This is a genomic window from Tenacibaculum sp. Cn5-46 (assembly GCF_022347705.1).
Lineage (GTDB): Bacteria > Bacteroidota > Bacteroidia > Flavobacteriales > Flavobacteriaceae > Polaribacter > Polaribacter aiptasiae.
In genome coordinates this window covers 403,701-634,386 of sequence record NZ_JAKRGD010000001.1, presented here as the reverse complement: position 1 = coordinate 634,386, position 230,686 = coordinate 403,701, and the positions used below count along the sequence as shown (strand labels likewise).

Here is a 230,686-nt window from a genome sequence, read left to right as displayed (position 1 = left end):
GTTAACCTTGTCATTTCATCTATTCGTTGATTTTCTCGAATAGCGATGTATTCCATTTCTGGAGTAATTATTCCTTTTTTAGCATAATGTAATTGCGTTACATTTTGTCCTTTCTTTGCTCTCTTAGGTTTATTTTTTAAATTAAATCGTAAGTGATCTAATTTTTCATTATTCAAACGTTCATTGCAATATTCAGAAGAAAACTCATCTAATTCCTCAACATCTCCTCTGTCTAAAATCCACTGCTCACGAATACGCTCTAATCCGTTATGAATGTTTATTTCACAATTAGGATCTGTATAAGGTCCAGAAGTATCATAAACTGTTACTGGTTCATTAGGTGTTCTTTTTTTAGTCATTGAGTCTACGGTATCACTTAACTCAATTTCTCGCATCGCTACTTTTATTTGTGGATGGATTTTACCTTCTACATAAATTTTCTTTGAATTTGGAAACGGCTGTCTTGTTACTCCTTTGCTTGGAGCTGTATCTTTTTTCTTCATACTACTGTTTAATGAATCAAATTAGTTGTTGTTATATATTTTTTATCCTCCTTGAGTTGATTTTATAATTAAAACCTCGTCGTTATTTTGGAGTGTTTCTGAAGTCCAATTTTCTTTTTTTATGACATTATTATTTACAGCCAAAGCAATACCATTAGTTTGAACCTTAAGATTCTCTATTAGTTCTTTTACTGTTAAATTATTTGAAAACTGGTGTTTATTTTCGTTTACTTTAATTAAAATCATATTCAATATTTAAAGTAAACTATAGAAGAATACTCAGTACTGACTTACGTCATGCACTAAATTTTAAGATACTAACTTTTTCCTACGCTGGTGTTAACCATATCAGGTTCTAAGGATATTTCTCAAACTAGTTACCTAGCTACTCCTAAAGCTTACGCTGACAAATGTAAGTAATTATTTTTTATTGAGTTCATTAGTTGTGTAAGAATGACTCTCTCAAATTCTTTTTATAAAAAAACGAGCCTTATAATAAGGCTCGTTTTATTTATGATTTGTATGTAAATAATTACAAATTTTCTATAGTCTTTGTTACTTCTTCAAGTACTTCAAAAGCTGTTTCTGCCATTTTATTCCCTTTAAAATCAAGTAAAGGATTTATTTCAACAAACTCTAAACAAGCTACTTTTTTACTTTCTAGTAATTGATTTATAATTGCTATCACCTCATGTTGATCGAATCCTTTTGGTACTGGGGTTCCTGTTCCATAAGAAATCATATCACAATCCATAGCATCAACATCAAAAGAAACATAAATTACATCGCAATCTGATAATTTTTCTAAAGCTTCTTTTACACAAACTTCTAATCCTCTGTATCGAACCTCGGCAACCATATAGTTTTTGATTCCATACTTATCCATTTGCTTATCCTCAGGCTCTTCTGTATCACGAACTCCAAAAAATACGATATCCTCTGGTAAAACTTTTTGTCCAGGAGTACCTATATTTTTCATTCTATCCCATAATTCAGTAGTTTCCCTGTCTACATCATTTATTTGACAATCTAAATTATCATCAGAAATAGCTGCTGATAATGGCATTCCATGAATATTTCCTGAAGGTGATGTATATGGTGAATGTAAATCTCCATGTGCATCAATCCAAACTACACCTACTCTTTTGGTTGAATTTGCTGCTTTTACTCCACTAATAGTTCCTAAAGCAGATGAGTGATCTCCTGAAATTACAATTGGAAATTTTCCTTCTTGTAAATTTACTTTTACATGATTACTTAATCTTTTACATTGATTAAATACACTGCTTATTCTCTTAGCAAATGAATTATTTTCTTTATTATAAACTGATTCATTTTCTGTAATTACATCTTCAAATTCATAAGAATCAAAATAATTACTATCTCTATTAATAGCTGCTATTTCAACAGCATCAATTCCCATATCAGACCCACGTGTTCCAGCTCCAATATCTGATCTATTTTTGATAATTTTAATTTCTTTCATCATCAATTATATTTAATAAAAAATGTCATCTAAATTTTAAATGACATCTTTTACGATTTTTTATCTTCTGCTAAGTTTTACAAATTCTCTATGGTTTTCTCCCGTATAAACCTGACGTGGTCTACCAATTGGTTCTTTACCTAAACGCATTTCTCTCCATTGAGCAATCCATCCTGGTAAACGTCCTAAAGCAAACATTACTGTAAACATCTCTACAGGAATTCCCATTGCTCTATATATAATACCTGAATAGAAATCTACATTTGGATATAATTTACGCTTTACGAAGTATTCGTCATTTAAAGCTTCTTGCTCTAACGATTTAGCGATATCTAAAATTGGATCTTCAATTCCTAAGTCAGCTAATACTTCATCAGCAGCTACCTTAATAATTTTTGCTCTTGGATCGAAGTTTTTATAAACTCTATGTCCGAATCCCATTAAACGGAAAGGATCGTTTTTATCTTTAGCTTTTGCCATGTATTTCTTAGTATCTCCTCCATCTTGTCTAATCGCTTCTAGCATTTCTAATACAGCTTGGTTAGCACCTCCATGTAAAGGTCCCCATAAAGCTGAAATTCCTGCTGATAATGATGCGAATAATCCTGCGTGAGATGATCCTACTATTCTTACTGTAGAAGTAGAACAGTTTTGCTCGTGATCTGCATGTAAAATTAATAACTTATCTAAAGCATCTTTAATTATTGGATTGATTTCATACTCTTCATTAGGCTGCTCAAACATCATTTTCATAACGTTTTCTACATATCCTAATTTTGTAGATCCATAATTTAAAGGTAATCCTTGTTTTTTACGCATTGCCCAAGCAACTAATACTGGGAATTTTGCTAATATTTTTACAATAGCATTATACATCTCTTCTTCTGAATCAACATTCACAGAAGATGGGTTAAATGCTACTAAAGCACTTGTTAAAGATGATAACACTCCCATTGGGTGTGCATTCTTAGGAAAAGCCTCAATAATTTTCTTTACGTCTTCGTCAACAATTGCTTTTGAACGAATATCATTATGAAACTTATCTAATTGTTCTTTTGTTGGTAATTCTCCAAAAATTAATAAATATGCTACTTCTAAGAAATCAGCTTTTTCAGCTAAATCTTCGATAGCATAACCTCTATAACGTAAAATTCCTTCTTCTCCATTTAAAAATGTAATAGCACTTTGGCAAGAACCTGTATTTTTATATCCTGGATCTATGGTAATAACTCCTCCAGTAGCTCCTCTTAGTGTTTTAATATCAATTGCAGTTTCATTTTCTGTTCCTTTAACTAATGGGAACTCATACGTATTTTCGCCAATTTGTAATTTTGCTATATCTGACATTTTATTTCTTAAAATTTTTATTATTGAAGTGAGTTGCGAAGATACCAATTTTTGTAAGATTTTAAAAATAGGTATTCATAGATTTTTAATATGAAAAAATAGGAACTACTTATAACATAATTTGTTAAAAATACAAAACCTTGTTAGCTAATCTAACAAGGTTTGAGTTATTGTATTTAGTATACTTTTATTTTACTTTAAATGCTTTTTCTTGTGGAAAGAAAGCAACATCTCCAAGCTCTTCTTCAATACGTAATAATTGGTTATACTTTGCCATACGATCTGAACGAGAAGCCGAACCTGTTTTAATTTGCCCAGTGTTTAATGCTACTGCTAAATCTGCAATAGTATTATCTTCTGTTTCTCCAGAACGGTGACTCATTACAGAAGTAAATCCTGCGTTATGCGCCATATTTACTGCTGCAATTGTTTCGGTTAAAGTACCTATTTGATTTACCTTAATTAAAATTGAATTTGCAATACCGTTTTCAATTCCTCTAGATAAACGCTCTACATTAGTTACAAATAAATCATCTCCTACTAATTGTACCTTATCTCCACAAATTTCTGTTAAGTATTTCCAACCTTCCCAATCATTCTCATCCATACCATCTTCAATTGATATAATAGGGTACTTTTCAGCTAATGATGCAAGATAATCTGCTTGCTCTTTACTTGAACGAACTTCTCCTTTGGCTCCTTCAAATTTTGTATAATCATACTTACCATCTACATAGAATTCTGCAGCAGCACAATCTAAAGCAATCATTACTTCTTCTCCAAATGCATATCCTGCATTTTTAGTAGCTAAAGCAATTGTTTCTATTGCATCTTCAGTTCCTTCTAATGTTGGAGCAAAACCTCCCTCATCTCCTACTGCAGTAGATAAATTACGATCGTGTAATACTTTCTTTAAATGGTGAAAAATTTCTGAACCAACTTGCATTGCCTCTGTAAAATTCTTAGCCTTTACTGGCATTACCATAAATTCTTGGAATGCGATTGGTGCATCTGAATGTGAACCTCCATTAATAATATTCATCATTGGTACAGGTAATGTATTTGCTGATACACCTCCTACATAACGATATAATGGCAATCCTAATTCATTTGCAGCAGCTTTAGCAACAGCTAACGATACTCCTAAAATAGCATTGGCACCAATTCTAGATTTATTTGGAGTTCCATCTAAATCAATCATTAACTGATCAATCATGTTTTGTTCAAAAACTGATACTCCTAATAATTCTTGAGCGATTAATGTGTTTACATTCTCTACAGCTTTTAACACACCTTTCCCCATATATTTATCACCTCCATCACGCAACTCTACTGCTTCATGCTCTCCTGTTGAAGCTCCTGATGGAACTGCAGCTCTACCCATAACTCCATTTTCTGTAGTTACATCTACTTCTACTGTTGGATTACCTCTTGAATCAAAAATTTGACGTGCGTGAATGTTGATTATAATACTCATAATTGTTTATTTTTAATATAGATTCCCGTGAATTTAAACTCACGGGAATGCTATTTTTATACTTGCTAATTTACTAATTGTGGCCGATTATTGGTTATTTGTGTAAAACTAATTACGAAAACGTTTACGCTTCTACCTTTGCCTTTTTTATATTTTCTATAAACTGATCGAATAAATATTCTGAATCATGTGGTCCTGGGCTTGCCTCAGGGTGATATTGTACTGAAAATACATTCTTAGACTTCATTCTAATTCCTGCTACCGTATGATCATTTAAATGTACATGTGTAATTTCTACATCAGCATGTGCTTCTGTTTCTTCTCTATTGATAGCAAATCCGTGGTTTTGAGAAGTTATTTCTCCCTTTCCAGTAAGTAAGTTCTTTACAGGATGGTTAATTCCTCTGTGTCCATTATGCATTTTATAAGTAGAAATCCCATTAGCTAAAGCAATAACTTGATGTCCTAAACAAATACCAAATAATGGTAAATTTCTTTCAATTATTTCTTTTGCTGTATTTTGTGCTTCTACTAATGGCTCTGGATCACCAGGTCCGTTAGAAATAAAATAACCATCAGGATTAAAATCACTCATTTCTTCAAAACTAGCATTGTAAGGATATACTTTAACGTAAGCTCCTCTTTTTACTAAGTTTCTTAAAATATTCTTTTTAATTCCTATGTCTAAGGCCGAAATTTTAATTGATGAATTCTCATCTCCAACAAAATATGGTTCTTTCGTAGATACTTTTGAAGCTAATTCTAATCCTTCCATATTTGGAGTTTCAGCTAATTGCTTCTTTAACTCATCAATATTATCAATCTCTGTTGAAATAATAGCATTCATTGCTCCATTATCTCTGATGTAAGAAACCAATGCTCTAGTATCTACATCTGATATAGCAACTAGATTATGCTTTTCAAACCAATCGTATAAGTTACTATCAGAATCTACTCTCGAGTGTGTAAAACTAAAGTTACGGCAAATTAATCCTGATATTTTGATACTTTCAGATTCGTTTTCTTCATTATTGATACCATAGTTACCAATATGAGCATTTGTAGTTACCATCATTTGTCCAAAATAAGATGGATCTGTAAAAATTTCTTGGTAACCTGTCATTCCGGTATTGAAACAAATTTCCCCTGTAGCTGTTCCTTCTATTCCGATAGATTTTCCGTAGAAGATAGTTCCATCTGCTAATAAAACTAATGCTTTTTTACGTGCTTGATATTTCATTTAGTGTGTTGTGTAATTTGTATGCAAAAATATATAAAAAAAGGGATAAACATTAAATGTTTATCCCCTTGATATAATTTATAAAAACTTTCATTTTTATTCTTCTTCTTGTGAAGTTGTAGTTTCAACAGCTGCTTCAACTTTCTTCGCACCACCACGACGGCTACGACGAGTACTCTTCTTAGCTTTGTTTCCTTTTGGATTGTATAATTCGTTGTAATCAACTAATTCTACCATTGCCATAGGGGCGTTATCTCCTTGACGGTTTCCTAATTTGATGATACGAACATATCCTCCTGGTCTGTCTCCTACTTTTACAGAAACTTCTTTGAATAATTCTGTAACAGAATATTTATTACGTAAGTAACTAAATACAACACGACGGTTGTGAGTTGTGTCTTCTTTAGACTTAGTAATTAAAGGCTCAACAAACTTACGTAAAGCTTTAGCTTTAGCAACTGTTGTGTTAATACGCTTGTGCTCGATTAATGAACAAGCCATATTTGCTAACATCGCTTTTCTGTGCGCTGTTTGTCTACCTAAATGATTAAATTTCTTTCCGTGTCTCATGACATTTGGTTTTTAGCTCTCATCTTGCTACAACCCACTAAGGGGAGCAAAATATGAAAGGTTAATCTCTATCTAATTTATATTTGCTTAAATCCATTCCGAAACTTAAGTTTTTGTTTGCCACTAACTCATCTAATTCAGTTAACGACTTTTTACCAAAGTTTCTAAATTTCATTAAATCACTTTTGTTAAATGATACTAAGTCTCCTAAAGTATCTACTTCTGCAGCTTTTAAGCAGTTTAAAGCACGAACTGATAAATCCATATCAACTAATTTCGTCTTTAATAACTGACGCATATGTAATGATTCCTCATCGTATGTTTCAGTTTGAGCAATTTCATCTGCCTCTAATGTTATACGCTCATCTGAGAATAACATGAAGTGGTGGATTAAAATTTTAGCTGCCTCTGTTAATGCATCTTTTGGATTGATAGAACCGTCAGTATCGATATCGAAAACTAATTTTTCGTAATCAGTCTTTTGTTCTACACGGAAGTTTTCTACACCATACTTTACATTCTTAATAGGAGTGTAAATAGAATCTGTAAAAATTGTTCCTAATGGAGCTCCTGCTCTTTTGTTTTCTTCAGCTGGTACAAAACCTCTACCTTTTTCAATAGTGATTTCTGCATTGAAGTTTACAGACTTATCCATGTTACATAATACTAAATCTGGATTTAGTACTTGGAATCCTGAGATAAATTTTTGTAAATCTCCTGCTGTTAATTGCTCTTGACCAGATACTGCAATAGAAACTGTTTCTCTATCAGACTCTTCAATTTGTTTCTTAAAACGAACTTGTTTTAAGTTTAAGATGATTTCTGTTACATCTTCTACAACACCTTGAATAGTTGAAAACTCGTGATCAACCCCGTCAACACGTAATGATGTAATTGCGAAACCTTCTAAAGAAGATAATAATACTCTTCTTAAAGCGTTTCCAATTGTTAATCCAAAACCTGGTTCAAGAGGTCTGAATTCGAATCTTCCTGAAAAATCAGTAGATTCAATCATTATTACTTTGTCAGGCTTTTGAAAATTTAAAATTGCCATAATTTTTGTTCTTCTTTTTAATTGTTATTCAGTTGCGCGGTTTATAAGTTTGAAGAAATACGAATAAACCCTTTGGCCGAACTTCAATATGATTAATTTATTATTTAGAGTATAATTCTACGATTAATTGCTCTTTAATGTTCTCAGGAATTTGTAATCTTTCTGGTGCTTTAATAAAAGTTCCAGATTTTTGATCAGCATTCCAGCTTAACCACTCATAAACATTGTTGTTAGATGCTAATGAATTCTCAATAGCTTCTAATGACTTAGACTTTTCTCTTACTGCAACAACATCTCCTGCTTTTAAACTATAAGATGGGATGTTTACGATTTCACCATTCACTGTAATGTGACGGTGAGATACTAATTGACGTCCTGCTCTTCTAGAGTTAGCAATTCCTAAACGGAATACTACATTATCTAAACGAGATTCACATAATTGTAATAAAACCTCACCAGTAATTCCTTTAGAAGCAGATGCTTTTTTGAATAAGTTTCTGAACTGACGCTCTAAAATACCGTAAGAGTATTTTGCTTTTTGCTTTTCCATTAATTGGATAGCATATTCAGATTTTTTTCCTCTTCTTCTAGCATTTCCATGCTGTCCTGGAGGGAAATTTCTTTTTTCGAAGTTTTTGTCTTCTCCGAAAATTGCTTCGCCAAATTTACGAGCAATCTTAGTCTTTGGTCCTGTATATCTTGCCATTTCTTAATAATTTAGTAGGGATTATGAATTAAGGCTAACTCCTTCGATAATCTTGTTCCTACTTTTGTTTAAAATATAATTTGTTGTGTACAAAAGTACACTAAAACAAAGTATAAGTTGATTTACATCAACTTATACTCTTCTTCTTTTAGGTGGACGACATCCATTGTGAGGAATTGGTGTAACGTCAATGATTTCTGTTACTTCGATTCCTGAATTGTGGATAGATCTGATAGCAGATTCTCTACCGTTACCTGGTCCTTTAACGTACACTTTTACTTTACGTAAACCTGCTTCTTTTGCAACGTTTGCACAATCTTCTGCTGCTAATTGAGCTGCATATGGAGTATTCTTTTTAGAACCTCTGAAGCCCATTTTTCCTGCAGATGACCAAGAAATAACGTCACCTTTTTTGTTTGTTAAAGAAATAATAATGTTGTTGAATGATGCAGTAATGTGAGCTTCACCTACTGATTCAATTACAACTTTACGTTTTTTTGTTATTTTAGACTTTGCCATAATTCTTTACTATTAGTAAAAAACAATCAATGATTATTTTTTCTTGTTAGCTACAGTTTTTCTCTTACCTTTTCTTGTACGAGAGTTATTCTTAGTTCTTTGTCCTCTTAAAGGTAAACCTAATCTATGACGAATACCTCTTTGACATCCGATGTCCATTAAACGTTTGATGTTTAATTGAACTTCAGAACGTAACTCACCTTCAATGGTAAAAGTTCCTACTTGCTCACGAATTGCTGCAATTTGATCATCAGTCCAATCTTGAACTTTGATACTCTCATCTACTTTTGCGTTAGCTAAGATTACTTTAGCTCTACTGTTTCCTATACCAAAGATGTAAGTTAAAGCGATAACACCTCTTTTATTCTTTGGAATATCTATACCTGCTATTCTTGCCATTACCCTTGTCTTTGTTTAAATCTAGGATTCTTTTTATTTATTACGTATAATCTGCCTTTTCTGCGTACTATTTTGCAATCGGCACTTCTTTTCTTTAATGATGCTCTTACTTTCATCAGTGTGTTTTTTTAATATCTGTAAGTAATTCTTGCCTTAGTTAAATCGTATGGGCTCATTTCTAATTTTACCTTATCTCCAGGTAATAATTTGATATAATGCATACGCATTTTTCCTGAAATGTGAGCCGTAACAATATGTCCGTTCTCTAATTCCACTCGAAACATTGCATTTGATAATGCTTCTGTAATGGTTCCGTCTTGTTGAATTGCTGGTTGCTTAGCCATACTATTTTAACGATTTTCTGTTACTGTTACCTGTTTTCATTAAACCATCATAACGACTGTTTAATAAATACGAATTGATTTGCTGAATGGTATCTATTGCAACTCCAACCATAATGATTAAAGAAGTTCCTCCAAAGAACATTGCCCAGTTTTGAGTAACTCCAAACTTAACAATGATTGCAGGTAAAATAGATAACGCTGCTAAAAAGATAGATCCTGGTAATGTTATTTTTGATAACACTGAATCTAAAAAGTTAGCTGTTTCTTCTCCTGGTTTATATCCAGGAACAAAACCATTACTTCTCTTTAAGTCCTCAGCCATTTTGTTTGTTGGGATTGTAATCGCCGTATAAAAATAACTAAAAACAATAATTAAGAAAGCAAATATAACATTGTACCATAACCCGAAATTATCAGTTAAACTATTTAATGCTGGGAATTTTTGACCTAAAGCTACTGGTAAAAACATAATAGCTTGTGCAAAAATAATTGGCATTACTCCAGCTGCATTCAATTTTAATGGAATGTACTGACGAGCACCATCAACATCTTTAATGTTTGTAACTGCTGTACGACGTGCATACTGAACTGCTACTTTACGTACTGCTGTAACTAATAATACGGTTAACAAGATTACTACAAACCAAACTATTAATTCGATTAATATCATCATTATCCCTCCAGCTCCTGCTGTTTGTTTAGAAAGTAATTCTTGAACAAAAGCAGCTGGGAAGTTAGCAATAATACCAACAGTAATTAATAACGATATTCCGTTACCAACACCTTTATCAGTAATACGCTCTCCTAACCACATTGCAAAAATTGTTCCTGCACTTAAAAGAATAATTGATGATACCCAAAATTGAACTCCTGTTACTAAAAATGCTTCAGGTCCTAATCCCATTTGGTTTTGAATAATACCAATATAGGTTGGTGCTTGAAACAATGTAATAGCAATCGTAAGCCATCTTGTTATTTGCGTAATCTTCTTACGTCCACTTTCTCCATCTTTTTGCAGTTTTTGTAAATATGGTACCGCGATACCCATTAACTGAACTACAATAGATGCTGAAATATAAGGCATTATACCAAGTGCCATAACCGACGCTCTAGCAAATGCCCCACCTGTAAATGCGTTTAATAAACCTAAAAGACCTTCGGAAGTACTGTCTTGTAAAGCTGATAACTGTGTAGGGTCAATTCCAGGTAATGGAACTGCCGCCATAAAACGGTAAACAGCAATTAAACCTAAAGTTAAAAGTAATTTCTCTTTTAACTCTTCTATCTTCCAAATATCTTTTAAAGTATTTATAAAATTCATCATTTACAATTCTTATAAGGTAACTGCCTCACCACCTGCAGCTTCGATAGCCGCTTTTGCTGATGCAGTAAATTTATGTACAGTTATATTTAATTTAGCTTTTAATTCTCCACCACCTAATATTTTTACTAAGTCGTTTTTACGAGCTAAACGATTTTCTACTAAAACGTCTAAATTAACTGTATCTGTAATTTTTCCGCTATCTACTAATCCTTGTAATTTGTCTAAATTAACACCAACATACTCTTTACGATTAATGTTTGTGAATCCAAATTTAGGTACACGTCTTTGAAGTGGCATTTGACCTCCTTCAAACCCTACTTTACGAGAATAACCAGAACGAGACTTAGCTCCTTTGTGACCTCTAGCAGCAGTACCACCTTTACCAGAACCTTCACCACGTGCAATTCTCTTAACTTTCTTAACAGATCCCTCTGCTGGTTTTAAGTTGTGTAAACTCATGATTATATATTGTCTTATTTAACTTCCTCTACAGAAATTAAGTGTTTAACTGTATTTACCATACCAATAATAGAAGGAGTTGCCTCGTGCTCTACTGTTTGGTTCATTCTTCGTAATCCTAATGCCTCTAAAGTTCTCTTTTGATTTTTAAGGCGACCGATTTGACTTTTTACTTGTGTAACTCTAATTTTACTCATCGTCTTAAATTTTAACCGTTAAAAACTTTCTCTAAAGAAATACCTCTTTGCTTAGCAATAGTAGCTGCACTACGTAACTGTAATAAAGCATCAAAAGTTGCTTTTACTACGTTATGTGGGTTAGAAGATCCTTGAGACTTAGATAATACGTCTTTAATACCAACTGATTCTAATACTGAACGTACTGCACCACCGGCAATAACTCCCGTACCATGTGAAGCTGGTTTAATAAAAACTTTTGCTCCTCCAAACTTACCTTTTTGTTCGTGAGGTAAAGTTCCATCTAAAATAGGAATACGTACTAAATTTTTCTTTGCATCTTCTACTGCCTTAGCAATTGCAGAAGCAACATCTTTAGACTTTCCTAATCCGTGACCTACAACACCGTTACCATCTCCAACAACTACGATAGCAGAGAATCCAAATGCTCTACCTCCTTTAGTTACTTTAGTAACACGTTGTACACCAACTAATTTATCTACAAGCTCTAATCCGCTTGGTTTTACTCTTTCTACGTTTTTATATCCTAACATAATATAATTTCTTAAAATTTTAAACCAGCTTCTCTAGCAGCATCTGCTAATACTTTAACTCTACCGTGGTATAAAAAACCATTTCTATCGAAAGAAACTGTTTCAACGCCAGCTTTTACTGCTTTTTCAGCGATTGCTTTTCCTACAGCTGTAGCTGCTTCTGCTTTAGAACCAGATGCAATTCCTTTATCTCTTGATGAAGCTGATACTAAAGTTACTCCAGCTACGTCATCAATTAACTGAGCATAGATTTCTTTGTTACTTCTAAAAACTGATAATCTTGGTTTAGCAGCTGTTCCTGTAACAACTTTTCTAATTCTATACTTAATTCGTTGTCTTCTTTCAAGCTTTGATAATGCCATAATAATTTCTCTTAATTTATTATGCAGATTTACCTGCTTTTCTTCTTAATACTTCTCCTACAAACTTAATTCCTTTTCCTTTGTAAGGCTCTGGCTTACGGAAAGAACGGATTTTTGCTGCAACTTGACCAACTAACTGCTTGTCATGTGAAGTTAATTTTACGATTGGATTCTTACCTTTTTCAGATACTGTTTCAACCTTAACTTCTGGAGCTAAATTTAATACTATGTTATGAGAGAAACCTAAAGCCAAATCTAATTTTTGCCCTTGGTTAGATGCTCTATAACCAACACCTACTAACTCTAATTCTTTAGTATAACCCTTAGTAACACCTTCAACCATGTTATTGATTAAAGCACGATATAAACCGTGTGCTGCTCTATGGTCTTTACTATCAGATGGTCTTTCAACTGTTAAAGTACCATCTTCAATTTTTACAGTAATATCAGATTTTAACTCTTGAGTTAACTCACCTAATTTACCTTTTACTGTAACCACGTTTCCGTCTACTTTTACTTCAACACCTTGTGGTAATGCGATTGGATTTTTTCCTATTCTACTCATCTTACAAAATGTTTTTTAGTAAACGTAACATAAAACTTCTCCACCAACATTCTCAAGTCTTGCTTTTTTGTTTGTCATTACACCTTTAGATGTAGAAACGATAGCAATACCTAATCCGTTTAATACTCTTGGCATTTCTTTAGCGCCAACGTACTTACGTAAACCTGGTGTTGAAATTCTTTGAATTTTTCTGATTACTGATTCTTTCGTGTCACGATCGTATTTTAAAGCTATCTTAATAGTTCCTTGTACTTTATCGTCATTGAACTGATAACTTAAAATGTAACCTTGATCGAACAAAATCTTCGTCATTTCCTTCTTCAACTTTGAAGCAGGAACTTCAACTACTCTGTGATTTGCTGCAATAGCATTTCTCACTCGAGTAAGAAAATCCGCGATTGGATCTGTATACATAATTAATTAAATTGCGGCTTTGGTTTTCAATAACTTACAATAATTTTCTTTTTAAAAAAGTTGTTACTGAACCTGAAACCAGTTAATATTCATTTTTTGTTTTTCAGAAATAAATCACTTATAAGGCTTTGCTAATTTATTAACAGTTACTTACAAGACATAATTTACCCTATAAAAAACAGAGTGCAAATATACATATTTTTTTTAAAATTCAAACGTTTTTAAATCTTATCATTTTGACTCTTAATTTATTGGAGTAAATCAGGTCTAATTTTCATCTATTTTCAACTTAAATTAAGCCAAGTAATCTATGGTATACAATTATAGAAAAAACAAAAAAGGCATATAGCATTTTACTGCTATATACCTTTTTTAATTTATAAAAACGTGCTGTCTACCAGCTTGCTTTTTTTACTCCTGGAATTAATCCTTGGTTAGCCATTTCACGGAAAGTTACACGTGAAATTCCGAACTGACGCATATATCCTTTTGGACGACCAGTTAATTTACAACGATTGTGCATTCTAATTGGTGATGCATTCTTTGGTAATTTTTGTAATGCTTCATAGTCTCCAGCTTCTTTTAAAGCTTTTCTCTTTTCTGCATACTTAGCTACCGTTTTAGCTCTTTTGCGCTCACGCGCTTTCATTGATTCTTTAGCCATCTTTTAGTTCTTTTTAAATGGTAAACCTAATTCTCCTAATAATGATTTAGCTTCTTTATCAGTGTTTGCAGATGTTACAAAAGTAATATCCATACCACTAATCTTTTTTACTTGATCAATATTAATTTCAGGATAGATGATTTGTTCAGTAATTCCTAAGTTGTAATTACCTCTACCATCAAAACCGTTAGCTTTGATTCCGTTAAAGTCTCTTACACGTGGTAAAGAAGCTGTAACTAATCTATCTAAAAATTCGAACATTTTATCTCCTCTTAACGTAACTTTTGCACCAATTGGCATTCCTTTACGTAATTTGAAGTTTGCAACGTCTTTCTTAGAAATTGTTGGAACTGCTTTTTGACCTGTGATAGTAGTTAACTCATCAACAGCATATTCAATTAACTTCTTATCTGCTATAGCTGCACCTACACCTTTACTTACAACAATCTTTTGTAATTTAGGTACTTGCATTATATTGCTATAACCAAATTCATCAGTAAGAGCTTTGATAACTCTGCTCTTGTACTCTTCTTTTAATCTTGGTACGTAACTCATGGTTATATTGCTTTATCTGATTTTTTTGAAAATCTTACTTTCTTATCTCCATCCATTTTGTAACCAACTCTTACTGCTTCACCGTTTTCAACTAAAGCAACGTTTGATATATGTAATGGAGCTTCTTTCTTTACAATTCCTCCTTGAGGATTAGCAGCGCTAGGTTTAGTGTGCTTAGACACCATGTTAACACCTTCTACTAAAACTCTATCTTTATCTTTAAGGATTTGTAAAACTTTACCTTCCGATCCTTTGTGATCTCCTGCTAATACTTTAACAGTATCTCCTGATTTGATTTTGAACTTCTTCATCTTAATGTCGATTTAAAGCACTTCAGGTGCTAATGATACTATCTTCATAAATTGCTTATCACGTAATTCACGGGCAACAGGACCAAATACACGAGTTCCTCTCATTTCCTCTGTAGGATTTAAAAGAACACAAGCATTATCATCAAATCTGATATATGATCCGTCTTTACGTCTAATTTCCTTCTTAGTACGAACAACAACTGCACGAGATACTTGACCTTTCTTTACAGTTCCGTTTGGAGTTGCAGACTTTACAGTTACTACAATTTTATCTCCAACGCTAGCGTAACGCTTTTTTGTTCCTCCTAAAACTCTAATCACTAAAACTTCTTTTGCTCCAGTGTTATCTGCGACTCTTAATCTTGATTCTGTCTGTAACATATTATTTAGCTCTTTCTAGGATTTCTACTAATCTCCAACGCTTAGATTTACTCATAGGACGTGTTTCCATTATCCTTACAGTATCTCCTTCGTTGCAATCGTTATTCTCGTCATGTGCAACGTACTTTTTCGTTTTTAATACGAACTTACCGTACATTGGGTGCTTTACTCTTTTTACCTCAGAAACAACTATAGATTTCTCCATTTTGTTACTAGATACAACACCTATTCTCTCTTTTCTAAGATTTCTTTTTTCCATCTTTAAAACTGACTAGAATTATTGTAATTCTCTTTTGGTTAACTCTGTAGCAATTCTTGCCACAGTTCTTCTTAAGCTACGTAACTCTAATGGGTTTTCCAATGGAGTTATGGCGTGAGCCATCTTAAGATCCGTATAATTCTTCTTTAACGCTCCTAACTTTTCTTGTAAGTCTGCGATAGATAATTCTTTAATTTCTGATTGTTTCATGTCTTTTAGAATTAAGCGTTAAAATCAAAATCTCTTGCGATAACAAACTTCGTCTTTACTGGAAGTTTTTGAGCTGCTAAACGTAAAGCTTCTTTTGCAACATCCATTGGTACACCACCAACTTCAAACAAAATTCTACCTGGTTTTACAACAGCAACAAAATGATCTGGAGCACCTTTACCCTTACCCATACGTACCTCTAAAGGTTTCTTAGTAATAGGTTTGTCTGGAAATATTTTAATCCAAAGTTGCCCTTCTCTTTTCATATAACGAGTTGCCGCAATACGAGCTGCCTCTATTTGGCGAGAGGTTAATAGGTCTTGGTCTAATGATTTGATTCCAAACATTCCGTTAGAAAGTTGGTTTCCTCTATTAGAGTTACCTTTCATATTACCTTTGGCCTTCTGTACCTTACGGTATTTTACTCTTTTTGGCTGTAACATTTTTAATTTCTAATTTTAAAAATTATTTTCTTCTGCGAGGTTGACGCTTTCCATTACCACCACCTTTGTTAGAGTTACCTTTTTGTTTAGATAATCCTACTAATGGAGATAATTCACGCTTTCCATAAACCTCACCTTTCATAATCCATACTTTAACACCGATTCTTCCGTATTGAGTATGTGCTTCAACAAGTGCATAATCGATATCTGCTCTAAAAGTAGAAAGAGGAATTCTTCCTTCTTTATAATGTTCAGAACGCGCCATTTCTGCTCCGTTTAAACGACCAGATAATTGGATTTTAATCCCTTCTGCATTCATTCTCATTGAAGCTGCGATAGCCATTTTTGTTGCTCTCTTGTAAGAAATTCTGTTTTCGATTTGACGAGCTACACTAGCTGCTACTAATTTAGCATCTAATTCTGGACGCTTAATTTCGAAAATGTTAATTTGAACTTCTTTACTAGTAATTTTCTTAAGCTCTTCTTTTAACTTGTCTACCTCTTGACCTCCTTTACCAATGATGATACCTGGACGTGCAGTAGTGATAGTAACGGTTACAAGCTTTAAAGTACGCTCAATAATTACACGAGATACACTTGCTTTAAATAATCTAGCATTAATATACTTTCTTATTTTATCGTCTTCAGCTAATTTATCTCCGTAGTCATTTCCACCATACCAGTTAGATTCCCATCCTCTGATGATTCCTAAACGATTTCCTATTGGATTTGTTTTTTGTCCCATTTCTACTTTGATTAATTACTGTTATTTTTAGCACCTAACTCTAAAGTTACGTGATTAGAACGCTTACGAATTCTATGTGCACGACCTTGAGGAGCTGGTCTTAATCTTTTTAACATACCTGCGCTATCTACACAGATTGACTTTACGTATAATCCAGCATCTTCGATACTTGCATCTTCGTTTTTAGCTTGCCAGTTAGCAATAGCTGATAATAATAACTTTTCTAAGTTACGAGATGCTTCTTTTGGACTAAACTTTAAGATTTGTAAAGCTTTCTCAACCTCTACTCCTCTTACTAAATCCGCTACCAAGCGCATTTTTCTTGGTGATGTAGGACAATTAGTTATTTTAGCGAAAGCTCTAGACTTTCTAGCTTCTTTTAACTGTGTTGCCATGTTATGTTTACGACTTCCCATAATTTCCTACTTATTTTTTTCCTTTATTTTTTGCACCAGCGTGCCCTCTAAAAGAACGTGTTGGTGAAAATTCGCCTAATTTATGACCTACCATGTTTTCTGTAACGTAAACTGGTACAAACTGACGTCCGTTGTGAACTGCAATTGTTTGACCAACGAAATCTGGAGTAATCATACTTGCTCTTGACCAAGTTTTGATAACTGATTTGCTCTCAGTTTCAACGTTTGCCAACACCTTTTTCTCTAGTTTATAGTGAACGAAAGGTCCTTTTTTTAATGATCTTGCCATGTCTTATTTCTTTCTACGTTCTATAATATACTTATTACTAGCTTTAGTCTTAGATCTAGTCTTAAATCCTTTAGCTGGAATACCGTTTCTAGATCTTGGATGTCCTCCTGAAGAACGTCCTTCACCACCACCCATTGGGTGATCAACTGGATTCATTCTAACTGGGTTAGTTCTTGGTCTTCTACCTAACCATCTACTTCTACCTGCTTTACCAGATACTAATAATTGATGATCTGAGTTAGAAACAACTCCGATAGTAGCCATACAAGTTAATAAGATTAATCTTGTTTCACCTGAAGGTAACTTCACCGTAGCATACTTTCCATCTCTTGCCATTAATTGAGCAAATGAACCAGCTGAACGAGCCATAACAGCTCCTTGTCCTGGACGTAACTCGATACAAGAAATAGTAGTACCTAAAGGAATTTCACTTAAATACATAGCGTTTCCAACTTCTGGAGCTACGTCTTTACCTGAAACGATAGTTTGACCTACTTTTAATCCGTTTTGTGCAATTACATAACGCTTTTCACCATCAGCATAACTAACTAATGCAATAAATGCAGTACGATTTGGATCGTACTCGATAGTTTTTACTGTTGCAGGGATACCTTGCTTATCTCTTTTAAAATCGATGATACGGTATTTTTGTTTATGACCTCCACCAATGTTACGTGTTGTCATTCTACCCTGATTGTTTCGACCTCCAGATCTTTTTTTCGGAGCTAATAAAGATTTCTCCGGCTTATCAGTAGTAATGGTGTCGAACCCATTTACAACTCTAAAACGCTGACCTGGTGTTATTGGTTTTAATTTTCTAACTGACATTCTGTCTTTTCTTAAAGATTGTTATAAAAATCAATAATTTCTCCTTCAGCTAACTGAACAATTGCTTTCTTGTATCCACTTTTTATCCCAGTTACTAAACCTTTCTTAGTGTATTTAGTAGTTCTTTGAATAGGATAGTTCATAGTTTTAACAGAAGTAACTGCTACACCATAAGCAGCCTCAACAGCTCCTCTGATTTCTACTTTGTTAGCTTTCTTATTTACTACAAATGCATAACGGTTGTGTAACTCGCTATCGTTTGTTGCTTTTTCCGTAATAATAGGTTTTATTAAAATACTCATTTCGTTCCCTATTTACTTAAATTAGATTGAATTCCTTCTAAAGAGCTTTCAGAAATAACAACTTTGTTAGCGTTTAATACGCTATAAGTGTTAACTCCTGTAGCATTTACTACTTTAGATTTTTTTAAGTTACGAGATGATAAGTAAACATTTTTACTTTCTTCACTTAACACAAATAAAGACTTTTGAGTCTCTAATCCTAAAGCTTTTAAAACATTGATAAACTCTTTAGTTTTTGGAGCTTCAAAATTGAAATCTTCAACAACTACTAAATTGCTATCTTTTGCTTGAATACTTAAAGCAGACTTACGTGCTAAACGCTTTAAGTTTTTATTTAATTTGAAAGAATAGTTTCTTGGTCTTGGTCCAAACATACGTCCACCACCTCTGAAAACTCCAGACTTGATAGAACCTGCACGTGCAGTACCAGTTCCTTTTTGCTTCTTAATCTTTCTTGTACTACCAGCTATTTCAGCTCTTTCTTTCGATTTATGAGTACCTTGTCTTTGATTTGCCAAATATTGCTTAACATCTAAATAGATTGCGTGATCATTTGGCTCAATTCCGAATACTTCGTTAGAAAGCTCAACTTTCCTACCAGTATCTTTCCCTGTAATATCTAAAACTGCTACTTTCATTATTTCTCGATAGTTACAAAAGCATTTTTGTGACCAGGAATAGCTCCTTTTACTACGATAAGATTCTTATCAGCAACCACTTTTAATACTTTTAAATTTTGAACTTTTACTTTGTCTCCACCCATACGACCTGCCATACGCATTCCTTTGAATACTCTTGCAGGGTAAGATGCAGCACCAATCGAACCAGGAGCTCTTAAACGGTTGTGTTGACCGTGAGTTGCTTGTCCAACTCCACCAAATCCGTGACGTTTAACAACACCTTGAAATCCTTTACCTTTAGAGATTCCAGAAACATCTACAAACTCTCCTTCAGTGAAGTGATCTACAGTAATTGAATCTCCTAATTTGTACTCTCCATCAAAACCTTGAAATTCAACGACTTTTTTCTTAGCAGATGTACCAGCTTTTTTAAAGTGTCCATCTAAAGCTTTATTAGAGCTTTTTGCTTTTTTGTCATCGAAACCTAGTTGTAACGCATTGTATCCGTCAACTTCTTCGGTTCTGACTTGGGTAACTACGCATGGCCCTGCTTCGATAACAGTACAAGGAATGTTTTTCCCGTTCTCATCGAATAAGCTGGTCATACCTACTTTTCTACCTATTAACCCAGACATATTTGTTAATTTTAAGACGATAGATTTCTTTTTTATCCAGCGCGTCTATTAATAATAATTGTTTGAAACAAAAGTTTCAGTTTTTCCTTTGATTTTCTCAAAAAAAAAGAGCGAAAAACGCCTTCACTCTGAATTTGTTTTTTTACCGTTTTTCCTTCGCGAAACCCTCAGGACATGTTAAATTCTGATAATCACCAGAATTCGTACACCACGAAATATGAAATTTCGGTGTGCAAAAGTAAAAAAAACTTTCGGTTTAACAAAATTAAACCGAAAGTTCATAATTTACTTATACTTTAATCTCAACTTCAACACCGCTTGGTAACTCAAGTTTCATTAAAGCATCAATAGTTTTTGAAGAAGAACTATAGATGTCTAATAATCTTTTGTAAGCAGATAATTGAAATTGCTCTCTAGATTTTTTGTTTACGTGTGGTGAACGTAATACTGTAAAAATCTTTTTATTTGTTGGTAAAGGAATTGGACCGTTTACTACAGCTCCAGTTGACTTTACTGTCTTTACGATTTTCTCAGCAGATTTATCTACTAAGTTGTAATCGTAAGATTTTAATTTAATTCTAATTTTTTGGCTCATCTTAATATCTTATTAACCTTTAGCTTTTGCGATTACTTCTTCAGAAACATTTGAAGGAGTTTCTGCATAGTGAGAAAATTCCATTGTAGAAGTTGCTCTACCAGAAGACATAGTTCTTAAAGCAGTTACATAACCAAACATTTCTGATAATGGCACTAATGCTTTTACAACTTTAGACCCAGCACGATCACTCATATCGTTTACTTGACCTCTTCTTCTATTTAAATCTCCTACGATGTCTCCCATGTTCTCCTCTGGAGTTAACACTTCTAACTTCATTAACGGCTCCATGATTTTAGCTTTTGCAGCTTTTGCAGCAGCTTTATAACCTAATTTCGCAGCTAATTCGAATGATAACTGATCAGAATCTACAGGGTGGAAAGATCCATCTACTAATGTAACTTTCATTGAATCCATCTCGTATCCTGCTAAAGGACCATTCTTCATTGCCTCTTTGAATCCTTTTTCTACTGAAGGAACAAATTCTTTTGGTACGTTACCTCCTTTAATAATAGATTCAAACTGTAAACCTTGAACACCTTCATCTGCAGGCTCCATTTTGAATACAATATCAGCAAACTTACCACGACCACCAGATTGTTTCTTATAAACCTCTCTGTGTTCGGCAGTAGCTGTAATAGCTTCTTTGTACTCTACTTGTGGTTGACCTTCGTTAACCTCTACTTTGAATTCACGCTTTAGACGATCAACAATAATATCAAGGTGTAACTCTCCCATTCCTGAGATAATAGTTTGTCCAGAAGCTTCGTCTGTTCTTACTGTAAACGTAGGATCTTCTTCTGCTAACTTAGCTAAAGATAAACCTAATTTATCTACATCAGCTTTAGTTTTAGGCTCAACAGCAATACCGATTACTGGATCTGGGAAATCCATAGATTCTAAAACAATTGGTGCTTTTTCTGCTGACAAAGTATCTCCTGTTTTAATATCTTTAAATCCTACTGCAGCTCCAATATCTCCTGCCTCAATAAACTCAATTGCATTTTGCTTGTTAGAGTGCATTTGGTAAATACGAGAGATACGCTCTTTCTTACCAGAACGGTTATTTAACACGTAAGAACCTGCATCTAAACGACCAGAATACGCACGGAAGAAAGCTAAACGACCTACGAAAGGATCTGTAGCGATCTTAAATGCTAAAGCAGCAAATGGCTCCTTTACATCTGGCTTACGAGCAATCTCTTCTCCTGTATTAGGATCAGTACCTAAAATTGCTTCTTTATCTGTTGGAGAAGGTAAGTAACGACATACAGCATCTAATAAGAATTGAACTCCTTTATTTTTGAATGCCGATCCACAAACCATAGGAATGATAGACATATCCATTACAGCAGCACGTAAAGCAGCGTGTACTTCTTCTTCTGTAATAGAGTCTTCATCTTCCATGAATTTCTCTAATAAATTCTCATCATAAGCAGCTACCTCTTCGATTAATTTTGCTCTTAACTCAGCAGCTTCTTCTTTTAATTCTTCTGGAATATCAACAACATCAAAAGTAGATCCGAAGTTATCATCATGCCATACAATAGCACGGTTCTTTACTAAATCTACAATCCCTTTAAAGTCAGCCTCATCACCAATATTTAATACAATTGGTACTGCATTTGACTTTAACATATCTTTTACTTGCTGACAAACTTCTAAGAAGTTAGCTCCTTGACGATCCATTTTATTAACGAATCCAATACGAGGAACTTTATAGTTATCAGCTAAACGCCAGTTTGTTTCTGACTGAGGCTCTACACCATCAACAGCAGAGAATAAGAATACTAAACCATCTAATACACGTAACGAACGATTTACCTCTACAGTAAAATCAACGTGACCAGGAGTATCAATTATATTAAAGTGATATCCTTTTGTATCAGGAGTAGGTTGTCCATTTTCAATTGGAAACTTCCACTCACAAGTAGTAGCAGCTGAAGTAATTGTAATACCTCTTTCTGCCTCTTGCTCCATCCAGTCCATCGTAGATGCACCATCGTGAACCTCTCCAATCTTATGAGAAACTCCTGTATAAAACAAGATACGCTCAGTAGTTGTAGTTTTTCCTGCATCAATATGAGCAGCAATACCTATATTTCTTGTAAATTTTAAATCTCTAGCCATTTCTTAGAATCTAAAGTGTGAAAATGCTTTATTTGCTTCAGCCATTTTATGAGTATCAACTCTTTTCTTAACAGCAGCTCCCTCTTCTTTTGCAGCAGCTAAAATCTCAGCAGCTAAACGTTGAGCCATTGTCTTTTCATTACGCTTACGCGCATAAGAAATCATCCATTTTATAGCCATAGAAACCTTACGGTCTGGTCTAATTTGCATTGGAATTTGGAACGTTGCACCTCCTACTCTACGAGAACGTACTTCTACGTGAGGCATAACATTTGACAATCCATCTTTCCATACTTCTAAAGCCGACTTTTCTTCGTCAGTCTTTTTTTCATTTACGATATCCATTGCATCGTAAAATACTTTGAACGCTACAGACTTCTTACCATCCCACATTAAGTTATTCACAAAACGTGTTACCAATTGGTCGTTAAACCTTGGATCCGGTAACAAAATCCTTTTTTTCGCTCTTCTTTTTCTCATGTCTTTACATTAAAAAAGTTAATTGATTAATTTTACTTCTTAGGGCGTTTTGCACCGTATTTAGACCTACGTTGAGTTCTTCCCTCAACTCCTGCAGTATCTAATGCACCACGAACAACGTGATACTTAACACCTGGCAAATCTTTTACCCTTCCACCTCTAACTAATACTATCGAGTGCTCTTGCAAGTTATGCCCTTCTCCTGGGATATACGCGTTGATTTCGTTACCATTTGTTAACCTTACCCTTGCTACCTTACGCATTGCTGAATTAGGTTTCTTAGGTGTAGTGGTATACACACGCGTACAAACTCCACGTCTTTGAGGACATGCCTGTAATGCAGCCGATTTACTCTTCTTAGTTATTTTGGTTCTTCCTTTACGAACTAATTGTTGAATAGTTGGCATACTAAATTATTACTTGTTTTTAATTTGTACTTAAATTACTCTAATTTTAAGAGTGCGCAAATGTACGATATTTTTCTAAATATTCAAATATCAACTAGTTATTTTTACCCACCTCTCACAATAAGCCCAGAAAAATCAATTAATACATTATAATGCAACAATAAACCTATTTATCTCTACCCACTAAATAGAGATATAAAATAGTTAGTCGGTCTCCATCCCCCACCCTTACAGCAATTAACAAAAAACACATGTGTTTTTTATGAGAATTTTATGAATTATATTGTTTTATTAAGAATATTTTATGACTTTTGATGCAATTAATTCAAATAATCACGCGATGAAAACAAAATTCAATGGAATTTTAACGCTCTTTTTGGCGTTACTTGTTCAAATCACTTTTGCACAAGAAAGAACAATTTCAGGTGTAGTTTCTGACGAAACTGGTCCTTTACCTGGAGTTAATGTATTAAAAAAAGGGACTACTGCTGGTGTCGAAACAAATTTCGACGGACAATACTCTATAAAAGCTAAGACTGGAGACGTCCTTGTATTTAGTTTTGTTGGTATGAAAACTATAGAAAAAACTATTGGAACTGAAAACACCATTAATATATCTATGGTTAACGACAATGTTTTAGATGAAGTTGTTGTTACTGCACTTGGTGTATCTAGAGAAAAGAGATCACTAGGTTATTCTACTCAAAGCGTTAAAGGTAATTCAGTTGCTGAAAACAGAGCAACTAATGTTACAAACGCATTATCTGGAAAAATTGCCGGGGTACAAATAAAATCTTCTGCTGGTAACATTGGAGGTTCTACAAAAGTATTATTAAGAGGTAACAGTTCTATTACAGGAAACAACAACCCTCTTTATGTTATTGATGGTACTCCAATTGCTGACACAAACTTTAACTCTCTTGATCAACAAGTAGGATCTGGAGGAAAAGATTATGGAAACTTAACTTCTGATTTAAACCCAGACGATATTGAATCTATAAACGTTTTAAAAGGTGGTGCTGCAACTGCTTTATATGGAGCAAGAGGTGGTAATGGAGTTATAATGATTACTACAAAGAAAGGAAAAAATAGAAAAGGGATTGGTATTACTTTAAATACTAACGTTACTTTTGACAAAGTATATATTTTACCTGATTATCAAAATGAGTATGCTGGTGGATATTCACAAACATTACCTACAATTGGTGGTCAAAATGCTTTAGAATATGGAGCTGATGAAAGTTGGGGACCAAGAATGGATGGAACTCCTGTTCGTCACTGGAGTAGTTGGTTACCAGGATCTAGTGATTTTGGACAAACTCGTCCTTTAGTTGCTAATCCAGACAACGTAAGAAACTTCTTTGAAACTGGTGTAACAATCTCTAATAATATTGCTTTTTCTGGAGGAAACGAAACTTCTACTTTTAGAGTTTCTTTAGGTAACACTGACCAAAATGGTATTATGCCAAACTCTACTAGAAAAGTAAACACTGTTTCTTTCAATGGATCTCATAAATTAACAGAAAAATTAACGGCTAAAATAAGTGTTAATTATGCTAAAACTGATGTTGTAGGTAGACCTACTACAGGTTACGATTTTGCTGGAGGTAAAAACGTTGTTACATCTTTCAACCAATGGTTCCAAAGACAATTAAACATGGATGTTTTAAGAGCAAATTATAAATCTGCAACTGGACAACCTCAATCGTGGAACATGATTAGTTCAACTAATCCAAAGCCACAATACTGGGACAACCCTTACTGGATTGTAAATGAATCATATTCTGAAGATACTAGAAACAGAGTATATGGTAATGTTGGATTATCATACCAAGTAAATGATAAATTAAATGTATCAGCTACTGCTAGAACAGATTTCTATACATTTAGAATACAAGATAGAACTGCTACATATTCTTTATCTACAGATTACTACGAAGAAAGTGTAAGAGAAGGTAGAGAAGATAACTTTGAGTTATTTGCTACTTATCAAGACAATATAAATGACGATTTTGGATACACTGTTAACTTCCAAGCTAACACAAGATTAAATAGCTTCCATTATAACAGCGCTAGAACTAACGGAGGATTAAGCGTACCTAACTTCTTTAACGTAAACGCTTCAAAAGATCGTCCAACTTTAGTTGATGAAAACACTAAGAGAAGAATAAACTCATTAGCTCTTTTTGGATCATTCAGTTATAAAAACATGTTATACTTAGACTGGTCTGCTAGACAAAGTTGGTCTTCAACTTTACCATTAAAGAGTAATGATTACTTCTACCCTTCTTTAAGTACTTCTTTTATATTTAGTGAATTAATAGACTCAGACATTATCTCTTTTGGTAAATTAAGAGCTGGTTGGGCTAAAATTAGACAAGATACTAATCCTTATCAGTTAAATACTGTATACACCACTCAAGATCCTATCGGTGATTCTCCAGCTTTCGCTGTACCTAACAGATCTAACAACCCTAACTTAGTTCCTGAGTTATTTGAAGAGTATGAAATAGGTTTAGAAATGAAAATGTTCCAAAACAGATTTGGTTTTGACGCAACTTATTATGATAAAACTAGTACAGATTTAATTCTTCCTTTAAATGTTAGTGGAACAAGTGGTATAACAAGTGCTTGGGTTAACGCAGGAAAAATGACTAATAAAGGGGTTGAATTAGCTGTTTACGGTACTCCTATTAAGAACGATGATTTTAGATGGGACATCAACGTAAACTGGGCTAAAAACACTAATAAAGTTTTAGAATTAGCTGAAGGAAGTGATAACCTTTTAATCAACTCTTGGGGACCTTCTGTAAACGCTAGAATTGGTGAAGCATATGGAGCTATTGTTACTGATGGTTTCAAATATCACGCTAATGGTCAACGTATTGTAGAAGTAGATACTAATGGAAATTACACTTATGCTAGAGAAACTAACAAAGTAGTAGGTAATGTTACGCCAGACTTTACTGGAGGTGTAATGAATAACTTTAAATACAAAAACTTCACTTTAGGATTCTTAGTAGACTTCCAAAAAGGAGGAGATATATATTCAGTTAGTAATAGATATGGTGATTACTCAGGTTTAACTTCAAGAACAGCTGGTCTTAACGACAAAGGAAACCCTTTAAGAGATCCAGTTGCTAATGGAGGAGGTATAAAAGTAGAAGGAGTTGACGTAAATGGAAACCCTGTGAGCGCATATACAAACCCTACACAATACTTTAAGTCATTACGTGTTAGAAGAGAAAATTATGTATATGATGCTAGTTACGTTAAATTAAGAGAAGTTACTTTAGGATACTCATTCCCTAAACAATTCATCAAAGGAACTCCATTCCAAGATGTAAGATTATCATTAGTTGGTAGAAACTTATGGTTAATCTCTAGTAACGCTCCTAATATTGATCCAGAAGCTACTTTAGGTAGTGGTAATACTCAAGGTTTTGAAAATGGTCAAATTCCAAGTACAAGGTCTATCGGATTTAATTTAAATGTAAAATTCTAAAAAATTAAAAATGAAAAAAATATTAAATATTAAGCTATTAAGTTTACTCTTAATCTCTTCTTTACTTACTATATCATGTAGTGATTTTAGTGAAGACTATAGAGTAAGTCCTTTCCAAACAAGTAGTGTACCTACCTCTTACCTTTTATCTTCTGCACAAAAGGATTTAGTAGGACGATTTTTAGATATCGCAGACTACGATGGTTTTGGATCTGCATATGCACAATATATTGCAGGAAAAACATACACTGATGAAGAGCGTGTTGAAACTGAACAAACAGGTTTCTCAAATCTTTATGCAGGTGGTATGGCCAATTTACAAGAAATTATAAATTTAAATACAGATCCAGCTACTTCATCTACTGTAGCTGTTTCTGGAGCTAATAATAACCAAATCGCAGTTTCAAAGATTTTATTAGCTTGGTCATTTATGAATGTATCAGATATATGGGGACACGCTCCTTATACTGAAGCTTTAAAAGGAAGTGAAAACTTCAGTCCTGCATATAATACTCAAAAACAAATTTACACAGGGATTATTGCTGATTTAAAAGATGCTGGTAATGCAATTACTAGTGGAACTATCCAAGGTGATTTAATTTACAATGGAGATATGGATAAATGGAAAAAATTAGCAGGTTCTTTATTAATGAGAGCTGGTATGCGTTTATCTAATGTTGATGCAACTATGGGGTCTGATGCTTTCAATGCTGGAATGACTATTGGTTCTTTTACTTCAAATGCTGACAATGCTATTTATGCATATGCTGGTGGTGAATTAAACGGAAACCCATTCTGGTTATCTTTCACAAATCAAAACAGACTTGATCATGCAGTTAGTAATACTATGGTAGATATGTTAGGTGAAAACAATGATCCTCGTTTACCAATTTATGCTAAACCTATTGTATCTGAAGCAACAACAGCTGTTGGACCAGCAGATTTCTGGGCTAAATATAAAGTATACACTGTAAATGGAGAAAAATATGCTGGTCAACCATGGGGATACAGTAATGACAACGCTACTGAATTAACTGTAGAACAAGTATCTTTCGTTGGAACTGCATTTCAAGATGAAAAAGCACCATCTGTATTAATGTCTTTTGCTGAAGTAGAGTTTTTAAAAGCTGAAGCAGTTGCTAGAACATGGATAAGTGGTGATGCTGAAACTTTTTACAAAAACGGAATTAGAGCATCAATGGAACAATACGGTGTAGCTTCAGCTGATATAACAACTTATGTAGACACAGAACCTTTTGCTCAATATGATGCAGCTAATTATTTAAAATCTATAACAGAACAAAAATGGTTAGCAATGTATTTACAAGGATTAAATGCATGGGCTGAGTGGAGAAGAACTGGTTTCCCAGTTTTACAAAACGCTACTGAAGCTTCTGAGGGTAGAGCTATACCAAGAAGAAGAGCTTATGCTCAAGCAGAATTTGACTTAAACAAAACAAATGTTGAAGCTGCAATTACTGCTATGGGACCAAATGATACTACCACTAAAGTATGGTGGGATGGTGGAAATGAATAAAAATTTCTATTAAAAATAGACGCCTTGAGAAATTCTCAAGGCGTTTTTTTTGTTAAAAAATTGTGTATTTAAGATAAAATTAAGATTTTAGCGACTAATTAATTCAAATAATTACATAATGAGAACAAAGTTTAATGGAATTTTAACACTTCTATTAGTGTTATTTGTGCAAATATCCTTTGCACAAGAAAGGACGATTTCAGGTACGGTTGCCGATGAATCTGGCCCTCTTCCTGGAGTGACAGTCATTAAAAAGGGTACTACTCAAGGTACTGAAACAGACTTTGATGGTAATTATACTATCAAGGTAAAGAGTGGAGAGGTTTTAGTTTTTAGTTTTGTTGGAATGAAAACAGTTGAAAAAACTGTTGGAAGCTCTAACCAAATTAATGTTACTATGGAAACTGACAACTTACTTGAAGAGGTTGTTGTTACTGCCTATGGTACTCAAAAGAAACAATCATTAACAGGTTCTATTGGTGAGGTAAAATCACAAGAATTTACTAAAGTAGCTTCAGGTAACGCCGTAACAGGTTTAGCTGGTAAGGTAGCTGGTGTACAAATATACGCTAACTCAGGTCAACCAGGTGCTGCTCCTAGTGTTCGATTTAGAGGTATTGGATCTTTAACAGGTTCTTCTGCTCCATTATATGTAGTAGATGGTGTTCCTTTTAACGAGTCAATTACATCTATTAACCCTAATGATATTGAGTCTATGTCATTCTTAAAAGATGCTGCAGCAGCTGCTCTTTATGGAAACAGAGGTGCGAACGGGGTTATTATCTTAACAACTAAGAAAGGTAAAAAAGGTAACATCAAAGTTAACTTAGATGTTAAAACAAGTTTTACTGATAGAGCTGTAGCTGATTACGATGTTATGACTTCTCCTGGTGAGTACTACGAAGCTTACCACAGAATGTTAAAAAACAACGAAATCGCTGGTGGTGCTACTGAAGCACAAGCAGGAATTACTGCTTCACAACAATTAATCGACGGACCTGCTGGTTTAGTGTACAACACTTTAGGTGGAGATCGTACAAATGTTGTAGATCCTGTAACTGGAAAAGTTAGAGGAGGAGCAAACTTATGGGCTGGAGATTGGAATGAAAAGCTTTTCTCTAATGCAAGTGGAGTAAGAAGTACTTTCTTAAGTATTTCAGGTGGTTCTGAAAAGACTAACTATTATATGTCTTTTGGACATGAAGATAACGAAGGTTATAACGTAAATACTGGTTTCAGACGTTATACATTCAAAACTAACGTTGACGCTCAAGTTAACGATGCAATTAAGATTGGTACTACTTTAAACTATTCTAATAGATTACAAAAAGGTACTCTTACTAATAATATTACAGGTAACTTTGCTTGGGTAAGAAATACTGCACCAATTTATCCTGTATTCGCTGTTGATCACAATACTGGTGAATTAGCTTTAGATATCAATGGAAATCCTCAATGGGATTGGGCTGATGTTGTTTCTCCTAATGCTGCAAGTGGTAGACCTTATTCAGGTTTCTCTAACCCTCACGCATTACAGACTCTTAATATAAATGAAGCTGAAAGAGATAACTTCTATACAAGAGCTTATGCTAAAATAACTCTTTTAGAAGGTTTAGACTTTACTTATAACTTTGGTATCGATTTAACAAATGCAAACATTACAAACTATACTAATAAAGTAGTAGGTAGTGGTGTGGCTCCAGGTGGTAGATTAGATGTTAACTTCACAAGAGGTATGACAACTACAAACCAACAATTAATTAACTGGAGAAGAACTTTTGCTGATAAGCATAATGTAGATTTACTTTTAGGTCACGAATCTTCTGAATATGACTTTAAAAACTTAAGAGCTCAAAAAAGAAGACAATTCCTTTCTACAGATACTTCTGTTGATTTATTTGCTGAAAATGATGGTGCTGGAAATGTATCTGGTGGACCAATCGAGTATAACTTAGAAGGTTACTTTGCTAGATTAAACTATGACTTTGATAACAAGTATTATTTTAATGCTAGTTTTAGAAGAGATGGTTCTTCTGTATTCCACCCAGATAACAGATGGGGTAACTTCTGGGGAGCTGGTGCTGCTTGGAGACTTTCTAACGAAAACTTCATGAGTGATGTAACTTGGATTAACGAGTTAAAAATTAAAACAAGTATTGGTTCTCAAGGTAATGATATCGTATTCTACCCAGGAACTGCTACTAGAAACTATGTTCCTTATGAAGATCAGTATACTGTTACTTCTGATGGTACTAACTTTAGCCCTGAGAAAACAGTATTTGGTAACAAAGACTTACAATGGGAAACTTCGACTAACTTCAATGCAGGTTTTGAATTAAACATGCTTAACAATAGATTAAGAATTGAATCTGAATATTTCGTAAGAAAGATTTCTGACTTAATTTTTAACAGACCTTTACCTGACTCAACTGGATTCCCTTCTGTTCCTGAAAACGTAATGGACATGGAAAACAGAGGTGTTGAATTATCTGTTGCTTATGACATTATTACAAACGATAACTTAACTTGGACTGTTGACTTAAATGCTACTCACTACAAAAATGAGATTACTAAGTTAGCACCAGGAAGAGAGTTTATTGATAATGGAATTTACAGATGGACTAAAGGTGGTAGTGCTTTTGATTTCTTTATCAGAGATTACGTAGGTATCAACCCAGCTAATGGTCACGCTATTTGGGCTACTGAAAAAGAATTTGAAGCTGATGGAACTACTCCAACTAATGGAACAACTGAAGACTCAAGTGTTGCTGAGCAAATCTTACTTGGTAAATCAGCTCTTCCAGATGTTTATGGTGGTTTCTCTACAACATTAACTTATAAAAACTTTGATTTTGCTATTGATTTAAACTATCAATTTGGAGGATACTCTTATGATGCTGTTTACAACGACGGTTTTGACGGAGGTATCGGACGTAACTTTAACAGAGATTTCAGCAAAACTTGGGGGTATGACAATACTACTGGTACATTACCTAGAGTTTTTGACGGAACTACAAGTTACTTCCAATCTGACTTATTCTTAAGAAAATCTGACTACATTAGTTTAAACAACTTAGTAATAGGATATTCTATACCTCAAGATATTACCAGCACTATTGGTTTATCTAAAGTAAGAATATACGCTATTGGAAATAATTTAGCTTTATGGACTGCTGATGGAACTCAAGGGTTTGACCCAAGAGCAAGTGTAACTGGGAATAACAACTCAGTAAGATATTCTACTCTAAAGACCTATACTTTAGGGGTTAACATCAATTTTTAATAATTAAATAATTATTTAACATGAAAAAATATTTTATTTTAGCAACGGCAGCAGTTCTTTCGTTGTCAAGTTGTAGCAAAGATTTTTTATCATCAGAAGAGCTAAATGTAACAACAGATGCTGATATCGCGGCATTAGCAGCTGAATCTCCAGAGGCTTTATTAGATATCGCAAACTCTTTTGATCAAGGTACTGTAAACAACATCCGTACATTCCAAGTAGCAGGTACTACTTGGCATAGTGATTACGGTCAAAAATCTGTTGATATCATGATGGACCTTATGGGGAACGACATGATTGATATTGATAACGGATGGTGGTATGATGACGTATACAAATTTATCGGTAGAACTCAGGACGCTGGTACTGAAGCTGGTTTAGTTTGGAATTACTATTATACAATTATTAAAGGAGCAAACCAGACTATTGGTTTAATTGGAGGTATCGATCCATCTCAATTAAATGATCAGTTAAGATACGTATTAGCTAGATCTAAAGTGGTAAGAGGTTTTTCTTACTTACAGTTAATTCAAATTTTCCAAAAAGGTAATCCTGCTTTAACAGATGCAGGTGTTCCAATTATTGATCCAACTGCTGATTTAATTAACGGACCAGGATTTGGTAGATTAACTGTTGCTGATACTTATAATCAAATTGAGAAAGATTTAACAGAAGGTTATGATGGTTTAGCTGGTTATGCAAGACCTGATAAGACTTCTATTAATCAAAATGTAGCTGCTGGATTCTTAGCTAGATTCTATCTTTTAACTAAAGATTACACTAAAGCTGCTAACATGGCAGATGTTGCTATCGCTGGTGCTTCTTTAGCTGCTAGTCAATTAACTGATGGATTCCAATTTATCTCTAATCCAGAGTGGTTATGGGGAGCTGACTTAAATGCTGATTTAAGTTCTTACTATGCTTCTTTCTTCTCTCAAATTCAGTCTTATTCTGCTGCTAACCAAGCTAACTTTGGTACTACTTTAGGTTACCCAGGTCAGTTAGGTCACCACAGAACTGTTGATAAGAGATTACACGATAAAGTACCTGCTACTGACGTAAGAAATGCTTGGTATGGTCCAGATAATGGATTCATTAAAGAAGGAAAACCAGAGCAGTTTTATAACTATAAGTTTTATGACAACACTGACTTCGAAGGTGACTATTCTTATATGAGAGTTGCTGAAATGTATTTAATCAAAGCTGAAGCTTTATTAGGTGCTGGAAATGATTCAGGTGCTGCACAAGCTTTATTTGATTTAGTTTCTACTAGAGATACAGCTTATACTCTTTCAACTAATACAGGAGCTGCTTTATTAGATGAGATTAAATGGCAAAGAAGAATTGAATTATGGGGTGAAGGATTTGGTTTATTAGATTTAAAAAGATGGGGTGATGACTTAATTAGAGTTTACCCAGGATCTAACCACTTACAGGCTCCTTCTGCTTACTATAATGTATTAGCAGGAGATCCAAGACTTACTTTCCAAATTCCTTTAAGTGAAATTAACTTAAATGATGCAATCTCTGCTTCAGATCAAAATCCATAATATTATTTAATATATTATAATTTTAACCACCTCTTTTCGAGGTGGTTTTTTTATACAATAAATTCAACTACATTTGCAGCATGGAAGAAAATACAACTATTTTTGGTATAAGAGCAATAATTGAAGCTATAGAAAGTAATGCTTCTATTAACAAAGTTTACCTTCAAAAAGGGCTTAGAGGAGACCTATTTTTTCAATTAGATAAATTATTAAAAAAAAATAAAATATCTGTTAGTGTAGTTCCTACAGAAAAATTAGATAGATTATCAAAACATAATAATCATCAAGGTGCTGTTGCTAAGATTTCCCCTATAGATTTTCATGACTTAGAAACACTTATCGAAAACACAATAAACTCAGATAAAACTCCATTATTCTTATTATTAGATCAAGTTTCAGATGTTCGTAACTTTGGTGCTATTATTAGAACAGCTGAATGTACAGGTGTTAATGGGATTATCATTCAAAAAAGTGGGAGTGCTCCTGTTAATGCAGAAACTATAAAAACATCTGCTGGTGCTGCTTTTAAAGTTCCTATTTGTAAGGTAGATCATATTAAAGATGCAATTTTTCAATTACAAGCTGCCGAAATTAAGCTAGCTGCTGCTACAGAAAAAACAGAAGATTCTATTTTTGATATTGATTTTAAGCAACCAATTGCTATTGTAATGGGATCTGAACATAAAGGAGTAAGCAATTCTGTATTAAAGATGGTAGATTACAAAGCAAAACTTCCTTTACTAGGAGAAATAGGCTCTTTAAACGTTTCTGTTGCTTGTGGAGCGTTTCTTTATGAAACGGTAAGACAAAGACGTTAACATAATATATAAATACAACAATAAAAAGTCTTGAGTATTCAAGACTTTTTTGTTTTATAAAATCATTATAATGACTACTAATAATTATCTATTATTAGTAGAAAATAAACACGATAACTCCTTTTCTACTAAAATAATTTAATTTCTTCTTCAATAAAGACTCATTGAATTATTTGTTCTCATTTTGTACGAAAACTTAAACCGTTTATTACACCAAAACAACCGTTTATTACGTAATACGACCGTTAATTAATTTACCATAAATCATAGTCATTTGAATCATTAAATTTTGAACTTAATTAATTCAAATTCGTATGATTAAAACAAAATTAAATGGGATATTGACGTTAACATTAGCGTTGATAATGCAAATTTCATTTGCACAAGAGCGAGTAATTTCTGGTACAGTTTTAGACGATTCTGGCGTTTTACCAGGAGTTGTTATAATGGTTAAAGGTACAAATCAAGGGACTGAAACAAACTTTGATGGTAAGTTTTCTATAAAAGCTAAAACAGGAGATGTGATTGTATTCAGTTTTGTAGGACTGAAAACTTTAGAAAAAACAGTTACAAATTCAAATAACATGACTGTTACAATGGAAAGTGACAATGTTCTAGACACTGTAGTTATTACAGCTTTGGGTAGATCAAAGTCAAAAGAAAAATTAGGCTATGCTGTAACAGAGTTAAAAGCTGATGAACTAAATAAGGGAAATACAGACGGAAATATTGTTAATGCCTTATCTGGTAAAGTTGCTGGTGTTAATATTACAAATTCTTCTGGTGATGTTGGTTCGTCATCAAGAATTGTGATACGTGGTAATTCTTCAATATTAGGAAATAATCAAGCTTTATTTATTGTTGATGGTGTTCCTATTGATAACTCTACTCTTTCAACCGCAAGAGGAGATTACGGTACCAATAGAGCAGCAGACATTGACATGAATAATGTAAAGTCTATGACTGTATTAAAAGGAGGTGCTGCAACTGTGCTATATGGAGAACGTGCTTCTGCGGGTGTTGTAATTATTACTACAAAAAATGGAGAAAACAATGGTCGTTTAAATGTTGAAGTAAAAACATCAATGGCATTTAGTCAGCCAAATAAATTTACCCAATTAACCGAAAAATACTCAAGAGGTAGGTTTGGTGATTTTAGTCCGGTAACTCACTGGAACTGGGGACCAGCATACTCAACAAATCCAGTATTTCCAGCTGGTACTTTTATTGACTTAAATGGAACCGGTACAAGAGTAGACGTAGGTGGACAATTAATTCCACATTTTAAAAACAATTATCAAAACTTTTTTAAAACTGGCTATACTAATACTCAAAATGTTTCAGTAAGTTCTGGAGGAGATAAAGGAAGTTTCAACGCTTCATTTTCTAGAAGTGATAGTGAAGGTATTGTAATTAATTCAGATTATTTAAAATACAATGCTTCTATTAATGGTCAATATGACATAAATGATAAGTTCAGCTTTTCAGGGGCAATGCAATATATCAACTCAGAGAGAAATTCAGTTGGAGGACTAAATGGTGGAAACGGTTGGGGTTCAGGATTGATCTATTATCATCATATGTGGGATTTAGTAAATAGAAACTGGGCAGATTCTCAGGGTGAAAAAACTTGGTTTTCCGGTAGCGTAGCAGATCCAATGTGGGTAGTTAACGAAACACCTTTAAACAATAAAGTAAATCGTGTATTTGGAAATTTAGGTGTATCATATAAATTCAGTGATTACTTTAAAGTTAACTATAAAATTGGCGTTGATAACTATACCGATATAAGAAAAAGATTTAGACCTATTACAGATGTTAACACAACAGCTAGAGAGGGAGATATGAGTGATTGGAGAGCTACATACAACCAAGTAAACTCAGACTTAATTATTACAGGTGACGCGAAAGTAAATGATGACTTAGATATTTCATATATGCTAGGTGGTAATATTAACGAAAGATCATATGATCAAATAAATGTTTTAGGAAAAGAACAGGTATTACCTCGCTATGTTAACATAACAAACTATGTTAATCATGAGGTTAACGCATATCAAAGTGCACAAAGAACTATTGGAGTATTTGGGGAAGTAACTTTTGATTATAAAAACTTTTTACTTTTAACGGCTACAGGTAGAAATGACTGGTCTTCTACCCTACCTTCTTCTAATAGAAGCTTCTTTTATCCGTCTATAAATGCTGGACTTATCTTCTCTAAATTTATAAATGATAATGACTTTTTAACATTTGGAAAGATACGTGGTTCATGGGCTAAAGTAGGTAAAAGTGCTCCACTATATTCCCTGTATGATACTTTTGATAAAATAAGCATAAATGCTTTAGACCAGCCTAGAGCAGAAGTTAGTGATAGTCAAAAAAACCCAAATTTAAAACCAGAAATTTCATCTGAATTTGAAATAGGTACTGAGCTTAGTTTTCTGAGTAGAAAGATTGGTTTAGATTTTACATATTATAATAAGAAAACAGATGGACAAATTATTAACATTCCACTAGCAAATTCTACTGGATACTCATCAACTGTAACTAATGCAGGAATTGTTCGAAATAAAGGTATAGAAGCCTTATTAACTTTTAAAAACTTATGGAAAATAGAAAATGTTAATTGGGATTTAGGCATTAATTTCACTAAAAACTCAAATGTAGTAGAAGAATTACCTACAGGTATAGATGAAATAACTATTGCAACTGGATGGTGGTCTAACACCTCAATTAGAGCTCGTAAAGGTATGTCTACAGGTACTATTATTGGTAGTGTTTGGGATAGAGATAATAATGGGAATGTTATAACTGTAAATGGTGTTCCTCAAATAGCAACGGCTAATGGTGTATTAGGTGATACTAATCCAGACTTTATGTTAACATTTAATGGAAATTTTGAGTATAAAGGAATTGAATTGGGCTTTTTATTTGAAGTAAAACAAGGAGGTGACGTAATTAACGATGCTAAAGCTGGTTGGATATATTCAGGAAAACATATAGACACAGAAAATAGATGGTACCCTAGCCCAACAGATCCAAATGTTGGTGTACCTACTGCAAATAGCACAATCATTTATCCTGGAGTTGATTCTGTAACAGGTCAACCAAATACTACCCCTTTAAGACTAACCAATAGCTATTATACAGATATATTTAGGAGAGTTGGAGAAGAAATGGTGGAAGATGCCTCTTGGTTGAGATTAAGAACTGTTTCTTTAGGTTACACATTACCAACAGATGTGGTAAATAAAGTTGGTTTTTCTAAAGTAAAACTATCAGTTATTGGAAACAATTTATGGTTAAAAACTGACTATACTGGTCATGATCCAGAAACTAGTGGTTTTGGTGCTGGAAGTAATGCTCAAGGTTATGATATTTTATCTGCTCCTTCTACAAAAGGATATAGTTTTAACTTAAAATTAAACTTTTAAAAATGAAAAATAATAATATAAAAAATAACACATACAATCATTTAATTGCAATTATAATGATTGTTACAATGTTTAGCTGTTCTAATTTAACTATGGATGAATTAAGCAGGGACCCAAACAATCCTACCGAGGCTAATTTAGACTTGCTTATTACAAATGCACAAGCAGATATTGCAGGTGCTTTTGGATATAATTGGGATAGATATGCAGGTACATTTGTTCAAACTTTTGCTGGTAATCATGCAATTGGCGTCAATGCTGACAGGTATCAATTAACCTCAAATGATTTTACTGGATTTTTTAACGTTCCATATAGAACAGGAATGAAAGATGCATATGAAATCATCAGAGTAGGTACTGCATCTGAACAATGGCAACACGTAGCTATGGCTAAAGTTATGATGGCAACCATGTTAGGTGCATTAACAGACGTTTATGGAAATATACCTTACAGTGAAGCTTTTCAAGGGGTACTAATCTCTCAGCCAAAATACGATACTCAGGAAAGTATTTATAATGCAATTTTTTCATTATTAGAAGGAGCTATTACAGATTTTAATAAAACACCCTCAACTCCAGTAAATAGTAGTCAAGATATAATTTATAAAGGAAACATTAATCAATGGAAAGCAGCTGCTAATCTACTTTTAGCTAGATATCATAATCATCTAAGTAAAAAAGATCCTTCTGGTTCCGCTACAAAAGCTCTAAGTTATGTTGATGCTGCTATTAATTTAGGCATGAATAATTCTGGAAACTTTGACTTTAACTACGATGGAACTTCTAACTGGCAAAACCCTTGGTATGTTTTATATGAAAACAATCTTATAGTTGCTTCTAATAAATTTATGACATTATTAAAAGATACAAATGATCCTAGATTAAGAGCTTACTGGGACAACAAACCTTTTAATTATCCTTTAAATGGCGGTGTTTTAGGATATATTGGTAAAAATAATGGTGATCCAACAGGTGGTGCATCTTATTCACCAGTAGGGCCAAGTACTTATTATGGTAAAAAAGCTTCTCCTCAATTAATTGCTACTTATTTTGAATTGAGGTTTATCGAAGCAGAAGCTGCCATGAGAGCTAATAATCCGGGAAGAGCCGCTACTGCTCTGAATGCTGCTATCAATACCCAATTAGACTTGGTAACACCAACTGTAGTTTCACTAATAACTGCTGAAGGTGGCGACATCCCTGCTTATAACGCTCAAATTGATGCCTACAAAACATTACATGCTAATGAAACAGCTAGTACAGTTACAATGGAAAAAATAATGACTGAAAAATACAAAGCAATGTTCACAATGAATCTTGAAACATGGACTGATATGAGAAGGCATAATTTTTCTTATCCAGGTAATGGTTACTTATCATTACCTAACAATGCTACATTAGCAAATTATATCAGAAGAGGATTATATCCTCAATCTGAACTTGATTTTAACTCTTCTAATGTACCTTCAGGTATTACTATGACTGATAGACTTTGGTGGGATGAATAGAATAATTCATTTATAATTAAATTAAAAAGCAGTAGTAATTACTACTGCTTTTTTATGAATAAAAATAATTTACTCGTTCTCTTTATAAATATATTTATAATTAAATTCTTCAATCTCTAATTCATCTTCTACAATTGGAGGCACATAATTTCCATCCTCATCAAACATATCATCAAATTCAGTTTTAGAAAATTCAAATTTTTTCTGTGTAATTCCTTTACCTCTATAAAATATTGCCAAAATAAACCCCATTATAAACCCTGACAAATGTCCTTCCCATGACATTCCTTCCTTAATAGGTAATACATACCATATCATGCTTCCATATAAAAAAATTGTTATTAATGAAACTGCCACCAAACGGTAATGCTTCTTTATAACCCCACTAAAAAACACAAAACTAAAAAGTAAATAAACAATTCCACTAGCCCCAATATGGTAAGATTCCCTAGCTATAATCCACGTAAGAAAACCAGTTGCAAGTCCTCCATATACCAAAACTTTCAATGCGACTTCTTTATAAAAATAAAAAAGGCATGTTGAGAGCACAAATAGGGGCACTGAATTATTAAAAAGGTGATTTGTATCACTGTGAATAAAAGGTGAGCTTAAAACCCCTTTTAAACCTGTTAATTTTCTCGGTAATACCCCAAATTTGTTAAAATTAAACCCAAACTTAATTTCTATCCAATAGATAAACCATATCAAAAAGACAAAAAGAAAAGGAATAATAAAAACCTTATTAGAATATTTTAATTGACTTTCTTCTTTCATTATATCTAAATTAACAAAAATAAATCCAAACAAAAATTTCGGAACATCTGTCATAAAACTTTTCTATTTTTACCAAATGAATCAACCTTTGGCAGAAAGAATACGTCCGCAAAAACTATCAGATTATATAAGTCAACAACATTTAGTTGGCGATAATGGTATTTTAACCAATCATATTAAACAAGGAATTATTCCTTCTTTAATACTTTGGGGACCTCCTGGAATTGGTAAAACAACACTTGCCAATATCATTGCAAAAGAATCCAACCGACCATTTTATACCCTCAGTGCAATTAGTTCTGGAGTTAAAGATGTTAGAGATGTTATTGAGAAAGCTAAGAAAAGTGGAGGTTTATTTACACAAAAAAATCCAATCCTATTTATTGACGAGATTCATCGTTTTAGTAAATCTCAACAAGATTCTTTATTAGGTGCCGTAGAAAAAGGCTGGGTTACTTTAGTTGGTGCTACTACTGAAAACCCAAGTTTTGAAGTCATACCTGCCCTACTATCTAGATGTCAGGTATATATTTTAAACTCTTTTGATAAAAATGATTTAATCGCTTTAATAGATAGAGCCATTAAAAAAGATGAATTCATTTCTCAAAAGAAAATTACTTTAAAAGAAACAGATGCTTTATTACAGGTATCTGGTGGTGATGCTCGTAAACTTTTAAATATATTTGAATTACTGGTTGCAGCAGATCAAGAAATAGAAATAACTAATGAATTAGTTTTATCTAAAATTCAAAAAAATACGGTTAGATATGATAAAACTGGTGAACAACACTATGATATTGTTTCAGCTTTTATAAAATCCATTAGAGGAAGCGATCCTAATGCTGCTGTATATTGGTTGGCAAGAATGATTGAAGGTGGTGAAGATGTAAAGTTTATCGCTAGAAGAATGTTAATTTTAGCCTCTGAAGATATTGGTAATGCAAACCCAACAGCTTTTATAATGGCAAATAATACATTTCAAGCTGTTTCAACAATTGGATATCCTGAATCTAGAATTATACTAAGTCAATGTGCTATATATTTGGCTAATTCTACTAAAAGTAATGCTTCTTATATGGCTATTGGTGAAGCTCAAAATCTGGTAAAAACTACAGGTGATTTATCTGTTCCTTTACATTTGAGAAATGCCCCAACTAAATTAATGAAAGATTTAGACTATGGTAAAGACTATCAATACTCTCATAATTATCAAAACAACTTTGTAAATCAAGAATTCTTACCTGATGAAATAAAAAACACTAAATTTTATGAGCCAGGTAATAATGCTAGAGAAAATCAATTCAGAGAATTATTAAGACAACGTTGGGGTGATAAATATAATTATTAAGTTAATTAAAATTTAATCTGATATTTTTCAATTACATTCTCCTCTCCTTTGTAGTATTCAGCAATCCAAATATTTCCATTTTTATATAAGATTCCATTTTTATTTTGGATTACATAAACATCTTTTACATTAGTTTTTAATATTTTAAAAACTACTTTAGGATCAGAATCGATTACTTGATATCCAGTATTAGTAGGTTGAGCGTATAGCATTGGGTTTACTACAGCTTTTACATTAGTTTTTATATTCTTTTTAACTTCAATAGTTTTAGGTGTTTTAACTACAACCTGGTTTTTTTCAACTACTGCTACCTCTTTTTCGCTTGTTGCTGGAGTGTATTTATACTTTAATTTCTCTATAGATTTAAAAGCGTTTCTTATGGCTTCATGATAAGCTTTTTTATAATCTTTTAATAAGCTTTTACCTACTTTAGATGAATAAACTAAATTATTATAACAATCTCTTAACTCTACAATACTTTTAGTATTAAACATACCAGACTCATCTTTTATCGTTCCCATTAGAGCCTTACATCTATTTTGTGCTAAATCGTCTGGTAGTTCTTCATTATCTAAAAAAGCTACAAACCCATATTTCTTAAATAAAAATTTAGTTAAAGAACTCGTTTGATACTTATCAGGTTGTTTAACAAAATCAAACTTACTAGGTACGATAACATACTTATAATTATTAATACTTTTTTGACCAAAAATTGTTGCTGTGAAAAGCAAAAAAATAAAAAATATTTTTTTCATATTTATTTAAAAATTAAGTTCATACCAAATTGGAATGAAGCTGTATTAGTATCTGCTATATCAGCTAATCCAAATATATTATCTACCAAACCATAGACGTGAAATTTACCTATTTTACTTGATAATCCCAAACCTATATTTGTATAAGAGAAATCATCTATAGTATAAGTAAATTTAGTATTGATTTTTCCTGATAATTTACGTTCATAAAATCCAGTTAAAGCAAATTTAGGTCCAGTTGGTCTGAAAACAGAAAACAATTGGGCACCTATAGAATTATTGTAATATTCTTTGTAAGACATGTCACTACAATTCTCTTCATTTCTACTTCTTCCCCACCCGTATTTATAAGAAGCATTAAATTTAATAGGCCTCATCACAGAATAAGCTTCTTCATTTTCTTCTGAAGGTACTTGTTGTTTAAAATCATCATTTAAATTTTCCCAGTAGTTAGTATTGGTACTATCATATAAGAACTCTATTCCAGAAAAAGTATAATCTCCTTTAGCCGTAACATTTCTTATATCACTAGAATAATTAACAAAACCTATATCTAATAAACTCGCTGTTATTTTTGTTTGCTGATCTAATTGATAACTAAAACCAATATCAAAACCTAATCCTAAATTAGAAAAGAAAGCTTTACCAACAATATCACTTGCTGTTATATCATTTTCATAATATAATCCAGAACTATAACCATTAAAATTTAAATTATTAATTGTGTGAGTATAAATATTATTTTGTCCTAAGCGAGTAGTAAAGCTACCTGTATTATTTGTTGAAGTAACATTTGCTATTCCTGAATAAATCTTAAACCTTCCTCCAAGTGTAAACTGAGAATTAATTTTTCTTGAAAGTCCTACATGTAAAACACTTAATGCATCTGCTTTTACATTTACTTGTGAGACTAAAAAGGTTCTATTTAAGTTTGCTGCATTACCATCATTAATTAAGTCGATAGCGTCTTTTGGATAATTTGCAAAAAAATCAATTTCAGTATAGAAACCAACACTTAAAAAATCTTTGTCATTTAACCTGTAACTTCCACTTAGAACTTCAATTTGGTGATTAAAACTCACATAATCATCTACTGAAACTCTATCGATAGCATTTCTAACCTTGACATTGAAATCCACGTTATCATTTCTAAATAAATCAGCCACTGTAATTTCACTCAAACCAGCATTAAAATGAATTCCTGATAACAGAGGAATTCCAATATGAGCTTTATAACCAGGCCGAACACTTGGGTTTAATAACATTGTCTGAGGTATCTCATCAAAGTCATATAATAACGGTTTATTTTGACCATTTACAGACAAAACACCACATACTAACAGTACAATTAGTTTAAAAAAATCTCGCATTAATAATTATATTTTAAAGGTAAATGTACCTGCAGATTTAAAAATAAACTCATTTAAATCATTAGGATCTATTGGTGTTCCTGTTGTTGTGATCAACTCTAAAGAAGTTCTTATTTTTCTTGTATTTAAAAACAAAGGAGAGTTACTAATTGTAATCGTTTCTTTGTGTTCAAACTTTGGAGTATTTGCTTGTATTAATAAAGGAGTTACCGCGTAAGTAACTACATCTGAATCGTCAAGAAATTCAATATTAATATTAATATTTCTATTAAAAGGATTGGTTATTTCAAAATCAAAAACAATTTCTAATAAATTTTCCTGTACAACTTCTTCTTCTATTATTGTTAAATTAGATCGATCAGTAATAAGCCCAGTTATCTCTGTATTAGTATTATCTAAAAAACTTAATGCTGGAATTTTAAAAAAAACTAATGAAGCAATAAACTTAGGTTTAGAATCAAAATCATTTACTTGATCTAAATCTACATCCTTAACACAAGACAAGAATGTGAAACCTAACAATAGGAATAAACAATATCTTTTTAGTATCATAATTTGGTTTTCTTATAACGCAACAAACCTATAAATATTGCTTTAATTGAGCAAGCGAATTAATACTAGTAACAGTTTTATTTATATTAGGTTCGGTTACAAAATGAATAGCACTCATTCCTACATTAACTGCTCCTTCAATATCTGCCTCATAACTATCTCCAATCATCATTGAATTATTTACCGTAGCATTGGCTTGTTTTAAAGCATATTCAAAAATCTTAGGGTTTGGCTTTTTTACTCCTATACATTCAGATGTTATTACTTTTTTAAAATATTTATCAATTCCAGATTTTTTTAGTTTTACATTTTGTACTTCTTCAAAACCATTTGTAATAATATGTAGTTCATATTTTTGTACCAAATAATCTAAAATCTCAAAGGCTCCATCAAACAAGTAATTATTATTAGGTAAATATTTAATATAATCTTCAGAAATCTTATCAATTAAATCATCTGAAGCATCATATTTGAGTATATCAAAAGCTTCTTTTAGTCTTTTATATCGTAAATCCTTTTTTAAAATTTTATTTTCTCTGAATAACCTCCAATATTTTAAATTAATAGGCATGTAAACTTCTAAGAAATCATCTATTTGAATTTTGATACTCTGCTCCTTAAATATTTGTTCAAATGTTAATTTTGAATTTCTATCAAAATCCCATAAAGTATGATCTAAATCAAAAAAAATGTGTTTTATATCCATCAATCAATTTTTAACTTCTCACTATTTTTAGCATAGAACTGTATACCCTTGTCCAACCTTTCCATCTCTGATAATTACTTAAACTTTCATTATGAAAAACAGTTATAAAAGTTCCATTAACAGCCTTAACTTCATTTTTTAAATCTCTTATTTTACCTAAAGATTGTTTAGCCGTTAATTTCATATAATCGTTTAACGTAGAATCTATCAAAGCAAACGGAAATATTTTTAAAGGTGTTTGAATTTCAAACTCTAAATCATAGAAATAAAACGGAGTGCAAGTACTTGCTCTAAAACCTGTATAATTTGGATATCCCATTGAATAATCTTCTTCAATTTCTAAGTCAATTAATTTTTGATACGTTTCTGGTAAAGAAACTCGTAAATAATGCTGACGAGATCTTTTAACTGGTACATTTGTTATACTCTCTAACCTTTCAACTTCTTTTTTTAATAAAGTTCCATTATTCATGGTATAATATGATGGGTGTAAACCAACACGTGCATAATCAACCATATCCTTGATTAATAACCTGAACTTACTTTTTGAAGTAGATACATTCGTATCAAAAGTTGTATAATCACCAATTAGAAAGAAAAAAACAGTTCTTACTTTATATATTTTTTTCAATTCTAAAATCGTGCTAAATGTATTAAACGGATCTCTTTTAATACTGAATAACACAGCCAACCTATCCCAAATGGTGAAAATTTTAAATTGAGAAATATCTTTAAAAAAACCTCCTATTGTTCTTACAAAACTTTTATACTTATATGCGAATGCATTGTCAACGTCTATAGTTGAAATGTATTCATATTTTCTTGTTGTATGTTCATAATCAGGAAACTTAATTTTTAATTTCTCTAAAAACTTATAAGCCCAAATATCTACTAATGGTTTTTCTAAAAAGTTGTTTTTAAAAGCTATACTTTCTTCTGCAGAAAATCTACCATATTTATCCTTTATATGTGGCAAATACTCTTCATATCTAGATATTAGATAAAAGCTAGCTGCAAAAATATCGAAAGGTATTTCTGATTGTTCTCCTGTTAAAAAAAAGCAAGAAACATCATCCCACTTCTGAACATTGATATCAATATCCCTTACTCCTTGTTGAAATAACAACTCATTACTTTTTACAAAGAATTCTTTTCCTAAGGCTACATTGGTATATGAAAATTTTGCACCATTATAAGCTACAAAATCTTCAACCTTTCCTGTAAAATCAATTGGAATTTGTAAAATACGTGTAAAAATATGCTTAAAAATATAACGTACTCTTGGTGTTACCTTATGAGTATAAATCAGTATCATAGTGAGTAAATGTTAAACTGTAAAGCCCAAGATTTATAAAATCATTTCGTCGGCAAAGCTAAAGTACGTTTTTTCAGTAACTATTATGTGATCTAGTAATTTTATGTTTAATGTAGCTCCAGCACTTTTAATCTTTTTAGTCAACTCAATATCTGAATTACTTGGCTCTAATTTCCCTGATGGATGATTATGGCAAACGATTATTCCTACAGCCGACAATTCTAAAGCTCTTTTGTATAATAATCTAATATCTACCAAGGTAGCAGTAAAACCTCCCTTACTAATTTGGAATTTCTCCAACACAACATTTGAATTATTTAAGTATAAAGCCCAAAACTCTTCGTGCTCAATATCACCAATTAAAGGTTGAATAATATTAAAGGCATTTTTAGAACTATAAATTTTTAATTCTTCTTCTTTTTGCATGAATAATTTTCGCTTTCCAAACTCTAAAGCTGAAACAATTGTAATTGCTTTCGCTTCTCCAATTCCTTTGAATTTCATTAAAGCTTGTACCGATAATTTTGATAAACTATTTAAATCATTATCAACAGACAATAAAATTCTCTTAGCTAAGCCTACAGCCGATTCTTGCTTATTTCCTGCTCCAATTAAAATTGCGATTAATTCTGCATTTGAAAGTGTACTTTTTCCTTTTAGCATCAGTTTTTTACGCGGCATATCGTCAATAGCCCACGACTTTATTGATATCTTTTTCATATAAATTTATTTACATAGCAACGATAAATATAATTCATTTTTTGCACAACCCAAAGAAGCACAGTATCTTTGCGTTCTATCTTTTTCAATAAAAAATATGAAGATTATTATAGCCGGGGCTGGAGACGTTGGTTTTCATTTGGCTAAACTCCTTTCTTACGAGTCGCAAGACACCTTTGTGATAGATTTTGATGGTGATAAATTAAATTACATCAATAATCATTTAGATGTTTTTACTAAAAAAGGAGATGCTACCTCAATAAAACTTTTAAAAGAGATTGGTATTGAATCAGCCGATTTATTATTAGCTGTTACTGAAAGTCAAAATACAAACTTTACGATTTCAGTAGTAGGAAAAGCTTTAGGCGTAAAAAAAACAATTGCTAGAATAAACAACCCTGAATTTTTAAAAAACGATTGTATCAATTTTAAAGATTACGGTGTTGATTTTATGATTTCTCCAGAAGAATTAGCTGCTGAAGAAATAAAATTTCTTTTAAATCAATCCTCGTTTAACGACACTGTAGCATTTGAAAATGGTTTATTTAATATCATGGGAACTACCCTTGGTTATAAATCGCCAATTTTAGATTTAACAGTAAAAGAAGCTAAAGACAAGTTTAGCTTGGTAGATTTTATTACCATTGCTATTAAACGAGAAGGTATTGCTCAAACTATTATTCCTCGTGGTGATACTGTATATAAAATGAACGATCAGGTATATTTTTCAGTTCCTAATTATAGTATTGATAAATTACACCCTATAATTGGTAAAGAGCAAATAGATATAAAAAATGTAATGATTCTAGGAGGAAGTAGCATAGGGCGAAAAACTTCTAGAAACTTATGTAAAGACAACTTTAAAGTTAAATTAGTAGAGAAAAAGAAAGAAAAAGCCTTAAATCTTGCTGAAGACCTAAGAGATACCTTAGTAATTCATGGAGATGGTAGAGACTTAGGACTCTTAGAAGAGGAAAATATTAGAGAAATGGATGCTTTTGTAGCTGTTACAGGAGACTCTGAGACTAATATAATGTCTTGTTTAGTGGCTAAATCTAAAGGTGTTAAAAAAACAATAGCTTTGGTTGAGAATATGGACTATATAAACATCTCTCAAACAATTGGTATAGACACACTTATCAATAAAAAACTAATCGCTGCAAGTAATATTTTCCGTCATATCCGTAAAGGTGAAATATTAGCATTAGCTAACTTACATAACATCGATGCTGAAGTTTTTGAATTTGAAGTTCAAGAAAACGCTAAAGTAACTAAAAAGCCTATTAAAGAATTACGTTTCCCTAGGGAAGCTGTTTTTGGTGGTGTTGTTAGAGAAGGAAAAGCTCATATGTCTTTTGGAGATTTCCAATTACAAAGTGGAGATAGAGCAATTGTGTTTTGTTTGCCTGAAGCTATATCAACAGTAGAAGATTTATTCAACTAATGGAGAATCTTAATTTTAAATTAATTTACCGTTTTTTAGGAATAACAGCAATTCTTAATGGATTGTTCATGTGGCTTTCATTGCCTTTTAGTTTTTATTATGATGAGCCTTCTAAATGGGGGATTTTAAATGCCGGTATTATTACCGTTGCTTTAGGTCTGGTTTTTTATTTTTTTAATAAACCTGACAATAAGAAAATTCAGAAAAAAGAAGGATATCTTATTGTAACTTTAGGATGGCTTACATTATCATTTACTGGAATGCTTCCCTATGTATTATCTGGTAGTATACCTAATATTACAAATGCTTTTTTTGAAACTATTTCTGGTTATTCAACTACGGGATCTTCAATCTTAACTGATATTGAATCAATGCCCAAAGGAATACTCTTTTGGCGTAGTGCTACTCATTGGATTGGCGGTATGGGAATAATTGTATTAACCATTGCTATATTACCATTATTAGGAATTGGAGGTATGCAATTATTTATGGCGGAAGCTCCAGGACCTTCAACAGATAAATTACACCCACGAATTACCGATACAGCTAAGCGTTTATGGTTAATATATGTTTTATTAACTGTTATAGAATTTTTACTTTTAAAGGTAGCTGGAATGACTTGGTTTGATGCTATAAATCATGCTATGGCTACAGTTAGCACAGGTGGTTTTTCAACAAAGAATGCTAGTGTTGCTCATTGGAATGGGACTCCTTTAATACAGTATATCATCATCTTTTTTATGTTCATAGCAGGTACAAATTTTGTACTTACCTATTTTGCTTTAAAAGGAAAAGTGAGTAAAGTAATTCAAAGTGAAGAGTTCAAATATTACCTTTTTGGAACACTAATAATATCTTCTATTGTTGCTGTTATGATTATTTTTTATCAAGACCCAGCATTACAAACTTCAATTAACCACCCTATGGTTTTAGGTAAAGTAGAAAGCGCTATTAGGCATTCATTATTTTCAGTAATATCAGTAGTAACCACTACAGGTTTTGTAACAGCTGATTTTACTATGTGGAGCTTTTTTGTTACTGCTATTTTCTTTTCATTATTTTTCTTAGGAGGATCGGCAGGTTCTACTTCTGGAGGAGTAAAAATTGTTCGACACATTGTAATGCTAAAAAACAGCTTTTTAGAATTCAAGAAATCAATTCATCCTAATGCAATTATACCGGTGCGTTATGACGGAAAAGCTGTAAATCAAACTATTGTATTCAACATACTTTCTTTCTTTGTATTATACATGCTCATTTTCATTATTGGAACAGTAATCTTAGCTTTCTTTGGTTTAGATTTATATTCTGCTTTAGGTGCTTGTGCTTCTTCTTTAGGTAATATAGGCCCAGCTATTGGAAGTGTTAGTCCTGTTGATAATTTTAATCATTTATCTACAGGAGCAAAATGGTTTTGTTCTTTCCTAATGCTTATTGGGCGTTTAGAATTATTTACTGTTTTAATTCTACTTACACCCTTCTTTTGGTGTAAAAACTAAGCACTTACATCCTATTTTTTTTAAAAAAAAGGATGTTTTCATCATGCCTTTTAGGGGGAAAACACCCCAAAAATTAAATCTCCTGACATTAAATTTGGACTAGTCAAACTAGACTTGTTTAATATGAAAATGAAAAACAATTTTATTGGATTATTATCTCCCAAAGAAAATAATTCGATAAACGTCCCCCAAACCTATAGAGAAACATATTCTCTTTCTGATTTTTTATATGAATTCTTCATCAATTCAAAATCAAAAATTCACACATCTCTTACTGGTTTTGTATCTCGTATAGAAAAATTTGTTCATACAAATTATCTTATGCTTTTAACATACTGTTCTTTTTAAAACCAAAGAAAACGCTTATTACAAAAAAACACCCACTCATTCCTTAAAACACTTCACTTAATACTTTTAAATAAAAAATTATAATAGTGACCAATAGCTTTGTTGTGAGGAATTATATAAAAACCATTAACCAAACTAAAACTATTTATTATGAAATTAAAATTGAAATTCATCGGATTACTATTTATCTGCTTATTATCTACTAAAACAAGTAATGCTCAACAAGAAGGCTTTTTAGGAGAAGTTAAAATGTTTGCAGGAAACTTTGCTCCTAGAGGATGGGCTATATGTAATGGTCAATTAATGGCAATCTCCTCTAATACTGCATTATTCTCAATATTAGGAACAACTTATGGAGGAGATGGTAGAACTACTTTTGCTTTACCTGATTTCCGTGGTAGAGTTGCTATTTCTCCAGGCAGACATCCTGGAAGCCTTTATGACTGGAGACTAGGGCAAAGAACTGGTGCAGAAACAACAGTTCTTACTCTTTTGAATTTACCTGCACATACTCATGCAGCAGCAGTTACTGGCTTAGCAGCTACCGCTAGTGCTTCTATATCTATTCCTGCGAGTACGGAAACAGGAAACACGTCAGAACCTGGAAACAATGTTATATTATCATTAGGAGAAGTTAACAAAAATCAAAATGAACTTAATATGTATAGCACTGAGACAGCTGATGCCAGTTTAAAACCGTTTAACGTTCCTGTAAACGTATCTCTTTCCGGAGGTACTGTTACTGTTAGCCCAACTGGTAATAATGCTCCTTTTAACAACATACAGCCTGTTCAGGTAATTAACTATATAATATGTACACAAGGTGTATTTCCTTCAAGAAATTAAAAAATTATCGAAATGGAATGAGGAGCAGGTTTTTTACACCTGTTCTTCTTTTTATTGATCAATAATCCTCATTAAAACAAAACTTATATTATGAAAAAAACTACACAAATTAGAAAGAAATATCTCTCTCTATTTATCTTATTTTTTATTTATACCATTTCCTCGTATTCCCAATATAGCGAAACATTTTCTACAGCAGATAAAGGAATACTTTCTGGGGCCTGCCCAGGCGGAACTTCAGATTCATGTAATAGTACTAATTTTACTGATGTAAATTGGTTTATTAATGGTAATCTTAGTGGGCTTAATACAGGCGATTATATTAAAACTTCAAGTGGTAAACTAGAATTCTCAGACATAGATGAAGAAATATGCTGGGAATCTCCTGTTTTAGATATTTCTGCAGTAGGAGGTTCTGTAAGTATTTCTGTAGATTTAGAATGGGTAGGACATGATGGAAGTGAATACATAGATGTTGAATATAGTATTGACGAAGGACCTTGGACACAAATAGCTAATCAATTTGGTGGTAGTTCTCATACAGTTGGTGATTTAAATTCAAATTATACTAGCTCAGGTACGGTAAACATTTCTGGTATAGCTACAGGTGCTAATAAACTTAGTATAAGAATATGTACAGACTTTAATTCTTCTTCTGAATTTACCAGAGTTGATAATGTCTCAGTACCTGAAAGTGGTGTAAAAGTTTTCTCTGCTAATACAGATCCTTCTATATCTTTAGCAAACACTGTTTTAGGTTACACTGAAGGGGATTCAGCTACTCAGATAGATGCTACAGCAACTGTTAATGATTCAGATGGAGACTCAGATTGGGATGGTGGAACTTTAGCTACTCAAATTACCGCTAACGCAGAAGCAGCTGATGAAATCAGTATTTCAGATACAGATGGAGATGGAACAGCTATTACAATAAGTGGCATAAATATCCTAGCTAATGGAACTGTTGTTGGAACTTTAAGTGCTAGTGGTGGTATTGTTACAAATGGTACTATACTAACAATTACTTTTAATACCAATGCAACCAATGCTATTGTACAAGAAGTTTTACAATCGTTACGGTATAGAAATACCTCAACAACTCCAGGAACATCTAATAGAACCATTACAGTTACTGCAACAGATAAAAATGCTGCTAGTGCTAATGACACAAGAACTGTTAGTGTTTCTTCAGTACCAACTGCTACTCCAGTAGTAACAACTCCTTCTGGAGCTATTACTGTAAATGCAGCAACACAAACAATTTCTGGAACACATACCAAAAACGGTGTAACTGTACATGCATATGTTGATGCTAATAATGATGGAACGGCTGACAATGCTGTCTCATTAGGTTCTGCTACAGTTAGTGGAAATACTTGGAGCTTTTCTGTAAACCTAACACAGGATGCAGCTAATAACTTTGTAGTACAAGCAAATGATAGTGGTGATACTTCTAGTGATGTCGACGTGCCTACAATTACTGAAGATTCAACCAGTCCTGCTAACCCGATAGTAACAACTCCTTCTGGAGCTATAACAATAAACGCTGGTTCTCAAACTATTTCTGGAACACTTACTGAAAACGGAGTTACAGTGCATCTATATGCCGATGCAAATAATGATGGAACGGCTGACAATTCAACTTCTTTAGGATCTGATACGGTTTCTGGAAACTCTTGGAGTTTATCAGTAAACCTAACTTCTGATACTACTCATAATTACGTAGTACAAGCTGTAGATGATGCTGGAAATACTTCTAGTGATGTCGACGTGCCTACAATTACTGAAGATTCAACCAGTCCTGCTAATCCAATAATTACAACTCCTTCTGGAGCTATAACTATAAACGCTGGTTCTCAAACTATTTCTGGAACACTTACTGAAAACGGAGTTACGGTGCATCTATATGCCGATGCAAATAATGATGGAACGGCTGACAACTCAACTTCTTTAGGCTCTGATACGGTTTCTGGAAACTCTTGGAGTTTATCAGTAAATCTAACTCCTGACACTACTCATAATTATGTAGTACAAGCTGTAGACAATGCTGGAAATACTTCTAGCGATGTTGATGTACCTACAATTACAGAAGATTCGACTAACCCAGCTAATCCAATAGTAACAACTCCTTCTGGAGCTATAACTATAAACGCCGATACACAAACAATTTCTGGTTCACATACCGAAAATGGAGTTACGGTACATGCCTATGTGGACGCTAACAACGATGGAACAGCTGATAACTCAGTTTCATTAGGTTCAGATACAGTTTCTGGAAATTCTTGGAGTTTTAATGTTAATTTAACTCAAAACAGTATTAACAATTTTGTAGTACAAGCAGAAGATGATGCTGGAAATACTTCTAGTCATATAGATGTACCTACAATTACAGAAACTTCAGCTATTACATGGACTGGAGCAACAAGTAACTCTTGGAATACTGCTTCTAATTGGAATACAAATTCAGTTCCTGTCACTACTTCTGATGTAGCTATTCCAAATGGAATGACAAATTACCCAACAATTTCATCATCAGTAACAGTTAACTCTATCAATATTGCTTCAGGAGCTTCATTAATTGCCAATGCTTCTGTTACTGGTACTACAACCTATTCAAGAAACTTACCAACTACCAACTGGTATTTGGTATCTGCTCCTGTTTCTGGAGAAACACAACAAGATGTAATTGATAATCATACTTTTGCGACAGGATCTGGAAGTAACATAGGTATTGGTGCATTTACTAATAATGGTGCTACTCCATGGATTTATGCTACCGATGCAACTACTGGTCTTTTAGTATCAGGAGCTGGTGTATCTATGAAATTAGCAACTGCTGGAGATGTATCAATTACTGGGAATATAGAAACTTCAAATGTAAGCTTTCCTATTGCTACAGGTAGCAGAAACAACTTTAATCTAATTGGTAATCCATATACTTCTTATGTAAATTCAAGTACTTTTACAGCTGCTAATATAGGGCTACTATCAGAACAAACTGTATGGTTATGGGATGGTTCACAATATGTAACCTATAATTCTGCTAGTCCAATTCAAATAGCTCCAGCACAAGGTTTCTTTGTAGAAGCTAGTGGTTCTGGTAATGTTACTTTCTCTACATCAAATCAAAGTCACCAAAGTTCCGATACCTTTATGAAACAAGCACCAAAGACTTCTTTTGAATTATTTATTTCTGAAGGAAAAAATAAAAAATCTACTAAAGTGTTCTTTATAGATGGAAAAACTAAAGGATTTGACAATGGATATGATTCTAAAATGTATGGAGGAGTAAATCATAAATTTGCTGTATTTACAGAATTATTAAGTGATAATGAAGGAAAAAAGTTAGCTATTCAAACTTTACCTAACTCAAACATTGAAAAAATGGTTATTCCTGTAGGTCTTATCAGTGATGGAAATAAAGAAATTATTTTCTCTGTAAATTCACAAAACCTACCTTCTGATACTCAAATCTTTTTAGAGGATCGAATCAATAACAAATTTATTAATCTTTCTGAAGGAGAACATACAGTAAGCTTAACAAATGCTAGTAAAGGAATTGGACAATTTTATATCCATACTACAGCTCAAAAGCTAAACACACCTAGTACTTCTCTTGAAAATGTAAGCATGTACAAATCAGATGTACAAGAAATTACTGTAACTGGATTAAGAGCTAAAGCTAATATTAAAGTATACTCTATACTTGGTAAAGAAATAGTTAATACAAATATTAACTCCAATGGAGTAAGTAAAATTACATTACCAGTTTTAGCTTCAGGAGTTTATATTGTTAAACTAAACTCTGATTTAGGTAATATGTCTAAGAAAATTATTTTAGAATAATCCCCTTCACCTTTAAAATTATGAAAGAACAAAACAAGAATACAGATAATATATCAAGAAAAGAAGCATTAAAAAAAATAGGTAAGTATGGAAAATATACCGCTTTAACTGCTTTAGGAACTTACATGATATTAAACCCTCAAAAGGCCCAAGCCCAAAGCCCAGAAGATCCTGGTGATGGTTTTTAATCGTATATAATAAATAATTTAAAAAAAGGCTTCAAAAAATATTTTGAAGCCTTTTTCTTTAACAAATTGTTAACATTTTAAAGAAGCATCTCATTTAAAACTTATTTTTTATAACTTACTAATTCAGAACACCATAAAAACTATATAATGAGAAAAAATTACTTTTTGATAATATTTCTATTATCAATTTTTATCCCCACAATTTCCTCAGCTCAAATTTTTAGTGCTGATTTTTCTAATGATGATGATGGTTTTGCCGACCATACTACAGTCAGCCCTCCCGCTGCTGGCGCTACAACTGTAGGCCCCTTTGGTACCGCACCAAATCAATGGTCTTTATCTTATGACAATGAACCAAATACCGATGGTACTGCAAACTCTTTTAAAGTTAGTGGAGGTGCCTTAGTAAGTAATGACTGGGGAGGACAAGGTATATTTACCAGTCAATCAATAGATATATCTGCTATTTCAACTATAAATATCTCTGCTATTGGTTCTAATACTGGAGCAAATGATGATAATTTTACATATTTTTATATTTTAGATGGAGGAACCAGAGTTGATACTTCTATTGGCGCAACTTCAAGTGGCGATCCTGTAAACTATAGTATTAGTAGTCTAGACGTATCTGGAAACAATTCTATTCAAGTTGGATTTGAGTTTAGTGAAAATGGTAGTGGAGATGGTTATTCTGTATCTTCCTTCACAGTTACAAATGCAGCTAACCAAACCGTTAACTTTGATAATTCTTCTAGTTCGGTTAATGAAACAAACGCTACAGTTAACACATTAATCCCAGTTACTCTTGCAAGCTTTAACGCTAACGTAACCCTAAGTGTAACAATTGATGGTAGTAGTACAGCAGCTATAGCAGATTATACTTTAAATACTAGCTCTTTAACTTTTACTGGTAATGGAAGTCAAAACATTTCTTTAGACATTAATGATGATGCTGATTTTCTAAGCGAGACTGTTGTTTTAAATATTGCTGTAACTTCTGGAACAGCTGACATAACCACATCACAACACACAGTTACCATTACCGATGATGATGTACCTATTGTGATTAATGAAATTCATGCCGATCCAGATCCTACAAATGGTGATGCTAATGGAGACGGAACTGTAAACACAAGTCAAGACGAATTTGTTGAAATATACAATATAAGTGGAGCTAGTTTAGATATTTCTGGATGGGTTTTGGCTGATGGAGCAAGTGATAGACATACTTTCCCTAATGGAACTATCATTCCTGCAAATGAAGCTATTGTTGTTTTTGGTGGAGGTACTCTAGTTACTGTTCCTGGTTTAGTTCAATTGGCTAGTACAAATGCTTTAGGATTGAATAATACTGGAGATACAATTATAATAAAAAATGAATCAGGAACTACAATTTTAACCGAAGTATATGGTGCAGCAGGAAGCGACCAATCTATTGCTAGAAATGTTGACTTTACTGGTTCTTTTGTAGATCATTCTACTATTGTTAGTAACCCTGTTTTATTTTCTCCTGGTAGAGATAATACAGATAATACTTCTTTTGCATCTACTATTAAATGGACGGGAGCTACCGACAATAACTGGAGCACTACAACAAACTGGTTAGGAGGAGCTGTACCTTCTAATAGCGCAGATGTAGTTATTCCAGCTGGATTAACCAACTACCCTACGGTTTCTTCAGCTACTACTGTTAATTCTATTTTAATAGAATCTGGAGCTTCTTTAATAGCTAATGCTGCATTTACAGGAAGTGCTACTTACAAAAGAAATTTACCAACTACAAACTGGTATTTAGTTGCTTCCCCAGTTTCAGGAGAAAGTGTTCAAGATTTAAGGACTAATAATACTTTTGCTAATGGTTCTGGTGGAGGAAGAATAGGAATTGCTCCTTATAAAAACGATGGAACTGCTTGGAATTATTATACAAATGCTTCAACTGGTACTATTTCTTCAGGAGAAGGTTTATCAGTTAAACTAGCTTCTATTGGAGATATTAACTTCACAGGGACTATTAACTCTAATAATATTAATTACGTAGTTACTCAAGCAACCAACAATTTTAATTTAGTTGGAAATCCATTTACTTCTTATATTAATTTAGGTACATTTTTTACTGATAATGCTGGTAATTTATCTGAACAAACTGTTTGGATGTGGGATGAAGATACTAATAGTTATGATATAAGAATGTCAGGAACACACGGTAGTTTTCAAGTAGCCCCTGGTCAAGCTTTCTTTGTTAGCGCTGGATCAAATACTGACGTAACTTTTAATACTGCTAATCAAAGTCATCAAACAACTGATACATTTCAAAAAAGTTCAAGAACCGAAATTTCTATAACTGCAAATCAAGGAAAGTCTTCTAAATCAACTAACATATACTATATCAACGGAACTTCTAAAGGATTTGATAATGGTTATGATGGTACAATATTTGGCGGAACTTCTTCTAAGTTTACATTCTACTCTCAATTAGTTAGTAATAATGACGGACGAAATCTAGCTATACAGTCATTACCTTTAAGTGACATAGAAAAAACAGTTGTACCTTTAGGACTTAAAGCTGATTCAAGTAAAGAAATAGAGTTTTCAATTAATACTAAAAACTTACCTAATAATGTAAATGTATTTTTGGAAGATCGAATTGACAATAAATTCATCAATCTATTAGAAAACAATTACAAAGTTACTTTAGACAAAAACCTAGATGGTATTGGTAGATTCTATATACACACTACAGTTTTAAAAACTGTAGCTGAGAATAGTTCTATTGAAAACGTTAGCATATACAAATCAAATACAAACACAATAACTATCACTGGTTTACAAACCAAAGACGCCTCTTTAAATGTTTATTCTATTTTAGGAAAGAAAGTTTTTCAAAAAACATTTTTATCTAACGGAATATCTTCAATCACAATTCCTTCTTTAGCTAAAGGCATTTACATTTTTGAAATTAAATCAGAAATAGGAAAAACTAACAAGAAAATCATTTTAGAATAAACCCCGTCTAATTTTTGATATTATGAAAGAACAAAACAAGAATACAAACAATATATCTAGAAAAGAAGCATTAAAAAAAATAGGTAAGTATGGAAAATATACGGCCTTAACTGCTTTAGGAACTTATATGATATTGAATCCTCAAAAAGCACAAGCTCAAAGCCCAGAAGATCCTGGTGATGGTTTTTAAACTCAATAACATTTTTAATAATAAAACCCTGATATAATCAGGGTTTTATTATTTTTACGACACATGATTATACATAAAAAAATAGACAATAAATCGATAGTTTGGTTTCAAGACAACAATGAATATATTGTTGTTGAGCCTTTAGTTGCTGAAATCTTAACTTTATTAGACAACAAAGTTGATAAAACTCAAATTGTTACCAATATTTTTAATTCTATAAATATTCCTTACCAACAAGCAGAAAACTTGGTTTCTGATATTCAAAACTTATTGAAAACGAATACAGAAGAGATTAAAAACATTGAAGATCTAGAAATACCTAAATCTTTCTATTTCCAAAAATATTATCTAATAAATGACATCATAATTCAAGTTGATTATTTGTCTGATTTTGAAGTTTCATTGGTTCATCCAAAATTTGCTCACTTAGAAATACAAACTCAACAAAAAGCTAAATTTCATTATAAAGTATATAGCAATGACGATTATATTAGTTTTTCTATTAATAATGAAATAATTAATACTTGGAATATAAATGAAGTTCATTATTTTCAAGGAAAATTTTCTATGAAAATAGTAGAACATATCCATGAAAAAACTGAAGATGAATGGCTTGGTGTATTTCATGCTTCAGCTATTAGCAATGGTAAGGAATCTATGTTGTTTTTAGGTGATTCTGGAAATGGAAAAAGCACTTCTTTAGCCTTATTACAAGCAAATGGTTTTACTTGTTTAGCTGATGACTTTGTTCCTGTTGATTCTAAAAAACAAGAAGTATATAGTTTCCCTTCTGCCATCTCAATAAAAAAGAACAGTTTAGAAACTCTGTTCCCTATTTATCCAGAATTAAAAACATCTGCTGAATATCATTTTAAGAGGTTAAATAAAATCGTACGTTATTTACCTCCTAATAATTCAAATTACACTGCCCACTCACCTTGTAAAGCTTTAATCTTCATAAAATATGAACAGGATAGTGATTTAATTTTAAAAGAAATATCAAAAATTGATGCTTTTGAGAAATTAGTACCAGATTCTTGGTTATCTCCTATTGCTGAAAATGCAGAGATTTTTTTAACGTGGTTTGCTAAACTCCCTTGTTACCAACTCACGTATTCTAACAATAGTAAAATGATAGAAACAGTTTCAAAAATCTTTAACAATGACTTATAAAGAAACATTATTTTTTGTTGGAAAGTGCCTAACAATTACACATGAGACTAAGAACAAAGAGATTATTGAGAAAGAATTAAAATTAGGAAATGTTGATTGGGACAATGTAGTAAAACTAAGCACGTCACATTATGTATTTCCTGCCTTATATTGTAATTTAAAACGTGCTAACTTTCTTCATTATTTACCAAATGACTTGGTAGAATATATGAAGCATATTACTGATTTAAACCGAGAACGAAATCGGCAAATAATAGCTCAAGCTAAGGAAATAAACGATTTATTATTAGCGAATAATATTACCCCTATTTTTCTAAAAGGTACAGGGAATTTACTAGAAGGATTATATGAAGATATTGCTGAAAGGATGGTTGGGGATATTGATTTTTTGATAAACAAAGAGCATTGTCAACTAGCTTTTCAAATACTAAAAAAAAATGGGTATAACAATACCATGTCAGAGTCATTTGAAGATCATAGACATTTACCTAGAATAACCAACCCTAAAAAAATTGCCGCTATTGAAATACACAAGGAAATTTTAAGACACGAAAAATCCTCTTTTTTTAATTATCAAAAAGTAAAAAATAGTTTAATCACCATTAATAACATCTCTTTTCTATCTTTTAAAAATCAAATTAAATTAACCATATACTCTAAACTTATTAATGATTATGGTTATCTTTTAAAAAACATAAACATAAGAGCAGCTTATGACTATTTTTTATTAGGGCATAAATTAAGTATTAATACTCAAATACACGATAAATACTTATCTAAAGAATTAGAAGCTGGATTAAATTTATACTCTTTTGTTTTGTCCAAGCCTGAAAGAATAATATTCTCCTCAACTCCTCAAAGTGAATTATTTAAAATGAAAGTAATTAAAAACTTGGGTAATAATAAAATTGTTCGTTTTAATAGAAAATTAATTACTTTCTATCTTAAATTAATAAAAAGAATTAAAATAATATTTAAAGCATTTTATTTAAAGTCTTATTATAATTTTATAATTTCTAGAATAACTAGTATTAATTGGTACAAAAGAAAATTAGGTTTAAGAAACTAGTTCCTTAACCTCTTCAAAATCCAATCCTCCATAATTACCTGAACTCATTAAAAGCACAGCTGTATTTTCTATATTTTGCTTAAATAAAAACTCTTTAAATTCTTGTGAATTTGTATAGATTATTAAATCATCACGCTCAAAAGCTTTGGCTATTTGCGCTTCAGTAACCTCTTCTAACTGTTTAATTTTTACAGCATGTGGCGAATAAAAAACAACTGCTTTATCAGCATTATCCAGTGCTCCTTTATATTCTGCTAAAAACTCAGCATTTAAGCTACTGTAGGTATGTAATTCTAAACAAGCCAATAGAGTTCTCTCTTTATATTGATTTTTAACAGCAGTTGTAGTTGCTTGTACTTTACTTGGACTATGAGCAAAATCCTTAAAAATTACAGTAGAATTATTTTCAGCTATTTTCTCTAAACGTTTACTTGCTCCCTTAAAACTCTCAATAGCTTCATAAAACTCATCTTCCTCAATTCCCATATGCTGGCAAATCCATTTTGCTCCAGCTATATTTTGTAAATTATGTTCTCCAAAAACTTCTAAAGGCAAATCACCTTCTTCAGTTTCTATAAAAGTAGTTCCATTCTCAATAAAATATGGAGGTGTTTTATATGAATATTTTTTTATTGGATGCTCACTTTCCTCTACTACCCTTTTTACATTTTCATCTTCTTCATTATATACCATAATTCCTCCATTGGTAAGAGAGTTGGTAAAAATTGAAAACTGCTCAACATAATTTTCAAAAGTTGGAAACACGTTTATATGGTCCCAAGCTATACCACTCAACAAAGCAATATTTGGTTTATACAAATGAAACTTAGGACGCATATCAATTGGTGAACTTAAGTACTCATCACCTTCTAAAACGATAAACTCGTTCTCTTCAGTAAGCTTCACCATGGTATCAAATCCGTCTAATTGAGCACCTACCATATAATCTACTTCCCTATCGTGATAATTTAACACATGTAAAATCATTGAAGTAATGGTAGTTTTTCCATGAGATCCTCCAATAACAACTCGGGTTTTATTCTTCGATTGCTCATATAAAAATTCAGGGTATGAATATATTTTAACTCCTAATTCTTGAGCTTTTAACAATTCTGGATTATCTTTCTTAGCATGCATCCCTAAAATTATAGCATCTAAGTCTGTAGAAATTTTTTCAGGAAACCATCCAAATTCTTCTGGTAACAAACCTTTCTTTTCTAAACGCGACTTAGACGGATTATGAATAGTATCATCACTACCTGTTACTTGATATCCTTTTTGTTGTAACGCTATTGCTAAATTATGCATAGCACTTCCTCCTATAGCTATAAAATGTATATTCATTAAAATATCCTAAAATTTCCGTAAAGATAATGAAGTATACTAGCATATAGAAAGCAAAATAATCCTTTTTAAAAAGAAGGCCTCTTTTTTTATTAATCACTAAAATTTCCGTTTTTTTGTAGTCAGAAAAATAACAATATAAATTGCTATATACGATGTTATTAAGATCCACTCTTCTTATTTTTTTATTTTGCTTTATTTTTATTTCAAATAAAGCCTTTTCACAATGCGCCGGAGCAAATAATTCTATTACAATTTGTAATAAAGATGCTGATCCTAACTATCAAAATTTCAATCTATTTAACCAATTAAATGGAGTTCCAGAAAATGGAGGTACTTGGTCAGCTAATACTCCAATCAATCAACATGTGATCAACAAAACTACCGGTATTGTAAATTTATGGGCTATCAATCGATTTGGAGAACATAAATTTACCTACACAAATCCTAAATGTGGCGAAAGTGCAGAGGTTACTATTCTTCTTGGAGGTTATCCAGGAGAAGACAATGTAGACGGAGGTGCAAATGCATGTAGTGATAATAGTGCAGTCGACTTGTTTACGTTTTTAGATAATGATTTAATTAACTTAAGTGCAGACATTAACGGACAATGGAGTCCTGCCGCTGGTACACCTACTGGACTTTTAACAAACAATTTCTTTAATGCACAAGCAGCAGGAGTTGGCACCTATACTTTTATATACACGGTCGAAAAAGTTGATACTTGTAATGCTAGAGAAGCTACAGTAGTTATAGAAGTACATAGAGCAGCTAATGCAGGAACAGCTCAAAATATTGAAATTTGTGATACGGATGATTTAAGTCCTTATACCAATGTTAATCTATTTGATTACATTATTGGAGGCGACTCAAATGGTATATGGGTAGATGAAAGTGGAACTGGTCAAATTAGCGGCCCATTAGATGCTACTATAAACATTCAAGAAATCTATAATAATTTCGGGTCAGGTAAATTTGATTTTAAATACACTGTATATCCTGTACATGGAGTTTGTGGTGAAGAAACTGCAACTGTTTCTGTAATTCTTCCTAAAATATCAGGTGAATTTTCTGTTCAAAACCAATGTAGAGAAAACTCATTATTCATAAAAATTTTACATGATCGTACGCTAAACTCTATGATGACCTATAATTTAGAGTACGAAATAATAAACGCTACCACTAATGCTGTCATGCATACTGACAAGATATTAGATATTAATATTGTTAACCCTGATGGAACAATCAATTCTCCTGAAATAACATTACCAAATACCACTTTACCTCCAGGAAGCTATATTATAAGAACAAAATCTATAGATGATATTAGAGGGATTATTTGTAATTCATTTACAGTAGTTGAAGATAGTTTTACTATTAATGAAGCAAAAGCTAAGTTAAATAATACTTGTTATGATGGTGGAAGTATCGATTTAACTATATATGATTTTTACAATAAAGATGGTAATTTATCAAATGATATTGAAAATGTTACATATACAATAACAAGTAACAGTACAACTTCAACCATAACGAATTATGATATTAATTTTGTAAACGGAGAAGCTATTATTCCTCTAGATTTATCTAAATTCCCTATAACAGAAAATGATTTTAATTTTAAAATCACTCCAGCTACTGAAAACGGATTGAGTTGTATTAATTACAATTTTACTATTAATAGAATCCCTGATGATATTCAATTAGATTTAGCAATAGATAATAAATGTGATGCTTCAGATTTAAAAGTAAAGATTGATGCTCCGAAACTTACAAGTGGTGATTATACTATAAACTACAAAGTAACCGAAGTTGCTACTGGTAAAGTATTAACTGAAAATACAATTGTTTTTAGTGGAGGAATAGCAAATTATAATATTGATATTACTAACTTAGACAAAGGCTTTTATAACGTAGTTTTAAAAAGTACTCAGAACGACACTACTCCTTGTAGAACAAAGTTTGACTTTGAAATCGAAGAAAACTTCTCTATAGATGGTATTCCAGAAGCACCAGAACTTGATGCCAATCAAACATTTTGTACTTCAGATTTTCATCCAAATTTACCTACCCTAGCAGACATAAAAATAAAAAGTGGCGATAACTTATCTTGGTACGCTGATAACACTACCAACGTTAAACTTGATCCAAATACAATTCTAGTTGATGGTGAAGATTATTTCGTAAGCGCTACAAGTTTAAATACAAATTGCGAAAGCTCTAAAAGAACTCCAGTTACAGTTACGATACACGCGCCTCAGAATGTAACTTCAACAAATACTACACCTTTGTTTTGTGGTATAGACAAACCTACTCTTGCGAATTTAGATGCTGTTGTTAACTCAGGAACTCTTCTTTGGTACGATAGTTTATCAGGTGGTAATTTATTAGCAGCAGATACGCTTTTGGTAGATGGAGTTACTTACTATGCTACAGAAAGTATAAACGGATGCGAAAGTGTTAACCGATTAGCTTTTAATGTTACAGTTATCAATCCTCCTAAACCTCAACTAACTGGAACTACGCTTTTATGCGCATTGGAAAATCTTACTCTTTTAGATTTTGAAAGTTCATTAACCAATACCACTGGTCATGAATTTATTTGGTACGATGCTTCAACAGGAGGCACAGAGCTAGATAAATCTGATTTATTAGAAGAGGGTATTGTATACTATGTAGCTAATACGCATATAAACTCAGGGTGTGAAAGTGAACGTACTCCTATTGAAGTAACACTTAACAACTGTAATCCTGAAGATTACGACTTTTTTATCCCTGATGGTTTTTCACCAAACGGAGATGGTGTCAATGATTTCTATTACATTCCAAATATCAGATATTTCTATCCAGATTATCAATTAGAAATTTTTAATAGATACGGTCAACTGCTATTTAGAGGAAACATCAATTCACCTAAATGGAATGGACAAAATATGTCGAATAGCGATGTTACAAGTGGAGTTTACTTTTATATTCTTAATTATAACAGAGACAATATTAAAGCTAAACAAGGAAGAATTTACTTAAGTAAATAAGAATATGAAAAAGATCTTTTTAATAATTGTATTTATCAGTACGTTGAGTAACGTTTTTTCTCAACAAGACCCACAGTACACCAATTATATGTACAATCAAAGTGTTATAAACCCAGCCTATACAACTAATGAATCGGGAGTAATTAACTTTGGATTTATGCATAGAACTCAATGGACAAATGCTGTTGGAGCACCTAAAACATATACTTTTTTTGCACACACTCCTATTACAGAAAAATTTGAAGTAGGAGTATCTTTAATAACAGATAATATTGGTGATGGAGTATTAAGAGAAAATAATGTTTATGCCGATTTTGCTTATATTTTATCACTAAGTGAAGGTCATAAACTTTCCTTAGGATTAAAAGCTGGATTTACTAATTTTAGAACAAATTTTACTGATTTTAGGTTCCCAGATGACGATCCTCTTAATGGGATATTAACCAACGATACTGCTTTTGATAATCAAAATAAAACATCTCCTAATTTTGGAGTTGGAGCATTTTACTTTACCGACAAATATTATGTGGGACTTTCAGTTCCTAACCTTTTAAACTCAAAACACATTACCGAAAAGAATGGTTTAAGAAGTATCGGAGGAGAAGAAATCCACTTATTCTTAAATGCAGGATATGTATTTAGATTAAGCGACGTAGTTAAATTAAAACCTTCAACATTGGTAAAGGCAGTAAAAGGTTCGCCTCTTGTTGTTGATGCTTCTATTAATGTTCTTTTTAACAACAGATTAGAAGGTGGTTTATCATATCGATTTGACGATTCTTTAAGTGCTATGTTTAATATAAGAGCAAGTAGTAGTTTAAAAATCGGATATGCCTACGATTATACAACTACCAACCTAAGTAACTTCAATTCAGGAACCCATGAAGTATTTGTTCTTTATGATCTTGATACATTAGGACTAAAAAATGGCTACGATAAATCTCCTAGATTCTTTTAAAAAATCGATATGAAAAAAATAATAACCATACTAATTACCATATTCATCGTTAGTTTGAGTAATGCTCAAATTAATAGAGATTTAAAAAGAGCTCATAAATATTTTAATAGAACTTTTTATAGCCAAGCAATTCCTTTATATGAAAAAGCTATTTCAGAAAACAAAAGTTATGAAGCTATAAGAAACTTAGCTGATGCTTATTATTTTTTAAATAATATGAACAAGGCTTCAAAGTATTATAAACTACTTTTTAGAGATTATCGTAAAATTATAAAAGAACCTTATTTTTTCAGGTATGCAAATGCCCTTAAAGCACAAGGAGAATATAATAAGGCAAATAATTTACTCCGTTCTCATTATAAAGATGAGCAATTATCCGATTTAGAAAAATCAATAGTATACTTAGAAAATATAGCTGCAATAGGTAAACGTTATAAAATTGAAAACCTAAATATCAATACAGAAAACTCAGAGTTTGGTGCTATTCAAAAAGGAAATTCTATAATTTTTGCAGCACCTAAAAAAGAAGAAGGTTATCACAAACGTTTTGGTTGGACCGGAAACAATTATTTAGACATTTATGAGGTTTCTGACAATCAAATTGATGAAGAAAATATAAAAAGCTTCTCTTCTTCAATTAACACAAAAGTTCACGAATCAAATATCATCTTTACCAAAGATGGAAAAACAGCATATTTCACCCGAAATAACTTAGTAAAAGGAAAACGAAAAAAGGACAATAAAAAGGTTACTCACGTCCAAATTTACAAAGCAGAACTCATTAAAGGAAAATGGAAAAACATAACTCCTTTACCTTTTAATAGCAATGAGTATTCTACAGAGCATCCAGCATTAAGTAATGATGAAAAAATACTTTATTTTGCCTCTGACATGCCTAATGGATTTGGTTCGTTTGACATCTATTCGGTAACAATACACAATAATAATACTTATGGAGTTCCTAAAAATTTAGGTGCTACAATAAACACAGAAAAGAAAGAACAATTTCCTTTTGTTAGTAAAGATGATAAATTATACTTCTCTTCAAACGGACATCCAGGTTTTGGTTCATTAGATGTTTTTGTTAGTGCAATAACCAATAATAAATACTCTAAACCAGATAATGTTGGGCTTCCTATAAATTCAGGATATGACGACTTTTCTTTTAACATCAATTCAGATACAAAAGAAGGTTTCTTTGCGTCAAACAGACTTGAAGGAAAAGGAAGTGATGACATTTATAAAATTGTAGAAGAAAAACCTTTAGTTATTGAAGATTGTAAACAATACATTTCAGGAATAATTACTGATATTGATACTGAAGAAATTTTACCTAATACTACAATTATCCTAAGTAATAAGACAACCAATAAAGTCACTGAAATTAATACCGATAATGAAGGTAAATTCTTTTTTACTGTTGCCTGTGAAACAACATACATTGTAAAGGCAATTAAAGAAGGCTATAAAACTGAACAAAGAACACTAAGCTTAAACAAGGAACGAAAAAAGAACAACGATGCCTCAATGAGCTTGAAATCTATTTTACAACTAGAAAAAGAAAAAAGAGAAGCTATTGCTTTACAAAATGCTAAAGAAAAAGAATTAAAAAGAAAGCAAAACTTACAGCTAGAAATAGAAAAACAAAAAAAGATAAAAGAAATTATAGCTAAAGAAAAAGATATTGTTCCTAAAAATGGACAATTAGTTGTGAGAACAGATGATATTAACTTTGATTATAATCTTTGGTATTTAAGACGTGATACTAAAAAAGCTATTGACAAGGTTATCAAGCTCATGAAAAAATACCCTGATATGGTTATGGAAGTAGGAACACATTCAGATATTAGAGGTAATAACAAATACAACTTAGAATTATCTCAAAAAAGAGCTACAGCAGTAAGAATGTATTTTATGAAAAATGATATTGAACCTGATAGAATTTCCGCTGTTGGTTATGGTGAAACAAAGCCAATTATAAAATGTAAAACAGAAGAAGATTGCTCAGAAGAGCAACACGAACTTAACAGACGATGTGAATTTGTAATTAAACAAATACTATAGATAAATATAAAAAGCAAGCTAAATGGCTTGCTTTTTGTTTATACCAATAGAAATACTTTAAGTATCTTTAAATCGAAACTCTTTGAATAGTTATGTTCACTCACTTAAAATCGGTGTTAACACATTGCCCATTGCATTGTTCATAAACATTTAAGTGCTTTGAATAATTAAATGAATATAGTTATGAAAAAACTAACCTCAATTATATTAGTGATTTTATTTTCAACCATTGTAAACGCTCAAAAAAACTACAAAAACATGTGGGAAGAAGTTCACAAGTTTGAATTAGAAAACTTACCTAAATCGGCTTTAAAAGTTGTAGAGAAAATCTATGCAAAGGCAGAAAAAGAAAAGAATACTCCTCAGCTAGTTAAAACCTTATTGTACAAGAGTAAATTTTCTCTAACATTAGAGGAAAATTCGCAACTAAAAGTCATCAATCAATTTAAAAAGCATATTGATCAAAGTGAATTTCCTACAAGCAATTTTTTAGAAAACATCTTAGCCAATCTCTACTGGCAATATTTCAACCAAAATAGGTGGAAGTTTTACAATAGAACACAAACAAATGAAAAAGTTGACACTAATGATTTTAGAACATGGGATTTAAATACTTTGTTCAAAGAAATACATTTAACGTTCCTAAAATCATTAGAAAATAAAAAACAATTACAACAAATTGATATTTATACTTTTTCAGATATTTTAAATATTGTAAAAGGCTCTAAGAGATATAGACCAACGCTTTATGATTTTTTAGCGCACAATGCATTAGAGTTTTATAAAACAACAGAAACAAATATTACCAAGCCAGCGTATCAATTTAAACTAAACAATAAAAAATATCTTAGCGATGCTGGTACTTTCAGTTCACTTAAACTAGAAAGTAAAGATTCATTATCACTTCAATTTAATGCATTAAAAATCTATCAAGATTTAATCAAATTTCATACAAAAAATAGCAAGAGAGCTTTAGTTGATGTTGATTTACATCGTTTAGCCTTTGTAAACCAACATGCCGTTTTTAGTAATAAACAGCAAACACTTATAGAAACTTTAATCGCATCCCAAAATAACCTAAAAGGCAATGAACTTTCTGGTTTATACGCCTATGAATTAGCAAAATCTTATAATGAACTAGGTAATTTATACAAACCAGAAAAAAACACCGAATATCGATTTAAAAATAAAGAAGCGCTTGCTATATGCAATGATATTATAAAACAATTTCCTAAAAGTAAAGGAGCATTAAAATGCGGTACTTTAAAGAATAAAATACTAGAAAAAACAATTCAATTAACTACTGAAAAAAATATTCCTTCAAACCAATTTTCTAAAACATTAATAAGTTATAAAAATTTAAATCAAGTTTATTTCAGTGCTTATGAAATAAGTAAATCAGAATTAGAAAAATTAGAAAAGAGTTATCAGAAAAAAGAAAAAATTGAATTAATCAACACTTTAAAAAAAGTAAATTCTTGGTCTTCAAAATTAAAAAATGAAAACGATTACCAACAACATACAAGTGAGGTAGTAATTCCTAAACTAGGATTAGGAAACTATTTAATAGTCGCTTCAACTTCTAAAAACTTAGAAGAAGCAATTATAGGTACGGCTGATATTCAAGTAACAAATTTAGCGTTAATAGCTAGAAATAATGACGGAAGAAAAACCTATCAAGTAGTTGATAGGAATACAGGAAAACCGATAAAAAATGCTAAAGTCAAATTCACTAACAATCCTAACCGTTATGAGAAAAAAATAGACAAATATTTCACTACTGATCATAATGGAGAGTTTACTTACAATCCAAGTCGCTATTACTATAATGTAACAGCTACCGTAAGTCATCAAAATGACACAGCAGTTTTTAAACCATTTTATTTAAACAAACGTTTCAAAAATAACGACGATTATAAATCGTACATTCAAACCTTTTTATTTACTGATAGAAGCATATACCGCCCTGGACAAATCGTTCATTTTAAAGGAATATCAATGAAGGTTTTTAAAAACAAATCTGAAGTTGTTACTAATAAAAATGCGACCATTAATTTTTATGATGTTAATTATCAAATCATAAAAACTTTAGAATTGAAAACCAATGATTTTGGTTCTTTTTCAAGTACTCTAACAATTCCAAATACAGGACTTACAGGAAACTTCACTATTGAAGTAGAAGTTGGAGGTAGAAAAAATTCAACAAGAATAGCTGTAGAAGAATATAAGCGTCCAAAATTTGAGACAGACTTTAATCCAATTACACAATCGTACAAAATAAACGATAGTGTTACGGTAAAAGGATTTGCAAAAGCATATTCAGGTTCCAATATAACCGATGCAAAAGTTGTGTACAGAGTACATAGAAAAGTACAATATCCTAGATGGTGGTATTGGTACAAACCAAGTTTTGTTTCAGAGCCACAAGAAATAACTTTCGGAGAAAGTACTACAGATGATACAGGAAACTTTACAATCAAATTTAAAGCTTTAGCAGACGAAAGTGTTTCTAAAGATAATCTTCCAATTTTCACCTATGAAGTTACCGCGGATGTAACAGATATTAACGGAGAAACAAGAAGTGCTAGTACCTCAGTAAAAATTGGTTATCATAGTTTAATTGCTGCTATTGACATGGAGAATTCAATAGATAAATCCATTAAGAATAATTCATTTAAAATTGATACAAAAAATCTAAACGACGAATTTGTAGCGGCTAGTGGAACAATTAAAATATACAAACTACAAGCACCAAATTATCCGTTAAGAAAACGTCCATGGAAAGCACCAGATTATCAAATAATACCAAAAAAAGAGTTTATAAGTAAGTTTCCTCATGAGGCATATCAAAACGAAGATAATGTATACCAATGGAAAAAAGGAAAATTGGTTTTTGAAACAAAGTTTAATACAGCAAAAGAAAAAGAAATCCAGTTAAAAAACATCAAAAAATGGACTTCTGGAAACTATGTTGTTGAGTTAAATACCAAAGATAAATTTGATCAAAAAGTAACCGACAAGCATTTCTTTTCGGTATACTCTTTAAAAGATAAACTTCCTTCAGATAACAAATTAGTACAGGTAACAACAGACAAAGAAAATTACAAAGCTGGAGACACTGCTATACTAACTGTTAGTTCTAATTCGGAAGATATTACCGTAATGCTTTTTGTAGAAAAGAAACATCAAATTACCAGTTCTTATTACATAAAACTGGATAAGAATAGTAAAACTATAAAGATCCCCGTAACTAAAGAGGATATTGGCGGATTTGGTATCACTTATTATTTCACCAATTATAATGCATTTGAACAAGAAGCAATAAGCATATCTGTTCCATATCCAAGTACAGATTTAGAAATTATCACAAATACGTTTAGAGATAAACTACAACCAGGTGCCAACGAAACTTGGAAATTTACCATAAAAGGAACACAAAAAGATAAGTTAGCTGCTGAATTATTGGCAAGTATGTACGATGCTTCTTTAGATCAGTTTAAAGCACACCAATGGCAATTCGATCCAATTGAAAAACCAATTTACCATGCCTATAACACAGCTACAGCCAATCAAAGTTTTGGGAATACTCAATTTAACATACATAATTATTCAGATAGAAGAACCAGCTATGGTTTCCCACAACAAAGTTATGATCGTTTAAATTGGTTTGGATTTAGTTTTATAAATAATCGATGGGCTAATAGAGAATACTTAAGTAATTTATCTATTCAACGTACTAATTTTGATGGAACTCTTACAGGAGTTGTAGAAGACGAAAGCGGCCCATTACCTGGCGTTACTGTTATTATTAAAGGAACCAATTACGGAACTGAAACAGATTTTGATGGGAACTTTAGTATAAAAGTAAACAAAGGAGATGTTTTAGTATTTAGCTTTGTTGGGATGATTACTGTAGAAAAAACAGTTCGTGATTTCAAACATCTTTTCATTGGTATGGAAAGTGATAATCTTTTAGAGGAAGTAGTAGTAACAGCCTATGAAACTTCTAGAAGCGATAAAAAAACAATAAAAGGTCGAGCTTCTGCTCCAGCAATGATGAAAAGTGAAAATTTGGCATTGGAAAAAGGGATAAGTGGTTGGGTATCTAATATTTCTCAAGATGAATTTCAAAAGGTAGATAATAATAACGAAAAAGACTTTTCAAAAGGAATACAGATCCGTAAAAACTTACAAGAAACAGCTTTTTTCTATCCGCATTTAACAACTGATGTAAAAGGAAATGTTTCATTTAATTTTACAATTCCAGAAGCTTTAACAAAATGGAAGCTACAGTTATTAGCACATACCAAAAACTTACACTCAGCTACAAAAACCTTAACAACGGTTACACAAAAAGAGTTGATGGTAGTTCCAAATGCGCCACGTTTTTTAAGAGAAGGAGATCAAATTACCTTAAGTGCAAAAATTTCAAATTTATCAGATAAAAACTTACAAGGTTTGGCACAACTTATACTTAGCGATGCCATTACAGGAAAAGAAATTAGCTTGTTAGATAATTCAACAAAAAATCAATCATTTACTGTAAATAAGGATGGAAACACTAATGTATCTTGGAATTTAACTATTCCAACTACAGTACAAGCAGTTCAATATAAAGTAATAGCAAAAGCAGGTGATTTTTCTGACGGTGAGCAAAATGCTTTACCAGTATTATCTAACAGAATGTTAGTAACAGAAACCTTACCAATGTGGGTTCGCTCAAATGAAACAAAAACATTTACATTAAATAAACTTAAAAACCATACCTCAACAACGTTAAAAAACCATAAACTAACTTTAGAGGTTACTTCAAATCCAGCATGGTATGCAGTACAAGCATTACCGTATTTAATGGAATATCCATACGAATGTTCAGAACAAACATTTGCTCGTTACTATGCCAATACTCTAGCAAGTCATATTGCAAATTCTAATCCTAGAATTCAAGAAGTATTTAATCAATGGAAAACAAGTGAAGCATTGCTTTCAAACCTTGAAAAAAATCAAGAATTAAAATCCTTAATTATTCAAGAAACTCCATGGTTACGAGATGCACAATCAGAAACTGAGCAGAAAAAAAGAATTGCATTGTTGTTTGATTTAAACAAAATGAAAAACGAACAACGCAAAGCAGTTAACAAACTTCAAAACATGCAAATGAACAACGGAGGTTTTCCTTGGTTTAAAGGAGGGCACTACCCTAGTCGTTATATCACCAATTATATTGCAAGTGGATTTGGACATTTAAAGCATCTTGGTATTAGCCAATTTGATTCAAAAACTAATGCTATAATTAATAAAACAGTTCAGTTTTTAGACCTTGAAATAGAAAATCAATATCAAGAATTATTAAAAGAAGCACAACGTGTAAAAGAAAGAAATGGAGAGAAAAAGTATATAGAATACTTAGCTAAGAACCATGTAAACTATTTTGTTTTACAGTATTTATACATGCGTAGTTTTTATAATGATATTACAATTGGTAACGAAACAAAAAAAGCTATTGATTATTACACAAATCAAACAGCTAAATATTGGGATCAACAAAACTTGTACGGTAAGGGATTGGTTGCATTAATTCAGCACAGAGCAGGAACTAAAACAATTGCAAACAAAATTCTAAAATCATTAAAAGAAAATAGTATTACTTCTAATGAATTAGGAATGTACTGGAAGGCTAACAAACCAAGTTGGTTTTGGTATCAAGCACCTATTGAAACACAATCTTTACTAATTGAAGCATTTTCAGAAATAGAAAACGACACCAAAACAATTGATAATTTAAAAATATGGTTATTGAAAAACAAGCAAGTAAGCCAATGGAAAACTACCAAAGCAACTTCAGAAGCAGTGTATGCATTGTTATTACAAGGTAGCGATTGGATATCAGTAACCGATGCTGTTGATGTTACTTTAGGTGATCTTAAAATTGAACCAAGTAAAATGCCAGCAGTAAAAGTAGAAGCAGGAACAGGTTATTTTAAAACTTCTTGGAATACTTCTGAAATTACTAAAAAAATGAGTGAAGTAACCATTTCTAAAAAAGGAAAAGGTATTGCTTGGGGAGGTTTATATTGGCAATATTTTGAAGATTTAGATAAAATTACTTCAGCAAAAACACCTTTACAATTAGAAAAGAAATTATTTAAAAAAGTAAACTCAGATACTGGTAAAAAACTTATTGAAATAACCGACAAAACTTCATTAAAAGTTGGTGATTTAATTACCACAAGAATTGTATTACGTTCTGATAGAAACATGGAATTTATCCACATGAAAGATATGCGTGCTAGTGGTGTTGAACCTGTAAATGTATTATCAGAATACAAGTGGCAAGACGGTTTAGGGTATTACCAAAGTACTAAAGACGCTGCTACAAACTTCTTTTTCGATTACTTACCAAAAGGAGTATATGTTTTCGAATACGATGTAAGAGTAAATAATGCTGGTAACTTTAGTAATGGAATTACTACAATTCAAAGTATGTATGCTCCTGAATTTAGTAGTCACAGCAAAGGAACACGTATAACAGTTAAATAAAGTTTTTTAAAAGCTTAAACGCTCTTTAAATATATAGGATTGCCTTCTGGAGATTTCTATTTCTTCTCCAGATTGCATTTCTATTTTTAATTTCCCATTAAACCATGCCACTACTTTTTTTACATGGTTAATGTTTATTATTTGCTGTCTGTTAGCTCTAAAAAACAATGCCTCTGGTAACTTTTCTTCTATTTGCGCAAGCGACTTATATATGAGTGGCTTATTGTCTTCAAAAAACACTCTAGTATAGTTTCCTACAATTTCAAATAGAGTTATATCTTTTATTTTCACCAACCAACAACGCTCTCCTTCTTTTATAAAAATTTGTTTTTCTGGACTTAACTTATTTGCTGTTTTTTCTTCTTTACTATCATTTTTACTATACTCTTCTACAATTTTCTCTATAGTTTTAGCAAAACGCTTCGGATTAATTGGTTTTAATAAATAATCAAAAGCATTGTATTCAAATGATTTGATAGCATATTCATCAAAAGCTGTTGTAAAAATAGTTGTAGGAACTTCATCTAACATTTCTAAAAGCTCAAAACCGTCTTTCTCTGGCATATTAATATCCAAAAACAATAAATCAGGATTCTTTTGTGTAATCAATTCAAAGCCTTCATCTACATTTTCAGCTTCTCCTTCCAATACTATTTCCTTATACTCTTTTAATAATTCTTTTAACTCATTTCTAGCCAAACGAGAATCTTCTACTATAACCGCTTTTAACTGTTTCATGATAATGGTATTTCTATAATAGAAACAACTTCTTTTTCTCTTTCCTCTAAACTAAAAATAGCCTTAGACTTATACAATAACTCTAATCGTTTCTTTATATTCTCTACCCCTACCTGAGTAGTTTTATTGTCTTTTTTCAAAACTCCTGAATTTATAACACTGATAAATAGTTTCTCAGAATCTACTTTAGTTGATAATAAAATTCTTCCTCCTTCTTTTAATTTAGAAATTCCATGCTTAATAGCATTTTCTATTAGCATCTGAACAAGCATTGGAGGTATTTGTACACTAAGAGATGAATTATCTATTACAGTCTCATAATGCAATCTATTTTCAAATTGAATTTTAGAAATATCAATATACTTTTCTACCATTTCCAATTCGTCTTCCAACGCAATGGTTGTAATTGAATTTTGAGTAAGTGCGTAGCGTAACGTTTCTGATAATGATGTTAACATTTGCCTTGCTTTCCCTACATCTTCCAACATTAATCCTCGAATATTATTTAAACTATTAAACATAAAATGAGGATTAATCTGTCCTTTTAAAGTATTTAACTGCGATTCTTTTAAAGTTGCCTCTAAAACTAGGTTTTTCATCTTAGCTTCTTTTACCTCAGTATACAGATTAAATGCGGTAAAAGACACAAACCATATAATCCAATTAAGCCAATTAAAAATACGAGTTGCAAACTTACCATGGTAACTTGATCTATTCAAAAAGTATTCATGTAACAAATCTATCAAAGGCCAAAAAACATAATTAAAAATAACAGAAGCAATTAGCATTAACAAAACTAAATACAAGGCTTTAACTGTAACTTTTTTGTTTTTAGTAAATGTTTCTAAACCAATTTGAATAACTCCTGTTAATAGTACTCCTATAAAGAACCAAAGCATACATTCTAAAACCAGATAATAGATTAGCTCTCTACTTTTCCCTAAATCACTAATTTTCATCACATATGAAGACATTAATGTAATTGCCCACACACTGTAATTAGGTATTGCTTTTTTTGAGAAAAAATAATTCATCTTTAAATTTCTTATAGCTATTGTTAGAAGTTATTCAAAAAAGTAAATGTATTTATTTTGTGGTAATATCAACTAAATAAGGAGCCAATAAATAACCATCTTTAGAGCGAAAAATATCTGTTATTAATAATTGTTGCCTTAAATTAGGTTGCAGAGCTATTTTATAAGTAATCTTCTTTTTGTCTTTAGACCATCCTATAATATCAGTTATCTCTAATAAATTCTTTTCACCTAAAGGTCCTAATCGTAAATTTACCATAGTAGTATCCATTGCTTTAGAAAACTCAAGTGTCATTGTTTTAATAGCAGTATCAACTTTTGCTGAATTATTTTCAAATTCGCTAATGCCAATAACACGAGGTCTGTAATGCTCAAACTCTTTTTTATATACAGCTATTGGTTTTTCAAAATACTTAGATGCATCTATAAATTTATAAACCTCATCTTCATCTAAATAATCCAACTCAATCATTTCTTTTATCGCTAGCTTCTTATCTTTAGCTTTCTCATAATAACTTTTACAAATAGCATACCCCACATAATAACCTAAATCTCCTACTTTAAACTGATTGTTAGTATTAGACCAAAACCATCTGATTTCAAATTTGGTAAACATTTCCTTTACAAAGGCATCCTTTATCTTTTTATCGTGTTGCTTACCATAAATAATACTTTCGTTTGGCGATGCTATGTTTAATGACTTTTCAGCAACAAACTCCCCTACTCCTTCAATTAATGTTTTAGACAATAATGAATTGGCTATAGTAGTATCCTGTTGTGTATGTACATATTCATGTACGTTACCAAACACAATACTTTTATCAGGAACATTTAATTTAAAGTGATTTAACAAATTAGGAAAGTCTTTTTTTAATTCAGAAGCGTTTACAGATAAATCACCCAAGGCAACCTCAGAACCAATAAGTACTTTATCATCCATAGTAGTTCCTCCTGTTTTAAGTGCTCCAATAGTAAAATATATTGTAGCAGGTCTTGCTTCTGGATATAACCCCTTAAACCGTTCAATTCCATTATGTATCGCTTCTTTATAACCGTCTATTTTTAAAGTATTAGGTCGAATTGTTTCCCAAAATTTAGGATACTTGTGTATTGCTTTCATATAAGAATCGGCCGTATATCTTCTCGCTTCCATAATAGCTTTTAGTCCGGCTGTACCTTTATCTAAAAACAGTTCTTTTAAATAATTAATTTGCTGAGTAGAGTCTTTTGTTTTTTTAATTTTATCATAAGCCTCCCAAAAATTAGTTACATCAGTACTTATAATTGTATTTGGATGCTCTTTAATGGATGTACAACTTGAAAAAAGTACTGCAATTATTAATATTTTTAACGTTTTGATCATAATAGTATATTTTGAATTTTTACTCAAAACTAGTTTGATTCTAAAAGGTTAGAAACAGAATTATGACCAACGGTAAAATAAACTAGTTTAACGGAATTATGGCAATACTATTATCTTCAGTAAACCGTTAATTATTATATTCGCATAACATTAAATCAGAAAAAAAATGAAAAAAATACTTTTAACTATCGGGTTATTTTTAGCTGCATTTACAATGCATGCACAAGACATTTCTGAAAATGCTATTGGGGTACGTTTTGGAGATAATAATGGTTTTGGAGGAGAAATCTCTTATCAAAGAAAATTAAGCGATAGCAACAGATTAGAAATTGATTTAGGTATTAGAAAAGGAGATGCTTTTAAGGCTACTGGATTATACCAATGGGTATGGGCATTAGAACAAAACTTCCAATGGTTTGCTGGTGCTGGAGGAGGAATAGCTTCTGCAAATAGTAGTACTGCCATTTTTGCTGCTGGTGTGGTTGGTATAGAATACAACTTCGATATTCCACTAGCCATCTCTTTAGATTACAGACCGGAAATTGGGTTTAGTGGTTTTTACGACGGATTCCAATCTGATTTTGGTTTAGGTGTTCGTTACCGATTCTAACAACCAATCTTAATATAAAATACAAACCTCCATTATTTGGAGGTTTTCTTTTTGCTAGCTTTTGCAAATGGATTATAATCTAAAGCTAATTGTAACCAATAATGTAAATCTTCATCTAAATCAAAAGCTTCTTCAGTTAATATTACATAGCCTTTTACAGGTTTTCTTTTTCCACTAAAGCTCATATCTTCACAGCCCTCTTTTGTTAGTGCTTCCTCATAAATATCAGGATGTATTCGAGCCATTAATTCGTTTTTGTTTACAATAACACACATCTTATCATTAACCATAAAACAAAGCGATCCAAACATTTTCTTCTCATAAAAGGATACGTGTTTCTCATTAAAAAACTGCGATATCCTATCGGTTAAAAACTCGTTATATGCCATAGTGAATGTTTTTAAAAAGTAATTTTTACGTAATTTAAAATTAAACTAAACATTAGAAAATATTCAACAAATTAACAATCTATTAATCTTTTCATTAAAAGTTCGTAATAGTTTACTAACAATTTCAAAATCCAATTGCTCTTTTTGATAAATAGTTTTGCATGAACTAATTCAACATCAATTATATACAAAATGAAAAAACTACTACTAGTTAGTATTTGTCTTTTGAGCTTATGGGGGTATGCACAGGACAAATCTAGTTTAAAAGGAAGGATTTTAGACGAAAGTAACCTTCCTTTACCTGGTGCCACTATTGTAATACCATCCTTAAAAATTGGTATTTCAAGTAACTTTAATGGATACTATGAGCTTTTAAACATTCCAGAAGGAAATCATGTAATCTCAATTTCATTTATAGGATACCAAACAATTGAAGAAACTGTTTCTATACAAAATGGCGTTTTAATTAAGAACTTTTCGCTAGCTCCTAAAATGAATAAGCTAGAAGAAGTAATTATTAAAGGAAGTATTGGAAAAGGACAAGCAAAAGCTTTAAATCAACAAAAAAACAAAGCCAATATTACCAACATTATTTCTGCAGATCAGGTTGGAAAATTTCCCGATGCTAATATTGGAGATGCTTTAAAACGTGTTCCAGGAATTTCAATGCAAAACGATCAAGGAGAAGCTAGAGATATTATTATTCGTGGTTTAGCTCCTCAATTAAATTCAGTGACTTTAAACGGAGATCGAATTCCTTCAGCAGAAGGAGATAACCGAAGAGTTCAAATGGATTTAATTCCTTCTGATATGATTCAAACTATTGAAGTTAACAAAGCAGTAACTCCAGATATGGAAGGAGATGCGATTGGAGGTTCTGTAAATTTAATAACACGTTCTGCTCCTAGTACTTTTAGAGCTTTCCTTACAGGATCATACGGTCGTAATCCAGTAAGAAATTCGCCTAATTATAATTTTTCTGCTTTAGTTGCTGATCGAATTTTCAATAAAAAACTAGGATACGTAATCAATACTTCATACAATTCTAACGATTATGGATCAGACAACGTAGAGTTTGAATGGGAACAAGAAAACAATAAAACCTACATTGGTGAACACGATATTAGACGATACGATGTAAAAAGAAATAGAATGAGTGTTGCTGTAAACTTAGATTGGAATGCTAGCAGTAACAATACTTTTTTCTTTAAATCAATGTACAACCAAAGAAACGACTTTGAAAATCGTTATCGATTACGTTTTAGAAAAATTGACGAGCCTAATGCTGCTGGAATTTCAAAAGCTGAAGTACGAAGACAAACCAAAGGAGGAATTAACAACAGTACCAACGATAATACACGTTTAGAAAAACAAAGTGTATATAAATTGTCTTTGGGAGGTGAACATCTCATCTTTGGAAACATCAAATTGGATTGGAAAACGGGAATTTCAAAAGCAAAAGAAGAACGTCCAAACGAGCGTTATATTCGTTTTGAAAACGATGATATTGAAGTAACTCAAGACTTTTCAAGAGCAAAGTTTCCTAGTTTAATCCCAACAAATAACGACTTTAACGATCCTTCTAAATTTGTATATGATGAAGTGACTCAAGAAAGACGTTTTACTCAAGAGCGTAAAATTAGCTCTAACTTCAACATCTTAATACCAATTAACGCTACAGGAACTTATAAGAATTCTTTAAAATTTGGATTCAAGCACAAATACAAGGAAAAATTAAGAGATAATAATTTCTTTGAATATGATTTAGAAAGTCAGATTCCAACTATGAATGCTACAATTACTTCCGATTATACTGTAAATGGTTTCTTAGCAGGAAACAATTATAAATCGGGATTATTTACTTCAAAAGAATTTTTAGGAAGTCTTATTTTGGCAAATGGTGAAGCTGTATTGGATGAGTTTGTTCCTGAAAATTACGATGCCAACGAAAACATATATGCTTTCTACGGAATGCTACAACAAAAATTAGGTCAAAAATTCTCGATTATCGCTGGACTTAGAGCTGAAAAAACAACGATTGATTACAATGGTTTTGCTATTGATGTTGAAACTGCTCAAACAATAGACGACGCAACTAGAACCTCGGGAAGTAAAAACTATACGAACTGGTTACCAAATTTTCATGCTAAGTACAAAGTAAATAAGAATACAATACTAAGAGCTGCTTGGACTAATACAATTGCTAGACCTAATTATTTCGATTTAGTTCCTTATAGAAATATCAATAGTGACGATATAGAAGCAGAATATGGGAATCCAGATTTAGACCCAACCGAATCTATGAACCTAGATTTAATGTTTGAACATTATTTTAGTAACGTAGGAATTATATCAGCAGGAGTTTTTTACAAAGACATTGATAAATTTATTTACAATTCAATTTCAAAAGAATCGATAACCATAAATGGAACTACAGATGTTTATGATGTAACAAGACCTTTTAACGGAGGTACAGCTGAAATCTATGGTTTTGAAATAGCTTTACAAAGAAAATTAAACTTCTTACCTAGCTTTTTAAGAAACCTAACAGTTTATGGAAACTATACTTTCACAGATTCAAAAACAGATGGAATTGCTGACAGAAACGATGGTTTGCCATTAGCAGGTGCCGTAAAAAATATGTTTAATGCTTCACTAGCTTATGAAACTTCAAAACTATCGGTAAGGACATCGTTAAACTTTGCAGATGATTATATTTCTGAATATGGAAAAGACACCTTTACTGATGTATTTTATGATCAGCAATTATTTTTAGATGTAAACGCTGCCTATAACATTACTAAAAAGCTTCGCGTTTTTGCTGAAGCTAAAAACTTAACCAACCAAGAATTACGTTTCTACCAAGGAACTAAAAACCAAACTAGACAAGCCGAATTCTATAACTACAACTGGAATATTGGATTAAAATATAACTTCTAACAATGAGAATCGTTTTAAAAATAATTATTACAACTACTTTATTTATAGCTTGTAAAACAGAAAAAAAAGCAATCATACAAACAACCAAAAGCAATCCTATAATTGCGTTAACAGCCGATGCTGAAACAACTCCAGTTACTTCTTACGACGATGCTGCCGATGATCCTTGTGTTTGGATCAATCCAAAAGATGTTTCAAAATCAACAATCATAGGTACTAATAAAAAAGAAGGTTTAGAAGTATATAGTTTAGAAGGAGAACGCTTATACTCCTACAAAATAGGACGTGTAAACAATGTTGATATTAGAGATGGATTTGTATTGAACAACGAAACTGTTTCTGTAGTTACTGCAAGTAACAGAACACATAATACAATTTCTATTTTAATCGTAAAACCTACTGGAGAATTAGAAGAAGTTTCAGCAAGACCAATAACATCTAACTTAAATGAAGTTTATGGATTAGGCATGTACAAAAGCAAAGAAACTTCTAAAATATATGTTTTCTTAGTAGGAAAAGAAGGAGGTATAGAACAATGGGAACTATTTGAAAATAATAGTAAAATTGATGCTAAACTAGTCAGAAGTTTTGCGCTAAAAAGTCAAGGAGAAGGAATTGTTGCCGATGATTTTTACGCAAAGGTTTATATCGGAGAGGAAGAAACTGCCCTATGGAAATTTAATGCAGAACCTGATACCCCTATAGATCCTACTGAAGTAATTAGTACTAAAGATAAAAATATGCATCCAGATTTTGAAGGAGTTACTTTATACGATTCAGGAAATGGAAAAGGTTATATTATTCTTTCTTCACAAGGAAACAATAGTTATGCTGTAATAGACAGGGTTAGTAATAAATACTTACATAGTTTCTCGTTAAAAGACAGCATTATTGACGGAACTTACGATACAGACGGAATTGATGTTACCTCAGTTAACTTAGGGACTAAATATCCGAAAGGTATTTTCATCGCTCAAGACGGAGCAAATACTCAAAACAAAGACAGTTTACATCAGAATTTTAAAATAGTAGACTGGAGAAAAATTTCTAAAAACCTAACTTTAGATTAGTATTTTAGTAGTGTGTTGTAATGGAAGCCTCTATATTATTTAGAGGCTTTTTTTGGTGGATAACCCTTTAATATTTCTGTAATTACTTTTCTATAATGCATTACGCGTTCTTGGGGTGTACTACGTTGTTTCAATTCACTATTCGCTATTCCTTGCCAAACAAGTTCATCACTTTTACTTTCAACAAAATCAATAATCAATTCTTGATTTATTTTCTTACTTCCAATAGGAATACCACCAGAAATTCCAAAACCAACATTTCCCCCACCACCTAAGCCAACACCAATCGTATTTCTTCTTTCTGATTCTCGCTCTTGAGATACGATATTGATAAAAATATCTGGATTATCAGCAAAACGCATTCCTTTAGCTTTTAATTTATTGGTTAGTTCGTTAGTTACTCTTTTTACATCTAATTCATTCAAACCTTTACCAGCATCTTCAAAAAAATTAAAGGTTTTATAAGCTGTAAAATTTGTTTGACTATCGTAATCATATACCACTTTTGTAGAAGAACAACTTATTAAAACGAATAAGAAAAGAAATGTTAAGTATCTCATAATTTAAAAAATTTATTGATTAGCTATCAAAAAACGTGCCTGATAAAAATACAAAAAGCCTCGAATTAACGAGACTTTTTGAAGATTAGTTAGTTGATTTTAATTTATTGAACTGCTTTTAAAGCATCAATATTTCCATATCCGTAATCAGAGTGTTTATTTGGATAGAAATCTGCAGACTCTTTCATTTTTTGTAATACTTGAGCGCGAGTCCAAGTTGGATGTTTCGCCCATACTAAAGCTGCAATACCAGCAGTTGTTGCTGTTGCTACAGATGAACCACCTACATAATTAGCTTGTCCGTTATAGTAACTTAATACAGGAACTTTATTGTCTGTTCCATTAGTACGTTGCATTTGAACTGTAAAATCTATTTTAGAACCAGAATGACATACATCACACTTATTATATTGTCCTTCTCTTACTCCAGTTACAGCAACTGTTTCAGACATACTTGCTGGGAAGATAACTCCATACCAAGTAGTAAAAGAAGTTGAAGTTCCTCCAGCTGCTAATACCATTTTACCTTTACTATGTGCATATTTTATAGCATCCGATACATTACCAATGCTAAACGGATATCCTAACGACATTGATATTACTTTTACATCACTTCTGTTAGCTAATGCAGTTAAAGCTTCTACAATACCTCTTTTTTCATGATAATCGTCAATTACCACATTTTCAACAGCTCTATAAGAAACTAAGTTTGCATTATATGCTACACCAACAGGTAAGTTATCATTATTTCTAGGAGCAGTAGCTACTGCAGCCATTTTTGTACCATGACCACACTTATCGTTTACACCATCGTAGTTATTAGACCAAGCCCACCAAGAATCGACAAACGTTCCATATTTCTGAACAAATCTTCCAGAAGAAGCGCCATCGTTAAAATATTGGTTCATCCATTTTTGCTCTGGCGATAATCCAGAATCAACAATAGCAACTGTAATTCCAGCACCAGTACTGTGATTCCATGCTTGAGGAATATTGTGTGCATCAAAAGACCAAGGTACTCTTGCTCCTGGCGATACTGTACGATAATCATTAGAACTTAAATTAGCCGTTCCATAACCACATCCAGATCCTCCAGATGACGAAGATGATGAACGAGCTTGATTATTTTCATCAATAAAACTATAACCACTTGGTTCAATATAGCGTACTCTGCTATCTTTTAATAAAACTCCGATTGTTTCTTTATTAGTTACTTTAATATCTATTACATTGATGTTTTCATCAACGTATAATTCAGAACTTCCTTTTGCAGAAGTTCCTTCTAGATTTCTTACCAAAGCAATTAAATCATTTTTAATCGTATTGGCTTCTTCACTTCTTGCAAAGTTATTTTTTGAAGTACCATAACCAATAGTTAAAATATTTTCTCCATGCTTTACAGCACTCCAAATTGTATTTACTTGCTGAGAAGTCCAATCAAAATCTCCTGTAGATTCTAAAGATTTGTTAATAATTGCATTAATTTCTTTTTTAGAAAGCACATCTCCTTGAGGATCAGAAACTTCTAAATTGTCGTTTTGGGAACACGAAAACATAGCAAATACAATAGCTAAGCTTAAAATTTGTTTTTTCATAATATTGAAGGGTTTAATTAAAACTTTGCGAATATACTAAAATTTTAATATAATTTTAACAACATAATTAATTTAAACACACTTAAATTACCAAAACAACAAATAAACCCTGATTTCATTAAGAAAAAAGCATAAAAAAAGAGCCTTAAAAAAAGCTCTTTAAAAAAAATGTTTTTATAGATTATTTTTCTTCAATAACAACCCTAGTTGGGGTGTCTTTTCCATTAATAATACTTTCGGTTCCTTTAGCAACTGCTTTTACAGTTTCAGTAAGAATACCAACATCTAAAGTTTCAGCTTCATCAGATACTTTATGGTAATCTGCATCAACATCAATAGGTGTTGTTGAAAAAGTATGAGATGGTACACCTAAACGTGCTAAAGAAGCATTATCTGATCTAAAAAATAAATTGAATTTCTTATATGGGTCTGGGAACAATCTATATCCAGTACCTTCTAAATTTTTCTGAATAATCTTTCCAAAGTCTGAACGCTCAAACCCAGTTAACCAAGCTGTTTTAGGTCCTGTTTTTGGCTCCTTTCCTATTAACTCTAAGTTTATTCCAGCTACAAATTTTGATGGATCTATATCTTTTCCAAAATATTTAGAACCCACTAAGCCCATTTCTTCAGCTGTAAAACATACAAACAAAATACTACGCTCGTTGTTTCCTTTTTTTGCATAATAATCTGCTAAAGCTAATACACCCACTACACCAGAAGCATCGTCATTGGCTCCATTAAAAATACGATCACCTTCTCCGTCTTTCTTCATACCTAAATGATCGTGGTGTGCTGATACAATTACAAACTCATCTTTTTTAGTAGTTCCTTCTAACACACCAATAATATTACTCATTAGTATACCATCGTGTGTAAAATTCTGACGGTAAGTTGATAAAGTATCAAAATGTTTTAAACCAATTCTTTTGTATTCGTTTTCTATATACTGCGTAGCTTTTTCCATTCCAGGAGTTCCAGGCTTACGTCCTTCCATATCATCAGCCGCCAACGTATATAAGTGCTTTCTTACCAAAGAAGAATCTATGTGAACTGGATTTTGTAATTCTTTTTTAGGAGCTTCCATAACTTTTTCAGTCACTTTAGCATCTGTATTTTTAGTTGTTTTACAAGCTGCTGTTAGCACTGCTAAAGCCATTACAGTGTATATTGTTTTTTTCATCTTATTTAATTTAAAAGGCTAAAGATAGCCAATTTAATTTCTTAATTTTGTTCAAAATTTTTAATCATGGATTTAAACCTTATTCCCAATATAAAACACGCCGATTCTAAAAACTTTTTCCTTTTAGCTGGCCCATGTGCTATTGAAAGTGAAGAAATGGCATTAAGAATTGCTGAAAAAGTAGTTTCTATAACTGATAAATTAGAAATTCCTTACATATTTAAAGGGAGTTTTAAAAAAGCAAATCGTAGTAGAATTGATAGCTTTACAGGAATTGGTGACGAAAAAGCTTTAAAAATCTTAAAGAAAGTTTCTGAAACTTTTAATGTTCCTACCGTAACTGATATCCATGAAGCATCTGATGCTGCTAAAGCTGCTGAATATGTAGATGTTTTACAAATTCCTGCTTTTTTAGTACGTCAAACCGATTTAGTAGTGGCTGCTGCAAAAACTGGTAAAGTAGTTAACTTAAAAAAGGGACAATTTATGAGCCCTGAAGCAATGCAACATGCTGTTAAAAAAGTACACGATGCTGGTAATGAAAAAGCATGGATAACAGATAGAGGTACAATGTTTGGATACCAAGACATGATTGTTGATTTTAGAGGTATTCCTACGATGCGTCAATACGCTCCTACTATTTTAGATGTTACCCATTCTTTACAGCAACCAAACCAATCGAGTGGTGTTACTGGTGGTAGACCAGATATGATTGAAACTATTGCAAGAGCTGGTGTGGTAAATAATGTAGATGGATTATTTATTGAAACTCATTTTGATCCTTCTAATGCTAAGAGTGATGGTGCAAATATGTTACATCTTGACTACTTAGAAAAGTTACTTACCAACTTAACTTCGATAAGAAAAACTATAAATAATTTATAGGCACAATTTTTGATAAATAAAGTTGTTTTAACTCATAGTATGAAGCAACTTTATTTTTTCCTTTTTCTTACAGTCTCGTCCCTGTCGGCACAAGACTTTTCTGCTGTAGACAATACAGTAAAAACTTACCCAAAACATATTACTGCTGAAAAATTAGCAACTCAAATTGCCACTGATTTTACTTCTGATGAAGATAAAGTGAGAGCTGTTTTTATTTGGTTAGCCAAAAATATTCGATATAACTTAGATGAATATTTCAACCCTAAACAAAAAAGAATAGGTTTTCGATATAAAGATGAAGCAGATAAACAAGCTAAGCTAAAAGCTATAAAAGACAATATTGTTAAAAAAACTTTAGCTAGTAGAAGTGCTGTTTGCGAAGGTTATGCCCAAACATTTAGTAAAGTTTGTACGCTTTTAAATATTGAAAACGAAGTTATCAAAGGCTATGTACGAAATTCATCTCGCGATATTGGTCGTATAAGAAGTACCACAAACCATGCTTGGAATGCTGTTAAAATTAATAACAAATGGCAATATGTAGATCCTACATGGGCAGCTGGAGCAGTTACCAATGGAAAATGGCAACGTAATTTTAATAACTATTTTTTCAACATTCCAAAGAGCAAGTATTTCTTTACACATTATCCAGAAGAAACTGTATGGCAACTTAGGGTAAAAAGAATGACAATAGACGAATATTTTAACCAACCTATTTATAATTCTCCTTTTCTTAAAAAAGATTATATCTTAAGTAAACCAAGCTCTGGAATTTTAAAGAGAAATGCTGATTCTTCGGTAAAACTTACTTTAAAAAATGTAAAACCTACTCAAAGAATTCACTTTGGTTTTATTGGAGATCGATATGTTAAACAACCAGAAGTTACTTTTAAAAATAATACTGCTCAAATTAGTATAATTCCTCCTGCTAATAGCAAAAGAGCTTTTTTACTTATTGATGGAGAGGTCGCAATTGAATTTCTTTTAATCTAAATTTACTATATTGGAAAGCAAAATGCTATCCTATGAAAAAAATTGCTTTCTCCTTATGTATCTTTTTCTACAGTTTAAATTTCTTTTCACAAGATTTAGAAACGGTTGATAAAATTATGTTGTCGTATCAAGAACCTAAATCTATTGAAGATTTAGCTGGAAGAATCAATTATGATTTTAAAACTAAAATTGAAAAAGTTAGGGCTATTTATACATGGATGTGTCTAAATATAGAATACGATTTACCTAGCACCAAAACCTTAAAAAGTCCTGAGTTTATTTATTATTCGAGTGAACACGATTTAAAAAGGACTAAAAAAAGAATGCAACAAAAATTAATTAATGATGTTTTTAAAAAACGAAAAGGTGTTTGTTTAGATTATTCTCTATTATTTAGTCAGCTATGTAATTTAATGGAAATAGAAAATGAACTCGTCTATGGGTACACCAAACATTCTATCAATACAATTGGTTACATCCCTACGAATAAAAATCACGTTTGGAATGCAGTAAAAATAAACAACAAATGGCTTTTATTTGACACTACCTATGGTTCTGGATACATCTATAATGGTGTGGTACAAAAAAATGTTGATTTGAATTTTTTCAATGCAAAAAAAGAAAAATTAAGATTAACTCATTTTCCAGCCGCTAAAAAATGGCAGCAGTTTTTAAATCAAAAACCGTTGAAAGAATTCTGTTACGAGCCATTTTATCAGGCTGCTTATTTAAAATATAATATCGAAATTGTAGGTCCAAGCATTGGTGAAATTGATGTAAAAAATAAAAAGAAAATTCACTTAAAAATTAAAAGACAAAAAAACGTAGAGAATATTAAGTATATATTTTCTTACGAAAATAAAGTTAGAACTGCTCAAATTAAAAACGACAATCTTGTTACTAACATTTATTTAAAAAAGCCTAAACAAAATACAAACCTCCATGTATATGTTGAAAATGAATTAGCGCTTCAATATAAAATTAAAACTAAATAGTTTTTATTCTCTTATTCTATAAGCATCAGCTAAAACAGCAATTAACACTTCGCTATTAATTTCATCCAAACTACTATAGCGAAGTGACTTTACGGCTTTTCTTTTTTCTGAAACAACGAACTCATTATATACGGTAAGTGGAGTTTTAGAATAAAAACCAACATCTACATATCCTTTTTTAGTTGCATTAAAATAACACAGGGGCTTCCCTTTCAAGTGATAAAAAGGAATCTTCCATTTGTATAGTAATTCAACATCTTCAAAGTTTGTTTCTATTAAAATTTGTAAATGCAATAAAATAGACTTGAATGGCTCCTGTTGTTTTAAGATATATTCTTCAGCTGGTTTCATAATTTAAAAATACAGCATTTTTTTATTTGTCAAATTAAAATAAATACATTTACTTTGTATTTCAAAGTTCTTTAAACTATGAGTGAAAAAGATTATTTAAAAGACATTACAGAAATTAAAAACTTAATGAATAAATCCTCTCGATTTATTTCTTTAAGCGGATTATCTGGGATTATTGCAGGAATTTACGCTTTAATTGGAGCTTCATTTGCCTATTGGTTAGTTCAAAATAGCGAACAAGGTTATTTAATGTTAGATGGTAGAATCTTTCGTTTAGTTATTTCCGATTTACTTATCGTTGGATTCCTTAGTATTTCTACCGCCATCTTTTTAACCACTAGAAAAGCTAAAAAGAACAACGAAAAAATTTGGGACGCAACTACGAAGAGGTTATTAACAAGCTTCTTAATTCCCTTAATAGCAGGAGCTATATACATCATTATCATTTTAAAACAACAACGTTACGGACAAACCGGAGCATTAATGCTTTTATTTTACGGTTTGGCTCTATTAAATGCCTCTAAATATACCATAGGTGATATAAAATACCTTGGATATACTGAAATTGTATTAGGTTTAATTTGCGCTATTTTTCCCGGATATGGTTTTTGGTTTTGGGTGTTAGGTTTTGGTATAATGCATATTGTTTACGGACTAGTTATGTATTTTAAATACGATAAAAAATAGTTGCTTATTTTCGCAAAAAATATAGTTTTTGAAAAACATTATTCTAAATATAAATAAAGCTTTTGATCATAGAATACGGCTAGGTATCATGTCGGTTCTGATGGTTAATGAATATGCTGAATTTAAAACGCTAAAAGAACTTTTAGGCGCTACAGATGGAAATCTAGCAAGTCATTCAAAAGCATTAGAAAAAGTAGGCTTTATTAGAGTAGAAAAACAATTTATAGGACGAAAGCCAAACACGAGATACTATGCTACTGCGGAAGGAAAACTTGAATTTAAAAAACATATTGAAGCTTTAGAAAAGCTAATTAATAATAAATAATTTTTTTTACTCATTTACTTTGAATTTCAAAGTTCTTTAAAAATAATAAACTATGGAAACAATAAATAACAAAAGTGGGAAACTTGCTAAATGGATTAGAACATCAATAACTGCTAGAATGGCTATGGTTGGCTTTTTGATTTTAATTTTATTAATCCCTTTATCCTTTATAAAAAGTTTGATTAACGAACGAATGCATAGGCAAAAGGAAGTAGTACAAGAGATAAATCAGAAATGGGGAAAAGAGGTGCTTTTATATGGACCAATTTTAAAAATCCCTTATAAAACTTATCACAAAAAATCGATTTTAAATCAGCAAACTAAAGAGTTACAGACTGAAATGATTGAAGAAATTAACTATGGTTATTTTTTTCCTGAATCGTTAAACATAAATTCTACCATAAATCCTGAAGAAAAGAAACGAGGGATTTATAAAACAGCTGTTTACAAAAGTCAAATAAACATTACTGGTGATTTTACTACCCCCGATTTTAGTGAATTAGACATTAAAGAGGAAGATATTTTATGGAATAAAGCCAAGTTAATTATAGAAACTTCAAACCTTAAAGGTGTGAATAGTTTGGTAGAAATGAAACTCAACAATAACTCTTATTCTTTTACTTCTAAATATGAAAATAAGAACAGAAGATCAAACTATTTAGATTTACATAAACTGGAAAGTAAATTTCTACAAAAAGATGATTTACCTTTAAAAAACAATGTCAATTTTAGTTTAGAAATGAACATAAACGGTAGTAAACAAATTCGTTTTATTCCAGTAGGAAAAGAAACCAATGTTCAAATAAAGTCTGACTGGAAAACTGCTAATTTCTTAGGAGAATACTTACCACAGAATTCAGACAAAATAACTAACGATGGTTTTAATGCAAAATGGAAAGTATTGGATATTAACAGACCATTCTCTCAACAATCATTCAGTGGTATTCCTAATTTAAAAGAATACGCTTTTGGGGTAAACTTTATGATTCCAGTGGATGAATACCAAAAAAGTGAGCGTTCAACCAAATACGGTTTCTTAGTAATTGTTTTAACCTTTTTAGTATTCTTTTTAATTCAAACTATGAGTAAAATTTCTATTCATCCTTTTCAATATTTAATGATAGGAATTGCTTTAACCATGTTTTATACCTTATTAATATCAATCTCTGAGCATAGTAGCTTTTTAAAAGCTTATATTATTGCTGGAATAAGCGTGGTAGCATTGATATCGCTATATTCAAAATCTATTTTAAAAGGCATTAAATTTCCAATCTTTATTGCACTTTCATTAATTGCTTTGTACTCTTTTATTTTTATAATAATTCAATTAGAAAACTATGCTTTATTGGTAGGAAGTACAGGTTTATTTGTCATTTTGGCTTCAGTAATGTATGCTTCTAGAAAAATTGACTGGCAAAACGAATAAATAAACTTTATAAAACTAACGTCAAACCTTTTATGGGTTTGACGTTTTAAAAATTAGCTATGAGATTACATATAAAAAGCCTTATTATTTTTCTATTATTGTTTATAACAGAATTATTAATAGCACAAACTTCAGGGTTTATACGATATACTTTTGGAGACTATTTGGTCGTTATTTTATTGTATTATCTATTAAAAACCTTTTTCAATTTTCCTCCTAAAACCATAGCAATAGCAGTATTGCTCTTCTCTTATATAGTAGAAACATTGCAGTATTTCAATTTTGTTAACTTGATTGGATTAGGCAATTCTAAAACAGCTAACATTATTATAGGAAATACATTTAGCATAGGTGATTTAATCGCTTATACACTTGGTATTATTACAGTCTATTGTATTGAAAAAAAATTAGGTGAAAAGAATCATTAATTTTACTGTAATCATTGTGTATTATCTCGACAAAAGGGAATATCAAATTAATTAACAATGAAAAATAATTACCGATTAATACTATCTGCTTTTGCAATGATCAGTATTTCAACAGTTTCTAACGCACAAGGATTACTTGATGGTTTTACTCCTAAAAAAGGTGACTTATCTGTAACCGCTTCTTATTCAAAAAGTACATACGACAAATTCTATTTAGGTGATGTAAAAGTAGATGCTGTACCAGCACATAATGAGATAAATCAGAATATATATTCTCTTTATGCAAAATATGGTATCACAAACCGTTTATCTGCTGTTGTTAACCTTCCTTTTATTTCAGCAGAAAACACAAGTGGTCTTGCTGATCCAGTAAATGGACAAAGCTCAATGTCTGAATTACAAGATATTTCAATCGCTTTAAAATTAAATGCTCATAAATTTACTTTCAAAAAAGCAGATTTAAATATTATAACTGGAGTAACTGCTGTTATTCCTACAGGATATGAGCCAAACGGAATTTTATCTTTAGGAAGTGGTGCTTTTGGTATTGATGTAACTGCTGGATTGCACTTAAACACAAAAAGTGGTTTCTTTTCAACACTTTTAGCTGCTTACAACCTTAGAGCCGATGCTGATAATAATTTAACTCCTGGTGGTAAATTTGGAGTACCAAATGCTTTTGTTACTATGGGTAAAATTGGATACGCAAGTGACTTTATTTATGTTGAAGCTTGGGCAGACATCTCAAACTCTGAAGAAGGAGTTGATATTGGTGGTCCTGGTTTTAATGGAAACTTTCCTGAAACAAATGTAGATTATACAAGAATTGGATTGACTGTATACAAAAACATTATTCCTCAATTAGGTGTTAGTTTAGGATATGGTAAAGTAATAGATGGAAGAAACTTAGGTGACTCAACTACCTTTACTGCTGGATTAACTTATAATGTTTCTTTAAAATAAAAAAAGTTTACATTTAAACTCCATATAAAAAAGAGCGCTTTAAAAAGCGCTCTTTTTTTGAATCTATTTTGTAATAAAATGTTCTGCACAAAAAATTAAAATTGAGTTTTAAGTTTACGTAAAATATCATCTAAACCATTTAGCTGCATTTCGTATACCAATCCCATCATCTTCCCCAATTTCCCAGCAGGAAAACCTTTGTTCTTATACCAAACCAGATAATACTCAGGAATATCAACTAAATAGGTTCCTTTATATTTTCCAAAAGGCATTTTCATCTTTGCAGTATCAATTAAAAACTGTTTGTCTGGCAACATATATTTTAGGCTATAAAAAAACCCGCAAATAGCGGGCTTTATTTTTATTCTTTTCCGTCTACGTAATCTTGTAAATATAAATAACGTTCGGTTAATTTTCCATTGTTGGTAGTCATTTTAGCTCTTTCTAAAATACCATCTTTATCCTCATTGTAAAATGCAGGAATAACGTGTTCTAAAAACATATCACCAAAACCTTCACTAGCATCTTTTGGTAATTCACATGGTAAATTATCTACAGCCATTACCGTAATAGCCTTTTCATCATTAAAATCAATTTCCGATTCTGTTGCTGGATCATATCCATAAATCGGATCGGCAATTGTTGAAGGTCTTATGGTAGAAGCAACTGGTCCATCAATATCACATGATATATCCGCTACATACTTTATTCTAAAATCTGCTTGTTTTGCGTCCTCTCTGGTAAAGAAATAAGGAGCTCCATCGCCATAAAAATGACCGGCAATAAAGAAATCTGTTACTTTAGCATACGGCATAAAGTTACTTTCGTATCCGGTAGCATCTTTATAAAACTCGTACTTGTCTCCTACTTTACCATCTTTTCTTTTGCTATACTCCATTACATCTGCCATACAATATACAGGCTCTGTAAAATCGGCTGTTAAATACAAGGCATCGCTCACTTGCTTTATTTGTAAGTGATCTAAAATTTCTTTAGCACCTTGCGCTACTTTTCCAGTACCGGTAAGTAAAATCTTAATATTTGGTATGGTAATTTTATCTAACTCAGCCTTTACTTCATCTAAATCTGCTAAGGTTTCTACTTTTGGTAAGTTAAATAAGTTTTCTCTTATCCCTAAAGCTCTAAAACCATTGTAAGCCCCTACTAAACCAGCATAACGTCCAAATCCAATTAAACGTGCTCCATTTTCTTTTACAATAGTTTCATGGTCAAACATTTCAATGTTTCTTTCCAACATTCCTTTTAACAACTTACGGTTATAAGGTTGTTTTTTGATGGTATGTGAAAAGAAAAAATATTTTTTATTAGGAATTAATGCGTCTAAAGGAACTTCTTTTACTCCTAATAACACATCGCAATCAGACATATCGTCTGTTACTTCAATACCTAAGTTACGGTAAGCATCATCGTTAAAAACTCGAATATCAGAACTTTCTACTTTAATCTCAGCTGATGGAAATTTTTCTTTTAGTTCTTTTAATTTTTCTGGTGAAAACACCACTCTTCTATCTGGAGGATTTTTACGTTCTTTGATGATTCCGAATTTCATTGTTGTTTTTTGTATAGAATTAAACAAATTGATTGTAATTGTTTTAAATTATTACAATTTAGGCGAAAATACTTGTTTTAAAATTATTGAACAAATACTATTTTCATATATTTGTTGCCCGTTAATTTCAACGGTAAAAAGAATTGCAATTACTTTCTTTTTAGAAAATAGACAAAGGCATATTTTTTGCTGAGCTATACGTATTTTCTTTGACATATTGGGGACGACTGGTTTTGACAGCAAGGCCAGTGATAATGTAAGCATACCGAGGAGTGAGATGACAACTCGTTAAACTTATTTCAACTTTTTAAACGGCGAAGATAACTACGCTTTAGCTGCATAATCCGAATCATAGTAAGATTAGCCTCGGCGCACAAGGTGCGCAAGCTTTATGTCCACGAAAAGCCTTGGTTTACGGCGTTTCATTTTTGGGCATCGTAAAAGTAAACATAGAAGACTTAGCACTCCGATAAGTTTTCGAAATTTAAGGAGATAAGCTAAAAGTGGGTGGTTTTGAATCAGCTTTTAGTCGAAAACTAAATCAAAACTAAGTATGTAGAAAGCCTTTGAGCTGCTTGTTTGGACCCGAGTTCGATTCTCGGCGTCTCCACTAAAAAACCCTTATAAACTCAATGTTTATAAGGGTTTTGTTTTTTAGGTGTCGTTTCAGGTGATTTTTTAAATATTATTATATGCCTCAATAAAAAATCTATATGAAAAATCATTAATACTTAATCCTGATGATTTTAAATAATTTTCTAAAGATTTTAACCTAAGCCTAGGCTTTTCTCCATAATTTAATCTATATAATTTTATTGTTTCATCTGCGCGTTTTTGGTTCTGTGGTGTTGCATTAATATTGGGGCATATTTTTCCTGTATAAATATCAATTTCAAAATAAGTTTCAAACGAAAAACTATCGATATCAGGCTTTAGCAATAAATTACTATAATCATCTATTTTCTTTTGACACTCATTACAACAATTAAATAAATTATTATAATGATACGCTATCTTGTGATATTTTGATTTAGGCTTAAAATGTTCTATTGTTGCTCCAGAACCAATGGTAATATTGTCTATATCACAAAAAGAACAATGGTCTTGAGTTGATTTGGCTAAATAATCTATGATTAACTCTTCTCTATTACACTTCCAATTAAACGTATTCTTTTGATCAGGGTCTTTGTATTTATTTTTCCATTCAAGCCCCCATTTTTTCCAATTCTTTTTTAAAAAATGAGGAGCTTTTACTTTGTTAATTTTCCTCATTTACTTCTATTCCTTTAGAAATTATCTTTCTTGTTTCAAAACTTGTTATAAACCTCAAACTTTCCCCAAATTGATTTAATTTAGTTCGTAATTTGAAAAAATTATCATCAACATTCTTTTCCTTTAAAATTATTTTTTTAACTAAATTTTTAAATTCATTTAGAAGTTTTTCAATTTCTATTTTATAATCACTATTTATTCGAAAAATCTCTTTTGTGATAGCAGAATTACTAATTAAACCTTCTCCAATTTCAATTTTGTCACCTTTTTCATTTAAAAGCAATATTTCATCATTATCAAATGATTGAGCCACAAAAGGGCTATGTGTTGTAGTTATTATTTGCAAATAATCTTTTGAATAAATTTCATTTAAATATGGAAACAATTCTCTTTGTCGTTGGGGATGTAGGTATGCGTCTGGTTCATCTAAAAACAATACAGTGTTATCACTACAAATATTATTTTTTATAGAGTCCAACACAATCAGCTGTTGTTCCCCCTCGCTAAAATCATTTATAGAATATACAACTCCTTGACTGTCTCTTATGGTAATATCAAGTTTCTTAATAAAACCAATGCGATAGAGTAAACTAAAAAAGTGAAAAACTAAAAATCGAGATTTATTATATTTTAAATCATGAGAAATATTTAACTTTTCTATAGAACTAATTATTGCATTATGGTAGCTTATATCTATATAAGGAGTTTTGGTTTCTACATTATATTCTACACCATTAGTTTCTTTTAAAATGTGATTTAAATATGTTCTTAAAAAACCTGTTAGCCTGAATAAATCACTATAATCTTTGTTGGCTGTAAATTTGTATTGTTGAAACTCCAATCTAATGTTATCAATAGTAAATGTTTCTTTACTTATAGGAAGAACTTGTTCTTTATTAATATAATTTAAAGCAAAAAGAATAGGATAGTATTCTTTTCTAACATATATAAGATTCTTAGTTATACTTTCAATTACTTTATTTATCTCCTTCACATTAGTTCTTTGGTAAAGATCATTTGCTTGTAAATCTTCTGTTTTGTCTATAATCTCTTCTAAGGTGAAACAAGCACCTGCGTAATAGAAAATTAAATTATCTGGTAATAAACTATAGATTTCTTTTTTATTAGTAATTTCTACATCATTATCATAGTATTGATAATAGCCATTAATGTTTGTAAACCTAATTAGTTTTATTTCAATCGTTTCTTCTTTAGTCGTTGTTGTTTCTTTTAAAATTGTTTTCTTTTCAAAAGAATATTCAACTGTAAATATAAAATCTAGAGTATCTTCTTTCTTATCTTCTAAATAATCTTTTAGGTTAGAAAATATTAATGCAATAGCTTCTATAATTGTAGATTTACCAGAACCATTTATACCAATAAGTAAATGGCGATTTTTTCCAAAATTAAACTTCTGTTTGTTTTGAAACACCTTATAGCCTTCTATTTCTAAGCTTTTAATTCTCATATCTAACTAAATATTTCTTTTTCAAAATCTGCAATAGCATCTTTTCGGTTTTGGGCTGCCTCTTTTTTTAAGGTTTTAATCTCTGCTTTTAACCCCGAAATATGATTGGCTATTTGGGTTTGGGTTGCAATGTTTTCAGGTAATGGAAAAAGAATTTTTTTCAAATTATTGACTCCTAATTCCGTTTGTTTTGTTGATTGAGCAGATTTAATATCTTTAACTTGATTTTGCCCATATTTACTATTGAATAAGTATGAATAGAACAAAGGATTAACTTTACTTTTATCAAGTCTTAATAATAGAATATGACTATCGTAAAGAAGATTTTCATTTTCTTTAGAAATAAATGTTGAACGTCCAATTGTTCCTTCTCCTGTAGAATTAATCAAAATATCACCTTCTTTTGTGAAGAAGTTTTTGTCAATTTTTGAATACCAATTATCGTTTACTTTTTTAGTGTATTCTAATTCTAGGTAATTCCACCTATTACACTTTTGATTTAATATAAATGATTTAGAATCCTTGTCGTATTTTGGGCTTTTTCCTCTAAAAACTGATTCTGCAATTGTTTCATTAATCAATATTGAAGTTAAAGAATATTTTGACGAATGATATTTTGTAATATTTTTGTTAGAACTATTCCAGTCAACTAGTTCTTTAAAATTCACAAACTGCAATCCTTTTTTACTTTCTTTTTCTTCCAATTTCTCAATTCCCAAAACATCAAAAAGGTAGTTTTCTATGTCTTGTTCTAGTTGCTTAACTTGATGTTCTTGATTTTTTGCTAAAGCAATTTTTTGGTTATAAACTTTTACTATTCGATCTTGCTCTACTTTTGGTGGAAGTGGGATTTTTATATTTTTTAAAGTGTCGTACTTTAAATTTTGTCTTACAGAACCTGTGGTATTGTCATTAATTATTTTGTTGAATGTATTTGTTTTAAACATTCTATATAAATATTCCGAACTCAAACCTTTAAAACATTCAAAAACCACATAAGCTGGACTTATAAAATTGTTTTCTTGACTTCCTGTTTTCCAACCAATAGAACCTACATTTATACGATAAGGATTATAAGCCAAATCGTGTAGCTTTACTTTCTTATACGCTTGATTTATTTGTTCTCCTTTTTCTCTGTAGGCATCAAATATTCCTTCTTTATTATTTACTCCTAGAATACCAAATTCTTCTTCTGGAAAATCAAATAATTTAATTTTTTCACTTCTTTGGTTGATATATTTTCCAAGAAGTACGACTGGAAAAGAAGAAGAAATACCTTCTTTCATAAATCGTTTCACATCCCACAATACAAATTCTGAAAAAGGAATTGTTTTTAAATAATTCATACTATTTTCCATAAAATATTTCAGGTTCTTTAGCTAAATTATTTACAATAGGAATTCTATAAAAAGAACCATCCTCAAGCATTTGATAGTCTACCTTATCTATTTTTTCTTTCCAAAGTTTATTTTCAAGTCTATAGTTAGTAAATTCCTTAGCTAAAGGCTCTAATTCATTTTCAATTTTAGCTCCTGTAGTACTAATACCGGCTTTTTCTACTTCGGCAATGGGTATTTGATAGTCAAATTCCGTTTTTATTTGTGTTTTTATTTCATTAACTATTTTTTCATTAATTACTTTTAAATCTTTTCGCAATTGCTTTTTTTCCTCAGCACTTGGGGCTTCTTTACCTCTTAATCCCAATTTAGATTCTATTGGTGCTAATTCAGATGCATATTTTTCTTCTATTTCAACTTTAGCATTTAAGGCTATTTTATTGTAATCTTTTGCTTCTTCTTCGGTAAATTTTTTAAAGAATAATAGACTTGGTTTTACGGTTGCCCCACTGGCAATAAATACATCTTGTGGTATAGAAGTAATTAATACAATTTTTGCTTTACTTTCTACAAACTCACGTATCTTTTGAAGGTTACTGTTATTTAAAACACCTTCAGGCAATACTATTCCCATTCTACCCCCAGGCTTTAATAAATTCAAACAACGCTCAATAAACAATACTTCGGTTAAAGTACTCATTTTACCTGTATCGTATAAGCTTAATAAAGATTTACCTATGTTGTCGTTTATTTGTTTTAAAGCATTGGTATAATCTTCTTTATACCTTTCTGTATATTTTTTTATTCTTGCTTCATCTGTATACTTATCAGCTTCAGTTATTTTTAAGCTTTTTTCTACACGAGCTCCAAAAGGAGGATTGGTTAATATAACATCAAAACGGTTTTCAAAAATTCCGTTTACATTCAATAAACCGTCATTATGGTGTACTCCTCCATGACCATCACCATGCATAATCATGTTCATTTTGGCTGTACGGCTCATTCTTGGGTTAGCATCAGTACCAAAAATGCAATCATAAGACAACACACGTAAACGACTTTTTTCGTTGTTTATATCTAATTCTTGATTTAATTTATGAAACAAATCATTTACTGTAATTTCTACTTCGGCTTTTTTCTTTTCTGACAGCTTATCAAATGCATCATCAAAGTATTTCGCTTTTATTTTTTCTTTTTCAGCTTGTATTTCATTTTCAATTTTAGCTCTTACAAATTCAAAAGCTTTAATTAAAAAACCTCCAGAACCACAACAAGGGTCACATATTATTTCACCTTCTTGAGGGTCAAGTACATCTACCATAAAATCAACTACCGTTCTTGGTGTGAAAAACTGTCCTAATTCTCCTCTAAAAGTTCTCCCCAAAAACTGTTCAAATGCAATACCCTTAACATCATCTGAAGTAGTAGAAAGATTATAAATTTCTAACTTTTCTACAATTGCTTCAAAGCTATTTTCTCTAATTCGTATAGTTTCGTTTTCAGCAAAAAGGTCATCGTCTTTAAAATCTTCTTTAGTGCTCTCAAAAAGTTGTTGATAAAAAGGTCGGCTATCTTTCGACTTATGTCTATCGTATGATTCCTTATCGGAAACGAACTGTTTTTTAGAGAAAATTTGAGCATTATTATTATCTCTTTCGTATCTAATTTTAATAAATAGAATTTTACTTATTTCATCAAAAGCGGCTTCGGGAGAAAGTTTATCGTTATTTCTAATAATGTTATGACAAGTAAACAATAGCTTAGAAAATTCGTCTCTTGTAAATGCTTTGGTTTGCTTTAATAAAGCTTCTATTTTCTTTTGACTTCCAACTGTTTTGCTATCAGGAATATCAACAATTTCATCAAGTCGTTTAGGTATTTTTCCTTTTACTACTTTGAAAATTCTTGTCTCTTTTAAATTAGAAGTTACAAAGAAATCTGCTCCAGCCCAAGAAGCATAATTCATTCCTTGAAAATAATCTTCTTCACGTACCGTAATATTTTCAGCTTTACACTCTACTACAATAATAGGACTATTTTCTTCCGTTTTGTCTTTGGCTGATTTCCATATTAAAATATCCGCCTGTGCACGTCCTTGTCCTCTTTGAGAGTTACTTACTGTAACTTCTTGCTCCATTTGATTAAGCTGAAAACCATAATGATTTACCAAACGACAAATATATTCTTGTCTTACTCTTTCTTCTGGTGTATTTACAAGCCACTTATCTTTAAGTGGAGCAAAAATTTTATTCTTTTTATTGTCAATTTGAACTTCCATCTTACTTGTCTATAGTTGAATTAATAAGTGTTTTAGCATCTACTTTTAATAGTTTAGCAATCTTTACCAATGTCTCAAGTGAAGGTTGTACTTCATTCGTACACCACCTAGAAATTGTAGTTTCATTTTTGGCTAATTTTTCAGCTAACCATTTATTTGTTCTATTCTGTTCCGCTAAAACTACTTTAAGTCTATTTATAGCCTTTTTACTCATATTAATTAGCATTTGATGCAAATATATCAACTTTAAAAATAAAATACTGAGCGTAATTGAGCTTTAAATCCTGTTTATTATTTTTTTACTGTTTAAATCTCTTCCTTAATGCTAGAATGAAAAAAGCAATGAATGTTCCAGATAACATTAATTGAATATTTTTCCATATTAACCAGTAGCCTTTAAATGGTTTTTCTATATCTATTTGTAAATAAGGAATACTTCCTTTTAACCCTCTCTGAATAGCTTTGAGTAAGTTGTAATCTATAAAGAAATAGATTATAGAGGATACGATTAATAACAAAAACAAACAAAAAAGAGGCCTAACATAATCTTGCGTATACCCACCAAAGAAGTCGTAAAACTTATATATAAACCAGTCTACATATTTTTTTTCTTTCCATAACCTCTTCTTTCTCATCTCCATTTCACTTACATAAGAATAACCTGAAAGTTCCCAATTCTTTTCTGAATCAAAATTCTTCTTTAATTGTCTATAGTGAGCTTCAGAATCTCTATGGTTTTTTATTTCATTTTTTAAAACAAGTCTTTTTTTATCAATATTCCAGTCACATCTACTAAACTTAATATTAGAAATATCACAATTATAAAACTCTACTCCCCTCAAGTCCATTCTTGTAAATAATGTCTCTGAATCAAAACTAATACTATCAAAAATCAAATTAGGAGGTAAAAAGGGCCCTCTAAATTCTTCTAGTAATTCATCACTAAGATTTTCCTTATAAGTAAAGAAGAAATGGGCATATTCTTCTTTTGTAATGGATTTATTTAAATCTTCAAGATTAAGATTTCTCAACTTTGTATTGATAAATGTACATCTGTTAAAAAAGCTGCACGATAGAATTTGAAGTTTTTCTTTTATTCTTGAATAATCAAAATTTACTTTCCCAATAAACACTACTTTATGAAAAACAACTTTAAGTTCGCTTACTACACCTGAGAAATCAACATTTTTTTTAAATAGGATATCATTAAAATTTACTTCCTCTTCGAAAACATTTTGACCAAAAACAGCATCATTATTTATTATAAGGTTTAATAGATAAGCGGTTTTCTTAAAATTCACACCCCATAAATAAAGTTCATTGAAAATATTATTATTAAAAACAACATATTCTTTAAACTCTACATAACTAAAACTAATTTTACTTTTGAACTCTGAATAAGTTAAGCCTAGCCCTTCATGAAAAATTGAATGATTAAAACCAACTCTTTTATTAAAAATACAATCTGTAATATCTACATGCTCACAGAAAACGGCTTTTGAAAAATCTACTTTTTCTTCAAACAAATAATTTGTAAAAGTTGTATTCCCTAAAAAAACAGCATTAAAAAAATTAGTCTTTTTAAGAAAAATAGTTTTAGTTTCTCTAATGTTTATAGAAAAATTAATTCCTAATAGATCTTTCTCAATTTTCTCTTTATCTAAATCTTCAAATTCTGGGAATATATAATCTGAGAAATCATAATCTCCTTTAGATATCTTGTGGTCTCTTATCCTCTGCCAAAATTCCGAAACTTTTTCAAAGTCCCAATTTTTATCACCCTTTTCATCTGTTTTATACCAGTCTTCTTTATTAGACTTAAAGTACTCTTCTAATTCTTTTTTCTTCAATTTTCAATTCTTTTGACCCCTAATTTAAAACAAAAAAATTATTATGAAGTTTTGATTCAACGTAATTTATATTCCAAAAAAACAAGAATAACTATAACATTCTTATCCCTTTAGAAATAAACTACTTTTTGAGAAGAATATATTCTTTTAACACTATAATCATTTTTTTGATACTGATCTTTATATTTTACATTACGAATAATATCTGAAGAACTAAATATCAAATTATTGTTTTTATCTAACTTATTGTTAGAATGCATAGTCTTAGTTAAGGTTTCATAAGGATATTCACGATGATATTCTTTAAATGTTAGATTATTATATTTATCATAACTATAAGTCGTATAACCGTTTTCATAAGTTCCTTTTCGTTCTTCTTTTATTTTTAAACCTCTTTTATTGTAAAAATATTTTACAAAATTCTTCTTTCTATTTTTAAAATATTCTTCTATGAGTTTTCCATTCTTAAAAACAAAATAATAATTAAAATAATTATAACTTCTGTAATAATCTGCTATTTTTCTTCTTTTTTTGTCAATTAGATAAACTTCTTGGATTTTCTTTTTACCATTTAAAATCATATAAGTTACTTTGACAGTATTTTTATTTATCATTTTTTGAATTGAAGGAGAAAAATCTGCTATTCTAAAAATATTATTTTTAAGTGCTCTTTTATCAATATACTCATACGTAAATTTAACACTTTCAAATTCTTTAATTTCATCATCTTTCCTTTCATATTCATAAATTTTTTTTTCAATCACTCTATCTTTCTTGTCATATTTATAGACAATTTTCATGCTCCAATAAATCTTATCTGAATTAAAGCGTACAGTTGATATCAGATTTCCTCTTATATCATAATTTGAAATGTTATAACCTTTATCTGAAACTATTTTTATCTTATTTGTCTCATAGTAAACTTTATGCGAATGAAACATACTTTTATTTTTTAAAAAACTAGAAAAAGAAATAATCTGTCCTTTTTTATTAAACACCATTTTTGTTTTTGGATATTTAAAAACATTATTTAGCTTTTTAGTATCATAAAATTGGATAAATTCTTTAACATCTCCCCTTAAACCAAGGTTTTTCACCGTTCTCTCAAATGTAGTTCTGCAAAAGTCTACCACTCTCTCTTTATTTTTGATAACAGATTTTGACTTTTTTATTTTTTGTTTGAACTTATTCTCATTTATATCAAAGCTCCCAAAAACATTATTTCCAAGTAAAACTAAGATTAAAAGAAGTTGAAGTTGAATTTTCATAAACTTAAATTTTTATCAAAAATAAATAACTAAACTTAATCTATGTAATGTTTTAAAAAACATCCTTACTAATTTTGATTCACCTTTCTAAATTTCCCATATAAAAGCACACCTTTTAAAGATGTCCCAATAATACAATACAGTTGTTATATCAGAAAAACACAAAAAACAACCTCAAGACATTATATTTGCTATAAAAAAGATTGAAGCAATGAAACGTAAATTAATTATCCTAATAATCCTTCTAAGTAATCTCCCTAGTTTTTCACAAACAATAGCTGATTTTTTTATAATGGTACCAGATAGTTCCATGATGAGTTTATCAAAAGAAAAAAGAAAACAAATTTTGAGATATTCATCTGATAACTTAACAAAAGAAGATGCTTACAAAGATTTAAGAGATAGTAAAAACCTCTATGCTTTTGATATTTTTGATAAAAAAAATGGATACCTAAGAATGATTGGTGCATTTGAAGGTCAGGTTCAAATGTGTTATTGGAATTTAAAAAATGGCAACAAATTAATTGCAATATATATTGAGGGCTGCGGCCCCGTCTGCTATATAGAACAATTTGATTTCTATGAATACGATGGTGTAAAATTCAAAGCCATTAACTGGAAATCTATAATCCCAGAGATTTATAATGATTTTTTGGGAGCTGATTATAAAAAGAAACTAAAAACATTAAAAGAGCAAGATATTTTGGCTACTCTATTATTTGAGTTACCTAGAAATGGTAAAAACATTATAGGGAAATGGGGTAATGAAGATTCTCAAAAAGTTTATAGAGATTATAGTATTGGTGATCGAATGAACTTGAAATGGAATGATGGAAGTTTTTTAAAAGGAAACATCTACTGGAAATAATAAACTGGAAACCTATATCCATAAATTTAAAAGCCACCCTATTTTTAGGATGGCTTTTTTTGAATTATTTACAATTAGAATTAATTCCTTTGAAAAACGCTAATCTATAAGCTGTTTCATGACCAATTTTTTGAGACATCCACTCCTTCCAATTATTTGAGTTTTTATCCGTTGGCTCGCTACCCAACACACAATTACCTGTTAGCATAGTATACATATAAGCAGCTGTGGCTTTATCTAAGTTTCCATGCATATGCCAGTTATCGCTATAAGCAGATTGAGAAGGAATCGCTTCTTTAAGTTGCGCATATAAAGTACGAATAGGTATAGCACGTGCATTTGGTAATTCAGATTTTCTAACCATATATAATGCAGTACCTAAATCAGTACTATTATTTGTTTCATTATAACGTTTATCTAAACCATAAAGCATTGATGTATTTCCATGGTTACCATTGTCTTGCATAGGGAAACCAAAAGAAAAATCGAATTTAGTTGGATCAATTTTATAACGTTTGTTAGGTTCAAAATTTGTATTAGCCCTTCCATAATTAAAATTAATAGGTGGTGTACCGTTCTTTACAAGAGTTCTACTTGATTTGTTAAAAACCCATTTTAATCCATTTAAAATACCATTTTCAGAACTAGTACCTGTATGGTTGTAGTTTAATACATTATCACTTATATCACAATTCATAAAGGGAGATATAAAAGTAGGATTACCTGAATAATGCTCCTTATTTTTTTCTTCATTTTTAGTTTTTAAAACAATATCTGCAATACTGTTATCGTATTCATATTTTGAAGTTGTAGCATTTTTATCTAAAATATGAGTATAGATAGCAGCTGCTGCTAAATAGGCTCCATTTGGAGTTGGATGCGTTGTAGCTTTGTCTTTTTTTGAACTTGGCAGATTTTTCCAAGACAATCCAGCAGGAATAGTTTCTATGCTTGAACCATCAGCTGTACGATAGGTATATTCTGAAAAATGATTAATTGAAGCTGTTAAAGTTTCATCTTTAGACCACTGCATTAAAAGTAATGGTTTAGCACCACCTTCAGCAACTTTTTGGGCAATTTTATGAACACCTAAAGAATAGTATCCAGGTAATTTAGCAATGATATATGGGTCAGCTGTAATTATAACATAATCCCATTTTTTAGCATCTTTACTTGCTAGATTATTAAATCTTTTTTCCTGATTTTCTGGCCAGTAGTAATATTGTAATAAAGAATGTGCATAATGATTTTCATTATATGTATTCACACTTTGACCTAAACCATAGGTAACAACTTTACTTTTATAAATATCTTCAAAAGAAATAGTTACTTCTAAGTTATGAGACGCGTCTTGTGTTAGAATATTCTTTAACTCCTCTCCTATTTTATCTGAAGAGAATGCACTAACACTAGAATTTATAGATTTACTTGATCCAATGATTAAAATATTAAGTTTTCCATCTTTATTTATATCTGCATCAACCGTTGTATTAGGGGGAGGATTTTGATCAGATGGCAATGAAGAATCATCGGAACAACCTGTAAGAAACAGAAATAATGTAGTTAAATAAATTAACTTTAAGGGGTTGTAGAAAAAAGGGGTAGTTTTCATAAGTTTTTTAAATATAAAATAATAAATATGAAATCTTATATAATATTTTTCAACTACAATTTATAGAAAGATGTTATGTAGTATAACTGATTCTTAAATAAAAAAAGTTATCAACTCAAGACAACTCTTTTCTTTGATAACATTAAATTCTTAAAAAGTAATTTGTTTTATATTATTGCTGATTTCACCATATAAAACGATTGAGTTTTTATTTACCCTACTAAAAAATATAGTTTTTAAAAAAGGGCTGGACTCTTAAATAAGAAAAGAGCTTATTAACTCCTGATAACCTCTTTTCTATGACAACATTTAATTCTTGCTAAAGTAATTTGTTATTATTATTCGCTTTTACATTTATACGTTACACTTATGAATTTTCAGAAATAAGCTTAACACTAATCATTTAATTTGAATAATTAATTTTAAAATTTAAATAATGATTAAAAACATGTCAAACTTAGGTACAATCTTAAACAAATCAGAGCAAAAATCTATTAACGGGGGGCTTTCTGAAGCATCAGGTAGAAGATGTGATCGTTTACTTAGAAGAGCTGAAAGGTATTTAGATAATGGTAACCTTAGAGGCTATGATAGAGTAATGGCTACTTTTTCTAGAGTTTGTCCGATTGCATAAAAAATTAGGCAGACTTAGGTTTGCCTTTTTTATAGTATTCATACTACAATTTTATACAAGTAAGGATTTCCCTTACTTATTTTACGGACTAAAATTATTTGATTGATCTTTAAATATTTAGATTTAAGAAATCTAAACTTCAAATTATGATAAAGAACATCTCAAATCTTGGGAACATGCTTAGTAAGCAAGATCAGCAATCAATTAATGGAGGAGCCTCACAATGTTTTAAATATTGTAATCCTCAAGGACAATACATATTTTTTTGTCCGCCACACTGGGATCCAGTTAACATGGGACCATGTCCTTAAAAATAATAGCGGACTTCGGTTCGCTTTTTTATTATACTTTCTGTTTTATTTTTCACACCTGTTAATTTTAGTTAAACAAGGTAAAACCATACTTATCTTACGGCTTATTACACCTTATTTTTATTTGTGATTCATATGTTTGAAGAAATTTAAAATACATATTATGTTAAAGAACATTTCAAACTTTGGTACAACTCTAAACAAAACTCAACAACTATCTATACTTGGTGGAATAAACGGTGGTGGAACAACAATTGAATGTGACCAGATCCCTTACCCTTGCGATACTGGTTATGAACCAAATGAAAATTGTGTATGTGTTCGCATACCTTTTTAAACAAACATTACAAGCGGACTTCGGTTCGCTTTTTCTTTTTTATTACCCCCTTTATTCTTTAAATTTTAATCAAGTAGGGAAAGCCCTTACTATTTCTACTGTTTTTTCTTATTGATTTAATTATTAACTATTTAAATTTAATGAATTAAAACCCTCAAATTATGTTAGAAAAAATTTCAAACTTAGGTTCATTATTGGAAAAAGATGAACAAATTTCTATTAATGGTGGACGTAGATTATGCTATAAATATTTTGAATGTATTGGAGGATACATCAATACTTGTTTAGCATACATTGATCCTTGTCCATGATAAACTAAAAATTTCATAAGCGGACTTCGGTTCGCTTTTCTTTTTTACTTTCTAAATTTTGGATATAAAAAAACACCTTTTATAAGGTGTTTGTAATAAATATTTATTTTCGTTTAAATACTGTATTTAACTAGTCAGAGTAGATTTAGATGTAATCAAATCCATTGTAGTTAAAGTTATACATTATAGAAAACCATTTTTTCATTGATTTATTATAACTTATTCTTCAATATCAAATAAATACTCAACTGTAACTTCAAAAAATCTAGCCATTCTAATTGCTAAAATTACTGAAGGATTAAATTTGTTTTTTTCAATTGCGTGAATAGTTTGCCTTGAAACATTTAATTCTTTTGCTAAATCTGCTTGAGTTAAGTTATGTCTAGCTCTTTCTACTTTTACAAGGTTTTTCATAAATACATTTTTCTTTTGATAAAAAATACTACTATGTAAGACCAAAGTAATGGAAATATAAAGAAATTTAAAGTCAGTTTTAAGTCTTTAGCAAAAACGTACATTAAAATTGTAACTAACAATCCAATGATAAAAGTAAATTGAAAAGATTCTAGTCGTAATTTATCTATGTAATCGTCTTCTACCTTTTCTTTTGAAGCCATAAAAATTAGCATTGCTATTATCGCAACAAAATCAATTCCATAATTTAACGCTCCCCCAGAAAAAGCATTTAAAAGCCCTTGTATTCCATTGTCTAATTCCGTTACTTTTTGGGAAGTATTAAGAAAGTTTAAACTTCCATTAAGTAAAGAAGCAATAATGAAAAGGATTAATCCAATTTTTTTATACCAATTTGGTAATATTTGTATTTTCATATTCTATTATTTTTACACAAAAGTAAACAAAACTTTACATTAAGAAAAACAAACTAGACATTTATTAATCATTCCCCCTTTTTATTCTGGACAATACATCAACGAAATTTTTAGTTTAGGAACCTCAAACCCTACAATTACTTTAATTCTTATTTCTAAATTTTTGACATAAAAAACAACACTTAATAAGTATTGTTATGTATATGAAGATTTTTTGTGAAACTATATTCGCCTAGTTATTTTGCCTAACCTCAAATACTCTTCAGATTTAACAAAATTTATTATTTCATTAATTCTTTTCCTTTCTCCCTCTGCATAACTTGAGACTCCAAATATTTTCTGATCTTCTTTACTAAGTTGAATATTATAAACCTTACCTAATTTAGCATTTTCTAAAACACTTAGAACTATTTTCTCTAATTCTGAATTTATTTCAACCAAAGTATCATTTACATATAATCCTCCTGGACAAAGTCCTTTATAATAAGTCTCAGACTCAACCGCTTTGTCAACTATTCTAATCCATAAATTTATGTCACTACTTTCACAATAAAAGGAACTTCTTCCACCATCTAGAAGAGTTGAATTAGAAATTATGAATTCAGTTTTATTTTCAGGATATACTTTTAATAAGTATTCGGTTGCATTCATCTTTTTAAGGTTCAAGTTTAGAATAATAAAAATAATCAATAATTTATTTTAACTCACCACAATTACTTCAATAAGCTTTTCTGATCTTTAAGAGTAAGCAATTAAATATATTCAATGTTTTCGCGTCTCTTAACTTATACATTTTTCCAATTACATTCAAAACCAATAACCAAACATAGACATTGTGGTAACTGTTAAGTGATAAAAATCATAAAAGCTTCATCATTCTTTTATTATTTTTATTACTAATAGAATGAGATGTTTAATTAAAAAACAATTCAAATGTTGAAGTATATACTAGCATGGTTTCCAATGATTATTATTGCCATAGCTAACGGATTTTTTCGAGAAAAACTTTTAGTAAATTATTTTGATAAGCTTCAGGCTCATCAACTCTCTTCTATAAGTATGATTGTTTTGTTAACTATATACAACTGGATTTTATTTAAAATTTTCTTTCCAGCATCTATCAATCAAGCAATATCTATTGGGCTTATTTGGTTATTATTTACAATAATGTTTGAGTTTTTATTCGGTTATTACGTCGTAGGACATTCTTGGTCTAAATTATTAAGTGATTATAATATTTTAAAAGGAAGAATTTGGTTTTTTGTTCTAATTTGGATTTCTATTGTTCCTTATATTATTTATCGCATACAAGAATAATGTATAGTATTAGTTATAACTAGCTGGTATAGATTAGAAAAGCTAATAATTTATTTTTACCTACTGCAATTATACCTAGGCGCTTTTCCCTTTACAGCATCTAAAAGCTTAAAGAATTACGGTAAAACCTTACTTTTTTTACGGTTTTTATATAGAAACATCAATTAAATTCTAATTAATTTCGCAGCCACTTAAGAGACGTCTTAAGTTCTTTTTTATAGCAATTTTCCCACTCAGTCTTTGAGTGGGTTCTTTTTTTAGCACTCATACTACATTTTATTATTTCTGAAAACCTAGGGTTAATTTAAATTAATAAACATTTTGTATCTGAGAAGTCTATTTACATTCTCCTTCGCATTCTTTGTCTTTTTATTTATATTGTGTATTAACTATAGATAAACAAGGTAAAACCTTACTTTTTTTACGGATTTTTTATTCAAATCTTAATTTTTACTTTTTAGATTTGAGAAATTAAAAATTCAATTTATGTTAAAGAGCATTTCAAACTTAGGTTCAACTTTGAACAAAAAAGAACAACAATCTATTAATGGTGGTAGTGCATGCTTTCCATTCGACCCTTGCGGATTAGATGAAAAATGGGATTTTGGTTTATGCCAATGCGTATTAACCAATTCATAATAATTTATCAGCGAACTACGGTTCGCTTTTCTTTTCTCTTTAGTACTTCAATTATCTTTATCTTAACTTTTAAGTCTCTCACCTATACTTTTAAGAATCCTATCTTATTTTTCATTTTGCCCTTTACATTTAATCTAAATTGAATACCTAAGCACTTAAAAGTATTTAACATGGTAAAAATTTATTTTTACAAATCTCATTTGAAAGAATTCAATCAGATTTCCGCCAATTTTCAAGATTATTCAAACATTCAAATTAATTCATCTTATTATGGCATCAACCTTATTGAAACTAAGTTAGATACCAATAGTAGAATTAGTCAAAATTCAATAAACTTGTTTATCAAATATCTTAATAACAACTGTGGTTTTAAGATTATGTATTAGCGTTTTTTTACCTAACCCATAATATTTTCATTTCTAAATTTTTGACACAAAAAAACACCTTAAAAAGGTGTTCATTGTAAGTTTATAAATTGCTTTAGATTAGTTCTTTTCTTTTAATAATTTTTGAACTAAAACCTCTAATTCCTTTATTTTAGAATTTTGTTTTTTGTTTTCTTGAACTTGTTTTTCTAATGCTTTTATTTTCTTTTCTTGTTCAATTGTATACAAGGTTAATTCTTCAATTTTTTGTAATAATTTAGAATCCATTTCTCCTAGAAAAATTCCATTATCAGCTACTTCTTTTGCACTTGGAATATCTTTTAAATGCCCTTTTTCTTTAATATGATTTTCTACTTCTTCCAAAGTAGGTAATTTATAATCATCATAAAAAACAAAATCAGACCAGCCTGTTTCAACTTTTATTTCTTTTGCTCTTATATTTCCATTCACTGCTAATTTCCATGCCCCTGGATCTACTGTTCCGATTCCAACATGACCACTGTTTCCTTTTATAACAAACGTTTCCTTCATGACATTATCAACATTACGCCTAAATAATACATCACCATACGGTGTATTCGATATAGCATTATGCTTAGAATCAAAATAAGTGACTGCGGTATTAGGATTATATGAAATATGATATCCATGATTAATACCCCAATCCAATTTAAGACTGGAATTGTTTGCCGAATTTGTACTTCTTATTCTCAAGGATGCATTGCTATCTACAATCTCAAGTTTCTCTGATGGACTGTTTGTTCCTATTCCTACTTTACCATCAACCACTACATTGTGTATTGTTTTACCTGAACTATGTTCTGCATTTTTAAAGTAAGTCGTTTGTTTTGCAATACCACTACCAGGTACTGTCTTTGGGGCAATTTCAAAAACCCCATTTGTTCCACTAAAAGCTGACCCAGTTTTAAAAACTAAATCATCATAAGTTCCGCCATTACCTAGTCTAAAATTACCTTGGAGTAAAAAAGTTTCGTCAGATTGGTTAATTGTTCCTTCACCAATTCTTATCTGATTCGCTCCTACCTGAAAAATAGCTTTATCATCTGTTCCTTTTGTTATTTTTAAAGGAATAGATGACGTCCATGTACTTTTTGTTTTCAACCAGAGAGTGCTTTTAGCATTACCTACACCAGAATTTTCTATAACAGAAACATAGTCTTCTTTATTATCTGAAATATCAAGCCTTACACTTGGACTTGTAGTTCCAATTCCTACATTTCCATTAGAATCAATACGCATTCTTTCTTTTAATCCTGCATTATAACTACTAAAAGTTAAATCTGTAAGTGCGCCTGTAGCCATTCTTATTGCAGAAATTCTAGCAGTTGGAATATTTACAGCTGATGTCACTGAAAAATCTATATCAGCAGTATCGTTTATTGCTCCATTTGAGTTTGTCAGTCTTAAAAAAGATGTTTGCCCTGTATTAGCTTTTCTTATATGCAACTTTGCTTCTGGACTCGTAGTTCCAATACCAACATCACCTCCGAAAGTTGTATTACCATTTGGATATATCCTTAAATTTTTAATATCGCCATAATTTCCATAACCCAAATAAGTGTATACATAATCAGTTGAACCTCCATATGAACCAACTCTAAAACTACCAGAAGACATTAATGAGTTTTCAAACTCTATAAGATCTCTTGCCCATCCACCTCCGTTATAGTTAAATCTTCTTTTAAAATGTTCTCCTACTGATCCTCCTTGAATGGTAACACTTCCTGTTGTTAAATTATTCCCTGTTGAATTCCACTGGGCTTTAACACCAAAACTAATAGCTAACATAGCTATTACAGCAATTTTTGTTTTCATAATAATTTTTAATTTTAGAAATGCAAAAATAGACTTTTTCACTTATCTAAAACTCAATTACGCCTATGATCTTTTCCATTTTTGAGTCCTGAAAACCTAAGGCTATTTTAAATTTTCATCGTATTGCTTTAATTATTTTTTCTAACAGGTAAATACCAATCTACCTCTTAAATTTTCATATTTACCAGCAGAACATTGTGAGATAATGCAATGTTTTATCTTCTTAAACAAACTGTTTTAAACTAGCTATCTGTTGTTCCAAAGCTACAATTTCCGTTTGCATTTTTAATTCTTTGTAATAGGAATGTTCTCTTAATTGTAGTTCTAAATCTTTTTTACGCAAACGAATCCATTTTTTATCGGTTATACTCAATGTTTCTTCTTTCAATAATATATTGGAAGCATGTAATCCTCGTAACCAATACGCTCTATTTGCTTGCAACTTTTTTAAATTATTCTTTTTGTTTTCTAAAGTCTTCCTTATTCGCCATAAAAGCTGTTTTAACTCAACTATACTCTCCTCCTTCTCTTTCTCTATAAATTCTGAGACTCCAGATAATTCAGCTACAGGAACCGACAATGCTAATGCTTTATACAAAACCATTAATTTATTAAGTTGTGACAAATTCAAAGTCCTACGACCAATCAATACTGAGTTTACAAAGCTTATAGAACTCCCTATATATCCACTCACTACATGGGTATGAATATTAAAATGTTTTTTTATTGCTTCTATCATTTTGTACAATTTTTCTTCTCACAACTATTTGTTTGTACTTATTTTTTGAAAAATTTTAGTACAATAATTTTTATTCTTTAAAAGTATTTGTACTAATATCTCATAAAAAAAGCCCAATTAAAATAATTGGGCTTTTGCTTTTAAGCTACACTGTTATGGTAGCTTTGTAATTTTCTATTTGCAAAATAGCTTCTGTTAATACTGCTACTTGAGCTTCTAATTGTTGGTGATCTATTTGATCTTCCAATACATTGATTGCACTATAATTTGCATTCCTGTTTTCTAACGATTTCAACTTGGTTTCTTCTCTTTCTATTTTCAGTTCCAAGTTTCGTTTTTCTTTCTCATCGGTAATCACCTTTAAAGCCGATTCAAAACCCGCTATAATAGCTTTTACACTAATAATTCCTTCTGCTACTGCTGCAGTTTTCTCCGTTTTGTTTTCTAAAGACTCTCCCAAATTCCTAAGTCTTCTTTCTAACAGAGTTTTTTCTGTTTGTGTAATTTTAATTGCCTCATCACATGCAACTTTTGTACTTAGCAATGCTAAATTCAATTCCATATTATATTAATTTTAATGGTTACAATTTTTTGAGAGAGGAGGTGCTTTTTATTTTTACAAACGTTTTTTTTAACAGCTTATTATCCAATTAACTTATTATTAAACAGTTTTTTAACTTTATTACTTCATTATTCTCCAAAAACTAACAAAAACCTAAAAACGAACATTTTTCTATTTGTTTTTTAGCTCTTCTTTAACTTCTAATTTATTTCAAAAGAAAACCCTACACTCTTTATGCATAGGGTTTTAATTTAAACTATATATTTTTCTAGTGCTTTGGTGCTCCTGAATCTCCATCTGGAATTGCTGTATAAACCTCAACACTTATTGGTGTAGCTTGTGGTTTTCCATTCACTTCTTTTATCTTAGACACTGTAGTAATACATGTATTTCCTTTACCTCCATCTGTTCCTAAAGAAAGTACTACCTCATTTCCTAAATTATCAATAAATCCAACTATATACATTAATGGTACTACGGTTAAATTCTTATATGGAACCCCATTATATTCTACTTCTGAGCTGCTTTTAATCACAATTGTTTCATTTGATGTTTGATTTAGTTTCAATGGTGCTCCTGCAAATCCCATTAATGGAACCACATTTAATAACGTATTTCCTGTAAAACTAGTTCCGTTATAACTACCTGAAATACTTATTACTGAACCATAATAACTTCCTGAATTTGGATATGCTTTTTCATATTTACGGGTAAACGTTACTTTTAAAACATCATCCTTAGAGTTATTACCTGGAATTGTTAACACCCAACTTTTTCCACTTTTTTCAAATGTCATAGTATCATCAAAAGTATAAAGTGTTGAATTGCTACCTACCTCTGAAATTCCAAGTGTTACCGTATACTCTTTTGAACCATCCGATTTGGTTTTATATTCTCCTTCTATAGAAAGAAAAGCACTTTCTCCTGAAGAAAGTTCATAGAATCCTGAGAACTTTGCTAACTCTTCACTTGCTATATTTGTTCCGCTTACTGGCATCTTTTCAACAGTTTTTACCATTTGTAATGACCTTGGAATTGATAGCTTTGTATTTTTTAAAGAAAAAAGATCGTTACACACCTTACCTCCATTTGCTGAAGTTCCCATAATAATACTGTAGTTAAAAAGCCCATCTAATGTGCTAAAAGAAAAAACATACATATTTAAATTATAAATAAATACATCCACCTCTTGTAGATGACCTCCATCTCCTCCAATATTGGTATAGTTGTATTGCAAGGTATTGTCTGTTCCTATCTTTAATATTTTATCTCCTTTTCCCTTATCTTCATAATAAGTCCCTGCATACATTGCCATAGGGATAGGATTATTATAAGTTGCTCCTTGAATATTTATAGGCGTTTTACTTTTTCCATTTGTAACCTTTCCTTTTAAAGAAGCTGTAATTTCCTGACTATTATCTTCTCGTGTAAAATCAAGTGTAAAACTAGGAACATTACTGTTGCTAGTAGCTTTTGCTATTAATATATTTTCGTTCCAATTTACAGATTCAAAATCTCTGTTTGGTCCTGTAAGATGATAAACTTCTGAAGATGTTCCATCTGCTGAATAGATTAATGATACATGAGGTGTTACCTCTCCATTTTTTACCAATAAGTTTGTATCTACAGTAAGGAAGGCTCCTGTATTGTTAAGAGCATAATATCCATTAAAAGAAATTAATCCTTCTGCTTCTCCTATTGGATTTTCATAAGGAGCATCGTCCTTTGCAATCTTCAATAAATTATTGTGAAATTCGGCAATACTTTCTGCTGATTTACTCGTTACTGGTTTTGTTGGGATAGTTAAAGTTGACATAATTAATAAAGAAATTAAACTGCTATAGCAGCTGGTTAATAAATTCTTCATCAAATTTCAAGTAATCAATGCTACTGAATTAAAAAATTGCTTTAAGACTTTATAAAATTGTAATAAGAGAAGAAAAACTTGGTATAAAAGCCACACCAACTATCCAATTGAATATCAAACACTTGAACAAAAAGATAAAAAACCTTAAAAATCAGCATAAATCTTTCTTTTTTCATTAAAAACAGGATTTTCCCCCTTTTTTTTGAAAGGTTTTTCATGTGTGCTTCTTGTTTTTTTTATTTTAGATTCAGACACTAAACAATCAATACAATTTTTTACGTATGAAAATATAGAAAAACACTTTTAACCAACATTAACAATTGTCCCTCATGAATCTATCAACCATCAAAACGCCAGGAGTATACATTAATGAAATAAATACTATTCCAAGCTCTGTAGTACCCGTTGCTACATCTGTACCAGCATTTATTGGATATACTCCTCAAGCTTGGTACCAAGGGAAATCGTACACCAACGTCCCTACAAAGATTTCTTCATTTGCTGAATTTCAAGCGATTTTTTGTTTACCAACTTCACCATCTTCGGTGAATCCTGCTAAGCAATACAATCCGCAATATTATTTAGTAAAGCAAGAAAGTCAACCAAGTTCTAGTAATCATATAATGATTGCTAACGATTATTACGCCATTGTGCCTGATCCAAACACCATTTATTACTTATACAATAGTATTAAGTTGTTTTTTGATAATGGCGGTAGCAATGCTTATATCGTATCTGTTGGTTCTTATGGAGCAACCTCTGGAAAGGCTGCTCAAATTGGCAATCAAATTGTAAATCCCAATGTTCAAATTGACGATTTAACTAAAGGATTAGCCTTATTGAAAAAAGAACAAGAACCAACCATGTACATTTGTCCTGAAGCAACATTGCTTTCTGTAGAAAACAATGCTACTTTAATGCAAGAAATGTTATCACAAGCTTCAAAAAAGCAAACTGCCATTTGTATTTTTGATATTATTGGAGGTAAAACACCTCATCCGAATACTTATATTGAAGACATTACTGCTTTTAGAAATGCAACTGGAAGCACTGGCTTAGATTATGGAGCTGCTTACTATCCTTTTGTAGAAACTACGGTTCAGAAAACCAATGATATTAATTACACTAATTTATTTGGTGGAGACTTGAACAAACTACAAGAGATTTTAAGTCCTGAAAATAATCCAAACGAATCTGTTAATGCTATCATTAATACTATTCGAACTACATCTAGTGAACATGCTTTAACTGCACATCAGTACAACAGTTTGTTAATAGCAGCAAGTCCTATTTATAGTACTATTATGACATATATATTGTCTGATGCGAACTTATTGCCTCCAAGTGGTGGAATGGCAGGAGTAATTACCAGAACCGACAATCAATTAGGTCCATGGAAAGCTCCCGCAAATGTTGCCATGAATGATGTTATTAACTTACCTATAAACTTAACCAATGCTCAACAAGAAGTTTTAAATGTTGACATTGTTTCTGGAAAATCTATTAATGCAATTCGTTTTTTTAATAGAGCTGGAATTTTGGTTTGGGGAGCTAAAACATTAGATGGGAATAGCCCAGACTGGAGATATCTTTCGGTAAGAAGAACCGTTATATTTTTGGAGCAATCTTGTAAAGTAGCAGCGATGGCTTATGTTTTTGAGCCTAACGATTATGGTACTTGGGAATCTGTAAAATCTATGATTAGTAGTTTTTTATATGGAATTTGGAAACAAGGAGGTTTGCAAGGTGCAACTCCTGAAGATGCCTTTTCTGTTGAATGTGGATTAGGTAGTACAATGACTGAAGAGGATATTCTTAATGGAATTATGAAGGTATCGATAACCGTTGCCCCAATAAGACCTGCTGAATTTATTGTATTTACATTTCAACAAAAAATGGCAAGTTCTGATTAAAAAAGAACTTTTATTAAAACAAAAATTATTTTTATTAGAAGCAAACTATTATTTTAATTAAATGAACAAGTAACATTTTAGTTATATGCAAAAATTTAATTTCCCTTATAAGCAAAGTGTTATCTTCATTAAAAACAAAATTTACCTATAAATTTAAATAGGAATTATTAAAATATAAAGCTTACAGAAAATAAGTAAAAAGGCTGCTATAAAACGGGGTTAGCAGCCTTTTTTGTAGCTATGAAACTACGAGGTAAATAAAGGAGTTTTTCAATTTGCTACCCTTCCTAAATTTAATGCTATTATCATTGTATATGATTTAAATTGTACTACCCGAAATACTTATTGTATAACAAAAAACAGCTATATTGAATTCATATATCTACCCCACATTTAAAACTAACTCAGAGTTGCTTATACAATTTATTTAAAAAGCTTGTCCTAATCTTTAAATCTTACAATAGAAAATCAACAAATTATTATAAACAAACACTGCATTCTAAATTAATCTGAGGCTAAATTAAATAAGACTCTAACATTTATATACTCAAAAGTAACCAGCGGTCGTTTTAAGTAATAAACGGCAGATATTTGTAATAAACGGTATAAAACTTATGGAGTTATAAGTTAAGAGTTATAAAAAATTGTGGTCTCTATTCGTACACCACTTCGACTTCTTCTGTTAAAGGAATACTTTGACAACTTAGTACATAGCCTTCTTTTACTTCTTTGTCTGTTAATGCTAAATTCTTTTTCATATGTACTTTTCCTTTTTTCACCTTGCATTTACAAGTAGAACAAACTCCTCCTTCACATGAATAAGGCGGTTCATAATTATCGTTTAATAATGCTTTTAAAATTGTTTTTCCTTTTGGTATGGTATTTTCTATTTTTTCACCTTTTAAATAAGTTACCAAACTAGCATTTTCTACAGCTTCAATTTCATTTATAGTGCTTCCTCCTCCAAAACTCTCTACAAAAATTCGATCAAAAGGGACATCTATATTTTCCAAACCTTTAATCGTATTATCAATCATTGTTCCTGGTCCGCAAACATAATATTCTGCATTCTGAGCATAGGGTGGATATTCATTTATAAACCATTCAATACTTGCTGCATCTATTCTTCCTTTTCTAAATTTATTATTAGATGTTTTCCATAAATCACTCCAACTGCTTTTAGGTCTACTTAAAGTTTGAACCAGAAAAAATCGATCTTTATATGTTTCTTCAAGGTGTTTTAACTCTTCCTCAAACATAATAGTTTCCTGACTCCTATTCCCATAAATCATATATACAAAACTTCTTTCTTCTGTATATAAAACTGTTTTTAAGATAGATAGTACTGGGGTAATTCCACTCCCTGCTGCAAATAAATAATAGGTTTTATAATTTTCTTTTTTTACCTCTGCATAAAAGCGTCCATCGGGAGGCAACACTTCAATATAGTCTCCTACTTTAACCTCATTATTAATATGATTAGAAACTAAACCATCTTTTACTCTTTTTACTCCTATTCGTAAAGGCTCTTCCTTTGCTGGTGAGCTACATAAAGAATATGATCGACGAACCTGTTCTCCTTTTAAATTAAACTGTAAGGTTATATACTGACCTGGCTTATAGTTAAATGTTTCATACAATTCATATGGAACATCAAAAGATACCGAAACTGCTTCTTTGGTTTCGTTCTTTACTTCTATAACTTTTAAAGAATATGGTTTACTCATCATTCAACTTTGAAAATTCTTTTTGCAAAAATTTGTACTGGATAACTCTCCGCATACTCTCCTTCAATCCTTACCTTTTCTCCAACCTCTACACGCACATAATTATCTTCTAAATTTGGAATACTAATAGTACATGTATACAAACCTCCTTTTTTATCTTCTAAAGTAGCTGTATACCCATCTTTACCATTTTCAATTTTGGTAACAGTAAGCAACGGTAACTTAGACGCTTCTTCTTTTTTTACCGAACTACAAGCGGTAAGCAACACCAATAATAGTATATATATTTTTTTCATCTCTCATATATTTTTAATCAAAAGCCCCGTTCTTCTTCATCCATTTTTTTACTTCTTCCTGAAAACGCATAACTGCATACTCTCCTCTTTGCGCCCTTGCTCCTACACTAAACATAGGTGATTTTAATGATTTTTGTTGCTGTTCGCAAGCATATACATCTTCTTGCATAAAATCTCCTGATGCCATAGGATCACTGGCATCTCCTTCATATTTCCCTTTATTACCATAATGCAACCATACCTTACTCATAGACGATTTGGTATACTGTTTGGTAAATTCCCATTCACTTGCATTTTCCATTTTCGAACGAATTACTACCAAAGTCCTATCAGCTGCTAAAGGAATTGCATGAAAAGTATTCCATGCTGCCTCTCCTTCTGTAATTCCTATGTTAGGAAATAACCACGGCACATAAGCGCCTATTTTTTCTCTTGGAACACTACTTATTAATGGTTGTGGCGATGCATTATCAACATCTGCTAAATAATCTGGAACCAACGGCTCATAAAACCAATAATGAGGTCCTTTCCAACCAAACTCTGCATTGGCATGATCGTACATATTTAATGTTCCTTCATGCAAATGTGCTAGGTGGTAATGATCTATATAATTTTCAACAATAATTTTCCAGTTTGCTTTGATCTCTTTTGTATAAAATGCCTCTCCTTCTTTTTCTTGATACTCTACCAACTCTTCAGGTATATGAGGTCCTAAATAAGGTTCTACTTCTCCAAAAAACTCCATAATACTTGGTGCATTTTTTTCTGGATGTACAAACAACATGCCTTTAAAAATATCTACGGAAGCCTCATGTAAATTTAATTCGCAATCGTGTAATTCTTTACTACATAAATCAGGAAACTCTTCTTCTTTTTTAGGTACACTAATTAATTTCCCTTCTAAATCATAGGTCCAATCGTGATAGGGACATGTAATTGCTTTTTGTGCTTTTCCTACGGCTCTTAATAATTGTGTTCCTCTATGACGACACATATTGTGAAAAGCTCTTAATCGATGATCGCGACCTTTTACAATAAAAATATTATTGAGTCCTGCTTGTACAGAAATATAATCTCCTGGGTTAGCCACATCTTCTATCAATCCAGCAAATTGCCACGTAGTACTAAATAAAGTTTTCATTTCTAAATCAAACCATTCTTGAGATGTATATGCTTCTATTGGCAATACATGCATCATATTTCCTGTGGCTGAATTATTATTTTTTGATGTTGAACTCATACTTCTAATAACTTTTAATATTCAATACTACAAATTCATTCTTTACTAAATTCTCTTTCATAACAAGCTTTTTACTTTTTCTTCTTTCTTTTCCAAGTTTCCTTATAGGGCTGACCTTCAACAGTCATTAATGCTTCTAACTTATCTTTATTATTTAATGTAAAAATTACTTCATAATACGCTCCTCCTGGTAAATACATTTTTCCATTAACGTATTTCTCTCCTTTCTTTTCTACATCTGTTAAAAAATAATCTTTTTTTTCGTTATTTCCTTTGTATTCATTTTTACCATCATTGTAGTAATGAATTTTCCCAAAAAACTTTCCTTTATATTCTACAACTTCATATTCTGCTTCATAATATTGATTCTTTACTGTCCAAACTCCAACAATCTCGTCATTATTTTGAGCACATGAAATCAATGTTACTAAACATAAAAAGGTTAATAATAGCTGTTTCATTTTTTTTAATTTATAGTGTTCCAAAATAATTATATAAGGTAGCTATTTCTACAATTGATAAGATTACAACTAGTATAATATAATCTTTCCATGAAAAAGGATTGTTATAAGTAAAGTAATCAATCACAGTCCAAAGAACAACTAACACTACCCAAGTTATAAGAGAACCTGTTTGATAATATTGTAATCCGAAATAAGTTAGAATGGACACTATTAGTGTTAAAAATAATTTCATAATTTCTTGTTTTTAATTATTCTCTTTTGGCATCCAATCTGGGGGTTTTATAAATACCAACATTTTATTTTTGAATCCTTTTACTTCACCTAGCTTTCTATTCAATCTAGTGAGTCCATGAAAAAATACTTTTATAGGATTAACACTATTTAAAGGCTCTGAAATACCATACACCACCTTTTCTTCTTCTGGTTCAAATGTTCCTAACATTCTATCCCAAATAATTAATATTCCTGCATAGTTTTTGTCCCAATACTGTTTATTTGAACCATGGTGAACTCTATGATGTGAAGGCGTATTAAATATTAGTTCAATTGGCTTTATTAATTTACCAATTATTTCTGTATGTAACAAAGTTTGAAACACTTGTACAAATACTTCTGATAATAGAACTAAAATTGGATCGAAACCAAGCATTACAATTGGCAATGAAAAAACAATAGGCATAATAGCATCTAAAGGTCCAAATCTGTATGCTACTGACATATTAAAATGTGGGGAACTATGATGTACCGTATGTGTAGCCCAACCTATACCTATTCTGTGCATTGTTCTATGCTCCCAGTAATAAGCAAAATCAGCCAATAACACACAAGCTATAATCGTTGCCCAATTGACATCTAAATGCGGTAAACTTAAATTATTATATACCCAATAATACACCTTAGTAATTGCTAAAATTCCTAAAATTATTTCTATTAAAAAGAAACCTCCAAAGGTTAGTACATTGGCTACACTATCTAATATTAAATCTTTAGTTAATCTTCTTAAAAAAGCATACCTAATAAGCTCTATTAAAAAGAAAGGAACTATTATATAAACCAAACTTAAATCGTTAAAAACATAGAACCAATATTCTACACTTTCCCACTGTAAAGTATCTGAAAAAAATGATATAACACTTGAACTTCCATCTACATTGTAGTTATAATAGAAGTAATGAGCAAAACCTGTTATAATTGCTATAACGAGTAAACTCCTGAGTAATAATGTTGAATTTTTCATGTTGTTTAAATTTACTACAAAATTGGATAAAACAACACTGAATTCTTTTGATTTAGGTCAAAATATCCAAATAATTTAAAATAGAAAACAAAGCTAAAAACGACCATATAATCACCATTGTCCAATACAATCTTGGCGATTCTTCTAATGATACTTCCTCTACAAAATGTATTTTTTTACTACTTAACACATTAACTAGTCCCATAAAAATAAAAAATGCCCAAAACCAATTCCACTCAAAAAGCACTGCCAAAATCAATAAAAACAACGCTATAATCGTTTTCCATTTTCTCATGCTTTTGATATTGTATATAAGTTAACTTTATTCTTTTTACCTCGTAATAGGATATCTCCTAAAACTTTGGTTAGATAAGGATTCTTAACATTTAAATCTGACAATAAATTTTCTGAGATTAAAACTGGTACATTATACGTATTACACTCAGCCTGAATTCTAGCAGATGTGTTTATAACATCTCCATGATATGCCAATTCCTTTTTTATAGTTCCAACCTCGGCCACCATTAAAGTACCTCCGTGCAAACCTGCTTTAAACTCAGGGACTTCATTATATTTTTGATTGTAATAGTCTTTTTTTGACTGTAACTTTTGTTGAAAATCAAAGAATAATGACACACAGTTATTATTAGCCAATCCCTTTTTATATTCCCAATTTAACACCGCTTCATCTCCCACATATTGATAAATTTCTGCTTCGTATTTAGGTACTAATTCATTCAAGTCATAAAAACAATCTTGAATAAATTGACTGTACTTCAAATGCCCTAATTTTTCTGCAATGGGTGTAGAATTTTTCAAATCTAAGAACATAAATATTCGTTTTTCTTCTTGTGGACTTTTATACTTACCCAATAACATTTTAAGGAAAACACCTGGACCTAGTTTTTCTGTCGCCATTTTTAGAATAGAAAACACCAATGATGAGCAAACAAAGAATAATACTGTTACCCAAAATGTTTTACTCTTTACCCACCATCCTTTTTTTATGACTGGAATTTCTAAATTATTGTCATATTGATAATACTTTCGAATTATGGAAACACAAATAATTAAAACTATAAAATAAATAAATGTTTTGGATAAAATTTGAAACCACAATGCTGTTCGTTTTGACACATAAGTATCAAATACAAATTCAATTAATGAATAAAAAACACCTATAGAAGCCCCTAAAAATGCTGCATACTGTAAAGCTACATAAAAAGGAATATTTGTTTTGTCTATTAAAGGTAACCCTTCATCTTCCCCTATTCCATAAAAGCGAATTGTGATGAATAGCATGTATGTTATAGTCCAGTAAAATACTGATTGTCCTAATAAATTTAGGTATGTTCTTAAGTTCCTACTCAATTTTTAAATATTTTTTAGCCTTGTACTAATTTCTTGCAAACGAATTATTTGTTGAAATATAATAGGAAGCATAAACACACCTCCTGAAAACTCTAAAACATAAGTAAGTACCGAAAAAATCCCACCAGCTGTAGCATTTACAGCACTTGCAGAAGCATACAATGCATAAATTGCTAGTATAAACAATACAATTTCGATGATTGAAAAATTAACCGTTTCTAAATCACTCATTTTAACTAACCATTTTGCTATTTTCTTAAAATGATTAAAAATACCTGTACGCTCACGAGTTTCTAACACATTTATTCTATGTTCTAACTCATCGTTTAAACCTATGTTATAGTTATAAATACGTTTGGTGCTAAAGGTATAAATTAAAATGATAACGATTATAGTTAACAAGCATCCGCCAAAAATCCATAAATCAAATACCGCTAACATTATCAAGGCTCCCACTACACTAATTGCCGACGTGAATGCCTGAGTAACATCATGCTCAAAAAAATCTACTAGTTCTTTTACTAAAGCACTTCTTGCTGCTATAGCAGACACTTCTATTCCTTTTTTATTTTGTGTTTCTGCAATTTCTGAAGCTACATTTGTATATATAAAAGTATAAGCGCGAGTATCGTAATACCTACGTATCGTACCAATAGCAAAACCTATTAAATACAAACCTGTAAATAACCACAGTCCTTTGTTACTACCATTAATTAAATCGTTAATAGCAATACCTAAAACCAAAGGTTGTAGTACTTTAGATATATTTTCTAAAATTAGTAGTAAAAAAGTAAACGAAATTTTCCATTTATATTTCTTAAAAATAGCCCCAATAGAAAAATCATTCATAACTAATAAGTATATCCTGGATAATCTATTACTAAAGTTGACAAAGAGAATAATGCCATAAAAATCCAGCTAATAATAATTACCCAATATGTTTTAGGGTTTTCTTTTTTAGAAATCGGTTCTATAAAGTAAGTTATTCCAGAAAAGAGATCGGGAATAACCCAGAACATAAACAAGACTCCCCAAGCCCATTCCCAGTTCATTAATATAGCAATGTACATTAATACTAATGCAATTAAGGTTCGCCATTTAATAGTTTTCTTCATTCTTAAATATAAAAAAGAAAATTTAAATAGAGATACCGAATCTTCTTAACATCTTCTTTTCCATATTCCAAAAGAAATTAAACTGTCCAAAAAGCCATCCATACAAGACCAAAAAAACTTGATAACATATAAAACTTAATAGTATAAACAACGGATAGTAAATAACTGCATGCATATTTTCTAAGGTTATCCCTATAGCTTTTAAAACTGGACGCCCAACAGTTATTGAAGTAGAACCTGTAATTGAAAAAACTATAAATATTATAATTAAATCTCTTGGCTTATCAATATTCCAACGTAACATTAATTTTTTCATCCTAAATAAATTTTGTTCAAATGTACACTGGCATCTTTAGTTTTAGTTTGATTTAAATCAAAAACACCTCATTATGATGATTTTGACATAGGTCAAAAATCTTTCTTACAAACCTTCTCAATTTTGTCTCCGTAATTATTCAGAATTAAAAATGAAGAGATATTTATTTGGTTTATTAATTTTTCTAATTGGGTGTTCTACTCAAATAGATGAGCGAATTTTAGGTATCTGGGATGTTCAAAGTTCTTTTTATAAGGCCACTTATAAAATAGAGAAACAGGCTAACAAACTTGTTGGTAAAGTTATTTATTATAACGACGACACCACTATTATTAGAGAAACTGGTACTGATAAAGACATCTTTTTAAACAATTTAACCTATAAGGACGACACTTTTGTCGATGCCATTTCAGGAGCTACACAAACCAACTCTGACAATCTTAAGATTAAAATTAAACACAAAGACACATTAGAAGTTACAAGCTATATCATGCACAAACCTCTAATTGAAATTTGGGTAAGAAAACAATAACAAAAACTAAATTATGAAAAAAAGACACATCCTTTTCGGGTTATGTATAACACTTGCTCTTGCAAGTTGTGAAGATGCAATTAGAGATATTACAGGAGGAACAACTCCAACACCTAATCCTACTCCTGATCCTATAGCAGAAGTTATTCCTGCCGATATTAATACTGATGGTTTTGATTTTTTTGAAAAAATGCAAGGTCACTGGGTAGGTAGCAATAGAGTTATTGCCGATGATTATGACTGGTTTGCATGGGATTATAGAGCCATCTCAAAATCACATATTCACGGTATTCATGAAGGTGGTTCGTTAGGAAACCTACTTACCTCATTTTTTGTAACAAATTACAAAGGCAAAAGAACTATCATGGGGCGTAATGGTGGACTATTAAGTGGTATTTACCGAACTAGTTATTTTGTTTTAGACAAAGTAGAAGACAGAAATTCTGAAGGTAAATATTACCGTTTTGTAGATGCCATTGGTAATAAAAATATTATGTCATTTGAACTACGTTTTAAAAATGACAGTTTATACTTTAACTCATACACTAGTAATTTAGGGAGTAGAATTCCAACACGTCATATGACTTTCAAAGGGAAGAAAATGCATATGGAATTAGCTCAAGCTGCTGCAAGTGCTACTAATTATCCTCAAAACACTATTGATGATGGGTTAGATTTTGCTGATGGGTTTAAAGCAGAAAATTTATATGTAAAACAAGGTGAACAAGCTGCAACATCTGCAACATTCTTAGCACAACAAGCTAACAATAACATTTATGAATTAGCACCTCAATCTGGCGATCCATATCAAATTACCGATCACCCTAGACTAGGTACTTTAACAGTTAACCTAACCAGAAACAGTCAAATTACCGATACTAATTTATTAGTATACCTCTCAAAAGATCCTTTAACAGACACTAACGGTTATTTAACTTCTAATTCTGCTGCTTTTGATACACTATTACATTTTCCAAGTTTAGAAAACAAAGAAGACACATTCTTATTTACCTATCTACATCCTGGAGAATATTACTTAACTGTTATTGCCGATAAAACTGGTGATGGCGCTCCAAATCAAGGTGATATTTTAAGCATTAGTAAAAAAATTACCGTAGCACCATTAGAAAACAAAATAGAAAACGTAACCAATATTGATGTTCAAAATTAAAAAGATGAAAAAAGTATTTTATATCTCAATCGTAGCTTTAATGGTTAGTTGTACAAAGGCAGAAATACCATTACCTAATGTTATTGACAGAACAGTAACTTACAATAAAGATATACAACCTATTATTTATAATAATTGTTTGACCTGTCACAGTTCTGTAAACCCAAGAAAAGGATTAATCTTAGAAACATACGAGCAAGTTAAAAACTCTGCCCAGTTTGGAACTCTAATCGCTAGAATGAACGATGCCGCAAGCCCAATGCCTCAAAGTGGACTTGTTACTGCTGAAAAAAGAGCACTTATTGATAAATGGAAAGCTGATGGCTTTTTAGAATAATTCAACTCGTTTCAAAATACAAAACGTAATTACATGAAAAAAATAATTATCCTAGCAATTATATTGCTTAGTCAATCAATTGCTGCTCAAAAATATTTTACCAGAACTGGTAGCACACATTTTAAAGCTTCTGTAGAAGCATTTGAACCTGTAGAAGCTACTAATAATAGCTCTACTGCTATTTTAAAAACCAATACTGGCGATATTGCTGCACAACTATTTATTACTGCTTTTAAATTTAAAGTTGCTTTAATGCAAGAGCATTTTAATGAAAACTATATGGACAGTGATCAATACCCAAAAGCTACTTTTAGAGGAAAATTAGAAGGGTTTTCTTTAGAAAATTTATCAAACTCAAAAGAGTTTCCCTTAAAAGGAACTATTACGGTTCGTGGAAAAAAGAAAAAAGTAAACACTACTGCCAAGGTTGTTTTAAAGAACAATAAAATTATGTTAAGCTCTAAATTCTTTGTACAACCTCAAGATTTTGGCATTAAAATACCAAGTATTGTTCGCAAGAAAATAGCTGAGCAAATAAACATTTCTATAGCTTATGAATTGGTTGAAAAGAAATAAGTTTTTGGTTGTACTCTTCATTTTGCTCATAGGAGGATATTCAGCATACAAGTACGCTTACAAACCTCATAAAACAATTGAAGAGTTAAACGTAGACTTTGAAGGAAGCTCGACAGTTTTTTTACAAAAAGTAAGTCAGAATTTTTCTGAATGGAACACAAAAATTGTACAACTGTCTGGCAAAGTAACCGCTATTGATGAAAACGGTATCTCCTTAGAAAATCAAATCTACTGCCAGTTTAAAAATACTGATGCTAGACTTTCCATAAAAGAAAATGACAACATACAAATTAAAGGTCGTGTTATAGGATACGATGATTTATTAGACGAATTAAAATTAGAACAATGCATATTAAAATAAAATACATCATAGCTTTTTTAATTGTTTTTACATCTATAAAAACTTTTGCTCAAGACGATTTATTAGATGAATTAGACAATGAAACTAAAAATGAAAAACTATTTGCTTTACCTGCTTTTAAAGCAATGCAAATTGGAAACTTACAATCTACTAAAATTGCAGATAAAGGCGATTTATACTTAATTGTTGCCCATCGTTTTGGTTCTTTAAAAGATGGTGTTGATGAGTTTTTTGGATTAGATCAAGCAAACACTAAAATTCAATTAGCTTATAGCTTTTGGGAAGGAGTTCAATTAAGTTTAAGTAGAGATAGTTTTGAAAAAACTTATTCTGGTACTGCAAAAGTTCGTTTTACAAAGCAATCAAGCAAGTTTCCATTAAACTTAGTAGGGTATGCTAGTGCGGATATTAACTCTGAATTAAAAAAGGAAAAATATCCTAACTTAAAATTTGGTGACCGTATGAGTTATACTTTTCAATTACTTGCTTCACGAAGAGTTTCTAAAAATTTATCTCTCGAAATCGCTCCTTCGTTTGTTCGTCAAAACTTACAAGACCATACTGTTACTGGTGGCAATACACACAATCAATTTTTAATGGGTGTTGGTGGTCGATTAAAAGTAAGTAAGCGTATGAGTGTTAACTTAGATTATGCTCACAATTTTAGTAGAAACAAAAATTCTATTTATAAAAATCCTTTAACATTGGGAATTGATATTGAAACAGGGGGTCATGTTTTTCAACTATTATTTTCCAACGCAAGGGCAAGCAACGACAGCGCTTTCTTAACAAAGGCTGAAGGGGATTGGACCAAAGGGGATATATCTTTTGGGTTTAATGTTGTAAGAGTTTTTTAATCTCATAGAACTCAGCTCTTGTTAGGCTTTCTTTTAAATAAGGAAGCCTATTTTATTTTCCACGAATTCTACTTAATGTTTCTTGACTAATCCCTAACATTGAAGCTATATGTCCTAAATTTGCTATTTGAATTATCTTAGGATATGCCTTAATTAATAATTCATATTTTTCTTTCGCAGTTAAGAAATAATATCCTTTATAAAAATCGTCAATTAACCCGATTTGTTCTTCCATTATTAAACGTCCAAAACGTTCTAATTTAGGATATTTCTGATATAATTCCTGCCAATCATCATAAGAAATAGCAATTACCTTAGCATCATTAGTAACTTCAATATATTCTGAAGAAGGTTTTCTTAAAATATAACTATGCCAAGAAGTAAACACTGAATTTTCTGGATAAATCCAATTTGTTATATCTTTCCCTTTTAAATACAAATAAGCTCTTACTGTTCCTTCAGTTAAAAAATATAAATACTTACAAGTCTTTCCTTCTTCGACCAATAAATCATTTTTAAGGTACTCTTTTTCCACGGCAACACTTTTTATTGCCGCTTCAATTTCTTCTGAAATAAAAATGTGTTGTTTAATAAAATCAATAAAACTCTGCATGAAACAAAATTAAGAAATACTTCGTAAAATACTCCCATTTATGTATTTACAAACATTCTAAACTAATCTATTATCCTCCTGAATTATCTTTTTATTCTCGTTTTAATAATTTTTCTCTGTAGGCTGCTTTTTGTATTTGTGCTCTTCTTGCTACTGATGGCTTCGTAAACTGTTTACGCTCTCTTAATTCTTGTAAAATTTTTACATTTCTAAATTTACGTTTATAACGTTTTAAAGCTCTGTCAATATTCTCGCCTTCTTTTACTATTATTTTTAACATATATCTAATTTATTTATGGGTTAATACTTCAATAACCTTATCAACTTAGGGTTATTGATATAATGACTTACTCTTTTAATTAAAAATTCTAATAAAAATGCTTTACTTAAAGAAAACTATGAATACCTGAGGGGCTTCAGAAAAATAGTATTATAGATGTGTAGATTTTCTCCTTATTACGGATAGAATATTAATATCTTTACAAGATACCATTTATTCTCCTGTTTTACAAGGAATAACAAAATAAAAAAGACCAATCATTGATTGGTCTTTTTTATTAGATAGTTTCTCCTAACTCTTTAAGTTTGGAAGTATTTTCTGCTAGCATTAATTCGTCTATAATTTTCTGAATATCACCATTAACAATATTAGATAAATCATATAAAGTTAATCCAATTCTATGATCGGTTACACGACCTTGTGGATAATTGTATGTTCTAATTTTTGCTGAACGGTCTCCCGATGTTACCATAGAACCACGTTTAGCTGCATCAGCCTCTTGTTTCTTGGCTAACTCTAAATCGTATAAACGAGAACGTAATACTTTAAATGCTTTTTCTTTGTTTTTATGTTGCGACTTTTGGTCTTGACACTGCGCTACTAATCCTGTAGGTATATGTGTTAAACGTACCGCCGAGTAAGTTGTATTTACCGACTGACCTCCAGGCCCTGAAGAACAGAAATAATCAATACGAACATCTTTTGGGTTGATTTCTACATCAAATTCTTCTGCCTCTGGAAAAACCATACAAGTTGCTGCCGAAGTATGTACACGTCCTTGTGTTTCTGTTTGTGGTACACGTTGTACACGGTGTACACCTGCTTCAAACTTTAAAGTTCCATATACATCTTCTCCTGAAACTTCAAATTGGATTTCTTTAAATCCTCCATTGGTTCCTTCAGAAAAATCTACTGTAGATACTTTCCAACCTTTACCTTCACAGTACTTCGTATACATTCTAAATAAATCTCCAGCAAAAATACTTGCTTCATCTCCTCCTGTACCCGCACGTAATTCTACTACAGCATTTTTACCATCTTCTGGATCTTTAGGTATTAGCAAAAATTTAATTTCTTCTTCCAATTGTGGAATTCTAACTTTTGCATCATCCATTTCCATTTTAGCCATTTCTACCATTTCTGCATCACTTCCATCAGAAATAATTTCTTTAGCTTCTTCTATGGTATCTAAAAGACCTTTGTACTCGTCTGCTTTTTTAACAACCTTTCCTAAGTCTTTATATTCTTTATTTAATTGCACATAACGTTTTTGATCAGAAATAACATCTGGTTGAATGATTAAATCTGAAACCTCATCAAAACGTTGCTTAACTATCTGTAATTTATCTAGCATTGTATCTTTTCTTGGGGTGCGAATTTACGATTTTTTATCGAATTTTATCTCTATCTTTATGTCTTTTAAGAGCAAAAATATGCGTTACTATCTAATTATACTTTTTTCTATTCTACTTTTTTCTTGTCAAAAAGAAACCCAAAAACCTAATTGGTTACAAGGAAAATGGCAACGTTTAAACGAAAAACCTACCAAAACAACTTTTGAATTTTGGAATAAAGATCTAACTGGAATTGGTTTTACACTACAAGAAAACGATACCGTTTTTAAAGAAACTTTGAGCATTGTTTCGATTCAAAATATCTTGCATTTAAAAATTGTAGGCGTGAATGAGCAACCTACATTATTTAAATTTACACAACAAACCGATACTTCTTTTGTTTCTGAAAATGAACAAAATGAATTTCCTAAAAAAATTAATTACTACATGGAGAATCAACAATTGAAATGTAAAATTTCTAACGATGAATTTTCTATTGATTTTATATTTAATAAAATAGAATAATCAACATAATTCAACTTATTACACAAAAAAGCCTTAGAACTCTCTAAGGCTTTTTTATTTATTTTATTTTAATATTCAAATGTTCCGTATTCGCTTTTGATAGTTAGCTTCTTTTTATCTGAAGCCTCTACCCTTCCAATTATTTGCGCATTTACATTGTATGATTTTGAAATTGCTATAATTTCTTCTGCTACTTCTTCAGATACATACAATTCCATTCGATGTCCACAATTAAATACCTGATACATTTCTTTCCAGTCTGTCTTTGACTGTTCCTGAATCAACTTAAACAATGGTGGTATTGGAAACATATTATCTTTTACTACATGTAAGTCATCAACAAAATGTAATATTTTAGTTTGCGCACCTCCTGAACAATGTATCATTCCATGTACTTTATCTGAAGAAAATTTTGATAATATTTCTTTTATTATTGGCGCATAAGTTCTTGTAGGTGATAAGACTAACTTCCCTGCATCTATTGGCGAATTCTCAACTTCATCTGTAAGCTTTGTATTTCCTGAATACACTAATTCTTCTGGTACTGAAGCATCAAAACTTTCAGGATATTTCTCAGCTAAATATTTATGAAATACATCATGACGAGCTGATGTTAGTCCATTAGACCCCATTCCGCCATTATATTCTTTTTCATAAGTTGCTTGTCCAAAAGACTCCAAACCTACAATAACATCTCCTACTTTTATATTGGCATTATCAATTACATCTGCACGTTTCATTCTTGCCGTTACAGTAGAGTCTACAATAATTGTACGAACTAAATCTCCTACATCTGCGGTTTCTCCTCCTGTTGAGTGAATTGTTACTCCAAAATCTTTTAATTCTGAAATTAATTCTTCTGTCCCATTGATTATTGCCGACAAAACTTCTCCTGGAATATTACTTTTATTACGTCCTATTGTAGAAGATAACATAATATTATCAGTTGCTCCTACACATAATAAATCATCAATATTCATTATTAATGCATCTTGCGCTATACCTTTCCAAACAGAAATATCTCCTGTTTCTTTCCAATACATATATGCTAATGACGATTTTGTTCCTGCTCCATCTGCATGCATAATTAAGCAGTAATCATCGTCATTTGTTAAATAATCTGGAACAATTTTACAAAATGCCTTTGGGAACAATCCTTTATCAATATTCTTGATAGCATTATGAACATCTTCTTTAGATGCCGATACTCCGCGTTGCGCGTAGCGTTTAGATATTTCGTTACTCATTTGTTGTGTTGTTGTTACTGCAAAGTTAGTTTTTCTTAATTTCATACCAAGAAAAAAGCGAACGTTTTTTAACGTTCGCTTTTTAATTTTGAGATAGTTATATAGCATTATTCCCAATCCGGCATTATTGCATTTGTAAACACCATTCTACGTTCTATATTTCCTACTAAGTTTGTTCTCATAATATTTCTTTGTGAAATCCCATCGTTAGATGTATTTACAAAAATAACTTCTGCTTCATTTGGTGAAAATCGTGGATCTAAATCGTTAGTTCCACTTGTCTTTTCAACATTTGAAATATCTGTAAAACTCATATCTGTGAAATCGTAAATAAACAACCTAGTATCTAATTGCCTATAATTTGTAGCCTGATGATTTGAAATATCTCTTGTAAACAATAATTTATTTCCTGATGCTGACAAATTAATTCCTCCCATAGCTCCAACAACACCTGATATTACTGTACTTAATACATTCCCATCCATATCAATAACCAATATAGCCCCATCATATCCATTTGCATTATTGGTTTTTATAGCTATTTTAGTTCCGTCACTACTCCAATCGCACTCCGTTATTAAACTTCCACCGGTTGTTTCATAAATATTCTGTAAACCACTACCATCTTTATTTATTGAATATAATTTACCAAAATTAGAATACAATAATTTACTTCCATCTGGTGACCATGAAAAATCCATTTCGTTTAAATTAAAACCAGCTACAGGTATTGTTGATGTTACTTTTTGAACATCATTTCCATTGGTTTTCATTGTATAAATATGTGCTTCATTATTATCTATTCTTAAAAAAGCGATCAAATTTGCTACGTTACTTTTTCTTGGTCTCCATGAATTCAAATTAGGATCGGTTAATTGAACTGTATTTGAAACTTCATTATTGGTTTCATTAAAGCTCGATGAATAAATTACATTATTTCCACCTTCATTTTTCACATAAAAATATCGATTCCCTGGATCTTCTTTTACCGTAAACGACCGAATACTACTTACTACTTCTGCATTTATTCCATCCGTTACTTCTATACTCCAAAAATATTTTCCGCCATATTTCAAATTTGACAATAGATATTTTTTCTCTTTTATATCTGCAATTCTTGTTACATCGTTATTAAAATCATTTCTAAGCTCCAGCACATAAGTTAGCTCATCTTCCTCAGGGTCTGTCGATTCCCATGTTAATTCTACTTCGTTTGGTAAATCTTCAGTTCCATCAGCTGGCGTTAATAATTCTGGTTTTGTAGGTGGTTTATTTAATGCTGTTGATATTTCTAACTCTAACACTACATTAACTACAGCTTCTACAGTTACTGTAGCTCCTTCAAACTTATCTAAATATCCTTCTTTAGTTGCTTGCACAGAATACTCTTGTACTTCTATTCTTTCAAATTTAAAATTCCCTTCCGCATCTGTAAATGTTGTGTTATTTGTAGGTGATAAGGTTATTTTTACATTTTCTAAAGGTACAAAACCATCTTTTTTTACAACTTTCCCTGTTAAGTCTCCGTATTCTATCAACCCTATAGTACCATCTTCTCCACATTGAACAAAAACAAGTGTTGTTAATAGCAAGCTTATTATTTTTATTACTTTTCTCATCTAAATTTCTTTTAAAAATAGACATTAATACCTGCACCAAAACGCCATACTAAATCGTTTTTCTCACCAACTATTTGCCTATCTAAATTATCACTTAGCAACATGTTGTATTCTCCATTTACAAAAAGCCCAACCTTGTTTGTAATTAAATATTCTACTCCAAGTCCACCTTGGAATTTAAAAAAAGTATCTTCTAAATTTTCCCTTGATATGGACCCTATTCCACCATAGATATAAGGTGTAAATCTTTCATAAGGTAAGATTGTATATTCGAAATTAAGTCCTGAAGTTATAAATGTTTCATGAAAGGTTCTTTTATTATCTAATTCAAACCTCCCTAAGGTTACCCAAAAATTAAATTTTGGGTCTTCAAACATATATTTAAATTTTAAATCGAATCCAAACTGATAAGTTGGACTAGCATAATCTCCACTGATTCTTGAAGCACCCATACTTGCTCCTACTGCAAATTTCTCTCTTCTTTTTTCTTCTTTTCTATTAAACAGCTTTGTATTTTGAGCCTCTTCTTTTTCTTTCCTATATACTTCTTTTATATAATCTATAGCCGGCTTCCCTCCTTTAGGCTGCCATATTCCATCTACGATTCCTTCTACTATTAATAAATCAACTGCCTTATCTATTGCTTCTTTTACCGCTAACTGAGAAGGTTCATTTTTTGTTACTCCAGTTTCAGCTTCTAATAGTCTTCTTAAGGAAACATAGCGATATAAGTTTGCTGATATTCCTTGAGAAAGTATTGTTTTCGAAACATAAACATTCTTTAAAATTTCTCCTGTTGAAGTAGAAACAATCCTTAAATAAACAGTTATTCGATCTTGTCGATATTGATTTGATGCACCTACACCAAAATAGCGCAAACCAGAGCCGCCTGTAATTATATTAGAATCATACGAAACAACTCCTCCCTCTATAATTGTACCCGCAAAGAGTAGTGGTGGCATCGTTACTTTCTTTCCATTTGCATACTCCTGCCTTGTGTTTCTAATTATTTGACGCTCATTTAAAAGATTCCCTATATTTTCTCTTTCTATAGGTCTAAACCAACCCGACTCTTCCAATGATTTTAATAAAATTGTTGTACCTCCTTGCGTTACTGCTGTACTAAATGTGGATCCATTTTGTACAGGTTTATATTGCCCTGTTTGATCTCGAAATTTATAAACTCCTACAATAATTTTATTCGCTGGTAAAAAACTTTTAGCTAAGGCTTCTGGAGATGTATTTTCTCCTATTCTTGCTTTAGTTTGTACTAATGGTTGATTAAAATAAGTTCCGCAGCTTGTTAATACACATAATATTAACATGTAAATTATACTTATACATTTTTTCATAGTTATTTTTAGTTACCGTTAGGGATTGTAATTTGTGTCTGTTCTCCTGTAGTAACATTAAGTATACTTACATTCAAACCATTAGTACCTGGTGTAATTTCTACCACCAAGTCTCCAAAAGTGTAGGTACCCACTGTTAAATTCGTATTTCCTAATTGTTGTTGAAATAAACTTTGCGACAAAGAACTCAACAGTCTATTATTTAAACTATTAGTGAAATTTTCTAAATTCGTTGGTACATCTCTTTGACTATCATCTTCCTCGGTAAAATCGTTTTGTGCTGTTACCGATGCTATAATTTGTTGATAATTAAATGTATCTCCTCCAAAAAAAGGACTTATTGGACGGTAAACTAAATCTTGTGAATACACAAAACTTGTTATAAAAAACAAAATAAACAGTAATTTTTTCTTCATAATAATATTTTAATTGGGTTAAATTTTATTTTGGAAAGTTGTTTTCCTTGTTTGGTTATATCTTCTTAGTTTCCTCATTGCATACACCACATTAGACTTTAAATAATCTTCTGTAGGTCTTGCGAAAAACTCATGCACCTTCTTTCCATCTGCTTCTACTGATATCATACTACTTCGGCCAAGCGCTGGTTTTTCAACTATCTTTATGATAAAGGGGTAATTTTTACCCGTTACTAAATACTCTTTATAAAAAAAATCATGATAATCTTTACCTATTCTTGTAATTGCTTCATCAATTACAATTCCCCTAATTAGGTATTGTTGTTCACTAACTTTTTGCTTTCTTTTTACAGTTTTAATTTTTTGCCCTAAAAACAATGTATCTCGATGTATTAGTTTATCTTCATATTTAATGAATAAATACACCCTCAACTCCTCTCCTTTTTTCACGTTTATTTTTATAGTAGATAGCTGTTTTTCTTCACTGGGTTTCAAAGAAAAATCATTTGTTTGATCACTCTTAGAATAATTTCCAGAAACTCCTTTTTTTAGAGCTACAAAATTATAATTAAGCTTATCTATAAAAAACGCTTCTTCATTTACTACCAGAGCTGTTAATGTTAAAAAATCGTCTACTTTAATTAAATTTATTTTTCCTTTTACATTTCGTTTACCAAATTCTTGAGAATACATATAAGACAAACAAAAACAACTAATTAAAACTAAAAACAAATTTTTCCTTTTCATCTCCTTCTAACTCATTTATTAAACACTAATAATTAATTATACTCATTCTTGCACCTCCAAATTGTGCTATTTTTAGGTTTTTAAATATTGAATTTGTTCCTTGAATTCTCAACGAGTTTTCATTTCCTGTTTGTAAAATTCCTAGGTCTATAGACATTGTATTTCTATAATTTATAAATTGGTAATTATTTCTATCACCTATTTGATAAACCTTGTGTTTCCCTAATGAAGCTCTATCATCTATTTTTGCTATATTCTCATCACCTATCTGCTTTAACGAAATTGTACTTACTACCTCTTTTGACTTTGTCTTAAAATCATACGAGAAATCGCCAACTATATTTAGGTTATTCAACTGTAACTCTTCATTAGAAAAATAACTTGGTAGTTTTTCATCTTGCCCTTGAACAGCAGTAGCAAAAATCATAAACATAAAAGCTATAAGTACTCTCTTAAATATTAACATTTTTTCTTTTTTTATAAATTATATAAAATATGGAGTGAGAAAATAATCTCACCCCATATAAAAATCTTATATCCCTCCTGGTCCAGTTTGAGTAACCTGAGCTGTATTCATATTACCTTTTTGCAATACACATGAAGCATTACTACCTCCTTGTAAAGCAGTTTGATTTACTTGAGAACGGTTTTGATTACCTAACTGATTTACTAAACTACAGTTATTTCCTCCTTGTGAATCTTGATCAACACATGATTTGTTATCATCTCCTACTTGGTTAACAGTAGAAATATTACAAACTGTTGGATCATCAGTAATTGTTACCTGAGTTTCTTCAGACTCATTATTATTACCTGTTTGATAAGCAGACGCATAGTTATGAGAACCTGTTTGATTTTGCTCTATAGAGTTACCATCTCCTACTTGATTAGCAAACGCCTCACTACCGCTAGACCCATTTGGTCCACTAGACTGATCTTGAACAACCGAATTGTTGTTACCCCATTGGTATAAAGCAGCTTTATTATTATCATATCGCTGTTTTTGAGAAGCCTTATTCCCATCTCCTACTTGTAAAGCATATGTTAAGTTTCCTTCTGCATGCCCTACTCCTATATCTACTTTTGCATAGTTATCATTACCTCTTTGGAAAATACGAGATGTATTGTCATCACCATATTGCTTAATATTTGCTCCGTTTCTTTGACCTCCTTGATCTGTTGAAGCTAAATTACCTGTTGGTGGCGCAACACTACCAGCAGTATTGTTTTGTCTTATTAATGACATATTACGGTGACCACTTTGAGTTGCTTTCGCCTCATTGTTATCACCTACTTGCTGAATACTAACCTTATTCTTATCTGCTGGAATAAAGCCATCTGGAGCACAATCTGCTTGTACTACTTCACACTCTGGACATGTTGGTCTTTCTTGGAAAGGCCTCTCCATTGCATGCTCTGATACTCCAGCCTTTTTAGCTATAGCTCCTTCATTTCCTTGATTTGTTTGAACATTTCGAGCCTGCGAAAATGCCATACCTGTAGCTAAACATAAAGCTACTATTAATAATTTTTTCATAATTAATAATTTTAAAATACGTTAGTTAAATTTTTAACACACCATATTTATCCGCTACAAATAAGCTTATAACGATTATGGGGTGCTATTAAAATTGGGGTAGAATAAAATTACTAGGGTAAAATGATATGACTGAGGTGTGTCATCTTTTCATTTTCATCAACCTATTATAATGTTATAAAGGTAGTACTAAAAACTATATATAGTTTGCGTGTTTAAACATAGCTAATATACAAAATTTAAGCTTTTATTAAAATAGTAATCAACAACATAGCTTTGTTTTTCGTTTTTTGAAAAATTAAAAAAACAAGGAATTATAGGGGAAAGAAAGAGAATTTTTATTTTATAATTAGCATAAAAAAAAGGGGTTTTCCCCCTTTTATAAACAAGATATTTCTATAAACACCATCGTATTTATCTTGTAAAAAGTAATTCTCTATATTTAGCCAAGGGCCATAAATTATCATCTACCATCAACTCTAATTTATCGCAATGATAACGTACTTTTCCAAAGTAAGGCTTTACTTTATTACAGTAATGAAATGCTTTTTTATCTGAATTACTCATTGCATTCCCTTTCTTTCTTTCTTCAATCATTAAACTTACTAAATGATTTATTTTTTCAATATGCTCTGAAATTGACTCAATAAGAGTCATTTGTTCTTTTGCTATTGTTTTAAAAGAAGCTCCATAAATTTCTTTTAATCCTTTCACGTTATCTACCAAAATATTTTGGTATTTAATAGCTGTTGGGACTACATGGTTTCTAGATATATCAGCCAACACCCTAGATTCTATTTGTAAACGTAAACTATACTCTTCAATTTCTATTTCATAACGAGCCTTACATTCAACTTCATTCATTATACCCATTTCTTCATATAGCTGAATAGTAGATTTTGATATCTTAGATTGTAAGGCTTCTGGTGTAGTTTTGTGGTTACTTAACTTTCTTTTTTTTGCTTCAGCTTCCCATTCTTTACCATAACCATTTCCTTCAAAACGTATATTTTTTGATGCTTTTATGTATTCTCTTAAAACATTAAAAATCGCATCATCTTTTTTAACTGAATGCTTATCTATATAAGCATCAACTTCTTTTTTGAATTCAATTAACTGTTTTGCTACAATAGTATTCAATACAGTCATTGCATTAGCACAGTTTGCAGTTGACCCTACTGCTCTAAATTCAAATTTATTTCCTGTAAATGCAAAAGGAGATGTTCTATTTCTATCGGTATTATCTAACAATATTTCTGGAATTTTCCCTACTACATTCAACTTTAAGTCAGTCATTTCTTTAGGGGAAATTTTACCTTTAGTTACATTTTCTAATTCATCCAATACTGAAGATAATTGAGAACCTATAAAAACAGATATAATTGCTGGTGGCGCTTCATTTGCTCCTAAACGATGATCATTACTAGCGCTCGCAATTGAAGCTCTCAATAACTCTTCATAATCATTTACCGCCTTAATTGTATTGATAAAAAAGGTTAAAAACTCCAAATTACGCATTGGTGTTTTTCCTGGGCTTAATAAATTTACTCCTGTATTTGTTGCTAAAGACCAATTATTATGTTTTCCTGATCCATTTACTCCGTCAAATGGTTTTTCATGAAAAAGCACCTTGAAAGAATGTCTTTCCGCCACTTTTTTCATTACATCCATTAATAAAGAGTTGTGATCTACCGCTAAATTCGCTTCTTCAAAAATAGGAGCTAATTCAAATTGATTTGGAGCTACCTCATTATGACGCGTTTTCACAGGAATACCTAATACTAAACTCTCCTGCTCTAAATCACGCATAAAATTCAAGACACGAGTGGGAATAGTTCCAAAATAATGATCATCTAACTGCTGCCCTTTCGCTGACGAATGTCCTAATAATGTTCGTCCAGTTAAACTAATATCTGGTCGTGACTTTGCCAAAGCCATATCTATTAAGAAATACTCTTGTTCCCAACCTAAAGTAGCATTTACCTTATTTACATTTTTATCAAAATACTTTGCTACTGCCGTAGCAGCTTTATCTACTTCATGTAACGCTCTTAATAATGGAGTTTTATAATCTAATGCCTCTCCTGTATATGCTACAAAAACAGTTGGAATACACAAAGCTGTACCATAAATAAAAGCTGGCGAAGTTGGATCCCAAGCTGTATAACCACGTGCTTCAAATGTATTTCTAATTCCTCCATGCGGAAAACTAGAAGCATCTGGTTCCTGTTGTACTAATTGTCCTCCATCAAAACGCTCCATAGCTCCTCCTCCATCTATAGGTTCAAAAAAGGCATCATGTTTTTCTGCAGTAGCTCCTGTTAATGGTTGAAACCAGTGTGTATAATGTGTGGCTCCTTTTGACAAAGCCCATTCTTTCATACTAAGCGCAATCTGATCTGCAATTCCTCTATCTATTTTAGCTCCTAGTTCAATTGCATTTTGAACTGCATTATAGGCTTCTTTCGTCATGTGTTTACGCATAGCTTGTTCATTAAAAACATTTTGCGCAAATAACTCTGATCTTCTTCCTTTTTCTTCAACCAAAATTGGTTTTCTATATAATGTTTGTTCTAAAGCTCTAAATCGGATAGTAGACATTTTTACTTTTTTACCATTAAACCACTTCAAAAGTATTAAAAATATATTTAACCCTATTTTTTTGAGGGTTAAATTTAAATTAAAGTTAACATTTTTAAAAATACCCCTAAAAATTTTAGGGTATAAAAAAAATAACACATATTTGCACTGTAAATAATTCAAAAACAATAACAAAACAAAAATCATGACTAGATCAAAGTTAGAATACATTTGGTTGGATGGTTATTATCCAACTCAAAACATGAGAAGTAAAACTAAAGTTGTTGAAGATTTTAGTGGTAAATTAGAAGACTGTCCAATTTGGTCTTTTGACGGTTCATCTACAAGACAAGCTGAAGGAGGAGATTCTGATTGTTTATTAAAACCCGTAGCTATTTATCCTGATCCAGCTCGTGAGAATGGATTTTTAGTAATGACTGAAGTATTAAATGCTGATGGAACCCCACACGTATCCAATGCTCGTGCTAAAATTGATGATGATGATAATGATTTTTGGTTTGGTTTTGAACAAGAGTATTTCATTATGGATACTCATACTCAATTACCTTTAGGGTTCCCTATTGGAGGATACCCTGGACCTCAAGGAATGTACTACTGTTCTGTTGGTGGTAAAAACACACATGGACGTGATTTCGTTGAAGAGCATGCTGACCTATGTATTGCTGCTGGTTTAGTATTTGAAGGAATTAATCAAGAGGTAGCTTCAGGACAATGGGAATTTCAATTATTCGCTAAAGGAGCTAAAAAAGCTGGTGATGAAATATGGGTAGCTCGTTATTTATTAGATAGATTAACTGAAAAGTATGGATACTACATTGAATATCACCCTAAACCTGTAAAAGGTGATTGGAATGGTTCTGGTATGCATGCAAACTTTTCAAACACTTTATTAAGAACTTGTGGAAGCAAGGAAACTTATGAAAAAGTTTGTGAAGCTTTTAGACCTGTTGCTAAAGAACATATCGACGTTTATGGAGAATATAACGATCAACGTTTAACTGGTTTACACGAAACTGCTTCTATTAACGATTTCAGTTATGGTGTATCTGACCGTGGAGCTTCAATTAGAATTCCAATTATTACCGTTGAGCAAGGCTGGAAAGGTTGGTTAGAAGATAGAAGACCTGCTTCTAATGCTGATCCATACAAAGTAGCTGGTAGAATTATCGATACTGTAAAAAGCGCAAAAATCTAATTAGATTTTTAGTTTTTGAATTCATAAAAAATCCCGCAAATGCGGGATTTTATTTTTATGCTAATGTTTGATATACAAAGAAAATATATGCTCCTAGTAAAATGATTCCGTCTTTCCAATTCAAACGTAATTTCTTTGGAAAAAATACCAATGGTAATACTATAAATGAAATAGCCAACATCCAATAGATATCATTATTTATTAAACTTAAAGCGTCTGGTTTAACTTCAACAGGAGTAATTATTGCCGTAATACCTAACACCGCCAAGATATTAAACACATTAGACCCTATTAAATTTCCTAATGAAATTGCTTTTTCCTTTTTTATAACTGCAATTATAGAAGCCGCTAACTCTGGCACACTTGTTCCTACTGAAACAACAGTTACCCCAATTACTGCATCACTAACTCCCATGTTCTTTGCTAAACTTACCGAACCATCTATTAAAAGTTCTGATCCACCCCATAATCCTAAACCTCCTATTACTAAGAATAGTGCTATTTTATATAATGGTAACTCTTCATCATCTTCTGGCATTTCATCTACTACCGCTGTCTTTTGAAAACGTAATAAGTAAATTAAAAATACAATTAGCATAGAGAATAAGATTATCCCTTCATATTGCTGAATTATATTATCAAAAGCTATAAAAAAATACAATAATACAGAAGCAATCATCATTACTGGCCAATCGGTTTTATAGAAACTTCTTTCAACTTCAATTGTTGATAAAATAACAGTAATTCCTAATACCAAACCTATATTTGCAATATTGGAACCTATTACATTTCCAACTGCCAACCCAGTAGCACCTTCTAAAGCTGATTTTACACTTACAATTAACTCTGGCGCTGACGTTGCAAAAGACACAACAGTCATACCAATAACTATTTTTGGTATGTTTAGTTTTAATGACAGACCTACTGCTGCTTTTAACAACCAATTTCCTCCAAGTACCAACAACAGTAATCCTAAGATTATATAAACTAAACTCATATATTTTTTTTTGCGAAGATAGCGCTTTGACTCGAAAATACACAAGCTCTAAATTCTCCTTGACAGCACTACTTTTTTTATACTTTTTTAAACCCTCAAAAAATCAAAACCTTAAAAACCCTCTCTTTTCGATCTACATTTTCCTTTACTTTTTTAAAACAAGAAAAAAAAGCCCTTTATTTTATTACATTTTAAAACAATAAACAAACTAAAACATTACAAATTAAAACAACAACAAAGAAAATAAAGTTACAACTTTAAACTAAAATAACTTTTTAAACTTTAATTTAAAATTCAATTTGATTATTTCTTTTTAAAAGCTTTGGTGCTATAGTTTCCTTTCTCATATATTCGAAAAACAATTAAGAAATCAACTAATTAAACTAACCAAAAAACACAGAAAAACTAATGATTGTTATCACTTTAAAACTAATTATTATTGCTATAAAAATTGTTACTCTGATTACTCATTTATTCTTTTAATCAAAACTTAAAACCACAATATTATTTTTAGGGAGTTTAAGTTCAGTAATAAAGAAGAAAAATTACAAACCGATTTTAAAGTATTTTATATAAACCATAAAAACTGCTAAAAACATGAAGAAAAAATAAAAACTTGTCTATGAAAAGATTTTAAATGCTATGAACATTTGTTATTGAAAAAGAAATTGATACTGTTATGAAAAGAAAAAGTTAATTAGCACTGGTTTACCCCACAAAATAGGGATTAATAGGATTATAAAACTATTGTGGGGATTACCAGTCTAACCCAAAAAGAACATTAGTAATTTATTTGAATATTTAACACCTATTAGGTGCATTACTAAAAATTGATAAAAAAGAAAAAGTAAAACAACTACCTAACAATTCCTAGGGAATGAATTGATTCATTCCCTAGAATAAAACTAATTTTTTTTCAGTATTTTTGATATACAATCAACTTACAATGAAAAAACTAGTATTTAAATTTTTAGCCAAACTTAACAAAGCTCTTTTACCTTCTTTTACTAAAAAAGAATTGGATATTTCTAAGGCTTCAAAATTTCAATTAGCAATTATTGGATGGCGCGCCTTTGTTACAATAAACTCGTTGGATTAAAATTTTTATTATTATGAAAGAACATATAAAGGTTTACACAGGAACTTCTATCTTAATTAACAGACTTGCATACTTACTTGACCAAGCCAAAATAGCAACTTTAATAAAAGACGATAAAGAATCTGGAAGACTTGCTGGTTTTGGAACTACTGGAGCTTCAAGCGATTTATTCATCTATAAATCTGATTTTGAGGATGCTCAAAAAATAATTCATGACTTTGACGAAGAAGTAAATTCATAGGTCAAATAAAAAATCAAAAAAAACTGTTTTTTTATTTTTTAGAATTAAAAAACATTCATATATTTGCACCCGCAAAACGGCCTCGTGGCGCAACTGAATAGCGCACTTGATTACGGCTCAAGAGGTTACAGGTTTGAATCCTGTCGAGGTCACAAAAAAGAGTATCTAAACTCTTAAAAAACCACATAAGTCTTATGATTTATGTGGTTTTCACGTTTTTAGAAGTTCATTTAATTTGATACAATTTGATTTCAAAAGTCAACAATTCGGTCAACAAAAAATAAAAGATCAACACTGTTAACCTAATTATAAAAACTCAAAACCATAATTGATTTGATTTTCGTCTTAGTAATTATTTAACTCAAAACGTCAATTATGAAATCTTCCAATACTTTTTCTATTTCTAACAGGTTATTATTTTAATTTTGTGGACTTATTTTGAAACAACATGAAAAAAGAAATCATTAACTATATTTTTATTATTCTTGGTTCTGCTTTGATGGCTTTCGGCGTTGTTGCTTTTTTAAGCCCCAATAATGTTGCTATGGGTGGAACTGGAGGGTTATCTATTATTTTAAATAAACTCTTTAACATTTCCATAGGTTTATTATTTGCCATAATAAATATTCCATTACTAATTATTAGCACTAGATATTTAGGCAAATACTTTGCAATAAAGAGCACTATTGCTATTATAATTATTAGTTTTTTTATTGATATTTTCACTCATTTCTTTAAAATACCTGCTTTAAGTCAAGAAACTTTATTAGCAACTTTATATGGTGGTATTTCAGTAGGAACTGGTATTGGATTAATATTTAAAGGAGGTGGATCTGCTGGTGGCGGTACTATCATTGCACGCATTATTACTACTAAAACTTCCCTAAAAACTGGAACAGTTATCCTTATTTTAGATTCATTTGTTGTGATGGCAACAGCCATAGTTTTTAATAGTATAGAACTTGCTTTATGGAGTATAATAAGCATTTATGTTACCACAAAAATGATTGATGTTGTATTAACTGGTAGACCAAATGGTAGAGTTGTACATATTACATCTAAAAAAGATGTACATCAATTAGGTAAATTAATTAATGACAAAATTGGAGTTAGCGGCACTATTTTTAAAGGAGATAACTTGAGTTTAACACAATCTAATTTTATGATAGTTGTTACTGTACCCGTTAACAGACTAAACTCGTTAAAACTAATAGTTAAAGATTATGACAACACTGCCAATATGATTGTTATGGATGCATCTCAAGTTTTAGGAACAAAATTTATTAACTAACAATATTGCTATTAGGTTTTAAAATACCTTTTTCTAAATGATGATGGGCTCTCCCCTGCCCTAAGTTTAAAAAACTTAGAAAAATGAGAGTAGTCATCAAAACCCAAATCATAAGCTATTTCAGATAACTGTTCGTCCGAATGAACCAAAAGCCTTTTTGCTTCTAAAACTACTTTACCATACAACATTTCTGTAATTGTTTTATCTAAAACCTCCTTAGCAACCCTGTTCAAATGCCTTACAGTTAGATGAAGTTTTTCAGCATAGAATGTAGCTTTTTTATGTTCTTTAAAATTTGAATCGATTAAGCTCTCTAATTTAGAAACTAGAATCAAATTATTAACCGATTGTTTAAGCTTTGGCTCACTATTTTCCTCAAAAAGCCTTAAAAAATCTATATAAATTAGATTTACCATACTTAACAAATATGCCCTTTTAAAAATTTGATTACTATAGTAAGCATCATTAATACTCATAAAAGCCTGACTAAAAAAATCTATTTTCCCTTCAGGTAAATCTATGAAGGATTCGTTTAAAGAATAAAACGGGAACTCATTTAAATTTAACTCACTCATGCTTAACATAAAAAATTCATGAGTATGAAAAAATATGTAACCCTTCACTAAAGAATTAAAACTCCAAAAATGAGATTGTCCTGGTTTTAAAAAAAACACACGACCTGGCTTTACATCATATGTAGTAAAATCTATTTCATGCTTTCCTTCTCCTTCTATAATTAACACACACAAATAAAAGTCATGTCTATGAGGAGTACTAAAATGATGTTCATTTTTCTTAAGATGCACTCCCAAATCGTTACTATAAAAGTAATTATCAACTTCTTCCGATAAGTTAAAATTCTCAATATTTAAAATAGAAATCACAACAAATGTCTTAATTATACAAATTTAAGCAACTTATATATAATAGCTAACAAGTTACACTTGTATAATTTTGCAAAAAAAACAATAATGAAATCAATCATTTCTTTAATCTCTAACAAATGCCCTAAGTGTAATAAGGGAAAAGTTTTTAAAAACTCTGTTTTAAATTTATTTAAAATTGGAAAAATGGAAGAAAGTTGTTCTCATTGTAATTTTATTTACGAGAAAGAACCTGGTTTTTTCTTTGGGGCAATGTATGTTAGTTATGGTTTAATTGTAGCAGAAAGCATAGCTATTTTTATAATTTCTAGGTTAATTTTAAACATCGATTGGTTTATCAGTTTTGGTTTAATTATTTTAATCTCACTAGCATTGATAGGCGTAAATTATAAATTATCCCGTTTAATTTGGATTTATATGTTTTCACCAAATAAATAAACCCTTCTTAATTCAACAACAGTCAACTACAAGTTCAAAAACATACTTAAACATTTCAACATCTTCCTTTTGCACTCCATATGTAATATACAATTATTTATTATATTTAAACAAAAATTGTAAACCTTAGCAAAACTATACAATTTAACAACTGTAAAACCTTATGAGTTTTTCAGTATCAAATTGTATAAAATATTATCAACTACATTATGGAAAATCAAACTAGAATCTTCAAACAAAACAAACTCAAAAGCATTATACTAATTATAATTTGTACAGCTTTTGTTATCATAGGAATTTCAATGTTAGAAAAACAATCTTTAGTAGCTTGGCTTCAAATTATGTTTTTTGGACTTGGAATAGTTGTCTTTTTTATTCAACTACTACCTAATTCTTCTTACTTAAAGTTAAACAATGAAGGCTTTGAAGTAAGAAGCCTTTATCGTAGTACTTTCACCAAATGGACAGATGTTACAAGTTTTAAATTAGGAAAACTACATAATAGTCGTATGATTCTATTTGATTACTCTGATCAACATAAAAAATGGAAGAATGTTAAAAAATTATCCAAATTAATAGCCAATAATGAAGGTGGAATTCAAACATCTTATAAAATTCCTTCAAGCGAACTCGTTGAAATACTAAACCAGTATAAACAACGTAGCGAAAAAAACCAACAACTTAAAACAGACAATCAAGAAATCTAAAAATAAAAAACCCATTCAAAAGAATTGAATGGGAAATTGCTATGAAAAAGAAGTCTTACAACGTCTTGTAAGACATATACAATATAGTATAAATAAATTTAAAATCAATTCTTTTTAAAAAGAATTATAAAATTTTCTACATCTTATATTTTTTATTGATTTTTAGAGACAATTACTACACTTACCAACCAACATAATTTCTGCTGAGTCTACTTGTTTATTTTCAACAGAAGGTATAACTACGTCTACAGGTAAACATTCAACATCACCACAGTCTTTACATTGAAAATGTGGATGCACGTCTAAATGATGATCTGCCGAACACCCTTGGCATTTAGCATACCATCTTAAACCATCTTTTCCTAAAAAAGAATGAATAATTCCATCTTGCTCTAATCTATCTAAAATCCTGTATACTGTAGTTTTATTCATTTTCTCTTTTAAAAGCTTCACCAAAGCTACTACAGAAACAGCTTTCTCTCTTTCTTCAAAAATACTTAAGACAAACTTTACCGATGCTGTTTTTCTAACTATACCCATAACTACAAATTTAACGCAATTAAGTTGCACTTACAAATCTTTTATTTAATTTTACAACTTAGTTGCATTAACACTTTTATTGAATTAACTTATCAAAATACATAATGATACTTACAAACAACTTAACCAAAAGCTATGGTGATTTCAAAGCTGTTCAAAATCTAAATCTTGAAGTAAAAGAAGGTGAAATTTTATGCCTTTTAGGAGCTAATGGAGCAGGTAAATCCACTACAATTAATATGTTATTAAATTTTATTCAGCCAACATCTGGTGAAGCAAAAATTAATGGATTAGACGTAACTCAAAACTCAATTAAAACCAAAAGCTTCCTTACTTATATTCCTGAAAATTTAATGCTTTATCCTACACTAACTGCTGTGGAAAATTTAGACTATTTTACTAAACTTTCTGGAAAAAACTTTGACACACAAGAACTAAAACTATACTTATCTGAAGCTGGACTACAAGAAGAAGCTCATGAAAAACATGTAAAAACTTTTTCTAAAGGAATGCGTCAAAAAGTTGGAATTGCTTTGGCAATAGCAAAAGAATCTAAAGTTCTTTTATTAGATGAACCTACTTCTGGTTTAGACCCAAAATCTAGCAATGAATTTATGGAGCTATTAACCAAAATGAAAAATGATGATGTAGCTATTTTAATGGCCACCCATGATTTATTTAGAGCTAAAGAAGTTAGTACACATATAGGCATAATGCGTTCTGGAATATTACAAAATTATTCAAACTCTTCTGAATTTTCTTTAAAAGAGTTAGAAACTATTTATCTAGATATTATGAACTTTAAAAATATGGATTAACATGAAACATATAATTTTTAAAGAACTTAAAGAACTATTAAGAGATGGACGTTTTAAAATTACTCTAGGTATTTCTTTTGTTTTACTAATTATCGCAACTATTACAAGTATTAATCAATACAATAAAAGTAATCAGCAATATGTAGAGTCTACCAACAAAGAACGTAGTATTTGGGAAAGCCAAGATGAAAAAAATCCGCATTCTGCCGCACACTATGGTACTTATGCTTTTAAACCTAAATTTGCTTTATCTCTATTTGATTATGGCGTAACTAAATATACAGGGAATTCTATTTTTTTAGAAGCTCATAATAGAAATGAAGCTTCTTTTAGCGAAGCAAGTGATCAAACTAGTTTAACTCGTTTTAGTACGTTATCCATCAACTTTGTTTTAATATACTTATTTCCTCTTATTATTATTCTAATTGGGTATAATTCTCATACTAAAGAAATTGAACATCAAACACTTTCTTTATTAAAAAGCCAAGGTATTCACCCTACAAAACTTGTTATAGGAAAATGGCTAGCCATATACATTCCTATTTTCATTTTAACTACTTGTGTATTCCTTATAATCGGTATAGTTTTATCAAACCTAGATAGCTTAAGTTTTTTTAGTTGGATTAGCCTACTTACTCTTTTTATTTCTTACTTGATATATTATTTAATTATCACCTCTATTACTTTACTTATTTCTATAAGAAGTAAATCTTCTGGGATTTCATTAGTTAGTTCTTTAGTTATCTGGATTCTATTTAGTTTTGTAACTCCTAAAATAGCTACAAACTTTGCCAATACCAATCATCCTTACCCTTCTAAATCGGAATTTAATGCTCGTATTAGTAATGACAGGAAAAATGGATTAGACGGTCACAATCCATGGAATAAAGCTGCTAAAGAACTAGAACAAAAAACCCTAAAAGAGTATGGAGTTGACAGCATAAGTCAATTACCTTTTAATTATGATGCCTACCGAATGCAAAAAGGTGAAGAGCATGAAGCTAAAATTTACGAAAAGCATTATAATATATTACACAATACTGCCAAGAGGCAAAATAGTGTTTATCAAAATCTATCATTCATTTCTCCATTTATTGCTTTGCGTTTTTTATCTATGGATATTACAAATACAAGCGATAATTTACACTGGAAATTCACCAAAGCTGCTGAAAAATATAGAATAGAAACTCAAAAGTTTTTAAACTATGATTTTAAAGACAATTCTAAAACTGGGGATTGGAGCTATAAAATGAAAGCTGAAACGTTTAAAAAACTTCCTAAATTCAACTTTACTCCACCTACACTATCATTAATATTAAAGGAAAACACAAAAAACATATTGTTTTTAGTTTTATGGTTAGTGCTTCCAATAATAGGATTAATTATCTATTCAAAAAAAATATAAATTATGTTTACTAATAATTTACGTTACGAGATAAAATTATTAAACAGAAGTAACTGGCTTATTTTACTTCTACTTAGTATTTCACTTTTATTTGCTTTTGCCACGTATAATGGGACAAAAAATGTAACTAAAAGAGAAAGCGACATTGCTAAAATGCAACAAGATTTACACAAAAAAGATAGCTTAATGCTACTTAACCTATCTAAAATTGAAAAAGGAGAAAAAGTAAGTCTTCCTCGTTGGCAACTGCCTTCAGAACCAATGACTATAGGATATCGTCACCCTCGTTTAGCTATAATGAAACCTAGTTCCTTTTCTTTTTTAGCTACCGGACAAAGTGATATGTACACACATTTTAAAAGCCCTAAGGCTTATGGAAATAACTTTGCCTTAGATTATTCAGACATGGTAAATCCTGTTCAATTATTACTAGGGAATTTTGATTTAGCATTTGTTATCATCTATATACTTCCTCTATTAATAATTGGTTTTTCTTTTAATGTTTTATCTAAAGAAAAAGAGTTAGGCACATTACAACTTTTAAATGCACAACCTATTTCTATTACTAGATGGTTATTACAAAAAATGGCTATTAGGTATGTTATCTTTACCTTAATCACTCTTATTGCCTTAATTACTACTATTACCATCTTCTCAACTAATACACTTAATAGTTTTACTAATTTAATCGAAGTACTTTTAATGATAGCTGGATATAACTTATTCTGGTTTATAATCGCTTATACTGTGAATATAAAAATCAATAACTCTTCTAAAAATGCTTTAACTCTTATTGGTATTTGGTTATTAATTGTTTTAGTACTACCCGCTACAATAAATCAAATAGGAAACTCGCTATTCCCTACTCCTTCTCGTTTAAAAATGATTAATGAGATTCGTCAAATAAAAAAGGAAAACGAGAAAAAGCAAGATAAAATTATGAGTGATTATTTACGAAGTCATCCAGAACTAGCAAAAGAAACTAATAAGGATAAATTTGGTTTTTGGCATAATTATTTTGCTTCTGAAAAAGTTATGGAAGAAAAAACAAAGCCTTTACTTGCTGAATATGATTCTCAATTACAAAAACAGCAAAACCTAGTAAATTCTTTTAAATTTTTCTCTCCTGCAATATTAATGCAACAATCATTAAACAGTATCGCAGGAACTTCTGAAAAACATTATAACGAATACAAGAAACAAGTTTTCGAATTCTCTAATGAATGGAGAAACTATCTAGTTCCAATGTTATTTAAAGAGCAAAAATTCACTTTAAAAGATTACGAAAACTTACCTAAGTTCACTTATAAAAATAATGTTTCAAATAATGTTTGGACTAATTTATTAATCACTTTTCTTTTAAGTGGGTTAATTTTCACTTTAACCTTAGTTAAAAGAAAAAAAGAACAATAGCATTTAGAAAAAAACGAATACAAAAAAACTCATCTTTTAGATGAGTTTTTCTTTTTTAAATCATTTCTACAATGAAAAAGACCTTGAATTTACATCCAAGGCCTTTCGTCTAACCAAACTTAGTATAAAAACTAACTACTACTATTATTTATATTGTTTCTTTTAGAGGAATCTTCTCCTTTCAACATAATTGTTTACTCGGAGAAGGTTTTAATTTAAGGGTTTATTCACTTTAAGGGTTAGCTCTCTAAAAGAGTTAATTACTTATTTACACTATTATGACACAGTTTTTTTTGAAGGGTCACATAAAAACAAAAAAAAACTCAAAAAAAGTTTTTTTGAGTTTTTTTAATATAAATATTTTCTAAGAACTACCCGATGTTCTGGCACAGACTTATCATAGTTTTTTATCAAACTTTCCAGTATTTCCGGAGGTTTAACACCTATATCTTTTTTTGAGTCGTATTTAGAAACATACAAATTGTAGGCTTCATTATTTTTTTCAAAAATTAAAAAATGTTGTTCATTTAATATTGAAAAACATATTTCATTTCCTGAAAAAGCTCCTGAATTATCTGTTATAAATTCTGAGAACTCATAATACCTAAAAACATTTTCCATACTAAACGATCTCCGCAGATAAACCTAATTGTAATAATTTAGAACATCTTGCTTCTAAATCTTTGTATTCTCCTGTTTTTACCGCGCATTTACCTTTGTAATGTACTAAAACAGCACACTGCTCTGCCTGTTCTAATGTATGTTCGCATACATCTACCAAACAGTCAATAACATGGTCAAAAGTATTTACATCATCATTATGCAAAATAATTTCGTGCTTTTTTGTTTCTTGAATTAAAACATCCAGCTCTTCCTGTATCTTTTCTATCGTACTCATTTGCTTTATTTTTGATATTGCAAAGCTACCCAATTATTTCTTTCTATGGTCTTTTTTAATGTTAAAGCGTACTTAGACACCTCAGCATCAATAATTGGAATATCTTCACTATAAAACCCGCTTAATAATAAAACTCCTTTTTCATTTAAGCAATCGGTGTATGTTTTCATGTCATTTAACAGGATATTACGATTAATATTTGCTATTATTAAATCGTACTTTTTTCCTTCTAAAAGCGATGCTTCACCTTCATAAACAGAAATATGTTTACACCCATTTCTTTCTGCATTTTCTAGAGAGTTTTCATAACACCAAGCATCAATATCTATTGCATCGATAGGTTTAGCTCCTTTCATTTCAGCAAAAATTGCTAAAATTCCAGTTCCGCATCCCATATCTAATGTTTTTTTATTCTCAACATCTAAATCTATTAAATGTTGCACCATCATATGTGTTGTTTCATGATGTCCAGTACCAAAACTCATTTTTGGTTCTATTACAATATCATATTGTAAATTAGGATTTTCATGAAAAGGCGCTCGTATACTCACCAAATCTTCTACCTGAATTGGATTAAAATTCTTTTCCCATTCTGCATTCCAATTGGTTTGCTCTATTTCTTTGTGATTATAATTTATTGTAAACTCTTCAGACTTTAAAATAAACACTTCCGATAATATATCTTCCTTCCATTCTTCCTTTTGAACGTAAGCAACTACTCCATTATCGTTTTCAACAAAGCTTTCAAAACCTATCATTCCTAACTCTGCTATTAAAATTTCAGTAGCTGGTTCTTTAGGTGTTACTTCAAATGTATATTCTATGTAAATATTATCCATTAGATTGCATTTACTATGGCTACAAAATCTTCAGGTTTCAATGAAGCTCCTCCTATTAAACCTCCATCTACATCTGGTTTTGAAAATATTTCTTTTGCATTTCCTGGCTTAACACTCCCTCCATATAAAATAGAAATATCGTTGGCCACCTCAGCTCCATAAGTTTTCTCCATGATCTCTCTAATGAAAGCATGCATTTCTTGCGCTTGCTCTGGTGATGCTGTTTCTCCTGTTCCAATAGCCCATACTGGCTCGTAAGCTAAAGTTATTTTAGAAAAACTTTCTTTTCCTAAGTGAAACAATCCTTCTTTTAATTGTGTTTCTACAACCTTGAAGTGATTTCCTGATTTTCTTTCTTCTAACTGTTCTCCAAAACAAAAAATAACTTCCAATTCATTTTCTAAAGCTGCATCTACTTTTTTAGCCAATAAATCGTTTGTTTCATTAAAGTATTCTCTACGCTCTGAATGTCCTAAGATTACAATATTAACTCCTAAGTTGGTTAACATATTTGCTGATACTTCTCCTGTAAAAGCACCACTGCTTGCTTGATGCATATTTTGTGCTGCTACTTCTATCTTAGATTTTCTCGTTCTTTTTATTGCAGTATTTAAATTCACAAAGCTAGGTGCTATTATTACTCTTGCTTCTGTTTCAGAATTCTTTACTTCTTTCTTAATCCCCTTGATTAGTTGTTTTGCTTCTTCAAGGTTTTTATTCATCTTCCAGTTACCTGCAACTATCTTTTGTCTCACTATTCTTCTTATTTATATTAAATATTATTTTTTAGAAATCTTTGTATCAACGTTATACTTTCAATACTAAAAACATTAATGATTTCTTTTTAAGCTGAAGATTGTTCTAACTTGTAAAAAATAGATTTTAAAAACTTTTTTAACAAGTTACTTAGCTATTAAACAGCTAAAATACATTATTTTTTTAAGCCCTCTATAATTAAATTATCTGTTGCTTTTGTAGCATTAAAAACTTCAATTCCCCCTGTTTCATTTATCAGCACATAACGAGGAATCCAACTCAAACCTAAAAAGTCTCCAAACTTTCCTTCCCAACCAGATTTCATATAGTAATGTTGTCCTTTTATTTCTAATCTCTCTATACTATTTCTCCATAATTTCAAGTCTCTATCTAATGATAAAAACAAATACACTACATCTGGATTCTCTCTTTGTAATTTTTTAACTTTTGGTAAATTCTCTAAACAATCTATACACCAAGAAGCCCAAACATCTATTAATATCTTTTTTCCTTTATTCTTAGTTAGAATTGTATCAAAAGTAACTTCTTCATTATTTAAAGTAATAAACACATCCTCTAATGCTTCTTTGGAGAATGTTGTTGGACTTTCCATTGTGCAACTAATCAATCCTACTAACAATAACAACATTACTTTTTTGACCATAAACTATTTAATTTTACTTTTAAGTCTTTCTGACAGACTTGATGTTTTATAGAGTATAATATTCCCTTTATTATCCAATACCATAAATCTAGGTATTGTTTTAAGTTTTAAAAACTGTCCTAATTTTCCTTTTCCTTTTTTAGGTATATAATAATGTTTTCCTTTTACCTTTATATTCTCAAGTCCTCTTTTCCAGTCGTGATAAGAATGATCTACTGACAAAAAAACATAATCAATTGATGGGTTTTCTTTTTGAAAAGCTATAACATCTTCAAAACTATCCTGACTTACCGGACAATAGGTAGCAAACACCTGTACAAACTGTTTTTCTGATGTATTCTTTTTTATAATTTCTTTTAAAGTTATACTATCTCTATTTACTGTAACTAATTTTTCTTCTAAAGCTTCCGTATTAAACTCTTTTGGCTGAAAAACTGCACAACTTCCTAAAATTGAAAAACCTATTATTAATAAAAAAAGTCTCATATTTAATTTAATCTAATCCTCGGATCTAACCAGCTATAAAGAACATCTACCAAAATATTGATGACTATAAATAAAGTTGCTACTACGAGTACCGCTCCCATTATTACTGGTAAATCAAGTGTATTTAATGAATTTACAATCTCTTTCCCTAATCCATTCCAGTTAAAAATATACTCTACAAAAACTGCTCCTGCTAACATCGAAGCAAACCAACCTGAAATTGCTGTTATTACAGGATTCAAAGAATTTTTCAAGGCATGCTTTTTTACAACTTGAACCATAGTTAACCCTTTTGCTTTTGCTGTTCGTATATAATCTTGACTTAATGTTTCAAGTAATGAATTTCTCATTAACTGTATTACTACTGCTAACGGACGTATTCCTAAAACTATTGCTGGTAATATTAAATTTTTTAATTGAATATAACTTCCTTCTCCAAAATCGTCTACTTCATACAAACTTCCTGTCATTTCTAAATTGGTATATTTATGTAATACAAATCCAAAAAACCAAGCAAATAAAATTGCTGAAAAAAACGAAGGTACACTCATTCCAAAAGTACTTATCACAGCTATAACTCTATCGAAAATAGAATCTTTATAAAGCGCTGAAATAACTCCTAAAAATATACCTAACACCAAAGCTATTACAATTGCCGACACTGCTAATATCGCTGTATTAGGCAAAGTTTCTGCTATAATCTCAGATACTTCTTTTTCGTTTTTCTGAAATGATTCTCTTAAATATGGATATTTTAAAACTATTGTTGATTCTCCAACAGAAAACAGTTTTTGAGCATTGTACTTTTTTTCTGCTAAATAAGTATAATCTTCTTTATTATTACTGTGAATTGAAAGTGGAGAAACATCATTTAAATAATAGAGGTACTGTGTAAATGCTGGCTTATCAAAACCATATTTTTTTCTAATATTGTTTAATTGCTCTGTATCCTCTCTTTGATCTAACATCATACGAGCTGGATCTCCAGGTAAAATATTAAACAGTAAAAATATTACTGTAACCACCCCAAAGAGCGTTAAAAAGCCGTAAAGTATTTTGTTTGTAATATATTGAAACATCTATAACAAAGATAACAGAAAGTGGCAAAAAAGTGTACTTTTGTACAACTTTTACAACAACTCATGACAACACAACAACTTGTATCTGAAATCAAACGAAAAAACTCGTTTTTATGCATTGGATTAGATGTAGATTTAGATAAAATTCCATCTCATTTATTAAAAGAAGAAGATCCTATTTTTGCCTTCAACAAAGCAATTATTGATGCAACACATCATTTATGTGTGGCTTACAAACCTAATACTGCTTTTTATGAAGCTTATGGTATTAAAGGCTGGAAAGCTTTAGAAAAAACCATACAATACATTAACGATAAGCATCCTGAAATTTTTACTATTGCCGATGCTAAACGTGGTGATATTGGAAATACTTCTACCATGTATGCGAAAGCCTTTTTTAATGATTTAGCTTTTGATAGCGTTACAGTAGCTCCTTATATGGGAAAAGATTCTGTTGAGCCTTTTTTAGCTTTTGAAGACAAACACACTATAATGCTAGCTTTAACTTCTAATCAGGGAGCTTTCGACTTTCAAACTAAAAACGTTGATGGTATTGAATTATATAAACAAGTTTTAGAAACTTCTAAATCTTGGAATAATGCTGAAAATTTAATGTATGTTGTTGGTGCTACTAAAGCAGAGTTTTTAGCAGACATCAGAACTATTATTCCTAATTCATTTTTATTAGTTCCTGGTGTTGGAGCACAAGGAGGAAATTTACAAGATGTTTGTAAATATGGTATGAATGAAACTGTTGGATTACTTATCAATTCTTCACGAGGTATTATTTATGCTTCTAATGAAAAAGATTTTGCTGAAGCTGCTGCTAAAAAAGCCCAAGAATTACAAACTCAAATGGAGGATATTTTAAACTAGTTTATGAAGTTCAAAGACCAAATAAACAGAGTTTTTGAATTAAACAAAACTCCAAAACGAATTATCTCTTTAGTTCCAAGTCAAACAGAATTGCTTTTTGACTTGGGATTGGAAGAGAATATTGTTGGAGTTACTAAGTTTTGTGTACATCCAACTCATTTAAGAAAAGAAAAAACTATTGTTGGTGGTACTAAAACTATTAAGCTTGATAAAATAAAAAGTTTAAATCCCGATATTATTCTTTGCAACAAGGAAGAAAACACGAAAGAAATTGTTGAAGCTTGTGAACGTATTGCTCCAACTCATGTTTCTGAAATTTTTACCCTTGATGATTCTAAAGAGTTAATAACTCAATATGGCTCAATTTTTTCTTGTGAACAAAAAGCTTTAGAAATTAATTCTGAATTAGATCGTAAATTACTTCACTTTACCCAATTCATTAAAAATAGGGATGAAAAAAAAGTAGCTTATTTTATTTGGAGAGATCCTTGGATGGTTGCTGGAAACACTACTTTTATTAACCATCTTTTAGAACTAAATAAATTTAAAAATATTTATAGTTCTAAAAGCCGTTACCCAGAAGTAAAATTAACAAACATTATTTCTGATGGAAACCCTGAATTTATTTTACTCTCATCCGAACCTTATCCTTTTAAAAATAAGCACAAGGAGGAATTAAGAGAACATACAAACCACGCAAAAATAATTTTTGTTGATGGTGAAATGTTTTCTTGGTATGGAACCAGGTTGTTAAAAGCCTTTGACTATTTTCTAGATTTACACAACAGAACTTGAGAGGTCCTTATCTAAATATTTAATTCTATTAAGCTTCTCTAAAACTTTCATTGCCTTAAAAGCAGAGCGATCACTTTTACATTCATCCTCATACTTGTAATCATTAGCTCTCTCAACCAATTTACGGTACCTATTTTCTAGATGCTCTCTATACCTTTGTAATTGATTAACTCTTGACATTTTGTAATTGATTAACTAGGACCATAAATATACACAAATATTTGATTTACAACAACATAAAAGCAACCGTATTTAATTCTTAGTGTTTTCCCTATGCTTTTTATACGATTTAACCTTATTACAAAAAAAAGAGCCTATTATCAAATTTCATAATAGGCTCTTAAGAAACAATATATATTATTTTATCTTTTATCTTGTAAAGCAAATACTTGACGTAATAATGCTGTATTACGTAAACCTACTTTTTCTCGTATTCCTTTTTCTTCTACTTCTATCATTGTAAAAACTCCGTTTAGAGCTTGCGTAGTAACATAATCTGTTAAATCTGGATTTACTTTTTTTACAAACGGTATACTATTGTATTTTGAAATTAAGTTTGTCCAAATTTTATCGGCACCTACTTTAGCAAAAGAGTTTTTAATTACCGGATTGAATTCACTATATAATGCTCTATTTGTTTTTCCTGCTAAATAAACTGTAGCAGCATTTTTCTCTCCTAATAAAATATTTTTCGCATCATTAAATGTTATTTCTTTCACTGCATTTACAAATATTGGTGTTGCTGTTTTTACTGCATCTTCTGCTGTTCTATTAATCGCTTTCAGCCCTTCATCTGCCAAATTACTTAAACCTATTTTACGTAACCCTTTATCTACTGCTTGCAATTCTTTTGGCAAAACAATTTTCACTAATTTGTTTCTATAAAAACCATCTTTTGCTGTTAGTTTTTTTACTTGGTTTTTTATTCCATTATCTAATGCTTGACGCAAACCATTTCCTATTTGCTCTTGAGATAATGCTCCTCCTTGTGGTAATTGATTTACTACCTTTTGTAACTCTGCACATCCTGTTAATAAAACAACGAATGTTACTGCTATAATTTTTTTCATTTCTCTTTAATTTATATTTTTTAGAAACAGTTATTTTATAAATGTCACTTTATTTAAAGCTATCTGTTTTTTTATCGTATCCATAAGGGCAATGCTTACAGCCATTTTTACAACAATAACCTCTTTTTAAATGATATTTTTCTGTAAATACTCTATACCCCTGTTCATTTAGGTAATAATCTTCTTCAGTAAGAACTACTCTTCTATTATGCATGAATGCAAAAATAATTGTTTTTATTATTAATATAACTCCATGTAACAAAAAGCTTGTTAAATACACCTATATATAGTACTATTGAATACATTTTACAAACTCTATGGGATATACATTCATTTTAATCATTATTAGCTTAATAAGCATAGGCTTTTTAATTCTTTTAAAAAAGAAACAACAAAAATCAGAAACGCTATCTTTTGTTTCAACTCTTCTAGCTACTCTTTTCGGTGTTCTATTAGCCGTTAACTTATCAAATAGAGAAAACCTTAAAAAAGAGAAAGCTGATACTGTTAAACTTTTAAAATCTGCTAAAAATATTATTGATAATACTTTTGATTATACAAAAGGGTTAGGGACTTATATTGATACTATTAAAAAAGATTCTAGTTACACCCCTAACCTTATTAATAAACTAAAATTAGACAACCCTATTCCTTATCCTGATTTAATGGAAAATATTATTTCTAACGAAGTTGTTTCTAAAAACATCTCTGAGTATAGCCATAATTTCATTTTTAGTAGTTTAATCAATTTGAGAAAAATAGCAAACTATAGCTCTATTGATACTTATAAGTTTTTATTGAAAGAACTTGAATTTATAATTGACCTTGAAATCAAATATCAAGAAAGAGAAATTGACGAAGAAGAGCTTGAAAAAATGTACAATAAAGGAAAAGAGAGATTAGAGGAAGAGTTTCCACATGACAGTAAAATTATAATTGATTAATAATTTAGATACCTTTTAAAATAAAAAGCGCCTTGTTATTATAACAAGGCGCTTTATTTTTTACGTAAGTAGTATTTTAAAGTTTTCTTCTATTGTCATCAGACTTTGTATCTATTAACTTGTTATAAGGATCTACTCCTACTTCAACAGGTTTTTTATCTACAATTATTGAAACTTTATTATTTATCTGTGTTATTTTATGTTTTTTCAAATATAACTCTACTTCTTTTTTCTTTCCATCCACTTCTTCTTCACCAAAAATACCGATATCTACATAGTCAGCTAACTTAACAGATAATACTGGCTTTTTCATTTTTTCAGTTTTATATGTTAAAGTATCTCCTGCTTGCTCACCATAAAAACGTTTTCCTTTTTCGTCATTACGATATTTAGAAACTTCAAACTCTATATCAACTTGGTATTTTCCATTTTCTAACTCTTTAGACTCTACTTTAGTTACTCTATTTTTATATAAAGTAATGGTTTCAAACATATCTTTAATTACATATTGTAAACTATCTGGTGTTGCTTTCTTTATGTAATCAACCATTTCAATTGATGTAGTATATGGCGCATCTTGAAACTTAACCTTTTCTACATATTCTTTTAAAGCATTGTTTAGCTTATCTTCTCCAATATAATCGCTTAAAGCATAAAATACTAAAGACCCTTTTTGATAACGGATATACCCTTGTCCGTCGTTATACATTAATGCTTTTTCTCGTTTACGCTCAAAAGTACGTTGTTGTAAATAATCGTCTAAGCTTTTCTTTAAGAACTTACGCATCTTCGTTTTCCCATATTCGTGTTCTAATACTTTTAACGACACGTATTCTGATAAACTTTCCGATAACATAGTTGCTCCTAAAACATCTGCTCCAATTACTTGGTGTGCCCACCATTGATGTGCTAATTCGTGAACTGTAATTGCAAATGGATAATCAACTCCTCCTTCATCTGTATCATCTACATCAGCAATAAAACCAACTGCTTCTGAGAATGGAATCGTATTTGGAAATGATTGCGCAAAGCTTCCTTCTGTTCTTGGAAATTCAATAATTCTAACCTGTCTATGTTGATATGGACTAAAGTTTTTTGAATTATAATCTAACGATGCTTTTATTCCTTTAAACATTCTATCTAAATTATACTCATGCCCTTTTTGATAATAAATTTCAAGATTTACATCATTCCACTTATCTTTTTTAATCTCGTATTTAGCTGAGTTAAACGCATAAAAATTTAGAATCTTACTATCCATTTTATAATGGAAATAACGACGTCCATCTTTTGTCCATTCCTTTTGTAAATATCCAGGTGCAATAGCTATTTGATCTTCTGATGTTGAAACAGTGGCTTCAAAATCAATCCAATCTGAATCTTTAGAAATATAAGTATCTCCTAAAGCTGTGCTATCTGATGGATGTGGCCTTAATTCATTCTTTGGTAAACCAAACTTCTTTCTAGTCTCATCATCTCTTAATTCTCCTCCTGAAGCATAGCCTAATGACGGATAAATTCCACTATTTATAAATGTACCATTTTCTAATACTGGTGAATGGTTTCGTAAAAATGTATTTGGCTTATTATGAACCGTAAATTTCAACTCTAAACTATCTCCTGGTTGTATTGGTGTTTTGAATTTATAAATATCAAAATTCTGAACTGTATCTTCCAGCACTAACGTATTTGGTTTATTAAACTCAAATGTACTTGGATAGTCGTTATGATTTAAGAAAACACTATCAATAGCTTCGTTAGTTTTATTTATCATTTTATAAGTTCCAGAAGATTTAAAATCTCTTGTCTTCGGGAAAATATTCATATCTACATTTACAGCCACAATTCTAGGTTGGGCTTTTCCTTCATACTTTTTATAATTCTTCTCCCAGTCAACTCTTAATTGCTCTCTTTCTTTCGATGATAAACGTGTATTTAACACATTGTTTTCATAATAGATTCTTCCTCCTAAACCGAAAAACAAAAGAGTCAAAACAGATAAAACCCCTATTACTTTATAATTTAGACGTTCTTTTGCTATTTTTAATCTTTCTGCAAAAGAAAATGTTACTCCTCTCATCCAAAATAACTTTGCTAAAACCAATAGGATCAAACCTCCTATAAACCAATAAATCTTATAAGCAAAATATCTATTAAATGAAGCCCCATATTCATTCATATCAGAATACTGGTAATTAGAACCTTGATTATACTTAAATACTGATTGTTCAATTCCCGCTAACGATAATAATGGTAATCCTATTAACAAAACTAACAGCACAAATAATCCTAAATATTGGTTTTTGATTAATGTTTGAATCAACATTGCCAAGAATGCCCAGATAACAAAATGGATAAACATTAGTACATACACCTCATAAAAATAGTGTCCTAATTCAAAATTATAATACCCTTTATATATCTGAAATAACACTCCAGCCACAACAATTACTCCTAATAATACAATCTGCATTTTTAGAATAGCAATAAATTTAGACACTAAAAGTGTCCAGTTTTTTACTGGAGTCACATCTATTAAATGGTTGGTTTTTGCTATTTCTCCTCTTCGTATTAACATTCCAGCATATAGAAAAGTTAATAAATTTATAAAGAAGGTGAATACAGTTCCTGGTAATAATAACATTTGCCAAGTAGTAGGATATGTTTTAGTTCCAAACAATTCTCCTGCTGTTCGAGCAAACACTAATAATGATATCAAACCAACTAATAAAATGGCTATAAATGGCCAACTCTTGAAGATATATTTAAAATCTACATTTGATAATTTCCAAGTAGTTTTTAAATCATTTATAAATGAATAATCATAAGCAACTTTAGGTAATTCTATACGAGTAATCCCTCCAAAGTTATGCTTTATAATACGTTCTCCTTTATTCTTTTTAAAACTAAATGTAAATGCACTCTGAGTAAATGAAAACAACTTATAAACTCCTGCTAATATAACACTCGCTATCCCCAACCATAATAATCGGTTATAAATGATGACTCCTTTAAAAGGCAGCATTAATTCATTTTGTTCTGCTACTGTCCAATAACGCGTATAATAATTTGCAGCTTGTGATCCAAAAGGATCAAATAAAGCTGACCAAAAACGATTATCTGGATTTGACAAAAAGCTTTCCGCTACACCTTGAACAAACATTAATAAAACTACTGTTATAAAACCTGCAGCAATGTTTCTAGTGAATGTAACGACTCCAAATACAATAGCTCCAAATAATAATACATTTGGTATAATGTATACTAAATAAGAATGCAAATATGCTGAAAAATTAAAAGCTCCAACTATTTCTTGATTTGTTCCTGGCAATCGAAAACCTAAAAACAAACCAATCCCTGCAACTAAAATAATTAAGAGTACAACTACAAAAGAACTTAAAAACTTAGCCGATAAATAATTCGCTTTGCTAAATGGGTAAGAATATAAAATTGAATGCATTTCACTTTTATAATCTCTATATACCGAAACCCCAATAATAGAAGGAAATAAAAAGAATAAAATTATTGCCATAGCATTAAAATTACCATTAATTGCCGATGGTGAGTTTACAATGATTGAAGATCCTGTAGATACAGTAAAAAAGTCAAAAATACCTGCAGAGCTTGACGATAAAAAAAGAGCCACTAAAAACAAAATAGCTGTAAATATGTAAGTAACTGGTTTCTTTAACCAGTATTTTAATTCGTGTTTGAATATTGTAGAAAACATGTGTTCTTAGTTTAGAATTTGATTAAACTGCTACTGGTTGATCTTCTTTTAATGCTAAAAAGTACACATCATCTAACTGTGGTGTAGCCTCTTTAAAGTCTTCAGCTGGTTTTGTTTCTGAAAACACACGTACATTTAATGTATTGTCTTGATTGTAATTTGAAGATAATACATTGTAAGTAGCTTCCGTTTGCTCTAGCTCTTCTCTATCAATAATTTTAGTCCAAATTTGTCCTTCAATTTCTTTTGTAGCTTCTACTGGAGTTGTATGCTTTAAAATACGTCCTCCGTTTAGAATTGCCATCTCTTTACATAACTCTTTAACGTCTTCCACAATATGCGTTGAAAAAATAACTGTACAATTGGTTCCAACTTCTCTTAACACATTTAAAAATCGGTGACGCTCTGCTGGATCTAATCCTGCTGTTGGTTCATCTACTATAATTAGTTTTGGATTATTCAATAATAATTGCGCTATTCCAAAACGTTGTTTCATACCTCCTGAATATCCTGCTACATATTTTTTACGTACTTCATATAAATTGGTAATTTCTAATACTTCTCTCACCAATTTTTCTCGATCAGATTTTGATGCAATTCCTTTTAATGTTGCGAAATAATCTAATAAATCTTCTGCTGACATTTTTGGATACACTCCAAACGATTGTGGTAAATACCCCAATACTTTTCGTAATGCCATCTTATCTTCTAAAACATTGATATCACCAAAAGTAATAGTTCCAGAGTCTGGACTTTGCAATGTAGAAATAGTACGCATTAATGAAGACTTTCCCGCTCCATTTGGTCCTAATAATCCAAACATTCCTGTTCCGATTTCTAAATTTAAACCATCAATAGCTTTTACGCCATTCTTATAGGTTTTTGTCAAATTCTCTATAACTAACTTCATACTTTTTGGTTTTGTAATTTTAATGATTTACATATCAGTAGATTTGATTAATAGTTTGTTACATTTTTTTTTAACATTTTTTTAAAAGACTACTTTATTTGGAAATAAACTTCTTTAATACGGAAGTAAAAAGCTCGCTTTTTTCATTAAAAATGAAATCTTAACAACAAATAAAATTTATTACATATGAAAAAAGTATTTCTACTACCTATTATTTGTTACTCGTTATTAATAGGTTGTCAAACATCAGACTCTGATGTTTTAGAAAACGAGAAAAAGGAAATTATTACTTCTGGAAGAGTTGAAAACATTCCTTTAATTAGAAAAGTTACCGCCTCTTTTAACAAAGTTCTGCAAGACAAAGAAATGTTTTACGCTATGAAAAACATTTTTGAAGATGACGTTATTATTAAAGAATCTTTAAATGACAAGGCTTTTATATTATCTGATAATATTTTTGAAGATCATGTTATGCTAAAAGCCTCATTTGTATTTGAAGACCATCTTATATTGAAAACCAAAATTATTAAAGACGATGTTTTACCTAAAGCTTCTTTTAAGGAAAGTTTCATAACAAACTACAAAATTCTTTATCCAGAAGACGAAATAAACATAGTTAGTATTTTAAAAGAATTGCCTAAACTTTATTTTGGACTACCTCTTTCATCTATAAAAAACTATGATTCTTGGAAAGAAAAAGGCTTTCCTATTTTAGCTAAAAGTTATGATGCTAAAAATAATCATCTTCAAAAAATAACTAGAGAAAACACCATTGATTTAATTGGTATTGAATCTTTCAATAAACTTATTAAAAATACAAATGAGCCTTATGATAATTACTATCTCTTAAAATCAGAAAATTCTAATGTACTTATCGCGGCCAGGAAAAATCAAGGTAATATTGTCATTCTAAATAATGGTAATCCTAATATCAGTTCTTTTAAAATTAACAATAAGAAACATTACAATAGCATTACAGTAAATAATTTAAAAGAAACCTATACCATTGCTCAAAATAATATGATGACACAGACTTATCTTGATCTCCCACAAGGCTGTACTGGTTACTACAGTTTTATTTGCGGTAGTTTAGAAATGCAACAATACTATTCTAAAATGCAGGAATTAGCTAATCAAACTTGTCAAACTATTTGGAGATGTATTCCTTGTTGTGATTCTTATACTGGAGGAGTTATTTACAATACTACTCTTTTTGAACCAAACTCTATAAAATGTAAAAAAACTATGGATTATATAAAAGTGCTTAGTATGTACTCTTTAGAAATGGAAGGTAATTAATATTAATAAAAAAGGAGTTTTAAATATTTAAAACTCCTTTTTTTTATCTTATAAAATTACTTCTTACTTCCCGGAGGATACTTTGCCATAATTTCTTTTACAAACTCTCTAATTCTGGCCTCTTTTTTCTCCATATTGGTAATTTTTAATGCTCCAGTTCCAATTCCTTGCCAAACTAACTCTTTATTCTTTGCATCAATAATATCCAAAAATAATGTTCCTTCAGTATACTGGTTTACATTTAAACGATTGGCACCTCCCCACATCCATGGATTCCAGCCCCAACCATAACCCCAGCCCCAGCCGTAGTTAACATCATTGACATTGATTCGTTCTCTAGATTTGGTAAACAAACTAACTAATACATCTGGATTAGATGATTTAGTCATTCCTTTTGCTACTAATTCAGCTTCAACTGCACGCATAATTCTCTTCTTATCTAAGTCAGAGATAGGTGCTTTATCAATTCCTGTTTTATAAAACGCAAATGTTTTATAGTCATTAAAATTTACTTTAGTATCGTAATCTGTAGCCACTTTTATACTACTACAAGAAACAATAAACAAAGTAATCATTGGTAAAAAAAGTAATCTCGATATCTTCATGTTCTTAGGGTTTATACATTTTCTAATAATGCATCATCCACTAAGTTTGGTAAAGTTACTTTTAAGTTAGGTTCAACGTTCATGGCACGTTTAATAGCAAAAACTGCTTCTTCATTTCTTGCCCAACTACGACGTGCTATTCCGTTATTTACATCCCAAAAAAGCATTGATTTTAAGCGTCTTGATGCATCTAAACTACCATCAAGAAGCATGCCAAATCCTCCGTTCATAACTTCACCCCATCCTACTCCACCTCCATTGTGGATTGAGACCCATGTAGCTCCTCTAAAGCTATCTCCAATTACGTTGTGAATAGCCATATCTGCGGTATAACGAGAACCATCGTAAATATTTGAAGTTTCTCGGTATGGAGAATCTGTTCCTGATACATCATGATGATCACGACCTAACACAACTGGTCCTATTTCACCTCTCTCAATAGCATCATTAAACGCTTGTGCTATTTTCATTCTTCCTTCAGCATCTGCATATAAAATTCGTGCCTGAGACCCTACTACTAATTTGTTTTCTTGAGCTCCTTTAATCCACTGAATATTGTCAGCCATTTGTTGCTGAATTTCTTCTGGCGAATTCTTTCTTATTTCTTCTAATACGCTACAAGCAATTTCATCTGTTTTAGCTAAATCTTCTGGTTTTCCTGAAGCACATACCCAACGGAATGGTCCAAAACCATAATCAAAACACATAGGCCCCATAATATCCTGTACATAACTTGGATATTTAAACTCTCTACCTAATGTAGGATTTGGATTCATTACATCTGCTCCTGCTCTACTCGCTTCTAATAAAAATGCATTCCCATAATCAAAGAAATAGGTGCCTTTAACTGTGTGCTTATTAATAGCTGCCGCATGACGACGTAGTGTTTCTTGTACTTTTTCCTTAAATAACTCTGGATTATTTGCCATCATATCATTTGATTCTTCAAATGACTGATCAACTGGATAATATCCTCCTGCCCATGGATTATGCAATGATGTTTGATCAGATCCTAAATCAATATGTACATTCTCTTCTGCAAACTTCTCCCAAACCTCAACTATATTTCCTAAATAAGCTATTGAAACTACTTCTTCATTTGCTTTAGCTTCTTTAACTCTCTTAACTAATTCATCTAAATCGGTAATTTTTTCATCTATCCACCCCTGATCTAAACGTATTTGTGTAATCTTAGGGTTTACTTCTGCACAAACTGTAATACATCCTGCTATATTTCCAGCTTTTGGTTGTGCTCCACTCATTCCTCCTAAACCAGCAGTAACAAACAAACTTCCTTTTGGCGATTTTCCTATCTTTCTAAATCCATTTAATACTGTAATTGTTGTTCCATGCACAATTCCTTGTGGACCTATATACATGTAACTTCCTGCTGTCATTTGCCCATATTGAGTAACTCCTAAAGCATTAAATTTCTCCCAATCGTCTGGTTTTGAATAATTAGGTATCATCATTCCATTTGTAACCACAACTCTTGGTGCGTCTTTATGAGATGGAAATAATCCCATTGGATGCCCTGAATACATTACTAAAGTTTGTTCATCTGTCATTTCAGACAAATACTTCATTGTTAGTAAATATTGAGCCCAGTTAGAAAATACTGCTCCATTTCCTCCATAAGTAATTAACTCATGTGGGTGTTGCGCTACCGCATAATCTAAATTATTCTGAATCATCAACATAATAGCTTTCGCTTGTAACGATTTCCCAGGGTATTCTTCAATATCACGTGCATGCATTTTGTAAGTAGGACGAAAACGATACATATAAATACGTCCATACTTTTCTAACTCTTCAGCAAACTCTGGTAATAATACCTCATGGTGTTCTTTATCAAAATAACGTAATGCGTTTCTTAGCGCTAATTTTTTCTCCTCTGCGGTTAAAATTTCCTTACGCTTAGGCGCTCTGTTTATTGATGAATCGTATACTGGAATTTCTGGTAATTCATTTGGAATTCCTTGTTGTATTTGTTCTTTGAATGTCATAATAATTTCTTTTTACGCTACTTTAAATTCTTGATTTTTAACCATTACTACCAAAGCATTAATATCATCTTTTAATACTCTATCTTCTTCTAATTTAGCTACTTTATTTCTAATTAGTTTAAAGTTTTCTTCTATGATTGATGAAAACTTATTTGGTCTTCTAAAGTCCATTGCCTGTGCAGCATACATAAACTCTATTGCTAATATTTTATCTAAATTCCCTAAAATTTGGTTGAATTTTCTTCCTGAAATACTTCCCATAGAAACATGGTCTTCCTGACCTAATGACGTAGGTACACTATCTGCCGACGGTGGAAAACACAATGATTTATTTTCTGTTACTAAAGCTGCTGTAGTATATTGAGGAATCATAAAACCTGAATTCAATCCGCCAGCTGTAGTTAATAATCTAGGTAAACCGTATTTTCCTTCTAATAACAAATATGAACGTCTGTCTGAAATATTACCTAACTCCGCAACTGCAATTGATGCATAGTCTAACACCATTGCTAAAGGTTGTCCATGGAAGTTCCCTCCTGATATCGCTTCTGTTTCACTTAATACAATTGGGTTATCTGTTACAGAGTTCATTTCTATTTCAGCCATTTCATTTAAATGATTGTAAGCATTTCTTGATGCTCCATGTACTTGTGGCATACAACGAATAGAATATGGATCTTGTACTCTTGGGAAACTAGTATCTTCTGCATTTTGAGAATCTTTTAAAAGCATTCTCATACGTTCCGCTACTTTTAAATTTCCTTCAAATGGACGTATTTTATGTAACTCTTCTCTAAATGGTGATACATTACCTGAATAGCCTTCTAAAGTCATAGCTCCAGCAACATCAGCCAAATCTAATAGGTACTCCATTTTTTTCAAACCTAGGATAGCATGTGCTAATATAAACTGTGTTCCGTTTATTAACCCCAAACCTTCTTTAGCTTGTAATATTAAAGGCTCTAAACCATTATCTTTTAATACTTTTTTTGCTGATTCTATACTATCTCCAACCCAAAATTCTCCTTCTCCTAACAATGGTAAGAATAGATGAGATAATGGCGCTAAATCTCCAGAAGCCCCTACTGAACCTTGCTCTGGAACTACTGGCAATAAATCATTTTCAATAAAATATACGATACGTTCTATCATTTCTAAACGTACTCCTGAAAATCCTTGACATAACGCATGTACTTTACATATCATCATGATTTTAGATAACTTTTTATCTATAGGATTTCCTACTCCAACCGCATGTGTGATTAATAAGTTTTCTTGTAACTTACTTGTCTCTTCTGGTGTTATCTGTACGTCACATAATGGACCAAAACCTGTATTTATACCATAAATAGCGGCATCAGAATTTGCCATTTTATCAACCTTCCCTCTACATACATTTACTTTATCTTTAGCTTCAGATGTTATTTCTGCTTTTAAAGTTCCTTCGGCAATTGCAATTACTTTGTCTACCGTTAAGTGATCTATTCCGTATTTAAACATGTCTATTATTTCATTTTTCACAAAGTTATTTTTAATTTTGATAACCAACAATATCAATTAAATCATCAATTAATAACTATGAGTTATCAAATAGAATTAAGACACTTTAGATATTTTTTGGCTGTTGCTGAAGACTTACACTTTAGAAAAGCTGCTGAACGTCTTTTTATTTCACAGCCTGGTTTAAGTAGACAAATTAAACAAATGGAGGACGATTTAGGTGTCGAATTATTTGTGAGACATAACAGAAAAGTTGAATTGACTTCTGCGGGTTTATATCTTAAAAATGAACTTACAAGAAACCTTAAAAACTTAGATAACATTTTAGACTATGCGAAGCTTCTTCAAGATGGCAAACAAGGTAAACTAGAATTTGGTTATGTTGGTTCTGCTATGCAAGACATTATTCCTAATTTATTAATTCAATTTAAAAAAGAGCACCCTAATGTACAATTTGGATTGAAAGAAATGGACAATCAGAAGCAAATTGAAAGTTTACTTTCTCATGACATTGACGTTGGTTTTGTACGTTTAGATAGAGTTCCAAGAGGTTTAAATATTAAACCTATTTTAAAAGAATCTTTTTGCTTAGTATTACCCAAAAACCATCCAATAAACACTTCTAACTTTAAAGGTTTACAAGAATTAAAAGATGAATCTTTTATCTTATTTGACCCTTCTTATAGCCCGTCTTATTATGAAAAAATAATGCAAATATTTGATGAAAGTGGCTTTACTCCAATTGTTTCTCATAATACAATTCATGCTGCTTCTATTTATAAATTAGTTGAAAACAACTTTGGTTTATCTATTGTTCCTAAGTCACTTCAAAAAGGATACAACATGAACGTAAAGTTTATTGAGCTCCATAAAATACCTCAACGCACAACACTTTCGGTTGTATGGGATAAGAATAATAGAAACCCCATTGTGGCTTCTCTTATAGAAAAGATTACTACTTAAAAACACTCTTTTCATTCTTATAAGATATAAAATGGTTACTTTTACACCATAATCTTATCATGATTTTTATCTCTAAACATATCATCCCGAAAGGGTTCATTGGGCTAACCTTATATCCTTTTATTTTTTTGAAAAGAAAAGATCTAAGGTATAACTACGAGTTAATTAATCATGAAAAAATTCATTTAAGACAACAACAAGAATTACTTATTATTTTCTTTTTCTTGTTTTACATTATTGAATGGCTAGTTAAGTTGATTATTTATAAAAACCGCCATTTAGCTTATAAAAACTTAAGCTTTGAACGTGAAGCTTATTTAAACGAAACGAATCTATATTATTTAGAAAAAAGAAAGTTTTGGAGCTTTATCCATTATTTATAATTTTCCTAATTGCTTTTTTTCCGTTTTTAAAATCATTTCAAAATTGAATAAGGTTTTTCGAACTATACACTTTTTCAAAACTCCTTCCTTATTGTATACATAAGTATCTTTATGCCTGCTATTTGGGTTAATTAAATCAAACTTATTTTCACTTATTTTCACCATGGTTTTATAAAAACCTCCTACCTCTTCAAAGACTCTTTCGTTGTTTTCCGGCTTATGATAAGTTAACATTATAGTACTCATAAATATCGGTTTATCATGATATGTTTCTTTACCATCGGTTACTATAAAATATTTATCCGTTTTATATTCTAAAACCGCTTTTTCCCTAGTTTTTTTATTTTTTTTCACTTCATAAAAACTACTTTGCAAAACATCGTTTTCATACACAGTTTCCATAAAAGTTGAAATTTCTTTTTTTCCAAAAAAGCGAATTGATGAAAAGGAACTAGTCTTATAAACTGTTTTAGTTCCTTTTTGAATTCTATTTGCTGTAACTGTTCCTATTTTTTTTCCAAAAACCTTTACATCATAAATATATTCTTGTCCGTACAATGTAGCGCTTGCTAAAAACAGTACTATAATTATTAGTTCAATTTTTGTCTTCATAAGTTAAAATGATGTTTTAAAACCAACTCGTATCCCAAAACCTGGGCTTACTGGTCCGTTTACATTTTTAAAATCTCCTCTCCAAATAAAATCAACACGTAAGGGTCTCAAATTTCCATAACCTATATTTTCTATTCCAAAACCATATTCGAAATATGGTTTTCTGTTTGGTGCTGTATATTTTATCGTTGATCTATTTATCTTTTTATTTTTGTTTGAAATACTTCCATAAACTGCTCTAAAAGTCAGTAAACTTCTCAATCCTAATTTTTTAATTAGAGGAATACGGTTAAAAATCAAACCATTAAAATGCTGTTCAAAATGACCTTCAATTGAACTATCTGCTACAAAATCATAATAATCTAACAATGCAAATGTGTTAGGAGTTAAGAAATAAGTTTGATTTGAAGGCACCGCTGTTAATACTGACAAAGGTGTTTTTCCGAATGTTTTTGCTGCTATAATAGTTGGATCGAATACTCCAAACTTTCCTACTGGTATTGGGTGGTTATATAAAATTGATAACTTTTCATAATCTACATTTCCTCCAAAAACTCCCTTATAAGCCTTTTTATAATTTACTAATAACTTGGGATATAACTTTGTTCCTAACTGTCTATCAACTCCAAAACCTTCTGTTATTCTTCCTCGCTGATAGCTTAAATAAAAATCAGAATACACATCTTTGGTTACATTTATTGTTTGATTCTTTTTCTCATCAAAAAATGCCATAGAAAAACGTTTTGGATCTGCTGATGATATTTTTTCATGAGCCAACTTAATTCCCATATTAAAGTTTTTAGCTACCTCCACATCAAATCGGAACATTTTCTTTTTCACTTTCGCTAAAAAATAATTATCTCCTCTTACAAAAACTGCTTTCGGGCCTTTGTCTGGCTGTGGTATTAAATCTCTTTCATTAAATCTCGTAAACCCCATTTGTTCAACATCATCCATATAAGCTGCTCCAATAGTGATTCTTGGTTTTGACGAAACCAAATACCTACCTTCTAGACCATATTTAAACTTTTTATCTTTGAATCCATAAGCTCCATAACCTAATAATTTCATTCGGTCATTATTAGTTCTAAAAGTTCTAAAACCTAATCTTAACCTAATTCCTTCAACATCATTTCTTGCAGTTGTAGTAAATATATTTCCTAACTGTATTCCTGTAATTGGTGTAAAATAACCGTCTGACAACGTATATATGGTACCCGTTATCTTTTTTACTTTACTACTAGATTTTACTTTATCTACAAGCTTAAATGTATTTTTTGCTGCTTCATCTTGCTTTGTATTCCAATAAGTATCAGATTTTTTAAATTGATTGGCTGAATTTTGGACTATTTTTACATCATAAAAATCTGCCGATTTTTCTCTATCAAAAACATATTTTGAGAACTTTTCTTTTTTTACTAGATAAATGCCTTTTTCCTTATTATTCTTTGTCAAAAAAGTGAATTCTCCTTTATATTTATTTGTTTTCGGCAAATAAATACTGTCATTTTTTAATAAAAATGTTTTTTCTATTGATAAGTCTCTAACGAAATTCAGATTTACATCTTTTAAAATTTCCATATCAATAGAAGTTAAAGCATAGCTTTTATCGGCAACTTTCATGTGACCTTTGAATACCAAGTCTCCTTTTTGTCGAGGAAAAAAATGAATGGTATATTCTTTTCTATTATTTACTGTTGAACTATCTGAAAGCACATAATCATAGCTTCCAAACCCTGTTGTAGAAATTGGACTAATAAAGGTTTTATCTAAAATAAATACATTATCATTATACACATCTATCTCTTGAAAAATAGTAGTAGCTCTATCTACATATTTCCCTAGTTGATGTATTCCTATTTTTCGTTCACCTTCAACATCTCTTCTTTCTTTGTGTAATAAATTATTCCCATAAACTTTTTCACTTTTCTCTATGAACTCTACTGGTAAATAGTAAGTATCATTATCATGGTTTTTTTGCACATTCTCTTTTAAGTCTTGAAATTTTTTACGTAAAACTTTACGAACAAAAGCACTATCCATATTTCCAAAACCAAGTTCTCTTGAATTATACTGATCATATTGATATGACCTAACCAATGAAAGTCCATTTTTTTTCTTCCTCTTCCAAATTTCTTTTAATATTCTATACGCAGGATTTTCTTCTTTCTTTACTCTCTTTTTTGGTCGTTTAACAATTACTACTTCTTCTAAAGTGGTATTATCTTCTTTTAACGTAACCTTTACTCCATTCGTTATCCTATCTTTCAATTCAATTTCTTGAGTTTGAAAACCTAGAAAAACAATTGATATTACTGATTGTTTTTTAGTACTTTGTATATAAAACTCACCATTTTCATCACTTACTGTCCCTATAGTAGTTCCTTTAAAAAAAACATTTACATAAGGTAAAGGTTCATTATTCTCATCTAAAATTTTACCACTAACTTTTGTCTGTGCACTCAATGCAGTGTATATGAAAATAAACACTACTACTAACCTCATCTTCATCCTAAAACTACTTTACCGTTTTTAACTTTACTTTTTTATAAATAGGATTAGTTGAATGCTCTCTGTTTTCATCAAACGGACGAGTAATTAAATTTTTAAAATCTTTATTTTCCTCTACATCCATATTGGTATCTATTCCATGTACAATGTCTGATTGTTTCATTTTACTGAATGTTGAAAACAATCGATCCCAAATAGAAAATATATCTCCATAATTACTATCTGTTTGCGGTAACACATAGTGATGGTGTATGTGGTGTGTATTTGGTGTTACAAATAAAAGCGATACAATATTGTTTACCTTTTCTGGCAATTTTGCCTTTGAATGCGAAGTTAAATTGATAAAACTTTGAATAAATTGTTTGATTAATAAGAACTCTACTGGAACTCCTAAAACGAAAACTATAGCTATTAAAAAACTTACTCTTACAGTAGTTTCTCCAGGATGCTCTCTAACTGTTGTTGAAATATCTACATCCATATCGCTATGATGTATTTGATGAAACCTCCAAAAAAGTGGAACTCTATGCATCATTACATGGTACCAATAATCAAAAAAATCAATACATATAAAAGCTACAATAAAGTGTAATATTGAAAACTCTTCTAAAGGTAATTGGTAAAGTAAACCCCATTTTTCTTTAACTGTCCAATTCGCTACCATAAATACTATGGTAGAAAGCCCAATTTGAACCGGCAACACAAATATTATAAACTTTGCATTTAATAATGAATGAAGTGCTTTTTGTTTTATCTGCTGAGAGAACAGTACTAATTCTAATCCCCAAAAGAAAAAAATAATAAAAGCATAAACAATTAATTGTAAAACCAATGGGTTTTCATAAAATAGAGACATAGTGGATTTTTTTTAAGTGACTATAACGTTAATTTGGTTGGTTGACGGCTATAGTTATCCTATCCTACATCATGTTTAAAACATAAACATGACGTAAGACTAATGATAATTTCACTCTAGTTAATAGAGTTAAATATTAGATTTATTAAACTTTAAACAACTGTTATTTCTTCTGATAATGTAGGGTCAGAATTCCCTCTTCGGTAGCTACATCTAGTACCATTTTATGAGCAGTAAAACTTTTTACTTTAAAAACAGCATCATCTTCCCCTGCTTTTACAGTAATTGTTTTTGATTTATCATCAACAATAAAACTTCCGCTTACTTTTTCACCTAAAAAACCTGTAAACTTACTAGGCTTTTGGTACTCTTGATAGGCTTCTGCAACTCCAAAAACTTCCATAGGACTTCCTTTTTGTCCCATTGCTTCTACTTGCTTTAATTGCCATTTACCAAAAATTTGTTTAGAAATCTCTTGACATTGTGCTGGAGCGTGTCCCAACCAAAGTATAATTATGGTTACTATTATTTTCTTCATCGTGATTTGTTTTTAAAATTAGACATGTACTTCTAAAAAGTAACTTTATCCCTTCAATAAATAACGTTACAATTACCTGTCAGCAAAGAAACGCTACACGATTAAAAAAATTCTTTTTAACAAGTCCTAGAACACGTATTCGGACTTCTTAACCCGTTTTTATACTCACTCGGAGTGACTCCTTCCACCTCTTTAAACACCTTGTAAAATGTTGATTTTGAGGAAAAACCAGCATCTTTTGCTAATCCTAATATTGAATAATGTACAACTTTGTCCGAACTTAATAGTTTCTTGAATTCTTCTACTCTAAACTTATTAATAAAACCATGAAAATTACTTTTTGCACATGAATTTATAAGCTCAGATAACTCTCTTTCTTTTATGAACAGATAGCCTGAAAGTAGTTTTAAAGTTAAATCTGGATTAGTAAAATATTTCTCCTTTAGAATTTGTTCACAACAACGTTTATACTTCTCTAAATTTACATCATCTACACTTTTCAGTTGTGAATTATTATTATCTTGATTATCTGTCTCAGGAATTTCTACTAAGGCAACCGCTTCTGAAACATCATTAATGTAACCAATTTGTTGAAATCCATTATATCCTACCCAATACACCACAAAAAAAGTAAGCATACTTAGAATAAATTCTAAAAACACCTCTAAAGGATGATTATCAAACACCATTATTAAAACACCTTCAAAAAGAATATAGAAATGTATTATGATAGTTGTGATTACAATTATTTTAACCCATGAAATACTTTTATCTTCTATATAAGAATAATAACTCTTTAATTTCTTTTTAAACTTATTTAATACTCGAAAAGAGAAAAACAATAATGAAAAGTTTAGTACAACAAATGATAAACCTTGTAAAACCTCATCTCCTTCAGAATCTGAAAAACCAATAATATTCATTAAAATCCCAGGTAAATAGAGTAGTAACCAAGCATATGATATATTTTTCCTTGCCACAGTTAAAGCATAAAGGAATATAGAAGGCATGATAAAAAAATCGGTTTCTATCACTATTCTTATATTATCCGATAGTATTCCTAAATTCTCATCCTCAAAAAGATCTTCTAAAAATCCTATTGATAAACTCAACACAAAAAGCGCTAAGTAAATATTTCCTTTTTGGTTTTTTATTTTTAGTGTAATAAAAAGAATTCCAATAGTTATACCCGAAAAGGCTGTTAACAAATCAAATAACAGTGATATAAGTTCAAAGTTCTTCAATGAAATTGATATTTTAAGTTATAAATCAGTCTACCCAACACTGATTCTTTGGTTACAAAAACGAGCTTTATCTAGTTTTTATTACTTCCAAGCTCTAAAACTTCTGCGCAACATACAAGACTTACTTTTAAAAAACTAGAAATTTCTATTAAATTAGGGAAGTATTCAACCAAACACTTCTTATGTGAGTTTACTTGGACATTTTAATTTACTCTTGTATTCACTAGGGGTCATTCCTTCTATTTGTTTGAATACCTTATAAAAAGTTGATTTTGAAGAGAAGCCTGCATCTTTTGCCAGCCCTAAAATTGAATATTGCATTGCTTTATCAGATTCTATCAACCTTTTAAACTCTAGTACTCTTAGTTGGTTTATAAAGTGATGAAAATTCTTTTTTGCACATACATTTATCAAATTAGATAATTCTCTCTCTTTTACAGTTAACAACTCTGATAAAAGTTTTACTGTTAAATTAGGGTTTCTGTAATATTTTTCTTTTTCTATTTTGGTATAAAGCTCTTTAAACTTTAGAGCATCAATCTCTTTATTTTTCTTTACAGTTTCTTCTATTACTTCTTCTTTTTCTACTTGTACTTTAGCTATTTTGTCAGAAACATCATTTATATAGGCTACTTGCTGAAATCCATTATAACCAATCCAATACACAATAAAAAAGGTAACTAAACTTATGATAAATTCGATTTGTACTTCTATAAATTCACTATCCTCATTTATGAATAAAATCCCACTTAAAAACATAAATATATGTAACCCAACTATAGTAAGCATAATTACTTTAATCCATGAAAGTGTTTTATTTTCTACATATGAGTAATAGTTTTCTAACTTCAATCTATACCTTTTCAAAAAATAAAAAGCAATTATTAACAATGGAATATTCATAAAAAGAAATACCAGTTCATGTAAAACTTCCTCTAGCTCGAGGTCTTTAAAGGGTATCAAATTCAAAAGGATACCTGGTAAATACAAAAACAACCACCAGAAACCTCCTTTTTCTTTCGTAACAATTATAATGTAAATAAATAATGAGGGAATTATAAATAAGTAACTATTAATTTCTATTGAAATATGATTAAAAACATTCGCTAATTCTTCGTCATTAAGAAAATCGCTTATTATATTAAATCCTAAAGCCCATAAAAACAATACTAAAAAAACATTTCCTTTTTGTTTTCTTATCTTCAAGGTTAAAAATAAAAAACCTATCATAATAGCTGAAAAAGATGCTAATAGATAACTAAATAATGATAACTGGTTTAAAATTTCCATTCAATTGCTTTTTTTCTTATAGTAAGTTGCTCTAAACTTGGTTTTGTTACAAAAAATTACCTCTTACAATGAGCAATACTTTTAAAAAGTATGCTCATTTTTAACTTTATATAAACTTTAACAATCATTTAGTTTAATTCCCTAACAACATTAACTTTTATTATTCTTAGTAAATCCTTTTATTTTTTAATATTTCCGTAAATTGCGTACCCAAAATTTAAGTTAATTTACGAATGGAACAAATAGCACCATATAAACCCAAACATAAAGTTAGAATTGTAACTGCTGCTTCATTATTTGATGGACACGATGCTGCCATAAATATTATGCGTAGAATTATACAATCTACTGGTGTAGAGGTAATTCATTTAGGTCATGATAGAAGTGTTGAAGAAGTTGTAAACTGTGCAATTCAAGAAGATGCAAATGCTATTGCAATGACATCTTATCAAGGAGGTCATACAGAATACTTCAAATATATGTACGATTTACTTAAAGAAAGAGGTGCTGGCCATATCAAAATTTTTGGTGGCGGTGGTGGTGTAATTCTTCCAGAGGAAATTAAAGAACTAATGGATTATGGGATTACTCGTATATATTCTCCAGATGATGGACGTGAATTAGGTTTACAGGGAATGATTAATGATTTGGTAGAAACATCTGATTTTGCCATTGGAGATAAATTAAATGGAGAAATAAACAACCTACCCGATAAAGAAATTGGAAGCATTGCCCGTATTATTTCTTCAGCTGAAAACTTTCCTGAAGTAGCTAAAGAAACTTTAGAAGCTATTCATGAAAAAAATAAAAATTCAAAAACACCAGTTTTAGGAATTACTGGTACTGGTGGAGCTGGAAAATCTTCTTTAGTAGACGAATTAGTACGTCGTTTTTTAATTGATTTTCCAAATAAAACAATTGGATTAATTTCTGTTGACCCATCAAAACGTAAAACAGGTGGTGCTTTATTAGGAGACCGTATTCGTATGAATGCTATTAACGATGAGCGAGTATATATGCGTTCATTAGCTACACGTCAATCTAATTTAGCTTTATCTAAATATGTAAATGAAGCTGTTGAAGTTTTAAAAGCTGCTGAATTTGATTTAATCATTTTAGAAACTTCTGGTATTGGACAATCTGATACTGAAATTATTGAACACTCTGATACTTCTTTATATGTAATGACTCCTGAATTTGGAGCTGCAACTCAGTTAGAAAAAATTGACATGCTTGATTTTGCTGATTTAGTTGCCATAAACAAATTTGACAAACGTGGTGCTTTAGATGCTATACGCGATGTTAAAAAGCAATATATGCGTAACAATAACTTATGGGATGTTCATATGGACGACATGCCTGTGTTTGGTACAATTGCTTCTCAATTTAATGACCCTGGTATGAATACCTTATATAAGCGTATTATGGATAAGTTAGTTGAAAAAACTGGTGCTGATTTAAAATCTAGCATGGAAATTACTAAAGAAATGTCTGAAAAGATATTTGTAATTCCACCTAGTAGAGTTCGTTATTTATCTGAAATATCAGAAAATAATAGAGCTTATGATAAAAAAGTTGATGGTCAAGTAACAGTTGCTCAGAAATTATATGGTATTCACCAAACAATTGAATCTATCATCAATACTTCTGTTGAAATTATAAAAACAGGATTGAACGAAGATGAAATTTTAAAGCAAACCCAAAATGACGAACAAGATTTTATTAAACTTTTAATTGCACAGTTCGATAAAGTAAAATTAAATCTTGATCCACATAACTGGGAAATTATTTTAAACTGGCAGGAAAAAGTTCAGAAATATAAAAATCCTATTTATACATTTAAAGTACGTGATAAGGAAATAAAAATCGCAACTCATACTGAGTCACTTTCTCATTCACAAATTCCTAAAGTAGCATTACCTAAATATCAAGCTTGGGGCGATTTATTACGTTGGAACTTACAAGAAAATGTTCCTGGTGAATTCCCATATGCTTCTGGATTATATCCTTTTAAAAGAACTGGAGAAGACCCAACAAGAATGTTTGCTGGAGAAGGTGGACCAGAACGTACAAACAGACGTTTCCACTATGTAAGTTTAGGAATGCCTGCTAAACGTTTATCTACTGCTTTTGATTCTGTTACTTTATATGGAAACGATCCTGGGCACAGACCAGATATCTATGGTAAAATTGGTAACGCTGGAGTTTCTATTTGCTGTTTAGATGATGCTAAAAAATTATATTCAGGTTTCGACTTAAGTCACGCAATGACATCTGTTTCGATGACTATTAATGGTCCTGCTCCCATGTTATTAGGTTTCTTTATGAATGCTGCAATCGATCAGAATTGTGAGAAATACATCAAAGAAAATAAGTTAGAAAAACAAGTTGAAGCTAAGTTTAAAGAAGTTTATGACTCTAAAGGTTTAGAAAGACCAAAATACCAAGGTGATTTACCAGAAGGTAACGATGGTTTAGGACTTATGCTTTTAGGTTTAACTGGAGACATGGTTTTACCTGCTGATGTATACGCTGAAATTAAAGCTGCAACCTTAGCACAAGTAAGAGGAACTGTTCAGGCAGATATTTTAAAAGAAGACCAAGCTCAAAACACTTGTATATTCTCTACTGAATTTGCTCTACGCTTAATGGGGGATGTTCAAGAATATTTTATTGAAAAACAAGTTCGTAATTTCTATTCAGTTTCTATTTCTGGGTATCATATTGCTGAAGCTGGTGCAAACCCTATAACTCAATTAGCTTTAACTTTAGCTAACGGATTTACATACGTAGAGTATTATTTATCTCGTGGAATGGATATTAATAAGTTTGGACCAAACTTATCATTCTTCTTCTCTAATGGTATTGACCCTGAATATTCAGTAATTGGTCGTGTAGCTCGTAAAATTTGGGCAAAAGCATTAAAATATAAATACAATGCCAACCCAAGAGCTCAAATGTTAAAGTATCATATTCAAACTTCTGGACGTTCATTACATGCTCAGGAAATTGATTTTAATGATATTCGTACTACGTTACAAGCTTTATACGCTATTTACGATAATTGTAACTCTTTACATACAAATGCTTATGACGAGGCTATAACAACACCTACAGAAGAATCGGTAAGACGAGCTATGGCAATTCAGTTAATTATTAATAAAGAATTAGGATTGGCTAAGAACGAGAATCCAATTCAAGGTTCTTTTATTATTGAAGAATTGACAGATTTAGTAGAAGCTGCTGTATTAGAAGAATTTGATAGAATTACCGAACGTGGTGGAGTATTAGGAGCTATGGAAACAATGTACCAACGCTCTAAAATTCAGGAAGAAAGTTTGTATTACGAAACTTTAAAACATACCGGTGAATTCCCAATTATTGGTGTAAATACTTTCTTAAGTTCTAAAGGATCTCCTACTGTACAACCAGCAGAAGTTATTCGTGCAACTGAGGAAGAAAAACAATTCCAAATTCAAACTAAAGAATTATTAAATAAGGCTAATGAAGAAAAAGTTCAAGAACAATTAGCTATTTTACAGGAAGCTGCTATTCAAAATCAAAACTTATTTGATAAATTAATGGAAGCTACTAAGTATTGTTCTTTAGGACAAATTACACAAGCTTTATTTAAAGTTGGTGGACAATATAGAAGAAACATGTAATATTCTAATATATACAATAGCAAGAAAAGCCTCACATTAATTTGTGAGGCTTTTTTATTTACGTTTAAAACAGCTTCCTATAACCACTGACAATAAATGATTTATAGCTATTTTCTATTTTTTTATAAAATTTATAGTCTTAAATGCAATAAATTAGAAAAACATCGTCTTTTAAAACGAAGACTCTTCATAAAAGGTTTTTAAATAATTTGGAATCAGAGAATACAAAAAAGCTTAAGGATTTTTTTGGTAGAGAATATCTATCACTTAAAAGGTATATCAATACCCGAATAAGTGATACGATTAATCGAAATGCCGAAGATATTATTCAAGATGTAGCTTTAAAATTATTTGCTGGTGCTGACAGATATGGTCCTATAAATAACGTAGCTAGTTTTGTATATCGATCAATAAAAAATAAAATTATTGATACAATGAGGGCTCCTAAAAAATCTGACAAACTAGATTCTGATGAAAGTTTATTAAACCTTGTTGATGCATTTAATCAATCTGAAAATTATTACAATTCTGATCAAATGATATCGATTTTAAAACAATGTATTGAACATTTAAAACCTGCTTACAAGGATATTATTATCGCAGTAGATTTTGAAGGTTATACATATAAAGAAATATCAACTGAAACTGGAATTCCTATTGGAACACTAATGTCTAGAAGGCACAGAGCCATTGGAATTTTATATAAAAAAATAGAACAAGAAATACAAAAACATAAAATTATTGAATCATGACAAATTTTTTCACTCATAAGTTTAGAAAAAAATCGCCCGTAGAAATTGCAGCTATCATCATCTTTGGAGGTATATTCATTACTGGTTTAGCTATTTTATTTGGCTTTGTTATAATGTGGTTATGGAACTGGTTAATGCCTGAAATTTTTGGGTTTACTACACTTACTTATTGGCAAGCCGTTGGTTTATTTATCCTTTTGAGAATTTTAATTGGAGGCTGTGGTGGCGGTAGCGGCAAAAAATCTCATCATAAATGTAAATGTGAAAAGAACGGTAAAACAGATTTTTCTAAGTGGAAACACTATGACAAATTTTGGAAAGAAGAAGGCGATAAATATTACAGTGAATATCTTGAAAGAAAAATGAATCCAGAACAAGGTACCTCATCTAAAACTGATATAGAATAAACTATGGAACCACTAATTTTTCAAACCAATATTGATTCAGAAGAAAAAGTTCAATCTTTAGAATCTATACTTAATAAGCATCCTTATATTTTTAAATGGTCTATTGATATTGAGGATATTGATAATGTACTTCGGATTGAAGGATCTGAGAATTTACTTGAGGAAAACATCATTGATTTAATTAAATCTCAAAATTTCCAAATAGAAATTTTACCTGATGAAGCTGTTATTAAAACTGATAAGGTTTTAGTTTACTAAACTAATTTACTATTAAAATACAGAGGTTATTTACAACCTCTGTATTTTATATAACTCATAGTATTGTTTTGTTTTCTACCGATATTTCTGAACCTTCTAATAAAAAAACAGAAGCTGGTTGTAATTCATTTAAAAATTCAAAATCTTTTCCATAACTAGTTAAGAAATCTACATTAATATTGTAACTCTTTAAAGGATAATATTTCCATTTAGGGTGCTTTACTTCGTATTCTGTTGTTTGAGCTTTATTTTTTGCATAACCCCAGTAATGTTCTGAAATAAACTCTATTTCAGAATTATCTTTCATTTCAAGCTGTTCATTTTTAACTACTGCTTCAATTAGATTCCATTTTTCACCAGTTTTCCATTGATAAGAAATATTTAAATTCCCATCTTTTTCATTCCATTCATGCTTCATTGGTAAGGTTTCATAATTCTCATTATAAATTGTATTTGCAACAAAAGTTATGGCTGGTTTTGGCACTATTTCTTTAATAAAAACTACTCCTCTTTTATAAACTCCATTCTCTTTTCTTTTCACATAAAAGCGTAGGTTTACTTCTTCAAAATTTATATGAAATGGTATTTTAAGCCCCAACAGTTTTGTATTTTTAAACATAAAACCAATTAGACTTATATAGCATTTATTATTATACGAATCTAATTCTGTTCCATTAGGTACAAATGGTTTTAAAACTTCAGGGTCTATTTGGTAGTTTACCATCAATAACTTTCTCCATTCTGCTTTTAAAAAACTCATAATTTTAATTTAATATTTCTTTCCATTTATTCGTTTCAGCAAACTCTTTTATTGTTTTATTTCTAATTTTCAAAAAATTAGTCATATACCTTTTTAAGAAAATAGCATCTACTAATTTACCTAGAAAACCGAAAGGTAATTTAAACTCTAAAACATCAATTAATATCGTTGAATCACTTTCATTAGTACAAAAATAATGTTCATGCTTAAAACTTTTAAAAGCTCCTGAAATCATTTCATCTGCAAAATATTCCGATTCTTTACACCCTATTACTTTTGAGGTAAAATTTTGATATACTCCTAAATGTTTTGCTCTCCAAGTAACAGTTTCATTTGACTCTATAAGTCCTTCTATTTTCCCTGCAATAGCTTTCTCATTTGTATGTGTGGTTGCTATTTTATGAAGTTCTATGCTACGAGAAAGATCAAATACTATTTTCTTAACTGCTTTTATCTTTGTAAATAATACAATTACTGCCATAAATTATATTTTAAATTCCTTGAAAGTTTTGGTAGTAAAATTAAAACCTAACTCTAATAGTTTTTCAGGGTATACATTTCTACTTTTCAGTAATAATTCTGGTTCTGTTCCTATAATTTTTGCTCCTATTTTAAGCAAGTTTTCTGAAACATTTAAACCTAATGACATGTTTAACTTTCGCTTCAATAAATTCTGAAAATCATAATTTTGTATTGGATTAGGAGCGCAAACATTGTAAACTCCTTCTTTTTCATGCATTAAAAAGTTAATAGCTTTTACATAATCATTCTCTGTAATCCAACTTATATACTGATTTCCTTTCCCTTGTCTTCCTCCAAAACCTAATTCCACCATTTTTTTCATTATAGGAAAAGCACCTCCTTTTTGACCTAAAACTATAGAGGTTCTTGTGATAATTTTTTTAGTTTGTTTAAACTTATAACTATTAAATACTTCTTCCCATTTTTTACATACATCCATTGAAAAATCTGTTCCAATTTTTCCTTTTTCTTCTGTCATCAATTTATTTTCTGAATGTTCATAAATAGTCGCTGAAGAAGACTGAATAAATACTTTTGGTGGAAATTCTAATTCTTGGACTACCTCACAGAGTAAGGCTGTACTGTTTAATCTGCTATTATAAATTTCATCTTTATTTTTTTGATGATATCTACAATTAACTGATTTTCCTGCTAAATTAATTAACACATCTGTGTTATTTAACAAAACTGTCCAATAACCTTTAGAAACTCCATCCCATTGTACGTAATTAACATTATCTACATTTATCTTTTGTTTTCTAGTTAAAATGTAAATTTGATTTTCTTTTTCTTTTTTATAATATTCAATAAGCAAATTTCCCAAATATCCAGTTCCTCCAGCGATTACTATTTTCATAACTTTTCTTTTTCAATTTTTAAATTACCTTCTTTACTTGCTTTTCTTCCTTTTAAGAAAAACAGAATAAAGAAAATCATTACAAGCCCTAAGTAAATTGAGAAACCTCCAATTTTTGAACTTAGTGTTTCTACTAAATCTTTATAACCTGTTAAGCTGTATATTTCTATAATTCGCAAAGCAAAACCTATGTTCAATAAATAGAAACCTATTTTAAAAAGTTTATTAGTAGCCATTGCGATTTCTACTTTTTGATGAAAAATATCCAACATAAATATTTTACTATTTTTAAATAAATGCTGTGACACAAATGTTGTAAGTCCTATACTAATAGGTAAATAAATGATATAAGCTATTAATTCTAATGAAGTGTTCATATTACTGTTTTTAGTGATTTATAATTTTCTTGTCATTCTTGCGAGATTTATTTTCTCTGCTTTTGTAAATTTTATTTCTCTTACCATACTCATGTCTTTCCATAAATATGTGTATCCTTTTAATAGTTTTGCTTTCCTAACTCTACGTTGCATTGCTCGGAATTCCACTTCATTTGCATCTCTTTTAATTCCTAACTCTCCATATAACTTTACTCCTGGATATTCTAGAAACTTACCTAAAAACAATGATTTTAACCAAAACCATTTATTGGTATTTACCGCAAGTACACATATATTTTTGTTTGTCTCTTTATTCTCTTTTAGCTTGGTTGCAAATTTTTCAAAATAAAAACCTGTTTGATCATCGTTTAAAAACAAAGAACCTATTGGAGTTACTGTAGGCTCATTATTAGCATTAACTGATGCTATAGAAACATACATATTCTCCTGTCTGCTTTTTCTAAAATGTTCTTTAATTTTTTTCCAGTTTTCTTTTAGTTGAATTTCCATATTACTTTTTCTTTAAATGTTTATGAATTAAATAGACTGTATAAATATTGATAAAATGAAGAGAGCCTACTATTAAGAATACATAGCTTAATCTATTAGTAATCTCTTTTATAACATCTGTAGAATCGGTGATTTCTTTCATTGAATTTAGGCTCCATATAACCAAACCAATGTTTAATAAATAATAAGCAATTCTTAGCAATTTATTGATTCCATTACCGAAGTTTACATCCTTTGGAAAATAATTTAAGATGTAAATTTTGCCATTACTATAACATTCATTTCCAACCTTAATTACAATAAGAATTGATAACAAAACATAAATTATATAGGTTACTTGATTCATAGCTCTTTCTTTATTGATTCTAAAATGAAAGTGAAATAACCTGCAATGCTTAAAGGCAAAACAATCATAGCAACAAACCATAAATCATCATAAAAATTTATAAAACCTGTCAACCAAAGAATCCCATAAGTAATTACAAAACCCCAATAAAACTTAATCCTTTTCTGATTTTTTCTCGAGAAGTTTTTTATAAAATTTAATAAAACTATTCCTGTTAAAACTTGTGAACACCCTAATACTATTTGAGCACATAACCCTAAGAAAATAGTAGCATATAATATTAAAGTAGCCCATACAATTACTCGATTAACATGTATTAAAATTCCTATACATTTCATATTTTCAGAAATTATTGAAAGTTTGTTTGTAAATTTTTTTACTTTTTTATCATTTTAGTAAAATTAGATAACAACCAATGTTCATCTGCTTTAATTGCTTTATCTAAAATACCATTTACTGTTGTTGTTACTGATGAAAGATCATTCATTAGCTTTTTAAATTCTTCTGCATCTTCTGAGCTTTCTTCTACTCCATTTTTCAAATCGTCTAAAACCTTTAATACAGGTTCTATCTCTCTTTTCTTACGCTCTTTTGTTACCTGCTTAAATAATTCCCAGATATCTTTCCCTGCAACAAAAAACTCTTTACGTTCTCCTACTACTAATTCTTTACTTACAATTCCCCAATCAATCAAAGCTCTTACGTTCATGTTTACATTTCCACGAGATATTTTTAAAGTCTCCATAATCTCATCGGCAGATAATGGTTTTGTAGATACTAATAACAACGCATGTACCTGTGCCATGGTTTTGTTAATACCCCAATTTGTTGCCAAACTACCCCAAGTATGAATGTATTTTAATTTCGCGTCTTCTAACTTCATACTGCAAATATATATCTTTTTTCTTAACTTTCAATAATTTCTGAAAATAAAATATTTTTATTTTTTTCTTTATTCTTGTAATAATTTAAATTCTCGATTTACTAATCAACAAAAAACAATTTTGAGTAACGATTTTTATATAACATCTATTTTACCTCATGCAGGTATTATTATTAAAATATGTAGGGCTTATACTGACTCTGAAGAAGACTTCGAAGATTTTTATCAAGAAGCTTGCTTACAGATATGGAAAAGTAGAGATGCTTTTCAAAATAAATCAAAATGGTCTACTTGGATATATAGAATTACTTTAAACGTTTGTTTAACGCTTTCTAAAAAAAACAAAAGAAGAGCTAATACTATTGAAGTTTTTCATGAAGAAACTGATAAAAACACTGCTTTTGAAGATGAAAATTTGAATTTGTTATATGATGCTATTAAAAAATTGTCGGAACTAGATAGAGCAATAATCCTGCTTTATTTAGAAGAAAACCCTAACAAAGAAATTGCAGCAATTATTGGAACTAGCGCTAACAATATTGGTGTACGTATTAACAGAATTAAAAAACAATTAAAAATATTATTAGATGGAAAAATCAATTGAGAAAATATGGACTGAAGCTTTTATTAACGAACAATCGTTAATTGCTCCTAAAATAAATAATTTATACAATCAGAAATCAAAATCTATTATCAATAAGATTAAACGCACTTATGAAATTGACAACAAAGGGCTTATTCCAATGGCCATCATTGTTGTAATAGGAATGACATTACTTTCTGAAGTCATCATTGGTTTATATGCTGCTTTTTTAATTTTATGCTTGTACTTTTTTAACAGTAACCTTTTGAAAAAATTTAAAGGAATTGATGTTAAATCTGACAACTTATCTTACCTAAAACAATACAGATATATTATTAGTATTATTATGAAATCGACTAAAAAACTTTTTGTTTTTGCGATTCCTGTGGCTGTTTTATCAATATTTATTCTTGCTTATAACCTTAAAGAAAAGAGTTTTCTTTCAAAGTTCATTTCTAGCGATACTTCTTTATTAAAAATGATTAGTGTTGGTTTTCTTATCGCTGTTTGTGTATCTGTTATAGGCTTTGTAGTTTATAATATTTCTACTAAAATTTTATACGCTACTCAAATTTCTAAATTAGATGACCTTATTAAAGAAATGGATCAATTGAAAACTGAATAAAAAAATATTTAAACGGCATCTTAAATAATTGGATGTCGTTTTATTTTGTTCGAGTTCTCTTTTTCAGCTTAAAAATCCTGTCTTTATAATATGCTTTTAATTCATCTACAAACAACATAGGTTTGTCATATTCATTTAGAACTTTGTTTGTATAGCTATTTAATAATTTATCTAACTCTTTTTCTAAACGTACAAGTTCACTTTTTAAATAGTTATTACTATTCGTTTCTGACTTAGGTATAATGCCTTCTGGTATCTTAACTCCTAAATTCCCACTAAATATATATGAATGATACTCTTTTAATTCTTCTAAAGTTCCAGTTTGGTAGATTTCTATTAATTTAGTTGTAATATCTGTTGCCAATGTTTCTTCTTCTCCATTCATTGAAAACTTATCTGGATGTACATATAACATTGCTTCTTTATACAATCTTTTTTTCTCCTTTATATCTTCTTTAACTATGCTAACTTTTTCTTTTTGTACTACTTTTAATCCTTTGGACTCTTTATAATTTTTTCCTCTACGTTTTTGTTCTAATCGTTTTTCTTTTTTTGCTTTTTTCTGTTTTTTGTATAGAATTACCAACTCTCTTTCTTCTACAATTAAATCAGCTATGGCATTTCGCAATAATTGTTCAAAAGGCAATAACTTTTCTCTAACTTTTTTTATTTCCTTTTCTAAATTAAGTATTTGCTCTTTTAATTTTAAAGCTTCATTACTTGTTAAATCTATTGGTAATTGAGAATCTTCCATTGCTTTTAAAACTATCTTTTCTTTTGTAAAATGGTAAGTCCAACCCTTATTTGTTCATAAGGAATTTTCTCTCCTAAAAACTCAAAATAAGGTTTTAACGCTGTTTCATTTCTCAACACTTTTTTTGCATTGGCTATTAACTTTAATTCATCTGCTGATATAAACTCATCTAAACTTACATCTTTTCCTTCTAAGTATAATTTAGATAAGTGGGAAAATACTGTTGGTGACTTTAAACCTCTTTTCTCTGCAATTTCTTCAATTGAAAAGCCTTCTTTATATAAATTATATGTTTCTAATGTTGTGTCTTTTCTTCCTCGCTTTTTTTCTTGTAAAAAAGTTCTTATCTCTTCCATAAACTCTCCACCATACACTTCTAATTTTCGCTGACCTACCCCACTTATAGCTAAAAACTCACTATCCGTTTGTGGTCTTTCATTTTCTAATTCTCTTAACGTAGCATCACTAAACACCAAATAAGCAGCTATATCTTCCTCTTGTGCTATCTTATATCTCAATTTTCTTAAGCGTTCAAATAAAGTATCTCGAACCACCTTAGTTGTTCGTTTAACTTTAGTTCTTACTAACTTTTCTTCTTTATTTATTTCTTTCGGAATTGTTAACTGGATTTTCTCTCCGTTAAAAAGTACTTTTTTTGAAAACTCTGTTAACTGTAATGTATTATTTAAATGAAATGCTATTTGACAATATCCTTGGTTTATTAATTGAATTATATAATGTTGCCAGTCTTTCCAAGATATATCATTACCTACCCCATAAGTTTTTAATATTTGATAGTTTTTATCTAAAACCGTTGCATTTTTAGCTCCTCTAAGTACATCAATTACTGTACCCATGGCTTCTTTTTGCTGTAATCGATATATAGCCGATAATGCCTTTTGTGCTATGATGGTTCCGTCAAAAAACTTTGGTGGATTTTTACAAACATCACAATTTCCACAGTTTTCTTCTATCAACTCTCCAAAATAACTCAGCAAAATTTTTCGTCTACAAACAGTTGCCTCAGCAAACTGCTTCATCCGATCTAATTTAGCTTCTTGTACCTCTTTATTCCCTGTATTAGCTATAAATTGTCGTAATTGAATTACATCAGCATAACTATGAAACAACAACGCATTTGCAGGTAACCCATCTCGCCCAGAACGTCCAATTTCTTGATAATAGCCTTCTATGTTTTTGGGCATGTTATAATGAATTACCCAACGTACATTTGACTTATCTATTCCCATACCAAATGCTATTGTTGCGCAGATAATAGTAACATCATCTTTTATAAAATCTTCCTGTGTTTTTGCTCTTTCTTCAAAAGTTAACCCAGCATGATATGCCTTTGCGTCTATATTATTCTGCTTAAGTTTTGATGCTAATTGTTCTGTTGCTTTCCTACTTAAACAGTAAATAATACCCGATTCTTTGGGACGTCGATTGATAAATTGAATTATTTGCTTAATCCTATCATTTGCCGGACGTACCTCTAAACTAATATTCTTTCTATTGAATGAACTTACATATTTAGTCGCATTAGGTACGGCCAATTGCTCTAAAATATCTTCTTGTGTAGCTTTATCTGCTGTTGCTGTTAGTGCTACAATTGGCACTTCTGGTAGTGACTTTTTTAAAAATGATAATTGCTTATATGAAGGTCTAAAATCATGTCCCCAGGCCGATATACAATGTGCTTCATCTATAGCTATACAACTTATATAAGATTGGGTTAAAATATTTTGCAGCAGAGGTAAACTTTCTGGAGCTACATATACCAATTTTACATTTTTATTTACAATAGCATCAAATACTTTTTGTTGCTCCTCTACTGATTGACTACTATTATAATATGTTGCAGGTATTCCGTTAGCTTTTAAACTATCGACCTGATCTTTCATTAATGCTATTAATGGTGAAATAACCAAGGTAATACCTTTGAAGAATAATGCTGGTAATTGATAACAAATAGATTTTCCTCCACCTGTTGGCATAATAACCAACGTATCTCTTTTATTTAGTATATTTTCGATGATCTTTTGTTGTTCTAATCGAAAACTATCATATCCAAAATTTGACTTTAACTTTTCTAATAAATCTTTTTCCGTTATCTCCATCATAAGGCAAAAATAGTCATAAGAAAAGCTTTATAAGAAGTTATAGTTCCATATTTTCGCTACCCTCTATTTGTCTTAATGCTTTAAAAATGTTACTTTTATAAAAAAGTAAACAATATGAAAACACAAATTAAATTAAGTATTCTGTTATTATCTATACTTTTTTCTGTTCATTCGTATGCACAAAAAAAAGAAGATATTGTTATTTCAGGCTATGTGAAAGACTCTATTAACAAACCAGTTTTTAACTGTAGTATTTTTGTAGATAATATTAAACAGAAGAAAGGAACAAACACCAAAGGTTTTTACACTCTTAAGTTAAAGAAAAAACCAAAAAAGATTATGTTTTTCTCACCTGCTCATGGTTTTACAGAAATAGCTTATTATGATCATAGTTTTATTAATGTAAACTTTAAGAAAAAGGGAACAGAAATTACAAACGATCATATAGTAGAGCAAGAGCCTCAAGAAGAAAACAAAGAACGTTTTAACTATTCTGATATCTACTCTTACATGAGAGCAAAAGTTCCAGGACTTCAGATTTTACCTGATGGAAGTGTTGTTATTAGAGGTGTAAGTACGTTAAATGGTTCTAATCAAGCTTTATTTGTTCTTAACAAAGTAGTAATTGCAGAATCTGCTGTAGGAGCAATTAATCCTAATGACGTTAAATCTATTGAAATTATCAAAGGAGCTGATGCTACTATGTATGGAGTTAGAGGTGCTACTGGTGTTATTTCAATTACTACCTTTTAACTAAAAGCTAAATATTAAAACATTAAAAAAGCATAGAATTGAATTCTATGCTTTTTCTTTATTTAAAAGTATAAGTATTTTAATTATTTTAAATCTTTTAGTAAAACCTCAACTGCTTTCTTTAATTGTGCATCCTCATTTCTTTCTTTCCATCCTGGTGCATTCTTTACTAAATAATCTGGTACAGCTGGCGCTTCATTCTCCATATTCTTTCCTGATTTTTTTACAAACCAAGCTCTAAATGGCATACGAATAAATCCATTTTGTAAGCCTTTTCCTCCTGTAGAAATTACAGCTCCAAATGTTGGTTGTCCAACTAATTTTCCTAATCCTAAATTTTTAAATGCATGTGAAAAAATTTCTGCATTAGAATAACTATTCTCGTTACATAAAGCTACTACTGGCTTTGTATTTACCGATAAAATTGCACGTTCATTAAAAGGATAGTTTTTTGTAAACTTTTTATTATTCTTTAAGCTTTTTGCTGCTCCTCTTGGTATTGTATACGCATGTTGATCTACATTTAGAACAGCCATTAATCGGTCAGTAGTCCATCCTCCTCCGTTATAACGAACATCAATTACAATTCCTTTTTTTCCATATCCACTTGCTTTTAGTTCTCTTTCAAAGCGCTCAAAACTTGGAGTATTCATTCCTTGAATATGTATATATCCTAATTGTCCATTTGAATATTGATCTACTAGTTTTTTTCTAGATTCTATCCAAGCCTCATATTGTGCTCTTCTAATTGAGCTTTGCGGGCGAATTACTATTTCTTTACCTCCTTTTAAAGTTAATAAGACTTCATTTCCTTGAGTATTTTTTAATAAACCATAAAAGTTTGTATCCTTTTGAACTTTTTGTCCATTAACGTGAGTAATTACATCTCCGACATTTAATTTACTTTTCGACTTACTAGCTACTGTATTATTTAAAACATATTTTACACGAGCTCCGTCTTTAGCATTTTCTACTTCTAAACCTAGCAATCCAATTTTTTCGCTTGTGTTTCTAGGAGCACTTCCTCTATACCCCATATGACTTGCATTTAACTGTCCTAACAATAAATTATACATATATGAATAATCTTGTTGAGTTGATGCTGATAATACCCAAGGTCTATATTTTTTAACTAAACCTTTCCAATCATATCCATGAAACTCTGGATCATAGAAACCTGCAGTCAAAGCTCTTATTCCTTCATCAAAAACTTGAGCATATTCTTTTTCTTTATTTACAGTATACGTAGCTGAATGTGGTAAACCTGTTACTTTATCAGATTTAGTATTCATTTGTTTTAATCTTCCTCTTGAAACAAAGTAAGCTTTCTTGTTATTTAAAGTGAAACCACCTGCTCTTGATACTCCTTTTATTGCTTTTGATTTAGTTCCATCCCACTTAATCTTATACAAACCTCTCTTTTTAGTTGCTGGGTTTGTTGCTGAAAAATAGATAAACTCACTATCGGCACTAAACATTGGTCCGAACTCATTATCTTGTAAAGAAGTTACTTGTACTAAACGATCAAAAATTCTGTCAGAATCTATCTTTACGTTTACTTTTTTCTTCTTTTTACCTTTCTTTCCTTTTTTACCAGATTTTTTATCTTCTTTCTTTTCTGGATAATATGATCCTTCTTTATGATCTACTTTTGATTTTTCCCAATCTTCTTTTTGCAACCATACCATCCAAACATCATAATTAATTCCATTTCTATTAGAAATAAAAGCTAATTTCTTTCCATCTGCACTCCATACTGGACTTCTATCACTACGAGGGTGCATAGAAACATTCATTTTCTTGTTTTTATCTGCTACTGATTGGATAAATATTTCACTATCGAAATCTAAATCTTCTTGAGAATATGCGATATATTTACTATCCGGACTCCAAGAAAAATCTTCAGTTGGCGCCCATGAATCTGAATATACTTGTGGCTTAACAATTTTTCCATCTTTGATATCAGCAATCATTAAAGTACCTCTTCCTACTTGATAAGCTATTTTTTTTCCGTTAGGTGATACTATTGGATTATCAACATCTTCTTTACTCGATGTTAATTTAGTTACTTTAGTTTTTAAACTTCTTTGTAATCCTACTAACGTATCCTTAGAAACTACACTATATAATTCATAATGCCCATCTCTATCTGACATAAAAACTACCGTTTTATCATCTAACCATTGTGGACTAAGATCTCTAAAAGGATGTTTACTTACATTGTTAGAACGTTTCTTTTCTTTATTATTTTCTTTAACAAAAATTTCTCCGTTAATCTCCATTGCAACTTTTTTACCATCAGGAGATACAGCATAACCAGATATTTTATTAGATACTGTTTTAGTTACTTCTTGTTCAAAACGATTATCTGAATAAATTTTTAAATTAACTTTTTGAGCCTTTCCGTTTTCTAATTTAAAAATATTCATTCCACTTAGGTAAACAATTGTTCCATTGTTACTTACTGAAAATGTACGAACTCCATCTTTTTTATGTGATGTTAATTGAGTAGCAGAACCACTTACAGTTCCGTTTGCAGTAATTGATTGCTTATAAATATTATAGCGACCGCTTTTAGCTCCTATATAATATAAATTTCCTGAAGCATCCCAAGCTGGTGAATGATCATTTTTATTACTTGTGGTTATTTGATTGTACTTTTTTGTTTGTACATTATAAATCCAAATATCTCTTTGTGCAGAACCTGAATAGTCCTCACGAGCAATTCGACAAGCTCCTTTTACAAAAGCTATAAACTTTCCATTTGGTGATAATTGAGCATCTTCACCATACGCTGTTAATAATCTGCTTGGAGTTCCTCCTTTTTGATTAACAGAATACATTTGTCCGTCCCATTCTGGACCTCTATAAACTCTCCTTGTATTAAATAACACATCCCCGTCTTTAGTCCAATCAGTTGGAATATTAGCAGTTGGATAATATGTTAATTGTTTAGGTACACCTCCTTTTATGGAAGTTGTAAAGATGTTATCATTACCTTTTCTATTTGAAGAAAAAGCAATTTCAGTTCCACTTGTATTCCAAACTGGATTACTTTCATAGGCCTTATGGATAGTAAGTCTTGTTTGTTGTTGGTTTCCAAAATTATAAGTCCAAATGTCTCCTTGGTATGAAAATGCCATTTGAGATGCATCTGGACTTATTTCTGGTTTTCGAATAAAAGTGTTTTGTGCTACTAAAAAGCTGGAGCATAAAAATGCTGCTAGTATGGAAAAAGGTTTCTTAGACATTATTGTTTGTGTTATAAACCACTAATTTATAACATTCAATAATGTCTTTAAGAACTTTAAGTTTTTCTTAACAGTTAATTTTTTATACCTGAAATAAATGTTGAAATATTATCAACTCCATTTTTCCCCAACTCTTTTATAAATGCCGAACCAATAATAGCTCCATTCATATAATCACAAGCAGTAGAAAAGGTTTTATGATCTGAAATTCCAAAACCAACAATTAACTTACTTTGTAAATTCATGGCATTTATTCGATTAAAATAATCTATTTGTTGTTGAGAAATTTCTCCTTTTGCTCCAGTTATTGAAGCTGATGCTACTACATAAATAAATGCATTTGTTAGAGAATCTATCTTACGAATTCTTTCTTCTGATGTATGAGGTGTTATTAAAAACACATTAGTTATTCCATAACCATCAAATAATTTGTTATAGTGATTCTCATATTCAATCATTGGTAAATCTGGAATAATTACAGTATCTATACCACATTCTTTTACCTTCTGACAAAATTCATGCTCTCCATATTTTATAATTTGATTCAAATATCCCATTAAAACTAACGGTGTCTTATTAGTATCTTTAACAGACTTTAATTGCTCAAATATTACATCTAAGTTCATTCCATTATTCAAGGCTACTGAACTACTATGTTGTATTGTTGGTCCGTCGGCTAATGGGTCTGAATATGGCAAACCTACTTCTATAAAATCGACACCACTTGAACTTAGCTCGGCTATTATTTTAGTTGTATCATCTAGCTTTGGAAAACCAGCTGTAAAGAAAATAGATAATAGATTTTGACTTTTCTCTTGAAAAATATTTTTTACTGAATTCATGATTACTCCTCTAAATGCTTAATATAAGTTTCTAAATCTTTATCACCTCTACCTGATAAATTAATAATAATGGTTTGTTCTTTTTTCAAATCCATTTTAGGTAAAACAGCTAAGGCATGTGCACTTTCTAATGCAGGAATAATTCCTTCAATTTTTGTTAACTCATAGGCTGCTTCTAACGCTTCTTTATCGGTTGCATTCATAAACTTAGCCCTGCTTGTTTCATGTAAATATGCATGCAAAGGACCAACTCCAGGATAATCTAATCCTGCTGAAATAGAATAAGGTTCCACTATTTGACCATATTCATCTTGCATCAAAATTGTTTTACTTCCATGTATTACTCCAACCTCTCCTAATTGTGAAGTTGCTGCACTTTCTCCTGAATTAACTCCTAAACCTGCTGCTTCTACTGCTATTAGTTCCACTTCTTCATCATCTAAATAATGATAAAAAGCTCCAGCTGCATTTGACCCTCCTCCAACACAAGCTATTACTGTATCTGGATTTTCTTTTCCTGTTTGTTCTTTTAATTGGGCTTTCATTTCTTCTGAAATCACCGCTTGCAAACGTGCTACCATGTCTGGATACGGGTGTGGACCAACTACAGACCCTATTAGATAATACGTTTCTGGGTTTTGAATCCAATAACGAATTGCTTCATTGGTTGCATCTTTTAATGTTTTACTACCACTAGTAGCTGGAACTACTTTTGCTCCTAACATTTTCATACGAGCTACATTCGGAGCTTGGCGCTTAATATCGGTTTCTCCCATAAAAACCACACATTCTAAATCCATTAAAGCACATACTGTAGCTGTTGCAACACCATGCTGTCCTGCTCCAGTTTCAGCTATAATTTTAGTTTTTCCTAAGTGCTTTGCTACCAAAATTTGTCCTATAGTATTATTCACTTTATGAGCTCCAGTATGGTTTAAATCTTCGCGTTTTAAATAAATAGTAGCTCCATATTTTTCAGACAATCGTTTTGCTAAATATAATGGACTTGGTCTTCCAACGTAATGTTGCAACAAATCTTTATATTCTTTTTGAAAAGCCTCTGAACTAAGAATCTTCAAATAATTATCTTCTAACTCTTTTACGTTTGGATGTAATAATTCTGGAATAAATGCTCCTCCAAACTGTCCGTAATATCCTTCTTTAGTTGGTTGAAATTTCATTTTTAAATTTCTTTATTTTTTTTACCGATTTTAAACCAGCTTCTTTTTCAAACTTACTATTTACGTCTAGTGCATAAATTGGTAAATCTGTTTTAATAATATTTTGTACTTCTTTTATTTCTTCCAATCCAATACCTCCGCTTAAAAAAAACGGTTTTGTTGAATTGTAATTTTTTAAGATCGACCAATCGAATGTAACTCCATTACCTCCTCTTTCTTTTCCTTTAGTATCAAACAAGAAGTAATCAACAACTGCCTCGTATGGTTTTAGTATTTCAAAGTCAAATTCGTCTTTAATTCCAAAAACTTTAATAAGTTCAATTTTTGGTAAATGCTCTTTTAAACTTTCAATATAAGTTACTGATTCATCTCCATGTAACTGAACTGCTTCTAGCTTATATTCTTCAACAAGAGAAATTACTATTTCTAAATACTCATTTACAAAAACCCCAGTTTTCTTAATCCCTTTAGGTAATTGTGGAATAATTCCTTCAAAATTTCTTTTTGATTTATCGTAAAAAATGAATCCTAAATAGTCTGGCTGCAAACCTGCTACTTGTTGGATATTTTCTACATATTTCATTCCACATACTTTCAGTTTCATACCTTATCTAATTTGGCTGATAAACTCTTTACACGCCTCACCTGGGTTTTCTGTTTTCATGAAGTTTTCTCCTATTAAGAAACCTTGAAACCCATGCTCTTTTAATCCAGTAATAATTCTTGGATCTGAAATTCCACTTTCTGAAACTTTTAGAGCTGTATCTGGAATTTGACCTGCTAACTTTATCGAATGTTCTAAGTCAACCTCGAAAGTTTTAAGGTTCCGATTATTAATACCAATAATCTTATTATCTAAATCATTTATTTTATCTAAATCTTCTTGTGTATGCACCTCATATAAAACTTCCAAACCTAAATCTGATGCTAACTGTCCATAGTTTTTCAATTCTTGTTTGGTTAAACAAGCAGCTATCAACAATACCACATCCGCTCCAATAGCTTTAGCTTCTACAATTTGAAAACCATCTACAATAAAATCTTTTCTTAAAATTGGTTTTACTTGATTTACTGTTCTAGCTTCTAATAAATCCGCCATAGAACCTCCAAAAAACGAAGTATCGGTTAGAATAGATTGCGCTGCTACATTAGCATCTAAATACCCTTCTGTAACTTCTACAACTGTAGCCTTATCATTTATAATTCCTTTTGACGGCGATTGACGTTTGAACTCAGCAATGATTCCTGTTGAACCAACTTGTAATAAAGATTTTTTTAATGAAAATGATGAATTTTTAAAGTTTGGACTCTCCACCAACTTCTTAACAGGAACTTCAGCTTTTATTTTTGCTACTTCTGTTTTTTTAAACGCTATTATTTTATCTAAAATTGTCATTTTAACTTACTAGTTTTTCTAATGATTTTTTCGCTTTTAATCCAAACAATGAATCTTTTGCTTCTTCAAAAGCAATTTCAAAACTTTTATTTTTATCAAATGTTTTTAATGCAAATGCCGTATTTGTTAACACTACATTATTTTGTTGTTCTGTTCCTTTTCCGTTAATAATATCTACAAATATTTTCGCTGCTTCTGCTACTGTGTCTCCTCCAAAAATATCCGATTGTAATATTTGTTTTTGACCTAAATCTGATGGCGAAATTTGTTGTTCCGCCTCTTTTGTAAACAATTTGAAATCACCCGTTAACGAAATTTCATCATAACCATCTAATGCATGTACCACTCCGTAATTTACACTAGACTGTTGCAACATATAATTATATACTCTAGCAACCTCTAAATTGAACACCCCTACTAATTGATTTTGTGGCGCACTAGGGTTTACCAAAGGACCTAACATATTAAAAAACGTTTTTACTCCCAATTCTCTTCGTATAGGAGCTACCACTTTCATTGCTGGATGGAATAATGGAGCATGTAAAAAGCAAATATTTGCTTCATCTAACTGTCGTTTTAATACTGATTCATCATTAGTAAATTGGTATCCTAAAAACTCCAACATATTTGATGATCCAGAAGCAGACGACACTCCATAATTACCATGTTTGGCCACTTTGTTTCCTGTTCCTGCAACAATAAATGAAGTTAGAGTTGAAATGTTAAATGTATTTTTCCCATCTCCTCCTGTACCACATAAATCAATAGTATTAAAATCTGATAAATCAACTTTTATGGCTAACTCCAATAAAGCTTCTCTAAATCCAGATAATTCATCTACAGAAACTGGACGCATCAAAAATACTGTAATAAATGCAGCTATTTGAGACGCATTATATTTTTCTTGGGCTATATTTATAAGTACTTCTTTTGATTGTTCTTTAGTCAATCGTTTTTGTTCGAAAAGCGTATTTAATATTTTTTTCATTTCAATGGCTTTAAGCTTGAAGCTTTAGACTTTCAACTGAATTAATAAAATTTTGAATCATCTTTTTCCCTTCTGGTGTTAAGATACTTTCTGGATGAAATTGCACTGCTTCTAAATGATGTACTTTGTGACGCAATGCCATTATACTTTCGTTATCATCAATAGCTGTTATTTCTAATTCTTCTGGAAAATTTGTATGCGAAGCAATCCATGAATGGTATCGTGCTGCTTCAAATGTTTCTGGAATATCTTTAAAAGTAATACAATCATCCTTTAAAACTTTCATCTCTGTAGCTACTCCATGAAATACATCATTTAAGTTTTCTAATTCACCACCAAAAACTTCTGTGATTGCCTGTAAACCTAAACACACTCCAAAAATCGGAATCTTTCCTGCGTAAGTTTTAATCGTTTCTTTTAAAATACCTGCCTCATCTGGAATTCCAGGACCTGGCGATAAAATAATAGCATCGTAATTTTTAATTTCATCAATTGAAATTTCATCATTACGATAAACGTCAGGTAATTCTCCAGTTATATCTTCTACATAGTGTACCAAGTTATAGGTAAACGAATCGTAATTATCTAATATTAATATTTTCATTTTTCTATGTTGTATATTAAAGACTCAATAGTAAGATTAGGAATCTCATCTCTCAATTCTTCTCTTTGTTTTATATTTCTTCTGCTAACACTAAAGCTTTCTTTAATGCTGCCAATTTGTTATTTACTTCCTGCAACTCATTTTCTTCTTTCGAGTTGATAACTATTCCTGCCCCTGCTTGATAAAACAACGTATTGTTTTTACTTACAAACGAACGTATTGCAATGGCCTGATTTACATCTCCATTTAGTCCAATAAATCCAACACAACCTCCATAAAATCCACGTGTTTGATTTTCATATGTATCTATCAACTCCATTGCTTTATATTTTGGAGCACCACTTAGAGTTCCTGCAGGAAAAGTATCTCCTACAATTTCTATTGGATTTCCAGTAATTTTCCCAGTAACTGTAGACACCAAATGAATTACATGACTAAAATACTGCACTTCTTTATAGGTTTCTACTGTAACATTTGTAGCGTGCTTACTTAAATCGTTTCTAGCTAAATCTACCAACATTACATGTTCTGCATTTTCCTTAGGATCGTTTGCTAATTCTTTTGCCAACTCAGTATCTTTTGCATCGTCTCCCGTTCTTCTAAATGTTCCTGCAATTGGATTTATAATAGCTTCTTTTGCATTAATTTTTATCTGAGCTTCAGGCGATGAACCCATCAATTTAAAACTTCCATAATCGAAATAAAACAAATACGGTGATGGATTTATAGATCGTAATGCTCTATATACATTGAACTCATCTCCTTTAAATTTTTGTTGAAACTGACGTGATAACACCAATTGAAACACATCTCCTCTTTTACAATGTTCTTTGGCTTTTGTTACACTATTTTTAAAGTCTTCATCTGTAATATTAGAAGTTTCACTTCCTTCAAAATTGAATTGATATTTTGCAAAGGATTGTGAATTAGCCAAATTCGAGATTTCTGATAATCGAGATTCTTCTCCTTCTGGAATATTCTCTATTAAAATCATTTCATTTTTAAAATGATTAATTGCAATTATAAATCGAAAGAAACTATACTGCAACATAGGTATTTCTGATGGTGCTTTTTTTGAATTCAATTTTATAGTTTCAAAATATTGAACAGCATCAAAAGTTGTATATCCATATAAGCCATTAAACGATTTGACTTCTTCAGTACAATCAACATCTATCAAACTACTATAATTATCAAAATAATCATAAAAATTACGATCTATAGCCTTTCTTTCTAACTCCTTTTTTTGATATGAAAATGAAATATCATTTCCTTCTGCTTTAATTGTTATTAAAGGCTCAATACATAAAAATGAGTAACTATTCTCTTTACTATGATAATCTGAACTTTCTAACAATAAACTATTTGCATATTTATCTCTTGTTTTTAAATACAAACTTACAGGAGTAATTGTATCTGCTAATTGTTGTTTAGATATTGTTGTAAACTTTATTTTATTCATTTTTAATTTTATTATAAAAAAAAAAGGCTTATCATGAGATAAGCCTTTTCGTTGTATTATGGATATAACGGTATGGTCTCACTAACGTAAGTTATGAGTTCTCCACCACCAGTTATTTAATAATTGTTTCATCATTATGAAGCAAATGTATAACAGATTTTTAAAAATCCAAATTTTTATTTCAGTTTATTTCTAAAAAATCAAAAAAAGTAAGTTTAAAAAGCAAAACACCTATAAAACGATTACATATTAACATAAATATGCATTTATAAGTTTTAATTTAAAACACAAATAACAAATATTGTTTTCAAAAAAAAACATCATTCGGTTATTTGTATCGAAATAATAAACGAAAAAACAAAATATGTTTCTCGATTCTATTTCGAGATACTAATTAAAAATATAAAACTATGTGTGGAATTGTATGTGCATTTGATTTAAAAGAAAAAACTGAACAACTAAGGCCTCAAATCTTAGAAATGTCAAAGAAAATTAGACATCGTGGTCCAGACTGGAGCGGTATTTACAGCGACGAAAAAGCTATTATGGCTCATGAACGTTTGGCTATTGTAGATCCGGCTTCTGGACAACAACCTTTATTTAGTGAAGATCGTCGTTTTGTCTTAGCTGCTAATGGAGAAATTTACAACCACAAAGAGTTACGCCCACAATTTAACGGAAAACACAAATTTTTAACACAGTCTGATTGTGAGGTTATTATTGCTCTTTATAAACAAAAAGGCGTTGAGTTTTTAGATGAATTAAACGGTATTTTTGGTTTTGCAATCTATGACTCTATTACTGACGAATACTTAATTGCCCGTGATCATATGGGAATTATTCCTTTATATATGGGGCGGGATAAAAAAGGAACTTTTTATGTAGCTTCTGAACTAAAAGCTTTAGAAGGAGTTTGCAACAAAATTGAAGTATTTCCTCCAGGTCACTACTACACTCGTGAAGACGGTTTACAACGTTGGTACTCTAGAGATTGGATGGAGTACGAAGCTGTTAAAGACAACCAAACATCAATTGATGAACTACGTGACGCTTTAGAAGCTGCTGTTCACCGTCAATTAATGAGTGATGTTCCTTACGGAGTTTTACTTTCTGGTGGATTAGATTCTTCTATCACTTCTGCCATTGCTAAAAAGTATGCTGCTAAACGTATAGAAAGTGGAGACACTAAAGACGCTTGGTATCCTCAATTACACTCATTTTCTATTGGATTAGAAGGATCACCAGATTTAGCTGCTGCAAAAAAAGTATCTGATCACATTGATACAATTCACCATGAAATTACCTTCACTATTCAAGAAGGTTTAGATGCTATTCGTGATGTAATTTATAACTTAGAAACCTACGATATTACAACCATCCGCGCCTCTACTCCAATGTACTTAATGGCAAGAGTTATTAAATCTATGGGAATTAAAATGGTGTTATCTGGTGAAGGAGCTGATGAAATTTTTGGAGGATATTTATACTTCCATAAAGCGCCTAATGCTGAAGAATTCCACAAAGAAACTGTTCGTAAACTTGATAAACTGTACCAATACGATTGCCTTCGCGCTAACAAAAGCTTAATGGCTTGGGGAATTGAAGGACGTGTTCCTTTCTTAGATAAAGAATTTATGGATGTAGCAATGCGTATTAACCCTGAAGATAAAATGATTAACGGAGAACGTATGGAAAAATGGGTATTACGTAAAGCCTTTGAAAGTTATTTACCTGAAGAAGTTGCTTGGAGACAAAAAGAACAATTTTCTGACGGAGTTGGATACAGTTGGATTGACACTTTAAAAGAATTAGTTGAAACTGCTGTAACTGATGAAATGATGAAAAACGCACAGCATCGTTTTCCTACTCAAACACCAAGAGCTAAAGAAGAATACTATTATCGTTCAATATTTGAAGAGCATTTTTCAAGTGAAACGGCAGCTTTAACAGTTCCTTCTGTTCCATCAATAGCATGTAGCACACCTACTGCATTAGCTTGGGACGCCAGTTTCCAAAACGTAAACGAACCTTCAGGTCGTGCAATTAAAGCTGTACATGAAGATGCTTATTAAATAAATTTTAAAACTTATAATTGAAAAAATCCTACCATCTGGTGGGATTTTTTTATTCAAAATCTAAAACATTTTCTGCTTCAATTAGCTTTTGTAATGCATTTACTTTCTCCATCATTTTATGATAAAACACATTTTGCTCTTTTTCTCCCGCTGTATTTAATAACTTTGAATGATACAATTGCTTATTAAAATATTTTTTTGCTTCTAAACATGTTTGTTTATCACTTGTTGAAAAATAGGAAAGCATTGAACTAGGAACAAACAACTTTTGCTGTTTAGGTGTTGTAACTAACACATTGTTATTCATTAACAACAACTCATTATAATACAACTTAAAAGATTTCTTTTTTGAAACAACTTTTAATGAAATATCATTTAATAATTGTTTTAATTCCTTACAAATTTCAATTGCTGTTTCTACCGAGAGCTGACCTGCTTTATAATAAAAATGGATTTGCTTTAATGTACTATTTATTGTAGTTGTATCCCAAATTTCAGTAATAGATAAATCACGATACAAATCCCCCAGTCTTTTTGCCGATTGTAATGTAGATAAATTTGGATGATAACTCTCAAAGCTTTTATTCCTAAAAGTTTTATCGAGAAGTTTTAACCATACATAAAATTTAAAATTACTCAACACACCAGAAGTTAGTGTATAAAAAATAGGGATATCTTTTGCCGAATAATACACTTCACTTTTATCTGCATTTAACAAAGGCAACAAGGATTGATATGAACTCTCAAAATAATACTGTAACTCTTTTTCATTAGTTATTTGTTTTGTCTTTTGTACTGAGACAAAATTTCTATTTGACATACCAAACAAGCTATCTAGTGACAAATTAAAATAACGAGCTAATAAAACACTTTCCTCTAAAGTAAACTTACTTTTCAAGCTCGTACGTCTATGCGCTGCATCATAACTAATATCTAATGCCATAGCTATTTCACTATTAAGAGAATCAGTTTCCGACAACCCCTCTTTAATTTTTTGCAATAATATCTCTTGAAACATATAACAATACTTTTATTTGCGATAATCACAAATAAAAATATTGATTTTTGTTTTATAAACAACTATAAATGTGGTAATCACAATAATTTTGAAACATCTTAAGTTCAAAATTTATGAAACAAATACTTTTAATAATACCCTTACTTATTACAATTTCATGTATAAGTCAAGTAAAAAAAGACTCTTTAAAAACTAGATTAGATTCAGAATCACAAAATAAAGATTCTTCTAATTACCTAGAAAGAATTGTATTCAAAGTAGGTGGTGGTTTGTTTATTCCGCAAGGAAATTTAAATACTTATTTTGGAGTAGCTCCTCTTATTGAATTAAACGCAAACTTTCCTATTAAAGAAGAAAAATCTATTGAGCTTGCACTTCAATTTGTGATTCCTAATCAAAAACAAAACTTCTTGTACTTAAGAACTATTGATACCCTGCAAGTTAAAAGCAAAATGATGATCAATCTTTTTATCAACCTAAAAAAGAAATTATACAGTAAACATAATTCTACAATAGACATATCATTAGGAATTGGTGGTTCTACTATAAGAACTGACGCCAGAAACCCCTCATACACTGGAAGAAAAGATGAAGAAAAATATGAAATGGTTTCCTCCTTATTAATCAGCCCTGGAGTTAATTGGCATCATCAATTCAGTCGCAAAACAAAAATCACTTTTAGCTTAAATCTTCAATACTCTCCTTATAAAGTAGAAGGTGCCTTAAGAGAAGACATTGGAGCTTCCGGTATCATTCCAAAAATTTTATTCACATTTTAATCCTATTTCAAAACCAATCAAAAAGACAGATCACCCCTCATTTATCAACTAAAAAATAAGCCATGAAAACTCAAAAAACAATCCTATTACCCTTTATTTTATTCATAACCACTTCTTTTTCTCAACAAAAAAAAGATATATATTTAATAACAGAAAGTGGATACCAAAATCTTAATAACAAAACATACATTCATTTTGGTATTGGTGCTGAATATTTTCTATCAAAAAAAAGCAGTTTATCATTACGAATTAAGTATTTAAACACAGGAATTGAATATCATAAGGCAAAAATTTCAGCAGGATTTGCTGGATTCTTTGGAGCGCCTGAAAAAGCATTCTCTTACAAAGGAAAAATCATAATCATTCCGTTTAATTACATGTTTGAAAATCGTTTTTTCTTTAAAAACATAAAATACTTCTTTAACACTGGTATTGCCTTAAATTTTACAGTTGAAGATCGTTTTTTAATTGTGAAAAATATCACACCTGATTACAACAATAAAACATATTTTAATTTCAACTTAGGCGCTGGTTTTATTTATAAACTGAACAACAAAATCCACTTATCAATCTCTAAAGAAATTTCACTTCTTGGAGGGGCAAAAACACAAGAATCTGTTGGTTTTATTTTTCCTCAAAAATTGAGTCCCTATACATCCATTTTAAATATTGGTTTACGATACAAGCTTAAAAACTAACACTTTCTTAAACAAAAAAGCACTCTGACATATCAGAGTGCTTTGTTATTTTAATTTTTAAATTCTTAATTAGACGCAACAAAGAAAGGAGATAAATTTACCCTTGCATTTCCTCTTGCACCATAATGATTGTTATAGTTTTTATTTTTTTCAATAGTGTAAAAAGAATCTACATAATCATCATTATTAGTATACCATTGATCTGGCATAGCTTGAATAATTGCACCAGCAACTTGTCCTAAAACATTTACCCAAGGCTGTGTAGCTACAGTACCTATTATTTGGAATACTCCACTAACAATAGTCGACACTAAACTCTTATAATTTACATTATCATCCTTTTCAAATAACTGGATATTTGCTGCTTGATACTTATAATCATCCCAGAATAATAATATTTGATTTGGATAATAATCAGTTCCATCGTGATCTAAGTAATACATAGGAATCACTTTTATTTCAGGTTTATTTGCAGCATCTTTAATTCCAGAAGTAATAGCATATACTTCAGCAGCTCCACTTATCCATGGCTCCTCATCATTATTCAATCTAATCTTATCTAATTTTGTAGTTTCTAACCCTGAATTTCTTGGTGACACTGGGCTAAAATCCATATTAGATTTAGTTAGTCTTTCATTTTGCACACCTTCTTCTTGAAGATACTTATTCATATAAGCTACTTCCTTTTTTAAAGTCTCAAAACCATTAGTCTCAATTACAATAACCGCTTGCTCTGGAGCTTTTTTAGCATCTAAAAGAACTAACTTCTTATCAATAGTATAAGCTTCTACTGTAGACCAGTTTTTTTCTTCTCCTTCAGGCGCAAAAGAAAATAACACTTTTGAAAAATCAAGTTTCTTCTTAGGATTATGCATCCAAACTTCTAAAATTTCAATTTTTTCTGGAGCAAGATCAGCATTTGCTCTTTCTTCTAAAGTAGTTGTTTGAGTAGATAAACTTTTATAAGCTTCCTCATTACCTACTATACTTTTTGTTTCATCTAAAATTTTAGATAACGCAACACTAGGCTGTTGAGCTTCCAACATACTAACTGTTTTGTTCATAAAATCTTGATTCTTCATTAAATCAATGAACTTGAAAGCTACTTCTTTCTTATTCACTTCATCTAACTCTGCTTGTTGATTAGGGGTATCTAATTCATTTGAATTAGTACAATTCACTAATAACACTGAAGCCAACAAGGCTTTTACTAAAAATCGGGGGATTCTCATTTTTTAAAAATTTAATTTATTAATATCGAGACCAAACATACAAAAATTACATTATATTATGTTAAAAATGTTAAATTTTTACAATTAATTAATCTTAAACCAATAAAAACTAACTAATCCTCACCAAAACACAACTATTTAATAAGTTTTAGTTAATTTCTCTTTATTTGACTATTTTTAAATTATCTCATCTATATTCTCCAAACTAAAATCTTCTTTTTAAGAGTTTATTCATCTTTTTGTTTTTCAGAATTAAATAAAAAAATCAATTATCAACTTTAAGCACATTTTTAAGCCTTTTAACAGACTTTCTAATAAAATATATTTTTGATGATTTTTTAAACAAAACAGCTTAAAAACTTTATTATCAAGTTTAAAAACTGTAGATTTGTAAGGATAAATAATCGCAAAACGCGGTTATTTTTTGTGTTATTAAATATTGTTCCTCATATGATTTTAATCAGTTAGGAATCTTAAAGAATAACAATCAGAAAACAAATTAATTTTTAACTCTAAGAAATGAGCGAAGAAAAAAAGCATAATTATTCAGCCGATAGTATTCAAGCACTAGAGGGGATGGAGCACGTAAGAATGCGTCCATCGATGTATATTGGAGATGTTGGTGTTCGTGGTTTACATCATTTAGTTTATGAGGTAGTTGATAATTCTATTGATGAAGCTTTAGCTGGTCATTGTGATACTATTTCAGTAGACATTAATGAAGATAATTCTATCACCGTTCGTGATAATGGGCGTGGTATTCCCGTGGGAATACATAAAAAAGAAGGAGTTTCTGCACTACAAGTTGTAATGACTAAAATTGGTGCTGGTGGTAAATTTGACAAAGATTCATATAAAGTTTCTGGTGGTTTACACGGTGTTGGTGTATCTTGTGTTAACGCACTTTCAGACCACTTAACTGCTACAGTACATAAAGAAGGAAAAATTTGGCAACAAGAATACGAAAGAGGTAAAACATTATATCCAGTAAAAACTATTGGTGAAACTGATTTTACTGGAACTATTGTTACTTTTTTACCAGATAGATCTATTTTCCAACAAACCACAGAGTACAACTATGACACATTAGCTACTCGTATGCGTGAGTTAGCTTATTTAAATAAAGGAATTACTATTACCTTAACTGATAAACGTAATAAGGATGATGAAGGAAACTTTATAGCTGAAACATTCCATTCTACAGAAGGTTTATCTGAATTTGTTAAATATTTAGACTCTACCCGTGAGCAATTAACAGCTAGTGTTATTGCTATGGAAGGTGAGAAAAACGGAATTCCTGTTGAAGTAGCTATGGTATATAATACTTCTTATTCTGAAAACTTACATTCTTATGTGAACAACATTAATACTCACGAAGGAGGTACGCATTTATCAGGTTTCCGTCGTGGATTAACACATACCTTAAAAAAGTATGCTGACGAATCTGGATTATTAAAAAATGTAAAGTTTGACATCTCAGGAGATGACTTCCGCGAAGGACTTACCGCTATTATTTCTGTAAAAGTAGGTGAACCTCAATTCGAAGGGCAAACTAAAACTAAGTTAGGAAACAGAGAGGTTACCTCTGCAGTTTCACAAGCAGTTTCAGAAATGCTAACTGATTACTTAGAAGAAAATCCTAACGACGCTAAGACTATTGTTCAAAAAGTAATTTTAGCAGCTCAAGCCCGTCATGCAGCTAGAAAAGCTCGTGAAATGGTACAACGTAAAACTGTAATGAGCATTGGTGGTTTACCTGGTAAATTATCTGACTGCTCTGAAACAGATCCTGCTCAATGTGAAATTTTCCTTGTCGAGGGAGATTCGGCAGGTGGTACTGCAAAACAAGGACGTGATCGTAATTTCCAAGCAATTCTTCCTTTAAGAGGTAAAATCTTAAATGTTGAGAAAGCAATGCAACACAAAGTTTTTGAAAACGAAGAAATCAAAAACATGTTTACTGCACTAGGTATTACTATCGGAACAGAAGAAGACCCTAGAGCTTTAAACTTATCAAAATTACGTTACCACAAAGTAGTTATTATGTGTGATGCCGATGTCGATGGATCTCATATTGCTACCTTAATTCTAACTTTCTTCTTCCGATACATGAGAGATATGGTAGAACAAGGTTACATTTACATTGCTACTCCACCTTTATACCTAGTTAAAAAAGGACAAAAACGTGAGTACGCATGGGATGACAACCAACGTGATTTAATCGCTCAGAAAATGGGTGGTGGTGTTAATATCCAACGTTATAAGGGTCTTGGAGAGATGAATGCCGAACAATTATGGGACACTACTATGAACCCAGAGTTTAGAACACTTCGTCAAGTTGTTGTTGACAACGCTGCTGAAGCCGACAGAGTATTCTCTATGTTAATGGGTGACGAAGTTCCTCCTCGTAGAGATTTTATTGAAAAGAATGCTAAGTACGCTAATATTGATGCTTAGAATTTTTAAAATATTATAAATTAAAAACTCAACCAAAATGGTTGAGTTTTTTTATTTTAATCATAATAGTATTCTCTTTTTTATACATTTGTTACCTAATTAACAACTTAGTAACATGAAAAAAATTACTTTATCCCTTTTAACAGTTTTCAGCTTAGTTTTTAGTGCAAAAGCTCAAGATGGTTTTGAGCAAGCTATTTTAGGTAGCACAAAAGATGCAGGAAATCTTATCCAAGCATATTTCAATCCAGGTATGGAAGGTTTAATAAATAGTATGAATTCAGGATGGTATCATACAGCAAAGGTTCATAAAAAATTTGGTTTCGATATCACCATTGGATTAAATGGAAGTTTTATTGGTTCTGAAAAAGAAACTTTTAATATTCAACAAGCCTTAGGACCTGGATCTTCAATTACATCAACATCGACAACTGCTTCAACTTTTGCTGGACCAGACTCTCCCACTAATTTTACAGTTACTAGAACTATAGATGTCGGAGGAACCCCACAAGTTGTTACTGCTGATTTTGAATTACCAGGAGGAATCATTGGAGACCTTCCTTTAAAAGCAGTACCAGCACCTGCAGTACAAGTAGGTTTAGGATTACCATACAAATTTGAAGTTATGGCTCGTTTCTTTCCTGAAACAAAATTTGGTGATGATGGAGGAAAAATAAATATGTTCGGTATAGGACTTAAGAAAGAAATAACTAGCTGGTTTGGACCTTTAGACAAATTACCATTACACGTTTCTTTATTAGCTGCTTATACTAATTTAGATGTAAAATACGGTTTTGGAAGCCAAACTACCGGTGCTTTAACGGTTCAAAACGGTGCAGGAGAATTTGGTTTATCAGCTTTTTCTTTTCAAGCAATCGCTTCTTTAAACTTCCCTATAATTAATGTATTTGGAGGTATAGGATACAACACCGGTAATGCAGATTTAAGAATGGCTGGAACATACACAGGTACATTTAATCACGCCGGAGGGACTGAATCAGTAGCCCTAACCCCACCTAGCTTAGAATTTAAATCAAGTAGTTTTAACACTACTATAGGAGCAAGAATTAGCTTAGGATTCTTCAAGCTTTTTGGTAGTTATTCTTTACAAGATTACAACACTGTTAATGCTGGAATAGCTTTTAGCTTTAGATAAGAATTATTTGTTAAAAAAATCTTAATAAAAAAAGAACTTTACTCTGATGAGTGAAGTTCTTTTTTTTATTTTCGGAACTCAATTATTAAAAAGAAATTATCAACATTAAAAAGATTATGAAAACAAGATTACTTATTTTATTGTTCCTAACCTCTTTTTTAGGACATGCTCAAAAAGAACCAGATTACTCACTTACATTAGACAGCAGTATTAATGATGTTTACCTACACAATTTAACTGGAATAGCCGTTGCAACAACAGATGGAGGAGTATACGGAGTTGATGGAGAAACAGGAAAAAAAATATGGGAATTTAAAGAAACAGGTTTTATTAAAAGCCTTAATTCTTTAGGACAAGACGGTGGATCTTCTTTTACTGAAGTAGCATTATCTCCTTTCGGTAAATTTGGTCAAACAATTTTCAACATTAAAACTGGTCATAAAATTATAGACGAAAAAACTAATGGTTATAAAGGTATATTTTCCAACAATTTTGTATTCGGGAAAAATGCTATTTTATTTTTCGCTAAAACTGATAAAACTGCAGCTAAACTCTTCTTAGTAAGTATAGAAAACGATAACATCCTTTGGGAAAACACAATTAAAACTAACAAAAAACTAGGTACCTTATTATCAGGAGGAGCATCTATAAGTAATTTTGTACAAAATGATAATCGAATAGCTTTTTCAGCAGGAAAAACAGTATTCCTAGTAAATAAAGAAGATGGAGCTATTATTGTTTCAGAAAAATATGATGCAGGAAAATTATTCTTTACAGAAGATAACAAATCTTTAATTGCTGTTGAAAACAAAAGCAGCTCATTAATTGGAGGAGCTATAAAAGCAGGATTTACCATGGGACTTTCTCTAATAGGAAAAAAAGTTATTGGTAAAGAATTAATTGCTTTTGATGTTAATACAGGTAAAGAAGTATGGAAAAAAGCCATCAAACTTGACGAAGGTTTCGTAGATTATCAATTTGTAGATGGAAAACTTTTCTTAATCCACAAAGACGGAGCTAAATTATACGATTATCACACAGGTAAAGAAGCTTGGAAAAAAGAATTTAAGAGAAAAAAAGTAAAAGGTGTTGAAAAAACCGATGAAGGTTATATAGTTTACTACAAAAACAAAAAGCATTTAGTAGACAACAATGGTAAAAAAATATGGAAAAAGCCTCAAAGAGTAATCAAAAATGTAGATTTCGATGTAGACGATGAAGAAGAGTTTACAACATTTTCTTATGACAAAGGAACTATATTTGTAACTCCTTACAGAATAGAATATTTTGAAAAAGGAAAGAAAAAACGAGTTTACAAAATAAGTCTAGACGAAAAAAGTGACAAACTTACTTTCGACAAAAAGAACAATAACCTAATTCTTTTGAGTAAGAAAAAGCTTTACATTTTAAACCCAGACAAAGGACTTGGTAAAGACCAAGTAAAAAAGATTGATTTTCATAACAAAAATGATATTAACCTTATTGAAGCAAGAGATAACGGATATTTCATCAATGGAAACTGGGAATATGCAATGGTAAATCTTGAAGGAAACCTTGTTAAAAAAGAATACTTTAAACAACCAGGAGAAGGTTTACGTCATTTAAAAAATGCAGGGGCAATTGTAACTGCTTTTGGTGGAGCTACTATAGCAGGAATAGGTGCAATGAATGCTGGAGCAGGATATACCCTGAAAGAAACAAATACATTTGTTAATAGTCAAAATCTAGAAAAACACGGAGACCACTACTACAACAAAGGTATGAAACAACATGCTTTAGGTACTGAAGTATACAAGGTAGCTCAAAATATGTGGGATGGAGAAAGACATAATGCATTTAAAGCTACAAAAAACAATGCTTTTTTCTATGGTAAGAAAGATGGTAAAAAGTTATTAATTCAAGTAAACAAAGACTCTGGAGAAACAATTCAGACTTACGAATTTGGAGTTAACAAACCTAAATACAAAATAGACAAGCCAGCGAAAAAGATTTATTTTTCAAAAGGAAAAGATTTAAAAATATTTAGCTACAACTAATCAATTTAAAGCCCATTGAAATTTCGATGGGCTTTTCTTTTTATATCCTTAGGCAAATCGCTATTTTTGTGCATCTTAAATTAATCATCACAATTAAAATATAAATAAAATGAAAGTAACAGTTGTAGGAGCAGGTGCTGTAGGTGCAAGTTGTGCAGAGTACATTGCTATTAAAAACTTCGCATCTGAAGTTGTATTAGTTGACATTAAAGAAGGTTTTGCTGAAGGTAAAGCTATGGACTTAATGCAAACTGCTTCTTTAAACGGTTTTGACACTAAAATTACAGGAACAACAGGAGATTATAGTAAAACTGCTGGTTCTGATGTATGTGTTATTACTTCAGGTATTGCTCGTAAGCCAGGTATGTCTCGCGACGAGTTACTAGGAATTAACGCTGGAATTGTAAAAACAGTTTCTGCTAGTTTAATTGAACACTCTCCAAATACAATTATCATAGTAGTATCTAACCCAATGGATACAATGACTTATTTAGTTCACAAAACTACTGGATTACCTAAAAACAGAATTATAGGTATGGGTGGTGCTTTAGATTCTGCTCGTTTTAAATATCGTTTAGCAGAAGCTTTAGAAGCTCCTATTTCTGATGTTGATGGTATGGTTATAGGTGGTCACTCAGATAAAGGAATGGTTCCTTTAACTCGTTTAGCTACTCGTAACTCTGTTCCTGTTTCTGAATTTTTATCAGAAGAACGTTTAGAGCAAGTAAAACAAGACACAAAAGTAGGTGGAGCAACTTTAACTGGTTTATTAGGAACTTCTGCTTGGTATGCACCAGGTGCTGCAGTATCTGGAATGGTTCAAGCAATTGCTTGCGATACTAAGAAAATATTCCCTTGTTCTGCTTTATTAGATGGAGAATATGGTTTATCTGACTTATGTATTGGTGTTCCTGTTGTATTAGGAGCTAACGGTATTGAAAAAATCGTTAACATCAACTTAAGCGAAGAAGAAAAAGCACATTTAACAGAATCAGCAGAGGCCGTTAAAAATAACAATGCTGCTTTAGACATCTAAAAAAATCTTTTTTATAGAAAATGTAAACCCCTGAGTATTTTTTACTCAGGGGTTTCTTATTATAAAATAATGTTAAAATATTCCCAATACTGTAAGTTATCAGAATTATACACGTCTCCATAATAAGAGAAACATCAGCAGTGTTTCTTTTTCATAGTTTTTCATAGCAATTTTCCCACTTCATTCCATTGTGAAGTGGGTTTGTTTTTTAAACAGATTGTTGCACTACTTCAAACAATTCTCCACCTTCACACTTAACTGTTTTTTGCTTAAACTTTACAATCAGTTGATAATCGTGAGTAGCCATTAAAATTGTTTTTCCACTTTTATGAATTTCATTCAATAACTCCATCACCTCTAGAGAAGTTTTAGGATCTAAATTTCCAGTTGGCTCATCAGCTAAAATCAATTCTGGATTATTCAATAAAGCTCTTGCTATTGCAACACGTTGTTGTTCTCCTCCTGAAAGTTCAAAAGTTTTTTTGTAGTACTTTTCTTTCATTCCTACCTTATCCAAAACCTCATAAATCTTATCTTTCATGTCGGTTTTATTTTTCCAACCAGTAGCTTTTAAGACAAATTCTAAATTTTCAAAAACATTCCTATCGTTTAATAATTTAAAATCTTGAAAAACGATACCTAGCTTTCTTCTTAAAAAAGGAATATCCTTTTCTTTAATTTTCTTTAAATCAAAACCAACAATATCACCTAAACCACGTTGCAAACGTAAGTCTCCATACAGAGTTTTTAACAAACTACTTTTACCACTTCCAGTTTTACCAATTAAGTAATAAAAGTCACCTTTATTTAAAGTAAAGTTAACTTTTGACAAAACTAAACTGTCTTGTTGATAAATATCTGCGTTTTCAAGGTGTAAAACTGGTCTTTCCATATATCGTTTTGTTTCTACAAATCTAAAATTTTATTACGTAATTATATAACATTTATTACTTTTGATAAAAAGTCTTCCAACAAAAACAAAAAACAAACGTTATACTACTTAGATAACTGAAAAATATGAGATTTATTTGTTCTAATAAGAGCTACTATTTATTATTTTTATTAGCCTTTTCAACATCATTAATAGCACAAGAATCAGCTATTAACACCGACGTTGCTTCCAATTTTCACAAAGCATTAAAGTTTTATAACAACAAAGCTTATGCTGCTGCTCAAGATTTATTTGTGGAAGTATCCAAAAACTCAGACCAACATAAAAATCGCAAAGCTGATGCAGATTATTATGATGCTATGTGTGCAATTAAATTAATACAAGATGATGCTGATGAAAAAGTACTAGAGTTTGTAAAAAATTATCCCTACAACAATAAAAAAGAAAAAGCTTTTTTAAATGTAGGTAATTATTATTTCGCAAATAGAAAAGCTGCACATGCTTTAAAATGGTATCAAAAAGTAAATGAAAAACTTTTAACACAACCAGAGCGAGATGAGTTAAACTACAAAATGGGTTATGCCCTTTTAGCCTCTAATTATTTGAAAGATGCTAAATCTCGTTTTAAAACCTTATTAGGAAATCCTATTTATGGTAACGACGCCCGTTATTACTATGGATACGTTGCTTACAAACAAGAAAACTTTGGTGAAGCGGAAGACAACCTAAGTCAATTAGCAAATGATGCTACTTATCAGGCTAAAGCCAACTACTATATCTTAGATATTAGTTTTAAAGCTGGACGTTTTGACAAGTCAGTACAAATTGGAAAAAAACTTCTAGAAAGTACTAAAGACAAAAAAGAGATTTCTCAAATTTCTAAAATCATGGGAGAAAGTTATTTTAATTTAAAAAAATACGACCAAGCAATCCCATATTTAAAAGCTTATAAAGGAAAGAAGGGAAAATGGACAAATACAGATTATTACTATTTAGGATATGCTTATTATAAGCAAAAAGACTACGAAAAGGCAATTAGTAACTTTAATAAAATTATAGGTGGTAATAACAAAGTTGCTCAAAACGCATATTATCATTTAGGTGAATGTTATTTAGAATTACAAAAAAAACCTGAAGCTTTAAACGCATTTAGAAATGCTAGCGAAATGGATTTTGATTTAAAAATTACTGAAAGTTCTTTATTTAATTATGCAAAGTTAAGTTACGAACAGGGGAATCCTTATGAAAACGTTCCTGATGTTTTAAAAGGCTTCATAGCAAAATATCCTAACTCTCCTAACACAAGTGAGATAAACAATTTATTAATTACTTCTTATTTACATCAACAGGATTACCAAGGAGCTTTAGATTATTTAAACGAGTCTAAATCGCCAGAAAATCAAAATCTTGCCAATGAAGTATCTTTATACAGAGGTATTCAATTATTTAATGAAAATAAATTAAAAGAAGCTAAACCATATTTTTCAAAAGCTACTTTAGCTGAGAATTCTATTGTAAGCAACAAAGGAACGTTTTGGTTAGCAGAAACAGAGTACTTATTAGGAAACTATAAAGAAGCTTTAACTAGTTTTTTATTAGTTACGAATAAAGAAATAGAAGAAATTAAAAAGTTAGATTACAATATTGCATATACCTATTTTAAGTTGAAAGATTATGAAAATTCTGCCAAGCACTTTCAGCAATTTATAGATATAAAATTAGATGACAACGATTTAAATGACGATGCTTCTAATCGTTTAGGAGATTCTTATTATGCTTCTAAGAAATATCCAGAAGCTATTGAATCATACAATAAAGTAGTTCAAGAAGGAGGTGTTGGTTCTGATTATGCTCAATATCAAATTGCTATGAGTAATGGATTTATGGGTAAAAGTGATTCTAAAATTGAAAACTTAAAAACTTTAATCAATAGCTATCCAGACTCTCAATTACAAGATGATGCAATGTTTCAATTAGCTACAACTTATACAACAGCTAATAATTCAACAGAAGCTCAAAATACATACAACAAACTATTATCAAAACACGCTAAAAGTAGCTATATTCCTAATGTACTTCTAAGACAAGGACTATTATTTTATAATAATAATGACAACAAAAAAGCATTAGAAAAATATAAAGAAATTGTAGCAAAACACCCAAATTCAAAAGAGGCAAAACAAGCGGTTACGAATGTTAAAAATGTATACATTGACATAGGTAAAGTTGATGAATATGCCGCTTGGGTTAAAAATGTAAAATTTGTAAATGTTAGTAATGCAGAATTAGACAATGCTACTTTCCAATCTGCTGAAAATAAATTCTTAGAAAATAATAGCACAAAAGCAATTGAAGGATTTAACAAATATCTTGAGGCATTTCCAAATGGAGCACATGCTTTAAAAGCACACTTCTATCTTGCACAATCCTATAACAACATTAATCAATTTAAAAATGCAGCTCCTCACTACACTTATGTAATAAGTCAGGATAAAAGTGAGTATACAGAAGAATCTTTAACAAAACTTGCTAAAATCTATTTAGAGGATGAAAACTGGGATAATGGAATGTTAGTCTTAGAGCAACTAGAAAAAGAAGCAAATTACCCTCAAAACATCATTTTTGCGCAAAGTAATTTGATGAAAGGGCATTATAAAAAGGAAGATTACAACAATGCTATAAACTATGCAGAAAAAGTATTAAGCAACGGTAAAGTAGACGCAAATATTATTGAAGATGCTAAAGTAATCATAGCTCGTTCAGCTTTCAAAACTAATGATTATCTAACAGCAGAAGAGTTCTTCCTTGAAATCAGCAAAAAAGCAACAGGTGCATTAAAAGCAGAAAGTTTGTACTACAATGCATTCTTTTTAAATGATCATAAAGATTATGAAGCTTCCAATAAAGCTGTACAAGATTTAATAGCCAACTACTCTTCTTATAAGTATTGGGGAGTAAAAAGCTATATTATAATGGCAAAAAACTATTATGCGTTAAAAGATGCTTACCAAGCTACTTACATTTTAGAAAACATTGTCAAAAACTTTACACAATACAAAGATGTGTTGGAAGAAGCTAAAAACGAGCTTAGCAACATTAAGAATAAAGAAGCAAAAACAAACGAATCAGTAACTACCCAAAACTAAAATTTGTTAACAACAAAAGAAAGTTCAATGATTAGATTAATGAAAAAGCACTTAGGTTTCCTTGTTTTATTTGTAACATTAATTGCAAATGCACAAGAGAAAAAAGCAACCGAAAAAGCTAAAGACACCATAATAAAAACGGAAGTAGTTAATGTAGTTACTTCTTATGTCCCTAAAATTACTGATGCTTTTAAAATAAAGCAAAAGCCAATAATTAAGCACACTAAAGAAACTCAAAAGAAAGAGTTAAAATACCAAATCTTTTCTGTGCCAGTAGCTTCTACTTTTATACCTAAAAGCGGGACTATGAAAAAAATTAACTTAGGAAAACGAGAAAGATTATATCCTAATTATTTCTCAATAGGTTTGGCTAATAAAATTGCACCTTATCTTGAAGCATATGTTAGGCGCAATGAACGATTTAATAGTGAATACGGAGCACATATCAAATTTTTATTATCAGCAGACCCTGTTGAAAACACAAGATTAAGTAGTACTTTTTATAACGCTAGTCTTAATTTATTTTATGCACAACAAGAACGTTTCTTTAACTGGAAAGCAGGTGTAAAAGCAGAACGAAATAAATACAATTGGTATGGTTTACCTGGCAACATTACTTTTACAGACGCCACTATTAGCGCTATAGAAGAAGAACAGGCTTATAACAACTTTAAAGTTTTTGGAACTATTAAGTTTGACGACACTGATTTTAAAGAAGCAAATGGTTCTATCACCTATTTCTCAGATGCTTTGAGTAGTAATGAATTCTTTATAGACGGGAATGCACTTTTTGAATTTCGTTTAAGTGAAATAATTCACCGTGACTTAAATGACTTAAGTTTAAATACTACTATAAGTTATTTAGGAACTAAATTTGACAAAGCATACGACTCACAAACTCAATTAAAACATAGTTTCTTTGTTGTTGGTGCGCACCCTACATACAAATTCAATGTGAAAAATTTAGCTATTAAAATTGGAGCTAAAAGTTATTTTGCAATGGATTTAGAAAACAGTAAGAACAACTTTTTAATTTACCCAGATGTTGAACTATCCTACCCTGTTGTAAAAGATTTTGCAAATGTATTTGTTGGGGCTGGTGGTGATGTTGATATAACTTCATATCAATCTATTGTAGAGCAAAATCCTTACGTATCACCAACACAAAACTTGTTATTAAAAAACACAAAATATTCAGTTTTTGGAGGTATTAAAGGAAAACTAGACGCACAATTTAGTTACAACTTCAAAGCTAGTTATTCAAATATAGAGAACAATCCTTTCTTTGCTTTGAACCAGTCAAAATCAAACGGAAGTAATACCGCAGGAAGCAACGCCTTTAGTTTTTTAGGATATGAGTATGGAAACTCTTTCACTACTGTTTATGACGACATAAAACTTCTAAACTTCTTTGGAGAAGTAGCTTACAATGGCTTTAAAAACTTAACTGTAGGATTCAATGGGCAATTCAACTCATTTACTTTAACAAATCAGTTAGAAGCTTGGAATGCTCCTAAAATGCAAGGAGAAATCTTTGGAACTTATAAAACAGAAAAATGGTATGCTGGAGCAAATCTTTATTTTATTGGAGAACGAAAAGGAAAATTGTTCGACGTATTACCAGCACAAACATTTAATACAATTAATTTAAAAAGTTATTTCGATGTAAACTTTAATGGAGGATATAATTTCAGTGATTCTTTTTCAGTTTTCCTAAACCTTAATAACGTATTAAATAACAGCTATCAAAGATTCAACAACTTTAACGTGCAAGGTTTCCAAGTAATGGGAGGTGCAACTTGGAAGTTTGATTCAATTTTTTAATATTTTAAAATATAAAACTTACATTTATGGCACTTAAAAAAGTGTCATAAATGAAAAAACTAACTCTCCTATTAATTTCTGGGCTATTTGTAATTGCTTGCAAAACAGAAAAAAAAGAAAAAATAGTAATCTCAAAAGGTTTAACTGCTGAAGAAAAAATAGACTCAGCACAGATTAAACACATATTCAATACTGCATTAACAGAAGGTAAATCATATGAATGGCTACGTGATTTAACTCAAAATATCGGAAGCAGATTATCTGGTTCAGAAGGAGCAGCTAAATCGGTTGTTTGGAGTGAACAATTAATGAAAGATGTTGGCTTAGACTCAGTATGGTTACAACCAGTTATGGTTCCTCATTGGGTACGAGGTGAAAAAGAAGTAGCAAATTACACTTTTAACGGACAAGAAGTAAATGTACCTATTTGTGCCTTAGGAGGATCTATAGCAACACCTGACAACGGAATAACTGCTGAAGTTATTCAAGTAAAAAGTATAGAAGAAGCTAAAAAATTAGGAGACAAAGCTAAAGGTAAAATCGTATTCTTTAATGGAGCTTTCGATAATACTCACATACAAACATTTAAAGCTTATGGAGGATGTGTTGGACAACGTTATGGAGGCGCATCAATTGTTGGTAAATTTGGAGCAAAAGGAGTTATAGTTCGTTCAATGACTAATGGAATTGATGACTATCCACATACAGGTTCTATGGGCTATGGAGATATTCCAGAATCAGAATATATTCCAGCAGCAGCTATTAGTTCAAGAGCAGCAGAAAACTTAAGCAAGCACTTAAAAGAAAATCCAAATATTAAATTCTATTTTAAACAAAGCTGTAAAACATTACCAGACGCTCCTTCACATAATGTAGTTGGAGAAATAAAAGGAAGCGAAAACCCTGATAAAATTATGGTAATTGGAGGTCACTTAGACTCATGGGATTTAGGAGAAGGTGCTCATGATGATGGAACAGGAGTTGTACAATCATTAGAAGTTGCTTATTTATTAAAAAAGAACAACATCAAACCAAAAAACACCATTCGTATCGTATTCTTTATGAATGAAGAAAATGGTTTAAGAGGAGCTACAGAATATGCACGCTTAGCAAAACAAAATAACGAAATACATATTGGAGCATTAGAATCTGATGCAGGTGGTCATACACCAAGAGGTTTTTCAATAGATGCCAATGAAAAGAATAGAAAATTATTACAAAGTTGGAAAAAATTATTAGCTCCTTATGGCCTACACGATTTAACACAAGGAGGTAGTGGTGCTGATATTGGACCTTTAAAAGATGACCATGTAACTTTAGTTGGATACAGACCAGACTCTCAACGTTACTTTGATTATCACCATGCAGCTACTGATACTTTTGATAAAGTAAACAAACGTGAATTAGAATTAGGAAGTGCTTCTATGACTAGTATCGTATATTTAATGGACAAATACTTATACAATAACGAGACTTTAAAACCTTAACAACCTTATATTTTCATAATTATATTAAAGAATGAAAAAAATACTATTCCCCCTAGTTTTAACAGGAATTTTATTCTCTTGTAAAAAACAAGAAAAAGCAGATGTAATAGTTATCAATGCTAATACATACACAGTAAATACTAATTTTGATAAAGCAGAGAGCTTCGCTATAAGAGATGGTAAATTTATTGCAGTAGGAAGCAACAAAGAGATTCAAGAGAAATATGCTACTTTACAAACTATAGACGCAAATAACAAACCTGTATATCCAGGGTTTATTGATGCGCATTGTCATTTTTACGGATTAGGTTTACAACAACAAAAAGTAAACTTAGTCGGTACTAAAAGTTATAGTGAAGTACTTCAAAAGTTAGTTAAATTTCAAAAAGAAAAAAACACTTCATTTATTACAGGACGTGGTTGGGATCAAAATGATTGGGAAATAAAAGAATTCCCTACTAAAGAAAAATTAGATCACCTTTTTCCAAAAATTCCAGTAGCCATTCGTAGAATTGACGGACATGCCATGTTGGTTAATCAAGCTGCAATTGACTTAGCTGGAATTACTATTGACACAAAAGTAGAAGGAGGAGAATTCTTACAAAAAGATGGAAAACTAACTGGTGTTTTAATTGATAACGCTATGAACTTTATTAAAGTTCCTCAACCTTCAAAAAGAGAACAAATTCAAGCATTAAAAGATGCCCAAAAAATTTGTTTTGATCTAGGGTTAACAACTGTTGATGATGCTGGATTAGACAAACAAGTAATTGAATTAATCGATAGTTTACAACAAACAGGAGATTTAAAAATGCGTATTTACGCTATGATTTCTAATAATAAAGAAAATCTAGATTATTACTTAAACAAAGGAGTTGTAAAAACAGATCGTTTAAATGTTCGTTCTGTAAAAGTATATTCAGACGGAGCTTTAGGCTCAAGAGGAGCTACTTTAAAAGATGAATATTCAGACAAAAAAGGACATTTTGGAGCTTTAGTAAACTCTTACAACGATTTACAAGATTTAGCAAAGCGAATTGCTGCTTCAGAATATCAAATGAATACTCATGCTATTGGTGATTCTGCTAATTATGTAATGCTAAAAACATATGATAATGTTTTAAAAAATAAACAAGATCGTCGTTGGCGTATAGAACATGCCCAAATAGTAGATTTAAAGGATTTCCATTTCTTTAAAAACGTATTACCATCTATACAGCCAACACATGCAACAAGTGATATGTATTGGGCTGAAGATCGTGTAGGAGCTGAAAGAATAAAAGGTGCTTATGCATATAATGATTTATTAAAAGAATATGGAAAAGTTGCACTAGGAACAGATTTTCCTATAGAACACGTAAGTCCATTATACACTTATTATGCTGCAACCATTCGAAAAGATTTAAAAGGATACCCAGAAAAAGGTTACCAAATGAATAATGCATTGACTAGAAAAGACGCATTAAAAGGAATGACTATATGGAATGCTTATGCAAATTTTGAAGAAAAAGAAAAAGGAAGTATTGAAGTAGGAAAAGTAGCTGATTTTATCATTCTAGAAAATGATATTATGACTGTAGACGGAAGTAAAATACCAAATACAAAAGTTATTGCTACATACGTAAACGGAGAAAAAGTAAACTAATCTACATTAAAGACATTTATGAAAACTTATTTTTATCTATTATTGATTACATTATTTATTTCATGCAGTAGTGACGATTCAATTAACTACGACGCTAAAAACGAAGCTGATATAATCAAGTATATTGACGACAACAATTTAACAGCTACAAAAAGTAATTCTGGCTTATACTATATTATAAACGAAGAAGGAACAGGTGTTAATCCAACAACAAATTCAACTGTTACTGTTGGATACAAGGGTTATTTTTTAGACGGAAAAACTTTTGAAGAAAACTCATCTGGTATAAAGTTCAATTTACAACAAGTTATACAAGGTTGGACAGAAGGTATTACATATTTTAAAGAAGGTGGTAAAGGAACTTTATTGATTCCATCAAGATTAGCTTATGGTTCAACTCCAAGACAAGGTATTCCAGCTGGATCTGTTTTAATATTTGATATTAACCTAATAAAAATTCATTAATTGCATCTTTTCATGTAAAATTTAGTCTGATTGTAAAAAATCATGACTAAAACACAACGAAGACAAGAATTTTATCGTCAATTAACATTATCTAAAAAGGCACTTAAAAACAAAAGTTTTAAAGTGTCTTTTTATCATTTGGAAAATGCTCATATATTGGGACAAAAGCATTTATTCCGTCATACCTTATCGCATTATAAAATGTTAGTTTTTGGTATTAAAACTAAAAATTCAAAGGAAATATTAGGACAGTTTTCTCGAATTATTGCATCAATTTTCTTTACAAATATCTGGGTACCAAAAGGAAATACTGGAGGAACAAATATTTCTCCAATAAAACCTATTCCTGTTAGAAAAGAATTGCAAAAATATTTTTCATCATAAATGCATCTTTTTAAACAAATAAAAGTCTACTATATGAACTTAAAAAATAATAATTATGAAATATAAAAATCAGTGTACTTGTAATTGCGAAGGATGTAAAACAGGAAGTTGTGCAAACTGCACATGCGTAGATTGCACATGTAATAACTGCAACTGCTAAACAACAATAGTAACTGTTATTACGAAGTTTAAAAATCACATTAAACTTCGTAATAACATTTTTCGTAAATTTATAGTATGACTACAAATCAAGTTTGGACAAAATATGCCGAAGATGTAAAGTTTTTCATCCTAAGTAAAGTAAAAGACACTACAGTTACTGACGATCTTTTACAAGATACTTTTATTAAAGTCCATACCAAATTGCACACTTTAAAAGATTTAACAAAGTTAAAACCTTGGATTTTTACAATTGCTAGAAATTCTATAATGGATTATTTTAAAAGCACTAATCAAACATTTGAATTAGCCAGTTTTGAAACAGAAACTGAAATAGAAGAAAATACCCATACCGAAAAAGATTGTTTACAAGGTATTTTAAAAAGTTTACCTAAAAAGTATAGAGATCCTTTATTTCTATCAGATATTAAAGGCCTAAAACAACAAGAAGTAGCAGATACTTTGAAACAAAGTTTACCAACAACCAAATCGCAAATACAACGAGCTCGTAAATTAATAGCAAAAGGCTTCATGGATTGTTGTGGTTTTGTATTAAATGAAGACGGAAAATTAGTAGGTGAAATTCAAGATAAAGAGGATTGTAAAATCTGCCATTAGTTATTTTATTTTGTGGTTTTTCTTTTTTTAAATATGTTTGAAAAAAGATACAACCAACTATGAATAAAACTCCTCTAAGCAAGTTTGAAATTTTACAAGAAGAAATTTCAAAAATGATAGAAAAAACCTCAAATTCAAGTACACAAAACAAGAAAAAATCATTTAGAATTTACATTGGTATTTCAATATCTTCAGCATTGGTTACCTTTCTAGTTGCTATAGGAGGTGATATTCCTAAAGAATGGAGTTCTACATTAAAAGTTATCACACTTTTTTTCAGCGCATTTAGTACTGTACTCGCTGCATGGGATGGTTTTTATAACCATAAACAATTATGGGTTTATTATGGAGATTCAAAAAATAATTTAAAAGCACTTTTACTAAAATTAAGACTTTTAAGTGAAGACGATAAAAATAATCCAGAGATGATAAATGAGATCCATAAGGAATACCAAGCTATTATGAATAAAGGTAATTATAAGTGGAAAGAATTGAGACTTGAAGACAATGCTGACTAACTAACTTGGATTTCTAAAAAAGACTTTCATACTCCTTCCCTTTTCTCCTTGAATCTTGGATATAATTTATCTAAAGTTTTTGTAGTTTTGTGTAAATACAACACTAAATGAAGATTCCACAAAATATCAAAGTTGCTGTAGATGCTGTTGTTTTTGGTTACGAACAAAAAGAGCTTTCAGTATTATTAATCAAAAGAGGCGTTAATCCTTATAAAGGTAGCTGGGCACTTCCAGGAGGATTGGTTTTAGAAAACGAATCGTTAGAAGATGCAGTTCAAAGAGAGTTGCAAGAAGAAACAGGAGTTACTATTGATTATCTAGAACAATTATACACCTTTGGTACACCTGGAAGAGATCCAAGAAATAGAGTTGTATCAGTAACCTACTTTGCTTTGGTTAGGCCGAATAACTTTAAAATTAGTGCCGACACTGATGCTGATGAAGTACAATGGTTTTCTATAAATGAATTACCTGAACTAGCTTTTGATCATGATAAAATTCTAAGCATTGCTTTAAAACGATTACAAAGTAAAATAAACTACCAACCTATAGGTTTTGAGTTATTAAAAAAAGAATTCCCTTTTTCAGATCTAGAACATTTGTATCAAACTATTTTAAATAGAAAAATAGACCGTAGAAACTTCAGAAAAAAGATTTTAAGCTTTGGTATTTTAACAGAAACCGATAAAATTCACCAACCTTCTAGCGGTAGACCAGCCAAGCTTTTTAAGTTCAATGCTCAAAAATATAAAGAGTTACAAGAAAGCGGTTTCCATTTCGAAATAAAGTTTGCGTAAAAAAAACACAAAAAACTTTTTACAGCTATAAATGTTTTTTATATTTGCGTCAAAATTACGCAATATGATTTTAAATTTAGACAAACATTTTTCTCCATACGGAACTACAAATACTATAGAGTACAATTATTTCACTTTCTCGGGGGGAGAACCGCATATTAAAATCATTACGGATTTAAAAGGTATTTCGGAGGTAACTATAACACATCGTATTCAATCTTTTAATGATTTAGGTATACTATTATTAGCTACCAATGCGCTAAAAAATATGGATGTAAAAAAAATTAAAGTACTACTTCCCTATTTTCCAGCTGCAAGACAGGATAGATTAATGCAAACTGGTGAACCTTTATCTGTAAAAGTATATGCTGATATTATCAATGCACAAAACTATGAATCGGTAACTATATTCGATCCACATTCAGAGGTAACACCAGCAGTATTAAACAATTGTAAAGTAATAGACAATCATTCTTTTATTAGACAAATAACGCAGCAACTCCCAGATGATTTATTATTAATATCACCTGATGGTGGAGCTTTAAAGAAAATTTATAAAGTAGCTGCTCATTTACAGAAGTATGAAGTTATAGAAGGATCAAAAAGCAGAAATGTTAGAACAGGAGAATTAACAGGATTCAAAGTATATGCAGAAGACTTGAAAGGTAAAGATTGTTTAATAGTAGATGATATTTGCGATGGAGGCGGAACCTTTTTAGGATTAGCACAAGAGCTAAAAGCTAAAAATGCAGGAAACTTATATTTAGCGGTAAGTCATGGAATTTTCAGCAGAGGATTTGAAGATTTAGAAAAAGTATTTACCAAAATATATACAACTGATAGTTTTAAAACTATTGCACATAAAAATTGTGAACAAATTGAACTAAAAGAGATATTAAGAAATTAAGCTATGGAAACAGTAACATTATATAGACCCGTTGGCGAAAAAGAACTGCTTTTAATTGCTGAAAGTAATTTTACAGCTTTCCCTCCAAGATTAGATTGGCAACCTATATTTTATCCAGTATTGAATGAAGAATATGCTAGTGAAATTGCTTCTAAATGGAATACTACAGATGAATTTGGAAACTATCTTGGTTTTGTTACAGAGTTTAAAATTAAAAAAGAAGAATTTAATAAATATAAAATCGAAAATGTTGGAGGCAAAATTCATAACGAATTATGGGTCCCTGCTGAACAATTAGAAAATTTTAATAATGCTCTTATTGATAAAATTAAAATAACAAATGTATTTATTGGTGAAAAATTCACTAAAACAAATAACTCTATTACTATAGAGTTAATTAAAAATATAGAAAAAGAAAATGAAACTAAAAAAAGAGCTATATAAAGAACAATTAAAAATGTGGCCTCATGAAGGACATCATATTATGGCACAATATGATGATGAAAAAGTGATTGTTTATCAATCGTATCGACCAGCCATTGGGAATTTTGCTATGAAAAACCAATACTTCGGAGGCCCTTTTAAATACACAAGAATGACTTGGATAAAACCCAACTTTTTATGGATGATGTATCGTAATGGTTGGGGAACTAAAGAAGGACAAGAAGTAGTACTAGCAATACATTTAAAACGAGAAGCTTTTGAACGCTATTTAAGTAAAGCTATATATTCTAGCTTTAAAGAAAACTTATACGAAAGTTGGAACAAATGGCAAGAAGAGGTAAAAAATTCTTCAATAAGATTACAGTGGGATCCCGATCACGATCCTTATGGTAATAAGCTAGAACGAAGAGCTATACAACTAGGTATTAGAAATGAAGAAATTATTCAATATGCCACTGAGGATATTATAGAAATTGAAGACATTTCTGATTTTGTAAAAGAACAATACCAGCATGTTTTAAACAATGATTTAGATAAATTGATTGTTCCTGCAGAGAAACCTTATTTATCATATGATAATGAGGTAAACCAAAGATTAATGCTTGAAATACAATAAATTCTCAAAAAATTAAGATTGCTATGAAAAAATCAACAAGAAAAATAAAAGCTCAAGAAACTCTTAATATAATTGAGCAGGGTTTTTATTTAGATACGAATAATAATAAAATAACAATAAATAAAGAAATTGAAAAAGCTGTAAATAACACTAGATATTTTACATCAAAAGAACTAGATGACTTAAAAAAAACAATCAATTTTAAAACCAATACTAAAACCGAATTTACTGTTATTCAAGAAGATTCTATTAGTAGTATATTAAGATTGTCAAAAAAAGGGGAAAACAAAATAATGTGTCTAAATTTTGCTTCTGCTAAAAACCCAGGAGGCTGTTTTTTAAACGGTGCCTTGGCCCAAGAAGAAAGTTTGGCTATTTCATCAGCTTTATATGCTTCTCAAATGAAAGCTTTTGA

General features: G+C 30.7%; 228 protein-coding genes, 1 tRNA gene, 1 other RNA gene and 1 riboswitch (2 of these 231 only partly in view). Of the genes, 93 read left to right on the top strand and 137 right to left on the bottom strand.

The features are described from left to right. The 38 genes from thiC to rpsL all read right to left on the bottom strand — a co-directional run. Positions 1–503 carry the start of a phosphomethylpyrimidine synthase ThiC gene (thiC, locus tag MHN29_RS02940; protein ID WP_235273042.1) on the bottom strand. 1,354 nt of this gene lie to the left of the window's left edge, so only the first 503 of its 1,857 coding nucleotides appear in the window; the start codon lies at positions 501–503; its stop codon lies off the left edge, out of view. A 42-nt stretch (positions 504–545) separates the two neighbouring features. After that, positions 546–749, bottom strand: coding sequence for a sulfur carrier protein ThiS (gene thiS, locus MHN29_RS02935; RefSeq protein ID WP_150900282.1), 204 nt, complete (start codon positions 747–749; stop codon positions 546–548). A gap of 62 nt (positions 750–811) precedes the next feature. After that, positions 812–906, bottom strand: a riboswitch (TPP riboswitch). Between the two features lie 129 nt (positions 907–1,035). Further along, positions 1,036–1,992, bottom strand: coding sequence for an arginase (locus MHN29_RS02930; RefSeq protein WP_235273043.1), 957 nt, complete (start codon positions 1,990–1,992; stop codon positions 1,036–1,038). 57 nt (positions 1,993–2,049) lie between these two features. Continuing rightward, complete coding sequence (locus MHN29_RS02925) at positions 2,050–3,336, bottom strand: citrate synthase (RefSeq protein ID WP_235273046.1); 1,287 nt, start codon at positions 3,334–3,336, stop codon at positions 2,050–2,052. Positions 3,337–3,523: 187 nt separating this feature from the next. Continuing rightward, complete coding sequence (gene eno, locus MHN29_RS02920; RefSeq protein ID WP_235273047.1) at positions 3,524–4,813, bottom strand: phosphopyruvate hydratase; 1,290 nt, start codon at positions 4,811–4,813, stop codon at positions 3,524–3,526. Between the two features lie 124 nt (positions 4,814–4,937). Further along, complete coding sequence (gene carA, locus MHN29_RS02915; protein WP_150900288.1) at positions 4,938–6,053, bottom strand: glutamine-hydrolyzing carbamoyl-phosphate synthase small subunit; 1,116 nt, start codon at positions 6,051–6,053, stop codon at positions 4,938–4,940. 96 nt (positions 6,054–6,149) lie between these two features. Beyond that, positions 6,150–6,623, bottom strand: coding sequence for a 50S ribosomal protein L17 (rplQ, locus tag MHN29_RS02910; RefSeq protein WP_150900289.1), 474 nt, complete (start codon positions 6,621–6,623; stop codon positions 6,150–6,152). A 61-nt stretch (positions 6,624–6,684) separates the two neighbouring features. Next, positions 6,685–7,677: a DNA-directed RNA polymerase subunit alpha gene (locus MHN29_RS02905; RefSeq protein ID WP_150900290.1), complete on the bottom strand. Its 993-nt coding sequence runs from the start codon at positions 7,675–7,677 to the stop codon at positions 6,685–6,687. A gap of 100 nt (positions 7,678–7,777) precedes the next feature. Further along, positions 7,778–8,383: a 30S ribosomal protein S4 gene (rpsD, locus tag MHN29_RS02900; protein WP_150900291.1), complete on the bottom strand. Its 606-nt coding sequence runs from the start codon at positions 8,381–8,383 to the stop codon at positions 7,778–7,780. A 132-nt stretch (positions 8,384–8,515) separates the two neighbouring features. After that, positions 8,516–8,902: a 30S ribosomal protein S11 gene (gene rpsK / locus MHN29_RS02895; RefSeq protein WP_150900292.1), complete on the bottom strand. Its 387-nt coding sequence runs from the start codon at positions 8,900–8,902 to the stop codon at positions 8,516–8,518. 33 nt (positions 8,903–8,935) lie between these two features. After that, positions 8,936–9,301 carry a 30S ribosomal protein S13 gene (rpsM, locus tag MHN29_RS02890; protein WP_150900293.1) on the bottom strand — a complete coding sequence of 122 codons (366 nt, stop codon included), beginning with the start codon at positions 9,299–9,301 and terminating at the stop codon, positions 8,936–8,938. Next, positions 9,301–9,417 carry a type B 50S ribosomal protein L36 gene (ykgO, locus tag MHN29_RS02885; RefSeq protein WP_010181906.1) on the bottom strand — a complete coding sequence of 39 codons (117 nt, stop codon included), beginning with the start codon at positions 9,415–9,417 and terminating at the stop codon, positions 9,301–9,303. The genes rpsM and ykgO overlap by 1 nt, the downstream gene beginning before the upstream one ends. Before the next feature lie 12 nt (positions 9,418–9,429). Beyond that, positions 9,430–9,645 carry a translation initiation factor IF-1 gene (gene infA / locus MHN29_RS02880; protein WP_068206835.1) on the bottom strand — a complete coding sequence of 72 codons (216 nt, stop codon included), beginning with the start codon at positions 9,643–9,645 and terminating at the stop codon, positions 9,430–9,432. Position 9,646: 1 nt separating this feature from the next. Beyond that, entirely contained in the window at positions 9,647–10,966 is a 1,320-nt protein-coding gene (gene secY, locus MHN29_RS02875; protein ID WP_235273657.1) for a preprotein translocase subunit SecY, read from the bottom strand. Between the two features lie 12 nt (positions 10,967–10,978). Beyond that, positions 10,979–11,428: a 50S ribosomal protein L15 gene (rplO, locus tag MHN29_RS02870; RefSeq protein WP_235273049.1), complete on the bottom strand. Its 450-nt coding sequence runs from the start codon at positions 11,426–11,428 to the stop codon at positions 10,979–10,981. 14 nt (positions 11,429–11,442) lie between these two features. Beyond that, complete coding sequence (rpmD, locus tag MHN29_RS02865; RefSeq protein ID WP_150900295.1) at positions 11,443–11,625, bottom strand: 50S ribosomal protein L30; 183 nt, start codon at positions 11,623–11,625, stop codon at positions 11,443–11,445. 11 nt (positions 11,626–11,636) lie between these two features. After that, entirely contained in the window at positions 11,637–12,161 is a 525-nt protein-coding gene (gene rpsE, locus MHN29_RS02860; RefSeq protein WP_150900296.1) for a 30S ribosomal protein S5, read from the bottom strand. An 8-nt stretch (positions 12,162–12,169) separates the two neighbouring features. After that, positions 12,170–12,520, bottom strand: a complete 351-nt coding sequence (gene rplR / locus MHN29_RS02855) for a 50S ribosomal protein L18 (RefSeq protein ID WP_235273052.1) — start codon at positions 12,518–12,520, stop codon at positions 12,170–12,172. Positions 12,521–12,539: 19 nt separating this feature from the next. Further along, entirely contained in the window at positions 12,540–13,085 is a 546-nt protein-coding gene (gene rplF / locus MHN29_RS02850; protein WP_235273053.1) for a 50S ribosomal protein L6, read from the bottom strand. Positions 13,086–13,100: 15 nt separating this feature from the next. Then, a complete protein-coding gene (gene rpsH, locus MHN29_RS02845; RefSeq protein ID WP_150900299.1) occupies positions 13,101–13,499 on the bottom strand; it encodes a 30S ribosomal protein S8 in 399 nt (132 codons plus the stop codon). Between the two features lie 394 nt (positions 13,500–13,893). Next, a complete protein-coding gene (rpsN, locus tag MHN29_RS02840; RefSeq protein WP_091891535.1) occupies positions 13,894–14,163 on the bottom strand; it encodes a 30S ribosomal protein S14 in 270 nt (89 codons plus the stop codon). A gap of 3 nt (positions 14,164–14,166) precedes the next feature. Continuing rightward, positions 14,167–14,718 (bottom strand): 50S ribosomal protein L5, encoded by a 552-nt coding sequence (rplE, locus tag MHN29_RS02835; protein ID WP_150900300.1) that lies wholly within the window; start codon positions 14,716–14,718, stop codon positions 14,167–14,169. A 2-nt stretch (positions 14,719–14,720) separates the two neighbouring features. Further along, complete coding sequence (rplX, locus tag MHN29_RS02830; RefSeq protein ID WP_150900301.1) at positions 14,721–15,029, bottom strand: 50S ribosomal protein L24; 309 nt, start codon at positions 15,027–15,029, stop codon at positions 14,721–14,723. 12 nt (positions 15,030–15,041) lie between these two features. Further along, positions 15,042–15,410 (bottom strand): 50S ribosomal protein L14, encoded by a 369-nt coding sequence (gene rplN / locus MHN29_RS02825; protein ID WP_150900302.1) that lies wholly within the window; start codon positions 15,408–15,410, stop codon positions 15,042–15,044. A 1-nt stretch (position 15,411) separates the two neighbouring features. Next, on the bottom strand, positions 15,412–15,669 hold the full coding sequence (rpsQ, locus tag MHN29_RS02820) for a 30S ribosomal protein S17 (protein WP_028890734.1): 258 nt from the start codon (positions 15,667–15,669) through the stop codon (positions 15,412–15,414). A gap of 18 nt (positions 15,670–15,687) precedes the next feature. Continuing rightward, complete coding sequence (gene rpmC, locus MHN29_RS02815; RefSeq protein ID WP_150900303.1) at positions 15,688–15,879, bottom strand: 50S ribosomal protein L29; 192 nt, start codon at positions 15,877–15,879, stop codon at positions 15,688–15,690. A gap of 11 nt (positions 15,880–15,890) precedes the next feature. Beyond that, the gene (gene rplP, locus MHN29_RS02810) at positions 15,891–16,322 is read right to left on the bottom strand and encodes a 50S ribosomal protein L16 (RefSeq protein ID WP_150900304.1); all 432 of its coding nucleotides are present in this window, start codon (positions 16,320–16,322) and stop codon (positions 15,891–15,893) included. A 22-nt stretch (positions 16,323–16,344) separates the two neighbouring features. Continuing rightward, complete coding sequence (gene rpsC / locus MHN29_RS02805; protein WP_150900305.1) at positions 16,345–17,067, bottom strand: 30S ribosomal protein S3; 723 nt, start codon at positions 17,065–17,067, stop codon at positions 16,345–16,347. Between the two features lie 11 nt (positions 17,068–17,078). Further along, positions 17,079–17,483 carry a 50S ribosomal protein L22 gene (gene rplV / locus MHN29_RS02800; protein WP_150900306.1) on the bottom strand — a complete coding sequence of 135 codons (405 nt, stop codon included), beginning with the start codon at positions 17,481–17,483 and terminating at the stop codon, positions 17,079–17,081. Between the two features lie 10 nt (positions 17,484–17,493). Continuing rightward, positions 17,494–17,772 (bottom strand): 30S ribosomal protein S19, encoded by a 279-nt coding sequence (gene rpsS / locus MHN29_RS02795; protein ID WP_150900307.1) that lies wholly within the window; start codon positions 17,770–17,772, stop codon positions 17,494–17,496. A 3-nt stretch (positions 17,773–17,775) separates the two neighbouring features. Next, entirely contained in the window at positions 17,776–18,600 is an 825-nt protein-coding gene (gene rplB / locus MHN29_RS02790; protein ID WP_235273056.1) for a 50S ribosomal protein L2, read from the bottom strand. Positions 18,601–18,611: 11 nt separating this feature from the next. Beyond that, the gene (gene rplW, locus MHN29_RS02785; protein ID WP_235273061.1) at positions 18,612–18,902 is read right to left on the bottom strand and encodes a 50S ribosomal protein L23; all 291 of its coding nucleotides are present in this window, start codon (positions 18,900–18,902) and stop codon (positions 18,612–18,614) included. Between the two features lie 8 nt (positions 18,903–18,910). Next, positions 18,911–19,540 carry a 50S ribosomal protein L4 gene (gene rplD, locus MHN29_RS02780; protein WP_150900310.1) on the bottom strand — a complete coding sequence of 210 codons (630 nt, stop codon included), beginning with the start codon at positions 19,538–19,540 and terminating at the stop codon, positions 18,911–18,913. Then, positions 19,540–20,157, bottom strand: a complete 618-nt coding sequence (gene rplC, locus MHN29_RS02775; RefSeq protein WP_235273062.1) for a 50S ribosomal protein L3 — start codon at positions 20,155–20,157, stop codon at positions 19,540–19,542. Before rplC ends, rplD begins: the two co-directional genes overlap by 1 nt. Before the next feature lie 289 nt (positions 20,158–20,446). Further along, positions 20,447–20,752, bottom strand: a complete 306-nt coding sequence (rpsJ, locus tag MHN29_RS02770) for a 30S ribosomal protein S10 (protein WP_024740605.1) — start codon at positions 20,750–20,752, stop codon at positions 20,447–20,449. Between the two features lie 12 nt (positions 20,753–20,764). Beyond that, the gene (fusA, locus tag MHN29_RS02765) at positions 20,765–22,882 is read right to left on the bottom strand and encodes an elongation factor G (RefSeq protein WP_235273064.1); all 2,118 of its coding nucleotides are present in this window, start codon (positions 22,880–22,882) and stop codon (positions 20,765–20,767) included. 3 nt (positions 22,883–22,885) lie between these two features. Further along, on the bottom strand, positions 22,886–23,362 hold the full coding sequence (gene rpsG / locus MHN29_RS02760) for a 30S ribosomal protein S7 (protein ID WP_150900313.1): 477 nt from the start codon (positions 23,360–23,362) through the stop codon (positions 22,886–22,888). Between the two features lie 32 nt (positions 23,363–23,394). Continuing rightward, the gene (gene rpsL, locus MHN29_RS02755; RefSeq protein WP_028887479.1) at positions 23,395–23,769 is read right to left on the bottom strand and encodes a 30S ribosomal protein S12; all 375 of its coding nucleotides are present in this window, start codon (positions 23,767–23,769) and stop codon (positions 23,395–23,397) included. A 340-nt stretch (positions 23,770–24,109) separates the two neighbouring features. Here rpsL and MHN29_RS02750 point away from each other — a divergent pair, with 340 nt between their 5' ends. The 7 genes from MHN29_RS02750 to MHN29_RS02720 all read left to right on the top strand — a co-directional run bounded on the left by MHN29_RS02750 (position 24,110) and on the right by MHN29_RS02720 (position 39,404). After that, positions 24,110–27,274, top strand: coding sequence for a SusC/RagA family TonB-linked outer membrane protein (locus MHN29_RS02750; RefSeq protein ID WP_235273070.1), 3,165 nt, complete (start codon positions 24,110–24,112; stop codon positions 27,272–27,274). A 10-nt stretch (positions 27,275–27,284) separates the two neighbouring features. Next, entirely contained in the window at positions 27,285–28,811 is a 1,527-nt protein-coding gene (locus tag MHN29_RS02745) for a SusD/RagB family nutrient-binding outer membrane lipoprotein (protein ID WP_235273073.1), read from the top strand. 118 nt (positions 28,812–28,929) lie between these two features. Further along, positions 28,930–32,094, top strand: coding sequence for a TonB-dependent receptor (locus MHN29_RS02740; RefSeq protein ID WP_235273075.1), 3,165 nt, complete (start codon positions 28,930–28,932; stop codon positions 32,092–32,094). A 20-nt stretch (positions 32,095–32,114) separates the two neighbouring features. Beyond that, positions 32,115–33,644, top strand: coding sequence for a RagB/SusD family nutrient uptake outer membrane protein (locus tag MHN29_RS02735; RefSeq protein WP_235273078.1), 1,530 nt, complete (start codon positions 32,115–32,117; stop codon positions 33,642–33,644). Between the two features lie 80 nt (positions 33,645–33,724). Further along, positions 33,725–34,462, top strand: coding sequence for a 23S rRNA (guanosine(2251)-2'-O)-methyltransferase RlmB (gene rlmB / locus MHN29_RS02730; RefSeq protein ID WP_235273079.1), 738 nt, complete (start codon positions 33,725–33,727; stop codon positions 34,460–34,462). 314 nt (positions 34,463–34,776) lie between these two features. Next, positions 34,777–37,896: a SusC/RagA family TonB-linked outer membrane protein gene (locus tag MHN29_RS02725; RefSeq protein ID WP_235273081.1), complete on the top strand. Its 3,120-nt coding sequence runs from the start codon at positions 34,777–34,779 to the stop codon at positions 37,894–37,896. Between the two features lie 2 nt (positions 37,897–37,898). Continuing rightward, positions 37,899–39,404, top strand: coding sequence for a SusD/RagB family nutrient-binding outer membrane lipoprotein (locus tag MHN29_RS02720; RefSeq protein ID WP_235273082.1), 1,506 nt, complete (start codon positions 37,899–37,901; stop codon positions 39,402–39,404). Between the two features lie 69 nt (positions 39,405–39,473). Here MHN29_RS02720 and MHN29_RS02715 read toward each other — a convergent pair whose 3' ends face one another. Continuing rightward, positions 39,474–40,178, bottom strand: a complete 705-nt coding sequence (locus tag MHN29_RS02715) for a rhomboid family intramembrane serine protease (RefSeq protein ID WP_235273088.1) — start codon at positions 40,176–40,178, stop codon at positions 39,474–39,476. 76 nt (positions 40,179–40,254) lie between these two features. On the opposite strand from MHN29_RS02715, the gene MHN29_RS02710 reads away from it, so the two are divergent. Further along, a complete protein-coding gene (locus MHN29_RS02710) occupies positions 40,255–41,526 on the top strand; it encodes a replication-associated recombination protein A (RefSeq protein ID WP_235273089.1) in 1,272 nt (423 codons plus the stop codon). A gap of 5 nt (positions 41,527–41,531) precedes the next feature. On the opposite strand, the gene MHN29_RS02705 is transcribed toward MHN29_RS02710, so the two are convergent. The 6 genes from MHN29_RS02705 to radC are packed head-to-tail and all read right to left on the bottom strand — an operon-like array spanning position 41,532 to position 46,944. After that, positions 41,532–42,281, bottom strand: a complete 750-nt coding sequence (locus MHN29_RS02705) for a hypothetical protein (RefSeq protein WP_235273093.1) — start codon at positions 42,279–42,281, stop codon at positions 41,532–41,534. Positions 42,282–42,283: 2 nt separating this feature from the next. Further along, entirely contained in the window at positions 42,284–43,651 is a 1,368-nt protein-coding gene (locus MHN29_RS02700; RefSeq protein WP_235273094.1) for a DUF5723 family protein, read from the bottom strand. Positions 43,652–43,657: 6 nt separating this feature from the next. Further along, the gene (locus MHN29_RS02695; RefSeq protein ID WP_235273096.1) at positions 43,658–44,203 is read right to left on the bottom strand and encodes a hypothetical protein; all 546 of its coding nucleotides are present in this window, start codon (positions 44,201–44,203) and stop codon (positions 43,658–43,660) included. A gap of 28 nt (positions 44,204–44,231) precedes the next feature. Then, positions 44,232–44,909, bottom strand: coding sequence for a YjjG family noncanonical pyrimidine nucleotidase (locus MHN29_RS02690; RefSeq protein WP_235273099.1), 678 nt, complete (start codon positions 44,907–44,909; stop codon positions 44,232–44,234). Between the two features lie 10 nt (positions 44,910–44,919). Further along, positions 44,920–46,224 carry a polysaccharide deacetylase family protein gene (locus MHN29_RS02685; RefSeq protein ID WP_235273102.1) on the bottom strand — a complete coding sequence of 435 codons (1,305 nt, stop codon included), beginning with the start codon at positions 46,222–46,224 and terminating at the stop codon, positions 44,920–44,922. A gap of 33 nt (positions 46,225–46,257) precedes the next feature. Continuing rightward, a complete protein-coding gene (gene radC / locus MHN29_RS02680) occupies positions 46,258–46,944 on the bottom strand; it encodes a DNA repair protein RadC (protein ID WP_235273103.1) in 687 nt (228 codons plus the stop codon). A 97-nt stretch (positions 46,945–47,041) separates the two neighbouring features. Between radC and trkA the strand changes: the two genes are divergently transcribed. The 10 genes from trkA to MHN29_RS02630 all read left to right on the top strand — a co-directional run bounded on the left by trkA (position 47,042) and on the right by MHN29_RS02630 (position 60,550). Then, on the top strand, positions 47,042–48,388 hold the full coding sequence (gene trkA / locus MHN29_RS02675; protein WP_235273110.1) for a Trk system potassium transporter TrkA: 1,347 nt from the start codon (positions 47,042–47,044) through the stop codon (positions 48,386–48,388). Next, positions 48,388–49,887 (top strand): TrkH family potassium uptake protein, encoded by a 1,500-nt coding sequence (locus MHN29_RS02670; RefSeq protein ID WP_235273112.1) that lies wholly within the window; start codon positions 48,388–48,390, stop codon positions 49,885–49,887. Before trkA ends, MHN29_RS02670 begins: the two co-directional genes overlap by 1 nt. A 123-nt stretch (positions 49,888–50,010) precedes the next feature. After that, positions 50,011–50,235, top strand: a complete 225-nt coding sequence (locus MHN29_RS02665; protein ID WP_239176064.1) for a hypothetical protein — start codon at positions 50,011–50,013, stop codon at positions 50,233–50,235. Positions 50,236–50,385: 150 nt separating this feature from the next. Beyond that, positions 50,386–51,081: a phage tail protein gene (locus tag MHN29_RS02660; RefSeq protein ID WP_235273113.1), complete on the top strand. Its 696-nt coding sequence runs from the start codon at positions 50,386–50,388 to the stop codon at positions 51,079–51,081. Between the two features lie 90 nt (positions 51,082–51,171). Beyond that, complete coding sequence (locus tag MHN29_RS02655; RefSeq protein ID WP_235273115.1) at positions 51,172–54,927, top strand: T9SS type A sorting domain-containing protein; 3,756 nt, start codon at positions 51,172–51,174, stop codon at positions 54,925–54,927. A 20-nt stretch (positions 54,928–54,947) separates the two neighbouring features. Then, complete coding sequence (locus MHN29_RS02650; protein ID WP_175578724.1) at positions 54,948–55,115, top strand: hypothetical protein; 168 nt, start codon at positions 54,948–54,950, stop codon at positions 55,113–55,115. Between the two features lie 147 nt (positions 55,116–55,262). Beyond that, positions 55,263–58,118: a lamin tail domain-containing protein gene (locus MHN29_RS02645; protein WP_235273117.1), complete on the top strand. Its 2,856-nt coding sequence runs from the start codon at positions 55,263–55,265 to the stop codon at positions 58,116–58,118. Between the two features lie 22 nt (positions 58,119–58,140). Beyond that, positions 58,141–58,308, top strand: coding sequence for a hypothetical protein (locus MHN29_RS02640; protein ID WP_175578725.1), 168 nt, complete (start codon positions 58,141–58,143; stop codon positions 58,306–58,308). Between the two features lie 63 nt (positions 58,309–58,371). Further along, on the top strand, positions 58,372–59,481 hold the full coding sequence (locus tag MHN29_RS02635; protein WP_235273122.1) for a hypothetical protein: 1,110 nt from the start codon (positions 58,372–58,374) through the stop codon (positions 59,479–59,481). Next, positions 59,471–60,550 (top strand): nucleotidyltransferase family protein, encoded by a 1,080-nt coding sequence (locus tag MHN29_RS02630; protein WP_235273124.1) that lies wholly within the window; start codon positions 59,471–59,473, stop codon positions 60,548–60,550. The genes MHN29_RS02635 and MHN29_RS02630 overlap by 11 nt, the downstream gene beginning before the upstream one ends. On the opposite strand, the gene murC is transcribed toward MHN29_RS02630, so the two are convergent. Next, positions 60,539–61,894 carry a UDP-N-acetylmuramate--L-alanine ligase gene (gene murC / locus MHN29_RS02625; RefSeq protein WP_235273125.1) on the bottom strand — a complete coding sequence of 452 codons (1,356 nt, stop codon included), beginning with the start codon at positions 61,892–61,894 and terminating at the stop codon, positions 60,539–60,541. The genes MHN29_RS02630 and murC overlap by 12 nt on opposite strands. Positions 61,895–62,049: 155 nt before the next feature. On the opposite strand from murC, the gene MHN29_RS02620 reads away from it, so the two are divergent. The 4 genes from MHN29_RS02620 to MHN29_RS02605 all read left to right on the top strand — a co-directional run bounded on the left by MHN29_RS02620 (position 62,050) and on the right by MHN29_RS02605 (position 74,491). Further along, the gene (locus tag MHN29_RS02620; RefSeq protein ID WP_235273126.1) at positions 62,050–64,929 is read left to right on the top strand and encodes a gliding motility-associated C-terminal domain-containing protein; all 2,880 of its coding nucleotides are present in this window, start codon (positions 62,050–62,052) and stop codon (positions 64,927–64,929) included. A 4-nt stretch (positions 64,930–64,933) separates the two neighbouring features. Further along, complete coding sequence (locus tag MHN29_RS02615; protein WP_235273127.1) at positions 64,934–65,887, top strand: type IX secretion system membrane protein PorP/SprF; 954 nt, start codon at positions 64,934–64,936, stop codon at positions 65,885–65,887. 9 nt (positions 65,888–65,896) lie between these two features. Beyond that, positions 65,897–67,951: an OmpA family protein gene (locus MHN29_RS02610; RefSeq protein WP_235273128.1), complete on the top strand. Its 2,055-nt coding sequence runs from the start codon at positions 65,897–65,899 to the stop codon at positions 67,949–67,951. 183 nt (positions 67,952–68,134) lie between these two features. Beyond that, a complete protein-coding gene (locus MHN29_RS02605; RefSeq protein ID WP_235273130.1) occupies positions 68,135–74,491 on the top strand; it encodes an alpha-2-macroglobulin in 6,357 nt (2,118 codons plus the stop codon). A 6-nt stretch (positions 74,492–74,497) separates the two neighbouring features. Here the strand turns inward: MHN29_RS02605 and MHN29_RS02600 are convergent, their stop codons facing one another. From MHN29_RS02600 to MHN29_RS02590, 3 genes are read right to left on the bottom strand one after another with little or no spacing between them, the layout of a single operon-like run. Next, positions 74,498–75,229 carry a LytTR family DNA-binding domain-containing protein gene (locus tag MHN29_RS02600; RefSeq protein WP_235273133.1) on the bottom strand — a complete coding sequence of 244 codons (732 nt, stop codon included), beginning with the start codon at positions 75,227–75,229 and terminating at the stop codon, positions 74,498–74,500. After that, positions 75,226–76,263, bottom strand: coding sequence for a sensor histidine kinase (locus MHN29_RS02595; protein ID WP_235273134.1), 1,038 nt, complete (start codon positions 76,261–76,263; stop codon positions 75,226–75,228). Before MHN29_RS02595 ends, MHN29_RS02600 begins: the two co-directional genes overlap by 4 nt. Before the next feature lie 52 nt (positions 76,264–76,315). Further along, positions 76,316–77,626: a hypothetical protein gene (locus tag MHN29_RS02590; RefSeq protein ID WP_235273135.1), complete on the bottom strand. Its 1,311-nt coding sequence runs from the start codon at positions 77,624–77,626 to the stop codon at positions 76,316–76,318. A 166-nt stretch (positions 77,627–77,792) separates the two neighbouring features. Here MHN29_RS02590 and MHN29_RS02585 point away from each other — a divergent pair, with 166 nt between their 5' ends. Continuing rightward, complete coding sequence (locus MHN29_RS02585; protein ID WP_235273136.1) at positions 77,793–78,236, top strand: hypothetical protein; 444 nt, start codon at positions 77,793–77,795, stop codon at positions 78,234–78,236. A gap of 32 nt (positions 78,237–78,268) precedes the next feature. Here MHN29_RS02585 and MHN29_RS02580 read toward each other — a convergent pair whose 3' ends face one another. Beyond that, a complete protein-coding gene (locus MHN29_RS02580) occupies positions 78,269–78,625 on the bottom strand; it encodes a TfoX/Sxy family protein (RefSeq protein ID WP_235273137.1) in 357 nt (118 codons plus the stop codon). Positions 78,626–78,817: 192 nt separating this feature from the next. On the opposite strand from MHN29_RS02580, the gene MHN29_RS02575 reads away from it, so the two are divergent. Further along, the gene (locus MHN29_RS02575; protein ID WP_235273138.1) at positions 78,818–81,565 is read left to right on the top strand and encodes a TonB-dependent receptor; all 2,748 of its coding nucleotides are present in this window, start codon (positions 78,818–78,820) and stop codon (positions 81,563–81,565) included. 2 nt (positions 81,566–81,567) lie between these two features. Beyond that, a complete protein-coding gene (locus MHN29_RS02570) occupies positions 81,568–82,635 on the top strand; it encodes a phytase (protein WP_235273139.1) in 1,068 nt (355 codons plus the stop codon). Between the two features lie 35 nt (positions 82,636–82,670). On the opposite strand, the gene MHN29_RS02565 is transcribed toward MHN29_RS02570, so the two are convergent. The 3 genes from MHN29_RS02565 to MHN29_RS02555 all read right to left on the bottom strand — a co-directional run bounded on the left by MHN29_RS02565 (position 82,671) and on the right by MHN29_RS02555 (position 85,973). Then, positions 82,671–83,195, bottom strand: a complete 525-nt coding sequence (locus tag MHN29_RS02565; protein WP_235273140.1) for a DUF4136 domain-containing protein — start codon at positions 83,193–83,195, stop codon at positions 82,671–82,673. Positions 83,196–83,299: 104 nt separating this feature from the next. Beyond that, complete coding sequence (locus tag MHN29_RS02560) at positions 83,300–84,790, bottom strand: S8 family serine peptidase (RefSeq protein ID WP_235273141.1); 1,491 nt, start codon at positions 84,788–84,790, stop codon at positions 83,300–83,302. 181 nt (positions 84,791–84,971) lie between these two features. Further along, a complete protein-coding gene (locus tag MHN29_RS02555; protein ID WP_235273142.1) occupies positions 84,972–85,973 on the bottom strand; it encodes a M28 family peptidase in 1,002 nt (333 codons plus the stop codon). 66 nt (positions 85,974–86,039) lie between these two features. On the opposite strand from MHN29_RS02555, the gene kdsA reads away from it, so the two are divergent. Genes kdsA through MHN29_RS02540 form a run of 3 tightly spaced genes read left to right on the top strand, consistent with a single transcriptional unit; the run spans position 86,040 to position 88,846 of the window. After that, the gene (kdsA, locus tag MHN29_RS02550; protein WP_235273144.1) at positions 86,040–86,858 is read left to right on the top strand and encodes a 3-deoxy-8-phosphooctulonate synthase; all 819 of its coding nucleotides are present in this window, start codon (positions 86,040–86,042) and stop codon (positions 86,856–86,858) included. A gap of 39 nt (positions 86,859–86,897) precedes the next feature. Continuing rightward, positions 86,898–87,851 (top strand): transglutaminase domain-containing protein, encoded by a 954-nt coding sequence (locus tag MHN29_RS02545; RefSeq protein ID WP_235273146.1) that lies wholly within the window; start codon positions 86,898–86,900, stop codon positions 87,849–87,851. A gap of 32 nt (positions 87,852–87,883) precedes the next feature. Beyond that, entirely contained in the window at positions 87,884–88,846 is a 963-nt protein-coding gene (locus tag MHN29_RS02540; protein WP_235273147.1) for a transglutaminase domain-containing protein, read from the top strand. A gap of 3 nt (positions 88,847–88,849) precedes the next feature. Here MHN29_RS02540 and MHN29_RS02535 read toward each other — a convergent pair whose 3' ends face one another. Continuing rightward, a complete protein-coding gene (locus MHN29_RS02535; protein ID WP_235273148.1) occupies positions 88,850–89,197 on the bottom strand; it encodes a DUF1801 domain-containing protein in 348 nt (115 codons plus the stop codon). Positions 89,198–89,275: 78 nt separating this feature from the next. On the opposite strand from MHN29_RS02535, the gene MHN29_RS02530 reads away from it, so the two are divergent. Genes MHN29_RS02530 through MHN29_RS02510 form a run of 5 tightly spaced genes read left to right on the top strand, consistent with a single transcriptional unit; the run spans position 89,276 to position 93,026 of the window. Further along, complete coding sequence (locus MHN29_RS02530; RefSeq protein WP_235273149.1) at positions 89,276–89,884, top strand: hypothetical protein; 609 nt, start codon at positions 89,276–89,278, stop codon at positions 89,882–89,884. 28 nt (positions 89,885–89,912) lie between these two features. Beyond that, on the top strand, positions 89,913–90,209 hold the full coding sequence (locus MHN29_RS02525) for a transcriptional regulator (protein ID WP_235273150.1): 297 nt from the start codon (positions 89,913–89,915) through the stop codon (positions 90,207–90,209). A 52-nt stretch (positions 90,210–90,261) separates the two neighbouring features. Next, positions 90,262–91,635, top strand: a complete 1,374-nt coding sequence (gene creD, locus MHN29_RS02520; RefSeq protein WP_235273151.1) for a cell envelope integrity protein CreD — start codon at positions 90,262–90,264, stop codon at positions 91,633–91,635. Between the two features lie 59 nt (positions 91,636–91,694). Beyond that, complete coding sequence (locus tag MHN29_RS02515) at positions 91,695–92,063, top strand: DUF2809 domain-containing protein (RefSeq protein ID WP_235273152.1); 369 nt, start codon at positions 91,695–91,697, stop codon at positions 92,061–92,063. A 57-nt stretch (positions 92,064–92,120) separates the two neighbouring features. Continuing rightward, positions 92,121–93,026, top strand: a complete 906-nt coding sequence (locus tag MHN29_RS02510; RefSeq protein WP_235273153.1) for a transporter — start codon at positions 92,121–92,123, stop codon at positions 93,024–93,026. A 95-nt stretch (positions 93,027–93,121) separates the two neighbouring features. Here the strand turns inward: MHN29_RS02510 and MHN29_RS02505 are convergent, their stop codons facing one another. Next, on the bottom strand, positions 93,122–93,343 hold the full coding sequence (locus MHN29_RS02505; protein ID WP_150900545.1) for a DUF3820 family protein: 222 nt from the start codon (positions 93,341–93,343) through the stop codon (positions 93,122–93,124). A 44-nt stretch (positions 93,344–93,387) separates the two neighbouring features. Beyond that, positions 93,388–94,596, bottom strand: a complete 1,209-nt coding sequence (locus MHN29_RS02500; RefSeq protein WP_235273154.1) for an NAD(P)-dependent oxidoreductase — start codon at positions 94,594–94,596, stop codon at positions 93,388–93,390. 219 nt (positions 94,597–94,815) lie between these two features. On the opposite strand from MHN29_RS02500, the gene ssrA reads away from it, so the two are divergent. Continuing rightward, positions 94,816–95,209: a transfer-messenger RNA gene (gene ssrA / locus MHN29_RS02495) on the top strand. 65 nt (positions 95,210–95,274) lie between these two features. Here ssrA and MHN29_RS02490 read toward each other — a convergent pair. The 7 genes from MHN29_RS02490 to MHN29_RS02460 all read right to left on the bottom strand — a co-directional run bounded on the left by MHN29_RS02490 (position 95,275) and on the right by MHN29_RS02460 (position 104,069). Continuing rightward, complete coding sequence (locus MHN29_RS02490; RefSeq protein ID WP_235273155.1) at positions 95,275–95,868, bottom strand: hypothetical protein; 594 nt, start codon at positions 95,866–95,868, stop codon at positions 95,275–95,277. After that, complete coding sequence (locus MHN29_RS02485) at positions 95,855–97,336, bottom strand: AAA family ATPase (RefSeq protein ID WP_235273156.1); 1,482 nt, start codon at positions 97,334–97,336, stop codon at positions 95,855–95,857. The genes MHN29_RS02490 and MHN29_RS02485 overlap by 14 nt, the downstream gene beginning before the upstream one ends. A gap of 2 nt (positions 97,337–97,338) precedes the next feature. Continuing rightward, positions 97,339–98,682, bottom strand: a complete 1,344-nt coding sequence (locus tag MHN29_RS02480) for a restriction endonuclease subunit S (RefSeq protein ID WP_235273157.1) — start codon at positions 98,680–98,682, stop codon at positions 97,339–97,341. A 1-nt stretch (position 98,683) separates the two neighbouring features. Beyond that, positions 98,684–100,951 carry an N-6 DNA methylase gene (locus MHN29_RS02475; protein ID WP_235273159.1) on the bottom strand — a complete coding sequence of 756 codons (2,268 nt, stop codon included), beginning with the start codon at positions 100,949–100,951 and terminating at the stop codon, positions 98,684–98,686. Between the two features lies 1 nt (position 100,952). Continuing rightward, positions 100,953–101,165 (bottom strand): helix-turn-helix transcriptional regulator, encoded by a 213-nt coding sequence (locus tag MHN29_RS02470; protein ID WP_235273161.1) that lies wholly within the window; start codon positions 101,163–101,165, stop codon positions 100,953–100,955. Positions 101,166–101,250: 85 nt separating this feature from the next. Next, complete coding sequence (locus MHN29_RS02465; RefSeq protein WP_235273163.1) at positions 101,251–102,801, bottom strand: pentapeptide repeat-containing protein; 1,551 nt, start codon at positions 102,799–102,801, stop codon at positions 101,251–101,253. Positions 102,802–102,911: 110 nt separating this feature from the next. After that, a complete protein-coding gene (locus MHN29_RS02460; protein WP_235273164.1) occupies positions 102,912–104,069 on the bottom strand; it encodes a hypothetical protein in 1,158 nt (385 codons plus the stop codon). A gap of 211 nt (positions 104,070–104,280) precedes the next feature. Here MHN29_RS02460 and MHN29_RS02455 point away from each other — a divergent pair, with 211 nt between their 5' ends. Beyond that, positions 104,281–104,937, top strand: a complete 657-nt coding sequence (locus MHN29_RS02455; RefSeq protein WP_235273165.1) for a hypothetical protein — start codon at positions 104,281–104,283, stop codon at positions 104,935–104,937. A 64-nt stretch (positions 104,938–105,001) separates the two neighbouring features. Here MHN29_RS02455 and MHN29_RS02450 read toward each other — a convergent pair whose 3' ends face one another. Continuing rightward, the gene (locus MHN29_RS02450; protein ID WP_235273166.1) at positions 105,002–106,549 is read right to left on the bottom strand and encodes a hypothetical protein; all 1,548 of its coding nucleotides are present in this window, start codon (positions 106,547–106,549) and stop codon (positions 105,002–105,004) included. 436 nt (positions 106,550–106,985) lie between these two features. On the opposite strand from MHN29_RS02450, the gene MHN29_RS02445 reads away from it, so the two are divergent. From MHN29_RS02445 to MHN29_RS02430, 4 genes are all read left to right on the top strand, one after another. Next, the gene (locus tag MHN29_RS02445; protein WP_235273167.1) at positions 106,986–107,183 is read left to right on the top strand and encodes a hypothetical protein; all 198 of its coding nucleotides are present in this window, start codon (positions 106,986–106,988) and stop codon (positions 107,181–107,183) included. Between the two features lie 146 nt (positions 107,184–107,329). Further along, positions 107,330–107,494 (top strand): hypothetical protein, encoded by a 165-nt coding sequence (locus tag MHN29_RS02440; protein ID WP_175578726.1) that lies wholly within the window; start codon positions 107,330–107,332, stop codon positions 107,492–107,494. A 163-nt stretch (positions 107,495–107,657) separates the two neighbouring features. Next, a complete protein-coding gene (locus MHN29_RS02435) occupies positions 107,658–107,831 on the top strand; it encodes a hypothetical protein (RefSeq protein WP_235273169.1) in 174 nt (57 codons plus the stop codon). 161 nt (positions 107,832–107,992) lie between these two features. After that, the gene (locus tag MHN29_RS02430; protein WP_235273170.1) at positions 107,993–108,142 is read left to right on the top strand and encodes a hypothetical protein; all 150 of its coding nucleotides are present in this window, start codon (positions 107,993–107,995) and stop codon (positions 108,140–108,142) included. A gap of 219 nt (positions 108,143–108,361) precedes the next feature. Here MHN29_RS02430 and MHN29_RS02425 read toward each other — a convergent pair whose 3' ends face one another. The 3 genes from MHN29_RS02425 to MHN29_RS02415 all read right to left on the bottom strand — a co-directional run bounded on the left by MHN29_RS02425 (position 108,362) and on the right by MHN29_RS02415 (position 109,623). Next, the gene (locus tag MHN29_RS02425; RefSeq protein WP_150900366.1) at positions 108,362–108,556 is read right to left on the bottom strand and encodes a helix-turn-helix transcriptional regulator; all 195 of its coding nucleotides are present in this window, start codon (positions 108,554–108,556) and stop codon (positions 108,362–108,364) included. Further along, the gene (locus MHN29_RS02420) at positions 108,553–108,972 is read right to left on the bottom strand and encodes a hypothetical protein (RefSeq protein WP_235273172.1); all 420 of its coding nucleotides are present in this window, start codon (positions 108,970–108,972) and stop codon (positions 108,553–108,555) included. The genes MHN29_RS02425 and MHN29_RS02420 overlap by 4 nt, the downstream gene beginning before the upstream one ends. A gap of 222 nt (positions 108,973–109,194) precedes the next feature. Continuing rightward, the gene (locus MHN29_RS02415) at positions 109,195–109,623 is read right to left on the bottom strand and encodes a hypothetical protein (RefSeq protein ID WP_235273174.1); all 429 of its coding nucleotides are present in this window, start codon (positions 109,621–109,623) and stop codon (positions 109,195–109,197) included. A 282-nt stretch (positions 109,624–109,905) separates the two neighbouring features. Between MHN29_RS02415 and MHN29_RS02410 the strand changes: the two genes are divergently transcribed. The 3 genes from MHN29_RS02410 to MHN29_RS02400 all read left to right on the top strand — a co-directional run bounded on the left by MHN29_RS02410 (position 109,906) and on the right by MHN29_RS02400 (position 111,314). Then, the gene (locus tag MHN29_RS02410; protein WP_235273176.1) at positions 109,906–110,289 is read left to right on the top strand and encodes a hypothetical protein; all 384 of its coding nucleotides are present in this window, start codon (positions 109,906–109,908) and stop codon (positions 110,287–110,289) included. Positions 110,290–110,775: 486 nt separating this feature from the next. Further along, on the top strand, positions 110,776–110,928 hold the full coding sequence (locus tag MHN29_RS02405; RefSeq protein ID WP_235273178.1) for a hypothetical protein: 153 nt from the start codon (positions 110,776–110,778) through the stop codon (positions 110,926–110,928). 170 nt (positions 110,929–111,098) lie between these two features. Continuing rightward, the gene (locus tag MHN29_RS02400; RefSeq protein ID WP_235273179.1) at positions 111,099–111,314 is read left to right on the top strand and encodes a hypothetical protein; all 216 of its coding nucleotides are present in this window, start codon (positions 111,099–111,101) and stop codon (positions 111,312–111,314) included. Between the two features lie 99 nt (positions 111,315–111,413). On the opposite strand, the gene MHN29_RS02395 is transcribed toward MHN29_RS02400, so the two are convergent. The 4 genes from MHN29_RS02395 to MHN29_RS02380 form a co-directional block, all read right to left on the bottom strand. After that, positions 111,414–113,150: a hypothetical protein gene (locus MHN29_RS02395; RefSeq protein WP_235273180.1), complete on the bottom strand. Its 1,737-nt coding sequence runs from the start codon at positions 113,148–113,150 to the stop codon at positions 111,414–111,416. 223 nt (positions 113,151–113,373) lie between these two features. Then, positions 113,374–113,889: a hypothetical protein gene (locus MHN29_RS02390; RefSeq protein ID WP_235273181.1), complete on the bottom strand. Its 516-nt coding sequence runs from the start codon at positions 113,887–113,889 to the stop codon at positions 113,374–113,376. Between the two features lie 145 nt (positions 113,890–114,034). Continuing rightward, the gene (locus MHN29_RS02385) at positions 114,035–114,451 is read right to left on the bottom strand and encodes a hypothetical protein (protein ID WP_235273182.1); all 417 of its coding nucleotides are present in this window, start codon (positions 114,449–114,451) and stop codon (positions 114,035–114,037) included. 268 nt (positions 114,452–114,719) lie between these two features. Then, positions 114,720–116,267, bottom strand: a complete 1,548-nt coding sequence (locus MHN29_RS02380; protein ID WP_235273183.1) for a hypothetical protein — start codon at positions 116,265–116,267, stop codon at positions 114,720–114,722. A gap of 380 nt (positions 116,268–116,647) precedes the next feature. Between MHN29_RS02380 and MHN29_RS02375 the strand changes: the two genes are divergently transcribed. After that, positions 116,648–118,231, top strand: coding sequence for a phage tail sheath C-terminal domain-containing protein (locus tag MHN29_RS02375; protein WP_235273184.1), 1,584 nt, complete (start codon positions 116,648–116,650; stop codon positions 118,229–118,231). Between the two features lie 653 nt (positions 118,232–118,884). On the opposite strand, the gene MHN29_RS02370 is transcribed toward MHN29_RS02375, so the two are convergent. The 11 genes from MHN29_RS02370 to MHN29_RS02320 form a co-directional block, all read right to left on the bottom strand. Next, complete coding sequence (locus MHN29_RS02370; RefSeq protein WP_235273185.1) at positions 118,885–119,958, bottom strand: ferredoxin--NADP reductase; 1,074 nt, start codon at positions 119,956–119,958, stop codon at positions 118,885–118,887. After that, on the bottom strand, positions 119,958–120,254 hold the full coding sequence (locus tag MHN29_RS02365) for a hypothetical protein (protein ID WP_150900376.1): 297 nt from the start codon (positions 120,252–120,254) through the stop codon (positions 119,958–119,960). Before MHN29_RS02365 ends, MHN29_RS02370 begins: the two co-directional genes overlap by 1 nt. Before the next feature lie 13 nt (positions 120,255–120,267). After that, on the bottom strand, positions 120,268–121,494 hold the full coding sequence (locus tag MHN29_RS02360; RefSeq protein WP_235273187.1) for an aromatic ring-hydroxylating dioxygenase subunit alpha: 1,227 nt from the start codon (positions 121,492–121,494) through the stop codon (positions 120,268–120,270). Positions 121,495–121,565: 71 nt separating this feature from the next. Then, on the bottom strand, positions 121,566–121,955 hold the full coding sequence (locus tag MHN29_RS02355) for a DUF2147 domain-containing protein (RefSeq protein ID WP_235273188.1): 390 nt from the start codon (positions 121,953–121,955) through the stop codon (positions 121,566–121,568). Between the two features lie 10 nt (positions 121,956–121,965). Further along, positions 121,966–122,190 (bottom strand): hypothetical protein, encoded by a 225-nt coding sequence (locus tag MHN29_RS02350; RefSeq protein ID WP_235273189.1) that lies wholly within the window; start codon positions 122,188–122,190, stop codon positions 121,966–121,968. A gap of 12 nt (positions 122,191–122,202) precedes the next feature. Then, positions 122,203–123,195, bottom strand: a complete 993-nt coding sequence (locus MHN29_RS02345) for a sterol desaturase family protein (RefSeq protein ID WP_235273190.1) — start codon at positions 123,193–123,195, stop codon at positions 122,203–122,205. 52 nt (positions 123,196–123,247) lie between these two features. Next, positions 123,248–123,490: a hypothetical protein gene (locus MHN29_RS02340; RefSeq protein WP_235273191.1), complete on the bottom strand. Its 243-nt coding sequence runs from the start codon at positions 123,488–123,490 to the stop codon at positions 123,248–123,250. Beyond that, positions 123,487–124,566 (bottom strand): adenylate/guanylate cyclase domain-containing protein, encoded by a 1,080-nt coding sequence (locus tag MHN29_RS02335; RefSeq protein WP_235273192.1) that lies wholly within the window; start codon positions 124,564–124,566, stop codon positions 123,487–123,489. Before MHN29_RS02335 ends, MHN29_RS02340 begins: the two co-directional genes overlap by 4 nt. 3 nt (positions 124,567–124,569) lie before the next feature. Further along, positions 124,570–125,415, bottom strand: a complete 846-nt coding sequence (locus MHN29_RS02330) for an ABC transporter six-transmembrane domain-containing protein (RefSeq protein WP_235273194.1) — start codon at positions 125,413–125,415, stop codon at positions 124,570–124,572. A gap of 2 nt (positions 125,416–125,417) precedes the next feature. Further along, positions 125,418–125,681 (bottom strand): hypothetical protein, encoded by a 264-nt coding sequence (locus MHN29_RS02325; RefSeq protein ID WP_235273195.1) that lies wholly within the window; start codon positions 125,679–125,681, stop codon positions 125,418–125,420. 22 nt (positions 125,682–125,703) lie between these two features. Continuing rightward, positions 125,704–125,997, bottom strand: coding sequence for a DUF6787 family protein (locus tag MHN29_RS02320; RefSeq protein WP_235273196.1), 294 nt, complete (start codon positions 125,995–125,997; stop codon positions 125,704–125,706). 151 nt (positions 125,998–126,148) lie between these two features. Here MHN29_RS02320 and MHN29_RS02315 point away from each other — a divergent pair, with 151 nt between their 5' ends. From MHN29_RS02315 to MHN29_RS02290, 6 genes are read left to right on the top strand one after another with little or no spacing between them, the layout of a single operon-like run. Continuing rightward, positions 126,149–126,529, top strand: a complete 381-nt coding sequence (locus MHN29_RS02315) for a DUF2147 domain-containing protein (RefSeq protein WP_150900385.1) — start codon at positions 126,149–126,151, stop codon at positions 126,527–126,529. 13 nt (positions 126,530–126,542) lie between these two features. Continuing rightward, a complete protein-coding gene (locus tag MHN29_RS02310; RefSeq protein WP_235273197.1) occupies positions 126,543–127,700 on the top strand; it encodes a hypothetical protein in 1,158 nt (385 codons plus the stop codon). Between the two features lie 4 nt (positions 127,701–127,704). Beyond that, entirely contained in the window at positions 127,705–128,037 is a 333-nt protein-coding gene (locus MHN29_RS02305; RefSeq protein WP_235273198.1) for a hypothetical protein, read from the top strand. 33 nt (positions 128,038–128,070) lie between these two features. Then, the gene (locus MHN29_RS02300; RefSeq protein ID WP_235273201.1) at positions 128,071–128,613 is read left to right on the top strand and encodes a YceI family protein; all 543 of its coding nucleotides are present in this window, start codon (positions 128,071–128,073) and stop codon (positions 128,611–128,613) included. Then, positions 128,591–128,974 carry a hypothetical protein gene (locus tag MHN29_RS02295; RefSeq protein WP_235273203.1) on the top strand — a complete coding sequence of 128 codons (384 nt, stop codon included), beginning with the start codon at positions 128,591–128,593 and terminating at the stop codon, positions 128,972–128,974. The genes MHN29_RS02300 and MHN29_RS02295 overlap by 23 nt, the downstream gene beginning before the upstream one ends. Further along, entirely contained in the window at positions 128,959–129,831 is an 873-nt protein-coding gene (locus MHN29_RS02290) for a DUF5777 family beta-barrel protein (RefSeq protein ID WP_235273205.1), read from the top strand. Before MHN29_RS02295 ends, MHN29_RS02290 begins: the two co-directional genes overlap by 16 nt. Positions 129,832–129,883: 52 nt before the next feature. On the opposite strand, the gene MHN29_RS02285 is transcribed toward MHN29_RS02290, so the two are convergent. From MHN29_RS02285 to prfA, 3 genes are all read right to left on the bottom strand, one after another. Further along, positions 129,884–130,444 (bottom strand): Crp/Fnr family transcriptional regulator, encoded by a 561-nt coding sequence (locus MHN29_RS02285; RefSeq protein ID WP_235273206.1) that lies wholly within the window; start codon positions 130,442–130,444, stop codon positions 129,884–129,886. Between the two features lie 91 nt (positions 130,445–130,535). Continuing rightward, positions 130,536–130,724 (bottom strand): 30S ribosomal protein S21, encoded by a 189-nt coding sequence (rpsU, locus tag MHN29_RS02280; RefSeq protein ID WP_235273207.1) that lies wholly within the window; start codon positions 130,722–130,724, stop codon positions 130,536–130,538. A gap of 277 nt (positions 130,725–131,001) precedes the next feature. Beyond that, entirely contained in the window at positions 131,002–132,078 is a 1,077-nt protein-coding gene (gene prfA, locus MHN29_RS02275; protein ID WP_150900393.1) for a peptide chain release factor 1, read from the bottom strand. A 79-nt stretch (positions 132,079–132,157) separates the two neighbouring features. Here prfA and MHN29_RS02270 point away from each other — a divergent pair, with 79 nt between their 5' ends. Next, positions 132,158–132,583, top strand: a complete 426-nt coding sequence (locus tag MHN29_RS02270; RefSeq protein WP_235273209.1) for a hypothetical protein — start codon at positions 132,158–132,160, stop codon at positions 132,581–132,583. A 68-nt stretch (positions 132,584–132,651) separates the two neighbouring features. Here the strand turns inward: MHN29_RS02270 and MHN29_RS02265 are convergent, their stop codons facing one another. The 8 genes from MHN29_RS02265 to MHN29_RS02230 all read right to left on the bottom strand — a co-directional run bounded on the left by MHN29_RS02265 (position 132,652) and on the right by MHN29_RS02230 (position 142,102). Next, the gene (locus MHN29_RS02265; RefSeq protein ID WP_235273210.1) at positions 132,652–133,830 is read right to left on the bottom strand and encodes an AIR synthase related protein; all 1,179 of its coding nucleotides are present in this window, start codon (positions 133,828–133,830) and stop codon (positions 132,652–132,654) included. Positions 133,831–133,937: 107 nt separating this feature from the next. After that, positions 133,938–135,449 carry a carboxypeptidase regulatory-like domain-containing protein gene (locus tag MHN29_RS02260; protein ID WP_235273215.1) on the bottom strand — a complete coding sequence of 504 codons (1,512 nt, stop codon included), beginning with the start codon at positions 135,447–135,449 and terminating at the stop codon, positions 133,938–133,940. Between the two features lie 11 nt (positions 135,450–135,460). Continuing rightward, positions 135,461–136,801 carry a CsgG/HfaB family protein gene (locus MHN29_RS02255; protein WP_239176063.1) on the bottom strand — a complete coding sequence of 447 codons (1,341 nt, stop codon included), beginning with the start codon at positions 136,799–136,801 and terminating at the stop codon, positions 135,461–135,463. 8 nt (positions 136,802–136,809) lie between these two features. Further along, positions 136,810–137,217, bottom strand: a complete 408-nt coding sequence (locus MHN29_RS02250; RefSeq protein ID WP_235273217.1) for a curli assembly protein CsgF — start codon at positions 137,215–137,217, stop codon at positions 136,810–136,812. A gap of 18 nt (positions 137,218–137,235) precedes the next feature. Then, positions 137,236–137,910 carry a curli production assembly/transport protein CsgE gene (locus MHN29_RS02245; protein ID WP_235273218.1) on the bottom strand — a complete coding sequence of 225 codons (675 nt, stop codon included), beginning with the start codon at positions 137,908–137,910 and terminating at the stop codon, positions 137,236–137,238. 79 nt (positions 137,911–137,989) lie between these two features. After that, positions 137,990–138,430, bottom strand: a complete 441-nt coding sequence (locus tag MHN29_RS02240; protein ID WP_235273220.1) for a hypothetical protein — start codon at positions 138,428–138,430, stop codon at positions 137,990–137,992. A gap of 66 nt (positions 138,431–138,496) precedes the next feature. Next, the gene (locus MHN29_RS02235) at positions 138,497–139,501 is read right to left on the bottom strand and encodes a hypothetical protein (protein WP_235273221.1); all 1,005 of its coding nucleotides are present in this window, start codon (positions 139,499–139,501) and stop codon (positions 138,497–138,499) included. Positions 139,502–139,915: 414 nt separating this feature from the next. After that, entirely contained in the window at positions 139,916–142,102 is a 2,187-nt protein-coding gene (locus MHN29_RS02230) for a glutamine synthetase III (RefSeq protein WP_235273223.1), read from the bottom strand. Positions 142,103–142,286: 184 nt separating this feature from the next. Between MHN29_RS02230 and MHN29_RS02225 the strand changes: the two genes are divergently transcribed. Continuing rightward, positions 142,287–143,297, top strand: coding sequence for a glutamine synthetase beta-grasp domain-containing protein (locus tag MHN29_RS02225; RefSeq protein ID WP_235273225.1), 1,011 nt, complete (start codon positions 142,287–142,289; stop codon positions 143,295–143,297). 55 nt (positions 143,298–143,352) lie between these two features. Here MHN29_RS02225 and MHN29_RS02220 read toward each other — a convergent pair whose 3' ends face one another. Then, positions 143,353–144,294, bottom strand: a complete 942-nt coding sequence (locus MHN29_RS02220; RefSeq protein ID WP_235273227.1) for a calcium/sodium antiporter — start codon at positions 144,292–144,294, stop codon at positions 143,353–143,355. 946 nt (positions 144,295–145,240) lie between these two features. Between MHN29_RS02220 and MHN29_RS02215 the strand changes: the two genes are divergently transcribed. The 4 genes from MHN29_RS02215 (at position 145,241) to MHN29_RS02200 (ending at position 146,925) form a co-directional block, all read left to right on the top strand. Further along, positions 145,241–145,393, top strand: a complete 153-nt coding sequence (locus MHN29_RS02215) for an SsrA-binding protein (protein WP_235273229.1) — start codon at positions 145,241–145,243, stop codon at positions 145,391–145,393. A 13-nt stretch (positions 145,394–145,406) separates the two neighbouring features. Beyond that, positions 145,407–145,634 (top strand): putative signal transducing protein, encoded by a 228-nt coding sequence (locus tag MHN29_RS02210; protein WP_235273230.1) that lies wholly within the window; start codon positions 145,407–145,409, stop codon positions 145,632–145,634. Positions 145,635–145,712: 78 nt separating this feature from the next. Beyond that, positions 145,713–145,786, top strand: a tRNA-Arg gene (locus MHN29_RS02205). A gap of 296 nt (positions 145,787–146,082) precedes the next feature. After that, the gene (locus MHN29_RS02200; protein WP_235273231.1) at positions 146,083–146,925 is read left to right on the top strand and encodes a YitT family protein; all 843 of its coding nucleotides are present in this window, start codon (positions 146,083–146,085) and stop codon (positions 146,923–146,925) included. Positions 146,926–146,936: 11 nt separating this feature from the next. Here the strand turns inward: MHN29_RS02200 and MHN29_RS02195 are convergent, their stop codons facing one another. After that, positions 146,937–147,809, bottom strand: a complete 873-nt coding sequence (locus MHN29_RS02195; protein WP_235273232.1) for a helix-turn-helix domain-containing protein — start codon at positions 147,807–147,809, stop codon at positions 146,937–146,939. Between the two features lie 87 nt (positions 147,810–147,896). On the opposite strand from MHN29_RS02195, the gene MHN29_RS02190 reads away from it, so the two are divergent. Both MHN29_RS02190 and MHN29_RS02185 read left to right on the top strand, forming a co-directional pair. Further along, entirely contained in the window at positions 147,897–148,247 is a 351-nt protein-coding gene (locus MHN29_RS02190; protein ID WP_235273233.1) for a DUF983 domain-containing protein, read from the top strand. Between the two features lie 209 nt (positions 148,248–148,456). Then, positions 148,457–148,954, top strand: coding sequence for an STM3941 family protein (locus MHN29_RS02185; RefSeq protein ID WP_235273234.1), 498 nt, complete (start codon positions 148,457–148,459; stop codon positions 148,952–148,954). A gap of 162 nt (positions 148,955–149,116) precedes the next feature. Here MHN29_RS02185 and MHN29_RS02180 read toward each other — a convergent pair whose 3' ends face one another. Continuing rightward, positions 149,117–149,494, bottom strand: a complete 378-nt coding sequence (locus MHN29_RS02180; protein WP_150900423.1) for a Fur family transcriptional regulator — start codon at positions 149,492–149,494, stop codon at positions 149,117–149,119. Positions 149,495–149,598: 104 nt separating this feature from the next. Here MHN29_RS02180 and MHN29_RS02175 point away from each other — a divergent pair, with 104 nt between their 5' ends. The 3 genes from MHN29_RS02175 to MHN29_RS02165 are packed head-to-tail and all read left to right on the top strand — an operon-like array spanning position 149,599 to position 153,130. Then, positions 149,599–150,312, top strand: coding sequence for an ABC transporter ATP-binding protein (locus MHN29_RS02175; protein ID WP_235273235.1), 714 nt, complete (start codon positions 149,599–149,601; stop codon positions 150,310–150,312). A 1-nt stretch (position 150,313) separates the two neighbouring features. Further along, entirely contained in the window at positions 150,314–151,717 is a 1,404-nt protein-coding gene (locus MHN29_RS02170; protein WP_235273236.1) for a DUF3526 domain-containing protein, read from the top strand. Positions 151,718–151,720: 3 nt separating this feature from the next. Then, a complete protein-coding gene (locus MHN29_RS02165; protein WP_235273237.1) occupies positions 151,721–153,130 on the top strand; it encodes a DUF3526 domain-containing protein in 1,410 nt (469 codons plus the stop codon). 348 nt (positions 153,131–153,478) lie between these two features. Here the strand turns inward: MHN29_RS02165 and MHN29_RS02160 are convergent, their stop codons facing one another. From MHN29_RS02160 to MHN29_RS02130, 7 genes are all read right to left on the bottom strand, one after another. After that, positions 153,479–153,751: a hypothetical protein gene (locus tag MHN29_RS02160; protein WP_150900427.1), complete on the bottom strand. Its 273-nt coding sequence runs from the start codon at positions 153,749–153,751 to the stop codon at positions 153,479–153,481. 1 nt (position 153,752) lies between these two features. Beyond that, positions 153,753–154,028 carry an ATP-dependent Clp protease adaptor ClpS gene (locus tag MHN29_RS02155; RefSeq protein ID WP_150900428.1) on the bottom strand — a complete coding sequence of 92 codons (276 nt, stop codon included), beginning with the start codon at positions 154,026–154,028 and terminating at the stop codon, positions 153,753–153,755. Positions 154,029–154,033: 5 nt separating this feature from the next. Continuing rightward, complete coding sequence (gene prmA, locus MHN29_RS02150) at positions 154,034–154,867, bottom strand: 50S ribosomal protein L11 methyltransferase (protein WP_235273238.1); 834 nt, start codon at positions 154,865–154,867, stop codon at positions 154,034–154,036. After that, entirely contained in the window at positions 154,867–155,622 is a 756-nt protein-coding gene (gene tpiA, locus MHN29_RS02145; RefSeq protein ID WP_235273239.1) for a triose-phosphate isomerase, read from the bottom strand. Before tpiA ends, prmA begins: the two co-directional genes overlap by 1 nt. A gap of 176 nt (positions 155,623–155,798) precedes the next feature. Continuing rightward, entirely contained in the window at positions 155,799–156,287 is a 489-nt protein-coding gene (locus MHN29_RS02140; protein WP_235273240.1) for a TlpA disulfide reductase family protein, read from the bottom strand. A 3-nt stretch (positions 156,288–156,290) separates the two neighbouring features. Continuing rightward, positions 156,291–156,773, bottom strand: coding sequence for a thioredoxin family protein (locus MHN29_RS02135; protein WP_235273241.1), 483 nt, complete (start codon positions 156,771–156,773; stop codon positions 156,291–156,293). 2 nt (positions 156,774–156,775) lie between these two features. Next, the gene (locus MHN29_RS02130) at positions 156,776–157,852 is read right to left on the bottom strand and encodes an ABC transporter permease (protein ID WP_235273242.1); all 1,077 of its coding nucleotides are present in this window, start codon (positions 157,850–157,852) and stop codon (positions 156,776–156,778) included. A 63-nt stretch (positions 157,853–157,915) separates the two neighbouring features. Between MHN29_RS02130 and pyrF the strand changes: the two genes are divergently transcribed. Together pyrF and MHN29_RS02120 are read left to right on the top strand one after the other, a co-directional pair. Then, a complete protein-coding gene (gene pyrF, locus MHN29_RS02125; protein WP_235273244.1) occupies positions 157,916–158,728 on the top strand; it encodes an orotidine-5'-phosphate decarboxylase in 813 nt (270 codons plus the stop codon). Between the two features lie 3 nt (positions 158,729–158,731). Then, on the top strand, positions 158,732–159,523 hold the full coding sequence (locus MHN29_RS02120; protein WP_235273245.1) for an ABC transporter substrate-binding protein: 792 nt from the start codon (positions 158,732–158,734) through the stop codon (positions 159,521–159,523). Between the two features lie 362 nt (positions 159,524–159,885). On the opposite strand, the gene MHN29_RS02115 is transcribed toward MHN29_RS02120, so the two are convergent. Together MHN29_RS02115 and MHN29_RS02110 are read right to left on the bottom strand one after the other, a co-directional pair. Further along, entirely contained in the window at positions 159,886–160,593 is a 708-nt protein-coding gene (locus MHN29_RS02115) for a DUF4197 domain-containing protein (protein ID WP_235273247.1), read from the bottom strand. 49 nt (positions 160,594–160,642) lie between these two features. Then, positions 160,643–160,807 (bottom strand): DUF5522 domain-containing protein, encoded by a 165-nt coding sequence (locus MHN29_RS02110; RefSeq protein WP_235273248.1) that lies wholly within the window; start codon positions 160,805–160,807, stop codon positions 160,643–160,645. Positions 160,808–160,910: 103 nt separating this feature from the next. Here MHN29_RS02110 and MHN29_RS02105 point away from each other — a divergent pair, with 103 nt between their 5' ends. After that, positions 160,911–161,537 (top strand): hypothetical protein, encoded by a 627-nt coding sequence (locus MHN29_RS02105; protein ID WP_235273249.1) that lies wholly within the window; start codon positions 160,911–160,913, stop codon positions 161,535–161,537. 76 nt (positions 161,538–161,613) lie between these two features. Here MHN29_RS02105 and MHN29_RS02100 read toward each other — a convergent pair whose 3' ends face one another. Together MHN29_RS02100 and MHN29_RS02095 are read right to left on the bottom strand one after the other, a co-directional pair. Beyond that, complete coding sequence (locus tag MHN29_RS02100; protein WP_235273250.1) at positions 161,614–165,267, bottom strand: M1 family aminopeptidase; 3,654 nt, start codon at positions 165,265–165,267, stop codon at positions 161,614–161,616. A 22-nt stretch (positions 165,268–165,289) separates the two neighbouring features. Further along, positions 165,290–166,177, bottom strand: a complete 888-nt coding sequence (locus MHN29_RS02095; RefSeq protein WP_235273251.1) for an ABC transporter ATP-binding protein — start codon at positions 166,175–166,177, stop codon at positions 165,290–165,292. A 186-nt stretch (positions 166,178–166,363) separates the two neighbouring features. Between MHN29_RS02095 and MHN29_RS02090 the strand changes: the two genes are divergently transcribed. Further along, on the top strand, positions 166,364–167,476 hold the full coding sequence (locus tag MHN29_RS02090; protein ID WP_235273252.1) for a hypothetical protein: 1,113 nt from the start codon (positions 166,364–166,366) through the stop codon (positions 167,474–167,476). 56 nt (positions 167,477–167,532) lie between these two features. Here MHN29_RS02090 and MHN29_RS02085 read toward each other — a convergent pair whose 3' ends face one another. Genes MHN29_RS02085 through hutH form a run of 3 tightly spaced genes read right to left on the bottom strand, consistent with a single transcriptional unit; the run spans position 167,533 to position 171,587 of the window. Further along, a complete protein-coding gene (locus MHN29_RS02085) occupies positions 167,533–168,081 on the bottom strand; it encodes a DUF4136 domain-containing protein (protein ID WP_235273254.1) in 549 nt (182 codons plus the stop codon). 11 nt (positions 168,082–168,092) lie between these two features. Further along, a complete protein-coding gene (locus MHN29_RS02080) occupies positions 168,093–170,087 on the bottom strand; it encodes a urocanate hydratase (RefSeq protein WP_235273255.1) in 1,995 nt (664 codons plus the stop codon). A 12-nt stretch (positions 170,088–170,099) separates the two neighbouring features. Next, positions 170,100–171,587 carry a histidine ammonia-lyase gene (gene hutH / locus MHN29_RS02075; protein WP_235273658.1) on the bottom strand — a complete coding sequence of 496 codons (1,488 nt, stop codon included), beginning with the start codon at positions 171,585–171,587 and terminating at the stop codon, positions 170,100–170,102. 78 nt (positions 171,588–171,665) lie between these two features. Here hutH and MHN29_RS02070 point away from each other — a divergent pair, with 78 nt between their 5' ends. After that, on the top strand, positions 171,666–172,550 hold the full coding sequence (locus MHN29_RS02070) for a LysR family transcriptional regulator (RefSeq protein WP_150900443.1): 885 nt from the start codon (positions 171,666–171,668) through the stop codon (positions 172,548–172,550). Between the two features lie 128 nt (positions 172,551–172,678). Beyond that, positions 172,679–172,933, top strand: a complete 255-nt coding sequence (locus MHN29_RS02065; protein ID WP_317132389.1) for a hypothetical protein — start codon at positions 172,679–172,681, stop codon at positions 172,931–172,933. On the opposite strand, the gene MHN29_RS02060 is transcribed toward MHN29_RS02065, so the two are convergent. The 6 genes from MHN29_RS02060 to MHN29_RS02035 all read right to left on the bottom strand — a co-directional run bounded on the left by MHN29_RS02060 (position 172,928) and on the right by MHN29_RS02035 (position 179,984). Beyond that, a complete protein-coding gene (locus MHN29_RS02060) occupies positions 172,928–173,545 on the bottom strand; it encodes a DUF6134 family protein (protein WP_235273256.1) in 618 nt (205 codons plus the stop codon). The two genes, MHN29_RS02065 and MHN29_RS02060, sit on opposite strands and share 6 nt — an antisense overlap. Positions 173,546–173,548: 3 nt before the next feature. Further along, complete coding sequence (locus MHN29_RS02055) at positions 173,549–176,056, bottom strand: DUF5686 and carboxypeptidase-like regulatory domain-containing protein (RefSeq protein ID WP_235273257.1); 2,508 nt, start codon at positions 176,054–176,056, stop codon at positions 173,549–173,551. A 7-nt stretch (positions 176,057–176,063) separates the two neighbouring features. Beyond that, positions 176,064–176,912: a sterol desaturase family protein gene (locus MHN29_RS02050; protein WP_235273258.1), complete on the bottom strand. Its 849-nt coding sequence runs from the start codon at positions 176,910–176,912 to the stop codon at positions 176,064–176,066. 163 nt (positions 176,913–177,075) lie between these two features. Beyond that, positions 177,076–177,450, bottom strand: a complete 375-nt coding sequence (locus tag MHN29_RS02045; RefSeq protein ID WP_235273259.1) for a hypothetical protein — start codon at positions 177,448–177,450, stop codon at positions 177,076–177,078. A gap of 116 nt (positions 177,451–177,566) precedes the next feature. Continuing rightward, a complete protein-coding gene (locus MHN29_RS02040) occupies positions 177,567–178,694 on the bottom strand; it encodes an AraC family transcriptional regulator (RefSeq protein ID WP_235273260.1) in 1,128 nt (375 codons plus the stop codon). 180 nt (positions 178,695–178,874) lie between these two features. Next, positions 178,875–179,984, bottom strand: coding sequence for an AraC family transcriptional regulator (locus MHN29_RS02035; RefSeq protein WP_235273262.1), 1,110 nt, complete (start codon positions 179,982–179,984; stop codon positions 178,875–178,877). Between the two features lie 233 nt (positions 179,985–180,217). On the opposite strand from MHN29_RS02035, the gene MHN29_RS02030 reads away from it, so the two are divergent. The 4 genes from MHN29_RS02030 (at position 180,218) to MHN29_RS02015 (ending at position 185,066) form a co-directional block, all read left to right on the top strand. Continuing rightward, positions 180,218–183,649, top strand: coding sequence for a methylmalonyl-CoA mutase family protein (locus MHN29_RS02030; protein ID WP_235273264.1), 3,432 nt, complete (start codon positions 180,218–180,220; stop codon positions 183,647–183,649). 209 nt (positions 183,650–183,858) lie between these two features. Next, positions 183,859–184,401, top strand: coding sequence for an RNA polymerase sigma factor (locus tag MHN29_RS02025; RefSeq protein ID WP_150900452.1), 543 nt, complete (start codon positions 183,859–183,861; stop codon positions 184,399–184,401). Continuing rightward, positions 184,398–184,808: a hypothetical protein gene (locus MHN29_RS02020; protein WP_235273266.1), complete on the top strand. Its 411-nt coding sequence runs from the start codon at positions 184,398–184,400 to the stop codon at positions 184,806–184,808. The genes MHN29_RS02025 and MHN29_RS02020 overlap by 4 nt, the downstream gene beginning before the upstream one ends. Before the next feature lie 3 nt (positions 184,809–184,811). Then, complete coding sequence (locus MHN29_RS02015) at positions 184,812–185,066, top strand: hypothetical protein (protein WP_235273267.1); 255 nt, start codon at positions 184,812–184,814, stop codon at positions 185,064–185,066. 55 nt (positions 185,067–185,121) lie between these two features. On the opposite strand, the gene MHN29_RS02010 is transcribed toward MHN29_RS02015, so the two are convergent. From MHN29_RS02010 to MHN29_RS01975, 8 genes are read right to left on the bottom strand one after another with little or no spacing between them, the layout of a single operon-like run. After that, on the bottom strand, positions 185,122–185,826 hold the full coding sequence (locus MHN29_RS02010; RefSeq protein WP_235273268.1) for a YqjF family protein: 705 nt from the start codon (positions 185,824–185,826) through the stop codon (positions 185,122–185,124). 4 nt (positions 185,827–185,830) lie between these two features. Then, complete coding sequence (locus MHN29_RS02005) at positions 185,831–186,307, bottom strand: SRPBCC family protein (RefSeq protein WP_235273269.1); 477 nt, start codon at positions 186,305–186,307, stop codon at positions 185,831–185,833. Positions 186,308–186,310: 3 nt separating this feature from the next. Further along, positions 186,311–187,204, bottom strand: coding sequence for a TIGR01777 family oxidoreductase (locus tag MHN29_RS02000; protein ID WP_235273270.1), 894 nt, complete (start codon positions 187,202–187,204; stop codon positions 186,311–186,313). Then, positions 187,201–187,581, bottom strand: a complete 381-nt coding sequence (locus tag MHN29_RS01995) for a hypothetical protein (protein WP_150900458.1) — start codon at positions 187,579–187,581, stop codon at positions 187,201–187,203. Before MHN29_RS01995 ends, MHN29_RS02000 begins: the two co-directional genes overlap by 4 nt. 18 nt (positions 187,582–187,599) lie before the next feature. Continuing rightward, positions 187,600–188,091: a pyridoxamine 5'-phosphate oxidase family protein gene (locus tag MHN29_RS01990; RefSeq protein WP_235273271.1), complete on the bottom strand. Its 492-nt coding sequence runs from the start codon at positions 188,089–188,091 to the stop codon at positions 187,600–187,602. Between the two features lies 1 nt (position 188,092). Next, the gene (locus MHN29_RS01985; protein WP_235273272.1) at positions 188,093–188,437 is read right to left on the bottom strand and encodes a hypothetical protein; all 345 of its coding nucleotides are present in this window, start codon (positions 188,435–188,437) and stop codon (positions 188,093–188,095) included. Continuing rightward, positions 188,434–188,775 carry a hypothetical protein gene (locus MHN29_RS01980; RefSeq protein ID WP_235273273.1) on the bottom strand — a complete coding sequence of 114 codons (342 nt, stop codon included), beginning with the start codon at positions 188,773–188,775 and terminating at the stop codon, positions 188,434–188,436. The genes MHN29_RS01985 and MHN29_RS01980 overlap by 4 nt, the downstream gene beginning before the upstream one ends. Before the next feature lie 38 nt (positions 188,776–188,813). After that, on the bottom strand, positions 188,814–189,320 hold the full coding sequence (locus MHN29_RS01975) for a GbsR/MarR family transcriptional regulator (RefSeq protein ID WP_235273275.1): 507 nt from the start codon (positions 189,318–189,320) through the stop codon (positions 188,814–188,816). Between the two features lie 121 nt (positions 189,321–189,441). Here MHN29_RS01975 and MHN29_RS01970 point away from each other — a divergent pair, with 121 nt between their 5' ends. Both MHN29_RS01970 and MHN29_RS01965 read left to right on the top strand, forming a co-directional pair. Continuing rightward, on the top strand, positions 189,442–189,924 hold the full coding sequence (locus tag MHN29_RS01970; RefSeq protein WP_235273276.1) for an RNA polymerase sigma factor: 483 nt from the start codon (positions 189,442–189,444) through the stop codon (positions 189,922–189,924). Further along, on the top strand, positions 189,908–190,528 hold the full coding sequence (locus tag MHN29_RS01965; protein WP_235273277.1) for a hypothetical protein: 621 nt from the start codon (positions 189,908–189,910) through the stop codon (positions 190,526–190,528). The genes MHN29_RS01970 and MHN29_RS01965 overlap by 17 nt, the downstream gene beginning before the upstream one ends. A 40-nt stretch (positions 190,529–190,568) precedes the next feature. Here the strand turns inward: MHN29_RS01965 and MHN29_RS01960 are convergent, their stop codons facing one another. Together MHN29_RS01960 and recQ are read right to left on the bottom strand one after the other, a co-directional pair. Next, on the bottom strand, positions 190,569–191,282 hold the full coding sequence (locus tag MHN29_RS01960; protein WP_235273278.1) for a hypothetical protein: 714 nt from the start codon (positions 191,280–191,282) through the stop codon (positions 190,569–190,571). 11 nt (positions 191,283–191,293) lie between these two features. Further along, positions 191,294–193,405 (bottom strand): DNA helicase RecQ, encoded by a 2,112-nt coding sequence (gene recQ / locus MHN29_RS01955; protein WP_370630552.1) that lies wholly within the window; start codon positions 193,403–193,405, stop codon positions 191,294–191,296. Between the two features lie 114 nt (positions 193,406–193,519). Between recQ and MHN29_RS01950 the strand changes: the two genes are divergently transcribed. Next, entirely contained in the window at positions 193,520–194,158 is a 639-nt protein-coding gene (locus tag MHN29_RS01950) for a TonB-dependent receptor plug domain-containing protein (RefSeq protein ID WP_235273279.1), read from the top strand. An 83-nt stretch (positions 194,159–194,241) separates the two neighbouring features. Here the strand turns inward: MHN29_RS01950 and MHN29_RS01945 are convergent, their stop codons facing one another. The 8 genes from MHN29_RS01945 to MHN29_RS01910 form a co-directional block, all read right to left on the bottom strand. Next, on the bottom strand, positions 194,242–197,409 hold the full coding sequence (locus MHN29_RS01945) for a S41 family peptidase (RefSeq protein WP_235273280.1): 3,168 nt from the start codon (positions 197,407–197,409) through the stop codon (positions 194,242–194,244). Between the two features lie 74 nt (positions 197,410–197,483). After that, positions 197,484–198,251, bottom strand: a complete 768-nt coding sequence (gene trpA, locus MHN29_RS01940) for a tryptophan synthase subunit alpha (protein WP_235273281.1) — start codon at positions 198,249–198,251, stop codon at positions 197,484–197,486. 2 nt (positions 198,252–198,253) lie between these two features. Beyond that, the gene (trpB, locus tag MHN29_RS01935) at positions 198,254–199,432 is read right to left on the bottom strand and encodes a tryptophan synthase subunit beta (RefSeq protein WP_150900468.1); all 1,179 of its coding nucleotides are present in this window, start codon (positions 199,430–199,432) and stop codon (positions 198,254–198,256) included. Further along, a complete protein-coding gene (locus MHN29_RS01930; RefSeq protein WP_235273282.1) occupies positions 199,413–200,036 on the bottom strand; it encodes a phosphoribosylanthranilate isomerase in 624 nt (207 codons plus the stop codon). The genes trpB and MHN29_RS01930 overlap by 20 nt, the downstream gene beginning before the upstream one ends. Positions 200,037–200,039: 3 nt before the next feature. Then, positions 200,040–200,828, bottom strand: a complete 789-nt coding sequence (gene trpC / locus MHN29_RS01925) for an indole-3-glycerol phosphate synthase TrpC (protein WP_150900469.1) — start codon at positions 200,826–200,828, stop codon at positions 200,040–200,042. 1 nt (position 200,829) lies between these two features. Continuing rightward, a complete protein-coding gene (gene trpD, locus MHN29_RS01920) occupies positions 200,830–201,816 on the bottom strand; it encodes an anthranilate phosphoribosyltransferase (protein WP_235273283.1) in 987 nt (328 codons plus the stop codon). 10 nt (positions 201,817–201,826) lie between these two features. Next, the gene (locus MHN29_RS01915; RefSeq protein ID WP_235273284.1) at positions 201,827–202,420 is read right to left on the bottom strand and encodes an aminodeoxychorismate/anthranilate synthase component II; all 594 of its coding nucleotides are present in this window, start codon (positions 202,418–202,420) and stop codon (positions 201,827–201,829) included. A gap of 70 nt (positions 202,421–202,490) precedes the next feature. After that, positions 202,491–203,882: an anthranilate synthase component I family protein gene (locus MHN29_RS01910; protein ID WP_235273285.1), complete on the bottom strand. Its 1,392-nt coding sequence runs from the start codon at positions 203,880–203,882 to the stop codon at positions 202,491–202,493. A gap of 410 nt (positions 203,883–204,292) precedes the next feature. Here MHN29_RS01910 and asnB point away from each other — a divergent pair, with 410 nt between their 5' ends. Beyond that, a complete protein-coding gene (asnB, locus tag MHN29_RS01905; RefSeq protein ID WP_235273286.1) occupies positions 204,293–205,954 on the top strand; it encodes an asparagine synthase B in 1,662 nt (553 codons plus the stop codon). A gap of 52 nt (positions 205,955–206,006) precedes the next feature. On the opposite strand, the gene MHN29_RS01900 is transcribed toward asnB, so the two are convergent. Continuing rightward, positions 206,007–206,975, bottom strand: a complete 969-nt coding sequence (locus MHN29_RS01900) for a hypothetical protein (protein WP_235273287.1) — start codon at positions 206,973–206,975, stop codon at positions 206,007–206,009. Between the two features lie 113 nt (positions 206,976–207,088). On the opposite strand from MHN29_RS01900, the gene MHN29_RS01895 reads away from it, so the two are divergent. Both MHN29_RS01895 and MHN29_RS01890 read left to right on the top strand, forming a co-directional pair. Then, on the top strand, positions 207,089–207,754 hold the full coding sequence (locus MHN29_RS01895; protein WP_235273288.1) for a hypothetical protein: 666 nt from the start codon (positions 207,089–207,091) through the stop codon (positions 207,752–207,754). A 62-nt stretch (positions 207,755–207,816) separates the two neighbouring features. Beyond that, positions 207,817–208,452, top strand: coding sequence for a hypothetical protein (locus MHN29_RS01890; RefSeq protein ID WP_235273289.1), 636 nt, complete (start codon positions 207,817–207,819; stop codon positions 208,450–208,452). A gap of 65 nt (positions 208,453–208,517) precedes the next feature. Here MHN29_RS01890 and MHN29_RS01885 read toward each other — a convergent pair whose 3' ends face one another. Then, a complete protein-coding gene (locus tag MHN29_RS01885) occupies positions 208,518–209,684 on the bottom strand; it encodes a DUF3103 family protein (protein ID WP_235273290.1) in 1,167 nt (388 codons plus the stop codon). Between the two features lie 519 nt (positions 209,685–210,203). On the opposite strand from MHN29_RS01885, the gene gyrB reads away from it, so the two are divergent. The 4 genes from gyrB (at position 210,204) to mdh (ending at position 216,369) form a co-directional block, all read left to right on the top strand. Beyond that, on the top strand, positions 210,204–212,141 hold the full coding sequence (gene gyrB / locus MHN29_RS01880) for a DNA topoisomerase (ATP-hydrolyzing) subunit B (protein ID WP_150900478.1): 1,938 nt from the start codon (positions 210,204–210,206) through the stop codon (positions 212,139–212,141). Between the two features lie 115 nt (positions 212,142–212,256). Beyond that, positions 212,257–213,297 (top strand): DUF6588 family protein, encoded by a 1,041-nt coding sequence (locus tag MHN29_RS01875; protein ID WP_235273292.1) that lies wholly within the window; start codon positions 212,257–212,259, stop codon positions 213,295–213,297. A 116-nt stretch (positions 213,298–213,413) separates the two neighbouring features. Further along, positions 213,414–215,333, top strand: coding sequence for a PQQ-binding-like beta-propeller repeat protein (locus MHN29_RS01870; protein ID WP_235273293.1), 1,920 nt, complete (start codon positions 213,414–213,416; stop codon positions 215,331–215,333). 109 nt (positions 215,334–215,442) lie between these two features. Then, entirely contained in the window at positions 215,443–216,369 is a 927-nt protein-coding gene (mdh, locus tag MHN29_RS01865) for a malate dehydrogenase (RefSeq protein WP_235273294.1), read from the top strand. A gap of 208 nt (positions 216,370–216,577) precedes the next feature. Here the strand turns inward: mdh and MHN29_RS01860 are convergent, their stop codons facing one another. Further along, complete coding sequence (locus MHN29_RS01860) at positions 216,578–217,261, bottom strand: cell division ATP-binding protein FtsE (protein WP_235273295.1); 684 nt, start codon at positions 217,259–217,261, stop codon at positions 216,578–216,580. A gap of 125 nt (positions 217,262–217,386) precedes the next feature. Between MHN29_RS01860 and MHN29_RS01855 the strand changes: the two genes are divergently transcribed. From MHN29_RS01855 to MHN29_RS01795, 13 genes are all read left to right on the top strand, one after another. Then, entirely contained in the window at positions 217,387–220,407 is a 3,021-nt protein-coding gene (locus MHN29_RS01855; RefSeq protein ID WP_235273296.1) for a tetratricopeptide repeat protein, read from the top strand. A gap of 27 nt (positions 220,408–220,434) precedes the next feature. Further along, positions 220,435–222,231, top strand: coding sequence for a hypothetical protein (locus MHN29_RS01850; RefSeq protein WP_235273297.1), 1,797 nt, complete (start codon positions 220,435–220,437; stop codon positions 222,229–222,231). Positions 222,232–222,281: 50 nt separating this feature from the next. Continuing rightward, a complete protein-coding gene (locus tag MHN29_RS01845; RefSeq protein WP_235273299.1) occupies positions 222,282–223,718 on the top strand; it encodes a M20/M25/M40 family metallo-hydrolase in 1,437 nt (478 codons plus the stop codon). 31 nt (positions 223,719–223,749) lie between these two features. Further along, positions 223,750–225,363, top strand: a complete 1,614-nt coding sequence (locus MHN29_RS01840) for an amidohydrolase (RefSeq protein WP_235273300.1) — start codon at positions 223,750–223,752, stop codon at positions 225,361–225,363. A gap of 18 nt (positions 225,364–225,381) precedes the next feature. Beyond that, the gene (locus tag MHN29_RS01835; RefSeq protein WP_235273302.1) at positions 225,382–225,828 is read left to right on the top strand and encodes an FKBP-type peptidyl-prolyl cis-trans isomerase; all 447 of its coding nucleotides are present in this window, start codon (positions 225,382–225,384) and stop codon (positions 225,826–225,828) included. A gap of 42 nt (positions 225,829–225,870) precedes the next feature. Then, a complete protein-coding gene (locus tag MHN29_RS01830; RefSeq protein ID WP_235273304.1) occupies positions 225,871–226,212 on the top strand; it encodes a DUF3703 domain-containing protein in 342 nt (113 codons plus the stop codon). A gap of 237 nt (positions 226,213–226,449) precedes the next feature. Continuing rightward, a complete protein-coding gene (locus MHN29_RS01825) occupies positions 226,450–226,989 on the top strand; it encodes a sigma-70 family RNA polymerase sigma factor (protein ID WP_235273305.1) in 540 nt (179 codons plus the stop codon). A 59-nt stretch (positions 226,990–227,048) separates the two neighbouring features. After that, positions 227,049–227,507, top strand: coding sequence for an SLATT domain-containing protein (locus MHN29_RS01820; protein WP_235273306.1), 459 nt, complete (start codon positions 227,049–227,051; stop codon positions 227,505–227,507). 107 nt (positions 227,508–227,614) lie between these two features. Further along, on the top strand, positions 227,615–228,304 hold the full coding sequence (locus MHN29_RS01815) for an NUDIX domain-containing protein (protein WP_235273307.1): 690 nt from the start codon (positions 227,615–227,617) through the stop codon (positions 228,302–228,304). A 64-nt stretch (positions 228,305–228,368) separates the two neighbouring features. After that, positions 228,369–229,211, top strand: coding sequence for a ribose-phosphate diphosphokinase (gene prs / locus MHN29_RS01810; RefSeq protein ID WP_235273308.1), 843 nt, complete (start codon positions 228,369–228,371; stop codon positions 229,209–229,211). Between the two features lie 3 nt (positions 229,212–229,214). Beyond that, positions 229,215–229,655: an ADP-ribosylation/crystallin J1 gene (locus MHN29_RS01805; RefSeq protein WP_235273309.1), complete on the top strand. Its 441-nt coding sequence runs from the start codon at positions 229,215–229,217 to the stop codon at positions 229,653–229,655. Then, complete coding sequence (locus MHN29_RS01800) at positions 229,630–230,271, top strand: DUF4291 domain-containing protein (RefSeq protein WP_235273310.1); 642 nt, start codon at positions 229,630–229,632, stop codon at positions 230,269–230,271. The genes MHN29_RS01805 and MHN29_RS01800 overlap by 26 nt, the downstream gene beginning before the upstream one ends. Before the next feature lie 23 nt (positions 230,272–230,294). Further along, positions 230,295–230,686: the beginning of a TIGR02452 family protein gene (locus MHN29_RS01795; RefSeq protein WP_235273311.1), read on the top strand. The gene runs 451 nt beyond the window's last position; only the first 392 of its 843 coding nucleotides appear in the window; it begins with the start codon at positions 230,295–230,297; its stop codon lies beyond the right edge, outside the window.

Coding starts and splice junctions, on each gene's coding strand:
- rplF (WP_235273053.1), bottom strand. CDS start 13,085: ATGAGTAGAATAGGAAAAAATCCAATCGCATTACCACAAGGTGTTGAA.
- MHN29_RS01855 (WP_235273296.1), top strand. CDS start 217,387: ATGAGATTTATTTGTTCTAATAAGAGCTACTATTTATTATTTTTATTA.
- MHN29_RS02590 (WP_235273135.1), bottom strand. CDS start 77,626: ATGATCAAAACGTTAAAAATATTAATAATTGCAGTACTTTTTTCAAGT.
- eno (WP_235273047.1), bottom strand. CDS start 4,813: ATGAGTATTATAATCAACATTCACGCACGTCAAATTTTTGATTCAAGA.
- MHN29_RS02260 (WP_235273215.1), bottom strand. CDS start 135,449: ATGAGAAAAGTAATAAAAATAATAAGCTTGCTATTAACAACACTTGTT.
- MHN29_RS02600 (WP_235273133.1), bottom strand. CDS start 75,229: ATGAAACAGTTAAAAGCGGTTATAGTAGAAGATTCTCGTTTGGCTAGA.
- MHN29_RS02265 (WP_235273210.1), bottom strand. CDS start 133,830: ATGAGTAACGAAATATCTAAACGCTACGCGCAACGCGGAGTATCGGCA.
- rplV (WP_150900306.1), bottom strand. CDS start 17,483: ATGGGAAGTCGTAAACATAACATGGCAACACAGTTAAAAGAAGCTAGA.
- MHN29_RS02665 (WP_239176064.1), top strand. CDS start 50,011: ATGAAAATGAAAAACAATTTTATTGGATTATTATCTCCCAAAGAAAAT.
- MHN29_RS02045 (WP_235273259.1), bottom strand. CDS start 177,450: ATGAAGAAAATAATAGTAACCATAATTATACTTTGGTTGGGACACGCT.
- MHN29_RS02330 (WP_235273194.1), bottom strand. CDS start 125,415: ATGAATGATTTTTCTATTGGGGCTATTTTTAAGAAATATAAATGGAAA.
- thiS (WP_150900282.1), bottom strand. CDS start 749: ATGATTTTAATTAAAGTAAACGAAAATAAACACCAGTTTTCAAATAAT.
- rplO (WP_235273049.1), bottom strand. CDS start 11,428: ATGAGTTTACACAACTTAAAACCAGCAGAGGGATCTGTTAAGAAAGTT.
- MHN29_RS02135 (WP_235273241.1), bottom strand. CDS start 156,773: ATGAGACTTTTTTTATTAATAATAGGTTTTTCAATTTTAGGAAGTTGT.
- trkA (WP_235273110.1), top strand. CDS start 47,042: ATGAAGATTATTATAGCCGGGGCTGGAGACGTTGGTTTTCATTTGGCT.
- MHN29_RS02210 (WP_235273230.1), top strand. CDS start 145,407: ATGAAAGAACATATAAAGGTTTACACAGGAACTTCTATCTTAATTAAC.
- MHN29_RS02490 (WP_235273155.1), bottom strand. CDS start 95,868: ATGAGGAAAATTAACAAAGTAAAAGCTCCTCATTTTTTAAAAAAGAAT.
- rpsK (WP_150900292.1), bottom strand. CDS start 8,902: ATGGCAAAGTCTAAAATAACAAAAAAACGTAAAGTTGTAATTGAATCA.
- MHN29_RS02270 (WP_235273209.1), top strand. CDS start 132,158: ATGCGTTACTATCTAATTATACTTTTTTCTATTCTACTTTTTTCTTGT.
- MHN29_RS02475 (WP_235273159.1), bottom strand. CDS start 100,951: ATGGAAGTTCAAATTGACAATAAAAAGAATAAAATTTTTGCTCCACTT.
- MHN29_RS02215 (WP_235273229.1), top strand. CDS start 145,241: ATGAAAAAACTAGTATTTAAATTTTTAGCCAAACTTAACAAAGCTCTT.
- MHN29_RS02155 (WP_150900428.1), bottom strand. CDS start 154,028: ATGAGTACGATAGAAAAGATACAGGAAGAGCTGGATGTTTTAATTCAA.
- MHN29_RS02085 (WP_235273254.1), bottom strand. CDS start 168,081: ATGAAGATATCGAGATTACTTTTTTTACCAATGATTACTTTGTTTATT.
- MHN29_RS02310 (WP_235273197.1), top strand. CDS start 126,543: ATGAAAAAAAGACACATCCTTTTCGGGTTATGTATAACACTTGCTCTT.
- rpmC (WP_150900303.1), bottom strand. CDS start 15,879: ATGAAACAATCAGAAATTAAAGAATTATCTATCGCAGACTTACAAGAA.
- trpB (WP_150900468.1), bottom strand. CDS start 199,432: ATGAAATTTCAACCAACTAAAGAAGGATATTACGGACAGTTTGGAGGA.
- MHN29_RS01965 (WP_235273277.1), top strand. CDS start 189,908: ATGGAAAAATCAATTGAGAAAATATGGACTGAAGCTTTTATTAACGAA.
- MHN29_RS01995 (WP_150900458.1), bottom strand. CDS start 187,581: ATGAACACTTCATTAGAATTAATAGCTTATATCATTTATTTACCTATT.
- ykgO (WP_010181906.1), bottom strand. CDS start 9,417: ATGAAAGTAAGAGCATCATTAAAGAAAAGAAGTGCCGATTGCAAAATA.
- MHN29_RS01860 (WP_235273295.1), bottom strand. CDS start 217,261: ATGGAAAGACCAGTTTTACACCTTGAAAACGCAGATATTTATCAACAA.
- MHN29_RS02220 (WP_235273227.1), bottom strand. CDS start 144,294: ATGAGTTTAGTTTATATAATCTTAGGATTACTGTTGTTGGTACTTGGA.
- rplP (WP_150900304.1), bottom strand. CDS start 16,322: ATGTTACAGCCAAAAAGAGTAAAATACCGTAAGGTACAGAAGGCCAAA.
- rpsL (WP_028887479.1), bottom strand. CDS start 23,769: ATGCCAACTATTCAACAATTAGTTCGTAAAGGAAGAACCAAAATAACT.
- MHN29_RS02005 (WP_235273269.1), bottom strand. CDS start 186,307: ATGGCAGTAATTGTATTATTTACAAAGATAAAAGCAGTTAAGAAAATA.
- MHN29_RS02030 (WP_235273264.1), top strand. CDS start 180,218: ATGGAACAAATAGCACCATATAAACCCAAACATAAAGTTAGAATTGTA.
- rpsU (WP_235273207.1), bottom strand. CDS start 130,724: ATGTTAAAAATAATAGTAAAAGAAGGCGAGAATATTGACAGAGCTTTA.
- MHN29_RS02720 (WP_235273082.1), top strand. CDS start 37,899: ATGAAAAATAATAATATAAAAAATAACACATACAATCATTTAATTGCA.
- asnB (WP_235273286.1), top strand. CDS start 204,293: ATGTGTGGAATTGTATGTGCATTTGATTTAAAAGAAAAAACTGAACAA.
- MHN29_RS02515 (WP_235273152.1), top strand. CDS start 91,695: ATGAGATTACATATAAAAAGCCTTATTATTTTTCTATTATTGTTTATA.
- MHN29_RS02615 (WP_235273127.1), top strand. CDS start 64,934: ATGAAAAAGATCTTTTTAATAATTGTATTTATCAGTACGTTGAGTAAC.
- MHN29_RS01835 (WP_235273302.1), top strand. CDS start 225,382: ATGAAAACTTATTTTTATCTATTATTGATTACATTATTTATTTCATGC.
- MHN29_RS01960 (WP_235273278.1), bottom strand. CDS start 191,282: ATGGAAGATTCTCAATTACCAATAGATTTAACAAGTAATGAAGCTTTA.
- MHN29_RS02180 (WP_150900423.1), bottom strand. CDS start 149,494: ATGGGTATAGTTAGAAAAACAGCATCGGTAAAGTTTGTCTTAAGTATT.
- carA (WP_150900288.1), bottom strand. CDS start 6,053: ATGAAATATCAAGCACGTAAAAAAGCATTAGTTTTATTAGCAGATGGA.
- MHN29_RS02505 (WP_150900545.1), bottom strand. CDS start 93,343: ATGTTGCCAGACAAACAGTTTTTAATTGATACTGCAAAGATGAAAATG.
- MHN29_RS02560 (WP_235273141.1), bottom strand. CDS start 84,790: ATGAAAAAACAAATTTTAAGCTTAGCTATTGTATTTGCTATGTTTTCG.
- MHN29_RS02405 (WP_235273178.1), top strand. CDS start 110,776: ATGTTAAAGAGCATTTCAAACTTAGGTTCAACTTTGAACAAAAAAGAA.
- MHN29_RS02470 (WP_235273161.1), bottom strand. CDS start 101,165: ATGAGTAAAAAGGCTATAAATAGACTTAAAGTAGTTTTAGCGGAACAG.
- kdsA (WP_235273144.1), top strand. CDS start 86,040: ATGGATTTAAACCTTATTCCCAATATAAAACACGCCGATTCTAAAAAC.
- MHN29_RS02170 (WP_235273236.1), top strand. CDS start 150,314: ATGAAACATATAATTTTTAAAGAACTTAAAGAACTATTAAGAGATGGA.
- MHN29_RS01800 (WP_235273310.1), top strand. CDS start 229,630: ATGAAACTAAAAAAAGAGCTATATAAAGAACAATTAAAAATGTGGCCT.
- rpsM (WP_150900293.1), bottom strand. CDS start 9,301: ATGGCAAGAATAGCAGGTATAGATATTCCAAAGAATAAAAGAGGTGTT.
- MHN29_RS02440 (WP_175578726.1), top strand. CDS start 107,330: ATGATAAAGAACATCTCAAATCTTGGGAACATGCTTAGTAAGCAAGAT.
- MHN29_RS01900 (WP_235273287.1), bottom strand. CDS start 206,975: ATGTTTCAAGAGATATTATTGCAAAAAATTAAAGAGGGGTTGTCGGAA.
- MHN29_RS02185 (WP_235273234.1), top strand. CDS start 148,457: ATGGAAAATCAAACTAGAATCTTCAAACAAAACAAACTCAAAAGCATT.
- MHN29_RS02635 (WP_235273122.1), top strand. CDS start 58,372: ATGATTATACATAAAAAAATAGACAATAAATCGATAGTTTGGTTTCAA.
- recQ (WP_370630552.1), bottom strand. CDS start 193,405: ATGATGGAGATAACGGAAAAAGATTTATTAGAAAAGTTAAAGTCAAAT.
- MHN29_RS02320 (WP_235273196.1), bottom strand. CDS start 125,997: ATGAAAAAATTAATGTTACGTTGGAATATTGATAAGCCAAGAGATTTA.
- MHN29_RS02420 (WP_235273172.1), bottom strand. CDS start 108,972: ATGAAAATACAAATATTACCAAATTGGTATAAAAAAATTGGATTAATC.
- rplD (WP_150900310.1), bottom strand. CDS start 19,540: ATGAAAGTAGCAGTTTTAGATATTACAGGGAAAGATACTGGTAGGAAA.
- MHN29_RS02130 (WP_235273242.1), bottom strand. CDS start 157,852: ATGTTTCAATATATTACAAACAAAATACTTTACGGCTTTTTAACGCTC.
- MHN29_RS02500 (WP_235273154.1), bottom strand. CDS start 94,596: ATGAAATTCGGAATCATCAAAGAACGTAAAAATCCTCCAGATAGAAGA.
- MHN29_RS02735 (WP_235273078.1), top strand. CDS start 32,115: ATGAAAAAATATTTTATTTTAGCAACGGCAGCAGTTCTTTCGTTGTCA.
- MHN29_RS02685 (WP_235273102.1), bottom strand. CDS start 46,224: ATGATACTGATTTATACTCATAAGGTAACACCAAGAGTACGTTATATT.
- MHN29_RS01885 (WP_235273290.1), bottom strand. CDS start 209,684: ATGAGAATCCCCCGATTTTTAGTAAAAGCCTTGTTGGCTTCAGTGTTA.
- prs (WP_235273308.1), top strand. CDS start 228,369: ATGATTTTAAATTTAGACAAACATTTTTCTCCATACGGAACTACAAAT.
- trpA (WP_235273281.1), bottom strand. CDS start 198,251: ATGAATTCAGTAAAAAATATTTTTCAAGAGAAAAGTCAAAATCTATTA.
- mdh (WP_235273294.1), top strand. CDS start 215,443: ATGAAAGTAACAGTTGTAGGAGCAGGTGCTGTAGGTGCAAGTTGTGCA.
- MHN29_RS01870 (WP_235273293.1), top strand. CDS start 213,414: ATGAAAACAAGATTACTTATTTTATTGTTCCTAACCTCTTTTTTAGGA.
- MHN29_RS02000 (WP_235273270.1), bottom strand. CDS start 187,204: ATGAAAATAGTAATCGCTGGAGGAACTGGATATTTGGGAAATTTGCTT.
- MHN29_RS02645 (WP_235273117.1), top strand. CDS start 55,263: ATGAGAAAAAATTACTTTTTGATAATATTTCTATTATCAATTTTTATC.
- rplR (WP_235273052.1), bottom strand. CDS start 12,520: ATGGCATTATCAAAGCTTGAAAGAAGACAACGAATTAAGTATAGAATT.
- MHN29_RS02095 (WP_235273251.1), bottom strand. CDS start 166,177: ATGAAGTTAGTTATAGAGAATTTGACAAAAACCTATAAGAATGGCGTA.
- MHN29_RS02620 (WP_235273126.1), top strand. CDS start 62,050: ATGTTATTAAGATCCACTCTTCTTATTTTTTTATTTTGCTTTATTTTT.
- MHN29_RS02655 (WP_235273115.1), top strand. CDS start 51,172: ATGAAAAAAACTACACAAATTAGAAAGAAATATCTCTCTCTATTTATC.
- rplQ (WP_150900289.1), bottom strand. CDS start 6,623: ATGAGACACGGAAAGAAATTTAATCATTTAGGTAGACAAACAGCGCAC.
- MHN29_RS01830 (WP_235273304.1), top strand. CDS start 225,871: ATGACTAAAACACAACGAAGACAAGAATTTTATCGTCAATTAACATTA.
- MHN29_RS01840 (WP_235273300.1), top strand. CDS start 223,750: ATGAAAAAAATACTATTCCCCCTAGTTTTAACAGGAATTTTATTCTCT.
- MHN29_RS02165 (WP_235273237.1), top strand. CDS start 151,721: ATGTTTACTAATAATTTACGTTACGAGATAAAATTATTAAACAGAAGT.
- MHN29_RS02100 (WP_235273250.1), bottom strand. CDS start 165,267: ATGTTTTCTACAATATTCAAACACGAATTAAAATACTGGTTAAAGAAA.
- MHN29_RS01850 (WP_235273297.1), top strand. CDS start 220,435: ATGATTAGATTAATGAAAAAGCACTTAGGTTTCCTTGTTTTATTTGTA.
- MHN29_RS02540 (WP_235273147.1), top strand. CDS start 87,884: ATGAAAAAAATTGCTTTCTCCTTATGTATCTTTTTCTACAGTTTAAAT.
- MHN29_RS02295 (WP_235273203.1), top strand. CDS start 128,591: ATGAATTGGTTGAAAAGAAATAAGTTTTTGGTTGTACTCTTCATTTTG.
- rplW (WP_235273061.1), bottom strand. CDS start 18,902: ATGAGTATTTTAATAAAACCTATTATTACGGAAAAAGCAACAAACGAT.
- MHN29_RS02565 (WP_235273140.1), bottom strand. CDS start 83,195: ATGAGATACTTAACATTTCTTTTCTTATTCGTTTTAATAAGTTGTTCT.
- MHN29_RS01845 (WP_235273299.1), top strand. CDS start 222,282: ATGAAAAAACTAACTCTCCTATTAATTTCTGGGCTATTTGTAATTGCT.
- MHN29_RS02245 (WP_235273218.1), bottom strand. CDS start 137,910: ATGTATTCTCAAGAATTTGGTAAACGAAATGTAAAAGGAAAAATAAAT.
- MHN29_RS02290 (WP_235273205.1), top strand. CDS start 128,959: ATGCATATTAAAATAAAATACATCATAGCTTTTTTAATTGTTTTTACA.
- trpD (WP_235273283.1), bottom strand. CDS start 201,816: ATGAAAAAAATATTAAATACGCTTTTCGAACAAAAACGATTGACTAAA.
- MHN29_RS02400 (WP_235273179.1), top strand. CDS start 111,099: ATGGTAAAAATTTATTTTTACAAATCTCATTTGAAAGAATTCAATCAG.
- fusA (WP_235273064.1), bottom strand. CDS start 22,882: ATGGCTAGAGATTTAAAATTTACAAGAAATATAGGTATTGCTGCTCAT.
- MHN29_RS01915 (WP_235273284.1), bottom strand. CDS start 202,420: ATGAAAATATTAATATTAGATAATTACGATTCGTTTACCTATAACTTG.
- MHN29_RS02380 (WP_235273183.1), bottom strand. CDS start 116,267: ATGTCAACTTTAACTATCCCAACAAAACCAGTAACGAGTAAATCAGCA.
- MHN29_RS02595 (WP_235273134.1), bottom strand. CDS start 76,263: ATGAATTATTTTTTCTCAAAAAAAGCAATACCTAATTACAGTGTGTGG.
- MHN29_RS02230 (WP_235273223.1), bottom strand. CDS start 142,102: ATGTCTACTATCCGATTTAGAGCTTTAGAACAAACATTATATAGAAAA.
- MHN29_RS01980 (WP_235273273.1), bottom strand. CDS start 188,775: ATGAAATGTATAGGAATTTTAATACATGTTAATCGAGTAATTGTATGG.
- MHN29_RS02485 (WP_235273156.1), bottom strand. CDS start 97,336: ATGAGAATTAAAAGCTTAGAAATAGAAGGCTATAAGGTGTTTCAAAAC.
- MHN29_RS02340 (WP_235273191.1), bottom strand. CDS start 123,490: ATGAGAAAATGGAAAACGATTATAGCGTTGTTTTTATTGATTTTGGCA.
- MHN29_RS02705 (WP_235273093.1), bottom strand. CDS start 42,281: ATGAAAAAAATATTTTTTATTTTTTTGCTTTTCACAGCAACAATTTTT.
- MHN29_RS02700 (WP_235273094.1), bottom strand. CDS start 43,651: ATGCGAGATTTTTTTAAACTAATTGTACTGTTAGTATGTGGTGTTTTG.
- MHN29_RS01975 (WP_235273275.1), bottom strand. CDS start 189,320: ATGAAGTTAGAAGACGCGAAATTAAAATACATTCATACTTGGGGTAGT.
- MHN29_RS02225 (WP_235273225.1), top strand. CDS start 142,287: ATGACTAGATCAAAGTTAGAATACATTTGGTTGGATGGTTATTATCCA.
- MHN29_RS02055 (WP_235273257.1), bottom strand. CDS start 176,056: ATGAAGATGAGGTTAGTAGTAGTGTTTATTTTCATATACACTGCATTG.
- MHN29_RS01875 (WP_235273292.1), top strand. CDS start 212,257: ATGAAAAAAATTACTTTATCCCTTTTAACAGTTTTCAGCTTAGTTTTT.
- MHN29_RS02740 (WP_235273075.1), top strand. CDS start 28,930: ATGAGAACAAAGTTTAATGGAATTTTAACACTTCTATTAGTGTTATTT.
- MHN29_RS02250 (WP_235273217.1), bottom strand. CDS start 137,217: ATGAAGAAAAAATTACTGTTTATTTTGTTTTTTATAACAAGTTTTGTG.
- hutH (WP_235273658.1), bottom strand. CDS start 171,587: ATGTTTAAATACGGAATAGATCACTTAACGGTAGACAAAGTAATTGCA.
- MHN29_RS02350 (WP_235273189.1), bottom strand. CDS start 122,190: ATGAAATTATTTTTAACACTAATAGTGTCCATTCTAACTTATTTCGGA.
- MHN29_RS02115 (WP_235273247.1), bottom strand. CDS start 160,593: ATGAAAAAAATTATAGCAGTAACATTCGTTGTTTTATTAACAGGATGT.
- MHN29_RS02430 (WP_235273170.1), top strand. CDS start 107,993: ATGTTAGAAAAAATTTCAAACTTAGGTTCATTATTGGAAAAAGATGAA.
- MHN29_RS02110 (WP_235273248.1), bottom strand. CDS start 160,807: ATGCATAATAGAAGAGTAGTTCTTACTGAAGAAGATTATTACCTAAAT.
- MHN29_RS02415 (WP_235273174.1), bottom strand. CDS start 109,623: ATGAATGCAACCGAATACTTATTAAAAGTATATCCTGAAAATAAAACT.
- MHN29_RS01815 (WP_235273307.1), top strand. CDS start 227,615: ATGAAGATTCCACAAAATATCAAAGTTGCTGTAGATGCTGTTGTTTTT.
- MHN29_RS02460 (WP_235273164.1), bottom strand. CDS start 104,069: ATGAAAATTCAACTTCAACTTCTTTTAATCTTAGTTTTACTTGGAAAT.
- rplB (WP_235273056.1), bottom strand. CDS start 18,600: ATGTCAGTTAGAAAATTAAAACCAATAACACCAGGTCAGCGTTTTAGA.
- MHN29_RS02580 (WP_235273137.1), bottom strand. CDS start 78,625: ATGGCATATAACGAGTTTTTAACCGATAGGATATCGCAGTTTTTTAAT.
- MHN29_RS02435 (WP_235273169.1), top strand. CDS start 107,658: ATGTTAAAGAACATTTCAAACTTTGGTACAACTCTAAACAAAACTCAA.
- prmA (WP_235273238.1), bottom strand. CDS start 154,867: ATGGATAATATTTACATAGAATATACATTTGAAGTAACACCTAAAGAA.
- rplC (WP_235273062.1), bottom strand. CDS start 20,157: ATGTCTGGGTTAATAGGTAGAAAAGTAGGTATGACCAGCTTATTCGAT.
- MHN29_RS01950 (WP_235273279.1), top strand. CDS start 193,520: ATGAAAACACAAATTAAATTAAGTATTCTGTTATTATCTATACTTTTT.
- trpC (WP_150900469.1), bottom strand. CDS start 200,828: ATGACAATTTTAGATAAAATAATAGCGTTTAAAAAAACAGAAGTAGCA.
- rpsQ (WP_028890734.1), bottom strand. CDS start 15,669: ATGGAAAAAAGAAATCTTAGAAAAGAGAGAATAGGTGTTGTATCTAGT.
- MHN29_RS02555 (WP_235273142.1), bottom strand. CDS start 85,973: ATGAAAAAAACAATATACACTGTAATGGCTTTAGCAGTGCTAACAGCA.
- rpsD (WP_150900291.1), bottom strand. CDS start 8,383: ATGGCAAGATATACAGGACCAAAGACTAAGATTGCTCGTAAATTTGGC.
- MHN29_RS02365 (WP_150900376.1), bottom strand. CDS start 120,254: ATGAAAAAAATATATATACTATTATTGGTGTTGCTTACCGCTTGTAGT.
- MHN29_RS01910 (WP_235273285.1), bottom strand. CDS start 203,882: ATGAATAAAATAAAGTTTACAACAATATCTAAACAACAATTAGCAGAT.
- MHN29_RS02640 (WP_175578725.1), top strand. CDS start 58,141: ATGAAAGAACAAAACAAGAATACAAACAATATATCTAGAAAAGAAGCA.
- MHN29_RS02610 (WP_235273128.1), top strand. CDS start 65,897: ATGAAAAAAATAATAACCATACTAATTACCATATTCATCGTTAGTTTG.
- MHN29_RS02160 (WP_150900427.1), bottom strand. CDS start 153,751: ATGGAAAATGTTTTTAGGTATTATGAGTTCTCAGAATTTATAACAGAT.
- MHN29_RS02930 (WP_235273043.1), bottom strand. CDS start 1,992: ATGATGAAAGAAATTAAAATTATCAAAAATAGATCAGATATTGGAGCT.
- MHN29_RS02345 (WP_235273190.1), bottom strand. CDS start 123,195: ATGAAAAATTCAACATTATTACTCAGGAGTTTACTCGTTATAGCAATT.
- MHN29_RS02575 (WP_235273138.1), top strand. CDS start 78,818: ATGAAAAAACTACTACTAGTTAGTATTTGTCTTTTGAGCTTATGGGGG.
- MHN29_RS02300 (WP_235273201.1), top strand. CDS start 128,071: ATGAAAAAAATAATTATCCTAGCAATTATATTGCTTAGTCAATCAATT.
- MHN29_RS02285 (WP_235273206.1), bottom strand. CDS start 130,444: ATGCAGAGTTTTATTGATTTTATTAAACAACACATTTTTATTTCAGAA.
- MHN29_RS02375 (WP_235273184.1), top strand. CDS start 116,648: ATGAATCTATCAACCATCAAAACGCCAGGAGTATACATTAATGAAATA.
- MHN29_RS02535 (WP_235273148.1), bottom strand. CDS start 89,197: ATGAAACCAGCTGAAGAATATATCTTAAAACAACAGGAGCCATTCAAG.
- MHN29_RS02745 (WP_235273073.1), top strand. CDS start 27,285: ATGAAAAAAATATTAAATATTAAGCTATTAAGTTTACTCTTAATCTCT.
- MHN29_RS02010 (WP_235273268.1), bottom strand. CDS start 185,826: ATGAGTTTTTTAAAAGCAGAATGGAGAAAGTTATTGATGGTAAACTAC.
- MHN29_RS02060 (WP_235273256.1), bottom strand. CDS start 173,545: ATGAAGACAAAAATTGAACTAATAATTATAGTACTGTTTTTAGCAAGC.
- MHN29_RS02750 (WP_235273070.1), top strand. CDS start 24,110: ATGAAAACAAAATTCAATGGAATTTTAACGCTCTTTTTGGCGTTACTT.
- gyrB (WP_150900478.1), top strand. CDS start 210,204: ATGAGCGAAGAAAAAAAGCATAATTATTCAGCCGATAGTATTCAAGCA.
- rplE (WP_150900300.1), bottom strand. CDS start 14,718: ATGAGTTACGTACCAAGATTAAAAGAAGAGTACAAGAGCAGAGTTATC.
- MHN29_RS02570 (WP_235273139.1), top strand. CDS start 81,568: ATGAGAATCGTTTTAAAAATAATTATTACAACTACTTTATTTATAGCT.
- rplN (WP_150900302.1), bottom strand. CDS start 15,410: ATGTTACAGACAGAATCAAGATTAAGAGTCGCAGATAACACTGGAGCA.
- MHN29_RS02360 (WP_235273187.1), bottom strand. CDS start 121,494: ATGAGTTCAACATCAAAAAATAATAATTCAGCCACAGGAAATATGATG.
- MHN29_RS01930 (WP_235273282.1), bottom strand. CDS start 200,036: ATGAAACTGAAAGTATGTGGAATGAAATATGTAGAAAATATCCAACAA.
- MHN29_RS02105 (WP_235273249.1), top strand. CDS start 160,911: ATGGGATATACATTCATTTTAATCATTATTAGCTTAATAAGCATAGGC.
- rpmD (WP_150900295.1), bottom strand. CDS start 11,625: ATGAGTAAAATTAGAGTTACACAAGTAAAAAGTCAAATCGGTCGCCTT.
- MHN29_RS02670 (WP_235273112.1), top strand. CDS start 48,388: ATGGAGAATCTTAATTTTAAATTAATTTACCGTTTTTTAGGAATAACA.
- MHN29_RS01805 (WP_235273309.1), top strand. CDS start 229,215: ATGGAAACAGTAACATTATATAGACCCGTTGGCGAAAAAGAACTGCTT.
- MHN29_RS02395 (WP_235273180.1), bottom strand. CDS start 113,150: ATGAAAACAAAAATTGCTGTAATAGCTATGTTAGCTATTAGTTTTGGT.
- MHN29_RS02905 (WP_150900290.1), bottom strand. CDS start 7,677: ATGGCAATTTTAAATTTTCAAAAGCCTGACAAAGTAATAATGATTGAA.
- rpsN (WP_091891535.1), bottom strand. CDS start 14,163: ATGGCTAAAGAATCAATGAAAGCGCGTGAGCGCAAAAGAGCTAAAACG.
- MHN29_RS02695 (WP_235273096.1), bottom strand. CDS start 44,203: ATGATACTAAAAAGATATTGTTTATTCCTATTGTTAGGTTTCACATTC.
- MHN29_RS02630 (WP_235273124.1), top strand. CDS start 59,471: ATGACTTATAAAGAAACATTATTTTTTGTTGGAAAGTGCCTAACAATT.
- murC (WP_235273125.1), bottom strand. CDS start 61,894: ATGAATATACATTTTATAGCTATAGGAGGAAGTGCTATGCATAATTTA.
- MHN29_RS02140 (WP_235273240.1), bottom strand. CDS start 156,287: ATGGTCAAAAAAGTAATGTTGTTATTGTTAGTAGGATTGATTAGTTGC.
- MHN29_RS02660 (WP_235273113.1), top strand. CDS start 50,386: ATGAAATTAAAATTGAAATTCATCGGATTACTATTTATCTGCTTATTA.
- MHN29_RS02445 (WP_235273167.1), top strand. CDS start 106,986: ATGATTAAAAACATGTCAAACTTAGGTACAATCTTAAACAAATCAGAG.
- rpsH (WP_150900299.1), bottom strand. CDS start 13,499: ATGTATACAGATCCAATCGCGGATTTTCTTACTCGAGTGAGAAATGCT.
- MHN29_RS02070 (WP_150900443.1), top strand. CDS start 171,666: ATGAGTTATCAAATAGAATTAAGACACTTTAGATATTTTTTGGCTGTT.
- MHN29_RS02480 (WP_235273157.1), bottom strand. CDS start 98,682: ATGAATTATTTAAAAACAATTCCTTTTTCAGAATTTGTATTGTGGGAT.
- secY (WP_235273657.1), bottom strand. CDS start 10,966: ATGAATTTTATAAATACTTTAAAAGATATTTGGAAGATAGAAGAGTTA.
- MHN29_RS02015 (WP_235273267.1), top strand. CDS start 184,812: ATGGAACCACTAATTTTTCAAACCAATATTGATTCAGAAGAAAAAGTT.
- rlmB (WP_235273079.1), top strand. CDS start 33,725: ATGGAAGAAAATACAACTATTTTTGGTATAAGAGCAATAATTGAAGCT.
- MHN29_RS01895 (WP_235273288.1), top strand. CDS start 207,089: ATGAAACAAATACTTTTAATAATACCCTTACTTATTACAATTTCATGT.
- MHN29_RS02190 (WP_235273233.1), top strand. CDS start 147,897: ATGAAATCAATCATTTCTTTAATCTCTAACAAATGCCCTAAGTGTAAT.
- MHN29_RS01820 (WP_235273306.1), top strand. CDS start 227,049: ATGAATAAAACTCCTCTAAGCAAGTTTGAAATTTTACAAGAAGAAATT.
- MHN29_RS02385 (WP_235273182.1), bottom strand. CDS start 114,451: ATGGAATTGAATTTAGCATTGCTAAGTACAAAAGTTGCATGTGATGAG.
- MHN29_RS02390 (WP_235273181.1), bottom strand. CDS start 113,889: ATGATAGAAGCAATAAAAAAACATTTTAATATTCATACCCATGTAGTG.
- rpsS (WP_150900307.1), bottom strand. CDS start 17,772: ATGGCAAGATCATTAAAAAAAGGACCTTTCGTTCACTATAAACTAGAG.
- MHN29_RS02510 (WP_235273153.1), top strand. CDS start 92,121: ATGAAAAATAATTACCGATTAATACTATCTGCTTTTGCAATGATCAGT.
- MHN29_RS02175 (WP_235273235.1), top strand. CDS start 149,599: ATGATACTTACAAACAACTTAACCAAAAGCTATGGTGATTTCAAAGCT.
- MHN29_RS02925 (WP_235273046.1), bottom strand. CDS start 3,336: ATGTCAGATATAGCAAAATTACAAATTGGCGAAAATACGTATGAGTTC.
- MHN29_RS02325 (WP_235273195.1), bottom strand. CDS start 125,681: ATGAAGAAAACTATTAAATGGCGAACCTTAATTGCATTAGTATTAATG.
- infA (WP_068206835.1), bottom strand. CDS start 9,645: ATGGCTAAGCAACCAGCAATTCAACAAGACGGAACCATTACAGAAGCA.
- MHN29_RS02370 (WP_235273185.1), bottom strand. CDS start 119,958: ATGAGTAAACCATATTCTTTAAAAGTTATAGAAGTAAAGAACGAAACC.
- MHN29_RS02080 (WP_235273255.1), bottom strand. CDS start 170,087: ATGACATTCAAAGAACAAATACAACAAGGAATTCCAAATGAATTACCA.
- MHN29_RS02455 (WP_235273165.1), top strand. CDS start 104,281: ATGAAACGTAAATTAATTATCCTAATAATCCTTCTAAGTAATCTCCCT.
- MHN29_RS02120 (WP_235273245.1), top strand. CDS start 158,732: ATGAAGTTCAAAGACCAAATAAACAGAGTTTTTGAATTAAACAAAACT.
- MHN29_RS01890 (WP_235273289.1), top strand. CDS start 207,817: ATGAAAACTCAAAAAACAATCCTATTACCCTTTATTTTATTCATAACC.
- MHN29_RS02715 (WP_235273088.1), bottom strand. CDS start 40,178: ATGAAAGAAGAAAGTCAATTAAAATATTCTAATAAGGTTTTTATTATT.
- radC (WP_235273103.1), bottom strand. CDS start 46,944: ATGAAAAAGATATCAATAAAGTCGTGGGCTATTGACGATATGCCGCGT.
- MHN29_RS02585 (WP_235273136.1), top strand. CDS start 77,793: ATGAAAAAAATACTTTTAACTATCGGGTTATTTTTAGCTGCATTTACA.
- rplX (WP_150900301.1), bottom strand. CDS start 15,029: ATGAAGAAGTTCAAAATCAAATCAGGAGATACTGTTAAAGTATTAGCA.
- MHN29_RS02305 (WP_235273198.1), top strand. CDS start 127,705: ATGAAAAAAGTATTTTATATCTCAATCGTAGCTTTAATGGTTAGTTGT.
- MHN29_RS02605 (WP_235273130.1), top strand. CDS start 68,135: ATGAAAAAACTAACCTCAATTATATTAGTGATTTTATTTTCAACCATT.
- MHN29_RS02090 (WP_235273252.1), top strand. CDS start 166,364: ATGAAAAAAGTATTTCTACTACCTATTATTTGTTACTCGTTATTAATA.
- MHN29_RS02690 (WP_235273099.1), bottom strand. CDS start 44,909: ATGGATATAAAACACATTTTTTTTGATTTAGATCATACTTTATGGGAT.
- MHN29_RS02240 (WP_235273220.1), bottom strand. CDS start 138,430: ATGTTAATATTTAAGAGAGTACTTATAGCTTTTATGTTTATGATTTTT.
- MHN29_RS02235 (WP_235273221.1), bottom strand. CDS start 139,501: ATGAAAAAATTATTAATAGTAGCTTTATGTTTAGCTACAGGTATGGCA.
- rpsG (WP_150900313.1), bottom strand. CDS start 23,362: ATGAGAAAAAGAAGAGCGAAAAAAAGGATTTTGTTACCGGATCCAAGG.
- MHN29_RS02450 (WP_235273166.1), bottom strand. CDS start 106,549: ATGAAAACTACCCCTTTTTTCTACAACCCCTTAAAGTTAATTTATTTA.
- creD (WP_235273151.1), top strand. CDS start 90,262: ATGGAAACAATAAATAACAAAAGTGGGAAACTTGCTAAATGGATTAGA.
- MHN29_RS01825 (WP_235273305.1), top strand. CDS start 226,450: ATGACTACAAATCAAGTTTGGACAAAATATGCCGAAGATGTAAAGTTT.
- MHN29_RS02200 (WP_235273231.1), top strand. CDS start 146,083: ATGAAAAAAGAAATCATTAACTATATTTTTATTATTCTTGGTTCTGCT.
- MHN29_RS02725 (WP_235273081.1), top strand. CDS start 34,777: ATGATTAAAACAAAATTAAATGGGATATTGACGTTAACATTAGCGTTG.
- MHN29_RS02530 (WP_235273149.1), top strand. CDS start 89,276: ATGAGTGAAAAAGATTATTTAAAAGACATTACAGAAATTAAAAACTTA.
- MHN29_RS02410 (WP_235273176.1), top strand. CDS start 109,906: ATGTTGAAGTATATACTAGCATGGTTTCCAATGATTATTATTGCCATA.
- rpsJ (WP_024740605.1), bottom strand. CDS start 20,752: ATGAGCCAAAAAATTAGAATTAAATTAAAATCTTACGATTACAACTTA.
- pyrF (WP_235273244.1), top strand. CDS start 157,916: ATGACAACACAACAACTTGTATCTGAAATCAAACGAAAAAACTCGTTT.
- MHN29_RS02020 (WP_235273266.1), top strand. CDS start 184,398: ATGACAAATTTTTTCACTCATAAGTTTAGAAAAAAATCGCCCGTAGAA.
- MHN29_RS02315 (WP_150900385.1), top strand. CDS start 126,149: ATGAAGAGATATTTATTTGGTTTATTAATTTTTCTAATTGGGTGTTCT.
- MHN29_RS02050 (WP_235273258.1), bottom strand. CDS start 176,912: ATGTCTCTATTTTATGAAAACCCATTGGTTTTACAATTAATTGTTTAT.
- MHN29_RS02035 (WP_235273262.1), bottom strand. CDS start 179,984: ATGGAAATTTTAAACCAGTTATCATTATTTAGTTATCTATTAGCATCT.
- MHN29_RS02425 (WP_150900366.1), bottom strand. CDS start 108,556: ATGAAAAACCTTGTAAAAGTAGAAAGAGCTAGACATAACTTAACTCAA.
- MHN29_RS02710 (WP_235273089.1), top strand. CDS start 40,255: ATGAATCAACCTTTGGCAGAAAGAATACGTCCGCAAAAACTATCAGAT.
- MHN29_RS01985 (WP_235273272.1), bottom strand. CDS start 188,437: ATGAATCAAGTAACCTATATAATTTATGTTTTGTTATCAATTCTTATT.
- MHN29_RS01945 (WP_235273280.1), bottom strand. CDS start 197,409: ATGTCTAAGAAACCTTTTTCCATACTAGCAGCATTTTTATGCTCCAGC.
- MHN29_RS02545 (WP_235273146.1), top strand. CDS start 86,898: ATGAAGCAACTTTATTTTTTCCTTTTTCTTACAGTCTCGTCCCTGTCG.
- MHN29_RS02355 (WP_235273188.1), bottom strand. CDS start 121,955: ATGAAACAGCTATTATTAACCTTTTTATGTTTAGTAACATTGATTTCA.
- MHN29_RS01990 (WP_235273271.1), bottom strand. CDS start 188,091: ATGGAAATTCAACTAAAAGAAAACTGGAAAAAAATTAAAGAACATTTT.
- prfA (WP_150900393.1), bottom strand. CDS start 132,078: ATGCTAGATAAATTACAGATAGTTAAGCAACGTTTTGATGAGGTTTCA.
- MHN29_RS02255 (WP_239176063.1), bottom strand. CDS start 136,801: ATGAAAAAATGTATAAGTATAATTTACATGTTAATATTATGTGTATTA.
- rpsC (WP_150900305.1), bottom strand. CDS start 17,067: ATGGGACAAAAAACAAATCCAATAGGAAATCGTTTAGGAATCATCAGA.
- MHN29_RS02650 (WP_175578724.1), top strand. CDS start 54,948: ATGAAAGAACAAAACAAGAATACAGATAATATATCAAGAAAAGAAGCA.